Annotated in this window: 192 protein-coding genes and 2 tRNA genes; 94 read left to right on the top strand and 100 right to left on the bottom strand. The window is 68.7% G+C overall.

The window, feature by feature from the left end:
• The 6 genes from KY661_RS18780 to KY661_RS18755 all read right to left on the bottom strand — a co-directional run.
• Positions 1-131, bottom strand: a 131-nt coding sequence (locus KY661_RS18780; RefSeq protein WP_263437162.1) for a GTP-binding protein, incomplete at its 3' end; no start/stop codon positions are given.
• 133 nt (positions 132-264) lie between these two features.
• On the bottom strand, positions 265-2,340 hold the full coding sequence (gene fusA / locus KY661_RS18775) for an elongation factor G (RefSeq protein WP_225411502.1): 2,076 nt from the start codon (positions 2,338-2,340) through the stop codon (positions 265-267).
• A 93-nt stretch (positions 2,341-2,433) separates the two neighbouring features.
• On the bottom strand, positions 2,434-2,904 hold the full coding sequence (gene rpsG, locus KY661_RS18770; protein ID WP_075011347.1) for a 30S ribosomal protein S7: 471 nt from the start codon (positions 2,902-2,904) through the stop codon (positions 2,434-2,436).
• A 130-nt stretch (positions 2,905-3,034) separates the two neighbouring features.
• Entirely contained in the window at positions 3,035-3,406 is a 372-nt protein-coding gene (gene rpsL, locus KY661_RS18765; protein ID WP_075011348.1) for a 30S ribosomal protein S12, read from the bottom strand.
• A gap of 202 nt (positions 3,407-3,608) precedes the next feature.
• A complete protein-coding gene (gene rimI / locus KY661_RS18760) occupies positions 3,609-4,103 on the bottom strand; it encodes a ribosomal protein S18-alanine N-acetyltransferase (RefSeq protein ID WP_225411501.1) in 495 nt (164 codons plus the stop codon).
• On the bottom strand, positions 4,100-4,837 hold the full coding sequence (locus KY661_RS18755) for a hypothetical protein (protein ID WP_225411500.1): 738 nt from the start codon (positions 4,835-4,837) through the stop codon (positions 4,100-4,102). Before KY661_RS18755 ends, rimI begins: the two co-directional genes overlap by 4 nt.
• 107 nt (positions 4,838-4,944) lie before the next feature.
• On the opposite strand from KY661_RS18755, the gene dnaJ reads away from it, so the two are divergent.
• The 4 genes from dnaJ (at position 4,945) to KY661_RS18735 (ending at position 11,503) form a co-directional block, all read left to right on the top strand.
• Positions 4,945-6,114: a molecular chaperone DnaJ gene (dnaJ, locus tag KY661_RS18750; RefSeq protein WP_225411499.1), complete on the top strand. Its 1,170-nt coding sequence runs from the start codon at positions 4,945-4,947 to the stop codon at positions 6,112-6,114.
• Between the two features lie 111 nt (positions 6,115-6,225).
• Positions 6,226-6,954, top strand: coding sequence for a HEAT repeat domain-containing protein (locus KY661_RS18745; protein ID WP_075011352.1), 729 nt, complete (start codon positions 6,226-6,228; stop codon positions 6,952-6,954).
• A 174-nt stretch (positions 6,955-7,128) separates the two neighbouring features.
• The gene (locus KY661_RS18740) at positions 7,129-8,835 is read left to right on the top strand and encodes a hybrid sensor histidine kinase/response regulator (RefSeq protein ID WP_225411498.1); all 1,707 of its coding nucleotides are present in this window, start codon (positions 7,129-7,131) and stop codon (positions 8,833-8,835) included.
• A gap of 112 nt (positions 8,836-8,947) precedes the next feature.
• Positions 8,948-11,503, top strand: a complete 2,556-nt coding sequence (locus tag KY661_RS18735; protein ID WP_225411497.1) for a 1-acyl-sn-glycerol-3-phosphate acyltransferase — start codon at positions 8,948-8,950, stop codon at positions 11,501-11,503.
• 13 nt (positions 11,504-11,516) lie between these two features.
• Here the strand turns inward: KY661_RS18735 and KY661_RS18730 are convergent, their stop codons facing one another.
• Genes KY661_RS18730 through KY661_RS18720 form a run of 3 tightly spaced genes read right to left on the bottom strand, consistent with a single transcriptional unit; the run spans position 11,517 to position 14,524 of the window.
• On the bottom strand, positions 11,517-11,954 hold the full coding sequence (locus KY661_RS18730; RefSeq protein WP_225411496.1) for an Ig-like domain-containing protein: 438 nt from the start codon (positions 11,952-11,954) through the stop codon (positions 11,517-11,519).
• The gene (locus tag KY661_RS18725; protein WP_225411495.1) at positions 11,954-13,129 is read right to left on the bottom strand and encodes a cytochrome c3 family protein; all 1,176 of its coding nucleotides are present in this window, start codon (positions 13,127-13,129) and stop codon (positions 11,954-11,956) included. The genes KY661_RS18730 and KY661_RS18725 overlap by 1 nt, the downstream gene beginning before the upstream one ends.
• Positions 13,130-14,524, bottom strand: coding sequence for a hypothetical protein (locus tag KY661_RS18720; protein WP_225411494.1), 1,395 nt, complete (start codon positions 14,522-14,524; stop codon positions 13,130-13,132). It lies immediately after the preceding gene.
• A gap of 93 nt (positions 14,525-14,617) precedes the next feature.
• Here KY661_RS18720 and KY661_RS18715 point away from each other — a divergent pair, with 93 nt between their 5' ends.
• On the top strand, positions 14,618-15,763 hold the full coding sequence (locus KY661_RS18715) for a CPBP family intramembrane glutamic endopeptidase (RefSeq protein WP_225411493.1): 1,146 nt from the start codon (positions 14,618-14,620) through the stop codon (positions 15,761-15,763).
• A gap of 15 nt (positions 15,764-15,778) precedes the next feature.
• Here the strand turns inward: KY661_RS18715 and KY661_RS18710 are convergent, their stop codons facing one another.
• The 3 genes from KY661_RS18710 to KY661_RS18700 form a co-directional block, all read right to left on the bottom strand.
• Positions 15,779-15,994 (bottom strand): DUF5818 domain-containing protein, encoded by a 216-nt coding sequence (locus tag KY661_RS18710; protein WP_093522723.1) that lies wholly within the window; start codon positions 15,992-15,994, stop codon positions 15,779-15,781.
• The gene (locus tag KY661_RS18705; RefSeq protein ID WP_398577205.1) at positions 15,991-17,784 is read right to left on the bottom strand and encodes a S8 family serine peptidase; all 1,794 of its coding nucleotides are present in this window, start codon (positions 17,782-17,784) and stop codon (positions 15,991-15,993) included. Before KY661_RS18705 ends, KY661_RS18710 begins: the two co-directional genes overlap by 4 nt.
• A gap of 161 nt (positions 17,785-17,945) precedes the next feature.
• Positions 17,946-18,581 (bottom strand): serine aminopeptidase domain-containing protein, encoded by a 636-nt coding sequence (locus tag KY661_RS18700; protein WP_225411491.1) that lies wholly within the window; start codon positions 18,579-18,581, stop codon positions 17,946-17,948.
• Between the two features lie 291 nt (positions 18,582-18,872).
• Between KY661_RS18700 and KY661_RS18695 the strand changes: the two genes are divergently transcribed.
• From KY661_RS18695 to KY661_RS18685, 3 genes are all read left to right on the top strand, one after another.
• Positions 18,873-19,295, top strand: coding sequence for a type III secretion system chaperone (locus KY661_RS18695; protein WP_225411490.1), 423 nt, complete (start codon positions 18,873-18,875; stop codon positions 19,293-19,295).
• A 117-nt stretch (positions 19,296-19,412) separates the two neighbouring features.
• The gene (locus tag KY661_RS18690) at positions 19,413-20,369 is read left to right on the top strand and encodes a hypothetical protein (protein WP_225411489.1); all 957 of its coding nucleotides are present in this window, start codon (positions 19,413-19,415) and stop codon (positions 20,367-20,369) included.
• An 8-nt stretch (positions 20,370-20,377) separates the two neighbouring features.
• Positions 20,378-20,905, top strand: coding sequence for a hypothetical protein (locus KY661_RS18685; RefSeq protein WP_225411488.1), 528 nt, complete (start codon positions 20,378-20,380; stop codon positions 20,903-20,905).
• A 10-nt stretch (positions 20,906-20,915) separates the two neighbouring features.
• Here KY661_RS18685 and KY661_RS18680 read toward each other — a convergent pair whose 3' ends face one another.
• From KY661_RS18680 to KY661_RS18670, 3 genes are read right to left on the bottom strand one after another with little or no spacing between them, the layout of a single operon-like run.
• Positions 20,916-22,112, bottom strand: a complete 1,197-nt coding sequence (locus tag KY661_RS18680; protein ID WP_075011362.1) for a class I SAM-dependent rRNA methyltransferase — start codon at positions 22,110-22,112, stop codon at positions 20,916-20,918.
• 6 nt (positions 22,113-22,118) lie between these two features.
• Positions 22,119-22,928 (bottom strand): HAD-IIB family hydrolase, encoded by an 810-nt coding sequence (locus KY661_RS18675; RefSeq protein ID WP_225411487.1) that lies wholly within the window; start codon positions 22,926-22,928, stop codon positions 22,119-22,121.
• The gene (locus tag KY661_RS18670; protein WP_225411486.1) at positions 22,925-24,082 is read right to left on the bottom strand and encodes a hypothetical protein; all 1,158 of its coding nucleotides are present in this window, start codon (positions 24,080-24,082) and stop codon (positions 22,925-22,927) included. The genes KY661_RS18675 and KY661_RS18670 overlap by 4 nt, the downstream gene beginning before the upstream one ends.
• A gap of 108 nt (positions 24,083-24,190) precedes the next feature.
• Between KY661_RS18670 and corA the strand changes: the two genes are divergently transcribed.
• The 3 genes from corA to KY661_RS18655 are packed head-to-tail and all read left to right on the top strand — an operon-like array spanning position 24,191 to position 26,381.
• Complete coding sequence (gene corA / locus KY661_RS18665) at positions 24,191-25,135, top strand: magnesium/cobalt transporter CorA (RefSeq protein WP_225411485.1); 945 nt, start codon at positions 24,191-24,193, stop codon at positions 25,133-25,135.
• Positions 25,136-25,152: 17 nt separating this feature from the next.
• Positions 25,153-25,941, top strand: a complete 789-nt coding sequence (locus tag KY661_RS18660; protein WP_225411484.1) for an alpha/beta fold hydrolase — start codon at positions 25,153-25,155, stop codon at positions 25,939-25,941.
• Between the two features lie 23 nt (positions 25,942-25,964).
• Positions 25,965-26,381, top strand: a complete 417-nt coding sequence (locus tag KY661_RS18655) for a cupin domain-containing protein (protein ID WP_225411483.1) — start codon at positions 25,965-25,967, stop codon at positions 26,379-26,381.
• A 28-nt stretch (positions 26,382-26,409) separates the two neighbouring features.
• Here the strand turns inward: KY661_RS18655 and KY661_RS18650 are convergent, their stop codons facing one another.
• From KY661_RS18650 to KY661_RS18615, 8 genes are all read right to left on the bottom strand, one after another.
• Complete coding sequence (locus KY661_RS18650; protein WP_225411482.1) at positions 26,410-26,934, bottom strand: N,N-dimethylformamidase beta subunit family domain-containing protein; 525 nt, start codon at positions 26,932-26,934, stop codon at positions 26,410-26,412.
• Positions 26,935-27,093: 159 nt separating this feature from the next.
• Entirely contained in the window at positions 27,094-27,474 is a 381-nt protein-coding gene (locus KY661_RS18645) for a hypothetical protein (protein WP_225411481.1), read from the bottom strand.
• A 35-nt stretch (positions 27,475-27,509) separates the two neighbouring features.
• Positions 27,510-28,517, bottom strand: coding sequence for a dipeptidase (locus KY661_RS18640; RefSeq protein ID WP_075011401.1), 1,008 nt, complete (start codon positions 28,515-28,517; stop codon positions 27,510-27,512).
• A gap of 49 nt (positions 28,518-28,566) precedes the next feature.
• Entirely contained in the window at positions 28,567-29,640 is a 1,074-nt protein-coding gene (locus tag KY661_RS18635; protein ID WP_225411480.1) for a serine/threonine-protein kinase, read from the bottom strand.
• A gap of 252 nt (positions 29,641-29,892) precedes the next feature.
• Positions 29,893-30,426, bottom strand: a complete 534-nt coding sequence (locus KY661_RS18630) for a hypothetical protein (RefSeq protein WP_075011371.1) — start codon at positions 30,424-30,426, stop codon at positions 29,893-29,895.
• A gap of 173 nt (positions 30,427-30,599) precedes the next feature.
• Positions 30,600-31,139, bottom strand: coding sequence for a hypothetical protein (locus tag KY661_RS18625; protein WP_225411479.1), 540 nt, complete (start codon positions 31,137-31,139; stop codon positions 30,600-30,602).
• Between the two features lie 7 nt (positions 31,140-31,146).
• Positions 31,147-31,659: a hypothetical protein gene (locus KY661_RS18620; protein ID WP_225411478.1), complete on the bottom strand. Its 513-nt coding sequence runs from the start codon at positions 31,657-31,659 to the stop codon at positions 31,147-31,149.
• 38 nt (positions 31,660-31,697) lie between these two features.
• Positions 31,698-32,117: a hypothetical protein gene (locus KY661_RS18615; RefSeq protein ID WP_225411477.1), complete on the bottom strand. Its 420-nt coding sequence runs from the start codon at positions 32,115-32,117 to the stop codon at positions 31,698-31,700.
• A gap of 82 nt (positions 32,118-32,199) precedes the next feature.
• Here KY661_RS18615 and KY661_RS18610 point away from each other — a divergent pair, with 82 nt between their 5' ends.
• From KY661_RS18610 to KY661_RS18600, 3 genes are read left to right on the top strand one after another with little or no spacing between them, the layout of a single operon-like run.
• Positions 32,200-33,225, top strand: a complete 1,026-nt coding sequence (locus KY661_RS18610) for a hypothetical protein (RefSeq protein ID WP_225411476.1) — start codon at positions 32,200-32,202, stop codon at positions 33,223-33,225.
• Positions 33,226-33,244: 19 nt separating this feature from the next.
• Complete coding sequence (locus tag KY661_RS18605) at positions 33,245-34,123, top strand: DUF4129 domain-containing protein (protein WP_225411475.1); 879 nt, start codon at positions 33,245-33,247, stop codon at positions 34,121-34,123.
• The gene (locus KY661_RS18600; RefSeq protein ID WP_225411474.1) at positions 34,120-35,304 is read left to right on the top strand and encodes a DUF4350 domain-containing protein; all 1,185 of its coding nucleotides are present in this window, start codon (positions 34,120-34,122) and stop codon (positions 35,302-35,304) included. Before KY661_RS18605 ends, KY661_RS18600 begins: the two co-directional genes overlap by 4 nt.
• 12 nt (positions 35,305-35,316) lie before the next feature.
• Here KY661_RS18600 and exoP read toward each other — a convergent pair whose 3' ends face one another.
• From exoP to KY661_RS18575, 5 genes are all read right to left on the bottom strand, one after another.
• Positions 35,317-36,519: a spore coat polysaccharide biosynthesis glycosyltransferase ExoP gene (gene exoP, locus KY661_RS18595; RefSeq protein WP_225411473.1), complete on the bottom strand. Its 1,203-nt coding sequence runs from the start codon at positions 36,517-36,519 to the stop codon at positions 35,317-35,319.
• 40 nt (positions 36,520-36,559) lie between these two features.
• Positions 36,560-37,621, bottom strand: a complete 1,062-nt coding sequence (locus tag KY661_RS18590) for a glycosyltransferase family 4 protein (protein WP_225411472.1) — start codon at positions 37,619-37,621, stop codon at positions 36,560-36,562.
• Positions 37,622-37,636: 15 nt separating this feature from the next.
• Positions 37,637-38,149 (bottom strand): serine O-acetyltransferase, encoded by a 513-nt coding sequence (locus KY661_RS18585; protein ID WP_225411471.1) that lies wholly within the window; start codon positions 38,147-38,149, stop codon positions 37,637-37,639.
• 85 nt (positions 38,150-38,234) lie between these two features.
• Complete coding sequence (locus KY661_RS18580; protein WP_225411470.1) at positions 38,235-39,755, bottom strand: lipopolysaccharide biosynthesis protein; 1,521 nt, start codon at positions 39,753-39,755, stop codon at positions 38,235-38,237.
• The gene (locus tag KY661_RS18575) at positions 39,752-40,855 is read right to left on the bottom strand and encodes a polysaccharide deacetylase family protein (RefSeq protein WP_225411506.1); all 1,104 of its coding nucleotides are present in this window, start codon (positions 40,853-40,855) and stop codon (positions 39,752-39,754) included. Before KY661_RS18575 ends, KY661_RS18580 begins: the two co-directional genes overlap by 4 nt.
• A gap of 516 nt (positions 40,856-41,371) precedes the next feature.
• On the opposite strand from KY661_RS18575, the gene ccmA reads away from it, so the two are divergent.
• From ccmA to KY661_RS18505, 14 genes are all read left to right on the top strand, one after another.
• Positions 41,372-42,037: a heme ABC exporter ATP-binding protein CcmA gene (gene ccmA / locus KY661_RS18570; protein WP_225411469.1), complete on the top strand. Its 666-nt coding sequence runs from the start codon at positions 41,372-41,374 to the stop codon at positions 42,035-42,037.
• Positions 42,034-42,729, top strand: coding sequence for a heme exporter protein CcmB (locus KY661_RS18565; protein WP_075011383.1), 696 nt, complete (start codon positions 42,034-42,036; stop codon positions 42,727-42,729). The genes ccmA and KY661_RS18565 overlap by 4 nt, the downstream gene beginning before the upstream one ends.
• Positions 42,730-42,732: 3 nt before the next feature.
• Complete coding sequence (ccsA, locus tag KY661_RS18560) at positions 42,733-43,440, top strand: cytochrome c biogenesis protein CcsA (protein ID WP_075011384.1); 708 nt, start codon at positions 42,733-42,735, stop codon at positions 43,438-43,440.
• Entirely contained in the window at positions 43,440-43,625 is a 186-nt protein-coding gene (locus KY661_RS18555) for a hypothetical protein (RefSeq protein ID WP_075011385.1), read from the top strand. The genes ccsA and KY661_RS18555 overlap by 1 nt, the downstream gene beginning before the upstream one ends.
• Positions 43,626-43,632: 7 nt before the next feature.
• Positions 43,633-44,121, top strand: coding sequence for a cytochrome c maturation protein CcmE (locus KY661_RS18550; protein ID WP_075011386.1), 489 nt, complete (start codon positions 43,633-43,635; stop codon positions 44,119-44,121).
• Positions 44,118-46,148: a heme lyase CcmF/NrfE family subunit gene (locus KY661_RS18545; protein ID WP_225411468.1), complete on the top strand. Its 2,031-nt coding sequence runs from the start codon at positions 44,118-44,120 to the stop codon at positions 46,146-46,148. Before KY661_RS18550 ends, KY661_RS18545 begins: the two co-directional genes overlap by 4 nt.
• A complete protein-coding gene (locus KY661_RS18540; protein ID WP_225411467.1) occupies positions 46,145-46,696 on the top strand; it encodes a TlpA family protein disulfide reductase in 552 nt (183 codons plus the stop codon). Before KY661_RS18545 ends, KY661_RS18540 begins: the two co-directional genes overlap by 4 nt.
• 22 nt (positions 46,697-46,718) lie before the next feature.
• Positions 46,719-47,864 carry a hypothetical protein gene (locus tag KY661_RS18535; RefSeq protein ID WP_225411466.1) on the top strand — a complete coding sequence of 382 codons (1,146 nt, stop codon included), beginning with the start codon at positions 46,719-46,721 and terminating at the stop codon, positions 47,862-47,864.
• A 123-nt stretch (positions 47,865-47,987) separates the two neighbouring features.
• On the top strand, positions 47,988-48,491 hold the full coding sequence (locus KY661_RS18530; protein ID WP_225411465.1) for a cytochrome c-type biogenesis protein: 504 nt from the start codon (positions 47,988-47,990) through the stop codon (positions 48,489-48,491).
• Positions 48,488-49,465: a tetratricopeptide repeat protein gene (locus tag KY661_RS18525; RefSeq protein WP_225411464.1), complete on the top strand. Its 978-nt coding sequence runs from the start codon at positions 48,488-48,490 to the stop codon at positions 49,463-49,465. The genes KY661_RS18530 and KY661_RS18525 overlap by 4 nt, the downstream gene beginning before the upstream one ends.
• A gap of 326 nt (positions 49,466-49,791) precedes the next feature.
• On the top strand, positions 49,792-50,781 hold the full coding sequence (locus tag KY661_RS18520) for a Tox-REase-5 domain-containing protein (RefSeq protein WP_225411463.1): 990 nt from the start codon (positions 49,792-49,794) through the stop codon (positions 50,779-50,781).
• A 13-nt stretch (positions 50,782-50,794) separates the two neighbouring features.
• On the top strand, positions 50,795-51,523 hold the full coding sequence (locus KY661_RS18515) for an Imm52 family immunity protein (RefSeq protein ID WP_225411462.1): 729 nt from the start codon (positions 50,795-50,797) through the stop codon (positions 51,521-51,523).
• Between the two features lie 47 nt (positions 51,524-51,570).
• Positions 51,571-52,302, top strand: a complete 732-nt coding sequence (locus KY661_RS18510) for an Imm52 family immunity protein (protein WP_225411461.1) — start codon at positions 51,571-51,573, stop codon at positions 52,300-52,302.
• A 613-nt stretch (positions 52,303-52,915) separates the two neighbouring features.
• Positions 52,916-53,818, top strand: a complete 903-nt coding sequence (locus tag KY661_RS18505; protein ID WP_225411460.1) for a DUF4238 domain-containing protein — start codon at positions 52,916-52,918, stop codon at positions 53,816-53,818.
• 129 nt (positions 53,819-53,947) lie between these two features.
• Here KY661_RS18505 and KY661_RS18500 read toward each other — a convergent pair whose 3' ends face one another.
• Positions 53,948-55,309, bottom strand: coding sequence for a serine/threonine-protein kinase (locus KY661_RS18500; RefSeq protein ID WP_225411459.1), 1,362 nt, complete (start codon positions 55,307-55,309; stop codon positions 53,948-53,950).
• Between the two features lie 169 nt (positions 55,310-55,478).
• Here KY661_RS18500 and KY661_RS18495 point away from each other — a divergent pair, with 169 nt between their 5' ends.
• The 3 genes from KY661_RS18495 to KY661_RS18485 all read left to right on the top strand — a co-directional run bounded on the left by KY661_RS18495 (position 55,479) and on the right by KY661_RS18485 (position 58,865).
• Complete coding sequence (locus KY661_RS18495) at positions 55,479-56,090, top strand: LysE family translocator (protein ID WP_225411458.1); 612 nt, start codon at positions 55,479-55,481, stop codon at positions 56,088-56,090.
• Positions 56,091-56,203: 113 nt separating this feature from the next.
• Entirely contained in the window at positions 56,204-56,872 is a 669-nt protein-coding gene (locus KY661_RS18490; RefSeq protein WP_225411457.1) for a DUF1349 domain-containing protein, read from the top strand.
• A 1,267-nt stretch (positions 56,873-58,139) separates the two neighbouring features.
• A complete protein-coding gene (locus KY661_RS18485) occupies positions 58,140-58,865 on the top strand; it encodes an expansin EXLX1 family cellulose-binding protein (protein WP_225411456.1) in 726 nt (241 codons plus the stop codon).
• A 9-nt stretch (positions 58,866-58,874) separates the two neighbouring features.
• Here the strand turns inward: KY661_RS18485 and KY661_RS18480 are convergent, their stop codons facing one another.
• On the bottom strand, positions 58,875-60,212 hold the full coding sequence (locus KY661_RS18480) for a hemolysin family protein (RefSeq protein ID WP_225411455.1): 1,338 nt from the start codon (positions 60,210-60,212) through the stop codon (positions 58,875-58,877).
• The gene (locus tag KY661_RS18475; RefSeq protein ID WP_225411454.1) at positions 60,205-61,263 is read right to left on the bottom strand and encodes a hemolysin family protein; all 1,059 of its coding nucleotides are present in this window, start codon (positions 61,261-61,263) and stop codon (positions 60,205-60,207) included. Before KY661_RS18475 ends, KY661_RS18480 begins: the two co-directional genes overlap by 8 nt.
• A 276-nt stretch (positions 61,264-61,539) precedes the next feature.
• Here KY661_RS18475 and KY661_RS18470 point away from each other — a divergent pair, with 276 nt between their 5' ends.
• From KY661_RS18470 to KY661_RS18460, 3 genes are all read left to right on the top strand, one after another.
• Positions 61,540-62,175 carry a DUF4142 domain-containing protein gene (locus tag KY661_RS18470; RefSeq protein WP_225411453.1) on the top strand — a complete coding sequence of 212 codons (636 nt, stop codon included), beginning with the start codon at positions 61,540-61,542 and terminating at the stop codon, positions 62,173-62,175.
• A gap of 74 nt (positions 62,176-62,249) precedes the next feature.
• Positions 62,250-63,089: an endo alpha-1,4 polygalactosaminidase gene (locus tag KY661_RS18465; protein ID WP_225411452.1), complete on the top strand. Its 840-nt coding sequence runs from the start codon at positions 62,250-62,252 to the stop codon at positions 63,087-63,089.
• 107 nt (positions 63,090-63,196) lie between these two features.
• Complete coding sequence (locus tag KY661_RS18460) at positions 63,197-64,444, top strand: glycosyl hydrolase (protein WP_225411451.1); 1,248 nt, start codon at positions 63,197-63,199, stop codon at positions 64,442-64,444.
• Here the strand turns inward: KY661_RS18460 and KY661_RS18455 are convergent.
• From KY661_RS18455 to KY661_RS18410, 10 genes are all read right to left on the bottom strand, one after another.
• Positions 64,432-65,151 (bottom strand): hypothetical protein, encoded by a 720-nt coding sequence (locus KY661_RS18455; protein ID WP_225411450.1) that lies wholly within the window; start codon positions 65,149-65,151, stop codon positions 64,432-64,434. The two genes, KY661_RS18460 and KY661_RS18455, sit on opposite strands and share 13 nt — an antisense overlap.
• 35 nt (positions 65,152-65,186) lie before the next feature.
• Complete coding sequence (locus KY661_RS18450) at positions 65,187-66,386, bottom strand: GNAT family N-acetyltransferase (RefSeq protein ID WP_225411449.1); 1,200 nt, start codon at positions 66,384-66,386, stop codon at positions 65,187-65,189.
• A 26-nt stretch (positions 66,387-66,412) separates the two neighbouring features.
• Positions 66,413-67,591, bottom strand: a complete 1,179-nt coding sequence (locus KY661_RS18445) for a DegT/DnrJ/EryC1/StrS family aminotransferase (RefSeq protein ID WP_225411448.1) — start codon at positions 67,589-67,591, stop codon at positions 66,413-66,415.
• The gene (locus KY661_RS18440; protein WP_225411447.1) at positions 67,579-68,697 is read right to left on the bottom strand and encodes a GNAT family N-acetyltransferase; all 1,119 of its coding nucleotides are present in this window, start codon (positions 68,695-68,697) and stop codon (positions 67,579-67,581) included. The genes KY661_RS18445 and KY661_RS18440 overlap by 13 nt, the downstream gene beginning before the upstream one ends.
• Positions 68,698-68,769: 72 nt before the next feature.
• The gene (locus KY661_RS18435; RefSeq protein ID WP_225411446.1) at positions 68,770-69,849 is read right to left on the bottom strand and encodes a gluconeogenesis factor YvcK family protein; all 1,080 of its coding nucleotides are present in this window, start codon (positions 69,847-69,849) and stop codon (positions 68,770-68,772) included.
• Between the two features lie 65 nt (positions 69,850-69,914).
• Positions 69,915-71,285, bottom strand: a complete 1,371-nt coding sequence (locus KY661_RS18430) for a sugar transferase (protein ID WP_225411445.1) — start codon at positions 71,283-71,285, stop codon at positions 69,915-69,917.
• A 132-nt stretch (positions 71,286-71,417) separates the two neighbouring features.
• Complete coding sequence (locus tag KY661_RS18425; RefSeq protein WP_075010014.1) at positions 71,418-72,158, bottom strand: CpsD/CapB family tyrosine-protein kinase; 741 nt, start codon at positions 72,156-72,158, stop codon at positions 71,418-71,420.
• Between the two features lie 30 nt (positions 72,159-72,188).
• On the bottom strand, positions 72,189-73,598 hold the full coding sequence (locus tag KY661_RS18420) for a GumC family protein (RefSeq protein WP_225411444.1): 1,410 nt from the start codon (positions 73,596-73,598) through the stop codon (positions 72,189-72,191).
• A 26-nt stretch (positions 73,599-73,624) separates the two neighbouring features.
• Positions 73,625-74,779 (bottom strand): hypothetical protein, encoded by a 1,155-nt coding sequence (locus tag KY661_RS18415; RefSeq protein WP_398577204.1) that lies wholly within the window; start codon positions 74,777-74,779, stop codon positions 73,625-73,627.
• Positions 74,780-74,839: 60 nt separating this feature from the next.
• A complete protein-coding gene (locus KY661_RS18410) occupies positions 74,840-75,412 on the bottom strand; it encodes a polysaccharide biosynthesis/export family protein (RefSeq protein WP_075010012.1) in 573 nt (190 codons plus the stop codon).
• A gap of 383 nt (positions 75,413-75,795) precedes the next feature.
• On the opposite strand from KY661_RS18410, the gene KY661_RS18405 reads away from it, so the two are divergent.
• The 6 genes from KY661_RS18405 to pheA (KY661_RS18380) all read left to right on the top strand — a co-directional run bounded on the left by KY661_RS18405 (position 75,796) and on the right by pheA (KY661_RS18380) (position 82,628).
• Complete coding sequence (locus KY661_RS18405) at positions 75,796-75,990, top strand: complement resistance protein TraT (protein ID WP_225411442.1); 195 nt, start codon at positions 75,796-75,798, stop codon at positions 75,988-75,990.
• 240 nt (positions 75,991-76,230) lie between these two features.
• Positions 76,231-78,120: a malto-oligosyltrehalose trehalohydrolase gene (gene treZ / locus KY661_RS18400; protein WP_225411441.1), complete on the top strand. Its 1,890-nt coding sequence runs from the start codon at positions 76,231-76,233 to the stop codon at positions 78,118-78,120.
• Positions 78,117-80,156: an amylo-alpha-1,6-glucosidase gene (locus KY661_RS18395; protein WP_225411440.1), complete on the top strand. Its 2,040-nt coding sequence runs from the start codon at positions 78,117-78,119 to the stop codon at positions 80,154-80,156. The genes treZ and KY661_RS18395 overlap by 4 nt, the downstream gene beginning before the upstream one ends.
• Before the next feature lie 66 nt (positions 80,157-80,222).
• A complete protein-coding gene (locus KY661_RS18390; protein WP_225411439.1) occupies positions 80,223-80,666 on the top strand; it encodes an EVE domain-containing protein in 444 nt (147 codons plus the stop codon).
• A gap of 11 nt (positions 80,667-80,677) precedes the next feature.
• Positions 80,678-81,817, top strand: coding sequence for a prephenate dehydratase (gene pheA / locus KY661_RS18385; protein ID WP_075010008.1), 1,140 nt, complete (start codon positions 80,678-80,680; stop codon positions 81,815-81,817).
• Positions 81,810-82,628 (top strand): prephenate dehydratase, encoded by an 819-nt coding sequence (gene pheA, locus KY661_RS18380; RefSeq protein ID WP_225411438.1) that lies wholly within the window; start codon positions 81,810-81,812, stop codon positions 82,626-82,628. Before pheA (KY661_RS18385) ends, pheA (KY661_RS18380) begins: the two co-directional genes overlap by 8 nt.
• 33 nt (positions 82,629-82,661) lie before the next feature.
• Here the strand turns inward: pheA (KY661_RS18380) and KY661_RS18375 are convergent, their stop codons facing one another.
• The 5 genes from KY661_RS18375 to KY661_RS18355 all read right to left on the bottom strand — a co-directional run bounded on the left by KY661_RS18375 (position 82,662) and on the right by KY661_RS18355 (position 87,451).
• A complete protein-coding gene (locus KY661_RS18375; protein ID WP_317987280.1) occupies positions 82,662-83,177 on the bottom strand; it encodes a tetratricopeptide repeat protein in 516 nt (171 codons plus the stop codon).
• 180 nt (positions 83,178-83,357) lie between these two features.
• Complete coding sequence (locus tag KY661_RS18370; protein WP_225411436.1) at positions 83,358-84,182, bottom strand: NAD-dependent epimerase/dehydratase family protein; 825 nt, start codon at positions 84,180-84,182, stop codon at positions 83,358-83,360.
• A 173-nt stretch (positions 84,183-84,355) separates the two neighbouring features.
• Complete coding sequence (locus tag KY661_RS18365) at positions 84,356-86,011, bottom strand: sigma 54-interacting transcriptional regulator (RefSeq protein WP_225411435.1); 1,656 nt, start codon at positions 86,009-86,011, stop codon at positions 84,356-84,358.
• A 78-nt stretch (positions 86,012-86,089) separates the two neighbouring features.
• A complete protein-coding gene (locus tag KY661_RS18360; protein WP_225411434.1) occupies positions 86,090-87,046 on the bottom strand; it encodes a GGDEF domain-containing protein in 957 nt (318 codons plus the stop codon).
• 126 nt (positions 87,047-87,172) lie between these two features.
• A complete protein-coding gene (locus KY661_RS18355) occupies positions 87,173-87,451 on the bottom strand; it encodes a glutaredoxin family protein (RefSeq protein WP_225411433.1) in 279 nt (92 codons plus the stop codon).
• A 20-nt stretch (positions 87,452-87,471) separates the two neighbouring features.
• On the opposite strand from KY661_RS18355, the gene KY661_RS18350 reads away from it, so the two are divergent.
• Positions 87,472-88,620: a DUF4388 domain-containing protein gene (locus KY661_RS18350; protein WP_075010002.1), complete on the top strand. Its 1,149-nt coding sequence runs from the start codon at positions 87,472-87,474 to the stop codon at positions 88,618-88,620.
• A gap of 15 nt (positions 88,621-88,635) precedes the next feature.
• Here KY661_RS18350 and KY661_RS18345 read toward each other — a convergent pair whose 3' ends face one another.
• On the bottom strand, positions 88,636-90,105 hold the full coding sequence (locus KY661_RS18345; protein ID WP_225411432.1) for a penicillin-binding transpeptidase domain-containing protein: 1,470 nt from the start codon (positions 90,103-90,105) through the stop codon (positions 88,636-88,638).
• Positions 90,106-90,220: 115 nt separating this feature from the next.
• On the opposite strand from KY661_RS18345, the gene KY661_RS18340 reads away from it, so the two are divergent.
• From KY661_RS18340 to KY661_RS18330, 3 genes are all read left to right on the top strand, one after another.
• A complete protein-coding gene (locus tag KY661_RS18340; RefSeq protein ID WP_225411505.1) occupies positions 90,221-91,105 on the top strand; it encodes an ABC transporter permease in 885 nt (294 codons plus the stop codon).
• Positions 91,102-92,013 (top strand): ABC transporter ATP-binding protein, encoded by a 912-nt coding sequence (locus KY661_RS18335; RefSeq protein ID WP_225411431.1) that lies wholly within the window; start codon positions 91,102-91,104, stop codon positions 92,011-92,013. The genes KY661_RS18340 and KY661_RS18335 overlap by 4 nt, the downstream gene beginning before the upstream one ends.
• 221 nt (positions 92,014-92,234) lie before the next feature.
• Complete coding sequence (locus tag KY661_RS18330) at positions 92,235-94,196, top strand: DsbA family protein (protein WP_225411430.1); 1,962 nt, start codon at positions 92,235-92,237, stop codon at positions 94,194-94,196.
• A 102-nt stretch (positions 94,197-94,298) separates the two neighbouring features.
• Here the strand turns inward: KY661_RS18330 and KY661_RS18325 are convergent, their stop codons facing one another.
• Complete coding sequence (locus KY661_RS18325; RefSeq protein WP_225411429.1) at positions 94,299-94,685, bottom strand: RidA family protein; 387 nt, start codon at positions 94,683-94,685, stop codon at positions 94,299-94,301.
• An 82-nt stretch (positions 94,686-94,767) separates the two neighbouring features.
• Complete coding sequence (locus tag KY661_RS18320; RefSeq protein ID WP_225411428.1) at positions 94,768-96,972, bottom strand: RelA/SpoT family protein; 2,205 nt, start codon at positions 96,970-96,972, stop codon at positions 94,768-94,770.
• Positions 96,973-97,630: 658 nt separating this feature from the next.
• Between KY661_RS18320 and KY661_RS37585 the strand changes: the two genes are divergently transcribed.
• Entirely contained in the window at positions 97,631-98,254 is a 624-nt protein-coding gene (locus tag KY661_RS37585) for an FHA domain-containing protein (RefSeq protein WP_225411504.1), read from the top strand.
• 10 nt (positions 98,255-98,264) lie between these two features.
• On the opposite strand, the gene KY661_RS18310 is transcribed toward KY661_RS37585, so the two are convergent.
• Positions 98,265-99,953, bottom strand: coding sequence for a serine/threonine-protein kinase (locus tag KY661_RS18310; RefSeq protein WP_225411427.1), 1,689 nt, complete (start codon positions 99,951-99,953; stop codon positions 98,265-98,267).
• Positions 99,954-100,081: 128 nt separating this feature from the next.
• Here KY661_RS18310 and KY661_RS18305 point away from each other — a divergent pair, with 128 nt between their 5' ends.
• Positions 100,082-100,840, top strand: coding sequence for an FHA domain-containing protein (locus tag KY661_RS18305; RefSeq protein WP_225411426.1), 759 nt, complete (start codon positions 100,082-100,084; stop codon positions 100,838-100,840).
• 48 nt (positions 100,841-100,888) lie between these two features.
• Here KY661_RS18305 and KY661_RS18300 read toward each other — a convergent pair whose 3' ends face one another.
• Positions 100,889-101,251 (bottom strand): TraR/DksA family transcriptional regulator, encoded by a 363-nt coding sequence (locus KY661_RS18300; protein ID WP_075009992.1) that lies wholly within the window; start codon positions 101,249-101,251, stop codon positions 100,889-100,891.
• Between the two features lie 129 nt (positions 101,252-101,380).
• Between KY661_RS18300 and KY661_RS18295 the strand changes: the two genes are divergently transcribed.
• The gene (locus KY661_RS18295; RefSeq protein ID WP_225411425.1) at positions 101,381-102,262 is read left to right on the top strand and encodes a DNA integrity scanning protein DisA nucleotide-binding domain protein; all 882 of its coding nucleotides are present in this window, start codon (positions 101,381-101,383) and stop codon (positions 102,260-102,262) included.
• 10 nt (positions 102,263-102,272) lie between these two features.
• Here KY661_RS18295 and KY661_RS18290 read toward each other — a convergent pair whose 3' ends face one another.
• The 4 genes from KY661_RS18290 to dnaK form a co-directional block, all read right to left on the bottom strand.
• Positions 102,273-102,833, bottom strand: a complete 561-nt coding sequence (locus KY661_RS18290) for a PspA/IM30 family protein (protein WP_225411424.1) — start codon at positions 102,831-102,833, stop codon at positions 102,273-102,275.
• A 15-nt stretch (positions 102,834-102,848) separates the two neighbouring features.
• On the bottom strand, positions 102,849-105,134 hold the full coding sequence (locus KY661_RS18285; RefSeq protein ID WP_225411423.1) for a vWA domain-containing protein: 2,286 nt from the start codon (positions 105,132-105,134) through the stop codon (positions 102,849-102,851).
• Between the two features lie 58 nt (positions 105,135-105,192).
• Positions 105,193-107,739 carry an AAA family ATPase gene (locus KY661_RS18280; protein WP_225411422.1) on the bottom strand — a complete coding sequence of 849 codons (2,547 nt, stop codon included), beginning with the start codon at positions 107,737-107,739 and terminating at the stop codon, positions 105,193-105,195.
• Positions 107,740-107,885: 146 nt separating this feature from the next.
• A complete protein-coding gene (gene dnaK / locus KY661_RS18275; RefSeq protein ID WP_225411421.1) occupies positions 107,886-109,793 on the bottom strand; it encodes a molecular chaperone DnaK in 1,908 nt (635 codons plus the stop codon).
• A 347-nt stretch (positions 109,794-110,140) separates the two neighbouring features.
• Between dnaK and KY661_RS18270 the strand changes: the two genes are divergently transcribed.
• On the top strand, positions 110,141-111,232 hold the full coding sequence (locus KY661_RS18270) for a diacylglycerol/lipid kinase family protein (protein ID WP_225411420.1): 1,092 nt from the start codon (positions 110,141-110,143) through the stop codon (positions 111,230-111,232).
• Between the two features lie 27 nt (positions 111,233-111,259).
• On the opposite strand, the gene KY661_RS18265 is transcribed toward KY661_RS18270, so the two are convergent.
• The 5 genes from KY661_RS18265 to greB all read right to left on the bottom strand — a co-directional run bounded on the left by KY661_RS18265 (position 111,260) and on the right by greB (position 115,347).
• A complete protein-coding gene (locus KY661_RS18265) occupies positions 111,260-112,018 on the bottom strand; it encodes an SAM-dependent methyltransferase (protein WP_225411419.1) in 759 nt (252 codons plus the stop codon).
• 37 nt (positions 112,019-112,055) lie between these two features.
• The gene (locus tag KY661_RS18260; protein ID WP_075009984.1) at positions 112,056-112,361 is read right to left on the bottom strand and encodes an HP0495 family protein; all 306 of its coding nucleotides are present in this window, start codon (positions 112,359-112,361) and stop codon (positions 112,056-112,058) included.
• A gap of 21 nt (positions 112,362-112,382) precedes the next feature.
• On the bottom strand, positions 112,383-113,702 hold the full coding sequence (locus tag KY661_RS18255; protein WP_225411418.1) for a PhoH family protein: 1,320 nt from the start codon (positions 113,700-113,702) through the stop codon (positions 112,383-112,385).
• A gap of 154 nt (positions 113,703-113,856) precedes the next feature.
• The gene (locus KY661_RS18250) at positions 113,857-114,798 is read right to left on the bottom strand and encodes a deacetylase (RefSeq protein WP_225411417.1); all 942 of its coding nucleotides are present in this window, start codon (positions 114,796-114,798) and stop codon (positions 113,857-113,859) included.
• A gap of 12 nt (positions 114,799-114,810) precedes the next feature.
• Complete coding sequence (gene greB, locus KY661_RS18245; protein ID WP_225411416.1) at positions 114,811-115,347, bottom strand: transcription elongation factor GreB; 537 nt, start codon at positions 115,345-115,347, stop codon at positions 114,811-114,813.
• 179 nt (positions 115,348-115,526) lie between these two features.
• Between greB and KY661_RS18240 the strand changes: the two genes are divergently transcribed.
• Positions 115,527-115,599: transfer RNA gene (locus KY661_RS18240), tRNA-Lys, on the top strand.
• A 6-nt stretch (positions 115,600-115,605) separates the two neighbouring features.
• A tRNA-Glu gene (locus KY661_RS18235) sits at positions 115,606-115,678 on the top strand.
• 361 nt (positions 115,679-116,039) lie between these two features.
• On the opposite strand, the gene KY661_RS18230 is transcribed toward KY661_RS18235, so the two are convergent.
• Positions 116,040-117,716, bottom strand: coding sequence for a DUF4268 domain-containing protein (locus KY661_RS18230; protein WP_225411415.1), 1,677 nt, complete (start codon positions 117,714-117,716; stop codon positions 116,040-116,042).
• A gap of 560 nt (positions 117,717-118,276) precedes the next feature.
• On the opposite strand from KY661_RS18230, the gene KY661_RS18225 reads away from it, so the two are divergent.
• From KY661_RS18225 to hrpA, 5 genes are all read left to right on the top strand, one after another.
• The gene (locus KY661_RS18225) at positions 118,277-119,515 is read left to right on the top strand and encodes an HNH endonuclease (RefSeq protein WP_225411414.1); all 1,239 of its coding nucleotides are present in this window, start codon (positions 118,277-118,279) and stop codon (positions 119,513-119,515) included.
• 93 nt (positions 119,516-119,608) lie between these two features.
• A complete protein-coding gene (locus tag KY661_RS18220; RefSeq protein WP_225411413.1) occupies positions 119,609-120,850 on the top strand; it encodes a PDDEXK family nuclease in 1,242 nt (413 codons plus the stop codon).
• A gap of 12 nt (positions 120,851-120,862) precedes the next feature.
• The gene (locus tag KY661_RS18215; protein ID WP_225411412.1) at positions 120,863-121,780 is read left to right on the top strand and encodes a DUF6310 domain-containing protein; all 918 of its coding nucleotides are present in this window, start codon (positions 120,863-120,865) and stop codon (positions 121,778-121,780) included.
• Positions 121,777-122,532, top strand: coding sequence for a DUF5953 family protein (locus KY661_RS18210; protein ID WP_225411411.1), 756 nt, complete (start codon positions 121,777-121,779; stop codon positions 122,530-122,532). Before KY661_RS18215 ends, KY661_RS18210 begins: the two co-directional genes overlap by 4 nt.
• A 128-nt stretch (positions 122,533-122,660) precedes the next feature.
• Positions 122,661-126,371: an ATP-dependent RNA helicase HrpA gene (gene hrpA, locus KY661_RS18205; RefSeq protein ID WP_225411410.1), complete on the top strand. Its 3,711-nt coding sequence runs from the start codon at positions 122,661-122,663 to the stop codon at positions 126,369-126,371.
• A gap of 67 nt (positions 126,372-126,438) precedes the next feature.
• Here the strand turns inward: hrpA and KY661_RS18200 are convergent, their stop codons facing one another.
• Together KY661_RS18200 and KY661_RS18195 are read right to left on the bottom strand one after the other, a co-directional pair.
• A complete protein-coding gene (locus KY661_RS18200) occupies positions 126,439-127,254 on the bottom strand; it encodes a class I SAM-dependent methyltransferase (protein WP_225411409.1) in 816 nt (271 codons plus the stop codon).
• Between the two features lie 76 nt (positions 127,255-127,330).
• Positions 127,331-127,681 (bottom strand): hypothetical protein, encoded by a 351-nt coding sequence (locus KY661_RS18195; RefSeq protein ID WP_225411408.1) that lies wholly within the window; start codon positions 127,679-127,681, stop codon positions 127,331-127,333.
• Between the two features lie 253 nt (positions 127,682-127,934).
• On the opposite strand from KY661_RS18195, the gene KY661_RS18190 reads away from it, so the two are divergent.
• Positions 127,935-128,867 carry a hypothetical protein gene (locus KY661_RS18190; RefSeq protein ID WP_225411407.1) on the top strand — a complete coding sequence of 311 codons (933 nt, stop codon included), beginning with the start codon at positions 127,935-127,937 and terminating at the stop codon, positions 128,865-128,867.
• A gap of 7 nt (positions 128,868-128,874) precedes the next feature.
• On the opposite strand, the gene msrB is transcribed toward KY661_RS18190, so the two are convergent.
• On the bottom strand, positions 128,875-129,294 hold the full coding sequence (gene msrB / locus KY661_RS18185) for a peptide-methionine (R)-S-oxide reductase MsrB (protein ID WP_317987279.1): 420 nt from the start codon (positions 129,292-129,294) through the stop codon (positions 128,875-128,877).
• A 137-nt stretch (positions 129,295-129,431) separates the two neighbouring features.
• Between msrB and KY661_RS18180 the strand changes: the two genes are divergently transcribed.
• The 12 genes from KY661_RS18180 to mxcL all read left to right on the top strand — a co-directional run bounded on the left by KY661_RS18180 (position 129,432) and on the right by mxcL (position 148,662).
• On the top strand, positions 129,432-130,412 hold the full coding sequence (locus tag KY661_RS18180) for an aldo/keto reductase (RefSeq protein WP_225411405.1): 981 nt from the start codon (positions 129,432-129,434) through the stop codon (positions 130,410-130,412).
• Between the two features lie 109 nt (positions 130,413-130,521).
• Complete coding sequence (locus KY661_RS18175) at positions 130,522-131,337, top strand: siderophore-interacting protein (RefSeq protein ID WP_225411404.1); 816 nt, start codon at positions 130,522-130,524, stop codon at positions 131,335-131,337.
• Between the two features lie 164 nt (positions 131,338-131,501).
• Positions 131,502-132,275, top strand: coding sequence for a 2,3-dihydro-2,3-dihydroxybenzoate dehydrogenase (locus KY661_RS18170; RefSeq protein ID WP_225411403.1), 774 nt, complete (start codon positions 131,502-131,504; stop codon positions 132,273-132,275).
• 108 nt (positions 132,276-132,383) lie between these two features.
• The gene (dhbC, locus tag KY661_RS18165; RefSeq protein WP_225411402.1) at positions 132,384-133,610 is read left to right on the top strand and encodes an isochorismate synthase DhbC; all 1,227 of its coding nucleotides are present in this window, start codon (positions 132,384-132,386) and stop codon (positions 133,608-133,610) included.
• Positions 133,607-135,241, top strand: coding sequence for a (2,3-dihydroxybenzoyl)adenylate synthase (locus tag KY661_RS18160; protein WP_225411401.1), 1,635 nt, complete (start codon positions 133,607-133,609; stop codon positions 135,239-135,241). Before dhbC ends, KY661_RS18160 begins: the two co-directional genes overlap by 4 nt.
• A gap of 74 nt (positions 135,242-135,315) precedes the next feature.
• Positions 135,316-136,248: an isochorismatase family protein gene (locus KY661_RS18155; protein WP_075009958.1), complete on the top strand. Its 933-nt coding sequence runs from the start codon at positions 135,316-135,318 to the stop codon at positions 136,246-136,248.
• A 60-nt stretch (positions 136,249-136,308) separates the two neighbouring features.
• On the top strand, positions 136,309-140,682 hold the full coding sequence (gene mxcG, locus KY661_RS18150) for a myxochelin non-ribosomal peptide synthetase MxcG (RefSeq protein ID WP_225411400.1): 4,374 nt from the start codon (positions 136,309-136,311) through the stop codon (positions 140,680-140,682).
• 99 nt (positions 140,683-140,781) lie between these two features.
• Complete coding sequence (locus tag KY661_RS18145; protein ID WP_450097573.1) at positions 140,782-142,161, top strand: class II 3-deoxy-7-phosphoheptulonate synthase; 1,380 nt, start codon at positions 140,782-140,784, stop codon at positions 142,159-142,161.
• 2 nt (positions 142,162-142,163) lie between these two features.
• Positions 142,164-144,668: a TonB-dependent siderophore myxochelin receptor MxcH gene (gene mxcH / locus KY661_RS18140; RefSeq protein WP_225411398.1), complete on the top strand. Its 2,505-nt coding sequence runs from the start codon at positions 142,164-142,166 to the stop codon at positions 144,666-144,668.
• A 31-nt stretch (positions 144,669-144,699) separates the two neighbouring features.
• The gene (locus KY661_RS18135; protein WP_225411397.1) at positions 144,700-145,962 is read left to right on the top strand and encodes an MxcI protein; all 1,263 of its coding nucleotides are present in this window, start codon (positions 144,700-144,702) and stop codon (positions 145,960-145,962) included.
• A 160-nt stretch (positions 145,963-146,122) separates the two neighbouring features.
• A complete protein-coding gene (gene mxcK / locus KY661_RS18130) occupies positions 146,123-147,346 on the top strand; it encodes a myxochelin export MFS transporter MxcK (protein ID WP_225411396.1) in 1,224 nt (407 codons plus the stop codon).
• 41 nt (positions 147,347-147,387) lie between these two features.
• Positions 147,388-148,662 carry a myxochelin B biosynthesis transaminase MxcL gene (mxcL, locus tag KY661_RS18125; RefSeq protein ID WP_225411395.1) on the top strand — a complete coding sequence of 425 codons (1,275 nt, stop codon included), beginning with the start codon at positions 147,388-147,390 and terminating at the stop codon, positions 148,660-148,662.
• A gap of 76 nt (positions 148,663-148,738) precedes the next feature.
• Here mxcL and KY661_RS18120 read toward each other — a convergent pair whose 3' ends face one another.
• The 5 genes from KY661_RS18120 to KY661_RS18100 form a co-directional block, all read right to left on the bottom strand.
• Positions 148,739-149,824, bottom strand: coding sequence for a hypothetical protein (locus KY661_RS18120; protein ID WP_225411394.1), 1,086 nt, complete (start codon positions 149,822-149,824; stop codon positions 148,739-148,741).
• Between the two features lie 71 nt (positions 149,825-149,895).
• Positions 149,896-150,705: a heme ABC transporter ATP-binding protein gene (locus KY661_RS18115; protein ID WP_225411393.1), complete on the bottom strand. Its 810-nt coding sequence runs from the start codon at positions 150,703-150,705 to the stop codon at positions 149,896-149,898.
• The gene (locus tag KY661_RS18110) at positions 150,702-151,754 is read right to left on the bottom strand and encodes a FecCD family ABC transporter permease (RefSeq protein WP_075009949.1); all 1,053 of its coding nucleotides are present in this window, start codon (positions 151,752-151,754) and stop codon (positions 150,702-150,704) included. The genes KY661_RS18115 and KY661_RS18110 overlap by 4 nt, the downstream gene beginning before the upstream one ends.
• 6 nt (positions 151,755-151,760) lie before the next feature.
• The gene (locus KY661_RS18105) at positions 151,761-152,615 is read right to left on the bottom strand and encodes a heme/hemin ABC transporter substrate-binding protein (protein ID WP_225411392.1); all 855 of its coding nucleotides are present in this window, start codon (positions 152,613-152,615) and stop codon (positions 151,761-151,763) included.
• 227 nt (positions 152,616-152,842) lie between these two features.
• Positions 152,843-153,220, bottom strand: a complete 378-nt coding sequence (locus tag KY661_RS18100; protein WP_225411391.1) for a hypothetical protein — start codon at positions 153,218-153,220, stop codon at positions 152,843-152,845.
• A gap of 203 nt (positions 153,221-153,423) precedes the next feature.
• Here KY661_RS18100 and KY661_RS18095 point away from each other — a divergent pair, with 203 nt between their 5' ends.
• From KY661_RS18095 to KY661_RS18080, 4 genes are all read left to right on the top strand, one after another.
• Complete coding sequence (locus KY661_RS18095; RefSeq protein WP_225411390.1) at positions 153,424-153,759, top strand: TerB family tellurite resistance protein; 336 nt, start codon at positions 153,424-153,426, stop codon at positions 153,757-153,759.
• Positions 153,760-154,003: 244 nt separating this feature from the next.
• Complete coding sequence (locus KY661_RS18090; RefSeq protein WP_225411389.1) at positions 154,004-154,795, top strand: class I SAM-dependent methyltransferase; 792 nt, start codon at positions 154,004-154,006, stop codon at positions 154,793-154,795.
• Positions 154,792-156,033 carry a cytochrome P450 gene (locus tag KY661_RS18085; protein WP_225411388.1) on the top strand — a complete coding sequence of 414 codons (1,242 nt, stop codon included), beginning with the start codon at positions 154,792-154,794 and terminating at the stop codon, positions 156,031-156,033. Before KY661_RS18090 ends, KY661_RS18085 begins: the two co-directional genes overlap by 4 nt.
• 46 nt (positions 156,034-156,079) lie before the next feature.
• Positions 156,080-160,402, top strand: coding sequence for an ELWxxDGT repeat protein (locus KY661_RS18080; RefSeq protein WP_225411387.1), 4,323 nt, complete (start codon positions 156,080-156,082; stop codon positions 160,400-160,402).
• A gap of 20 nt (positions 160,403-160,422) precedes the next feature.
• Here KY661_RS18080 and KY661_RS18075 read toward each other — a convergent pair whose 3' ends face one another.
• On the bottom strand, positions 160,423-162,963 hold the full coding sequence (locus KY661_RS18075) for a DEAD/DEAH box helicase (RefSeq protein ID WP_225411386.1): 2,541 nt from the start codon (positions 162,961-162,963) through the stop codon (positions 160,423-160,425).
• 63 nt (positions 162,964-163,026) lie between these two features.
• On the opposite strand from KY661_RS18075, the gene KY661_RS18070 reads away from it, so the two are divergent.
• Both KY661_RS18070 and KY661_RS18065 read left to right on the top strand, forming a co-directional pair.
• Positions 163,027-163,848 (top strand): SDR family oxidoreductase, encoded by an 822-nt coding sequence (locus KY661_RS18070; RefSeq protein WP_225411385.1) that lies wholly within the window; start codon positions 163,027-163,029, stop codon positions 163,846-163,848.
• A gap of 11 nt (positions 163,849-163,859) precedes the next feature.
• Positions 163,860-164,216, top strand: coding sequence for a hypothetical protein (locus KY661_RS18065; RefSeq protein ID WP_225411384.1), 357 nt, complete (start codon positions 163,860-163,862; stop codon positions 164,214-164,216).
• Here KY661_RS18065 and KY661_RS18060 read toward each other — a convergent pair whose 3' ends face one another.
• The gene (locus KY661_RS18060; protein WP_075009940.1) at positions 164,217-165,179 is read right to left on the bottom strand and encodes an ornithine cyclodeaminase family protein; all 963 of its coding nucleotides are present in this window, start codon (positions 165,177-165,179) and stop codon (positions 164,217-164,219) included.
• 253 nt (positions 165,180-165,432) lie between these two features.
• Here KY661_RS18060 and KY661_RS18055 point away from each other — a divergent pair, with 253 nt between their 5' ends.
• Complete coding sequence (locus KY661_RS18055; RefSeq protein WP_075009939.1) at positions 165,433-166,059, top strand: TIGR02265 family protein; 627 nt, start codon at positions 165,433-165,435, stop codon at positions 166,057-166,059.
• Here the strand turns inward: KY661_RS18055 and KY661_RS18050 are convergent.
• The gene (locus KY661_RS18050) at positions 166,004-166,852 is read right to left on the bottom strand and encodes an MnmC family methyltransferase (RefSeq protein ID WP_225411383.1); all 849 of its coding nucleotides are present in this window, start codon (positions 166,850-166,852) and stop codon (positions 166,004-166,006) included. The two genes, KY661_RS18055 and KY661_RS18050, sit on opposite strands and share 56 nt — an antisense overlap.
• 367 nt (positions 166,853-167,219) lie before the next feature.
• Here KY661_RS18050 and KY661_RS18045 point away from each other — a divergent pair, with 367 nt between their 5' ends.
• The 6 genes from KY661_RS18045 (at position 167,220) to KY661_RS18020 (ending at position 176,933) form a co-directional block, all read left to right on the top strand.
• Entirely contained in the window at positions 167,220-168,785 is a 1,566-nt protein-coding gene (locus tag KY661_RS18045; protein ID WP_225411382.1) for a glucan biosynthesis protein, read from the top strand.
• Positions 168,782-169,276 carry a hypothetical protein gene (locus KY661_RS18040; protein WP_225411381.1) on the top strand — a complete coding sequence of 165 codons (495 nt, stop codon included), beginning with the start codon at positions 168,782-168,784 and terminating at the stop codon, positions 169,274-169,276. The genes KY661_RS18045 and KY661_RS18040 overlap by 4 nt, the downstream gene beginning before the upstream one ends.
• 9 nt (positions 169,277-169,285) lie before the next feature.
• The gene (mdoH, locus tag KY661_RS18035; protein WP_225411380.1) at positions 169,286-171,313 is read left to right on the top strand and encodes a glucans biosynthesis glucosyltransferase MdoH; all 2,028 of its coding nucleotides are present in this window, start codon (positions 169,286-169,288) and stop codon (positions 171,311-171,313) included.
• Positions 171,314-171,386: 73 nt separating this feature from the next.
• On the top strand, positions 171,387-172,670 hold the full coding sequence (locus KY661_RS18030; protein ID WP_225411379.1) for an endonuclease domain-containing protein: 1,284 nt from the start codon (positions 171,387-171,389) through the stop codon (positions 172,668-172,670).
• Positions 172,657-173,664, top strand: coding sequence for a helix-turn-helix domain-containing protein (locus tag KY661_RS18025; protein ID WP_225411378.1), 1,008 nt, complete (start codon positions 172,657-172,659; stop codon positions 173,662-173,664). Before KY661_RS18030 ends, KY661_RS18025 begins: the two co-directional genes overlap by 14 nt.
• A 35-nt stretch (positions 173,665-173,699) precedes the next feature.
• A complete protein-coding gene (locus KY661_RS18020) occupies positions 173,700-176,933 on the top strand; it encodes a helicase HerA domain-containing protein (protein WP_225411377.1) in 3,234 nt (1,077 codons plus the stop codon).
• A gap of 9 nt (positions 176,934-176,942) precedes the next feature.
• On the opposite strand, the gene KY661_RS18015 is transcribed toward KY661_RS18020, so the two are convergent.
• Positions 176,943-177,497: a hypothetical protein gene (locus tag KY661_RS18015; protein ID WP_225411376.1), complete on the bottom strand. Its 555-nt coding sequence runs from the start codon at positions 177,495-177,497 to the stop codon at positions 176,943-176,945.
• A 144-nt stretch (positions 177,498-177,641) separates the two neighbouring features.
• Here KY661_RS18015 and KY661_RS18010 point away from each other — a divergent pair, with 144 nt between their 5' ends.
• Positions 177,642-178,856 carry an FAD-dependent monooxygenase gene (locus tag KY661_RS18010; RefSeq protein WP_225411375.1) on the top strand — a complete coding sequence of 405 codons (1,215 nt, stop codon included), beginning with the start codon at positions 177,642-177,644 and terminating at the stop codon, positions 178,854-178,856.
• Here KY661_RS18010 and KY661_RS18005 read toward each other — a convergent pair.
• The 3 genes from KY661_RS18005 to KY661_RS17995 form a co-directional block, all read right to left on the bottom strand.
• Complete coding sequence (locus KY661_RS18005; RefSeq protein WP_225411374.1) at positions 178,850-179,206, bottom strand: hypothetical protein; 357 nt, start codon at positions 179,204-179,206, stop codon at positions 178,850-178,852. The genes KY661_RS18010 and KY661_RS18005 overlap by 7 nt on opposite strands.
• 34 nt (positions 179,207-179,240) lie before the next feature.
• Positions 179,241-179,528, bottom strand: coding sequence for a hypothetical protein (locus KY661_RS18000; protein WP_225411373.1), 288 nt, complete (start codon positions 179,526-179,528; stop codon positions 179,241-179,243).
• A 120-nt stretch (positions 179,529-179,648) separates the two neighbouring features.
• The gene (locus tag KY661_RS17995) at positions 179,649-180,518 is read right to left on the bottom strand and encodes an aldo/keto reductase family oxidoreductase (protein ID WP_225411372.1); all 870 of its coding nucleotides are present in this window, start codon (positions 180,516-180,518) and stop codon (positions 179,649-179,651) included.
• Between the two features lie 92 nt (positions 180,519-180,610).
• On the opposite strand from KY661_RS17995, the gene KY661_RS17990 reads away from it, so the two are divergent.
• Both KY661_RS17990 and KY661_RS17985 read left to right on the top strand, forming a co-directional pair.
• Positions 180,611-181,519: a LysR family transcriptional regulator gene (locus KY661_RS17990; protein ID WP_225411371.1), complete on the top strand. Its 909-nt coding sequence runs from the start codon at positions 180,611-180,613 to the stop codon at positions 181,517-181,519.
• Between the two features lie 71 nt (positions 181,520-181,590).
• Entirely contained in the window at positions 181,591-182,823 is a 1,233-nt protein-coding gene (locus KY661_RS17985; protein WP_225411370.1) for a cytochrome P450, read from the top strand.
• 36 nt (positions 182,824-182,859) lie between these two features.
• Here KY661_RS17985 and KY661_RS17980 read toward each other — a convergent pair whose 3' ends face one another.
• Positions 182,860-183,636, bottom strand: a complete 777-nt coding sequence (locus KY661_RS17980; RefSeq protein ID WP_225411369.1) for a dihydroneopterin aldolase — start codon at positions 183,634-183,636, stop codon at positions 182,860-182,862.
• A 138-nt stretch (positions 183,637-183,774) separates the two neighbouring features.
• Here KY661_RS17980 and KY661_RS17975 point away from each other — a divergent pair, with 138 nt between their 5' ends.
• Positions 183,775-185,088: a DUF418 domain-containing protein gene (locus KY661_RS17975; protein WP_225411368.1), complete on the top strand. Its 1,314-nt coding sequence runs from the start codon at positions 183,775-183,777 to the stop codon at positions 185,086-185,088.
• Positions 185,089-185,101: 13 nt separating this feature from the next.
• Here the strand turns inward: KY661_RS17975 and KY661_RS17970 are convergent, their stop codons facing one another.
• From KY661_RS17970 to tgt, 4 genes are all read right to left on the bottom strand, one after another.
• Positions 185,102-185,416: a hypothetical protein gene (locus KY661_RS17970; protein WP_225411367.1), complete on the bottom strand. Its 315-nt coding sequence runs from the start codon at positions 185,414-185,416 to the stop codon at positions 185,102-185,104.
• Positions 185,417-185,448: 32 nt separating this feature from the next.
• Positions 185,449-186,921 carry an MXAN_6640 family putative metalloprotease gene (locus KY661_RS17965; protein ID WP_225411366.1) on the bottom strand — a complete coding sequence of 491 codons (1,473 nt, stop codon included), beginning with the start codon at positions 186,919-186,921 and terminating at the stop codon, positions 185,449-185,451.
• Positions 186,918-187,709 (bottom strand): HmuY family protein, encoded by a 792-nt coding sequence (locus KY661_RS17960; RefSeq protein ID WP_225411365.1) that lies wholly within the window; start codon positions 187,707-187,709, stop codon positions 186,918-186,920. Before KY661_RS17960 ends, KY661_RS17965 begins: the two co-directional genes overlap by 4 nt.
• A gap of 81 nt (positions 187,710-187,790) precedes the next feature.
• Positions 187,791-188,960, bottom strand: coding sequence for a tRNA guanosine(34) transglycosylase Tgt (gene tgt / locus KY661_RS17955; protein WP_225411364.1), 1,170 nt, complete (start codon positions 188,958-188,960; stop codon positions 187,791-187,793).
• Positions 188,961-189,189: 229 nt separating this feature from the next.
• Here tgt and KY661_RS17950 point away from each other — a divergent pair, with 229 nt between their 5' ends.
• Entirely contained in the window at positions 189,190-190,794 is a 1,605-nt protein-coding gene (locus KY661_RS17950) for an ABC-F family ATP-binding cassette domain-containing protein (RefSeq protein WP_225411363.1), read from the top strand.
• Positions 190,795-190,854: 60 nt separating this feature from the next.
• Here KY661_RS17950 and KY661_RS17945 read toward each other — a convergent pair whose 3' ends face one another.
• A complete protein-coding gene (locus KY661_RS17945; protein WP_225411362.1) occupies positions 190,855-191,892 on the bottom strand; it encodes a prenyltransferase in 1,038 nt (345 codons plus the stop codon).
• 158 nt (positions 191,893-192,050) lie between these two features.
• On the opposite strand from KY661_RS17945, the gene KY661_RS17940 reads away from it, so the two are divergent.
• Positions 192,051-193,085 carry a UbiA family prenyltransferase gene (locus KY661_RS17940; protein ID WP_225411361.1) on the top strand — a complete coding sequence of 345 codons (1,035 nt, stop codon included), beginning with the start codon at positions 192,051-192,053 and terminating at the stop codon, positions 193,083-193,085.
• On the opposite strand, the gene KY661_RS17935 is transcribed toward KY661_RS17940, so the two are convergent.
• Positions 193,086-194,120 carry a lipid A deacylase LpxR family protein gene (locus KY661_RS17935; RefSeq protein ID WP_225411360.1) on the bottom strand — a complete coding sequence of 345 codons (1,035 nt, stop codon included), beginning with the start codon at positions 194,118-194,120 and terminating at the stop codon, positions 193,086-193,088.
• Positions 194,120-195,877 carry a serine/threonine-protein kinase gene (locus tag KY661_RS17930; RefSeq protein ID WP_225411359.1) on the bottom strand — a complete coding sequence of 586 codons (1,758 nt, stop codon included), beginning with the start codon at positions 195,875-195,877 and terminating at the stop codon, positions 194,120-194,122. Before KY661_RS17930 ends, KY661_RS17935 begins: the two co-directional genes overlap by 1 nt.
• Before the next feature lie 85 nt (positions 195,878-195,962).
• Between KY661_RS17930 and KY661_RS17925 the strand changes: the two genes are divergently transcribed.
• Complete coding sequence (locus KY661_RS17925; RefSeq protein ID WP_225411358.1) at positions 195,963-197,012, top strand: hypothetical protein; 1,050 nt, start codon at positions 195,963-195,965, stop codon at positions 197,010-197,012.
• Entirely contained in the window at positions 197,009-198,982 is a 1,974-nt protein-coding gene (locus KY661_RS17920; RefSeq protein ID WP_225411357.1) for a hypothetical protein, read from the top strand. The genes KY661_RS17925 and KY661_RS17920 overlap by 4 nt, the downstream gene beginning before the upstream one ends.
• 13 nt (positions 198,983-198,995) lie before the next feature.
• On the opposite strand, the gene KY661_RS17915 is transcribed toward KY661_RS17920, so the two are convergent.
• From KY661_RS17915 to rfbB, 6 genes are all read right to left on the bottom strand, one after another.
• A complete protein-coding gene (locus KY661_RS17915) occupies positions 198,996-200,156 on the bottom strand; it encodes a vWA domain-containing protein (protein WP_225411356.1) in 1,161 nt (386 codons plus the stop codon).
• Positions 200,157-200,252: 96 nt separating this feature from the next.
• On the bottom strand, positions 200,253-201,305 hold the full coding sequence (locus tag KY661_RS17910; RefSeq protein WP_225411355.1) for a YihY/virulence factor BrkB family protein: 1,053 nt from the start codon (positions 201,303-201,305) through the stop codon (positions 200,253-200,255).
• A gap of 118 nt (positions 201,306-201,423) precedes the next feature.
• The gene (gene rfbC, locus KY661_RS17905) at positions 201,424-201,978 is read right to left on the bottom strand and encodes a dTDP-4-dehydrorhamnose 3,5-epimerase (protein ID WP_225411354.1); all 555 of its coding nucleotides are present in this window, start codon (positions 201,976-201,978) and stop codon (positions 201,424-201,426) included.
• Positions 201,975-202,856, bottom strand: coding sequence for a glucose-1-phosphate thymidylyltransferase RfbA (gene rfbA, locus KY661_RS17900; protein ID WP_075008304.1), 882 nt, complete (start codon positions 202,854-202,856; stop codon positions 201,975-201,977). The genes rfbC and rfbA overlap by 4 nt, the downstream gene beginning before the upstream one ends.
• Positions 202,856-203,767: an SDR family oxidoreductase gene (locus KY661_RS17895; RefSeq protein ID WP_225411353.1), complete on the bottom strand. Its 912-nt coding sequence runs from the start codon at positions 203,765-203,767 to the stop codon at positions 202,856-202,858. The genes rfbA and KY661_RS17895 overlap by 1 nt, the downstream gene beginning before the upstream one ends.
• Before the next feature lie 19 nt (positions 203,768-203,786).
• On the bottom strand, positions 203,787-204,806 hold the full coding sequence (gene rfbB, locus KY661_RS17890) for a dTDP-glucose 4,6-dehydratase (RefSeq protein ID WP_225411352.1): 1,020 nt from the start codon (positions 204,804-204,806) through the stop codon (positions 203,787-203,789).
• 117 nt (positions 204,807-204,923) lie between these two features.
• On the opposite strand from rfbB, the gene KY661_RS17885 reads away from it, so the two are divergent.
• Entirely contained in the window at positions 204,924-206,555 is a 1,632-nt protein-coding gene (locus KY661_RS17885) for a glycosyltransferase (RefSeq protein WP_225411351.1), read from the top strand.
• A complete protein-coding gene (locus tag KY661_RS17880; protein ID WP_225411350.1) occupies positions 206,542-206,997 on the top strand; it encodes a hypothetical protein in 456 nt (151 codons plus the stop codon). Before KY661_RS17885 ends, KY661_RS17880 begins: the two co-directional genes overlap by 14 nt.
• 3 nt (positions 206,998-207,000) lie before the next feature.
• Here the strand turns inward: KY661_RS17880 and KY661_RS17875 are convergent, their stop codons facing one another.
• From KY661_RS17875 to KY661_RS17845, 7 genes are read right to left on the bottom strand one after another with little or no spacing between them, the layout of a single operon-like run.
• A complete protein-coding gene (locus tag KY661_RS17875) occupies positions 207,001-207,585 on the bottom strand; it encodes a D-sedoheptulose-7-phosphate isomerase (protein WP_225411349.1) in 585 nt (194 codons plus the stop codon).
• A gap of 20 nt (positions 207,586-207,605) precedes the next feature.
• Positions 207,606-208,586 carry a GHMP family kinase ATP-binding protein gene (locus tag KY661_RS17870; RefSeq protein WP_225411348.1) on the bottom strand — a complete coding sequence of 327 codons (981 nt, stop codon included), beginning with the start codon at positions 208,584-208,586 and terminating at the stop codon, positions 207,606-207,608.
• Positions 208,583-210,484 (bottom strand): HAD-IIIA family hydrolase, encoded by a 1,902-nt coding sequence (locus KY661_RS17865; RefSeq protein ID WP_225411347.1) that lies wholly within the window; start codon positions 210,482-210,484, stop codon positions 208,583-208,585. The genes KY661_RS17870 and KY661_RS17865 overlap by 4 nt, the downstream gene beginning before the upstream one ends.
• 17 nt (positions 210,485-210,501) lie before the next feature.
• Positions 210,502-211,941, bottom strand: coding sequence for a glycosyltransferase family A protein (locus KY661_RS17860; RefSeq protein WP_225411346.1), 1,440 nt, complete (start codon positions 211,939-211,941; stop codon positions 210,502-210,504).
• Positions 211,935-212,792 carry a glycosyltransferase family 2 protein gene (locus KY661_RS17855; RefSeq protein ID WP_225411345.1) on the bottom strand — a complete coding sequence of 286 codons (858 nt, stop codon included), beginning with the start codon at positions 212,790-212,792 and terminating at the stop codon, positions 211,935-211,937. The genes KY661_RS17860 and KY661_RS17855 overlap by 7 nt, the downstream gene beginning before the upstream one ends.
• Entirely contained in the window at positions 212,777-214,102 is a 1,326-nt protein-coding gene (locus KY661_RS17850; RefSeq protein ID WP_225411344.1) for an ABC transporter ATP-binding protein, read from the bottom strand. Before KY661_RS17850 ends, KY661_RS17855 begins: the two co-directional genes overlap by 16 nt.
• A complete protein-coding gene (locus tag KY661_RS17845; protein ID WP_225411343.1) occupies positions 214,099-214,878 on the bottom strand; it encodes an ABC transporter permease in 780 nt (259 codons plus the stop codon). The genes KY661_RS17850 and KY661_RS17845 overlap by 4 nt, the downstream gene beginning before the upstream one ends.
• Positions 214,879-215,285: 407 nt before the next feature.
• Here KY661_RS17845 and KY661_RS37580 point away from each other — a divergent pair, with 407 nt between their 5' ends.
• Positions 215,286-218,507: an AMP-binding protein gene (locus tag KY661_RS37580; protein WP_317987278.1), complete on the top strand. Its 3,222-nt coding sequence runs from the start codon at positions 215,286-215,288 to the stop codon at positions 218,505-218,507.
• Between the two features lie 19 nt (positions 218,508-218,526).
• Here the strand turns inward: KY661_RS37580 and KY661_RS17830 are convergent, their stop codons facing one another.
• A complete protein-coding gene (locus tag KY661_RS17830) occupies positions 218,527-220,446 on the bottom strand; it encodes a glycoside hydrolase family 88 protein (RefSeq protein WP_225411342.1) in 1,920 nt (639 codons plus the stop codon).
• A gap of 76 nt (positions 220,447-220,522) precedes the next feature.
• Between KY661_RS17830 and KY661_RS17825 the strand changes: the two genes are divergently transcribed.
• Positions 220,523-221,764: a sugar ABC transporter substrate-binding protein gene (locus tag KY661_RS17825; protein WP_225411341.1), complete on the top strand. Its 1,242-nt coding sequence runs from the start codon at positions 220,523-220,525 to the stop codon at positions 221,762-221,764.
• Between the two features lie 29 nt (positions 221,765-221,793).
• Here KY661_RS17825 and KY661_RS17820 read toward each other — a convergent pair whose 3' ends face one another.
• On the bottom strand, positions 221,794-223,275 hold the full coding sequence (locus KY661_RS17820) for an FAD-binding oxidoreductase (RefSeq protein WP_225411340.1): 1,482 nt from the start codon (positions 223,273-223,275) through the stop codon (positions 221,794-221,796).
• 38 nt (positions 223,276-223,313) lie between these two features.
• Positions 223,314-224,033 (bottom strand): lysoplasmalogenase, encoded by a 720-nt coding sequence (locus KY661_RS17815; protein WP_225411339.1) that lies wholly within the window; start codon positions 224,031-224,033, stop codon positions 223,314-223,316.
• Between the two features lie 221 nt (positions 224,034-224,254).
• Here KY661_RS17815 and KY661_RS17810 point away from each other — a divergent pair.
• Positions 224,255-228,767 (top strand): protein kinase domain-containing protein (locus tag KY661_RS17810; RefSeq protein ID WP_225411338.1); only part of this gene is annotated, 4,513 nt, incomplete at its 3' end.

Raw genomic sequence — 228,767 nt, 5'->3', positions numbered from 1 at the left:
AACGTGGCGCCGCCGGTCTTGGCCAGCACCTTGGTGATGGCGGCCGTCAGCGACGTCTTCCCGTGGTCCACGTGTCCAATCGTCCCGATGTTCACGTGGGGTTTGTTTCGCTCGAACTTCTCCTTGGCCATGACATCTCCTGGTGTTGCCGACGCGATGGCCGGCGAATCGATCCGCGTAACCTAGAAAAGGTGCTGCGTCGTGCTTCAAAGACACTGAAACGTCAACTGAAATCGCCCGCTGGGCGGCCAACAGGGCCCTTCTCTACCGATTGAGGGCCGACTTGGGCGCGGGCGCGTAGTGGCTGAACTGCATGGTGTAGGTGGCTCTTCCCTGGCTCTTGCTGCGCAGGTCGGTCGAGTACCCGAACATGGCGGCCAGGGGCACCTGTGCCAGGATGCTCTGCACCCCGCCAGGCCGGGGCGCCATGCCCTGAATCTTCCCGCGGCGGCCGTTCAGGTCGCCGATGACGTCCCCCATGAACTCGTCCGGGGTGACGATCTCGCAGTTCATCACCGGCTCCAGCAGCACCGCCTGGGCCTTGTTCACCGCGTCCCGGAACGCCATGGAGCCGGCGATCTTGAAGGCGATCTCGCTGGAGTCCACGTCGTGGACGGAGCCATCGAAGGCCTCCACCTTCACGTCCACCATGGGGTAGCCCGCCACGGGGCCGTTCTGCATGGACTCCGAGACGCCCTCCTTCACCGCCTGCACGAACTCCTTGGGCACCGCCCCGCCGCTCGTCTTGTCCTCGAAGGCGAAGCCCTGGCCGGGCGCGTTGGGCATCACCCGGAGCCAGATGTGGCCGTACTGGCCCTTGCCCCCGGACTGCCGGATGTACTTGCCCTCTGACTCCACCTGCGTGGTGATGGTCTCGCGGTAGGCCACCTGGGGCTTGCCCACGTTCGCGTCGACCTTGAACTCGCGCAGCAGCCGGTCGACGATGATCTCCAGGTGCAGCTCGCCCATGCCCGCGATCAGCGTCTGCCCGGTCTCCTCGTTCGTCCGCACCCGGAACGAGGGGTCCTCCATCGCCAGCCGCTGCAGCGCCTGGATGATCTTGTCCTGGTCCGCCGTCGACTTCGGCTCGATGGCGATGTCGATCACCGGCTCCGGGAACTCCATCCGCTCCAGGATGATGGGGTGCTTGTCGTCGCAGAGCGTGTCGCCCGTGGAGGCCAGCTTCAGGCCCACCACCGCGCAGATATCGCCCGCGTAGCACTCGGTGAGCTCGTCCTTCTTGTCCGCCCGCATCTGCACCAGGCGGCTGACGCGCTCGCGCTTGCCCTTCACCGAGTTCCAGACCGCCGTGCCCGCCTCCAGGCGCCCCGAGTAGACGCGCAGGAACGTCAGCGTCTGCGAGGTGAACGACGGGTCGTTCATGATCTTGAACGCCAGGGCGCTGAACGGCGCCTTGTCGTCCGTCTTGCGCACGTCGTCCTCGCCCTTCGGCGTCTTCCCGTGAATCGGCGGGACGTCCAGCGGGCTGGGCAGGTAGTCCACCACCGCGTCCAGCAGCGGCTGCACGCCCTTGTGCCGGAAGGCGGAGCCACAGAAGACCGGGAAGAGATTCAGCCCGACGCACCCCTTGCGGATGGCACCGCGGATCTCGTCCTCGGTCAGCTCCGTGCCCTCGAGGAACTTCTCGGTCAGCGCGTCGTCCTGCTCGGCGGCCGCTTCCAGCAGCTGCGCGCGAGCGTCCTCCGCCTGGGCCTGGAACTCCTCGGGGATGTCCTGCTCCTCGTAGCGGCTGCCCTGCTCCGCGTCGACGAACACCAGGGCCTTCATCCGCACCAGGTCGATTACCCCGCGGTGCGTGTCCTCGGCGCCCAGCGGCAGCTGCATGCGCACCGGACGGGCGCCCAGCTTCTCGCGGATGGTGCCCACGGACATCTCGAAGTCCGCCCCCACCCGGTCCATCTTGTTGATGAAGCAGATGCGAGGAACCTTGTACCGGTCCGCCTGCCGCCAGACCGTCTCGGACTGGGGCTCCACGCCGTTCACCGCGTCGAAGACGGCGATGGCCCCGTCCAGCACGCGCAGCGAGCGCTCCACCTCGATGGTGAAGTCTACGTGACCCGGCGTGTCGATGATGTTGACGCGGTACTTCTGGTCCTTGCGCGTCCAGAAGGCGGTGATGGCCGCGGAGGTGATGGTGATGCCGCGCTCACGCTCCTGCACCATCCAGTCCGTGGTGGTGTTGCCTTCGTGGACTTCGCCCATCTTGTGGATGGCGCCTGTGTAGAACAGGATCCGTTCGGTGGTGGTGGTCTTCCCAGCATCGATGTGCGCCATGATGCCGATGTTGCGGTAGCGCTCGAGCGGATACTCGCGAGCCATTGCCAGAAACCCCTTCGAAACGGATTGTCAGAGAACTGCAACACCCGGATACGCCTCGCGCATCCGGGTGCATTCACCGCGAGACCCGAAGGCCTACCAGCGGTAGTGCGCGAAGGCCTTGTTCGCCTCCGCCATCTTGTGCGTGTCCTCGCGCTTCTTCACGGCGTTGCCCCGGTTGTTGGCGGCATCCATGATTTCCCCGGCGAGCTTCTCCTGCATGGTCTTCTCACCCCGGGCCTTGGAGTAGGAGATGATCCACCGCATGCCGAGCGCGACCCGGCGGTCCTGACGGACCTCCACGGGCACCTGGTACGTGGCGCCACCGACGCGGCGGCTCTTGACCTCGAGCACCGGCTTGACGTTGTCCAGCGCCTTCTTGAAGGTCTTCAAGGGGTCTTCCTTCGCGCGCTCCTCAATGAGGGCGAAGGCGCCGTAGCACACGCCCTCCGCGATGGACTTCTTCCCCTTGCGCATCAGGTCGTTGACGAACTTGGTGACGAGCCGATCTTGGTACTTCGGATCCGGCAGAATCTTGCGCTTGGCGACTACTCGACGACGAGGCATCTTCTTCCCTTACGCCCCACCCCCGCATGCGGGAGCCCACGGGGCTTCTCGTACTGCATGATGGACAAGAGCGCTCCCCAGGGTGTGGGGTCAGCGTTCCAGTATGACTTCAGGAGGTCGTCGAACGGCTTCAGCTCGGGCGCTTGGCGCCGTACTTGGAGCGGCTCTGCTTGCGGTTGGCCACACCCACGGAGTCCAGCGTTCCACGGACGATGTGGTAGCGGACACCCGGGAGGTCCTTCACGCGGCCGCCGCGGATCATCACCACCGAGTGCTCCTGGAGGTTGTGACCCACGCCCGGGATGTAGGACGTCACTTCAATCCCGTTGGTGAGGCGCACGCGCGCCACCTTCCGGAGGGCCGAGTTCGGCTTCTTCGGCGTGGTGGTGTAGACGCGGGTGCACACGCCGCGCTTCTGAGGGCACTCCTTGAGCGCGGGGCTCTTGCCCTTGATGTTCAACTTCTCGCGGCCCTTGCGGACCAGCTGGCTGATCGTCGGCACTGAGGCTTCCTTCTCGAACGGCCGCCGGTGGACACGCAGGGCGGCACATACAAACCTACAGATTTACAAAAAGGGCCGCGAGTATAGGAAGGGACCTTCCCCTGTCAAGCATCGCCTGTGCCCACGACGAGAGAAACCGTCGGGTAGGAGCGGATCCATTCCTGAAACGCGTGGTCGAAACGCTCCTCTACTCCTCGTGCAGTTAGAAGTCGAGGACCATCACGATCGCGTCCTCACCCTCGTCCGCATAGTAGTTCGGACGCACACCGACCGGGCGGAAGCCCAGGGACTTGTAGAGCCCCAGGGCTGCCTCGTTGCTGCGTCGCACCTCCAGCGTGGCCAGCACGCAGCGCCGCGCCTTGCCCCGCGCCAGCACCTCGTCCATCACCGCCCGGGCCACCCCACGCCGCCGCTGCTCGGGGGCCGTCGCCACGTTGAGCACGTGGACCTCGTCCTGGACGATCCAGAAGATGGCCAGCCCCAGCAGCTTCCGGGTGCCATCCGGCTGCGGCTCCTCCACCAGGAGGATCGTGGACCAGTCGTGGTCCAGCTCCCGCCGCAGCAGCTCCGGCGACCAGGGGTTGCGGAAGGATGCCTGCTCCAGCGCCGTCACGGCCGGCATGTCCTCATGTGTCATCGGCCGGATCAGGAACGGGGATGGCTTCTGCTCCGGTGCGCCCTCTTCCATGCGTCTCATGGCCGTGCCTCCCGGGCGAAGGGCGCCACCCGCCGGACCTGGGCGGAGGCGCGCGCCTGGTTCAACTCCTCGGTGGCCAGGGCGCTGTAGCGCTCCCGGACCAGCTTTTCCCGGAGACGGGCCTTCACGGTGGCGTATCCCTCCGGGTACTCGCTCGCGTGCTGCTGATAATAGCGAAGCAACTCCGCCTCCCCTACTTGCGCCCTCGGCCGGATGCGGCTGTCCAGGATGCGCTCCGCCCGGACACTGCGCGTCAACACCTCGGTCAACTGCCGGAGGTCCGCGCCGTAATGCGCCAGGAACGCCTGGAACCCGGCCTCGGTCTCAAACTGGTCCCGGAAGGCCGCCACCCGCTCGTCGACCTCGGTCTGCTCGGCCGTGAAGGCCTCGAGCCGGTCCGCGCTCAGCACCTGGAGCCGCTGGTTGATCGCCAGCTCGAGCGCTCCCTTGAGCGTTTCCTCATCGAGCGGTGCGGCCGCCGCCTGCATGGCCCCTCGCTGGATGAGCGCCACGCGGGTCTCGAACTCCAGCTCGCTGAGGCTCAGCACCTGGCCTTCGATGATGGCCACCACCCGGTCGGCGATCCGGCCCTCGGAGGGCACCGGGGCCGCCCCGGCGGGCGCCGCCCCTGGAGCCTGGGCCACCGCCAAAGCGGGCACCACCGCCAGCCATCCGGCCAGCAGCCAGGAGGCTCTTCCCGGACGGAGGCTCAGCGCTTCCAGGGCCACTCGCATCGGTGGCCACTCTATACATTCCTCCCACCGGCACGCATCGTGCTGGCACAGTCCCGTAAGCTGGTTACGTTCTTGCAGTCGCGATTTTCCAGGATAGGTCATCAGCAATGGCGGACGACTACTACCAGATCCTTGAGGTTCCTCGGACGGCGTCCGCGGAGGACATCAAGAAGTCCTTCCGCAAGCTGGCCCGCACGCACCACCCCGACGTCAATCCGGGGAACAAGGCCGCGGAGGAGCGCTTCAAGCGGATCAATAACGCCTTCGAGGTGCTCTCGGATCCGCAGAAGCGCAAGCTCTACGACGAGTTCGGCGAGGATGCCGCGAAGCTCGGCTTCGACGAGAAGAAGGCCGAGGCCTTCCGGGCCTACCGTTCCGGCCGGGGCCGGGGCGGCGGAGGAATCCCCTACTCCTCGGCCGGGGGCGCAGGCGTGGGCGCGGACTTCGACCTGGGCGATCTCTTCGGGGAAATCTTCGGCCGCTCCGGCGGCGGGGGCTTCGACATCAACGAGGTCCTCCGGCGGCAAGCCGGGCCTCGCAGCCCGGGCCGCGGGGAAGACATCACCGCCCAGGTCTCCCTCAGCCTCGCCGAGGCCGTCACAGGCACCGAGCGGACCCTCGCCGTCCAGCGCCCCGGCCGCTGCCAGCGCTGCAACGGCAAGGGCGAGGCGGGTGCCACCGGCCCCTGTCCGACCTGCAAGGGCTCGGGCCGCCTGCGCCGCTCCGCGGGCATGCCCTTCTCGGGGGCGTGCCCCACGTGCAACGGCACCGGCCGCGCCGCCGAGCCTTGCCCCGACTGTGGCGGGGACGGCGTCGTCGAGGAGAACACGCGCCTGACCGTGAAGGTCCCCGCGGGCGTTCAGACCGGCTCCCGCGTCCGGCTCGCGGGCCAGGGCGCGGCGGGCACCCGCGGCGGCCCCCCGGGCGACCTGTACCTTGAGACCGAGGTGGCCGAGCACCCCCTGGTGCGCCGGGAGGGGGACGATCTGTACCTGGACCTGCCCATCACCGTCTCCGAGGCGGTGCTCGGCGCCGAGGTGAAGGTCCCCACCTTCCAGGGCGAGGTGACCGTCAAGGTCCCTGCCCTCTCCCAGTCCGGCCGCAAGATGCGCCTCAAGGGCCGGGGGGCCCCCTCGCTCAAGGGGGGAACGGCCGGAGACCTGTACCTCCTGCTCCAGGTCAAGGTCCCCGAGGAGGCCACCCCCGAGGTGAAGGCCGCCGCCGAAGCCCTGGCCCGGGCCTACCCCCGGGACGTCCGGCAGGAGCTGAAGCTCTAGGCTCCCACCCAACCGTCCCGGACGGCCGCCTCCTCTTCCCTGTTGCCTTGACGGGCGCCGCGTCCTACACGGCGCCTTCACCTTCTCTCGCCCCTCCCGGAGCACGTTCACATGGGCATCTTCGACATCTTCGGTGGCTCCAGCCCCGAGAAAGCCCTCAAGCTCAAACCCAAGGTGACCCAGAAGTACGGGGATCCGGCCTCGCGGCAGAAGGCCATCCAGCAGCTCGGGGAGATGAAGTATCCCGAGGCCGTCACCGTGCTCCTGGCCCGCTTCACCATCACCGTGGAGCCGCTGACCACGGACGCCGATGAGAAGGAGCACGTCTTCGAGCTCATCAAGGGCTTCGGCAAGGACGCGGTGGCCCCCTTGCAGGACTTCCTCCGCAAGAGCGATCAGGCCGCCTCCTGGGCCCTGCGCCTGCTGGGCGAGTTGCTCTCCGAGTCCGAGGTCATCGGCAGCTGCGTGGACACGCTCACCCACCTGAGCAACCACTACACGCGCGACCCCGAGAAGAAGGTCGTCCTGCTGCACGCCGTCACCGACAAGGAGGATCCGCGCATCGCTCCCGCCGTCCTGCCCTTCCTGGAGGACATGTCGGACGACGTGAAGATCGCCGCCCTCAAGGCGCTGGCCCCCATGAAGCACGAGCCCGCCCGGGAGCCCATCCTCCGGCTGCTCACCTCGGATGACACCGCCCGCCGCGTGCAGACCGCCGCCCTGTCGGCCCTGCACACCAGTGGCTTCGGCGTCCAAGGCTACCAGGACAAGATCCAGGCCCTGCTCGTGGAGCCCTACGTGCTGGACAAACAGGGGATTGTCGTCAAACGGCAAGCCTGACAGCCGCCCCGGGAGGGAGGGCTGTCGGGAAGCCGACATCACCATTGTCCGTTCGGGTGCAACTGCCCGCCTGGGTCATTCCCTCCCGCGCCGTACTTGGAGCAGGATGCTCCGCGTCACCGCCGTTTCCCTGGGGTGCAGGTCTCCTGCCACGAAGCCCCGAGGATCCTCACCGTGCGCTCCAAGAACAAGGGTCCCCGCCTCGCCGAAGTCGTCGAGCTCCGGCCTCAGGTGAAGAAGTCTCCCCCGAAGTCTCCTCCCAAGCGGCCCGCGAAGCCTTTGACTCCTGTCGATGCCGAGGAGGCGGGGCGCGCCCTGCTGGAGATGACGCGCCACCTCACCACCAGCGCCAGCACCACCGAAGTGCTCCGCATCCAGCTGCAGACCCTCTTCAACCTGCTCAAGCCCAAGGTCTGCTACGTCGCCCGCCACTTCCCCGAGCGCAACCAGCTTCACGTCGAGCACGTCCGCGGCCGCTACGATGAGCGCGTGGCCGCCGCCATCCCCAACGAAGGGGTGATTGGCCGCGCCTTCTCCCAGAACGCCGTGCTGCGTGAGGACGAGACCATCGCCGTGCCCCTGGAGGGTCCCCAGGGCGTCACCGGCTGCCTGGCCATCCTCTCGCCCCGGCGCGATGTACCGGACACCCTGCTCAAGGCCCTGGCCGGCCAGCTCACCGCCGCCTACGAAGTCGCCCGCCTCAAGGACGACTCCGCCCGCCGCAACAAGGACCTGCAGACGGCCATCGCGGGCCTCAAGAGCCTGGAGCAGAACCGCGAGGAGCTGCTCGGCAACGTCTCGCACGATCTGAAGAACCCCCTCACCACCATCAAGGCCTACTTGACGCTGGTGGGCCGCGAGAAGCTCGGCTCCCTCACCGATGGTCAGCGCCGCGCGGTGCAGATCTGCGAGCGGAACTCCGACCGCATGCTGCGCATGGTGAACGACTTGCTGCTCATGTCCCGGCTCCAGTCCGGGAAGATGCAGCTCACCCAGCGCGCCTTCGGCATCAAGGCCGTGGCCGAGGAAGTCATGAGGGCCCTGGCCGCCCTGGCCGAGCACACCCAGGTGCGCCTGCACCTGCCCCCCTGCCCCGAGGTGTTCGTCCGCGGCGACCGGGAGCGCATCTCCGAGGCCATCCACAACCTCGTGGAGAACGGCATCCACCAGTGCGAGGAGGGCGGCACCGTCGAGGTGCGCGTCGCCATCGACGAGCAGCTCGCCCTGCTCACCGTGAAGGACACGGGCCCCGGGCTCGCCCCGGACGACCTGGAGCACATCTTCGATCCGTTCTACCGCGCCAGCCCCGGCACCCCCCGCCCCTCGGGCGGCCGGCTGGGCCTGCCCCTGGTGGCCAAGATCCTCGCGCTCCACGGCGGGCGCGTGGATGCCACCAGCGTGGCGGGACAGGGCTCCTCCTTCCAGATGGTCCTGCCCATGTTCGCCGGGGCCATCAGCACCCCGGATCTGACGCAGGCCGCCCCGCGCGCCGGCGGCATCCTCCTGGTCGAGGATGACCTGGATTGCCGGGAAGTGCTCCAGCAGGTGCTCGAGCAGGAGGGCTACCGGGTGATGGCCACCTCCGGCGCCGCCGAGGCCCGCTCCATCCTCTCGCACATCCGCCCGGCCATGGTGCTGCTGGACCTGCGGCTGAGCCAGGAGGATGGGCGCTCGGTGCTGCACTTCATCCGCAGCACCGAGTCCCTGGCGGACGTCGCCGTCTACATCATCTCCGGCGCCAGCGACGTGGCCTCGCTCACCTCGGGCCGGGGCATGGACCGCATCGACGGCTACTTCGAGAAGCCCCTCCAGTTGCCCCGCCTGCTGGACACCGTGGCCAACGTGGTCCGCCCGAGCCGCCGGGGCCCTTCTGCCTCCTAGTGAAGTCCCGCGGGGGAACCCCAAGGAAAGAGGCTGGAAACCCCCGCGCCTCCGCTAGTATCCGCGCCAGCGCATGACGAAGCTGGAAAACCCTGCAGGCGCGGAGGAGTCCATGGAAACTGCGCTGCCACAGGCCACTCACCGGGGAGCGGCCTTGCTGAAGGAAGAGTTCGGGCCGGTCTCCCGGATGCTGGGGGCTCGCTACTTCGACGGGGTGCGCTTTCCCCCCGAGTCCGAGAACGAGCTGCGGGCCCTGCACGGCCGGGGCTTCGTGGTCCACGTCATGCGCACCACCGCGTGGATCAACTTCCTCTACCTGGCCTGGGCCGTGGTGCGGCGCGAGCTGCCGCCCATCCGGGCCGTCGTCAACCTGCGGCCCTGGTTCACCCGCCCCTTCAACCGCACCCTCCAGCGCGGCGCCTTCGCCGAGCGCTTCGCCGAGGCCCAGCAGCGCGGCGGCAGCGGGCTCATCTTCCTGAAGAAGACCGCGCTGATGAACGCCTCGGGCAAGGACATCGAGGACAACCCCTTCCCCGCCCTGGTCGCCATGGCGCGCAAGGCCGACCGGCCCATCTTCCTGGTGCCGGAGTTGTTCGTCTGGGAGAAGCGCCCCGCAAGCCTCAAGCCCGGCATGATGGACATCGTGTTCGGAAGCCCCGAGGCCCCGGGCTTCCTGCACTCGCTGCTGGCCTTCTTCCGCAACTACCGGCGCGCCCAGTTCCGCATCGGCGAGCCCATCGATCTGCGGCGCTTCATCGACGAGAACCCCCAGGACTCCGACGAGGTGCTCGCCCGCAAGGTGCGCAGCTCCCTGCACCACCACCTGGCCCGGGAGACGCGCGCCGTCTTCGGCCCGCCCGCCAAGCCGGCCGAGCGCCTCATCGAGGAGACGCTCCGCGACCGGCAGCTGCACAAGTCGCTGGAGGCGCACGCCGCGGCCACTGGCCGCCGCCCCGAGAGCGTCTACCGGGAGGCCCAGCGCAACCTGGAGGCCATCGCCGCGCGGCCGAGCACCACCGCGCGCGCCTTCGCCGCCCCCCTGCTGGACTGGGTCTTCCAGCGCATCTACGACGGCATCGAAGTCGATGAGGCCGGGCTCGACCGCGCCCTCAAGGCCGCGGGCCGGGCGCCCATCGTCCTGTGCCCCTCGCACAAGAGCCACGTGGACTACCTGGTGCTCAGCTGGGTGCTCTGGAACCGCGGCTACGCGGTGCCCCTGGTGGCCGCGGGCGCCAACCTCTCCTTCTTCCCGCTCGGCCCCTTCCTGCGCCGCTGCGGCGCGTTCTTCCTGCGCCGCTCCTTCAAGGGCGACCCGGTCTACTCGGAGACGTTCCAGGCCTATGTGCGCAAGCTGGTGCACGACGGCGTGCACCAGGAGTTCTTCCCCGAGGGCGGGCGCTCGCGCACCGGCAAGCTGCTGCTGCCCAAGCTGGGCATGTTCACCTGGCTGGTGGAGGCGGTGCTGGCCGGGGCCCGGAATGATCTCTTCTTCGTCCCGGTCTCCATCGACTACGAGAAGGTGGTGGAGTCCGGCAGCTACTCGAAGGAGCTGGCCGGCGGGGAGAAGAAGCCCGAGGACTTCAAGGCGCTGTTGAGCACGCCCAAGGTGCTCACCGCCCAGTACGGCCGCATCCACCTCACCTTCGATGAGCCCCTGTCCCTGGTGGAGCTCATGAAGAGCCGCGGCTTGGATCCCCGCGAGCCCGTCACCGAGGAGCAGAAGAAGGGCCTGGTCCGCGCGCTGGGCAACCGCGTCATGTACGGCATCAGCAAGGTCTCCACGGTGACGCCCCACGCGCTGGCCAGTGCCGCCCTGCTCGCCCACCGCCGCCGCGGAATTACGCAGCGCGAGCTGACCGACCGCATCACCCTGCTGCGCCGCCTCGCCGAGCAGGAGCGCACGCCCCTGTCCAAGACGCTGGACAACGCGCCGAGCGATCCCGAGACGATGGGCGCCATCCGGGATGCCCTGCTCTCGTTCCGCTCCGACGAGATGATCCGCACCCAGCAGGCGCGCGGCGAGGTCATCTACCAGCCCGAGGACGAGCGCCGCGCGGAGCTCTCCTTCTACAAGAACACGCTGATGAACCTGGTGGCCCCGCGCAGCCTCGTGGCCAACGCGCTGCTCGCCGGGGGCACGTCCGACTCCTACGACAGCGTGAAGGCGCGCGCGCTGTTCCTCTCGCGCCTCTTCAAGGTGGAGTTCATCTACCAGGTGGGGCTCACCTTCGACACCATCTTCGCGGACACCGTGGAGCGCATGGAGCGCCTGGGGCTGGTGCTCTACACCGGCACCACGCTCCAACTCGCCCCCGAGCCGCACGCGCGCCCGGACGTCGAGTTCCTCGCGGACCTGATGCGCGACTACCTGGAGTCCTACCTCCTGGCGGCCATGACGCTGAAGGATGTCGCCGAGGGCACGGCGTCCGACCGCAAGACGTTCGTGAAGCTCGCCATGGAGACGGGCCGCGCCGAGTTCCACGCGGGCCGCATCGGCGCCGCCGAGTCCCTGGCCAAGACGACGCTGGAGAACGCCGTGGCCTACCTGCTCGATCAGAAGTTCCTCATCGAGGAGGACAAGAAGCTGAAGCTGGGGCCCGCGGCCCACGAGCCCGCCGCCCGGGCGCACCTCGTCAGCGAGATCCGCACCTACCTGGTGCGAACCTGAGGCCCGCGCCGTCTCAGGGGACGGCGCGGAAGGACGTGCGGAGCTCGTCGGGCAGCGGGTTGCCCTCGTAGTCCGAGAGGATCGTCCGCAGCACCAGCGTGTAGGCCGTCCCGGCCGTGAAGCTGCCCGAGGCCGCGCTCACGGTGACGGTGTACGGCACATCCCCCCGCTCGATGTCCTTGTCCCAGTCCGCGATGGCGGGCATCACGAGCCGCACGGGGATCTCGTCCGCCCCGGCGTACACCGCGATGCCGGGGCGCAGGGTGCGCTCGTCCATCAGCTCTGAGAAGGTGACGCGCACCGTTCCCCCGGCGGACACCTGGCCGTTGGCGGTGGGGTTGATGGACACCACCGAGGGGGGCTGGGTGTCACGCACGGCCAGCAACGGATCTCCAGGCTCCAGGCAGCCGCCCAGGCTCAGCGCGGCGCAGATCAGCAACGGGCGGCGCATCACCGGCATCCCTTCTGCGCGAGGCTGCTCTCCGAGTGGCACTTGAGGCAGGCCCGGTCATTGGCCGAGGCCAGGCGCTTGCACGCGTCCTTGAAGCCGTTCGGGTGGGGGTTGATCTGCCGCCGCGTGGACAGCTCCGAGTGGCAGCTCATGCACGACTCCTCGCGGTGGCAGGAGATGCACTGGCGCATGTCGCGCGAGGCGGCGAGCCCGTGGTGCTGGGGCCCCGGCACCTCGACCCAGGTGTTGTAGTCCGGGTGCACCTTCACGTTGCGCGCGCGCAGGGTGGAGTCCGCATCCATGCCCACGCCCGAGCGCTCGTGGCAGGCCACGCAGAAGGACTGGGCGCGGTGGCAGCTCTCGCAGCGCGAGGCATCCGTGCGCGCCTGCACCGGGTGCAGGGTGATGAAGTCGTTGGGGTGCACCGACAGGGGCTTCTGCAGCGAGTCGTGGCACTGCTGGCAGTAGGAGTCCGAGTGGCACTCCATGCACGTCTGCCGGGACACCGAGGCGCGGGTGCCGTGGTTGAACTCGAAGCGCGGCCCGTGGTCCATGCCCAGGGGGTCGCCCTGGATGGGGCGGAGGATGCCGGAGGTGAAGTTGAGCTGGAGCCGCCCCGAGGCCTGCTTCAGGTGGCAGGAGGTGCAGTCGTTGGTGAGCACGCGCCCGTCATGGCACTCGAAGCAGGTGGCCATCTTGGGCAGTTGCTGCCGGGTGGCCAGCCCCACCTTCGTCAGGTCCCCGTGGCACGCCGCGCAGTCCACCTTCTTGGCCACGTGCTCCTTGTGGCTGAAGTGCAGGTTGGCGTGCGGGAACTCCAGCTTCACCGGTTCCTTGCGCACGGTGGCGTCGAAGCCAGGGTGGCACACGGCGCACCCGGAGGCGGGATCCGTCTTCTCCCCCTTCTGGGCGGCCTCGATGTCGTGGCAGACCTCGCACTCCTCGTGGCCCGGGAGGTTGCGGTCCCGCGAGCTTTCACTGAACCGCACGGAGTCATGGCAGGCCACGCAGTCGGCGCCCGCCGCCAGGTGCTGGCCGTGATCGAACCGCAGGGGGATGTTCTGCGCGGGGTAGATGGCGAGGCTCCGCTCGCGGCCCGAGGCGGCCCAGGCCACCCCGGTCGCGGCGAGGAGAAGGGCGAGGACGCCCAGGACGTTCCGGTGAAGGCGGTGCATTTACAGATTCGCCTTGAGATCGAAGAGGAAGAAGACCTTGGTGTCCGAGTGCGAGAACGCGTTGAAGTTCTGCTCGAGCACCAGCGACAGCCGCGCCGCCTGGCTCAACGCCCGGCTGGCCCACAGCTGCGCCCCGAAGAAGTTTCCCTGCAGCAGGGGGTTGAACGCGTCCTCGACGTTGGCCACCGACACCCGGCCATCCAGGTCCAGGAGCCCCCGGTCGAAGCTGTAGCCGCTGGTGAGGTCCACCCAGAGCTGGTCCCCTCCGTAGCCCCGGCGGTACGTCACGTCCAGCGCCGAGCGCAGGTTCCCGCGCCGCATCGACACGCCCGCGCTGCCGCCCGCGTTCACCGAGGAGGGCTCCCCTTCGGCCTCCAGCGCATCCGCGAGCCGCAGGCTGTCGTTGACCTCGGTGTGGTAGAGGCTGGCCAGGCCCTGCACGTAGAAGCGAAAGGGGCCCACCGGGTAGAAGTCCACGCGCACCCGGCCCTCGTCGCGCGGCGCGAAGGCGAAGTAGTACCAGATGGAGTCCGCGGAGAAGACCGGGGTGAAGCGCAGCGCCTCCACGCTCACGGCGTACAGCGTCTTGTCCAGGCGCACCTGGGCGCGCACCTGCGCGGGCTGCATCTGCAGCATGTCGAAGTCCAGCCCCGCGAGCGCCGACAGGCCCAGCCCCCGGCCGTAGCGGAACTCCACCCCGGCACGCTCCAGGTCCGTCTTCCCGTCCACCAGCGACTTGCGGTAGCCCACCGAGCCGCTGAAGCCCTTCAGGTCCTCCAGCAGGAGCTTCGCCCCGTACGTGGGCGCCAGCGCATCCAGGCTGTCATTGGCGCCCGCGACGCCCTGCTCCAGCCGGCGCGAATCGCTCTCCCGCGTCCCGTCCGGCTGGTACACGGAGGAGCCCAGGAAGCCTGCCCCCCGGACCCACAGCCCGCCGTAGACCTCGGCGCCCAGCCCCAGCCGGGACATGTACCGCAGCCGCAGCCCGTCGAAGGCCATGATGTCCATGGAGTCGACGTAGAGCTGGCGCCCCAGCCGCCCCTCGAAGCCACCCCGCGCATAGCGCGCGTAGGCATGGAGCAGGTCCGCGTCCTCGGTCCGCAGCCCATCGATCTTCTCGGCCTCGCCCCGGGGCAGCCCCAGGTCGGCGTAGACGCGCAGGTTGGACTCGAACCCCAGGTCCTGTCCGGTGACGAGCTCGAAGGCGTTGAAGCCCAGGTACTGGACGATGCGCCGGCGCGGGAGCAGCACCACGTCGTCCGGCGTGGTGCCACGCCAGGCGCGAATCTGGTACGCCTGCGCTTCGGTTCTTGCCTCGATCTGATACGCAGACGCGGATGCGGTTTCAGCCAGCATCAACACCAGCATCAGACTGACGGCCTGGGCTTGGGCCACGGCCCTTCGCATGGGCCACTGCGGTCGAGCTCGGAAGAACATCAAGATGGCGGCATTATAGAGATCCGGCGTTTGGACTGTTCATAAGTTTTCATGAGTTTTTCTCCCGCACCCGAGGTGTTTCCGGTGGACGAGTCTCCCCCTCCGGCGTCCATGAGCCCGCTGGGGGTGGCCCTGGTGGGCCTGGGGCTCGTGCTCTGCCTGTTCCTCACCGCCGGCGCGGGCAGCCAGTTGCTCAACGCGGCCTTTGGCCTGTGGTTCTCGGAGCTCTTCGTCTTCCTGGGCGCCGCCTGGGTGCTCCTGCGCGCCACCCGTCACGAGCCTGTGTCATACACGGGCTTACGGCCCCTGGGCTGGGCCCCCGCGGCCTTCGGCTTCGCGCTGGGTGTGGCCAACTTCTTCGCCCTCGTGGCCCCCATCCAGTTCGCCGCCCAGTCCCTGGCGCCCGAGTGGCTGCGGCAGATGTTCGACGGCAGCCGGATCTTCGAGGGCCAATCCCCGGTGGAGCTGGCCGTCCTGCTGGTGGGGGTCTCCGTCGCGGCCCCGGTCTGCGAGGAGTTCTTCTTCCGGGGGCTGATCCAGAAGGGCCTGCTCGCGTCGTCCCTGTCGCGGGCCGGGGCCGTGGGCGTGACGGCGGTGGTGTTCAGCGCGTTCCACCTGGATCCGGTGGGCTTCATGGCCCGGGTCGAGCTGGGCGTGCTGTTCGGGCTGCTGCGGCTCTACACCGGCTCGCTGTGGCCCGGGATTCTCGCGCACTCGGCCAACAACGTCGTCTCCTCCGTCCTGTTTCTCCTCGCCCGGGAGTTCGATGAGGGGGGCATGGACGAGCGCCCGCCGGTCCAGGGCGTCCTGCTGATCATGCTGCTGGGATGGGGGGCGCTGGCGGGGCTGATCGCGCTCGCGCGCAAGCACCCCGCCCTGTGGGGGGCCCGGCAGGAGCCGCTTCAGGCCCCCAGCCCGGACCGGCCACTGGTCCGGTGGGCCCTGCCCTGGGTCCTGGGCGCGACGCTGTCCCTGGGCGGCCTGGCGCTCGTGGACATGACCGGCATCCGGCTGAACATGATCGACATGAGGCAGCCCCTGCCGAGGCTGAAGGACGATGCGCCCGATGCGCTCCATGCCGAGCGCACCAGCCTGCTGCAGCTCCGGGCCGAGGTTCGGAGCGGGCGCGCCCCACTCCAGGCCTATGCGGAGGAGCGTGCCCAGCAAGCCCTCCGGCACCGCGAGCAAGAGCCCTGAAGCCCCTGCCCCGGACTACTTGAAGCGGTAGGTGGAGACGTTGAAGACCGGGCCCGACATGCCGATGGTCATCACGTCGTGATCGACCTGGCCTTCCACCTCGATGAGCTGACCGTCCTTCTTGATCTTCCGGTCGCCTCCGGCGAGCTGGTAGGTGCGGCCGTCATCGGCCTCCAGCACCCACACGCCCCCTTCGAGGTCGCGGTAGACAACACGCCCGGTCAGCTTCATACCGACTCCTTCTTGAGCATCGCGCGGGCGATGAAGACACAAATGACGGTATTCACCACCAGCCAGGGCACCGCCAGGAAGGTGAAGGGCATGTACGCGAGCCCCGGCGCCTTGGCCCACGCCGCATAGGCCAGGAAGCCCGCGAAGCCGAGCGACAGGCCGCCCAGGGCGGGCCTCAGTCCCCTGAACTTGATGGCGAAGAAGGACAGCACCAGGGGGATGAGCGCGCTGTAGAAGACCGGGTTGGCCAGCTTGCCCCGGCCGAAGATGATGCGCTGCCAGTCCGGAATGGGCAGCGACACCGCGTTCACCACGTCCCCCGCCACCCCCGAGGCACCGCCGAACCAGGAGCGGATGAAGAACACGCCCACCGTGGCCAGGGCCAGCGTCACCAGGAAGCTCGGCGTGGCGAGGATGTTGAAGTAGCCCGGCCGCTCCCGGCTCCGCAGGGTCAGCAGCACGAGCGCCAGCAGCGCCAGCGCCCACCACGCCGCGGGCCACGGGATGAGGGAACCCCCGCCCAGGGCCTCCAGGGACTTCTGCGCGTTGAGGAGCCCATGCCCGTACTGGTCCGTGCGCTCCTGGCCGCTGACCCGGACCGCCCCCGCGTAGAGGGCCTCCTCTACCTCGTCCGGCCCCTGGGCCCCCGCCGCGTAGAGCAGCGCCGCCACCGCCGCCACGTGTGGGGTGGCCATGCTGGTGCCCTGGAACGAGGCGTAGATGGACTGCGATGGATCCCGCGGATCAATCGTGTTCTGCAGAATGCCGCCCTGGTCGCCCTGGCGCTTGTCGCCACCCGGCGCCGCGATGTCCAGCTCCTTGCCATAGGAGGAGTACGGCGCCAGCGCCCCATTGGGGCCCACCGCCGAGACCGCCACCACGCCCGCATAGGCCGCGGGGAACTCGACGCGGGGCCGGGCGGCATTGCCCGCGGCGGCCACCACGGTGACGCCCTTCTTGCGCGCGTACTCCACCGCCGAGGCCATCGCCTGCGAGTGCCCACCGCCACCCAGCGACATGTTGATGACCTTGGCGCCCTTGTCCGCCGCGAAGCGGATGGCGTCCGTGATGTCCGCCGACGTGCCGCTGCCAAAGTGGTTGAGCACCTTCACCGGCATCAGCGTGGCCTCGAAGGCCACCCCCGCCACGCCCTGGCCGTTGTTCGTCGCCTGGGCGATGGTGCCCGCCACGTGCGTGCCATGCCCATGGTCGTCGTTGGCGTGCACATCGTCGTTCACGAAGTCATAGCCCGGAACGAACTTCACGCCCTTCAGGTCGGGCACCTGCTTGAAATCCTCGTAGTCCTCGTAGGCGATGCCCGTGTCGATGACGGCCACCACCACCCCTTTGCCCCGGTTGGAATCCCAGGCCTTGGGCATGCCGATCATCTGCAGGTTCCACTGCTTGCCGTAGTCCGGATCGTTCGGCGCGTAGCTGCTCCGGTACGACATCAGCGGCTCGGCGGCCTCCACGGCCGGGTGCTGGCGGATGCGCGCCAGCGCCCCCTCCACGTCATCCACGCTGACCGCGACCGTGAGCCCGTCATCCAGGCTCTCCACGGAGTTGAACTCCAGGTCCACGCCCCAGTCAGTCTCCCAGGCGTCGAACTGCTCCTTCGTGGTGCCATCCTTGAAGTCCACCACGATGGCGCCGGGCACCACGCTCTCCCCCTCGGCCAGCTCCGGGGACACGGCCGTGGACGGCTCGCGCTGCTCGGGCTGGGCGGTACAGGCCATGGCCGCACCCAGCATCACCCCCACTACCGCTCTCGCCAGGGTCCATCGCACCATTGGGGTACTCCTCATGAGCACAGGGCACACCTTCGCCATCTCCTACGAACGCGTGGCGAAACGATTGGGCCTAAAGCACAGTCTGACCGCTCTGCGGGCTGGCAGGCAAACGCCCCTGCCCTCTTAAAGTTCAGTGAAACCGGGAGGTTGTACGGCATCGGTCACTCGCCGGATAGGCGCTTCAGCCATCCAGAGAGGGCCTTTCCCACCTGAGGCAGGTTCCGCTGGAAGTTGGCCCCCGCGTCGTCGATGACCTCGATTTCTCCCCGCGAGGACTTCCCCACCGCCGCCGTCAGCGAGGCCCGGGGCAGGCGCTTGTCCTCGTCTCCCACCACCACGAGCAGGGAGCGGTCCAATTTGGCCAGCGCCGCGGGCGGCACATCCACGGGGGCGACCAGGCAGACGCCCCCGACGGCCGGATGGCGCGCGAGCAGCTCCAGCGCCACTTGCGCGCCCCCATGGAGCGAGGCCACCGCGAGGTGCGCGCTCTGGGCGTTCTCCAGCAGCACGCGCATGGCCGCCTCGGCGTCCTGTACGAGTGCCTCCCCAGCGCCCACCGAGCCCTGGCTTCCGCCCACACCCCGGTAGTTGAACCGCAGCGTCGGGAAGCCCGCCGTCGCGGCGGCCCACGCCAGCTCCGCGGCGATGACGTGATCCATGCCCCCACCCTCTTCGGGCCGGGGAGGCAGGATGAGCAACGGAGGCCGCTTCGCCCCCCGGTGCGCGGTCCCCTCCATCACCTCTTTGCCCACCGGGATGAGCGTGGACCGCTCAAGAAACTGACCTTTCTGGACCATGTCCCGACACCTTAAGAGGGCCCCACCCGCCCGGCATGCTGAGTCCTTCAAGACCCACTGAACAAATATTCAGAAAAACCGCATTTTCTGATCCAGAAATGATCCTGGGGTGATCCTCCGCAGGCGGACGGTCCCCTCGGGAGGGAGGGGCCCCAGCCCTGCGGAAAGGGGGGTCTTTTGATCCACGCCGTGGCGGGGAAAAAGGGCCTTGGGGGTGGGCGGCTGGCTTCCCCCGGAGGTCTGCTAATGTAGACGGCGAAACCTTTTCGTGTCCCCGGAGACCGAGACCCCATGACCCGAGACGAAGCGGTCCGCCTCGCCCAGGCGTTGCTCGCCGAGACCGGCCAACCCCAGAGCGTTGGCCTCAACCCCCAGGGCTTCGGCGGAGTCGCCATCGAGAACGCGCAGCTCTACTTCGAGTGGCACGACACGGAGCAGGCCTTGGAGTGCAGCGCGCTCATCCACAAGTTCCGGGACACCCCCAAGCCCGGCATCCTCGAGGGCTTCCACCAGGAGGAGAAGTCCGGCACGGACACGGGCGGCGGCACCGTGGACTACGAGCCCGAGAACAAGTCGCTCTTCCTCAGCCGCACCTTCACCCAGGCGCCCCCCAACACCATCTTCGTCGCGGAGATGAAGCGCCTGATGCGCGCCAGCCTCGTGTGGCACGGCGAGGTGCTCGACCGCGTGGCCTCCCGCGTCTTCAAGGGCTGAGCCCCGCCCTCCCCTCCTGACGCACCCCGTCGCACACCGGGAAAGCAACTTTCCTCGCTGGGCGGCGACAATCCCTCCTGAAGCAGTCCTCTTTCTTTTGATTTCTTTGGAGTCCCCATGAATCCCATCGAGCGTGGCCGGAACCTCATCAACCAGGTGCGCACCGGCGCCGAGCGGACGATTGATCGTGCGCAAGAGACCGTTGGCAACGTCGTCGACCAGGCCCGCGGCGTCGCCGCCGAGGGTGGCCGCCGCGTCAACCAGTTCGTGGATGGCTTCGAGAACGCCGCCGTCAAGGGCACTCAGGCCGTTCAGGGCTTCTTCGGCGGTGGCAACCAGCCGGACCGCGTGCACGACGGGCAGTTCGTCGGCGCCGGCGGCCAGACGTTCTCCCCGGACACCGCGCTGAGCGATGTGCCCGCCGTCACCCCGCGCAACAACCCGAACGCCACGGACACCGTCCTCTACGTCAACGGCATCAACACGACGAAGGATGCCCAGGCCAACAGCCTGCAGGCCATCGCGGACACCACCGGCGCGCGCGTCATCGGCATCCACAACGCCACCGAGGGCATGGGCGCGGACCTGGCCCAGTGCGTGAAGGACAAGCTGGACAAGGGCACCAACCCCGCCGTGGATACCCTGGCGGACACGCTCTACAACGAGATCAAGGCGGGCCGGAACGTGCACCTGATGGCGCACAGCCAGGGCGGCCTCATCTCCAGCCGCGCGCTGGGCGATGTCTACAACCGGCTGCGCGTTGAAGACGGGATGTCCCAGGCGGATGCCCAGCAGGCCATGAGCCACATCAACGTGGAGACGTTCGGCGCCGCGGCCACCCGCTACCCGGACGGCCCGAACTACGTGCACTACGTCAACCGCGGTGACCCGGTGCCGGGTCTCTTCGGTCTCGGCCCGGTTCCGGACTCCTGGAACCCGGTGGCCGACGGCGGCAAGGGCTCGGTGGTGCGTCACTTCAACGAGTTCCACCTGAACCCCATCGGGGCCCACAACTTCGAGTCCGTGTACCTCAACCAGCGCGTGCCGTTCGACCAGGCCCGGACGGGTAACTAGGACTGGCGATGGCGACTGCCCCTCGCAGTGGCCTGGCGGGCCTCCTGAAGTCCTGGGTGGCCGGCCTCGGGCCCGCCGCTCCCGCGGGAATTCCCCTGACGCGGGAGCTGGCGCAGCAGCTGGTGCAGACGTTCATCCACTCCGAGGGGTCCCCCATCAGCCCGGGCATCAACGCCCAGGGCTTCGGGGGGCTCGCCGCCGGAGGGGCCCAGCTCTACTTCGAGTGGCACGAGGACACGAAGGCGCTGGAGTGCAGCGCCCTCGTGTACCGCTTCCGCCAGCCCCCCAAGCCCGGCGTCATCGCGGGCTTCGAGGCCGAGGCCCAGGAGGGCACGGACGCGGGCGGGGGCACGGTGGACTACGAGCCCGAGAACCGGGGCTTGTTCCTCTCGCGCACCTACACGGAAGTCCCCGGCGAGCGCGCCTTCGCCAAGGAGATGCGCCGGTTGATGAAGGCCAGCCTCCGGTGGAACCGCGAGGTGCTGGACCGCGTGGCCTCCCGGGTGTTCCACCCCGAGGAGCTGGAGAAGCGCTGAGCGGCGCGGCCTACACCGCGCCCAGCACGTAGAACTTCAGGTACTTGCCTTCCGGGAACTGCAGGCGGACCGGGTGGTCGGGCGGCTGGTAGCGCTCCTCCACCAGGGCCAGGTCCACGCCCGCCTTGAAGGCCGCCTCCCGCACCGCCCCCATGAAGTCGTTCGGGCTCACGCGCGCCGAGCAGGAGGCCGTGGCCAGCAAGCCGCCCGGCTTCAGCAGGGCCAGCGCCTGACGGTTGAGCGAGGCGTACCCATCGAGGGCCGCCTGCACCGCCTTCTGGCTCTTCGCGAACGCTGGCGGGTCCAGGATGATCAGATCGAAGGTGCGCCCCTCGTCCTTGAAGGACTGGATGATCTTGAAGACGTCCGCGGCGAGGAAGTCATGGCGCTCGGCGGGCAGCCCGTTGCGGGTGAAGTTCTCCCGCGCCAGGGCGATGGCATCCGGGTCCAGGTCCACCGAGAAGACGCTCTTGGCCCCGCCCAGCGCCGCGTTCACCGAGAAGCCGCCGCTGAAGCAGAAGCAGTTGAGCACGTCCCGGTCCTTCGCCAGGCGGCGGATGAGGAAGCGGTTCTCCCGCTGATCCAGGAAGAAGCCCGTCTTCTGTCCGCGCCAGGCATCCACCAGGAAGGTGGCGCCCCGCTCGCGGATGGGGATGAGCTCCGGGGCCTGCGCGCCGTAGAGCATCCGCCCCGTGCCCCGGCCGTCCTCGTCCTCCACGTCGTCCCGGGCGACTTCATCCCGGCCGATGATGCCCTTGAGCTCCGGCAGCGCCGCCTTGAGGGCCTCCACCAGCAGGTGGCGGTAGGGCGTCAGCCCCGCCGAGTACAGCTTGAGCACCGCGTAGCCCGCGTACAGGTCCACCACCACGCCCGGCAGCCCATCCCCCTCGCCGTGCAACAGGCGGAAGCTGTCCGTGTCCGTCAAGTCGATGAGCGAGCGCCGCTCCGCGAGCGCCTGGCGCACCCGCCGCGCCATGAAGCCCGCGTCGATGGTCTCCCGCGAGTCCCGCGTGAGCACGCGCACCGCGATGGCCGAGTGCGGATCAAAGTAGCCCCGCGCGACGAACTTCCCGCCCTCGGTCAGGTCCACCACGCTGCCCGCGGGAATCTTCGGCACCTGCTCCAGGGCCTTGCGGAACACCCACGGATGGCCGGCGCGCAGGTGGCGCCCGAGGCCCCGGGCCAGTTCGAGTCTGACGACGTTCACGGTGTGTCACTCCTGAAGGCGGTCCCGCTGGACGAGGATGGCACGGGCCAGTTCCTCGAACCCGCGTCCCTCGGCGGCCCGGGTGATGAAGGCCGGTGGCGCCTCGATGCGGTCTAGCACGCTCCGGACATTGGCCACACCCACGCTGAGGGCAAAGGCCTGGAACATCGGAGCATCGTTGAAAGAATCCCCGGCATAGACGAAGCGGCCGCCGTCCGGCCGCAGGGCCTGGCCCCAGGCCTCCCGGGCGAAGCGGCGCGTCGCGATGAGCTTGTCGAACCGCCCCAGCCAGCAGTTCACGTGCACCGAGGAGCGCACCGCCGTCACCCCGCGCTCGCGCAGCAGCGCCTCGATGCGGCCTGCGGCGGCATCCCCCAGCCGGGCCTCCTCGTTGTAGTCGATGGCCAGGTCCACCTCGGTGTACGCGCTGTCCGAGGAGAGCTGGGCGCCAGGCACCCGCTTGAGCACCCGGAGCACCTCCGAGCGCAGGCGACGGCGGTTCGCGGCCCTCTCCGAGGGGGCCTCCAGGTACACCTTGCGCAGGCGCCCCCCCTTCCGGAAGAAGAAGAGCCCGCCGTTCTCCACGATGACCCCGTCCACGGGCAGCGTGCGGGCCCAGGCCTCGCCCCACCCCGCCGGGCGCCCGCTCACCAGCACCACCTTCAGGCCCGCCTCGGACAGGCGCTCCAGCGCGCGCACCGTCTGCGCCCGCAGCCGGTGGCCCGTGGTGAGGGTGCCATCCACGTCCGTGAACACCCCCTCCACCTGGGAGAGTCCTGCCTCCCGGAGGGGCCGCGGCCGGGAAGGCGCCGTCACATCCCCCCCAGGTTCGCCAGCAACCGCTGCAGGGTCTCCAGCGTGGAGCGCAGCTCCGGGCCCGACAGGGTGTTCAGCGGCACCTTGCGCGTCTTGCGCAGGAACACGTCCAGGCCCGGGTCGCGCCCATACAGGGACTGCGCCACCATCACCGCCTCGGCCAGGAAGCGCGCGGCCCCGGCGGGATCCGTCCCCATCAACCCCTGCGCCCGCTCCAGCCTCACGCCGCACACCGCCCATACTTCGCGGTCATTGATGATGAGCACCTTGCGCTGGTTCACCGCCGACAGCGAGCGCACCAGGGCATCCAGCGCCTCCAGGGGCTCCAGCAGCTCGGCCTTCGTCAGCGTGGAGGCGGCGGCGAGCCGGCCCACCTGGCCCCGCAGCTCGATGATGTGCCGCTTGTCCTGGGCCCGCAGCCCCCGGTAGGCCGCCGTCCGGCCGAACGCGTCCAGCTCGTTCTGCAGCTGCTGGGCATTCCACTGCATGTCCTCGGCCTCGGCCTCGCGCACCTTGTCCAGCCGCACGGCGATGATGCGCGTCAGGTCCGCCACGATGGCCCGCACCGTCATGGCCGCCTTCACGTCCCCCTCGTACCCGGGCACCACCTCCTTGCGGGCCACGTCCACCAGCTGGCTCATGGAGTTGTAGACGAGGTCCCCAATCTGCTCCCGGAAGGTGGTGCGGAACTTCTGGATCTCCGCCAGCAGCACCCACCGGTCGGACACCACGGAGGGGTTGCGCATGGCCTCGCCCAGCTGGGTGACTTCCTGCGCCACCTGGCCCATGGCCTGCCGCAGCGAGGCCGCGGCGTTGCGCGTCTTGTGCTGATCCGCCGTGGGCGCCACCGGCGGCGGCGTCCCTGCCTGCGGCCCGGGGAACTGCTGGCGGATGACCGCGAGCAGCGCGTTCACGTCCACCACCGTGTCCCGGATGACGGGCGCCATCGCCTCCCACAGCGACAGGTCCGCCCCCGACTCATCGGTGGAGTCCGTCTCGTACTTCACCACATCCATGTCACTCAGCCGCGCGATGGCCTGCGTGGCGGCGGCGTACACTTTTCTCAGCCGGTCCGCGAAGATCTGATCCGGCAGCGCCTGGAGGATCTGCTCGAGCCTGGGAGAGAGGGGGGCCAGGGAGGGTTCTTCGGACACGGACGGGCACTCTAGACGGTTCCCGTGCGTCCGGGGTCTCGACTTCTCACCCTGTTTGGTTCTAGCAATCGCACGCGAGCCGATATTTCCAGTCCGGAGAGCCGTGTCATGAAGGTCCAGGTCTGCCTCCTCCAGGAGGGCCGGGTGCTCACAGGGGGCGAAGAGCTCCTGGAGCAGCCCGGCACCAAGTGGATCGACGTCCTCACCCCCGGGGAGGAGGGCATGCGCCGGCTCGCCGAGCGCTTCCGCCTCCACAAGCTGGCCGTCGAGGACTGCCTCCACCTGGACCAGCGCCCCAAGCTCGAGGCCTACCCCGAGCACCACTTCGTCGTCCTCCAGGGCTTCACCACCGGCAAGGACATCTGCGACCTGACCCTACACGAGCACCACTTCTTCCTCGGGCCCGGCTGGCTCATCAGCGTTCACGAATTTCCCTTCGATGCCCACGACGAGGTGCGCCGCCGCGTGGAGGCGGACCCCCCGGCGACGCTCGGGCGCGGGGTGGACTTCATCCTCTACATGCTGGCGGACACGCTCGTGGACCGGCAGTTCCCCATCCTGGATGCCTTCAGCGAAGAGCTGGAGGACCTGGAGACGGCCATCTTCGAGCAGCCGGACCGGGCGCAGCTCCAGCGCATCTTCGAGCTCAAGCGCATGCTGGTGCATTTCCGCCGGGTGCTCTCACCGCAGCGGGACGTGGTGGGGCTGCTGTCGCGCGGCGGCATCCCCCTCATTCAAGAGCGCACCACGCTGTACTTCCGGGACGTGTACGATCACCTCATCCGGGTGTACGAGCAGATCGACTCCGGGCGCGACATCCTGGGCAACGCCATGGACGGCTACCTGTCCATGGTGGCCAACAAGACGAACGACATCACCAAGCAGCTCACCATCTTCGCCACCCTCTTCCTGCCCCTGTCCTTCATCGTCGGCTTCTTTGGCCAGAACTTCGATGCGCTCTCGGGGCGCGGCTACTACTACGCGATGTGGAGCTTGCTCGTGGCGTTCCCGCTCGCGCTCGTCGGCTGGTTCAAACACAAGAAGTGGCTCTGAGCCCCCTGGAGGCCCCCGTGCTGACCGTGACCGTGGATGGAGTCCCCCTGCGCTACCGCGACGTGGGCCAGGGGCTGCCCGTGCTGCTGCTGCATGCCTTTCCCCTGAGTGGCGCGGCGTTCGACGCGCAGGTGGCGGCGCTGTCGGGGCGCTACCGCTTCATCGTCCCGGACCAGCGGGGCTTCGGGCAGAGCGGCCTGGGCGCGGGGCCCTCGGAGATGTCCCTCCTGGCGCGCGATGCCCTGGCGCTGCTGGACGCGCTGAAGATCGACACGGCGGTGGTGGGCGGGGTGTCCATGGGCGGGTACGTGGCCATGGCGCTCCTGCGCGAGGATGCGGGGCGGGTCCGGGGGCTGGTGCTCGCGGACACCCAGGCCACCGCGGATGACGAGGCGGGCCGGGCGCGCCGCGAGGCCTCCGCCGTGGAGGCGCTGGACAAGGGCATCGAGCCGCTCGTGCAGACCCTGCTGCCGCGCCTGGTGGCCGCTGGGCCGGATTCGTCCGTGGGCCAGCAGGTGGCCACGCTGATGCGGGCAGCCTCCCCCGCTGCCGTGGCGGCCGCCCAGCGGGGCATGGCCTTGCGGCACGACAGCAAAGATGTCCTCGCGCGCTACGCGGGCCCCGCGCTCGTGGTGGTGGGCGAACAGGACGCGGTGACACCGCTCGACAGGGCGACGCAGCTCGCGGGCCTCATCTCGGGCGCCCAGTTGGAAGTCATTCCGGGCGCGGGCCACCTGGCCAACCAGGAGCAACCCGAGCGGTTCAACGCGGTGCTCGACCGCTTCCTGGGTGCTCTCTCCGTTTAAACAAGTCGAAGGAAGGCCCTCCCATGACCACGCACAAACCGACGCGCAAGCCCATCGTTCTGCCCCCCGGTGGAGGGCGTCAGTATCCGATGGGAAGAATCAGCGCCATGTTCAAGGCCGACTGCGACGAGACGGCGCAGGCCTACTCCATCTCCGAATGGTGGCTCGAGCCGAACACCCAGGGCCCCGGTGCGCACGCGCACCCGGAGGATGATGTGTTCTTCGTCCTCGAAGGCACGATGAGCATCCTGATCGGGGAGAAGTGGCTCGATGCGCCCCCCGGCTCCTTCGTGCTCGTGCCTGGCGGGGTGACCCACGACTTCGAAAACCGGAGCCAGCAGCGCGCAGGGATGATCAACTTCACCCCGGGCGTCTTCGAGCCCGAGATGGAGGGCATCTCCCAGTGGTTCAAGGAACATCCCCCGGGGGATGTGCGCTGAGAGAGCGTCTGACAAGCTCGTGGACGGATTAAGTCTGAGTGGCCGCGGCCGGCCGCGCCTTGACCAGCAGCGAGTGCAGGCTCCGCACGCCGTCCGCGCGCGTCACCTTCACCAGGTAGAGCCCGGGGCTCCAATCCTTCTCCACCGTGAAGGAGAACGTCTCCTGCGCCGGACACGGACGCACGGCCACGTCCTGCACCCGGGAACAGGGAGCGGCCGTGGCCGCCTTTCGCAAGCCGCCATCCCACACCTTGAGGGCCCCCGCGCCGCCGTAGAAGCCCTGGCGGAACACCTCCACGCGCAGGTCCGCGGCGCCCGGCGTCGAGACCTTCACCGTCACGGGCTCACCCCACTGCGCGGAGCTCAAGGAGACGTGGACATCGAGCTCCTCGGGCTTCGCGGGCTTGCCGCGGCGCCAGGAGGCATCTCCCCGGCGGGCCTGCCTGGCCTCGGAGGCCTTGGCGCGAACGAACCGCACCGCCGGTCCTTCAAACCCGGCCTGCCTCCAGGCCACGGACGCGGCCACCGGAGGCTCGAAATGCTCGGAAGGCATGTCCTGAACCGAACACGCCGACAACACCCACACCAACACCCCCCACGGGGTCCACCCCACCATACCCGCCCCCCTTCCCCACTCCCAAAGGGAAGGTAGGCATGGGGGGCAAGCCCGCCAACCGGAGGGCGGACCCGCTGCCCGGGCGCCGCAGGGGGCCTACTGCTCGCAGATGATCTGTTCGCCGGAGGCGGTGCAGCTCCGGCAGGTCTCCGCTTCCACGAGCACCCCCAGCCGGCACTCCAGCACCGCCAGGCCGTCGATCCGGCACAGGCCCCGGCCCTCGGCGCTGGAGCCGCAGTTGTCCCCGGCGAGGTTGGAGGAGGTGTCGCAGCGGATGGTGTCGCCCGACTCCTGGCAGCCCTGCGAGCCCCGGCAGGGAATGGCCCGCCACTGGCCCTGGCGGCACTCCAGGGCCTCGGCCTTGGAGGCGCACACGTAGCCGCCGCCCTCGCAAGACTCCCCATCGGCGGGATCATCCCCACACCCGGCGAGAAGGAGACAGCCCACCAGCGAAAGGAGCGCGCGGAATCGGTTCATGCGAAGGCCGACTATCACGGGCGGCGCGAGGCCGGTCAACCGCCGAGCGTCTCCCGGAAGAACCGCCGGAAGTTTCCCCCCAGGATGCGCTCCACCCGGGCCTCCGGGTGGCGCCGCAGCAGCACCTCGGTGAGGCGGGGCAGGTCCGTCACGTCCCGCATGCCCTTGGGCAGCGCCACCATCCCGTCATAGTCGGAGCCAATCGCCACCCCCTCCTCCCCCATGACGCTCAGCGCATGCTCGATGTGCCGGGCCACATCCTCCAGGGTGTCCCCTCCCAGGTACACGGGCGCGAGGATGATGCCCACCACCCCGCCCCGCTCCGCGATGCACCGCAAGGACGCATCCGAGAGGTTGCGCCACCCACCGCCCGCGCCCCGCACGCCCGTGTGCGAGGAGAAGAACCGCACCGAGGGCGACAGGGTGAACAGCTCCTCCAGGGTGCGCTCGGAGGCATGCGCCACATCCACGCTCATGCCCACGCGCGTCATCTCCTCCACCACCTCGCGCCCCAGCGGGGTGAGCCCCCGGTTGCCCATCATGGGAAACGAGGAGCCGCCCAGCGCGTTGTTGGACAGGTGGGTGAGCCCCATGAAGCGCACCCCGCGCGCGTGCAGCTCCGCGATGCGCGCCACCTGCCCCTCCAGCGCATGGCCCCCCTCCACCCCGAGGATGGCCGACAGGCGCCCCTGCGCGAGGTTCTCCTCCAGGGCCGCCCCGGTGCGGGTCACCGCCACGCGCCCCTCGGAGCGGCCGCAGAACGCCTCCAACTGCTCAATCTGCCAGAGGGCCCGGTGCCACTCGCTGGAGCGGGCCTGCCGGGGCCAGCCTCGCCAGGCGGCGAACACGGGAAAGCCGCCCACGAACGGGAAGCCCCGCGTGACGAGGGTGAAGCACTGCAATTTCACCCCGGCCTCGTGAAGCCGGGGGAAGTCCACGTGCCCCTCCTTGGACCGGACACACAGATCGCGGTTCCACATGAGCGAATCCGCATGACCGTCCGCGATGCACCAGCGCCGATGGAGTTCGTTCACGTCGCTCATGCGGTGCAGTTTCAGGCCTCGGCCTCCGGGGGACAAGGCATCCGCCGGCTCAATCGGGAAGCTGGGCGCCGCCATGGCGCTCCAGGGCCTCGGCGTGAACCTCGGCGGCCTCCTGCTCCGCGTCCCGGGGGCCATAGCAGCGCCCGGTTCCCCCAAGGAAGTGCCAGAGCTCGTTGCGCAGCTCCAGGGCCGTCTGGAACCGCTCGGCCGGGTTGCGCCGCAGCAGCCGCTGGATGATGGCGCGCATGGGGGGGGAGACGTCCCGGGTGGCCCGCTCCACGTGCTCCGGGCGGAAGCGCTCCATGCGCATGGCCATCTGCGGCGGGTTGACCCAGCTCTGCTCCTCGCTGTGCAGCGCGGCCTGCAGCGGCGTGGGAGGCCCCGCCCCCCGCATGGCCAGCTCCACCTCCTCCAGGTCCAACAGGTGCTTGCCCGTCACCAGCTCCAGGAGCACCACGCCGAGGGAAAACAGGTCCGAGCGGGCATCCAGCGGGTGGAGCAGGAGGTACTCCGGCGCCGAGTAGGCGATGTCCCCCTTGAGCAGGGGCCCCACGGTGGCGATGCGCCCCTCCATCCTCGAGAAGGCCACCGCGAAGTCGGTGAGCTTCACGCGGCCCCGGCTGCTCACCCGGATGTTCCGGGGGCCGACATCCCGGTGGATGACGCCCAGGGGGCCCTGGCGGTTGCGCAGCGTGTGGGCATGGTGCAGGGCATCGGCCACCTCCCCCATGACGTAGGCCGCGAACGGCTCGGACAGGGGCCGGCCCCGCATGGCGGCACAGCTCAGCAGCGTCTCCAGCGAGCTGCCCTCCACGTGCTCCATGACGACATGGGGCAGCCCGTCGATGATGCGCACGAGGTAAACCTGGGCGATACACGGGTGGTGAAGCTGGATGATGAGCTGGAACTCCTCCAGGAGCCTCGCGCGGTCAACGGCGCTTCGGGTCCCCTGGAGCCGCTTGATGAGCACCGCGCTGCCCAGGGTGTCGGCGTAGCGGCGCCGCGCCAGCAAGACCTCCGCGTTGTTGCTGTCACCCAGGTACTGGATGAGCTCGTACGAGGTGGCGCCAGCGGAGAAGAGGATGACGGGGTTTGACGGGGACTGCTCGGGGGGTCGGGACATCTCGCGCACTCCTTGGATAGACACACGAAAAGCCGCGCGTGGGACGGCGGGGAGAGCATGCCAACCTTACAGGTATGGCGCCCCGCATCCTACCAGAAATCGCATGCCGCCTTGGAGGGGCGTTATACCTGGCTGGGGAAACGGGGGTGAACCTCATGGGTTTCACCCTACCAGCGGGGGCAGACATCACGAAAAACGGCCCCCGCCGAAGCGGGAGCCGTTGGGAACTGCCCCGTCGCGTTGCCCGAGGGACTACTTGTCCATCACGGGCGAGAGGATGACGACGTCACGGGCCACCATGTCGTCCCCGTCCTTCACGAAGGAGGCGCGCACCTCGGTCCCCTCGTTGAAGTCATCCAGCTCCACCGCGCGGTTGTTCTCCGTCACGCGGGTCTTGTCGTCCGTCTTGAGCTTCAGCTCGGCGTTGGCGTTGCCCGGGACGATGAGGACCAGCGAGTTCCCCAGGGTGGACTGAACCCGGCCCTGGACGGTGGAGCCCGCCGCCAGGCTGCCGGACTCCGCGGCCAGCGCGCTGTCGGCCTCGGCGACGTCCTGGCGCTGCTCGGCGACGTCCTGCTGGGCCTCCGCCACCTCTTCCTGCTCCTCACGCTGGATGTCCGCCCGGTCCTCGGCCGCCTCTTGGCGGATCTCCGCCATGTCCTTCTGGGCTTCCTGCTGGGCCTGGGCCAGGTCCTGGCGCTCGTCCTGCGCCTCGTTGCGCTTGCTGCATCCCGCCGTCAGAGCCAACCCCGTGACCGTGGCCACCGCAATCATGAGCTTCCGCATGAAATGCTCCCCTTTTGTGCCGAGCCGGGGAGCGAGGGCCCCCCAGCGGTTGTGGGCAGAAAGTGGGGGCCTGAATCGGACTTGAGGAGCGCTTGCCAGAAGGGGCGAGGCGTCTCAGGGGAAGCAGCCAGGCGGCCGGGGGCTGGAGGGGCCGCCTGGGCCTTGGCGCGGGCTCAGGGTCCGCCGGTCCCCCCATCGGAGGCGCCGTCACACTCGGGCGCGCCTGCAAGGACCCAGCGGGCCACCAGTTCCCGCTCGGCGTCGGTGGGGGCCGGAAGCCCCGGCGGGGGCATGTTCCGGAAGTCGTAGGTGCGGAGCTTGATGCGCTCGGCCTTGGCCTTGGCCCCCGCGGGCGTTCCCCCCGCCACCTCGTAGTAGTCCAGACGGAAATCGCTTTGGCCGCTCCCGGTGGTCACCTCGCCATGGCACCCCGAGACGCAGTTGGCCAGCATGATGGGCTTGATGTCTTTGCACCAGGTGGGCACGGGCCCGTCCCCGCCATCCGGCGGCTCGGTGCCGCCATCGGCGACGTCGGGCAGTCCCAGTGACTCGCACGTCCGCCCGGCCCCGGCACGGACCGCGACGCACACGTAGGGGTCGGGGCAATCCTGGGCGGCCGCGCAGGTCTTCCCCGCGAAGTCGGTCACCGAGATGGAGCAGCCGGCGAGGAACATCGCGGCGCTGACGCACAGACTCGTAACGGCTCTTGTCATGATGGCTTCAGTTCCCCCCTCCATCCGGGGCACAAGGCAGTGCGCCGCCCGTCACCCACTGCGCCACCCGCGCGCGCTCGGCGTCGGTGGGCTGCGGGCTGAAGCTGCCAGGCGGCATGGTGCGCAGATCAAACGTCCGGGCCTTGATGCGGTCGGCCATCGCCTTGGCGCCCTTCACCCCGCCGTCCTCGGGCTCGTAGTAATCCAGGCGGAAGCCCCTCTGGCCGCTGCTGCTGTTGTCCGCGCCATGGCAGGACGACACACAGGAGGCATTCAGGATGGGCTGCACATCGCAATACGTGGGCACCACCCCGCCGTCACCAGGGCCTCCATCCGCGGGCCCACCGTCACCGGGCCCCGCGTCCACGGAGGGTGGATAGATGAGCTCGCACGTGCGCTGCGCGCCCAGCTCCATGCAGGCGTACGCCTGGGGGCAGTCCGTGTTGGACGTGCACGCCCGGTTCACGGCCTCATCCTGGGAGATGATGCACCCCGCCACCGACAGCACGGTGGCGAGCACCAGAAAACCACCTCTCGACCTTGCGTCCACGGGCGCTCTCAGAAGTGGTAGGTGAGGCTCGCCGCATCCGCAGCGGGCTCGGGGAGGAACTCCAGCAGCAGCCCGTACGCCAGGGTGAGCCCGGCGACCCCGTACATCACGTTGGCGGTCGCGGAGGCAGCGCGCGCCCGGTGCAGCGCCGAGCTGGCCTCGCGGGCCGACTCCAGGCTGTCGGCCCGCCGTGCCTCGCCACGCGCGAAGAAGCCCACGCCGATTCCGCCCAGCAGCAGCGCGCCGCCCGCGGCGAAGGCATAGCGGTGGCCCCGGAGGAAGGGCTCGGGGGAGCGCCGGGGGGCATCCACGGTGGGGACCTGAACCCCCGGCGCGGAAGCGGAAGAAGAGGGCTCGGCCGCCGCGGCGGGCAGGGCCAGCATCAACGCCAGGGCCGAGGCGGCGAGCGGGCGGAGGGCAATGAACATAAGCGGACTATAGCGGGATCCGCCCTGACTTCATTAGATCCGTGTGCGTTGACAGCCAGGGGACACGTATGCTGCGCCTCCCGTGAAGCCCTTCCCTGGAATCCAGGAGCCGCGTCCGCTGGCCCTCGGCGAGATGATCGACCGCTCGGCCACGTTCTGGCGCGCCCACCTCAAGCCCTTGTTCCTGCTGAGCTTCGGCTTCGAGCTGGTCAACTACATCCTCACCAAGACCGTGGTGCTCTCCCTGGAGCGCAGCACCGCCCTGCTCCAGGACAACGCCGCCATCCAGAGCGATCCCTTCGCCGTGCTCGGGGAGGCCGGTGTCGTGCTGGCCACCTCCTCGGCGCTCTGGCTGGTGCTCATCTGGAACTACTGGCTGGCCACCCTGGCCGTCACCCGCTACGTGGTGCCCCACCAGCTCGGGGAGAACGCCCGGCCCTCCGACGGCCTGCGGCGGGGCTGGGCCCAGGTGGTTCCCCTCACGGGCGCCTACTTCCTGTCCCAGCTCTGGGCCCTGGGCGCGGTGCTCCTCATGGTGCTCCCGGGCGCGGTCCTGCTCGGGGTGGGGTTCCTGGTGGCGCGGGACGGCGCGGGGGCCTCCAGCCTCGTGGGCATCGTGCTGCTCTCGGGCGGGGCCCTTCTGGCCTTCCTCGGCTTCCTGGCCGCGATCCTCTGGTACTTCCTGCGCTTCTCGCTGCTGGCCCCGGTGTTCGCCATGGAAGATCTGGGCGCCGTGGCCGCCTTCCGGCGCTCCGGGCGGCTCATCTCCGGGCGCGTCCAGGCCGGGTTCCTGGGCCTCGTGAAGGTCCGGGCGATGATCCTCCTCACCGTCATGTCCGGCATCCTCATCGCCATCAGCTTCGTCTCCGGGCTGCCCGCGTGGATTGTCCGCCTCTCCTACGCCAACCCGTTCGATCCGGCCTCCGTGGCGGCCAACCCCATCCCCCAGACGCTCCTCGTCCCCGTGGAGCTGTTCCAGGTGGTGGGCCAGTCGCTCTTCACGCCGCTCGCGCTCGTCTTCTCCGCCATGTTCTACCTGGACATGCGGATGCGCCGCGAAGGGCTGGACCTCGAGCGCCGCCTCGACGCGCCCCGCCCCACCACCTGATGCCCTCCGTGAGCGCCCCGTGCTGACCTTCGCCCTGCCCCTGCTCCTGGCCTCGCTGCCCTGCACGGACCTGCGGGACGGCGCGCAGCGGCTCGAAGCGCTCGCCACGGCCCCTCCGGAGGAGGCCACCGCCCTCATGAGGGAACTCGCGGCGCGCGCGGGAGGCCTCCCCTTGAGCCTCCCCGAGGACATGCCCCCCGAGGCCCGGGCCCACACGGTGGCCGTCCGGCTGAAGGAAGCCTGTGCGCTCCAGGACGCCGCGGCCCTCCAGGAGCCCGCCCCCGAGGGCAGCCGGGACCGGCTCCAGGCCATCCTGGACCGCCCCGAGTTCGCCCAGGCCCGCCGCCGCAACTCGGACCTCGTCCAGCGCCTGCTCCGGGAGCTGGAGGCCTGGATGGACGGCTTCTTCCAGTCCCGGGGGGCCCAGAGCTTCGCCGTGGCCACCCGGGCGGTGATGCTGGGGCTGGCGCTGGCCGTCATCCTCTGGTGCCTGCTGCGGCTGCGGCGCTGGCGGCGCCCCCCCTCCCAGGTCCCCGTGGCTGCCGCCGGAGCCGCCTCCCCGCTCGAACTCGACTCCCCACGCGAGCACCTCCAGCGGGCCCGGGCGGCGCTCGTCCCGGATCCGCGCGAGGCCATCCGCCAGGGGCTGCTCGCCCTGCTCTCCACGCTGGAAGAGCGGCGCCTGGCGCGTCCGGACCGGGTGAAGACGAACCGTGAGCTCGCCGCCGAGCTGCCCGCCCGCGGCGCCCCCGCCCCCCTCGTCCAGGAGGTGGAGCGGCTGACGCGCTGGTACGACCAGACGTTCTACTCGCTGTCCCCCGTGCCCGCCGAGGAGGCCGCCCGCTTCGTGGAAGACGTGGAGCGGCTGCACCGCTCGCCGCCGGGAGCCCCGGCATGAGGAACCTGCGCACGGCCCTGTTCTTCGGCCTGCTCATCACGCTCGCGGCGGCGCTGGGGCTCGTCGTGCGGCAGGCGCCCCCCGAGTCCACGGTGCCCTCCGTGGACAACCCGGGCCCGCTCGGGCTGCGCGCGCTGTACCTCTATCTAAAGGAGGGCGGTGCCCCGGTGGAGGCCCATCGGGACTCCCTGGAGTCGCTGCCCCCGGACACCCGGACCCTCGTCCTCCCCGCCCCCCAGGCCCGGACCGTGAGCACCGAAGAGGTGGCAGCCCTGGAGCGCTTCGTGCGCGGCGGGGGAACGCTCGTCGTCCTCGTCTCGCACGAGAAGGATCAAGGCCAGCCCGCGCTGTCCCTGTGGCTGGAGCTGGGCCAGGGCCCCCTGCTGCCCACCCGGGAGCGGGGCCTGCCCTCGGACACGCAGGATCTGGGGGGCACCACCCTGGACGTGTGGCTCCCGGCGGGCGCGGTGTCCGGGGTGAAGAACCTCCGGGTCTCCCGGGACCGAGGCGTCACGGTGGGGAAGCCCGAGGCCGTGCCGCTCGCGGGCCTGGAGAACGCCGTGGGGCTGTGGCGGCTGGGCCTGGGCCAGGGCGAGGTGTACGTGGCGGCGGGGGCGGACCTCGCGGAGAACCGGCGCCTGGAGCTGCTGGACAACCTGCGCTTCTGGGAGGCACTGGCCGCCCGGGGGCCGCTGCGCTTCGACGAGTTCCACCACGCCGCAGCGCCGCCCCCGCCCCTGTCCCGGGGCATCTGGGTGTTCGCACTCCAGTGCCTGGCGGTGGGCCTGCTGTACGCGGTGTCGCGGGGCACGCGCTTCGGGGCCCCCAGGCCCCTGCAGCCCGTGCGGCACCGCTCGTCGGTGGAGTACGCCCGCTCGATGGGGTGGCTCGCACGGCGCTCCCGCGTGGAGCGCGAGCTGCTGCCCGAGCTGGCCCACGGCCTGCGCCAGCTCATGCACGAGCGGCTGGGCATCGCGCTCACGCTCTCCGAGGAGGAAGCCGCGCGCCTGCTGGAACAGCGCTGTGGGCTCCCGGCCCCGCACTACCTGGAAGCCCGCGCGCAGCTCGCCCGCGCGCTGGATCAACCGGCCGTGACGCCGCGGGACTATGCCCGCATCGCGGCCCGGTACGCGCGGCTGGAGGATGTCATCACCGGCCGCGCGTCCTTCTCACCCGAGTAGGGCCTGCCGCTGCTACAGGCCCCGGCCCGCCTTGATCATCGCCTCGCCCACGAAGGCGCGGATCTCCTCCACGCGCGCATCCCAGCTCTCGTGGAAGATGCGCTCGGCGCGGGTGCGGTCCGGTCCCGGGCCCTCGGCGAGGCACTCATCCACCTTGCGCACGAAGTCCTCGGTGGACGTGGCGATCTTGCACAGCCCCACCTTGCGCACCTCGGGGATGTCGGTGGAGACCACCGGCAGGCCCGCGGCCAGGTACTCGCGCACCTTCAGCGGGTTGGCGTTGAGCGTCAGCTCGTTGACGGTGAAGGGCATGAGCGCCACATCGAAGGCGCGGCTGTAGCCCGGCAGGCTCGAGTACGGCTTGCGGCCCAGGAAGTGGATGTTGGGCACCTCCTTCATCTTGGAGACGTCGCAGTCGGGCGCCACCTTCCCGATGACGACGACGGAGCCCTCGGGGTGCGCCTTGGCGGTGGCGATCATCGCCTCCTGGTCCACCCAGTCCGCCATCAGCCCGAAGAAGCCGATGATGGGCTTGGGCAGGTTCGCGATGTCCTCCGGGATGGGCGTGGACGCATCGCACGCCTTCACGAAGTGATGGAAGTCCACGCCGTGCCGCACCAGCACGGTGTTGGGGTTCACCTTGGCCTTGTTCTCGCGCAGGCGCTCGGCGGAGGTGATGACGAGGTTCGCGCGGCGCAGCAGCCGCTCCTCCAGCTCCGCGATGTGGCGGCCGTTGGTGTCGCTGAACGCGGAGAACTCATCCACACAGTGGTAGACGACGAACTCCTCGCCGAGCGTGCCCGACACGGGCGCGGAGGCCGGCAGGAAGGACCACGAGATGGGCCGGTGGAAGCGCAGCTTGCGCATCGCGTTCTTCACCTGGAGCCGCAAGAGCTCCCGGTTCGCCCCGCGCACCACCTCGGAGCCGTAGAACGGGATGGCCAGGGGCGCCAGGACGAAGAGGTTCGGCTCCACCTCGCGGATGCCCTCGGTGAAGGACGAGAGCTTCTTCCAGATGCGCTGGAGGTCGTGCGCGTTGGCCTTGGGCGCGCGGTTGCCGATGCTGTTGACCCAGAGCACCCGGTTCTCCCGGGAGAGGATCCGCATGATGTGGACCTTGGACAGCGGATCGCCGTCCCAGTCGTTCGAGAAGACGACCAGATCCCGTCCCCGCAGGGCCCGGCGAGCCAGATCCATGTCTTCAGTGCGCCGCATGTTCCATCTCCTGTTTCCGAAATTGCGAAGGTTGAAAAGGTCAGTACGTGGCCGCCATGGGCCGTTCATCCGCGGGCTGCGAGGCCGCCAGCGCCGCATACAGCTCGAGCAACACGGGCCCCGCGTCGGGCGAGCTCACCTGCGCGGGCCCCTCCACGAGCGCCTGCAGCACCCGCTGGGCCAGCTCCGGCGCCTGCCCGGCCCGGAACAGATAGGTCCCCTCCGGCCGCGTGCACACGTCGCTCGCCACGCAGGGCACCCCCAGCGTCAGCGCTTCGCGCACGGAGATGGAGTCCCCGTCGTGCGTGGTGGGCCGGATGAACGCATCACTCCGCGACATCAGGCCGAGCGCCTCGTCATGCTCCAGCTCGCCCAGGTCCTCCAGCAGCGAGGCCACCCGCGCCTCGCGCGCATCCCGGACGAACTCCGGCGCCTGGGTGCCCGGGCCGAAGACGGCAAGCCCCACGTCCGGACGCTCATTGGCGATCAGCCGCAGCGCGCGGAACATCAACATCCGCCCGTAGACGGGCGAGGGATGGTGGGCCATGACCAGCAGCGGCTTGCGCCGCGCCCGGGCCTGCGCCACGGCGGCCGTCACGGGCCCCGGCTTCACCTGCGAGGCGCAGAAGGCCGGCACCACGAGGATCTTCTCCTCCGCCACCCCGCAGTCCACCAGCGCCTCCTTGATGGCGGGGGACACCGCGACCACCCGCGCGTAGCCCGAGAGGGCCGCACGGGCCAGCAGCCGCCGGGAACGCGCGCCCGCGAGGAAGCCGGGCAGCAGCCCCGAGTGCAGGGTGATGACCCGCGGCGAGCGGGGCCCGGGCACCCCGGCCGCGGCGGCCAGGAGCCAGGACTTCGGGTTGTTGCCGCTGGTGTGGACGTGCACCGTCCACCCAGCGCTCAAGAATCCCGCGAGCCGGAGGCCAAACCCCGCGAGGGACTGGACGGGAAGCACGTCCGGAGCCGGCCGGCCACCCTTCCCGATATCCAGAACCTTCGCTTCGAGGCCTCGGCCGCGAAGAAATTGATGAAGTTGTTGAACGTGAACCGCCACCCCACCGTGCGGCGGCGGGTAATCCCCAATCAGGAGCACTCGCATGACACCCGGCCTTCCCTACTGAAGCGAGTCCTTGGCCGTGTTCGCGCGTTCCTTGATCCGGGGCAGGAGCCCCATCTCGCGCTGGTACGTGGTGAGCGGATCCGGATCCTGGCGGATGACGCGGGCCGGCACCCCGGCGACCACCGTGGCCGCGGGCACGTCCTTGAGCACCACGGCGTTGGCGCCGATGACGGCGAAGTCCCCGATGTGGATGTTGCCGAGAATCTTCGCCCCGGCCCCGATGCGCACGTAGTCACCAATCACCGGAGCGCCCTCGAGGCCCGAGCGGCCCCCCAGGGTGACTTGCTGGGAGATGAGGCAGTGGCGGCCCATCTTCGTGGCCTTGTGGATGACGACGCCGATGCCGCCGTACCCCACCTGCGTGCCCTCGCCGATCTCCGCCTCGAACGGGATGTGCGAGCTGTGCAGATAGTAGATGGCCTTGCGCAGCAGGTTCGGCAGCAGCGGAACCCTCTGAAGGTGCAGCTTGCGCGCCATCCGGTACAACGTCATTGCATCCACGCCCATGACTCCCTCCCCATCCCTTGCAGTGGGGCCAACCTAGGTACCCAGGCATGGGGAGGGAAGTCCTCCCCTGCCGCCTACTGGAGCGTCACCCCGCCCCGCGGGGCCGGAGGCTGGCCAGTACGCGAAGCGGGCGGATCCCCGTCGCGTGCAGCACCGCCATGTATCCAATGACGAACAGCACCCCGGCGATGGCCAGCGGCAGCGCGCGCCAGAGGAAGCCCTCGGGCAGCCCGCCCCACGAGTCCAGCAGCCCGAAGCGCAGCGCGAAGACGCCCGCCCCCGCCGCCACGGCCGACAGCCCCGCCTTGCCCAGCTCGCCCCAGGGGATGACATCCCGGATGGTCAGCGTGCGCTCCGGCGTGGACAGCGCGGCGGGCACCCGGACCAGCAAGGTCGCCTTGCCCACCACCTCCGCCAGCGCCCACGAGACAACGCCGCCCATCATCCCGAAGTAGCGCACCCCCACCCACAGGAGGGGCACCGTCACCAGCGCCTTCACCAGGTAGGACAGGAAGATGGCGCGCGTGTGGCCCCGGGCCCGGAGCACCCCATCCATGGGCAGGATGGAGAGCGCCACGCCCAGCACGCTCACCCGGAAGACGGGCACGGCGGGCAGGAACTTCGCGCCGAACAGCGCCGAGATGAACTCCGGGGCCGCGGCGAAGAGGAACGCGGCGAACGGCAGGAAGACGAAGGCCAGCTTGCCCGACGCCTCGCGGAAGGCCCCCACGGCCTCGTCCAACCGGCCCTGCTTCTCCAGCTCCCCGAGCCGCACCATCAGCACCTCGCTCGTGGGCGTATAAAGGAGGTCCACCACCGGCAGCTGGAAGCAGCCGACCCGGTAGAGCGCGTAGAGGGCGGGCGCCACCGCGCTCGCCACCACATAGAAGTGCGCGTTCTGCTGGGGAATGGACAGCGCCATGGCCGCGCCAAAGGGGGCCGCGTAGGCGAGCTGCTCGCGCATCAGCTTGCCGCTGACGAGCGGCCCCGTGGCGCCCCGGAGCGCCACCCCCCAGGTGGCCAGGTAGCGCAGGCCGGCGAACACCGACACCGCCACCATCATCCCCCACAGGGAGGTGCCCAGCAGACACGGCACCACCATGGCCGCCGCGCGCAGCGTGTCCGAGGCCAGGTACACCACGGCCGACTGCCGGGTGCGCCCCTGGCTGGTGAGCGACACCTCCAGCGGGAACGAGCCCAGCAGGAGCCCCGTGTACACGGCGAGCGGCAGCCGGTAGTCCATCAGCCGGGGGTTGGAAAACAGCCCCGACACGGGCTCCAAGAGCAGGTAGACGAGCCCCGCGGCCACCACGCCCGCAAGGGACATGAAGAGCATGGTCTGCCCGAGGTAGGGCCGCCGGTGCTCCGCGCGAGGCAGGAAGTAGTAGAGGCTCTGCACCACGCCGAACGGCAGGACGTAGTAGAGCGTCGTCGAGATCAGGAACAGCTGGTAATAGGTGCCGTACTCCTCGAGGCTGAGAACCCGCGCGAGCACGAGCGGGATGGACAGCGTCAGCCCGGCGGTGAACAGCCGGGCCAACACCAGGGGACCCGCCTTGCCCAGGAACGAACTGGACGAGGCGGGCGCCGCCGGGGAAGCGCTCACGTCGCCTCCTGGGGGGTCAGCTCCAGCACGGCCTTGAGGTGGTTGCCGCCGCCCACCACCGGGGCCGATAAGTGCGTGCGCCGCCCCGGCACGGGGTGGCTCATGCCCAGAAGCCCGAAGCAGTCGTCGAACTGGCAGCCCGTGAGCGCCGAGGAGTAATCCCCGAGCGCCCCGATGCTGAAGTTCTCCCACAGCACCTTGCGCTTGAGGGTGAACGGATCGCCCCCAATCCGGTTGAGGAAGTCCTCCGTGGTGACGCCCGAGCGGAACCCGTGCTGCTTGAGCACGCTGATGATCTCATCCGAGTACCAGCCGTTGCAGTACGCGAAGTCCTTCACCTGGATGGGCACCTCGCGCTCGATGGCCTGCTTGGACTCGAGGATCTCCCGCTCCACCACCTCGCGCGGCTCCAGCGTGAGCACCGTGTGGCCCAGGGTGTGGGCGCCGAACTCGAAGCCATCCTGAGCCATGCGCCGCACCTCGTCCCAGTCCATGATGTCGCCCTGCTCGGGCAGGAGGTCCGTGCTGTCCGCCAGCTCCTTCTCCAGGGCCCCGATGACCTCCACGAGCTCGCCCGCCGAGTGCTCGCCGATGAAGTCGTCGAGCGCCGCGGACACCGTCTTCCGGCCGGAGACGATGGGCACCATCAGCTCCAGCGCGGGCCCCGTCAGCGTGCTGAAGTAGGGCTTGATGCGCCGCTGCTTCGCCCGGTTCACCAAGTGGAAGAGCCGGTCGTGGTTGAAGCGCCGGTTCGTCCCGATGAAGTCCGTGGGCAGATAGACGATGGCGGGCACCCCCATCTGCTTGAGGACCGGATAGGCGTACCGGTACACGTCCCGGTACCCGTCATCGAAGGTGACGACGCACAAGTCCTGCTTGGCCACCGCCGCCCCCGTCATCACATCCACGGCCTCCCCCATGGTGGCGAACGCGTAGCCCGCCGCCGAGGCCTCCTCCAAATGCCTCCGGAATGTCTCTTGAGAGATGAGCAGCCCCGGAATGGACCGCTGCAGCTCACCTGTGAAATCCCCGACCACGCGGTGATAACTGACGATCAGGATGCGCCGCCCCCCGGACTGGCCCCGGCGATAGGTCGCCATCGCCTTGCGAAGTCCGCTGTAGTGCAACACCCCGGCCGCCGCCGCCTTCACCGCTCTTCGAACCAGCTTACCCGCGCCCATGACCTCCCCCGTCCATCTGCACTATGCGCAGTCGATTACTTGAACCCGGTCCATTGCATGGGGGATGCCAACGCCAGGGAGGGCATGTGGCACAGAATCCCCCTGAATCCAGGGGCAATGTCCCGCCCCCCAGGGAACACCTGGGGCCAGAGGTTGAAAAACATTCCTATCCCCTCGCAAATGATCCGAGTGGCACTGGAAAAGAGCCGCTGTGAGTGCCGACTTCATGGTCCTCTCCTCCCAGGTGCGCCTGCTTGCTCACCATGCTGGGCACGATAGGCGCCTGCGAAAAGCCGCACACTCGCCCTGCGGTCGCCCTCCAAAGTCCTGAAACCCCGTTTTCTAGGGAGCGGCCCTGCGGCCCTCCCTGGAAAGTCCCAGGGACTGGGTTTCACTGGAGAAGGCGGCGGTTTCCAGTTACGAACACTGCCCCCGATGGACGCTTCCCCTGCTGCGGCGCCCCCCGCGCTCGCCCTTCACGACGTGAGCAAGCGCTATGGCCGCCATTGGGCCCTGGCGCGCCTCACCTATGCGCTGCCCTCGCGGCGCTCCCTGCTGCTCACCGGCCACAACGGCTCGGGGAAGACGACCCTGCTGCGGCTGGTGGCCACCGCCCTGTCGCCCACCGCGGGGCGCGTGGAGGTGCTCGGCCGGGACGCGGTGGCCCAGCGGGATGCCGTCCGGCAGGAGGTGGCCCTGCTGTCCCACACCAGCTTCCTCTATGAGGACCTCACCGCGCGCCAGAACCTGGTGGTGCTGGCGCGGCTCCTGGGCCTGGCCTCGCCGGGGGATGCGGCCGAGGCGCTGCTCACGCGCGTGGGGCTGACGCGGCGCACGCAGAGCCCGGTGCGCCACTTCAGCGCGGGCATGCGCAAGCGCCTGGCCATCGCCCGGCTCCTGATGAAGACCCCGGCGCTGGCGCTGCTGGACGAGCCCTTCGGGGAGCTGGACCCGGCGGGCATCCAGGCCATGGAGGGGCTCATCGGCGAGCTGAAGGCCTCGGGCACCACGGTGGTGCTCGCCACCCACCTCATCGACCAGGGGATGGCGCTGTGCGAGGAACGCCTGCACCTGCAGGAAGGCCGGGCGGTGCCCGCGTGAAGCGCCCCGCCCCCATCGGCCTCCTGAGGGCCACGGGTGTCCTCCTGGGCAAGGATTTGCTCATTGAGTGGCGCACCCGGGCCCGGCTCAATGCCCTGATTTTCTTCGCCCTGGCCACCCTGCTGCTCTTCTCCTTCGCGCTGGGGCCGGACACGAAGCTCCTGGAGCGCAACGCGGGTGGCTACCTGTGGCTGGCCATCCTCTTCGCCAGCACGCTGGCGCTGGGCGAGTCCTTCCGGATCGAGCAGGAGAACGCCTGCCTGGACGGGCTGCGGCTCGCGCCGGCGGATGCCCGGGCCATCTTCCTGTCCAAGGCGGTGGGCAACACGCTGCTCCTGGTGGTGCTCGGCGGGGTGCTCATCCCCGCCATGGTGGCGCTCTACGGGGTGAAGGTGGTGCTGGGGGCGGGCCCCCTGCTGGGCACGCTGGTGCTCGGGTGCATGGCGCTTGCCGCCCCAGGGACCGTGTATGCAGCCATCTCCAGCAACGCCCGGGCACGGGACGTGTTGCTGCCTCTGCTATTGTTCCCGCTCATCGTCCCGGCCCTGCTGGCCTCGGCCAAGGCGATGATGCTGGTGCTCCAGGGAGATCCCATGAATCAGTTGAACTCATGGTTCGGCCTGCTCACCGGCTTCAATCTGATCTATTGGGGACTGGGGTTCGCCCTTTTTCCGCGGGTCATCGAGGACTGACGCATGGGGAAGTTCTTCCGAATCGCACTGCCGCCCATCGCCCTGGGCCTGCTCATCTGGGGCCACTACGTCGGCCTGGCGGTGGCACCGCCCGACCGGGAGATGGGGGACGTGCAGCGCATCATGTACGCGCACGTGCCCGCGGTGTGGATCGCCATGGTGGCGCTGACGCTCAACTTCCTCTGCTCGGTGACGTACCTGTTCAAGCCGAGCTGGAAGACGGACGCGCTGGCGGAGGCCTCGGCGGAGGTGGGGCTGCTGTTCGGCGCGGTGGGCGTGCTGCTGGGCGCCATCTGGGGCCGGCCCACCTGGGGCGTGTACTGGACGTGGGACCCGCGGCTGACGACGGCCGCCATCCTGCTGGTGGCCTACATGGGCTACCTGGCGCTGCGCCGCTTCGTGGAGGACGCGGAGAAGCGCGCGGTGTGGAGCGCCGTGGTGGGCATCATCGCCGCGGTGGACCTGCCCATCATCTGGTTCTCGGTGAAGTGGTGGAGAAGCCTGCACCAGGTGCAGTCGACCCCCCGCACGGTGGACCCGGCCATGATCTTCCCGCTGCGCATCAGCGCCTTCGCGTTCCTGGCCTTCATGATCGTCTTCATCATCTACCGCTACCGCATCGCGATGCACGAGCGGCAGGCCGAGGTGGCGCTGCCGGACGCGCTGCCCACGGATGACCCGGCCTCGCGCCGCTCGGCGGGGGTGGCGTGATGCTCTCCGTCTCGACGCTGATGGTGCTGGCGCAGGCGGCCGCGGGCCAGGTGGGCAGCGGCCGGATTCAAGGCGGCTGGGGCTACGTGTGGGTAAGCTACGGCATCACCTGGGGCGCACTGGCCCTGTATTCACTGTCCCTGTGGCTGCGGCGTCCCAACGCCTCGCCGGGTTCGAAGGAGTGACTGAGTCATGACCCCCCTTGTGCGTAACCGGCTCATCGCCGTGGCGGCGCTGCTCGTGGCAGGCGCTGGCCTTGCCTTCGTGGCCTTCGGCAACATCGGCGAGAACCTCGTCTATTACTGGAGCCCCTCGGAGATGATCGGCCAGGGCGAGCGCGCCTACGGCCCCACCATCCGCCTGGGCGGCGTGGTGAAGCCCGGCAGCATCGAGTGGAACGAGGCGCACACCACGCTCCAGTTCCGCGTGGCGAGCGACCACACGCCGGAGTCCCAGAGCGTGCTGGTGCGCTCCACCGAAGTGCCGCCGCAGATGTTCCGCGCGGGCATCGGCGTGGTGGTGGAGGGCACGTATGACGCCTCGCAGGTGTTCACCTCCAACCGGCTGATGGTGAACCACTCCAACGAGTACCGTCCGCCCAAGGAGGGGGAAGAGCCCCGCAAGTGGCAGGAGACGGTCGAGGGCGCCACCACCGCGTCGGCGGCCACGGGGGCGCGGTGACTGGAACGCTGGGATATGGGCTGGTGCTCGGGGCGCTGGTGTGCGCGGCGTTCGGGGCGTTGGTGGGCCTGACGAGTGGCCTGCGCCGCAGCGAGGCGGGCTTCCCCTGGGTGATGCGCGCCGTGGTGGGCTTCTTCACCTGCATGACGGGCGCGAACCTGGCGATGGTGTACGCGCTCGTCACCGATGACTTCAGCATCCGGTACGTGACGCAGGTGGGCAGCCGCGCCACGCCGCTGCTCTTCAAGATCGTCTCGCTGTGGAGCGCGCTCGAGGGCTCCATCCTCTTCTGGGGCTTCATCATGGCCTCCTTCCTGCTGGCGTTCGCGCTGGTGCACCGCAAGGAGCACCAGCGCTACATGTCGCTGGCGCTGGGCACCATGCTGGCGGTGGGCGTCTTCTTCGCCTTCCTCATCGCGGGCCCCGCGAACCCCTGGGGCGCCGTGTCCCCGGTGCCCGCGGACGGCCCCGGGCCGAACCCCCTGCTCCAGAACCACATCCTCATGGTCATCCACCCGCCCATGCTCTACCTGGGCTACGTGGGCATGACGGTGCCCTTCGGCGTGGCGGTGGCGGCGCTCCTGCGCGGCGAGATTGGCGATGCGTGGATGGCGCCCTTGCGGCGCTGGACGCTGCTGGCGTGGCTGTTCCTGTCCATCGGCATCATCCTGGGCTCGTGGTGGGCGTACGCGGTGCTGGGCTGGGGCGGCTACTGGGCGTGGGATCCGGTGGAGAACGCCTCGTTCCTGCCGTGGCTGACGGCAACGGCCTTCATCCACTCCACCATGGTGCAAGAGCGCAAGCAGATGCTGCGGCTGTGGACCATGAGCCTGGCGCTGGCGAGCTTCATCCTCACCATCCTGGGCACGTTCATGACGCGCTCGGGCATCTTCAACTCGGTGCACTCCTTCACCCAGTCGGACATCGGCCCCACCTTCCTGGTGTTCATCGCCGTGCTGCTGGTGTTCTCCATCATCCTGCTGGCCACGCGCGGCCACCTGCTGGTGGCCCAGGGGCGCATCACCTCCTGGATGTCCCGCGAGACGAGCATCCTGGTGAACAACCTGGTCTTCGTGGCCATCACCTTCACGGTGCTCCTGGGCACGGTGTACCCGCTCATCTCGGAGGCGGTGCGCGGCGTGCGGGTGAGCGTGGGCGAGCCGTACTTCAACAAGATGGCGGTGCCGGGCGGCATCGCGGTGCTCTTCCTCATGGGCGTGGGGCCGATGCTGCCCTGGGGCACCCCGGACAAGGCGGCGGTGCGGCGGCAGTTCCTCATCCCCGCGGGGGTGGGCCTGGTGGTGACGGCGCTCTGCTACGGCCTGGGGCTGCGCGGGGTGTACCCGCTGCTCACCTTCGGCCTGGCGGGCTTCGTCACCGTCATCACCCTGCGGGAGCTGGTGGCGCCGGTGCGCGTGCGCATGACCGAGCGCAAGGAAGGGCTCGTCACCGCCGTGGTGCAGAGCGCCACCAAGGCGCGCCGGCGCTTCGGCGGGTACGTGGTGCACCTGGGCATCGTGGTCATCATCGTCGCGGTGGCGGCCTCGTCCGCGTACGTGACGCACACCTCGGGCACGCTGCGCATGGGCCAGACGATGACGCTGAGCGGCTACCAGCTGAAGTTCCTGGGCATGACGAGCGGCGAGGAGCCGCACCGGGCCTTCACCGCGGCGCGCGTGGAGGTGACGACGCCGGGCGGCCAGGTGGAGGAGTTCCTGCCGCGCATGAACTACTACGAGCGCAGCACGGACCCGGTGGGCACCCCCGCGGTGCGCGAGTCCCCCAAGGAGGACCTGTACGTGTCGCTCATGGCCTACTCGCAAGAGGCGGGCACGGCGAGCCTCAACGTGTGGGTCTTCCCGCTGGTGGGGTGGATCTGGTGGAGCATCCCCATCCTGGTGCTGGGCTCGCTCATCTCGATGTGGCCCTCGCGGCGGCGCGTGGCGGTGTCCACGGCGAGCACGCCCGCAGCCGCGGGCGCGGCGCCCCCGGTGGCGGACGGTGACATGAACCGGGGCGCGGCATGAAAGGGAAGGCCTGGGGAATCACGCTCTCGGCGGTCTTCCTCTGCGGGGCGCTGCTGTACGTGCTGCTCCAGGGCTTCGGGAGAGATCCGCGCGAGGTGCCCTTCATGCTCTCGGGCAAGCCCGCCACGGGCTTCACCCTGCGCGCGCTGGACACCGGCGAGCCCGTGAGCCTGGAGCAGCTCAAGGGCAAGCCGGTGGTCATCAACTTCTGGGCCTCCTGGTGCGGGCCGTGCCGGTACGAGCACCCGGTCATCGAGTGGGGCCACCGCGAGTACGGCGAGCAGGTGCAGTTCCTGGGCGTCGTCTTCGAGGACACCGAGGACAACGCGCGGCGGTTCCTCCGGCAGCTGGGCAGCAACTTCCCCCAGCTGGTGGATCCGCGCTCGCGCGTGGCGGTGGACTACGGCGTGGCGGGAGTGCCCGAGACGTACTTCATCGACGCCCAGGGCATCATCCAGGGCAAGCACGTCGGGCCGATCGATCCCCAGTCGCTCACCACCCGGATCCGCGCGCTGAGCAGCGGGCCCTCGGCGGCGGCGAACCCCTGACCTGAAGCCGGGAGCCCCCGTCATGCACCGCTGTCCGGAGTGCGGCGAAATCGCGGCGGAGCCGAAGCTGCGCTACTGCGAGCAGTGCGGCGCCCGGATGCCCGAGTACAAGATCCCCACGGCGGCGTCCCCGGTGGTGGCCGAGGACGAGCGCACGTCCGTAGAGTCCCTCGGGCCGCCCTATACCGGGCCCCTCTGGCTCAAGCACGTGCCGGGACACTCGCCCAGCGTGCTGGGGGTGTTCCTGCTGCTGGCGGCCCTGGGGCTGTCCATCCTCCCGGCCCTGGCGGGCCTGGGCCCGTTCTGGTCCTTCGTGATGCTGGCGGGCGGCGTGCTGGTGGTGGCCCGGGAGCTGCGCGCCACCGGCGAGGCGCACCCGCTCACCTCCTGGATTCCCGCCTCGCTGCACCCGCCGTTCGTCCCGGCGGCCTACACGGCGCTGGCGGTGGCGTTCGTGCTGCCGCTGCTGGAGCTGAGCCCCCTGCCGCTCCTGTGGATGGGCGGCACGGCGCTGCTGGCCTGGGACCAGTGGGGCAAGGTGTTCGCGGGGCCGGAGGGCTGTGCCCAGCACTTCGAGCCCCGGGCGCTGACGCGAGGCCCCCGGCTGCTGGCGCTGGTGGGGGTGGGCGTGTGCATGCTGGCGCTCTTCTTCACCTGGCTGCCCGCGCCCCGGATGCCCGTCTCCTACGTAGGCCCCTCCTCCTATGGGCCCCTGCGCGCGCAGAACGCGCCCCAGCCCGCCACGGACGTGCTGTACGGGGGAATGCCCAGCGCCCTGAGCGGCCATGAGCTGCCGGTGGCCTCCACGGTGGTGGTGGGGCTCCTGGGACTGCTGGTGTTGCTGATGCTGCGGCCCGAGGTGGAGCGGCCGGAGTGGCTGCGTTTCGTGCCCGCCGGGGTGACGGTGATTGCCCTGACGTGGGCGCTGGTGAACCTGCGCATGGAGGTGGGGCCCATCGCGTTCCTGGTGGGGGTGGTCCCCCTGGGCGTCGTGGCGGTCTTCCTGGCCCTGGGGCGCGACGAGTTCATGACGCCCCAACCCGAGGAGTCCTACGGCGCGGGCGAGGAGGCAAGCGAAGGCGAAGGCGTCTACGAGCCCTCGGAACAGGACTGGCCCTCGGACAACAGCAACGACGTCACGGCGCGGGACGAGGACATGCCCGGCTGAGGGCGGCGGGGCCCCGGCCCCTCCCCTCCTGGCATGCCGGCCGGGAAGAGGCCTCCCCCGGGGAAGGTTTCGCTGTGCAACACTGCGCCTTGGCGCTAGGTAGACCGCGCCCGGGTACCCCCCATGAACGTCACCCTCCTCTCGCTGACCCTCATCGCCGGACTTGCGACCGGCCAATTCGCTCCCCAGCAGGCCGGAAGCGCCCCGCTGGAGGCGCCCCTGGAAGTCCGCGTGCAGAAGCTCGGCAAGGAGCTGCGCTGCCCCATGTGCCAGGGGCTGTCCATCGCGGACAGCTCGTCCTCGGCGGCGCGGGCCCAGCTCGACAAGGTGCGGGAGCTCGTCGCCGAGGGCCGCTCGGACCAGGAGGTCCGCGACTTCTTCGTGGCGCGCTACGGGGAGTGGGCCCTGCTGGAGCCCAAGGCGGAGGGCTTCAACTGGCTGGTGTGGCTGGGCCCGCTGCTGCTCGTCCTGGGCGGCCTCTTCGTGATTCTGAGACAAGTCGGAGGGCCTGCCGCGGCCGCGAACGCCAGCGCCGCCCCCTCCCCTGCCCCCGAGCCTCCGGCGACGACGGCCGCTGAGGCGGAGGATCCCTACCTGCAGGCCGTCCGCCGGGAGATGGAGCAATGACACCACAGACGACCAACTGGTGGCCGGGCATCATCGCCCTGGGCCTGTCGCTCCTGTGCGGACTCACCTACCTGCTGATCCAGCGGAGCAAGGGCGGGAAGGCCGCGCCCGAGCCCCTGAAGGACGGCAAGCAGGACGATCTCGACCGGCGGGCGCAGTCGCTCATCGAGCAGCTCAAGGAGCTGGTGGCGGAGAAGCACAACCTGGCGCCCGAGCAGTTCGCCGCGGAGAAGGGCCGGCTGGAACGCGAGGCGGCAGCAGCCCTGCGGGCCCGGGACGAGCACCGCCAGAGCAAGGCGAGCCCCTCGGGCACGCCCGGTGCGGCGGAGACGGCCCCCGCCCCGGCGGCGGCGCCCACCGGCTTCGCGGGACGGAACCCTCATCTCGTGGGGGCCCTGTGGGGCGCGGGCATCGTCGTCTTCTTCGGAGGCCTGGGCTACCTGCTGGTGTCGGAGCAGCGCCCGCGCGACGACGGCATGGAGGCCACGGGACGGCTTCCGCCCAATGAAGCCGGAGCCCCACAGCCTCCGGCGGGGGGCATGACGCAGGAGGACCAGGCGCTCGCCGAGGCTCAGGAGCGCCTGCGTGCGAACCCGAACGACCTGGAGTCCTCGTCGCTGGTGGCGCACGAGTTCATCCGGCGCCAGCGGTCCGAGGAGGCCGAGCGGCTCACGAACCAGGCGCTCGCCATCGATCCGTTCCACGTCGAGTCCCGGGTGCACCGGGGCGTGCTGCGGGCCATCCGGGGGGACACGGAGGGCGCTGAGGTGGAGCTGCTGACGCTCGCGGACACCTACCCGGGCGCGCAGGAGGCCCTGCTCTTCCTGGGCTTCATCTCGATGCAGACGGGCAGCAAGACGAAGGCGCTGAACTACTTCGAGCGCTTCTCGGTGGAAGTGCCGCGCAACATGCAGCCGCCGCAGCTGGAAGCCGCCATCGCGCAACTCCGCCAGGAAGTCGGCCCGAGGCCCTGAGCCACCGGCTCGATGGCTCCGAAGCGCCTCGTCCTCCATGCCATCCTCCTCTTGGGGATGGCGCTGGTGGGGTGTGCCACGGGACACACCGCGGGCAAGCACGCCCCGGCTGACGCCTTCCTCGCCCTTCAGCAGGCCTCGGGCCTGGAGGAAGACGATTGGCATCCCCCAGATGAGGCGCTGGAGCCCGAGGACTCGCGGGCGCTCTGGAACGCGCTGACACGCTCCAAGCCCACGCTCGCCCGCTTCGCGCCTCGCCGCACCCTTCACGCCTTCCTGCATCCGCTGCTGCCCAAGCACGACTGTCCGGCAGGGCCTTGCAACGCATGGGCACCGTGGAGCTGCGCGACGGCCGACTCATGGCGGGCCCTTTCGAAGTCGGCGCCTTCTACCTCGACAAGGGCGGCGTCTTCTTCACCCCAACCCCCTCGCTCCAAGCAGCCAACGGACTCCCGCTGGGCGAGCTGGGCTTGGAGCACGATGTCTTCAATGCCGCGCTCGATGGGGCCGAGGATGCCTTGGCGGAGATGGTCCTGGCCCTGGGCCACCTGGTCCTCCACCCCATCCGCAGCCTCAAGGACCTGGCACAACTGCCCTCCGCCGTAGCGGCGCTCGTGGCCTCCTCGCCCGAGTACTTCGCCCGCTACAGCGCCCTCCCCCTCCAGGAGCAAGTGCGTGAGGCGGCCCGCCTCTCCACACACCTGCTGACGTTCTATGGCTCCGCCTCGGGCACCGCGGCCCGCATTGGCTCGCTGGGGCCCAGGCTCCCAGTGCTCTCCCTCTCCGCCCAGGGCTCGCTCACCCTCGCGCAGGCCGCCCTCCCGGCTGGCACTCGCGTGACTGCGCTCGGCTCGGGCGCGAGCTCGGTCTACGTGCTCATGGCTCCGGCCAAGCCACCCCGCACGCGCAGCACCGCCCCCCCAACCCAGGAGCCAGGCCAGTGGCGCCGCCGCAAGTTCTCCGGCTCACCGCAGGCCCGGCGATATCAGGAGCAAGTCTCCGGCCGCTCCGCCGATGAGGTGTATTACATCGGCGATGTGGAATACGACGGTTTCCAGAACGGCGTCCTGCTGGAGGCCAAGGCCGAAAACTATCGCCAGTTCTTCGACAAGAACGGACAGCCCTATTACTGGTTTGAGACTTCCGGGAGTTTCAAACAACTGCTCAACCAAGCATTTCGGCAGTCGCAAACAGCCAAGGAGCTCATGGTGCAATGGCACGTTGCTGAACAAGGTGTAGCCACCCTGCTACGCCAGCGGTTCAAGAAGGAGAGACTCTTCAACATCGAAGTGGTGTACACCCCACCCAAACCTTGAGGAGTCAGGCCACATGTCGGAGAAGTATCACGTAGGCGCCTATTGGAAGAAACGGCCGGAAACGGCCTCTGAATGCGCGCGCCGCTTGGAACTTTTCTTTCACATGCTGACAAGGTGCGACGTCTCTCTTCATCAATGGTACACGGAGGGGCGTGCCACCCGCAGCTCACCTGGCACATCCCTCCCGTGGAACGACCGTGAGTTTTTGGAGAAGAGGCTGCTCCAAGGCAGAAATCGAACGGACCTCGGCAAAAAGGTCATACCTGAACTCGGATTCCGGCTGCATGCATGGAATCAACGTCCGGATGGACATTCTACACGCATCAACCTGGTCTGCGGTTGCTACTCGGAGCAAGTCAGCAACGTGTGCCTGCTCTACCCTCCCGTCGAGGGAGAGGCCATGGAACGGATGTTAGCCTTTCCCACGTTGCGCCATGTGTTGGAGAGCATGATCACAGCCTGGGAACCTCAATGGGGATTGGTGACAACACAAGACACGCGCGACGCCCTCAACCCCGACCAAAGCGAGGTGGACATAGGATGGATAACCTATCTTGCACGTGAACAGGGCACCGTCCCCCCATTGCCTGCTCCCGTCAGCATCCAGCCAGTAGGTTCCCTGGGAATGCTCATCATCCTCACCCCTGAGCGCTTCTCGGCCTCCAATCCCGAGCACATCGCCTTGGGCCGCCGCGTCCGCGAACTGCTGGAACGCGCAGGCCTGCTTCGCCGAGCAAGCTGATACAGTTAGAAAGCCTTCATCCAATCTGCAAACTGAAGGCCCGCCCCATGCTCGATTCTTACTATGCCGGAGTTTACTGGCCCTCAAGGCGCGAAAGCCTTGATGAATGCACTCAGCGCACCGTCCTCTTCCTTCGCATGCTGGCCCAGTTGAATCCCTCCTGGACCCAGTGGTACTACGCCGACAAAAGCAGCAAGAGCCCAGAGGGAATCCCTGTACAAGCAGATGACCCAAACGCCCTGAAGACCCTTCTGCTACAAGGAATGAACCGGGCGACGGCAAATAAATCCGCCATTCCAGAGCTTGGTTTTGGCTTCCGTATCTGGAATCAGTTTCCTGACAACCGATCCACTCGTCTGCACATCCGTTGTGGTGGTGACTCAGACGCAGTGGAAAACATGTGCTTGATGACGCCTCCCTCCGAGGGAGAGCTGTCCGAACGCATGGCGGACACTCCGCTCCTGGCTCAAGTTCTTGAGTGCATGGCCACGGCTTGGGACCCGGACTGGGGAGTGGTCAGTACAAACCTCACCTTGAACCTCATCCCCACCACACAAGAGGATGAAACGCGCGTTGGCTGGGTGACCTACATCTCGCGCCGCCGTGGTACCGTTCCTCCTCTGCCCGCTCCCGTCGAAATTCGACCGGTGGGCACCTTGGGAATGGTCATCATCCTCACCCCTGAGCGCTTCTCAGCCTCCAATCCCGAGCACATCACCTTGGGCCGCCGCGTTCGTGAATTGCTAGAGCGCGCAGGATTGCTTCGCCAAGCAGGCTGATACAGCTCAAGCACGCACGCCCCATCTGGCGCATGCCAAGCCCACGCGCCTCTCAGTTCCCTCCACACTTTCCTACCTCCGTTTCTGCCCAACCATGAGCCAATCGCCGATACGAGGCGTCAGAAAAATTCAACAGTCTGCAGAAGCAAGCGGCTGCTCAACTACAAGCCTCAGAAGCCGCACATGTTCGAGTCTTGCTGCACTGGAGCTTAGTTCGAGTCTCGCACAGTTGAGAGGAACCAAACGAACGGCACTCTGAGGGAGCGCGTGGTTCCCATATGGATCCTTGGGGGATTTTGGAGAACCTATGCCTCCCCCAGGGTCGCAGAAACTCCTACGCAAGGCCCCTGTCCGAGCCCAAGTTGGCTACCTGGCAGGTATGGAGTGGCCGCTCGTGCAGTGACACGGCCAACTGGCCTCTGCGGGAGTTCCAGAGGGCGGAAAACTGTTCTGCACGGGCACCGGCCCTGGGTGAGCAAACCCTCAAGGCCACGTTCCGTTGTTGCCTGCCATGATGCCATCCAAAAAGTGCGAAACTCGAACTAAGCTATACTCATGAAGTCGAGGGTTCGCTGCCACCTACCATTAATTGCAATACTGAGGAGATAGTCAAATGGGCGAGACGAAGGTAAGGAAACAGCACTATGTTTGGAGGAAATATCTGGAGGCATGGGCCACTGACGGAAGCGTATGGTGTCGTCGAGGATCTGCTACATTCAACACCGGTCTGATGAATATTGGGCAGGAGCGAGATTTTTACTCTCCACAGCCGCTTACTAATGCAGACAAGCAATTCTTGAGAATGGATGCCGCATCTACAAAAAGACCGGACTTGGTTGAATTTATTGAACAGGAGATTGCGCTTCGAGACGAGATGTTTGCGTTAAACGAGCAGGCAAAGCAGTGGCGCGACATAAGCAGATTAGAAGAACTGGATGCGTTTATCCATAACTCGGAGGAGAAATATCAGGGCCGGATTGAACATCAAGGGATGCCTTTTGTTAATGCTCTCGTAGCTGGAGATATTACATGGGCTAGTAATGACAAAGAATGGAGAAAATTTATTTTATTCTATGCAACCCAGTATTTTCGCACAAAAAGAATTCAAGAAAAGCTCAAGAAGTTTCTTGAGCCGCAAGCGCAGCGGATAGGCTACTCGGTGGACAGGACTTGGCCTATTTCTCGACTTCTAGAAACAGAGAGGCTTGCCAGTGGGATCTATCACCATTGTTCCTTGGTTCTGCTTGAGACCAGCGGGACACTTGAGTTCATCACAGGTGATCAGCCAACATTTAATGCAGAGGCAGTCGAAACCTATTCACTGGACAATATCCCAAATTCCCATGAGCTGTATTATCCCGTATCGCCGAATCGCGCCGTTTTGCTTGTTGAGGGGGAGCGGCGTAGCGCACCCTTAATCCGTGTTGCAACCGAAGCAGAGGTTCTCAGATACAATGAGGTCATTCGCCGCGTTGCCCTTGAGCAGGTGTATGCGCGCACACGTGAGCTTCTGTGATGACACGAAACCGTCTCCTGTTGCTTACCCTCATTTTAACAAACACTCGTGAATGAGAGAATGATTCAGAGAGCGCGCAGGATTTCTTCGCCGGAGGGACCCGGGAATCTTAAATCCTTGAGAGGATCCCTACTGCTGCTCCGAGGTGTTAGGCCTTGGAGGCGCAGGTGCAGGGAAATAACAGGCGCCTTTCCATTCATAATAGCTCTCTCCGCAAGGCGGGGAGGCATGAAGAATCCCTAACCAGCAACCTCCCTGAATGTTACTTTGGAAGCGGCCACACGGCGGTCGGCGTTGGCCGGGCACGGGCTCCTTGGGCATCTCAAGCGCCAGTCCATCCGGACCATTTTCTCGCGACACGCTGGACGCCTGGAGATCCTCCACGGCTGCGTCGGCCACGCCTGTGGTGCCCCCATCTTCTGTCTGAGAGGGAGGCTCTACCAGCGCCGCCAGGTTCAAGTTCCCAGCGAGCAGGATGATGAGCCAAGCCGCCAAGGGCATCAGCACCATGGGACCAAGACACCCGCCACGACGTTCGGAGACGGGCCGATTGACACCCCCAGAGCCCCTGCGCGAATCGCTCGGACGCATCGGCACATCGGCATCTGGCCCAGCAGCCGTTGCTGCGGCCTCCAAAGCGGTGGCCAGTTCACCAGCGCTGCCTCGGTCCTGTGCGTTCTCGGAAAGCATGCGGAGGATGAGCGATTCCAACGAAGGCGCGAGCGGCTTGAGCTGACCGGGAGGCCTCATCACCTCCAGGGTGTCCCGTGCATCATCGCCTACGATCGATGGGTCCGTCGCCAGGGGTGGGTAGATTCCCGTGCACAAGCGATAGGCCGCCACCCCCAAGGCGTACACGTCATCCGCGGGCGTGGCGCGGTAGTGGACATGGGATTCGTGGCGGTGGTCCCAGCGAAAGCTCAGGGCCTCGGGACTGCGGTAGAGCTTCGTGCCGGGGGCCAGCAGCCCCTCGGTGAGCGGCGGAGCCCCTTCCCAGGTGCCGCACCCGAAGTCCATGAGGAAGGCCGTCCCCTCGGGACTCACCAAAATGTTGTCGCCCTTCACGTCCCGGTGGAGCCCCTGGCGGGCGTGGGTGGCCTCCAACGCGCGTGCCACCTGCGCCAGCAGCCTCAGCACCTGGCGTGACGTGAGGGAGCGCTCCTGGCCCCAGTCATACAGCCGGAGGCCCTCCACCCACTGCATCGCCACGTAGGGGTGCGTTTCACCGCGAGGGCTTGCCTTCCAGGTGCCCCGTCCCAGCAGGCGCGGGACGTTCGGGTGCCGGATCCGGCTGAGCAGCTCCGCCTCGCGCTCGAACCGCAGGTCATTCGGGTAGCGTGCCAGCTTGAGGGCCACGGGCTGGGGCAGAAGCCGCCGCGTCCGGCGCACCCGGTACACCGCGCCATAGGTGCCGTACCCGGCGCGGCCTTCCACCTGCCAGGGCCCCAGCCGAGTCCCGTCTGGGAGCGCCTCAGGGATCAACTCGTCCACGGGAGACCTCCAGGAAAAGGCGGCCACAGAGGCCCTCTGGCATCCTACCCATGGGGTTGCCTCGCGTCAGCACCTCTCTTCCGGTTTGACGGCTCCGCCGCCCGTGGGCGAAGTTCCTCCGCACAAGCGCTCCACGCGCCCGCACGTTCGTTGGCTTGGAGAAGCATCGATGCAGTTCGAAACCTGGCTTATTTTTTCCGTCGCCTCCTTCGGCTTGTCGCTGTCTCCGGGTCCCAACAGCCTTCTCGTTCTCACCCACGGCGCGCTCTACGGAAGCCGCAAGACCTTGTTCACCATCTTGGGTGGAACCTTGGGCTTCGTGGTCATCATCGCCCTTTGCATGTTCGGCATCGGGGCACTGATCAAGGCCTCGCTCCTCTGGCTCACGGTGCTGAGGTGGGTGGGTGGCGCCTACCTTGTCTGGCTCGGCATCCAGGTCTGGCGCTCTCCCCCCATTGCCGTCGAAGCCAATACCGGGCCCACCGAGGACAACAACGGCGCGCTCTTTCGCCAAGGCTTTCTCGCCGCGGCGACCAACCCCAAGGGCCTGCTCTTCTTCAGTGCTTTTCTCACTCAGTTCATCGACCCGAACCGCAGCCTGGTGACCCAGTTTGCGGTGGTGGCCGCGACTTTCGCGGTGTCCGAATCCCTCGTCGAGTACGCCTTGGCGAGCGCAGCGAACCGGGTCCGCCCCTGGCTCAGGCGCGTCGGACGGCGCTTCAATCGCGTCTGCGGCGGCGTCTTCGTTGCCATCGGAGCCGTCCTTCCGATCCAGGCATGAGCCGAGCACATCGCCCCGTCCCCCGTGTCCGTGTATAGGGACCCACACCGCGAGTGAGATGGCGGTGTCTGACCTGGAGGCAGGGAATGGGCTCGAAGAGACTCGAACGAAGGATGATTCTCGGCGCAGGCGTGGGTGCGTTGCTGGTGCCGACGCTCGCAAAGAAGGCCGTGGCCGCGCCGCCGGCCCCCAAGGGAGCGGGAACGACGATGGACGATGGCATCTGGCTGAACGAGCCGAAGGTCTGGAAGCGAACCGATGGCGTCCTGGAGGTGACAACGGACAAGGCGACCGACTTCTGGCGTGAGACCCACTATGGCTTCACGCGCGACTCCGGCCATTTCCTGGGGGTTCGCACGGGCGCCAACTTCACGGCGCAGCTTCGCGTCGAGGCAGCCTATGAGCAGTTGTATGACCAAGCTGGCATCATGGTGCGCGTCGACAACCGGCGCTGGGTCAAGGCAGGCATCGAGATGTCCGATGGCCGGGCGATGCTCAGCAGCGTGCTGACCAATGGCAAGTCGGATTGGGCGACGGGGCCCTATGAACACGACTCCCGCTCGTTCTGGATGCGCGCGACGGTGGCCAAGGGGGTGCTGCGGTTGCAGGTGTCGGCCGATGGCAAGACGTGGCCGTTGGTCCGGCTCGCACCGTTCCCGGTGGCCACGGCCTATCAGGTGGGACCGATGTGCTGTACCCCAGAGCGGGCCGGGCTGAGCGTCCGGTTCTCGGAGTTCCGCCTCACGCCTCCGCTCGGCAAGGATCTGCACGACCTGACGTAACGCCTCCGTCAGCCTCTGTTTGCAGAGAGTTGACCTGGGCCTATGCCGCTCCGCGAAACCCGGCAACGGCCATCCGGTTCGATGACGGAGGCTCCATCGTGGGCGCCTACCGCATCCTCTCCAACACCACCTCCGGTCGCGATAGGGACGGACGGCCCGCATCGGGCCGTCCCCCGCACAGCTACCAGCGAGCGCGCCAATTCGCGCCGATGCCTCCTCCTGCCTCGGTCACCCCCGCTTGAGGGAAATGGAGGCGAATACCCGGATGAACTGCCTGCCAACCTCGATTGTTCAAGGACATGCAGACACCCGAGCCGGCGAGCATCCGCATGGCAGCAGCAATCGCTCGCTCTTGGGCGGAATACTCAGGAGGAATCTAGGGCATCGGGCACGCGCTCGCGCGGCGCGTTTCGAAGGACAGCATTACGCCGACCTTGCACGCCTGACATCCTTCCCTCGCCGGGCAATAGCCGATCATGGGCTCACAGCCATCGATTGCCATCTTCCTATCGTACTCAAACTCTGCGAGGCAGTCCTTCCGTTCCTGCGACGGCTCGGCGGGAGGAGTCACGGGCTGGGTCGGAGAGGTGGGAGTAGGCGGCCGGGGCTCAGCCTGCTCAAGAGCCGCCCGGCTCTGACGCCTGAACTCCAGGGATTCGTCGGTGTGGCCGCCAGCATATGCCGGGCGGGTGAGGCCCACGGCGCCCAGAAGAAGCGTGGTCGCGATGAGTGCCATGCTGTAGCGGCGCCCATTGAATGACCTCGTGCTGTGGAGAGTAGGTGGTGTATCGATGCAGGTGACGGACATCCAAGCCATTACTGTCTCCTTATTTGTGAATAGCTTCTGGATGGTGTTTCACCGTCCGTTTTGTGACAGGCCCAAGGAGGACGACGCACAAGAAGGAGAGGGGCGCTGTTAAAGGGGACGAGCTAAACGACCGGCCGTCATTAACCCCAGCGCTCTCTTCGGAGCCATGCGCCGCGGACTTGAGGACGGGTGAGTCCCGCATTCGGCCCCATGTCCTCCCGTCCATGGGGACATGACGCGGCACGGCGAACTGATACCCACCTCCACCTGCGCCGGGGGCCGCACGCCCTGGGGCACCTGGCGGTCCTGTGAGAAGTACTCTGGCGGCCACGCGATGCGCCGTTGCCACGCCCACACCGTTGCAGCCCTGGCGGACCATTGCGCCACGAGCGAAGCCTCATACGGGCATGCGAGGGCCACACTACGCTTCAGTCCTCCCACGGGTGCAAGGAGCCTCCCATGCGCATTGAACTCTTCTCTCTCCGGAACCTCACCGCGGTTTGCCTGCTAGGCCTGACGGCGTGCTCATCCTCCGAGGACGACACAGGCTTCACCAATGATCCAAACGGCGAAGTGCGCGCGCTGGGCGACTTCAAGCAGGGCATCGCCACCTGGTACGAGGCGACGGGCGCGGGGCACTGCGGCTACGACGCGAGCCCCGAGGACATGGACGTGGCCGCGATGAACGCGCCGCAGTTCGCCAACAGCGCGGTATGCGGCTCCTGCGCGGAAGTGGAAGGCCCCAACGGCACCGTGCGCGTGCGCATCGTCGACAGCTGCCCGGAGTGCGCCGCGGGGCACCTGGACTTGAGCGAGCAGGCCTTCGCGAAGATCGCTCCGCTGAAGGACGGCCGGGTGAAGACGCGCTGGCGCCCGGTCACCTGCGCGGTGAAGGGCTCGATGCGCTACCACATCAAGGAAGGCAGCTCCAAGGATTGGACGGCCATCCAGGTGCGCAACCACCGGTATCCCATCTCGAAGCTGGAGCTGCAGGGGCCCACGGGTGACTGGATGGAGATGAAGCGCGAGAACTACAACTACTTCACCGCGGCCCCGCGCGTGGACCTTCGTCCCCTGCGGCTGCGCGTGACGGCCTCGGACGGCCAGAAGCTCGAGGACAGCGTGCCTCGCATCGAGGCGAAGTCGCTCTTCGAAGGCGCGGCACAGTTCTCCTTGAAGCCGTGAGCCCCAGGGTCAGCCCGGCGAAGCGGAGTCCTCGCCGGGCGAAGGGGCCGCCGGTGGCGGCAAGTGCTCGATGCGGCACTCCTTCACGCCGTGGCCCTCCACGGCCGTGACTTCGATGCGGAGCGCGCCATGGCCGACCACGTCCCCCACCCGCGGCGGCCGGCCTAGCTTCGCGAGCACGAGCCCGCTCACGGTCTGCACCTCCTCGTGCGTGAGCTCGAGCCCCATCTGCCGGCCCACCTCATCGAGCCGGCGGATGCCCGCGGCGATGAGGCAGCCCTCCCCATCGGCTCGCAGGACGGGCGCCGTCGGCGTGCCCTCATCGATGTCGCCCACCACCTCTTCGAACAGATCCTCGATGGTGAGCAGGCCCGCCGTCCCTCCTAACTCATCCATCACCACCACCATCTGCGTCTTCTCGCGGCGCATCACTGCCAGCACGCTGTCGAGCGTGGCCGTGCGCGGCACGAAGGGCACCGGCCGCACGTCCCCTTGTGTCAGCGGCTCCCCCGATGCCAGCACGCGCAACAGGTCCTTGATGTGGACCATCCCCACGATGTGGTCCAGGTTCCGCACATAGACCGGGTAGCGCGTGTGGTTCGACTGCCGCAGCACGCCCAGCACCTGCTCGGATGTGGCGCCCAGCGGAATTCCCAGCAGGCGCACGCGCGGCATGGCGGCTTCGCCCGCGGTCCGTCTCCCGAAGGCCAGCAGCTCCTTGAGCACCAGGCCTGCCTCCTGCTTCAGGTGCCCCGCCTGCTGACTCTCCTCGACGACGAAGCGCAGCTCCTCCGAGGAGTGGCCCGTGGAGCCTGAGGTGCGGCGCACGCCCATGAGGCGCAGCACACCGTTGCCCATGGCGTTCAGCACGAAGACCACGGGGAACAACGCCCCACTCACCCACCGGATGGGCGTGCTGATCCACAGCGCCGCGTGCTCCGCCTTGTCCAGCGCGAGCGCCTTGGGGATCATCTCGCCCAGCACGATGTGCAGGTACGTCAACAGCGAGACGGAGAGGATGCTCGCCAGCGTGTGGGCGGCGGCCCACCGCGCGCCCCCGAGCGACTCGAGGAGGGAGCCGATCCACGCGGCCAGCACGTGCTCGCCGTACATGCCGAGCCCGAGGCTCGCGAACGTGATGCCCACCTGCGCGGTGGCGATGTAGCGGTCCTGCTGCTGAGGGTTCTTCAGCAGCTCGAGCACGCGCTGGGCGCGCCGGCTGCCTTTCGCGGCGCGGAAGCCGATGGCGGTGCGGGGCGCCCCCAGCAAGGCGAACTCGGCGGCGACGAAGAACGCATTGACGAGGATGAGCAGCGCGATGATGAGCGGCGCGGCAAACTCATGCATGGGAAGGCTCCATCGCGGGCTTGAGCTCATCGCCCATCCGGCCCAGCAGCTCCTCCAGAACGTCCTCGAGACTCACCAGCCCCTCCACCCTTCCTCCACGGCCCACCACCAGGGCCTGGGTGGCCCGCTTCTCGCGCAGCAACGTGAGCAACTGGTCCGCCCTCACCCCCCGGCGGACCACCGGCAGGGGGCGGAGCACTTCCCTCAGCGGTGGCAGGGAGCCATGGCGGGCAAAGTGGTTCACCAGATCCTTGGTGTGGACGAGGCCCAGCACCTTGTCGAGCGAGCCCTCGTAGACAGGCAGACGCGTGTAAGGGCTCGTGGTGGCCAAGCGCATCACCTCCTCTGGCGAGGTGCGGACATCGAACCCAGCGATGCGCTTGCGCGGCACCATGAGGTCCGCCGCGGAGCGCTCTCCCAGCCGGAGGGCCCGGTGCAGGCGGCGCTGCTCCTCGGAAGCCAGCACGCCGGCCTGATGGCTCTCCTCGATGAGCAAGTCCAGCTCCTCGGGCGAGTGAACGTGGCGATGGCCACCGGGCTTCACCTTGAAGGGGCGCAGCAGCAGAAGCGCACTGCCGTTGAGCACCTTGAGAAAGGCCGCGTACAGCTTGAGCGACAGGCGCATGGGCGGGTACGTCAGCAACCCCGCCTGAAGGGTGAACTGCAGCGCGATCGCCTTGGGAACGAGCTCTCCCAGGAGCACTTGCAGCACGGTGAGCAGCACCAGCACGGAGACCGCCGCCGCCGAGTGTGCCGCCGTGGGTTGCAGACCGCCCAGACGCTCGAACAGCGGAACGAGCTGGAGCGCGACGGTGGCCTGGCCGTAGGCGCCCACGATGAGGCTCGAGAGCGTGATGCCAATCTGGCTGGCGGCCACGTAGCGGTCGAGCTGGGCGCCATCCTGGAGCACCTTGAGGAGCCCCGCGGCGCGGCGGTTGCCCCGCTGGGCAAGCGGCTGAAGCTGCGTCGCCCGGAGGCTTACCGCGGCGAACTCCGCGATGACGTAGAGCGCATTGACGGCGATGAGCAACAGAATGACGAGCCAAGCCATCGGTCCTGGTTCCTCACGCGTACCGGGTGGAGAGCGTTCAGCAACTGCCTCCTTCCACCCTGAGCATCGCTGCCCGGGCCCGACATGGATTGCCCCCCTGTACGTCAGATCAGTCCGCCGCTGGAGCGGCTGGCCTGCCATGAGGCCCATCCAGGCGCCAAGGGCATGTCTGCCTGCCTACCCTCCCAGAAAGGGTGCAGGCCAAGGCAGCATGTTGCTGGAACTCTCCAAGCGGACCCACCTTGCCCCATCAACTCCTTTTGCAAGGTGGGAACCATGGCTGGAATTCGTGGACGGAAGACGGCGGCTCTGGCGGCGGTGGTGTCGGGCCTGCTGCTGGGTTCCGGAGCCTATGCGGGTGACGCGATCAAGGAGGCCCGCGAGATCGGCAAGACGGCCGCCGAGGGCAAGCTCTACGTCGACAAGCTGGCCGTCTTCAACGCCAAGCAGATCGCCATGGGCGAGCTGGCGCTCCAGCAGTCCGAGGATCCCATGGTGCTGAAGTTCGCGCGCCAGCTCGTGCAGAACCACCGCCAAAGCCAGTCGGAGCTGAAGACCTGGGCCGACACCAAGGCCTATGAGCTCTCGTCAATCGACATGTCGGGCACGGGCGGCTCCGGCATCCAGATCGGCTATGACGAGGAGATGAAGGGCAAGGACGGCCGCAAGTACGAGGCCATCCGCGATGCGCAGAAGGACGTGAACGACCTGCGCAAGAAGGAAGGCAAGGACTTCGACAAGGAGTTCCTCTCGAAGGTCATCAGTGACCAGGAGAAGGGCAAGGAACTGCTCGGCGAGGGCAAGGACAAGTACGAGAAGGACGCCGTCTTCAGCAGCCTGCTCAACAAGAACAACGTCACCCTGGAGGGGCACATCGCCAGCGGCAAGCGCATCAAGGACATCATCGACTGACGCGGGCGCCAGAAGAGGTGTTTCTCCGCAGCGGTGCCTGGGGTATATCGGGCACCCTGCAAAAGGAGAATACCTTGTCTAACTGGAAGACCCTGCTGTGCCTCATTCCGGCCCTCCCCCTCCTCGGCGCCTGTGGCGGCACCGAGGCGGCCTCGCTCGCCGGAGAGCCCGTGGACACGCTCACGCCCGCCGTGGAGGCCGCGGCCACCTGGTGGCGGCCTACCCCCGGGACGCGCTGGCAGATCCAGCTCGATGGCACCCTGAACACCAGCTTCAACGTCGCTGTGTACGACGTGGACCTGTTCGACACGCCAGCCTCGACCCTGAGCGCGCTCAAGGCGCAGGGCCGCAAGGTCATCTGCTACTTCAGCGCGGGCTCCTATGAGAACTGGCGTTCGGACGCTGGCAGCTTCCCCGCGGCGGCCCTGGGCAACGCGCTGGATGGCTGGCCCGGAGAGCGCTGGCTGGACATCCGCAACACCAAGGTGCGCGACATCATGCGCACCCGCATCGAGCTGGCCCGCCAGAAGGGCTGTGACGCGGTGGACCCCGACAACGTGGATGGCTACGCGAACGCCACGGGCTTCAAGCTCACCTCCGCCGACCAGCTCTCCTTCAACCGCTTCCTCGCCGCCGAGGCCCATGCGCGTGGGCTGGCCGTGGGCCTGAAGAACGACGTGGGGCAGGTGGCCCAGCTCGTGAACGACTTCGACTTCCAGGTCAACGAGGAGTGCTTCCAGTACGACGAGTGCGAGGAGCTGCTGCCCTTCCTCAACGCGGGCAAGCCCGTGTTCAACATCGAGTACGGCGGCAATTCCCTGGCCCAGCAGATCTGCCCGCAGGCCAACGCGCTCAACTTTGACACGTTGGTGAAGAACCTGGACCTGGACGCGCCCCGCATCTCCTGCCGCTGAGCCGCGAATTGTTCATGTGAGAACCCCCCACTCTGCTTTTCCAGTGAATCCGCCTATTGCTGGACTCCTGACGAAAAGCGAGACTGCCGGCCGAAAGGGGTTCTCACATGAAACAGTTCCTGATTCTGACCGCCCTCCTGGTGGCGGGCGCCCACACACAGCCCGCCCACGCGCAGATGCAGGCGCAGGCCAAGAGCACCAAGCGGGGCATCGCTTACGGCTATCACTCCGCCGCGGACATGACGGCCCTCTCGGCGGGCATCAGCTGGTGGTACAACTGGGCCCCGCAGCCGGAGTCCACGGCCGCCGGCGTGGCCCCCACGGTGGGGGTGACCTTCTCGCCCATGGTGTGGGGCGGAACGCCCAACGCGGACACGCTGTCCGCGCAGATTCCCGCGGGCGCTCAGTACCTGCTGGGCTTCAACGAGCCCAACTTCAAGAGCCAGGCGAACAAGACGCCCAAGCAGGCCGCGGCCCTGTGGCCCGTGCTGGAAGAGGTGGCCCGGCGCAAGAACCTGAAGCTCGTGGCCCCCGCGGTGAACTACTGCGGCGACTGCGTGTCCGAGGACGGGGTGACCTTCACGGACCCCGTCGTCTACCTGGACGCGTTCTTCAAGGCCTGCACCAACTGCAAGGTCGATTACATCGCCGTCCACTGGTACGCCTGCGACGTCAGTGCGCTCAGCTGGTACATCGGCCTGTTCAAGAAGTACAACAAGCCCATCTGGCTGACCGAGTTCGCCTGCGGTGACCGGCCCCACAACGAAATCACGCTGGCGGTCCAGAAGAAGTACATGACGGACGCGGTGAACTACCTGGAGAACGAGCCCGCGGTCTTCCGCTACTCCTGGTTCTCGGGCCGCAACGCGGAGATTCCCAACATCAACCTCCTGGGCAACTCGGGGCAGCTCACGGAGCTCGGCCAGCTGTACGTGAGCCTGCCCACGGCCACGCCCCCCACCACGGACCCCAACAAGCACGTGCCCGTGGCCGCCATGGCCTCCTCCAGCGAGGGCGCCGGCACGGTGGCGGGCAACGCCATCGACGGGAGCCTGAGCACGCGCTGGAGCAGCGCCTTCTCGGACCCCCAGTACCTGATGGTGGACTACGGCGCGACGAAGACCTTCAAGCGCGTGAAGATCCAGTGGGAGTCGGCCTACGGCAAGGAGTACCAGGTCCAGACGTCCGCCAATGGCACCACCTGGACGACGATCTACTCGACGTCCACGGGGGACGGCGGCGTGGATGATCTCACCGGGCTCAATGGCAGCGGCCGGTACCTGCGCATCCATGGAACGAAGCGCAACACCCAGTACGGCTACTCCATCTTCGAGGTGGAGGCCTACGGCGGGTAACTGATGACGATCGAGGCCAGCGCGCCGAGGATGTTCTCCGTGCCGTGCTTGCCAATCAGAGCGCCCGCGCCCAGCTCCACCGCTGGGCCGGGCTTGACCTTCACACCGCCCGAGAGTTCCAGGGTCCGCTCCGCCTCCAGCTCGGCGTGAACCTCCCCCACCGGGCAGATCCACCCGGAGCCCAGCACCACGCCCAGGCCCAGCTCCGCGCGCGGCTTGAGCGGCTGATGCCGGGCGTGGGCCACACCGGGCGCGAGGTCCGCGCTCAGCCCCAGCCAGCCCACCTGCTGGAAGGCCAGGAACCGCGCGGCCAGGGTCCACTGGTTGTCGCTGAACGCGGCCCGGGAGAACACGGCCTGGAGGCCCGAGGAGAGCGCGAACCCCCGCGCGGCCGAGTCAACGAACCCGTAAGTGGCCCCCACCTCCATGGAGGAGAACCCCCGCTGGAGTTCCCCCGCGTCACGTGCCCGCTCCCAGTGAAGCGCACCGGAGAGCTGGAGTTGATGTCCCAGCCCCAGCTCGGCTTCGAGAGGCACCTCCAGCTGCATCCCCTCGGGCGTGTTCCGTGCCTGGAAGGCGGCCTGGACCTGCACCTCGCCCGCCTCCTGGACCTGGGCCACATCGTGGAGGAAGAACGCCTGCACCGGCCAGTCCAGCGGCTCCGGCTCCTGCGCCTCGGCACTGGCGCTCACCGCGAGCGCCAGCACCCCACCCAGCCACGCATTGCTGCCCGAGGGTGACTTCAGATGGCCGCCCTTCGCCGCCTCAACCGGCGAATCTTCTCGACCGTGGCGTCCGGAAGGATGCGCTTGAAGGTGTTGCGCACCGTGCGCGCCAGCTCCTCGTGCCGGGTGAACCAGCTCCCCGCCCCCTCGTGGGCGTGGATGCGCGCCGCCACGGTGCGCCGCTGCTTGGACGTCCAGTCGGACTTGTAGGTCTCCGTGCCGCGTAGGAAGTCATACTCGGTGAGGCCGGACTCGAAGGCGTCCTTGAAGGTCTCGCCCACAAGCACCAGGCCCACGCTCCGGTTGCGCCACTCCGGGTCATATCCGGACTGGAAGTAGATGAACGTGTCCCGGTGCACGATGCCGTAGACGGACGCCACGGCCTGGCCTCCCACCTTCATGGTGTAGAGGCGCAGCTGGCCCTGCTCGGCGAGCAGCTGCGTGGCATCCCGGTGAAAGGCCTCCACGCCCTTGCCCTTGATGCCCTGCGAGCCCCCGTCCCCGGCCCAGCGCGCCGCGTGCAGGCGGAAGAAGTCCGTCATGGGCCCCGCCAGCGCGCCGGGCAGCTCCGTGCGCTCGATGCAATAGCCCTCCTGCTTCTCCAGCCACTTGCGGCGCCGCAGGTAGTTATCCCGGCGGCCCGTGCGCTTGAGGAACGTGTCGAAGCTCTCCCCCTTCTCGAACTTCTCGTAGGGGCACAGGTAGCGCTCCGTCACGCGGACGTCCATCTCCGGGAACGCCTCCCGGAGCACCTTCACCGTGAGCGAGTCCTCGTGCAGGTCGGTCAGGTCCAGCACGTCCCAGGTGCCATGCAGCTGCCGGAGCGTCTGGGCGAAGGCGCGCGTCACCTCTTCCTCCGCGCCCCGCCGCGCCACCACGTCCAGGTAGTCGCTGCCCACGTGGGTCTCCCCCAGGAAGGCCACGCGCCCCACCAACCGGCCCATCACCCGGCGGACCTCGAAGCCCAGCGGCATGAGGCCCACCAGCGTCCCGCGCCGGTCCCTCGCCGTGAGCACCATCGGCCGGCGGTCCGGCGCGATGCGGCGGCACCACGGGTAGAGCCACTCCCAGGAGTTGAAGATTCCCGCGTTGCTCGCGGCGAGCAGCGCGTTCCACTCGGTGCGCATGCCCGCGAGCACGGCGGGATCCAACACGGCATCCACCTGGAGCCACTGCGAAGGCCGTGGCTCAGGCGTCACTTCGGATTCACGAATCACGGTGTCACCCTTGGGGCTTCAGCGAATCAGCCCGTCTGCTTGCGATTGCCACGGTCCCGCATCAGCACTTCGCGCACCGCGCTGGCCACCTGCGCCATCACCTCGGGCGAGAGATCCTGGTGGCACGGAATCTCCACGATGGAGCGGCGCAGCTGGGCCACCTCCGGGAACTCCGCCGCGTCACACGCCGGGTGGAACCGCTTCCAGAAGTCGATGACGTCGATGCCGCGCGCGCGCAGCCGCTCCAGCACCTCCTCCTTGTTCTCCACCACCAGCGGGTAGAAGAGCGGGCTGACGCCCGCGGGGAGCTGGTTGAACAGCGGCGGCGAGATGTCCCGCAGCCGCCCCAGCAGGAAGAAGTAGTTGCGCCGCCGCGTCTCGACGATGTGCTCCAGGTCCTGTGACAGGGCGATGCGCTGGGTGAGCGGGCTCATGCCCAGGTCCACGTGCTCACGGTTGAAGTGCTGCGTGCCCGTGGCCACGCGCTCGATGCTGGCGGCCTTCACCGTGCCGCGCCCCAGGCCCCGGATGAGGCTGCGCAGGCCACGGCCCACCCCGCCCCCGCGCAGCTCCAGGTTCTGGAGCAGCGCCGACACGGTGTGGCTGAAGGTAGACAGCAAGGGCGGCGAGGGCGGCTGCGGCAGGCTGTACTGCCGGGGGCCGTTGATGGTCAGCGCGCCCCCGTTGGGCACCGGCAGCGTCTTGTAGAGGCAGAAGATGCCGACATCGCCCGTGGTGCCCAGCGGCACCGGCCCGTCCGAGGACAGCAGGGACAGGGCGCAGTCTTCGATGAGCGGAATTCCATGCTGGTCCGCCAGCTTGCGCATCTCCGCGGCCGGCCCCGGGAAGCCCGCGTAGTGGATGAGGTACAGGGCCTTGGTCTTCGGGGTGATCTTCCGCGCCACGTCCTCCAGGTCCACGTCCCACCGCGAACCCACACGGTAGAAGCGGGGCGTGGCGCCCGCGTCCACGAGCGCTTCGATCTCCACGCCGTGGTGGTAGGCCGGCACGAGCACCTCGCCCTTGTCGAGCCCCAGCATCTTCACCGTGAGCCACACGGCGTTCCGGGCGAAGTAGAAGTAGCGCACGTTGGGCGCGCAGAAGGGCTGGAAGGCGCTCGAGTCCTTCTGCGCCAGGAGCATGCCCGGCCAGAGCGTGGGCAGGGACGGGACGAACAGCTTCTGGGACATCTTCACTTCTTCCATCGCGCCACCACCTCTTTTGCTGCGGGTACCCAACGGAACTTCGCCGCGCACAGCGCGCGGCCAAACGCGGAATCGTTGAAGAGGAACAGCCAGGTGTGGCGCCGGACCTTGTCCGTCCAGTCGCGCTTCCACACCATGTCCGGCCCCAGGAAGTCGAACTCGCGCAGCCCCCGCGAGATGCAGTCGGCGAGCACCTCGTCCATCAGGAGCTGGCCCGGGCTGCACTCCTTCAGGTTCTCGTCGTACCCGGGCTTGAGCAGGAAGTAGCGCCCGTCATGCACCAGGCCGTACTGGAAGGCCACGGCCCGCCCGTCCAGGCGCAGGTAGTAGAGCGACAGCTTGCCCGCGTACGCCGCATCGCGCGCCAGCTCCGTGTAGAAGCCCCGCGTGGCCGCGTCCTGCGCCATCGCCGTGCCGCGCTGCCCCTTCCAGCCGCTCTGCTCGAGCGCGAAGCCCTCCTCCAGCTTGCCGTCCAGCGCCAGGCCGCCGTCGATCCGCTCGAACGCGACGCGCCCCCTCTCCTCCAGCTTCTTGCGCCGCCGGCGGCAGTTCGCCTTGAACTTGGACTGGAGCGTGGCCTGGTACGCCTCCCAGGTGGCGGGCAGCGGCACATAGGGCGACTGGAGCGACTCCCACGCCCCCGTGGCCAGCCCCGCCGCCTTCGCGGCCTCGTCCAGGTGCCAGCCCGAGCCGCCTTCCGGCACGTCCGTCAGCCGCAGCACATCCCAGCTCCGGTCCGCCCGCAGGTGCGCGAGGAACGCCGCCGCGGCCGCCCCGGGCTCCCGCGCCACCAGGTCGAACCGGCACGAGTGGGGGTTGGCCGTGGCCGAGAGCTGCCGGACGGGGATGCCATACATCGGCACCCGCTCGGCCATCAGCGGCAGCACCGCCGTCAGGCGCCCCTCCCCATCCCGCAGGGTCAACACGCGCAGCTGCGCGCCCGGGGCGAAGTTGTCGATCCAGATGCGGATGAACTCGTGCCGGTAGAACACCTCGTTGCCCGTGGCCTCCACGAGCGCGTTCCACTCGGGCGCGAGGGCCATGAACCCCGTCCGGTCCGTGACTTCCTGGACACTCGGAGCGGGGGCAAGCTGTCTGGCTTCCATTGAACAGACTCCCAGCGGCAAGGCCCCGGCCGGGGCCTCGCGCGCGTGCAAGGTGGGAATGAAGGGGACCGGCTACAAGCCGCTGCGGGCCATCTTCAGCAGGCAGCGCGCCACCTTCCGGCTGTCGTGTCGGATCTTGGACCCCTCCTTGAGGAGGTCCGCCTCCACGGGAACGACGCCCGCGGAGATGAGATCCCTGCGGTCGGAGGGGACGTAGTAGGAGCCCTTGCGCGCATAGCGCTCGATGGAGTCCTCGGGCGGCGGGGTGCCGTTGAGCAGCACCGCGTCCAGCACCGGGCCCGCGTGGTCGATGACGGCGCGGACATGGTCCAGGCAGCTCATGCCGTCCGTCTCCCCCGGCTGCGTCATGATGTTGGCCACCATGACCTTGAGGGCCCGCGTCTCGCGCAGCGCCTGGGCCACCCCATCCACCAGCAGGTTGGGGATGACGCTCGAGTACAGCGAGCCCGGGCCGATGACGATCATGTCCGCGCGGTAGATGGACTCCAGCAGCCCCTCGGCGGGCGGCGGCGAGCGGGGGCTGAGCGACACGCGGCTCACCCGGCCCTGGGCGCGGACGATGTTGCTCTCGCCCACCACCTCGGTGGAGTCCTGCATCCGGGCCACGAGCTGCACCGGCGACAGCGTGCACGGCAGCACCTGGCCCCGCGCCCCGAGCAGCTCCCCGGACAGGCGCACCGCCTCCAGGAAGTCACCCTTGAGCTCCGCGAGCGCGGCGATGAGCAGGTTGCCCACCGCGTGGCCCGCCAGCCCCTTGGCCCCGCCAAAGCGGTACTGGAACACCTCGGAGAGCGCGGTCTTGCCGCCCGCGAGCGCCACCAGGCAGTTGCGGATGTCGCCCGGTGGGAGGACGCCGTGGGAGCGGCGCAGGCGGCCCGAGCTGCCCCCATCGTCGCTCATGGTGACCACCGCGGTGATGTCCACCCCGGCATCGCCGGCCTTCGGCATCGCGCGCCGCGCCAGGCCCCGGAGCACCACCGGCAGTCCCGTACCGCCCCCCATCGCCACGATGCGCGTGGGGCGCTCCACCCGGGACTGCAACAGCTCGTTGCGGCCCTGCCCCAGGGCGTTCTTCGTGTCCTCTGCCCAACGCTCCTGAAGCGCCGACTCCAGATCCGTGCCTGCGAACATTGCCCGACCCCTTCCCGCCCAAAAACCCTTGAAGATTCGCCGCCGCGGCGGCCCCCGCCGCGGTCCTACCGAGCCCCACGCGCCAGCAGTACGTGCCGGATGGTGTGGAAGATGATGCCGATGTCCAAAAAGAGCGACCCGTTCTTCACGTAGTACAGGTCGAATTCCAACTTATTGCGCGCGTCCTCCACCGAGGCGCCGTACGGGTAGCGGATCTGCGCCCACCCGGTGATGCCCGGCTTGACCGCCTCGCGCAGCCCGTAGAAGGGAATCTGCGTCTTGAGCTGCTCGACGAAGACGGGGCGCTCCGGCCGCGGCCCCACGAAGCTCATGTCTCCGGTCAGCACGTTGATCACCTGCGGAATCTCGTCGATGCGCGTCTTGCGGATGAAGCGGCCCACCCGCGTCACCCGGTCGTCGTTGGTGCGCGCCCACACCGCGCCGTTCTTCTCTGCATCGGTGCGCATGCTGCGGAACTTCCACAAGAAGTAGGACTTCCCACCCAGACCCACCCGCTCCTGGCGGTAGAAGAGAGGGCCCTTGGAGTCGAGCTTGATGGCCAGGGCCACCAGCACCAGGAAGGGCGAGGCCATCGCCAAGAGCAGCGAGGCGACGAAGACATCGAAGCCGCGCTTGAGCACCCGGCCCACCGGCGACATCGTCATCTCATCGGCGAAGGCGAAGTCGGTGGCCCGGAGGAACTGCACGGGGAGCCGGCGCAGCACGCGCTCGCAGAAGCCGCCCGCGTCGTACACGAGCATGCCCGCCAGCCGGCACCGCAAGAGCGGCTCCACCCAGTTGGCGCCGCGCATGTCGTCAACGGCCTGCACCACGTACTCGACCTTGAGGCGCGCGGCCAGCTCGTCCAGGGGGCCCACGCCCTCGCGGCGCGGGTCCACCATGGCCACCACGCGGTAGCTGTCCTCACCGCCCTGCTCGATGGCCTTCATCACCGCGCGGGCCTTGACGCCATCGCCGATGAGCAGCACCGGGCTGGGCTCGCCCACCAGGGCGTACATGGACACGCGCACCAGCAGGGTGCCGGCCAGGGCGCCCATGGCACCGCCCAGGAGCGTCCCGGGCGGGAACTGCACCGGAATCACCAGCGGCAGCGCCATCATGCCCCCGCCCACGGCCGCCGCGGTGAGCCCCGCGGCCTTCAGGAAGCGGTAGCCGCGCTGACGGTCCTCGGCCGCCACGCGCAGGTCATACAAGTCCAGCAGGTACAGCGTGAACTGGAAGGCCAGGACGAAGGCCGCGCTCAGCGCCAGCAGCGTGGGCAGCAGCGCCAGCATCGGGGGCCGCGAGCCTTCGGTGGAGAACATCCACACGCACCCGGCTGCGCCCAGCACACACGCCAGCGCGATCGCCGAGCTCTCGGCGAGAAAGAACGTCAGCTTCCTGGATGAAAAATAGTGGTGGAAAACCCGAAGCACGTGCACCCCTCCAACCGTCCGCACCGCACCGCACCCAATTGCACTGCACCGCACCGCACTGCACCGGGCCCCAGCCCGCCGCTCCCCCCGGAAACGGGCGGGGAGCGGCGGGGGGGCCCTCTACGGCCACTGCTACTTCGACTTCATGTAGTTCTTCAGGTACGGGGTGGTGTTCACCTCCGCCCCGTTGAGCACCGAGCCCAGGATGGGCGCGCCGCCCAGCTGCTCCACCGCCTGGTTCACCGCACGGATGGGCGTGACGTTGGCACGCACCACCATGAGCACCCCGTCCATCTGGTGGCCGAGGATGGCCGCGTCGGCGAAGGGCAGCGTGGGAGGCAAGTCGATGTACACCTCCTCGAAGTTCTCCCGCACCGCATGCAGGAACTGCTTCATCCGTGTGCTGGCCAGCACCTGCGTGGGCTCCTCCGGCGTGCTGCCCGCGGGGATGACCGCCAGGCGCGTGCCGTGGAAGCGCCGGATGACATCGCGCACCTCGCACTCACCGGCCAGCAGCTCCGCCAGGCCCATCTTGCCGCGGATGCCCAGCACCGTGCCCACCTGGCTGCGGCGCAGGTCCGCATCGATGAGGAGGATGCGCCGCTCGGGGTTCGCCCGGGCCGCTGCCAGCGCCAGGTTCACCGCCGTCACCGTCTTGCCCTCGCCCGGCATGGCCGAGGTCAACGCGATGACCCTCATGGGCTTCGCCTCGCGAAGCCGCTCCAGCCGGTAGTACAGGCTGCGGTACTGCTCCGCCGCGGCCGACGCCGGTGCCGTCAGCGACACCACCCGGCGATCCACTGCATTGGGGTTACCCGCCGACTCATCCACTCGAGGAAGGAAGTTACCCGCCCGCTCAATCGTCTGATCCATGACCCTAATTCCTCCGTCCTTTTTTCAGCCTCAGTTCAGCGTCGTCGGGGAAGAAATCCCGCTTCGCGACTGGGACGTGGGCATCAGCACCCGCTTCTCGGTCTTACCTTGCATGTTCGGGACCACCGCCAGCACCGGCAGGGTGAGCCGCTCGCGCAGCTCGTGGCCATCGCGGATGCTGTCGTCACGCATCTCGAGCACCACCCCGGTCAGCACGCCCAGGCCCAGGGCCACCAGCAGCGCGATGAGCATGCCCGTGAAGCGGTCCGGCCGGGCAGGCACCGCGGGCACACCCGCGGGGGAGATGACGTTGAAGAGGCTCTGCGCCGTCTTGGCCTCCAGCCCCTCGGCGATCTCCGCCTCCACCCGGCGGGAGACCACGCTCTGGTACTTCGTGCGGGCAATCTCGTAGTCCCGGTGGAGCACTCCCAGCTCGTGCGCCCAGCGCGGGGTGTTGTCCAGGCGCTTCTGGAAGGCCTCGGCCTGGGTCTGCAGGTCCTTGATCTCTCCCTGGATGGCCTCGATGAGGGTGGCCACGCGGGCCCGCTCCTGACGGTCGGCCACCAGGCGGCCCTCGGCGTCCTTGCGGCGCACCGTCATGGTCTCCAGCTCGTTGTTGAGGCGCTTCACCTCGGGGTGGTCCTCGGTCCACGTAGTCTTGGCATTCACCAGGGCACGGGACAGCCCACTCTCGGCGGCCTCCAGGCGGCCGGCCTCGCTGTCGGCGGCGTTGCGGGCACGGGCCAGATCCGAGCGCCGGGCCTCCGCCGCGCGCAGCTCCTCGGACTTGGTCTGCATGAGCTGGCTCACCCGCTCCAGGCCGCGCATGTTCATCTCGAGCTGCTCGGGCAGCTCACCCATGTGGTCCACCTTGAACTGGGCGATGCGGCGCTCCCAGGTGGACACGCTCTTGGCCAGCGCGTCCATCTCGTCCGAGAAGAGCTGGGTGGCGCGCGAGGCCTGGGCCTGGCGCAGCTTCAGCGTCTCCTCGGCGAACAGGGCCGGCAGGCGGTTGGCCACCTGCGCGGCCACCTGCGGATCCCGGCTCGTGAAGGTGATTTCGAAGGCGTTCTCGCCCTCCACGCGCACCGTCAGGTCCTTGCGCATCTGCACCACCGCGCTCTCGATACCCTTCTCGGAGACGATCTCCGGATAGAGGTTCATCTCCTCGATGGCCTTCTGCAGCACCGGCCGCGCCATCAGCTCCTGGCGGACCGTGAGCAGCCGCTGCTCGATGAGCTCGCTCACCGTGCGCTGCACCATCTCCTCACCGGGCCGCTGAGGCTCCACGCGAACCACCGAGGACGCCTCGTACATGCTCGGCCGGGTCATCACCACGGCCGTACCCACCGCGAACACCGCAGCCGTGATGGCTCCCACCAGTGCCTTCCGACGCCAGAGGGCTGCCAGCACCTGGTCCCCCGTCATCCCACGCTCCATGATCCTCTCCTCCTCACTCAGGTGCACTACCAAGCCGTGATCAACAACCGGACCGCCGCAACGTTGCGCGTCAGGTCCACACCATCCGCCGCTTCGCCATTGCCCACCTGGGCAATGCGGTCCACGGCCGCCTGCAGCGTCAGGTACCGGCTGAGCCGGTAGTCGACGCCGCCTCCCACTGCATAGCCCTGCGAAACCTCCGTGGAACTGCCCAGACTCCACACGCCGTGCCCCGGCGCGCGGCCGTTGCGGAAGTAGCTTCCCGCGCCGTACACGGACAGCCGCTCCGTGAACCGGCGGGCCATCACGAGCGAGGCGTAATCCGCCCACAGCGTGTTGGTGAAACCGCTGGCGCCCACCAGGTCGTGTCCCGCCAGCAGGCCCAGGTCAAACAGCTCCCCTTCGCGCGCCAGCTCCACCGACACGCGGGGCAGGACCCCATTCGTCCCATCCTCACCGCGGAAGAGCACGGGCCCGCCGCGAACCGTCAGCGCCGTGAGCCGGGTGAGCCGGTAGCGCAGGCCGCCAAACGCACCGTGCGCATCCGAGAAGTCATTGCCATACAAGAAACCCTGGTAGCGGTACTCGAGCCCCAGCGACAGCCGCCGGGTGCTGCGGTACCACATCTCGATGGACGGCATGTGCACGTACCCCGGCTCGCGGCCGGGCTCGTCCACACTGGCGCCCTCGAAGGTGTAGCCGGCGCGGACGTCCAGCCGCCGCGTCAGCCGCCCCGTGGTGGCCACCTTCGCCTGCCCATAGAGGATGGGCGCCCGCGAGCGGGGCATGCCCTGCCGGGGCAGGGACGTGGGGTCCGTCACGCGGAAGAACCGGCCGCTGAGCTCCAGGCGCATGCGCCGGGTGAGCGTCTGGCGCAGGTCCACCCCGGCCCGGTGATCCACCGTGGTGTTGCCCGAGCCGTAGCGCATCAGCAAGTCCGCCGCGTAGAAGGCATCCCCCGTGGACAGGGGATCCTTCATCTCCAGCCCCAGGCGCGGGGACAGCTTGCTCATCAGCTGTCCGCCGGTTCCCGTGGCCGCCCCGGGGTCTCCCGCCCGGAAGTCATCGTCATAGCGGCCCTCGGCCGTCAGCCGCAGCGAGGAGTCGAAGACCCGCGCCGCGAATGCGGAGGGCCCGGCGAGCAGCATGCACGCCACCAAGAGCTTTCGCATCGCACCCATCACCTTGATTCTCCTCGCCCGTCCCCTTGGCCTACGTCTGTGTGCGCCTCACCCCACCGCTTACGGAACAACGATGGTGTCGCCCGGACGGAGGAAGAGTTCCTGGGTGTCCTTGGGAGAGACCAGGTCGCTGTAGCGCACCGGGATCTGCCCGCCCTGGCCGTCGTTGCGGATGACGACGATGCCGTCCGAGTTGGCGAAGTCCGTGAAGCCGCCCGCCAGGGCAATCGCCTGGATGAGCGAGACGCGCCCACGCAGCGGATACGCGCCCGGGTGCGCCACCTCACCGGTGACGAACACGCGGCTGCTGTTCACCTCGCGGAGGATGACCGTCACGCGCGGCTCTTGCACGTACGGCTTGAGGCGCTCCTTGATCTCCTCGCCCAGCTCGGTGGGCGTCTTGCCCGCGGCCATGACATCCCCCGTCATGGGCATGGAGATGTAACCATCTGGACGGACCGGCAAGGTGCGAGACAGGTCTCCATCCCGCCACACGGCGATGTCCAGCACGTCCTCACGGCCGATGCGGTACGGATGGTCCGAGTTGTCCACCTTCACCGCAGGCTTGTGGGAGCATCCCGCCAGGAGCAGACCGCCCACCACCGCCCAGAGCCTCACCCGAGTCTTGCTCATCGTTCTCTTCTCCTCAGTCACGTGTGTCCACGCCACCGCTCAGGCTCCATACGGAAGCAAGAGCCAGATGGCCTCGGCGCGGTTTCAATAGCACCGGCTGTGCCAAGGTCCCGGGGAGAGAAAACCATTGGATCATCAGTGGTTACGAAATGCCCACTGCGGGATGGCCCTGCGGAGCGGGAAAAATTTCCGACAGGCAACGTGGGATCTGCTCCCTGTTTGCAGCCGCTCCCCCTCCTACCTGGGAAAAAGATTCGCCTCGGTGGTCAACGCGGTGGTCAACACATGTTCCCGCCCAAGGCGCGATGGTCTGGCACATGGATTGAAGAGACTCTGCTCGCAACAAAGCCAGGGTGAAGAGCCCGGATGATCAGGAGCGTGCGATGAGAAAGGTGGCGGGGGCGATGGTGGCGGCGTTCATGGCAGGCGGAGGAGTCATGGCTCTGATGGGCGCGGTGATCGGCCCTCTGGCGGAGGCCGCTGTCCTGAGCATGGTGGGGGTGAGCCTCTATGCCAGCAGCACGATGCTCCAGGCCCGCGAGTCGGTGCCGGAAGGAACCATGGCCAAGGAGGCCTAGCCCTCCTGTCGCAGGCGCCCCCTTCTGAGACTGGGGGGCCATAGCGCGGCCCGGTTCCGGTAACGGGCGGGCCGGCTCCAGTAAGAGTTTCTCCCTGAGGCGGCGCCTCAACGGTCGAAGCGCCACCCTGGGTCCTGGGGCAGGCAGCCAGGCAAGTGCCCGGTGTCAAACCCTCCGGTGCTTCCCGCCTGTCCCCGGCACCTCCACTCTCCTTGCGGGTTGTCCGCAAGGGAGGGTGCCGTGAAGCCCACGAAACATGTCTCACCGGGTCTGGGAGCCCAGCCCGTCGACGAGGGCCGTACGGCATTCCGGGTGTGGGCGCCGCAGCGCCGCACCGTCGACGTCTGCCTGATGGAGCTGGGAGGCCTGCGCTACCTGCCCCTCGAGCGCACCGCAGGCGGCTACTTCGAGGCGGCGCTGCCAGTGCCCGTGGGCGCGCTCTACAAGTACCGCCTGGATGGGGGAGACGCCTTTCCGGATCCCTGCTCGCGCTTCCAGCCCGAAGGCCCCCACGGGCCCTCCCGCATCGTGGCGCCTCAGAAGTACGCATGGAAGGACGCGGCGTGGCGCGGCCTGGCCTCCATGAAGGGCCAGGTCTTCTATGAGCTGCACGTCGGCACCTTCACCCCGGAGGGCACCTACGCGGCCGCGGCGGCCAAGCTGCCGCTCCTGAAGGACCTGGGCATCACGGTGGTGGAGCTGATGCCCCTGCACACCTTCCCCGGCCGCTTCAACTGGGGCTACGACGGGGTGACGCTGTTCGCCCCCTGCGCCGTGTACGGGGAACCGGATGACCTGCGGCGGCTGGTGGACGAAGCCCACCGGCTGGGGCTCGGCATCATCCTGGACGTCGTCTACAACCACCTCGGCCCGGACGGGAACTTCCTGAGCCAGTTCTCCCAGGGCTACTTCAACCCGAAGTACCCGAACGAGTGGGGAGACCCGACCAACTTCGATGACGGCGAGGCGGCGGGGCCCTCGCGCGAGTTCTTCATCCAGAACGCCTGCATGTGGGTGTCCGAGTACCACTTCGACGGCCTGCGGCTGGATGCCACGCAGAGCCTGTACGACGCCTCCCCCCGGCACATCGTCACCGAGCTGGTGGAGCGCACGCGCGCGGCGGCGGGCTCCCGGGGCCTGCTGCTCATCGCCGAGAACGAGCCGCAGGATGTGAAGATGGTGACGCCCGCGGCCCAGGGTGGGAACGGCGCGGACGGTCTGTGGGTAGATGATTTCCACCACACCGCGCGCGTGGCGGCCCAGGGGCGCTCCGAGGCGTACCTCATGGACTACCAGGGCACCGCCCAGGAGCTGCTCTCCTGTGCCCTGCGCAACTCCCTGTACCAGGGGCAGTACTACCGCTGGCAGAAGAAGTGCCGCGGCTCGCCCCTGCTGCACACCCCCCCTGAGCACATCGTCTTCTACCTGCAGAACCATGATCAGCTCGCCAACACCCTGCGCGGACAGCGGCTCCAGTTGTGTGCCGGTGCCGCCCGGGCACGCGCCCTAACCACCTTGTTCCTGCTGCTCCCACAGACACCCATGGTGTTCATGGGCCAGGAGTTCTTCGCCTCCACGCCCTTCCTTTACTTCGTGGACCACAAGCCCGAGCTGCAGAAGCTCGTCCACAAGGGGCGCAACGAGTTCCTCTCCCAGTTCCCCAGTGCCAAGCAGGCGCTGGAGGAGGGCCACGAGGTGCCGGTGGGCGAAGCGTCCTTCCGGGCTTCCAAGCTGGATTGGTCCGAGCGGGAGCGGAACCGGGAAGCGCTGGATCTGCATCGAGACTTGCTGCGGCTGCGCCGGGAAGACCCGGTGCTGTCCGCGCAGGACCCCCGCCGCATCGCCGGGGCAGTGCTGTCCAAGACGGCGCTGGTGCTGCGCTACTTCGGCACCGGGCAGGAGGGCGACCGCCTGCTCCTGCTCAACCTGGGCACGGGGATGGACTTGGAGCCCTGCCCCGAACCACTTCTCGCACCCCCAGTGGGAAAAATCTGGAGGCCCCTGCTGTCTTCAGAGCACGTTCGCTACGGGGGTCTGGGTGCCGCCCCCACCCTCCCGGAAGCAGGACGGATGCTCATGCCCGGCCAGACCGCGCTCGTGTTGACGAGTGACGAGGAGAAGACCCCGTGACCCCTGTGGATACCGCCCCGTCCCTGCCGCGCCTCGGCTTCGAATGGCCCCAGGGGCCTGGACTCTCCGAAGTGATGACCCGCGAGTGGCTCGTCACCAATGGGCGCGGGGGGTATGCCTCCGGCACGGTCGCGGGCTGCAATACCCGGCGCTACCACGGCCTGTTCACCCCCAACCTGCCCGGGCGCGGCCGGACGGTGCTGCTCGCCCGGCTGGCCGAAGAGGCCCAGGCCGATGGGCAGACCTTCTCCCTCTCGGCCGAGGAGCATGTAGGCGAACAGCCCTCGCAGGAGGGGGTTGGCCTGCTGCGCGGCTTCCACCTGGATGGGCTGATTCCCGTCTGGGATTACGCGCTCGGCCCATCCCGGCTGCGCCGCACGTTGATGATGGTGCACGGCCAGAACACGCTCTTCGTCCTGTGGGAGCACGTGTCGGGGCCCGAGGTCCTCCTGCGGCTGCGCCCCTTCCCGGTGATGCGCCCCCATGACGGGCCGCTCTCGGCGCCCACGAAAGAAGAGCCCATCGTGCGCATGCAGGGGCCGCTGGTGGAGCTGCAAGCCACCCCGGAGGCGCCGCCCCTGCGCATGCGCCTCTACTCGCAGTGCGCCGCCCCCTTCGTGGGCCTGAGCCAGGCCTCGCCTCCGATGTTCTTCCGGACGGAGCAGCGCCGGGGGTATGACCACCAGGAGGTGCAGCGCAGCCCGGGCTACTTCGAGTGCACCGTGCGCGCGGGCGAAGTCCTGGCGCTGGGAATCACCACGGACGAGATGTGGGCCCTCGACCGGGATCCGGTACAGGCGTTCGAGCGGGAGCGGGAGCGGGAGCAGAAGCTGCTGAGCCGGGCCCCGGCGGAAGCCCAGACGGGGATTCCCGCGCGCCTGGTGCTGGCGGCCGACCAGTTCATCATCGCCCCTACCCGCCCCATGGACGACGCGTGGTCCCACTCGGTGGGCCAGGACACGCGCAGCATCATCGCCGGCTACCACTGGTTCACCGACTGGGGCCGGGACACGATGATTTCCCATGCGGGGCTCACCCTGAGCACCGGCCGGTACCGGGAGGCGGCGGCCATCCTGCGCACCTTCCAGCACTACGTGAAGGACGGCCTCATCCCCAACTACTTCCCGGACGGGGAGAACGAGGGCGTGTACCACACGGCCGACGCCACCCTCTGGTTCTTCCACGCGGTGGACCGGTACGTGGAGACCACGGGCGACGAGGCGCTGCTGCGGGACTTGTTCCCCACCCTGGCGGGCATTGTGGAGCGGCACCAGAAGGGCACCCGCTTCCACATCGGCGTGGACCCGGCGGACGGGCTGCTGCGGCAGGGCGCGGAGGGCTACCAGCTCACCTGGATGGACGCCAAGGTGGATGGCTGGGTCGTCACCCCCCGGCGCGGCAAGGCGGTGGAAATCAATGCCCTGTGGTTCAACGCGCTGCGGTTGATGGCCATGTGGGCCGAGCGCCTGGGCGGAGACGCCAAGGGCTACATGGGCGCGGCGGAGCGGGTGTACGGCGCCTTCAACAAGCGCTTCTGGAATCCGGCCACCGGCTGCCTCTTCGACGTGGTGGATGGAGAGGACGGGCGGGATGACCCGGCCATCCGGCCCAACCAGGTCTTCGCCATCTCCCTGCGCTTCCCGGTGCTGCGGCGCGAGCGCTGGGACGGGGTGCTGAAGATCGTCCACGATCAGCTGCTGACGCCGGTGGGGCTGCGAAGCCTGGCGCCCGGCCACCCGGACTACAAGGCGAAGTACGACGGCGACCTGCGGGCCCGGGACGCGGCCTACCACCAGGGCACGGTGTGGGGCTGGCTCATCGGCCACTACATCGACGCGACGCTGAAGGTGAACCCGGACATCCAGGCGGCGCGCGCGCTGCTGGTGGGCCTGGAGCACCACTTGGAACACGAGGGCGTGGGACAGATCAGCGAGATCTTCGATGCCACGGAGCCGTACCTGCCCCGGGGCTGCATCGCCCAGGCGTGGAGCGTGGCCGAGGCCCTACGGGTCTTCCTGAAGACCCACGTCACGTGACGGACCGGGGCGAGGCCTTGGAGGAAGGCCTCGCCTCCGCCTACCGGCTGGGTAGAGTGCGCCGCCATGGCGAAGACCCAGTACTGGTTGATCAAGAGCGAGCCTTCCGTCTACGCGTACGCGCAGCTCGAGAAGGACGGCGAGACGGAGTGGACCGGGATACGCAGCTTCGAGGCGCGCAACAACCTCCGGGCCATGCGGCCCGGGGACCTGTGCCTCTATTACCACTCGAACGAGGACAAGGCCGTGGTGGCCGTGGCGCAGGTGCTCACCGGGGCAGGCCCGGACTCCACGGCCCCCGGCGAGGACTGGGCCTCGGTGAGGGTGGGCCCGGTGGTGGCCTTGGCCTCTCCCGTGACGCTGGCCACCGTCAAGAAGACGGCCTCTTTGAAAGACTTTCCTCTCATCACCCGGAGCCGGCTCAGCGTGACGCCCATCACGGCGGCGCATTTCAAACTCATCCTGAAATTGGGAGGGACAGCGCTCCCGAAGGCGTCCCAACCCGGTTAGTGTCTTGGCATATGGCAGATCTTCCGGACATCTCTCGCCTCCGCGCGGACATCGAGCGCATCGACACGGAAATCATGGACGCCCTGCGCAGGCGCATGAACCTGGCGGACGACATCGCCCGGACGAAGGTGGCCGACGCCTCGCCGCTCCGGGATCCGCCCCGCGAAGATCTGATCCTCCACCGGGTGCGCGAGGTGGCCACGGCGCACGGGTTGGATCCACACGAAGTCGAGCGCATCTACCGCATCATCATGGACATGTCGGTGGCCCGGCAGCAGGCGCTCATCCAGCGGCTGGACACCACGCCGCTGCGCGTGGGCTACCCCGGCATCGAGGGCTCCTACAGCCACCTGGCCGCGCGCCAGCGCTACAAAGGCCGCAGCGGCGGCGTCCTGCTCACGGGCCTGGAGACGGGCCGCGAGGTGCTGGAGGCGCTGCGCCGGGGGGCGCTGGACCTCGCGCTGTTGCCCATCGAGAACACCTCCGCCGGCAGCATGAACGAGACGTACGATTTGCTGGCCGAGGGGGGCGCGGTCATCATCGGCGAGCTGGTGAGCCAGGTGGATCACCGCCTGCTGGGGCTGCCCGGCACCCGGCTGGAGGAAGTCCGCACGGTGCTCTCCCACCCCCAGGCCATCTCGCAGTGCGAGGCCTTCCTGCGCAAGGTGCCGTGGATCCGTCCCCTGCCCGAGTACGACACCAGCGCCGCGGCCCTGAAGGTGCGCGAGCGCAATGATCCGACCGTGGCGGCCATCGCCAGCGAGAGCGCCGCCCAGCGCTTCGGCCTGGAGGTGCTGGTGCGGGACATCCAGCCCTCCACGGGCAACTACACGCGCTTCGTGGAGGTGAGCCGCGAGGCCGCGCCCATTCCCGCGGACGCCCACTGCAAGACGTCCCTGATGGTGGTGCTGGAGCACCGGCCCGGAACCCTGGGCCAGGTCCTGACGGCGCTGTCCCAGCGGGGGGTGAACCTGGCCAAGCTGGAGTCCCGTCCCATCCCGGGACAGCCCTGGCGCTACCGCTTCTACCTGGACCTGGAGGGCCACGCGGCGGACGCGCCCCTCGTCGCGGCGCTCCAGGATCTCCAGCCCCTCACCTCGTCGATGCGGCTGCTGGGCACCTACCCCCGGGTGGAAGGCCTTCATGAGTGAGCTGCGGATCGCCTTCCAGGGGGAGCGCGGCGCCTATGGCGAGCAGGCCACGCGCGCGCTCTTCGGCCCGGGCGTGGAGGCGGTGCCCGTGTCCTCGTTCCGCGCCGTCTTCGAGGCCGTCACCGCGGGCCAGGTGGACGGGGGCGTGGTGCCGGTGGAGAACGTGCTCGCGGGCTCCGTCACCGAGAACGTGGACCTGCTGCTGGAGTTCGCCCTGTCCATCACTGGCGAGCTGGCGCTGCCCATCCGGCACTGTCTGCTCGCGCCTCCGGGCACGGCGCTGGAGGGGCTGGAGCGCGCCCTCTCCCACCCCCAGGCCCTGGCCCAGTGTGCCACCTTCCTGCGCCAGCGCGGCATCACCCCCGTGGCGGAGGCCGACACCGCGGGCAGCGCCCGGCGCGTCGCGGAGCTGGCTCCCCCGCGCACCGCCGCCATCGCCAGCCGGACCGCCGCGGAGCTCTACGGCCTGGAGGTGCTGATGGAGGGCATCGAGGACGCCCCGGGCAACCACACCCGCTTCGTCGCGATGGGAGCCGTTCCCCCGCAACCCGGCCCTCGGAGCAAGACGGCGGTGGCTTTCACCCTGGAGCACCACCCGGGCACGCTCCACCGGGTGCTGGGGGTGTTCGCCACGCGGGGGGTGAGCATCCTGCGGATGGAGTCACGCCCCCGGCGGCGGCCCTGGGAATACGTCTTCTGCCTCGACCTGGAGGGCGCGCGGGAGGAGCCTGGGCTGGCCGCGGCGCTCGACGAGGCCGCGCGCCTGTGCCAGTCGTTCCGCGTCCTGGGCAGCTACCGCGTCTCGGCCTGAGCGCTCAGCCCCGAGCCGTTCCCGCCCGGGCTTTTAGCCCACGGACCTCAAGCGGGAGGCCAGCAGGAGGTAGTGCTGACTCTTCTCTGCATCACCCAGGTGCGACCAGACGTCCGCCAGCGCCCTCGCCGCATCGATGAAAGAGGGGTGGTACTGAAGGGCCAGCTCGAAGGCATGGCGGGCGTGGCGGTAGCGCGCCTTGTCCGGGCGCCGGCCCCCGCGGTGGAGCAGCGCCTGGCCCAGTTGGAAGACCTCCACGGCGGCGGCCTCCCGGTAATGGGTCTCCGGGTTGAGCTGGAAGGCCCGCTCGAAGAGCATGGACGCGGACTCGGGCTCGTCCAGCTCCAGCTGGCAGACGGCGGCGTTGCGGTAATTGTCGGGGCTGGAGGGGTCCAGCTCGATGGCGCGCTCGAAACAGGGCAGCGCCTCCTTCGCCCGCCCCAGCCGGGCCAGCGAGAAGCCCTTGGCGCTCAGGGCCGGAGAATGTTTCGGATCTTCGGCCAACACCTTGTCGAAGGCCTGGAGCGCGGCGGGGTGATCTCCCGCCATCGAGCGGGTGACACCTTCGTTGAATGTCGCCAACAACCTGTGAGACATCCCTGGTCCTCTCATCGGAGTCGCACCCTTCGGTTTTTCACGCTGTTCTCACGCAGCGTGACAGGCGCCCGCCGGGCTGAAAAGACAGCTTTACGAACACCCCCGCCGCGGCCTGGAAGACGCGCTAATACGCTAGGACACGGTCCCTGGGGGCCGGGATCCGGCGAGCCCCTCCGCCTCGAGCACCGCCGTGAAGCCGGTGGTGAAATCCGGATACCGGGGCCTCCAGCCCAAGGCCTTGAGCTGGGCGTTGCTCACGGCCCGGTCCCCGCGAAGGGTCTCATGCAGGCTCTCCAGCGGCACCGTGGGCGGCAACGGCAGCGCCAGCCGCTCGCAGAGCCATGCGGCCGTCTCCCCTTGCGTCGCGGCGCGATCATCGGCGACGCAGTAGAGCCCTCCGGGCTCCCCCCGCTCCAGCACCACGCGGATGGCCTCCACCAGGTCCTCCACGTGGACGCGTGAGAGCCGGCCTCCACCGCCCTCGGGCAGGCGGTGCGTCCCCGCCAGCAGCCGCGTGTGCATGCCCCGGCCCGGGCCGTAGATTCCGGCGATGCGCAGCACGCTGGCGCCCAGCGGACGGAACAGCGCCTCCGCCGCGAGGCGCCCCTGTGCGGCGGGAGAGGCCGAACTGACGGGGGTGGCCTCGTCCACGGCGCCACGCGTGCCGGCGTAGACGCCCGTCGAGGACAGGTACACCCACCGGGACGGGCGGTGCCGGCCCAGCACCTCGGCGAGCCTGCCATCGAGCCCCGCCTCGGGCGGAATGGAGCTGACCACATGGGCCCCCTCCACGTGCGCCAGCGCTTCCTCCACGGAGCAGACCCGGGCCCCCATCCGCTCCAGCTCCGCCCGGCGCTGGGGGTCCCTCGTGGCGGCGATCAGCGCCCTTCCCGGGAATGTCCGCGCAAGCCGCGTGAGCGTGTAGCCAGAACCCAGCAGAACGAGGGGCGGAGCCATGCCCCGTCGATACCGGGCCGCCTCTCCGCGCGCAAGGCGTCCCCGGGCGCACCGGGATGCACGCCACCGGACAGCCGCCCCTTGCCGCAGCGCGGCAATCCTCCCACGGAAGAAGCCGGGAGCAGTACCCTGCCCCCGGCTTCCGGTCATCCGTCACATCGGTTCAGAGGGGCTCAGAACTCCGCGCTGGCGCGTGGGTCCACGATGCCGCACTCCTTGATCTTGTAGAGCAGCGCCTTGTAGCTGATGCGCAGCTTGCCGGCCGCCTTGCGCTTGTTCCAGGCGGTGCGCTGGAGCATGGAGAGGATGGCCTCGCGCTCGGCCAGCATCGCCGCCCGCTTGCCAATGTCCTTCAGCGACATCTCGGCCACGGGCATGGTGAGCGGGGGCGGAGGCGGCTGCGGCATGTCGAACGGGTTGGCGTAGCGCGGCTGCGGGGTGGCGCTCGCGAAGAGCTCCGAGAGCCCCTGCGCCGGGCTGGCCGGGGCGGACGTGCCGCCGCGCGAGGGCATCTCCAGCACCTGCGTGGAGGCCACGGGGGCCGCCGCGCGCACCACGGGCTCGGGCTCGGGCTCCGGCGCACGGACCGGCGCCGCGCCGTCATCCCCCGCGTAGGAGGTGGGCAGGGACGGAGCGCTCGCGGGAGTCCGGCCCTGGCGCAACTCGTCCAGCACCAGCGTCGGGTCCTTCAGCACGCACAGGCGGCGCACCATGTTCTCCAGCTCGCGCACGTTGCCCGGCCACTCGTACTCGGTGAAGGCGCGGAGCACCTCCGAGGGCAGCTCCGAGACGCCCTGGATGTAGTTGCGCCCATACTTCTTGAGGAAGTGGTCCGTCAGCGGCACCACGTCCTCCATGCGCTCGCGCAGGGCGGGCAGGCGGATGGCCACCACGTTGAGGCGGTAGTAGAGGTCCTCGCGGAAGTTGCCCAGGGCGATCTCCTTCTCGAGATCGCGGTTGGTGGCCACCACCACGCGGCTGTCCACGCGGACGCTCTTCTTGCCGCCTACGCGGAAGAACTCCTCGTCCTGCAGCACCTGGAGCAGCTTGGCCTGGAGCCGGATGGCCATCTCGCCAATCTCGTCCAGGAAGATGGTGCCCTGGTCCGCCAGCTCGAACTTGCCCGGCTTCTCCGCCGTCGCGCCCGTGAAGGCGCCGCGCTCGTGGCCGAACAGCTCGCTCTCCAGCAGCTCGCCGGGCAGCGCCGCGCAGTTCACCTTGATGAAGGGCTTGTTGCGGCGCTGGCTGCGCGCGTGGATCTCCCGGGCGATCACTTCCTTGCCCGTACCCGACTCGCCCAGCAGCAGCACCGGCACGTCCGTGTCGGCGATGCGCTCCACGAGAGCGCGCGCCCGGCGCATGGCCGGCGAGGTGGAGATGATGGCGCGCGCCTCGCCCGCGCCCTCCAGCACCGGAGCGGCCGGACGGGCCGGGGTCGGCGCCACGGCCTGCCGCGCCGGAGCCCGCGTCCCGAGCGCCCGGGCCAGCACGTCCTCCAGCTCGTCATTGCCAAAGGGCTTGGCCAGGTAGTCGCTGGCCCCCAGCTTCATGGCCCGCACCGCGTCATCCGCGCCCGACAGGGCCGACAGGACGATGACCGGCGCCCCGCCGCCCGCGCTCCGGTAGCGCCGCAGCACTTCCAGACCGCTCATCTCCGGCATCACCACGTCCAGCAGCACCGCGTCGAACGAGCCGCCCTCCAGCATCTCCAGGGCCTGCGCCCCGCTGGCCGCACAGCGCACCTGGTACCCCGCGTTCCCCAGCAGCTCTCCCAGGAACGTCCGCACCGACTCCTCGTCATCCACCACCAGCACCGCGATCCGATCCATCCCCTGGCTCCCCTCGCCCTTACAAAAAAAGTGTCAGCGCAACCCCCGTAGGGGCCCCCCGCCTCACACCGAAAGTCCTTAAACCGATACCCGGCTCATCCCCACATCCCAGCGGCGCGCCTCGCGCGACCGCCGCCTCATCTCCTGGATCGCCCCGTTCAACAGCTGCGCGGGGGTCCCCACCATGTCCGGAAAGCTCACGGCTCCCAGCAACAACGAGGTCTTCAACGCCTTGCCCTCCACCTGAAACCGCGCCAGCTCGAACCGCGTGGCGATGCGCGCGAGCAGCCCCGGCAGGGCTTCCTCTTCCATGGCCGGCAGCAGCAGGGCGAACTCCTCGTCCGACACGCGCGCCACCACATCGGACTCGCGCACCGTCTGCCCCAGCACCACCGCGGTGTAGACCAACAGCCGCTCCCCCATGGCCTCGCCGTGCTGCTTGCAGAACCCCCGGTACCCCTGGGGCGCGCACGCCAGCACCGAGAAGGGGCCCCCGTAGCGCTCGGAGCGCCGCGCTTCCTGGCCGATCATCGCCAGCAGGAACTGCTTGTTGTAGACGCCGGTGAGCTCATCGTGCAGCGCCGAGCCCGCCTCCGTCTCCCCGGACTCCTTGGCGCGCAGCACCGCATCGCGCAGCCGCAGCACCGATTGCAGCCGGAGCGCCAGCTCGCTGCCGGACAGGTTGCGCGGCACCATGTCCACGCCCAGGCCCTTCTCCAGGCAGAACCGCCACGCCTCGGGCTGGTCCGGGTCCATCAGGTAGAACAGGGGCACGGTGACTTCGCCCAGCTGCCGCAGCCTGCGCACCACGGCCACCGCCGCGAAGTCCGGCGGGTGCACGGCGAGCACCACCGCATCGGGCCGGACGACCTCGAAGATGGGAACGACGGCCTCGAAGCGCGTCAGCGGCACCACCCGGAACCCCGCCTCCCCGAGCAGGGCCCGGGTCTTCTCCAGCTCCTCGGCCCGCGGCTCCACCAGGAGCACGGTCGGCTGAAGTCCCGACTTCCCACGATGCTTGCGCGTCACCGACAAGACCCCGACCTCCCTGCCTCAGTCAGAACTTTCTTCCTCACTGCCCCGCCGTCCCTACCAAATTACAGCCCTGCCCCCTCGCCCACCCCGTCCATCCCCTTGAAGTTCCAGCAGAAGGGTACTTCGTTACTCATCCCGTGCCGGGGAATGAGCAACCTGTGTGCCATTCAGCACCTGGAGCAGGTAAGCCTCCAGCTCCGCCTCCTCCACGCGGTGCTTGAAGGCGGCCTGCCCGTTGATGAACACCACGGGGATGTCATAGCGGTAGGCAGCCACCAGCGCCGGATCCTCCAGGATGCTGATGAGCCTCAGTTCGAAGGGGATGCGAGCGCGCACCCGCTCCACCACCTCCAGGGCCGCGTCGCACAGCGAGCAAGCGGGTTTCGAGTAGATATCCACCCTCATGCGTTGCAGGATGCGCAGTGATGCCCGGCTTGTCAGGTGACTTCGCGACGATGCCCCTTCGGGACGCCGTCAGCTATCTGGGGAACCGGCGCGGTTCCGGCATCCTCCGGGTGCAGCGCCCGGGCGTCTCCAAGGAGCTGACGCTGAGCCAGGGCGCCGTCATCAGCGCCAGCTCGAACCAGCCCCGGGAGTTCCTGGGCCAGTTCCTCATCAACATGGGGCACCTGACCGAGGACCAGCTGGGCCGCGCCTTCGAGACGCAGCGCGTAACGGACATGCTGCTGGGCAAGATCCTGGTGATGCAGGGCATCATCCCGGAGCCCACCGTCCAGAACACCCTGAGCCTCAAGTTCCGGGAGATGCTGCTGGATGCCTTCCAGTGGGTGGAGGGCGAGTTCCAGTTCGAGCCCCGGCCGGTGGTGCCGCTGAGCGAGGGGCTGGATGTGCGGGTGGACCTGCTGGACATCCACCGGGAGGGCGAATTCCGCGAGACGGCGTGGCAGGCCATCCGGGCGGTGTTCCCCTCGGGCAAGGCCCGGCTGGTGGTGGACGAGCGGCGGCTGCCCGAGTCCCGCCAGCCCGGAAGCCGCGACGAGAAGCTGGTGACGCATATCAAGGAGGGGCTGACCATCGACGAGATGGCGCTGGCCCTCCACGCCTCGGACTTCTACCTCTACCAGCGCCTCTACGCGCTCTACCGGCAGGACGCGGTGAAGGTGCGCGAGGACAGCGCGCCGCCCCCCGCCCCGCCCGCGGAGGCCGCGCCCACCATCATCGGCGCGGAGTCCCCCGTGGAGGAGATCCTCCAGGCGGCGCGCATGTTCCTGGACAACTGCAACTTCCGGGATGCCGAGGCCCTGGCGCGCCGCGCCTATGAAGTCGCCCCCTCGCCGCAGACGGCGGAGCTGCTGAAGACCGCGGAGAAGTCCCTCCACGAGTCGCTGCGGCTGGTGCTGATGGAGCCCGCGCAGGTGCCCTCGCTGCTGGTGCCCCAGGCCCAGCTCAAGACGATGCCGCTCAGCGCCCCGGAGCGCTACCTGCTCTCGCGCATCAACGGGACCCGGGACGTGGCCGCCATCGTGCGCGTCTCCCCGCTGCACGAGCTGGACGCGCTCAAGTACTTCCAGGGCTTCGTGGACAGCGGCTTCGTGAAGCTCACCCCGGCCTGAGCCGGGGGGCGGGCCTCACGGAATCGGCGCCGAGGCGTTCGCGGCGGGAGGAAGGGCCTCCTCCTCGGAGGCGTCCTCGGCTTGCGAGGCGGCCTCGGGCACCGGCACGTCCGCGGCCGAGGCGGTGGAGACCGCCTCGCCACCGGACAGGGGCTCGGTGGCGGGCGCCGGCTGGGCGACGAGCGGCGCCTCCTGAGGAACCTCGGGAGGTGCCGCCGGCGCGGGGAAGCGCTCCAGGGCCAGCCGCATCGCCTCGCGCCCGAGCCACGTGGCCCGGATGCGCCAGAGCGGCTCGTTGACGATGACGGCGGCGACCGCCACGCGGGGGTTGTCCTTGGGGGCGAAGCCCACGAACCAGGAGTAGTCCCGGAACGGGTTCTTGTCCGCCAGCGTGCCCGTCTTGCCCACGGCACCCTCCACCCGGAAGCCGCGCTCCCGGAAGACGCGCCGGGCGGTGCCATGGGTCACCGTCTCCTCCAGCATCCCCGTGAGGGCGCGCGTCACCTCGGGCGACAGCACCTCCTCCGCGGGCGCCACCGAGGCCTCCGGCGAGGGCTCGAAGAGGACAGGGTCTCTCCACACGCCGGTGGCCGAGGCCGCGGCGAGCGCGGCCCCGTGCAGCGGGGACAGGTACACATCGCCAAAGCCCGCCCCGGTATTGGCCAGCCCGAAATCATCCTCGGGAATGGACGCGAGCGAGACATCCGTGGGGATGGGGAAGGCGATCGGCCGGTTGAAGCGAAGCCGCGCCGCCATGCGCCGCAGCGCATCCGCGGAGAGGTACTTGCGGGTGAGCTTGGCGAAGACGACGTTGGCGCTCTTGCCCATGGCGGACGACAGCGTGTGGCAGGCCCCATCCCGGCTGCTGTCCTCCAGCAGCCGCTCGGACAGCCCCCGCTTGCCGCCATGGAAGCAGGCCTCTTCGCTGGGGGCCACGCCGGCCTCCAAGAGCGCGCTGCCGGTGACGATCTTGAAGATGCTGGCCGCGGGGAACACCGCGCGGGTGGTCAGCCCCCGCATGGACGGGTCCGTCTGGGAGTGCTCCGCCAGCGCCAGCACGCGGCCCGTGGAGGGCTCGAGCACCACCGCGGCGCCATAAGGCACCTGGTAGTCCTGCATGATGCGGGTGATTTGCGCCTGGAGCGGCGGGTCCACGGTCAACGTGGCGCCCCCCTTGCCCGCGGGCAGGACGAGCCGTCCACTGCTCAGCTTGGCCTGGGCGAGCACATCGTCCTTGCGCGGCAGGGAGCGCAGCTGGGCGATGGGCGGCGCCTTCTCGCGCGAGGGCACGGGGGCGGGGGGCACCAGCCCCAGCAGCTCGGTCCCCGCGTCCGCGGTGCCCGCGTCCGCGCTCGCCTCCCGCACGGCGCCCGCATCCGGACTTTCCAGGACAGCGGGGACTTCAGTGGGGGAAGTGGTCCCCATGGCACCCAGAACGAGGGCAAGGGGCAGCAGCGTCGCAAGGAGGGCTTGGGAGCGAGGCATGAGGGGAGGAGGATCCTAAAGGGCTGGCAGCCGCTGTCCAGGTCCGCTCCCTCGGCCGCTGGGGAGGCGGATAAACTGGCAGGTGCCCGGAAGACCTGACAGGGTGCGCGGCACTTTGGACGGATTGAAAGAAATCGCGGTCATCTGGAGCGCCGAGACGCGCCGGGCCGTGCGAAGCGGCCGCGTGGTGGTGCTGCTGGGCCTCTACAGCATGTTCTCGGTGCTGGTGCTCCTCATCGTCGGGGCCATCGCCAACGCGCTCCGGGACGAGGTGAACGCGCGGCTGGCGGACTCGGGCAATGGCGCCGAGGCGGCCACCGCGGTGGCCGCGGAGATGAAGAAGAGCTTCCTGGGCGTGCTGGCCGGGAACGACGCGGCGATGATGGAGGCGCTCTCCCAGGTGCCCGTCGTCGTGCTGGTGGTCTTCAAGATCACCCTGCTCTTCCTGCCCGTGTACGTGGCGCTGATGGGGTTCGATCAGCTCAGCGGCGAGGTGGGGCCGCGCTCCATCCGCTACGTCACCGTGCGCGCGCGCCGCTCCTCGCTGATGATGGGCAAGTTCCTCGTGCAGGCCTCGCTGCTGGTGGGGCTGGTGCTCATCATCGACCTGGGCGTCTTCATCTACGCGCGCATCACCAACCCGGACTTCGCCTTCTCCGCGCTGGCGCTGAACCTGATGAAGTACTGGCTGGCGGCCATCGTGTTCTCGCTGGCCTACGTGGCGCTCACCACCTTCTGCTCCAGCCTGTTCCGCACCCCCGCGGTGAGCCTCGTCTTCAACTTCATCCTGCTCTTCTCCTTCTGGCTGATGGACGTGATTGGCCGGGCCTACGAGGGCCAGGTGCTGGGCTTCGCCCGCTTCCTGACGCCCTCCTATTACTCCTCCAACCTGCTCCACCCGAGGCTGAGCGAGTTTGGCATCAGCGGCCTGGCCTACGCGGGCTTCGCCCTGCTCTTCCTGGGCGGCGCCCATGCCGTCCTGCGCGCGAGGGACCTGTGAGCGAGCCCGCCATCGAACTGTTCCAGGTCAGCAAGCGCTTTGGCCCGAAGGTGGCGGTCAACGCCGTGACGCTGTCGGTGCCCCAGGGCCAGGTCTACGGGCTCATCGGGCCCAACGGCGCGGGAAAGACAACCACCTTCTCGATGATGTGTGGCTACCTCTACCCCTCCGAGGGCAACCTGAAGGTGCTCGGGGTGAACCCCACGCACCCGGGCGCCCTGAAGGGCAAGCTGGGCGCCCTGCCCCAGGACGCCATCCTTCCGCCAGGCTGGGAGACCGGCACCCTGCTCACCTACTGGGCCCGGCTGTCGGGGCTCCCCTCGCCCGAGCGGGAGGCCCACGAGGCCCTGGACAAGGTAGGGCTCGCGGAGGCCTGGACGGTGCAGACCCAGGCGCTCTCCCACGGCATGGCCAAGCGGGCCGCCATGGCCCAGGCGCTGATGGGGCAGCCCCCGCTGGTGCTCCTGGATGAGCCCACTGCCGGCTTGGATCCCCGCATCGCCGCCCAGGTCCGCCAGGTCATCCGCGACATGAGGGGCCACCAGACCGTCGTGGTGTCCAGCCACAACCTCCAGGAGCTGGAGGAGCTGTGCGACGGGGCCGCCATCCTCGACCGGGGCACGCTCGCCCAGGCGGGCACCATGTCGGAGCTGACCAGCCAGGGCGCGGAGTTCCGGGTGCAGATCGCCCGGGGGGAAATCATCCCACCCGAGCTCACCCAGCTTCCGGGCGTCACCGCCGCGCGCATGGAGTCCCCGGGCGTGCTGTTGGTGCGCTTCGACGGCCAGGCCCACCGCCCCGAGGAGGTCATCAGCCGCACGGTGGCCCACCTGCTCCAGACAGGGGTGCTCATCCTGGGCGTTTCCCGGGGCCGGAGCCTGGAAGATCGCGTCCTTCAAATTCTTTGAAACCCGCGGGGCCCTGGGCGCACTACAGGCGAAGACTCACGCGGAATTTTCCAAAAAACTGCCCAGTTTCCGGGCATCTGCAGAAGCAATCTCACGCCATCAGGTGGGGGGGGCTCGGCTTGCCTGGCCGGATTTCCCTCTGTTATCAAGCCCGCCTCATTACCCCCGCCCGGGGCCGCCCTTCAGGACGGACCCGAGACGGAAGGAGCAGAACGGTACATATGAAAGCCAATGTCATTGTGGCCCTTGTGGTGGGCCTGGTGCTCGGATTCTTCGGCGGCAGGGCCGCCTCGGGATCCAAGAGCAATGAGGGCAGCGCCCCCACGGCCGCCGCCCCGTCTCAGCCGTCCGCGCCCGCCAAGCCGGCCCGCCCCGCGGACAGCGCCGTCTTCAAGGTTCCCATCGAGAACTCCCCCGTCAAGGGCAGCCCCGACGCGCTCGTGACGATGGTGGAGTTCTCCGACTACCAGTGCCCCTTCTGCTCCCGCGCCGACGCCACGGTGAAGAAGCTCCAGGAGGAGTACGGCAACAAGCTGCGCGTGGTGATGAAGCAGAACCCGCTGTCCTTCCACCCCCGCGCCAAGCCCGCCGCGCTGGCCGCCATGGCCGCCGGTGAGCAGGGCAAGTACTGGGAGTACCACGAGAAGCTCTTCGCCAACGCGCGCGCCCTGGAGGACGCCGACCTGGAGAAGTACGCCTCCGAGATTGGCCTGGACGTGGCCCGCTGGAAGAAGGACCTCTCCAAGGAGAGCTTCCAGCAGACCATCACCCGGGATCAGACCCTGGCGGGCCAGCTGGGCGCCAACGGCACCCCGGCCTTCTTCATCAACGGCCGCCTGCTGTCCGGTGCGCAGCCCGCCGAGCGCTTCAAGGCCCTCATCGACGAGGAGTACAGCAAGGCCGAGGCCCTCGTGAAGGCCGGCACCAAGCCCGCGGACGTGTACGCCGCCATCATCGCCAAGGGCCAGGAGCGCGCCGCGCCGCCTCCGGCCGCCGCCCCCCAGGCCGCCACCGTCCGCAAGGTGGACGTGCCCAATGACTCGCCCTCCTTCGGCCCGAAGGACGCCAAGGTGACCATCGTCGAGTGGTCCGACTTCGAGTGCCCGTTCTGCAGCCGCGTCACGCCCACGCTCTCGAAGATCAAGGAGACGTACGGCAAGGACGTGCGCGTGGTGTTCCGCCACCAGCCGCTGCCCTTCCACGCCAACGCCAAGCTGGCCGCCGAGGCCTCCATGGCCGCCAACGAGCAGGGCAAGTTCTGGGAGTACCACGACAAGCTCTTCGCCAATCAGAAGGCCCTGGACCGCGCCTCGCTCGAGAAGTACGCCCAGGAGCTGAAGCTGGACGTGAGCAAGTTCAAGGCGGCCCTGGACAGCGGCAAGTTCCGCGCGAAGGTCGAGGCGGACGCCACGGCCGGCTCCGCGGTGGGCGCCAACGGCACCCCGACGTTCTTCATCAACGGCCGCCAGCTCGTGGGCGCCCAGCCCTTCGAGGCCTTCAAGACGGCCATCGACGAGGAGAAGGGCAAGGCGGAGAAGGTGCTCGCCAGCGGCGTGAAGCCGGAGAACCTCTACGCGAAGCTCATGGAGGATGCGGCCAACGCCCCGCCCCCGTCCGCCCCCGAGGAGGCCGAGCCCGCCGTGCAGAAGATCGAAGTGGGCAACGCGCCGGTGAAGGGCCCCGCCAACGCGCCGGTCACCATCGTCGCCTTCTCTGACTTCGAGTGCCCGTTCTGCAGCCGCGTGGTGCCCACGCTCAAGCAGCTGGAGGAGGGCTACAAGGGGAAGATCCGCGTGGCCTTCAAGAACCAGCCGCTGCCCTTCCACGCCAACGCCAAGACGGCCGCCGCCGCGGCGCTGGCCGCCAACGAGCAGGGCAAGTTCTGGGAGTACCACGACAAGCTCTTCGCCAACCAGAAGGCCCTGGACCGCGCCTCGCTGGAGCGCTACGCCGAGGAGCTGAAGCTGGACATGGGCAAGTTCAAGTCCGCCCTGGACAGCGGCAAGTTCACCGCGCAGATCGAGGCGGAGTCCGCCGAGGGCACGCGCGTGGGCGCCAACGGCACCCCGACGTTCTTCATCAACGGCCGCACGCTGGTGGGTGCGCAGCCGCCGGACGCCTTCAAGCGCGTCATCGATGAGGAGCTGAAGAAGGCCGAGGGCATGGCCAAGGACGTCAAGTAGTCCCTCGCCCCGCTTCCAATGGTTTGCCCAGAGGCCGCTGGACCCACGAGGTCCGGCGGCCTCTGTGTTTCAAGAGGGTTTCAGGAGGGTTTCAGGCGGGGCTCACAGCACGGCGATGGCGTCGATCTCCACCTTGGCGCCGCGCGGCAGGGCCGACACCTGCACGGTGACGCGGGCCGGCGGGGCGCCGGTGAAGAAGCGCCCGTACACCTCGTTCACCTTGCTGAAGTCGCCCAGGTCGGTGAGGAAGATGGTGCAGCGCACCACGTGGGAGAAGTCGGCCCCGGCCGCGGCCAGCACCGCCTGCAGGTTCTGCATCACGCGCTCCGCCTGCACGGCGGCATCGCCCTGCACCAGCTCCATCGTCTTCGGATCCAGGGGAATCTGCCCGGACAGGAAGATCATCTTCCCGGCGTCGGCCTGAATGGCCTGCGAGTAGGGGCCAATGGCCTGCGGGGCACTGTCGGAGTGAACGGTCTTACGCGCCATGTGAGGACCTCGGGGTGAAGCGGCCCCGGAGGGCCGCGCTCCACGCGTGGCTCTAACATGAATCGGTGGAGGCCAAAGGGCCTCAGATGCGCTCGACGGACTGCACGCCCTGGATGCGTTCGATGGAGCGCATCAGCTCGGTGAGCTGCTTGAGGTCGGAGATGGTGACCTCGAAGGTATTCACCGCGCGGTCATCCCCGGTGGCCCGGCAGTTGGCCTGGGAGATGTTGACGCCCTTCTTCGAGAAGGTGTTGGTGATGTCCGACAGCATGCCCGGCCGGTCCGCGGAGAGGATGCGCAGGGTGACGGGGCGCTTGTACTCGCCGCGGATGTCCCAGGCGACGTCGACCCGGCGCTCCGGGTCCGTGGCGAGGGCCTTCTCGCAGTTGTCCGTGTGCACGGTGACGCCGCGCCCGCGGGTGATGAAGCCGACGATGGGGTCTCCGGGCACGGGGTTGCAACAGCGCCCGAAGCGCACGAGCACATCGTCCACGCCGCCAATCTGCACGCCGCCGCGGGCCTGCCGGCCCACCAGCCGCTTGGCCAGGTCCGTGACGCGCGACAGCCCCGGCAGCATGGACGCGCCGTTGCCCTCCGAAGCGGGCGGCTGGGGGGGCAAGGGCTCGCGATCCTCCACCACCTTGTCCGGCACCAGGCGCTGGAGGAGCTGCTGCGGCGTCACCTTGCCGTAGCCGATGGCCACCAGCAGATCATCCTCGACCCGGTAGCCGAGCACCTCGGCGGCCTTCTTCATCTCGCCGTTCTTCGTCAGCCGGTTGAGGTTGAGCTGGTAGCGCTTGAGCTCGCGCTCGGCCAGCTCGCGGCCCAGCTGCAGGCTCTTGTCGCGCTGCTGCTGCTTGATGAAGTTGCGGATGCGCTGCTGGGCGCGGCTCGTCTTGACGAAGGTGAGCCAGTCCTTCGAGGGGTGCGCCTGGGGGCTGGTGAGCACCTCCACCATGTCCCCGTTCTTCATCTTGTAGCGCAGCGGGACAATCTTCCCGTTGACCTTGGCGCCCACGCACCGGCCGCCCACGTCCGAGTGGATGGAGTAAGCGAAGTCCACGGGGGTGGCCCCGCGCGGCAGGCTCTTCACGTCGCCCTTGGGCGTGAAGACGAAGACCTCATCGGTGAAGAGGTCCACCTTCACCGTCTCCAGGAACTCCTTGGGGTCCTTCAGGTCCTGCTGCCACTCCATGAGCTGGCGCAGCCAGGCGAACTTCTCGTCGTCCTTGGAGATGAGGGCCTTGCCCTCCTTGTAGGCCCAGTGCGCCGCGATGCCCTCCTCGGCCACCTTGTTCATGTCCGGGGTGCGGATCTGCACCTCCACGCGCTCGCTCAGCGGGCCGATCACCGTGGTGTGCAGCGACTGGTACATGTTCGGCTTGGGGATGGCGATGAAGTCCTTGAAGCGCCCCGGCACCGGCTTCCAGAGCTGGTGCACCAGCCCCAGCGCCTCGTAGCACGAGGGCACCGTGGGCATGAGGAGCCGGAAGGCGATGATGTCGTGGATCTGATCGAACTCGATCCCCTGCGCCTTGATCTTCTTGTAGATGCTGTAGACGTGCTTGAAGCGGCCGCTCACCTCACCCTGCAGGTGGCGCTCCTCCAGCTTGGTGCGGATGAGGGCGCTGGTGTCCTCGATGTACTTCTCGCGCTCCTTCTTGCGCCGGTTGAGCTTCTCCAGCAGCGCGAAGTAGTCCTGCGGCTTCACGTAGCGGAAGGACAGGTCCTCCAGCTCGGTCTTGATCCAGCTGATGCCCAGGCGGTTGGCCAGCGGGGCGTAGATGTCCAGCGTCTCCTGGGCGATGCGGGCCTGCTTCTCCTCGGACATGTGGTCCAGGGTCCGCATGTTGTGCGTGCGGTCGGCGAGCTTCACCAGGATGACGCGGATGTCCTGCGCCATCGCGATGATCATCTTCCGGAAGTTCTCCGCCTGCTTCTCCTCCTGGGAGAGCGTGGCGGAGGCCGAGAACTTGGAGAGCTTGGTCACCCCATCCACCAACTGGGAGACCTCGGGGCCGAACAGCTCCGTGAGCTCCTCGGCCGTGGCGAGCGTGTCCTCGATGGTGTCGTGGAGCAGGCCGGTGACGATGGAGGCCTCGTCCAGCTTCAGCTCGGCGAGGATGCCGGCCACCTCCAGCGGATGCACCAGGTAGGGCTCGCCGGACTTGCGCAGCTGCCCCTGGTGCACCTTGGCGGAGTAGACGTACGCCTTCTTGATGATGTCCAGGTCAGGGTCCGGGTGGTACGAGGCGACCCGCTGGAGGATGTCGTTGAGGCGAATCAAGCTGCTCCAATCGTAACTTTGCTATCCAGATGGGGCAACGCCGCGTATGCATCATCGTCCCACGCCCGCGTGCCCCCTCCCCTCATTCAAAGCCTTCGCGTTCGTTGACCCGGCGTTTTTAGGACCCCTAAAGTCGGCCCCGCTCATGTCACAGCTCCTGCTGTCCGCTCTTGCCGTGGTCTGCCCGAACTGTGACGGCCACAACCCGCCCCGCTCGGCCACCTGCGGCCTGTGTGGGACCGCTCTCGGCGAGGCGCCCCCACCCCGTGCCGCCCCGGCCCGCCCTGCCACCTCGGCTGCTCGCCCCGGGGCCCGCCCCACGGCCGCTCCCGCTTCGTCCAAGCCGCCCGAGGCCGCCACGGCCCGGCCCTCCGAGAACGTTCCACCGGGCCTGAGGCCCTCCGCAGGACGTACACCTTCCCCTACATCCACGGGCATCCCGGTTGAAGTGTCCGGGGCCTCTCCAGCCCCGGCGGGTTCCCCGGGACGGACAGGCGGTGGCCCGGCCGCACAGCCCCGGGCGCCCACCCCTGCCCGGCCGCCCCCCGCGGCAGCCGTCGAGCGCCCCGCGCCTCCCGTTCCAGAAGCGCCCCCCACCGCCCGGCCTGCCGCGGCGGCCCGGCCTGCCCCCGCCGCCTCGCGGTTCGGGCTGAGCATCGTGGCCGGCTCGGGCCGGGGGCAGCGCTACAAGCTGCCCGCGAGCAACTGCGTGGTGGGCCGCAGCCGGGGAGCCATCCTCCTTTCGGAGGATCCGTTCGTCTCGGCGATCCACGCCACCTTCCTCGTGAAGGAAGGGGCGCTCTTCGTGCGCGACGAGACCAGTGCCTCGGGGGTCTACGTCACCATTCCGGGCACGGAGGCCATCGCGCCCCGCACGCTCTTCAGCGCGGGCTTGCGGCTCTTCCGGTTCAGCGGGCGCATCGAGGCGCCGGTGAACCTGCCCGGGCAGCCCGTCATCTATGGCGCCCCGATGCCGCTGGGCCAGTCCCTCTACGCGGTGGAGGAGATCCTCATGGGCGGGCGGGCGGGCCGGGCGGTGGTGTCCGCCGCGACGCTGCTCACCATCGGGCAAGCCCACTGCGATCTCAGCTATCCCCAGGAGGAGGGGCTCGCGGGCCGCCACTGCGAGCTGAGCCCCACGCCCACGGGGGCGATGTTGAGGGATCTCTCGGGTGGCCTGGGCACGTACGTCCGCATTCCCGCCGCCATCGAGCGGCCCCTGCGCCAGGGAGACCGGGTCCGGATCGGCCAGCACGTCTTCCAGGTGGAGGCGCTCGGCTGAGGCGCCGCGCTCACGGGTTGGCCGTGGCGACGCTCTTCAGCTGCTCTTCGATGTAGGGCCGGGCCGCGGAGGTGCGGGCATCCCGCAGGTGACGGGACCACCAGGCCCGCGCCTCACCGGGGTGCTCCTGCTGCCAGTAGACCTCGCCCAGCTTGAGCGACAGCGCCGGCGTGGGGTTGTACTGGAAGGCCAGCTTGTACTGGGTGGCCGTCATCCCCAGGCTGCCGTGCTGGAACTGCCGGTCGCCCTCCAGCTCGGCCGCGCGCGACTTCGCCTCGTCGCGGGCGGCCGGGGGAATCTCCTGGTCGTAGAGCGGCCGGTACGGATCCGGGCCCTGCGTCCGGGCATCCTCCTTCTGGGGCACCGGCGCGTTCTTCGGAATCGAGTAGGGGGTGGCCTGCGTGCTGCCGTTGAAGAAGTAGAAGTAGGCCATGACCCCCGCGGCGAGCACCAGCGCGAGGGTGAGCAGCTTGAAGAAATGGAGCCCGCCCCCGGTGTCCCGCGCGATGGGCGCGGACGCCTCCTCCAGCTTGTCGCTGGAGGGCATGGGGTTGGGCGTCGTCTGGATGATCTCCGGCACCGCACGGACGGTGGCCTCGGTGGAGCCCCAGTCGGTGAAGGCGCGGGGCTGGGTGGCCAGATGGCTGCCGCCCGTCCCCCGGCGCGGCAGGGGCGCGAGCACGGGCGAGGCCATGGGCGCGGCCGCCGCGGCGGACCGCCGGGGAGCAGGCTCGGCGCGGCGCCGCTCCCGGAGCTCGAGCGCGTGCAGCTCGGCCTTGAAGGCCTCCGCGTTGGCGGGCCGGTCGTCCGGATCCTTGGACAGGGCCCGGAGGATGAGCCGCTCCATGCCCACGGAGATGCGCGCCTCGGGCCGCCGCTTGGACGGCGGCGGAGGCTCCTCGGTGAGGTGCTTGGTGGCGAAGCCCACCGCGGAGTCCGACTCGAACGGCAGCAGCCCGGTCACGAGCTGGTAGAGCAGCACGCCCACCGCGTAGAGATCCGAGCGGTGGTCCAGCGACGCGCCCCGGGCCTGCTCCGGGGACATGTACTCCGGGGTGCCGCAGACGAAGCCGGCCCGGGTGAGCGCCGGGCCGTCCTCGCCCGAGGAGTCGGTAATCTTGGCGATGCCGAAGTCCAGCACCTTCACGAAGTCCGTCTCGTTGCGGCGCTGCTCCACCATGATGTTCTCGGGCTTGAGGTCCCGGTGGATGACGCCGGCGCCGTGCGCGTCCGACAGGGCGGAGAGCACCTGGCTGACGATGCGGATGACGCGCGCCTCGGGCAGGGGCCACTCGCGCACGAGGAGCTGGTGCAGGTCCTCCCCGGGCACGAACTCCATGGCGATGAAGAGCGCGCCGTCCTCGGCCTGGCCAAAGTCCAGGATGCTGATGGAGTTGGGGTGGTTGAGGCGGCTGGCGGCCTTGGCCTCGCGCTGGAAGCGGGCCACGGTGCGCTCGTCGGACAAGAGCGACTGGCGCAGCACCTTGAGCACCACGGGCTTGTCGAGCACGAGCTGGCGCGAGCGGTACACCTTGCCCATGCCGCCCTCGCCAATCAGGGCCTCCACCCGGTACTTCTTCGCCAGCGTCTTGCCAATGTACTCATCGGCCTCGGCCACCGTGCGCACGAGGGACGAGCCGCAGGCCGGGCAGTACTTGGAGGATTCTCTGGCGTCAGCGCCGCAAGAGGGGCAGAGCAAGGGTGTTCCGTCTCAGGGAAACGAGCAAGGTGGGGGGCGACTTCAACACGTTGCTTGGGTCCGCATCAAGCCATGCTCGCAGTCCGAGCAAGAGGGCCCTCTCCCTGATATGAGCCCGGGGCGTCCCCATGACTTACTGCCAGCGTTGTGACAGCGACAATCCCGACGAGGCCACCCTGTGCCAGGCCTGTGGCGCCCCGATGCGGTCCGGCACCTTGGTGATGGCCGTCTCCCAGCTTGCTCCCCGCCCCCAGGTGTCCATCCGGGTGGTCCGCGCGGACGGTGGCCCCGAGTCCGTCGTGAAGATGCAGCGCGACACGCTCACCTGCGGCCAGCAGTACGGGGACCTGGTGCTGTCGGATGATCCCTTCGTCATGCCCCAGCAGGCGCGCTTCTTCTTCTCGGGCGCCCACCTGGCCGTGGAGGATGTGGGAGGGGCCAACGGCGTCTTCGTCCGCCTGCGCCAGGAGCGCGAGCTGCCCACCGGGGGCGAGCTGCGGCTGGGCCGGCAGCGGCTGGTGCTCGAGCCCATCCCCACCGCCTCGACGGGGCCCGGCGGGGCGCAGATCTGGGGCTCGCCCGATGTGGGCTACCGGCTGCGGCTGGTCCAGCTGCTGGAGGGGGGCATGCGCGGCGCCGCCTTCCCGCTCAAGGAGGGCGACAACCTGCTGGGCCGCGAGCACGGGGACATCACCTTCCCCACGGACGGCTTTGTCTCCGGGCGCCATGCCGTACTGAACGTGCGGCAGGATCAACTCACGGTCCGGGACGTGGGCTCCTCGAACGGAACCTTCATCCGGCTGGCAGGCCCGTCGTTCGTGGACAACGGCGACCACTTCCTCATTGGCCGCCAGCTGCTCCGGGTCGAGCTTCAGATGAACGGCTAGACCCTCCCGGGTCACGCGACGGGCGTCACGTGACCCAGGGTCTGTGGCTCAGCCGTAGGAGCGCTCCTTCTTCTCCTGCTCTTCCTTGCAGCGGATGCAGAGCGTGGTGACCGGACGGGCCTCCAGGCGCTTGGGTGAGATGTCTTCCTCGCACCGCTCGCAGACGCCGAAAGAGCCGTCCTCGATACGCTGCAGCGCCTTTTCGATCTTCTGCAGCAGGAACTTCTCCCGGTCCCGCAGACGGAACACCATCGATTGGGCGTACTCGGAGGAGGCCTGATCAATCTCGTCCGGCAGATCATCCGTGTCGAAGCTGGACTCTTCCACGAGGGTCTTCTTGGCGCTCTCGAGCAGAGCCACCTTGCTGTCCTCGAGAATCTTCTTGTACCGCTTGAGATCTTTCTGATTCACAGCCTTCGCTCCGGTTGGCGAGAGAACGGCCCTTTTCCCCCAAAAAAAAGGGCCCGAAAGCTTTATTCACACAGCTCATGGTGTCAAGGTGCGCATGCTGAACACTGCGGACGCCAGCAAGGGGGCACCGTGACGGAGGGTAAGAAGTTCGACCGGGAATTTCTGCGCTCAGCCCTCTCGCTGGCCGCGCGGAATGACGTCAACCACTTCCTCTACATCTGCGATACCCCCATCGCCCCGGAGGATCTGCGCGGCCGGCCTGCCCGGCGCAAGCTCATCTACGCGGTGACGTCGGACAAGATCGCCCAGGAGTACATCAACCGGCAGCTCCGGGCGCTGGTCATCCCCGCCTACGATTACTCGCGCACCGAGCGGGTGAAGGTGGCCCTCGTCTCCGCGCTCTCGCAAGGAGCGTTCAAGGAGGGCGACCTCGTGCTGTGCATGACCGGCAAGGTCGGCCGCCCCCCGGACACGCTCATGCAGATGCACATCGGCGGCTCGCTGGATGACCGGGTGGCCATCGAGGGCGTGAAGCTGGGCGACGAGTTCAACTCGCAGGTGGTGGACGCGCTCATCCAGCTGGCGCTGCAGATTGGCCAGGAGGGCTTCGAGGGCCACCCCATCGGGACGATCATCACCATCGGGGACCACACGACCGTCCTGGAGAAGAGCCGGCAGATGACCATCAACCCGTTCCAGGGCCTGTCCGAGGCGGAACGGAACGTGCTGGATCCGAAGATCCGCGAGGCCATCAAGAACTTCTCGGTGCTGGACGGGGCCTTCATCATCCGCGAGGACGGGGTGGTGCTGGCCGCGGGCCGCTACCTGTCCGCCACGGACGAGAGCGTGAAGATTCCCCTGGGGCTGGGCGCCCGGCACGCCGCCGCGGCGGGCATCACCTCCACCACCCACTGCATCTCGCTGGTGGTGAGCCAGACCTCCGGGGCCGTCCGGCTCTTCAAGGGCGGCAACATCGTCCTGGAGCTGCACCAGACCGCGCGCCGCACGTAGGCGCCCCGCCCTACTCCGTCTTCGGCCCTTCGCCCTGCTCCTCGCGGTAGATCTCCGCGAGCGCGTGGGCGCGCTCCACCTCGTCCCGGGCCGCATCCACCGCGAGCACCTTCTCGATGCGATCCACCTGCTCGCGCATCGCGCTGGTGACCAGGGAGCCCGCGGTGAGCCGGGCCGAGGCGCTCTGACGCTCGACGCGCAGCTCGGTGGCACGCGCGCCGATCCCGGTGGCCGCCTCCAGCAGCAGGCGGGAATCCTGCTCCGCACGCTCCAGGGCCTCCCGGGTGGAGCGGAGCAAGGCCTCGGTCTGCGCCTGGTCCCTGCGGAACACCTGGGCCCCCTTGCCATCGCCCCGGGCCTCCACCACCGCGAGCCGCTGGCCGATGTCCTCCCGCTGCCGGGTGTAGCGCTCCAGGGAGCGGGACAGCTCTCCCTTGAGCGCCAGCAACGTGGCCGCCGACTTGCGGACCTCCGCGCCCTGGCGCTCCAGGTCCTCGATGAGCTGATCGAAGGCCGCGAGCGGATCCACGGGCTTCTTCTTGTCCTTCTTGCGCCAGAACCCGAAGAGCATGTCCAGGACGGGAGCCTACCCGAATGGCCGGCAGAGAAGGCGAACCCGGGCCAGACTGTCCTGCACCGGGGGGCTCCCCCCGGCGAGCACCGCCAGGTAGCGCGCAGGGGTCAGCTGGTACACCCCCAGCAGGTGCTGGAGGAGCTGGACGCTCTCCGTGGCGCGGCGGTCCGCGGGCGCCAGCGAGGCGGCTTCCGCCAGGGCGGCGAGGATGTCCCCCACCCGGGCCACCACGTCCGGCCCTGGCGCTTCGCCTCGCACCGGGGCGGAGGGCCGTTCCGGAAACAGCGCGTCGAAGGACGCCTCCACCGCCACCGGCGCGGCGGGAGGGCCCCGCCTGCCCGCCAGGGCCTCCAACGCATCGAGGTGGGGAAGGAGCGCCTCCAGCACCTCCGGCGTCTCGGGAATCCCGTGGGGGAGCAAGGTGCGCCAGGGCACGTCGAACTCGGTCCGGGCCCACTGGATCTCCGCGTCGGAGAGGTGGTGGTAGAAGGCGCGGCCTCCCCGGGCGCGCTGCTCCTGCACGAGGGCCTTCAAGTCCGGGTTCTCCTCGCCCAGGGAGATGAAGCTCAGCGAGATGTCGAGCGAGCTCATGGGCACCCGGGTTCTCCGGATGAGCTCCTGGTCCACCCGGTCCTCGCCGTCGGTGATGAGCACCACCGTGGCCCGGGCCAGGTAGGGGTCCCTCCCCTGGGCGGAGCGGATGGAGTCGAACGCGGAGATCAACGCCAGGTTGATGTCCGTCTGTCCCTCCGCGGGGGAGTGGCGGAAGAGCTTCTCGATCTGCCGGGACGCCCCGGCCGCCGTGTCCACCCGGACCAGCTCGGTCGGCGAATCGTTGAAGAAGGAGAAGTACAGCGGATCGAACGGCTGCCCCTGGCGGGCCTTGGCACGCAGGTTGTTCAGCTCGGCGATGATGATGGCGTCGCGGAAGCGCGCCCGGGCGCCGTGCATGGAGCCCGAGGCGTCACAGACATAGACGCGCACGGAGGTGCGCTTCATGCGCTTGGGCTTCGGGGGCGGCTCCTCCTCCAGGTAAGCGCGGACGAGCTGCCTGCTGGCGGCCAGGTCGTAGACGATCATCCGCGGGTCGGAGATGACGAAGTTGTGCACCTCGTGGAGGCTGCTCGTGGCCTCGAAGCTCATCCGCTGCGTGGGGTATGGGACGCGCCGGGGCACCGGCTGCAGGGACTGGACATCCGCCTGGACGACTTCCTCCGAGAGCGCATCCTCCACGTCGAAGTAGCGCGCGCACCCCGCCGCCAGCTCGAAGGCGGCCAGCTGCTCGGGCTTGAGGGAGAAGGCCAGATCCGTCAACAGGTCATCCGCGGGCGAGGGCTGCCCCGGCTTCGGCTCCCCCCGTTCCACGGCCTCCCCCGTGCGGGACTCCCCGAACCAGCGCATCAGCTCGTCCCGCTCGGCCTGCTCCACCAGGGCGCGCATCTGCCCCCGTGGGGGCAGAAACGGGACCAGGGCGGCGCGGGCGGCGGCAGCCAGGGGCACATCGGCCGCCTCCAGCGACCGCTCGTACAGCGCCTTGAGGGAGCGGTACGCCTGATGGGGCTCCCGCCGGGCGCTGACCCGGACCTGCTTCACCAGCTCCGCCAGCGAGGCGGCGGGCGGAGCGGTGCGGGTGCGCTCACGCGCCTCGGCCACCTCGCGGCGCAGCACCACGCCCCGGTCCCGGTCGTGGTCGGCCCCCAACCGCAGGAGCATCTCGTGCGCCAGATCCAGGTCGCGGCGTTTCTGGAGCACGTCCTCCACGTTGCCCCGTGCCCGCTGCGCGAGAAACTCCGCGATGGCCATGCGCGCACTGGCCGGAGGGCGGCCCTCCCAGGAGTAGGCCCCGCGGGAGAAGATCTCGAACGGGGGCTCGGCGCCCGGCGCGGAGGAGAAGACATCCGCGACCTTCACCACGCGGGCCAGCTGGATGAAGGCCCGCTCCAGCACCGTCCGCGTTCCCGGGGGAAGCTCCCCCGCGCGGTGTGCGCGCTCCACGCGGCGCAGCAGGGCCTCGAACTCCTCCAACGCCTCGATGGCCCGCGCCTCCAGGGCCTCGGAGAGCTTGCCCGCCCGGCCCTTGTGGGCCCCGAGCGTGCGCAACAGGTGCGCATCCGCCAGCGTGTGGACCCCCACCTGGTCCATCTCCCGGTCCAGCGCGGCCAGCACGGGAAGCGACAGCTCCAGCTCTCCCGGCGCCAGCAGTCCCAGCGCCCAGCCCACCATGCCGGAGGGGCGGGGGGCGTTCTGCTGGAGGGCGTCCAGCCGGAGGCGCACCTCCGTGATGCGGGGAGCCAGCATGCTCAGGGCCTCTCAGGGCCCGCCCTCCACAAGGGGGGGCGGTGTGCCGGATGAGAACTCACAGCGAGGAGCGCAGCTCCAGCACCCGCTTGCTGAAGCGCCCGAAGTCCTCGTCGATGCCACTCAACTGCAGGGTGAGCCGGCCTGCGGCCTCCCCCAGCTCGCCGTCCATCGCGCTCAGCACCCCGAGCACGCCTCTCAGACGGACCACCTCCCCTTCCTTGAGGGCCAGCAGGGGGAACCGGCTCCTCACGAGCCGCTCGAAGGTGCGCTCCGCCTCGGCCCGGGCCTTGAGCGTCTCCAGCTCGGGCAACAACGTGGAGAGCAACTGGGTCAACCAGCTCCGCAGGTACTTGATGCGCGTGTGGACGAAGACCAGCTCGGCCTGCGCCACGCCTTGCAGGACCCCGGCGGAGAGGAAGGCCACCGCGGGCCCGGGCGTGGCGGAGGTGAGCTGGTGGTTGAGCCCCTGCAGCGCGGCGAACTCGCCATCGGGCACGCGGACCGAGAAGGTGCTCCGGTAGAAGGTATAGGCCTCCCCCGAGAGAATGGAGGCGGGCGTGGGGGCGGGGCTGGCGACGTCCCGGGACAGGGTGCGGGCGTGCTCGGTGATGCGGGATTCGATGATCGCCCGGCATTCGAGCAGGATGGCCTCGGGAGCGAGCCCCTCCTGCCGCAGGTTCTCCGCCACCATCTGGACCGCCCGGGCGAACTGCTCGATGCGCTCGAACGGCGTGGAGGACAGGACCTCGCGGGCGTAGGCCAGCCCCAGAGGAAGGAGCAACTCCTGCTTCAGCCCCGGCAGGGAGGGCTCCAGCTCGCGCAGGGAGTGCTCCAGCTGGGTCAACCGCCGGGAGTCCGCGGTCAGGGTCTCGAACGGCTCCCGCTTCCCAGCCCGAGGGGCCTGGAAGGCACTCACGGCCCGCCGCCGGAGCGCCGTGCCCACCCGCCGGCGCGCCTCGGCCTCGGCGGTCCGGAGCCGCGCCATCGCGTCGGGAGCCTCCTCGGACAGCAGGGCCGACAGCTCGGAGGCCTGGGAGATCTCCTCCTCCAGATTGTCGGCGAGCCCCACCAACCCCTCGATCTTGAGGCCGTCCTCGAACTCCACCCCCTCGGCCGAGGAGACAATCATCTCGAGCATCTGCTCCAGCAGCCGCGCGGTGGCCCCACACATGGGCGCCAGATGCGGGCGGAGCTCGGGAACGGACCGGCAAAGCTCCAGGGTGTCCCGGAAGGCCGTGATGAGCTGGAGCCCGCCGCGCCCATCCTGGGGACTCTGCGCCTGAGGACTGGCCAGCCCCCGGGCCAACCGCCGCTCCATCCCCGCCACCAGGACGCGGGCCGCCACCAGCAGGGCCTGCCTGTTCTGCTCGTGCCGGGGCCCGGGAACGAGCTTCGAGCGCAGCCGCTGGGCAATCGTGGCGGCCATGCCCGGCTGGAAGGACCGCGCGAGCGCCTCGGTGGCCGCCACGTCCTCCGCGGCATTCAGCGTGGCCGCCTCGCGCTCCACGCCGGAGACAAGCTCGTTGCGCACCTTGGCGAGCGCCTCATCGAAGGCCACCTGCTCCACCCGGACGATCTCGAGCTGCGCCCGCTCCCGGGGATCCACCGCCACCTTGAGGAGGGCCTCGACATCGGCTGCGGGAGGCCCGCCCAGCAGGAAGAACCACCGGAGCGCATCCAGATCGTCGAGGGTCGCCTCCAGCGGCCGGTCCGGGCGCCGGTAGATCTGATCCCTCACCACCGCGGCCTTGAGCGCCCACAGCGCCTTCACCACCGACCGCTGGGAGAAATACTTGGTGGGCACGTAATCGGGCAGCTTGGACACCTGCGCCATCAGCGCGCGCTCCAGCTCATCCGCCAGCAGCTCGATGCCCTCCAGGAGCTGGCTGGACACCTGCACCCGGTTCACGGCCTCCTGGAGCACGTCGAGCTGCTGCAGCGAGAGCCCTGCGCGCAGGTCCGGCCGGATGCCGTGGGCGAAGCGGTGCAGCATCGCCGCGCGGCTGGCGCGCTGGGCGAAGGACTTGGGCACGAAGGAGATGAAGCTGAGCCGGTCCGCGAAGGCCAGGAGCAGCTCGGGCGAGCGAGAGAGCACCTCGGAGAGGTAGCGGTTGCTCGTCATGATGGCGCACTCGATGCGCCCGCTCGTCACCCGCCGCCCATGCTTGAGCTCACGCTCGTGGAGGACATTCAGGATGGAGCGCAGCAACATGTCGCGCCCGTCGAACACCTCGTCCAGGAAGGCGTGGGCGGCGCCCAGCATGCCATCGTCGGTGATGTACTCCGTGCGGCCCGTCTCGGTGAGCACCTTGAAGTCCACCGGACCGATGAGGTCCGTCTGCACGGTGGACTCGGAGATCTGCTTGGCGAAGAGGGACGGACTGCCGGTCTTCTCATCGAGAATGCGCCCCAGCACGGCACTGGCGATGGCGCTCTTGGCGGTGCCCGGGGGCCCCACCACCAGCACGTGTTCCTTGCACAGCAGCGCCAGCTCGAGCTGGGTGAAGAGCGTCTCGCGCTCGAGGTACGTCTCGCGCAGCTCCCCGAAGAACCGGCGGAAGGCCTGCGCGGCCTGAGGATGGGACGTCGAGGGTTGGGTCACGGGCGGGCACGCGTCAACGGAAAGCCCCGGATGTTAGCCCCCGCCCCACCCCAATTTGAAGCCGCCATCCCCTAGAAACACAGAGGGCCGGGCCCCCAGGGGAGCACCGGCCCTCTTCTCAACCAGACAGGCTCACGCCGCTGGCATCACGACTGGCGGAACTCGGCGTCCACCACGTCGTCCTTCTTCGGGGCCGCCTGGCTGCCCGGCGCCGCGGAAGGCTCCGCGCCCGGAGGAGGCACCCCACCGGCCTGGCCGGTGGCGCGGTACATCTCCTCGGCGACCTTGTAGCTGGCCTGCTGGAGCTTCTCGAGCGCGGCCTTGAGGGCGTCCTTGTCCTGACCCTCGCGGACCTTGTTGAGCTCGGTGACGGCCTCCTCGAGCGCCTTGGCCCCATCCGCGGAGAGCTTGTCCTTGTTCTCCTTGAGCATCTTGTCCGCGGCGTAGGCCTGGCTCTCGGCCTGGTTCTTCAGCTCCACCAGCTCGCGGCGGGACTTGTCGGCCGCCTCGTTCTCGCGGGCCTGCGCCACCATCTTCTCCACCTCGTCCTTCGCGAGGCCCGAGGAGTGGGTGATGGTGACCTTCTGCTCCTTGTTGGTGGCCTTGTCCTTGGCGCTGACGTTGAGGATGCCGTTGGCGTCGATGTCGAACGTCACCTCGATCTGCGGCATGCCGCGCGGCGCGGGCGGCAGGCCCGTCAGGTGGAAGCGGCCGAGGCTGCGGTTGTCGCTGGCCATGTCGCGCTCACCCTGCAGCACGTGGATCTCCACCTGCGTCTGCCCGTCCGCGGCCGTGGAGAAGGTCTCCGACTTGCGGGTGGGGATGGTGGTGTTGCGCTCGATGAGCTTGGTCATCACGCCACCCAGCGTCTCCACGCCCAGCGACAGCGGGGTGACGTCGAGCAGGAGGATGTCCTTCACCTCGCCCGAGAGCACACCGGCCTGCACGGCGGCGCCCACGGCCACCACCTCGTCCGGGTTCACGCTCTCGTTCGGCTTCTTGCCGAACAGCCGCTGCACGGCCTCCTTCACCTTGGGGATGCGCGTCGAGCCGCCGACGAGCACCACCTCGTTCAGGTCCTTGGGCTCCACGCCCGCGTCCTTGAGGCACTTGCGGCACGGCTCCAGCGAGCGCTCGATGAGGTCATCGATCATCGCCTCGAACTTCGCGCGCGTCAGCTTGACGTTGAGGTGCTTGGGGCCCGAGGCGTCCGCCGTGAGGAACGGGAGGTTGATCTCCGTCTCCATGGCGCTGGACAGCTCGATCTTGGCCTTCTCCGCCGCCTCCTTCAGGCGCTGGAGCACCATCTTGTCCTTGCTGACATCGAGCCCGGTGTCCTTCTTGAACTCGGTGATCAGCCAGTCCATGAGCCGCTGGTCGATGTTGTCGCCACCCAGATGGGTGTCGCCGTTGGTGGCGAGCACGTCCACGACGTTCTCACCCACCTCCAGGATGGACACGTCGAAGGTGCCACCGCCAAAGTCGTAGACGGCGATCTTCTCGTCCTTCTTCTTGTCCAGGCCGTAGGCCAGCGCGGCGGCCGTCGGCTCGTTCACGATACGGCGCACCGTGAGGCCGGCGATCTCGCCCGCGTCCTTGGTCGCCTGGCGCTGGGCGTCGTTGAAGTACGCCGGGACGGTGATGACCGCCTCGGTCACCTTCTCGCCCAGGTAGTTCTCCGCGGCGCGCTTGAGCTTGAGCAGCACCTGCGCGGAGATCTCCGGCGCGCTGAACTGCTTGCCGTCGATCTCGACGCGCGCATCCCCATGGGGCCCACGGGCCACCTTATAGGGGACCAGCTTGGCCTCTTCCGTCGTCTCTTCGTGACGGCGGCCCATGAAGCGCTTGATCGAATAGACGGTGCGCTCGGGGTTGGTGATCGACTGGCGCTTGGCCACCTGCCCGACCAGCCGCTCGCCGTCCTTGGTGAACGCCACCACGGAGGGAGTAATCCGGCTGCCCTCCTCATTCACAATGACCTTGGGCTCGCGACCCTCCATGATCGCCACCACGCTGTTGGTGGTGCCCAGGTCGATTCCGATGATCTTGCCCACGGTATCCTCCGGAAATGACTGCGTTTTTCGCAAAAAATCCTGATGTACGCCCAACGTAACCACCCATGGGGGGGTGTCAAACCCACTCGGGATCCGAACGGACCCGGGCCCGCCTCACATCCCTGTCATGGCGTTGTCACCACTGCGTAACACGCTCTACACCGCCGTCACCGCCACGTAGCAACCGGCCAGGCAATTGATCGCCACAAGACCGAACAACCCTTTGAAATTCCTCGGCTGATTTTGCCTGACGCAACGCATCAGGGCTTGGCGAGGAATGTGCAGTACCAACCTCACGCGCTGATTGGCGCATCGACACGTTCCTCCCCCTCAGGAGCCTGCCCCCCATGCTGGTACAGCCCCTTCGCTCGCCGGAACTCCAACAGCTCCCGACGAGCCCGAGTGCCACACCGCGGGTTGCCGTGCTGCTCAACGCCAACGCCCGGAAGGTCGACGCCCGGGTTGTGAAGGCGCTTTCGCATGTCGTTCCGGAAGAGGATCTGTTCCTGTCGCGCTCGCCCTTGGATGCCCGGCGGATTGCTCAGGAAGTACTCGAGCGCGGCTACCCCATGGTCTTCACCGGCGGTGGGGACGGCACCTTCATGGGCTTCGTGAACGAGCTCATCCGCCAGACGGAGGCCCGAGGCCGGTTCGCCGGGCAGCCCCTGCCGCGCTTCGGCGTGCTGAAGCTGGGCACCGGCAATGGCATCGCCTCGTTCGTCAACGCCTCCAGCACCCGGGGTGACGGCATCCTCCATGACGTGGTGCGGGCCCGCTCGGGGGATGTGTCCGGCTCCCGGCGCATGGACCTGCTGATGGTGGATGGCCAGCGCGCCCCATTCGCCGGCCTGGGCGTGGATGGCAAGCTGCTCAACGACTACATCTGGGTGAAGGAGAACCTGGGCAAGGGCTTCTTCAAGAAGATGATGACGGGCAGCGGGGGCTACTTCTCCGCCGTGGCCTTCAAGACGGTGCCGCACTACATGGTGAACTCCACCTCGGTGGAGTGTGAGATTCGCAATGGCCACGCGGGCGAGGCCTACCGGCTGGGAGCGGATGGCAGCCCCGTGGGCCAGCCGCTGGGCGCGGGCGAGGTGCTCTTCCGGGGCAACCTGATGATGGCCGCCGCGGCCACCATGCCCTTCTACGGCTACGGCTTCCGGATGTTCCCGTTCGCCAACCACCGCCGCGGGATGATGCACCTGCGGCTGGGCCAGGTGAGCACGGCGAGCATCCTCGCCCACCTGCCCAAGATGTGGGCGGGCCGCTGGTTCCCCGAAGGCATCCACGACTTCCACGCCAAGGAAGTGACGATCCGCTTCGCCAAGCCCATGCCCTTCCAGGTGGGCGGCGACGCGGCGGGCTATCGCGAGACGCTGACCCTCTCCGTGGCCCCCGAGTCCATCGACCTGGTGGACTTCCACGGCGAGATGAACTGACCCGGTGACGGGCCGGAGGCCGCGGCCTTAGCCGCGGTCCCGGGACGCGGGCGGCTTCTCCCCCGGCTCCTTGCGGCGGCCGATGAAGAACGAGAAGCTCACCCCAGGCTTGCCGTGCTGCTCGCGGTGCAGGGAGATCTCCTGCCGCAGCACCTGGACCTCGGCCTCGGGCAGCCCCTCCAGGTGGGACTCGACGTCCTGGTAGAGGCCATCCAGCTCCGGCTCGGGCAGCGTCTCCACCGACTCGGGCTCGTAGCCCTCGGACTCCATGGCGAGCAGCAGCTCGCGGGGCAGCAGCAACGGCGCGCCCAGCCGCTTCTCCCAGAACTCCATCGACGCCCGGGGCAGGAAGCGCCCCACCCGGGACGGAAAGGTCATCCCGAGGCGGCCCCGGAGGGACAGCACGCGGCGCAGCGAGCGCAGGGAATGCGCCAGCGGGGAGAAGACGCGGCCCTGGATCAGCACCGCGTCGAACTCACCGTCGGGAAACCCGGGCTGGCCCAGATCGACCCGGCGGACCTCCACCCGGTCTCCGAGGCCCAGCGCCCTCACCCGCTCCCGCACCGGGACGAGCAGGGACTCCTCCGTGTCGGCCGCCACCACCGAGCAGCCGAGATCCCTTGCCAGCAGGACCGCCGCGTTGACGGGGCCTGCGCCGAGCACGAGCACGCGGGAGCCCGGCTCCAGCTGCGCCACCCGGGCGAAGCGGCGGGTCAGCTCCTCGGAGCCGAAGGCGCGCCGAGCGTCACCTGGATAGTTGAGCGGGAAAGACCCAGCCGGACTCATGCAGTCTCGCCTTATACCCTACCTGGCAGGCACTTCGTCACAGGTAATAAACGATCCGCTTTTCCTGATGGAGCTGGGCGTAGATCGCCCGGCGGTGCTCCTCGGACAGCAGGTACACCGACACGGTGACCGACACGTACTTGCCCTTGCTGCTGGGCTGCTCGTGCAGGGAGTCCGGTGAAATCTCCGTTCCCATCAGCCGGGAGAAGAGCTGCCGCACGTACTCGGCGAAGCCGGGCTCCTGCACCCCCATCACCTTGAAGGCGTAGACGGAGGGGTACTCGATGAGGTCCTTCTTCTCGTCCCCTCCGGCAGAGGGGTCCTGGGGGCCATCCTTCTTCATGACACGTCTCGTCCACGCGGCTCAGAGCAGGTTCGCCGCGAGCTCGGCCAGGGCGCTGCGCTCGCCCTTGGCCATGGTGATGTGGCCTGCGATCTTCTCGTTCTTGAAGCGGTTGACCACGTGCACGAGGCCGTTGTTCGTCGCGTCCACGTAGGGGTTGTCGATCTGGAAGGGGTCCCCGGTGAGGACGATCTTCGTGTGGTCCCCCACGCGGGTGACGATGGTCTTCACCTCGTGGGGCGTGAGGTTCTGGGCCTCGTCCACGATGATGAACTGGCTGGGGATGCTCCGGCCGCGGATGTAGGTCAGCGGTTCGATCTCCATCAGCCCCAGGTCGATGAGCTCATGGTACCCCCGGCCCGCCTTCTTGTCGGCCCGGCTGAGGTTCATCAGGAACTCCACGTTGTCGAAGATGGGCTGCATCCAGGGGTTGAGCTTCTCCTCGACGCTGCCGGGCAGATACCCGATGTCCCGCCCCAGGGGGAAGATGGGCCGGCTGACCAGGAGCTTCTGGTACAGGTTCTCCTCGGTCACCTTGTTGAGCCCCGCGGCGATGGCCATCAGCGTCTTGCCCGTGCCGGCCTTGCCCACCACCGTCACCAGCTTGATGTCATCGTTGAGCAGCAGGTCCAGCACGAAGGACTGCTCCATGTTGCGCGGCCGCACGCCCCAGATGCCGTCCTTGATGCTGCGCAACAGCGGCACCACCTTGCCCTTGGTGGCGTTGAAGCGCCCCATGGCCGTGTGGGACGGGTTGATCTCGTCCTTGAGCAGCAGGCACTGGTTGGGGAAGAGCTTGTCCTGCTCCGGCACCTCCACCTCGGCGCCGGGCTTGTACATCTGATCCACCAGCTCCCGCGGCACGAGCAGCTCGGTGAAGCCGGTGTACAGCTCGGTGATCTCGACGCGCTCGGTGTCGTAGTCCTCGGCGATGAGGCCCAGCGCGTCCGCGCGGATGCGCAGGTTCGTGTCCTTGGTGATGAAGACGGCCTGGGTGTCCGGCTCGCGCTTCATCAGGTCGATGGCCACCGCGAGGATGCGGTTGTCCATCAGGTTGCTGTCCGCCAGCGGCGGCGGCAGCTCGGCGTCCGCGAACCCCACCCGGAGGAACCCGCCTTGCGGCAGGGGAACGCCTTCCTTCAGCGAGCCCTCCGCCCGGAAGGAGTCCAGGTAGCGGGCGACCTGGCGCGCGTTCCTGCCCAGCTCGGACAGATCCCTCTTGAACTGATCGATCTCCTCAATGACGTAGATCGGGATGATGACGTTGTTGTCCCTGAAACCGTAGATGCTGCGCGGATCATGGAGCAGGACGTTGGTGTCGAGGATGAAGTTCTTGGGCATCGTGGTGGTTTCGCGACCTGGAGTTCGGGTGCGACCGCGGAGACGCTGCTGGCACAGAACCTTCTACACCCGAATATAGGCACCCCTTCCCGGGCGAAACACCCATCTTGAGCCCCGGGTGCACGATTCTGCCCAGTTTCAGGGCTTCCGGGCGTCAGGACGAGGCGAGCGGATCATAGGTGAGCACGTCCGCCACGTGCTCTGGAGGAGGACCGGGCGGCATGAGCGCCCAGGGGAACCGGTCCTGGAGCGCCTCGAAGTCGATCGTCAATGGGACCCGGGAATGAGCCTTCACCTCGGCGAGCCAGTCCTCATCCTCGAAGAGGCGGCCCATGCGCCGGGAGCCCGCGGCGAGCATGGGCGAGGGAACGAACCGCACCGGCTCGCCCCCCGGACCCCGCACACATCCCAGCTCCACCGCCCAGGCCAGCAACCACCGGGGCCGCTGCCGCCCTGCCCTGCGCAGGGCCTGGAAGAGCCCCTGGGCCGAGCCCTCGATGAAATGGAAATACCGGGCATAGACCCACGCGGCGGAGAACGTGGCCGGGGTCAGCGCCATGGCCTCGGCCCCGATGCGGCGGGTCATGAGCAGCAGCAGTTCGAGGATCTCCGCCGAGAGCGCCAGCCCGGGGTGAACCTGCCCGGGCAACGGCGGGCGGTTCCAGTCGAAGGTGCGCCCGGGGTGCTGGAGGGTAAAGGAGTCCAGGTAGAGCACCGGGCGGCCTTCGAGCGGCGGAGGGAGGCCCACGTCCTCGCCGGGCACCTTGCGCAGCGCGATGTCCACCACGGCCGCCTTGTAGCGCAGGCTCCAGAGCACGATGCGGGGACGGAACGGCTCATCGAGGTTCAGCCGCAGCTCGAGCCGCCCCAGACCGCGCTCCTCCAAGCGCTGGATCATCCCGTACTCGCGCAGGGCGTTCTCCATGCCCTGGCGGCTGTAGACGCCAAAGGCAAGCGACACCCGCTCGTCCCGGGAATCCAGCCCCAGCTCATCCAGGCTCAGCGTGCCGTCCTGTCCGGTGACGGACAGTTGGGAGGCGCTCAAGCGCCGGTAGATGCGGCGGAAACGCGCTTCTGGCTGAGGCGTCCGCGGCATCCGGGGGTCCTCCTATGTGTAGGAGATCGCGACGATGGTGAGTTCGATCTCGCCGCGGGGGCGCATCACTTCCACGCTGTCGCCCACGGCCTTGCGAAGCAGGGCCTTGCCGATGGGAGACTCCACGCTGATCCGCCCGCCCTGGGTGTCGATCTCGTCCGAGCCCACGATCTGGTACGTGGTGTGGTTCCCGTCCTCGTCCTCCAGGGTGACCGTGGCGCCGAAGTAGACCCGGCCGGTGTCGGTCTGCTCCGAGGGCGTCACGATGGTGGCCGTGTCCAGACGCCGCTGGAGGAAGCGGATGCGGCGGTCGATCTCCCGCAGCCGTTTCTTGCCGTAGATGTACTCGGCGTTCTCCGAGCGGTCGCCCTGGGCGGCGGCGGCGGAGACCTCGGCGGTGACCTTGGGCCGCTCCTCATTGAGGAGCTTCAGGAGCTCACGGTGCATGCGCTCCGCCCCAGCCCGGGTGAGATACCGGCGCTGGGGGCCCGTGGCCTCCTCGGCCTCCTCTTCGGGATCATCCTGCTCTGGGGGGACATCCTGACGCATTCCGCCTGTATAGCGCCCCCCACTGGGGGAGGAGCCACCCCGAAGGGGCGGAGACGTTCACCGGAAGAACGGGCCACCCTGCCAGGACACCGGACATGCGCGCGCCAGTGGAAGTTGGGCAGAAGTGCTGGTAGAGAGGCGTCCGGCTTTTTGAGCAGGTCGGGAAAAAAGAATAGTGCGAGTCGCTAGCTCAGCTGGTAGAGCACCGGCCTTTTAAGCCGAGGGTCGGGGGTTCGAGCCCCCCGCGACTCACAGTGCGTCCCCGTCGTCTAGAGGCCCAGGACGCTGGCCTTTCAAGCCGGTAACACGGGTTCGAATCCCGTCGGGGACACATCAATCGGGGCCGGAAGCTGCTGGAATCTCAGCGGTTTCCGGCCCCGATGCTTTTCTGGCTCCGGCGCGTCGCCAGAATGTCTCCAAACCGGAGACCTATTGAGCAGACCGCGAGGGCAGTTCCAAGTATTCCAAAATCGCGCGCCCCTACCGGGGCCGTAGGGTACGAGAGCATCCGGCGCCTGCCGCCCCCCCTCGCAGGTGAATCCCTTCCAGCGCGAACGCACGGCTCAGCAGCCCCGCGAAAGTCCAAGCGGGGCGTGCGCTCCTTCCTCATTTCCTCCACTGTCGCGGCCAGCTCCGTGATGCGCGCGTCCTTGGGATTGGGTGCAGGACTCGGTTCACAGGGCCAGTGCCGGTCAGGCTTCCTCGTCGAGCAGGAGCGTGCGGAGCATCTCATAGTCCACGCGCGGCGCTAAGGCCTCATGGAAGCGCACCACCTTGTCCACCGCCCACATCCGCAACGCTTCAAGTTCGTCTGGCGTGTCCGTGATGACGCCTCGATGGTAGACGGCAATGCGTGACGCGCGCTTGTTATCGAGCCTCTCCCACTGAATGGGCATGCCCACAATGGTCTCGATGGCTTGGCGCTCCGCGAGCAGCCTATCAAACAGGGCCTTGTTGTCCGCAGCGCTACCGTTGTCAATGTAGAGCTCGACGCGGAAGCGGTCGCGCAGCGCGAAGGACACTCCCAGATGGGCAGCCGCCGTGCGTCCCTCGGGGAGGTCCACCAGCCAGAGCCAGCTCATCGCTGGGGACTTCACGCTCCGCAAAGCAAGCTTCGTCTTCGCGCGTAGTTCGTTCTGCAGTGCGGTATTGAATGCGAGATAGAGTTGATCGCGCTCGCGGGTGCGCGCGAAGGTGACGCGGCCTTCACTCAGGTTGATATCGACGACTCGCCAGCTTGCCTCAAGCCACAGGCGGGACTGGATGTGGGTCTGGGCGTCGTTCGCCCACCATGAACGATGCTTCCGGGCGGAGTCCGGGAGGCGCCCTCGAATGATGTGCTGAACCTGGTCGAATGACAGGTCAATGCGGTCGACCACGGTTGGCTGGGCCGTGAGGTAGAGCGCGAGCCGCGCATACCGGCTCTCATCCGGCTGCTCCAGTTCCGCCGCTGGTTCAATCTGCTCAAGGGCCGCAGACGGAGGCGGGATGGAAGTGATGGGAGTAGCCGACTTGACCGGACGCTTCAACGTGAGTCGATCCTTGGCCCGCGTCAATTGCTCATTGCAATAGCGCAGGGCGTCCCTATCCATGGGAGAAGGTTTCCCGCGGAAGTGGGCCAGGGCGTTGCGCGTGTCACGTACCTTATCGAGCAGTTCCTTGATGCTCTTGCTGTCCCTCAACACGCTGCCAAGCCGGTCCCATTTCCCGCCGTCGACGAGCATCTGGGTGAAGTCATTGAAGGTCAGATTATCGAGCGTCTGCCCGTTCTGTGACGGGTATTCCTCGTTGAAGGCCTCATTCAGTCGAGGCTCATCGAACTTCCCGTTGCTCGCGGTGGCCTTGAGGTAGCGGTTGACAATAGCCCGGACCAACTTGAAGGTCTTCTTCCGACCTCCCGCCATGTCGGCGATGAGCTTGCCGAGTGCGGCATCATCCGGTTCACCGGTGTCGTTGGTAAAGGCAAACCGGATGAGGTCCTTGAGCGTGCTCTCCACGTCCTCGACCAACATCATGTCTTCGTACCGGTTCCGGAAGAACTCGGTCGCGTCGAAGCTCGTGACGATGCTGGTCAGCTTGTTGTCGGCATTGACAACAAGCACCGCGCTATTATCGCCCAGGTGATCGAGTGCCTCGAAGAGGTCATCATCGAGTTCGAAGGCATCGAATCGCTCGTCGGTCGCATCAAGAACCCGGAGGTCAGCCATCTTCGTGCCCAGATGGCTCAGAGCGCGCAAGATGGTGCCGTTAGTGATGAGTCCGAAGGGCTGGCCATCCTCTTCCACCACTGGAAGCTGGCTGAAGTCGTTCTCACGCATCCGCGTGTACGCATCTCGGACTGACTCATCGAGCTTCGCGGTGACGGGCATGCCCCTGTCACCGATGAGGTCCTTGACTGTAAAAGGCATAGCGGTCCTCCCCCTGATGGTCTTACAGCGCTCCGACACAATAGCGGACGGGCGCGCAGTTCCTGGGAAAAAAACCTTATTCCGGGCCGCGAGGTCACGCTACCCGGGTGAACCACTCGCCCTCGCCGAGTTGGGCCCGAGCACCGCCGCCAAGCGGGCATCTTCGAGCAGCACGCCTGGGCTTGCCCCGATTTGGTGGTTCTCCCGCACTTCGTGTGCTTCAAAGGCAGCGAGAAGGCGAGCCCCACTCGGGCGGCCGTCCGCATGAGACCAGGAGCCACACAAACTGCGGGATAGCCACTAAACCGGGGCAGGCTCACGTTGATGGATGCTCTGGCGGTGGCGAGCCAGTGCCTGCCACCCATGTGCTGGGCGACACGGGGGCTCCAGCCGTCAGCAGCCAGCAGCACCATCTCCACCTGCTCGTGCCCGGATGTGGGAACGACCACTACCCGTGTCAGGTCCAAGGGTAGCTGAAGCAGGCGACTTCACGGGCCTACTCAGGCGATTATCAGATCCGGATGAAAACCTCTGAGCACCTTACTCTTGGAGCCATCTACTCCCGCGAGACGCTGCGCGAGCAGTTCGGCATCACCGACGCCACTCTCGACAACGGCATCTTCCTACCCAAGGGACATGAATCCGTTTGGATTTTTGTGACCGAGGTGAAGACCGCAGACCGGACGCAGTACACCGACCAACTCGACGGAGATGACCTCTTCATGGACGGTCAGATGAAGGGCAGGACCGACCGGCTCTTGATCGACCACGCAAGGGATGGTCGCGAGCTTCTCGCCTTTCATCGCCGCCACAAGTCGGAACATCTGCATGAAGGATTTCGGTACGTTGGCCGATTTACCTACGTCTCCCACGAGGGTGGCGGGCCCGCGCGCTTTCACCTGCGGCGCGTCGGCTCGCGGCCGGAGCCGACGCCACCGGCCTTCCTGCTCACATGGAATCCTGAAAACTGGCATTGGGAGACCCTGGAGGAAGACGTCGAAGCTGTTCGTACCGGTCGAGCACCTGCCGATGACGAATGGCGATGTGGGAACTCCCAGGTTCGGAAGGGCGACCGACTCTTCTGGCTCCGTCAAGGTGTCGAGCCTCGCGGCATCTTCGCCACCGGATGGGCCACGAGCAACTGGGACAACGGGATCCGCTTCGAGTTCGAAACCCTCCTCCATCCAGTCCATGACCAGGGGGCGCTCATCCCTCGCGACACTCTGGTCGGTGGAGCCCTGAACGAGGTTCACTGGAACACCCAGCGGTCGGGTATCAGCATCAACTCGGCTGCGGCGACGGTCCTTGAGCAGATGTGGGCCGAGCGCGTAGGTCAAGAGCAGGAAACTCCCTCCGCTGGTGAAGATGGCCCTGGGGCAGCACTTGAAGGTGCGGTTCGGTACACCTACGTCCGGCACCGCAGGCGCGAGCGCCGCCTTCGAGAGGACAAGATCGCGAGGGCCCTGAGTAGCGGTGTTGGTCTTCGCTGCGAGGTGCCTGGCTGCGGCTTCCATTTCAGCGAGGTCTACGGGGCGCTCGGAGAGCGGTACGCACAGGTTCATCACCTGCACCCGCTGAGCAGTCGCGAATCGCCCTCCGAGACGAGGCTCGATGATCTCGCTATCGTCTGCGCGAACTGCCACGTGATGATCCACATCGGTGGTCAGTGCAGACCCCTGGATGAACTCGTTCAGCGCCGCCCGCAGGGTGACACCGAAACTCAACGGGGTATGCCCGCACAAGTCGAGGACGGTGGTTAGTACGGTCTGAGTGCGATGGCTTCAGCCGAAGTCATCGCCTCAGAGTCGGCGTCCGGGGTATTTCTCTCCGCCTCGAATGGACTGGAGGATCTAGTGAGTCAGCGCGATGGAACACCAGTGCTCGTCACCAAAGAGGGCGCAGTCGCGCTCACCAAGGTCGAGCTTGGCACCAAGGCCGACAACGGCGGCACCTACGAGTCCTTCCTCCAGGAACTCCTGTTCGAGCACCCGGAGGTTCTCCCCTTGGAGCAGATTGAGCCAGCGTTCGAAGCGCTGGTGCCGGTGTGCCGGGAGTTCCCAACGAAGCACGGCCCCGTGGACAACCTCTTCATTACCCCGGACGGAAACATCGTCATCGTCGAGGCGAAGCTCTGGCGGAACCCTGAGTCCCAACGGAGGGTTGTCGCGCAGGCCCTGGACTACGCGAGCTGCATCTTCGAGATGAACTACTCGGACTTCGAGACCACCGCCCTTCGCGGAAAGTTCGGCGGCCGTCCGAAGCCGTCGAGCCTCTGGGCCCTTATTCCGGAGGCAGATCGACTGCCGGAACATGAGTTCGTGGATGCCGTAAACGGGAACCTGTGCTCCGGCCGAATTGTGGTTCTCGTCGTCGGTGACGGCATCCGATCCGAGACGAAGCGGCTCATGGAGTCGCTCCAGTCGCACGCTGGCTTCCGGTTCACGTTCGCCCTCGTCGAGTTGTCGATCTTCGACTTGCACGGGACGGGCCAGAGACTGGTCGTGCCCCGGACCCTGGTTCGGACGCAGCTCATCGAACGGGGCGTCGTCCGTATCGAGGGCAACGGCATCGCTGTTACGGCGGGTTCTCCCAACGCGGGCGCGGCCTCTGCTTCTAAGCCCGTGTCCGGCAGTATCAGCGCCGAGGAGTTCTTCGAGGCCATGCAGGACCGCCACCCTGCCCTTCCCGAGAGGCTGAAGACGTTCCTGGAGACCCTATCGCCGCTGGGGATCTATCCGGAGTTCCGGCAGGCCTTGAACCTCAAGTGGGCAGCACCGAGCAGTAAGACCGCCAACCTTGGCTCATCCAACGTGATGGGTAGGTATGGACCAGTGAGTCTGGGTTCGTGCTCGGTGCCAGATTTGCTCGCGAGTACAACGAGGCGCTTGCAAGTGCGTGGGACGGCAGCGCCCACGAATCGCCCTGGTGCGCGGGCACCAAGTGGCAGGTCCGGATCGGCGGCAAGGTCCCGCGCATCGAATCTGTGGCCGAGCAGTTCGATGGATGGGCAGCAGCTCTTCGGCGGCTGCTGCCGCTTGCTGCCGAGAGCGGTGCCTCGGAGTAGCTGCCCCATAATGAAACCCCGACTGAACTGAACGGACGTAGTCATGCTTTTCCGCGCGTACATTGCTGTTCTAATCCTTCTCTCGGCCTGCACGACATCCGCGCCGGGCCAAAGAGTGCACATGCCCAAGAACACAAGGGTCGCCAATCTCCAGCGAGCTGCGGCGCTGCCTTGGAGGGACGGTGGGCAATGCGTTGTCCGCGAAGCTTCCCAGCCTTGGCCCGTGCTGGTGGAGAGGTGCTTTCAGGCTCTCGACCATGAACGGATCGAGTTCCACGACACTACAGGAAGATGCGCGGTCGCCTCCGCTGGCGCCGCTGCAGTGGGACTCGGGTTTTGCGTGCTGGTGGCTCCTGAGATCGTCGCGGGTGCCGTGATAGTCCTCGGAGCGATGGTAGTGGCGGTTGCCATCAAGGAGGCGCTGGACGCGTATGAATTACGCCACCTCTACCCCGAGGAAGCAGGGTCCTCACGAGGAACGAGGGTGACATCCCGGGAAGCTGAAGCGCAACGCAAACCCAAGCTGAAACCCGAGCCAGCGGGGCAGGACAGGCAGCCTCCAGTGCCGCCTGTCCCCGTGAACCGGACAGGCCGCGCCAGTTGCGAGCCAGTTCCAGTGCCTCACGCAGGAAAGGACGATCCGCACAATGAGTGCGCCGACAAGTTCCCGCCCAATCGTTATCCTGGAATGGACGTGCTCGTTGGCGGTGTGCGTTTCGATGCACTGCAAGTCGGTGTGCGCAAGCTGTGGGAGATCAAGACCCATCAATTCGACTTGTACAATGACTTCGTCCGGGATCGGGAGATTAAGAGGGAGGTCGAGCAGCTACGCAAGGAGAGAAAGGCTGCGATGACATGTGGATATGACTTTGTCATTGGGGTGAGTACCGAGGCGCACAAAGACGCGTTGTTGCAAGAGAATCAGTCCCTGAATGTCGTCGTCACGGGGTGTAAGCGATGACTACGCGAAAAAGACTCACCTTCATCGTCTACGCGCCTGCGCTTGCAGGCAAAGACCGCCGCGCAATCGACAGCGTTCATGGAATGGAGAAGGCGCTTCCCGGTTTGCGGCTGGAATGGCGGCTTTCTAAAAGCGGGCGCCCCATTGCATTGCCGCAGCGTGACGCGTGGCTCACGGAAAAGATTGAGGATGGAGGGTTCCCTCTCGTGTGTAACGGGGACGAGAGTTACCCCGTGACGGTCTGGGGAACGGAAAACCCGGGACACTTCAGCCCAGGCGGTCAGGCCCAGTTCGAGGTGCACGCAAAACTGCCACTGGACGAGCCCGTGATCGCGTCAGCGGCGGCTGTGCTGGAGGGCGTGGCGGAGGGGGCACGTGCGCGATGGGGGCGAGCGACGCCATACGACGCTGCGGTGGACATCGCGTATCAGACAGCACCCACGCTGGACGGGCCGCCATCCCCACGCCGGGGGTTGCCCGCCCTGAAGCTTTTCGAGCACATCCGCGCGCCCGAGATTCCCTATTACCTTGGGTGGCTGAACTATTGGTCTGCGGCTGCCGCTCAAGCCATCGGGTTCCCGGACCCATTGCGCGACGCGGAGCTGCTCTCACGGGCGCGGCGCACGGAGACGGGCGGGTGGGTCGTGCAGCTCACGGATACGCCGCTCGACCTCGACAACCCCGCCCACTTGGACGCGCTCAAGCGGGCTTATGAGCGCTTCCCCGAGATCGGCGGCCGCTCAACGCCTTGATGAGCCTGCCCTCTTCCGGCGTACGCTGCTCACCATCGTCGCAGCGTACCCCTGAACGGAATTAGTCCGGATGGCTTAGTTAATTCGTCAAGGACGGAGCGTGCGCTTCAGTGCTAGGCCATGCTGCCATGTCCGGTGACTCACCCGTGCCCCCCCCCGGCGGCTTGCCCACCCTGCACTTCCCCCCCGAGCTCCCCATCTCGAGCCGGGTGGAGGACATCACCGCGGCCATCACCGCCCATCCGGTGGTCATTGTCGCGGGGGCCACTGGCTCGGGGAAGACGACGCAGCTGCCGAAAGTCCTGCTCGCCATGGGGCGCGGCCGCTCGCGCCAGATTGGCGTCACCCAGCCCCGGCGTATCGCCGCGACGAGCGTGGCGGCGCGCGTGGCACGCGAGCTCGGCACGGAGCTGGGCACGGACGTCGGCTACCAGATTCGCTTCGAGGACCGCTCGTCCCGGCAGACGGCCGTGAAGTTCATGACCGACGGAGTGCTGCTCGCGCAGATTCACAGCGACCCGCTCCTGAGCCGCTACGACACCATCGTGCTCGACGAGGCCCACGAGCGCAGCCTCACCATCGACTTCCTGCTCGGGTGGCTCAAGCGCATCCTCCCCAGGCGCCCCGACCTCAAGGTGGTGGTGAGCTCGGCCACCATCGAGACCGGGCGCTTCTCGCAGTTCTTCGGGGGGGCTCCGGTCATCCAGGTGGAGGGCCGTACCTTTCCGGTGGACGTGCTCTACGAGCCGCCCCCCGAGGACGCCGAGCTCGCCGACTCCGTCGCCGATGCGGTGGCGGACGTGCTCTCTCTCGACCCGGACGGGGACGTCCTCGTGTTCCTCCCCGGTGAGCGGGAAATCCGCGAGGCCGAGAATGCCCTGAACGCGCGCGAGCTCCGCGGCACGGTGGTGCAGCCCCTGTATGCGCGCCTGTCGGCCGCCGAGCAGTCGCGCGTCTTCGCCACCATCCCCGAGCGCCGGGTCATCCTCGCCACCAACGTCGCGGAGACGTCGGTCACCATCCCGGGCATCGTGTACGTCGTGGACACGGGGGTGGCGCGCCTGTCGCGCTACGACCCGCGCTCGGGCACCACGCGCCTGCACATCGAGCCGGTCTCCCAGGCCAGCGCCGACCAGCGCAAAGGGCGCTGCGGCCGCGTGCGCGAGGGGATCTGCGTGCGCCTCTACGACGAGGCGGGCTTCACCACGCGGCCCGCCTTCACCGACCCGGAAATCAAGCGCACCGGGCTCGCGGGGGTCATCCTGCGGATGAAGTCCCTCGGCCTCGGTGACGTCGAGGACTTCCCCTTCCTCGACCCGCCCCAGCCGAGGGCCATCGCCGAGGGCTGGCGGGTCCTCGAGGAACTCGGGGCCATCGAGGGCAAGGATCGCACCTTGACGCCGCTCGGGCACCAGCTCGCGCGCTTCCCGGTGGACCCGCGCATCGCGCGGATGATTCTCGCCGGCGCCGAGTACGGGTGCCTGGACGAGGTGCTCATCGTCGCCGCGGCGCTCAACCTGCAGGACCCGCGTGAGCGGCCACGGGAGCTCGCGCAGAAGGCGGACGAGTTGCACCGGCGCTTCCGTGACGAGCACTCGGACTTCACGGGGCTCCTCAAGCTGTGGGCGTTCGTGCGCGAGGCCGAGGGCCGGGGGACATCCCATCTGCGGCGCGTGTGCCGGGACAACTTCCTGTCCTTCCTGCGGGTGCGTGAGTGGCGGGACGTCCAGCGCCAGCTCGAGGAGACCGTCCGCGAGCTGCGCCTGCCGCGCAAGGGCCGGGGCGCCCCGGCGCGCGGGGACGTCCTGCACCAGGCGCTCCTCACCGGGCTCCTGTCCCGCATCGGCCAGTGGAATCCGGAGCAGCGCCACTATACGGGCGCGAAGCAGACGCGCTTCATGGTTCACCCCTCGTCGGCGCTCGCGAAAAAGCCCCCTGCCTGGGTGATGGCGTTCGAGCTCGTGGAGACGTCCCAGCTGTTCGCGCGCACCGTGGCGAAGCTCGACCCGGAGTGGCTCGCGGCGGCGGCCCCCCACCTGCTCAAGCGCAGCTACTCCGAACCGCACTGGTCGGAGAAGTCCGCGCGCGCCGTGGTGAAGGAGAACGCGACCCTCTTCGGGCTTCAGGTCTTCAAGGAGCGCCCCGTGGCCCTGGCCAGCATGGACCCCGCCCGGGCACGGCTGATGTTCATCGAGCATGCCCTGGTGCGCGGCGAGTACCGCACCCGGGGGGCGTTCCAGGAGAAGAACCGCCAGGTGCTCGAGCGCGTGGCGCGCCTGCGGGACAAGGCCCGGCGCAGCGAGCTGCTCGACAGCGAGGCGCTGCTGACGTTCTTCGACCAGTGCCTCCCGGCGGACGTGACGGACGGAGCGAGCTTCGAGGCCTGGCGCCGCAAGGCCGAGGCGGCCGACCCCGGCGTGCTCGTCCTCTCGATGGAGGATGCCCTCTCGCACGACCCGGGCCTGTCCCCGGCGCACTACCCGGACGCCATCACCCTGCACGGCGCGTCCGTGCCGGTGACGTACACCTTCGACCCTGCGGCCGAGGACGACGGCATCACCCTGAGCGTGCCGCTGCTGCTGCTCGCCCAGTTGGGCCCGGGTGAGCTCGACTGGACCATCCCTGGGTGGCAGCGGGAGAAACTCACCGCCCTGCTCGAGCAGGTCCCCCGCGCCCAGCGCAAGCAGCTGGGGCCCGTGCCGGCCCTGGTCGACCGTCTCGAGAAGGAACTTGTGCCCTTCCGCGGGCCGATGATTCCAGCGCTCGCGCGCGCGGTGTCCCGGCTGTGCGGCGTGGACGTGCCCGAGGAGTCCCTCCGGGCGGATGCCGTGGCGCCGTACCTGCGCATCACGCTCCGGGTGCTCGACGAGCGGGGAAAGGAGCTCGCGCGGAGCCGCGACGCCGACGCGCTGCTCGAGCAGTACGGGGGACGTGCACGGGCGGCGCTGCGCAGCGCAGCACCGGCTTCGGACTGGGAGCGCAAGGGGCTGACGGCCTGGACCTTCGGCGAGCTGCCCCCTGTGGTCACCCGGCGGGTAGGCGGGCTCGAGGTCCGCAGCTACCCCGCGCTCGTCGACCGGGGCGCGGCTGTGGACCTGGTATTGCTCGAGACATCCGCCGCCGCCGACGCGGCCACGCGCACGGGGGTCCGCCGGCTCCTGATGCTCGCCGCGCGCGGACACGTGGCCGTCAGCGCCGCGCGCATGCCGCTGCCCTTCCCGTCCCTGGATGGCGCGCCGCCCGCGCGGGGCCAGGCCGACGCCTTCCGGGCGCTCGTCCTCGCACGCAGCGTCGACGATGCGTTCCAGCTCGCACCGGGTGCGCCGCTGCCCCGCACGAAGGCGGCCTTCGAGGCGCTGGTCCGTGAGGGCTCACCGCACATCGAGCGTGTGGCCCGGGAGTGGGCGGGCGCCGTCGGTGCCACCTCCTCGGAGCTGGCTGCGACGCTCGCTGCACTCAAGGCAGCATCCAAGGGACCGAGCGGCGCGGCGGCCGTGCGGGACATCCGCGCGCAGCTCGGGCACCTGTTCCCCGCGAACCTCATCGAGTGGATTCCCTTCGTGCGCCTGCTGAACTACCCGCGCTACCTCCGCGCGGCCCAGGCACGGCTGTCGCGTGCGGTGGTGAACCCCGCCAAGGACGCAGGGAAGGCCGCGCCCTTCACCCCCCTGTGGGAGACCTTCCTCGCCAGGCGCCCCACCGTGCGTGACCAGGAGGCGGCGCAGGAGCTGCGGTGGGCCTTCGAGGAGCTCCGCGTGGCCATCTTCGCTCCGGAGGTGACGACGCCCGTGTCGGTGACGGTGGCGAAGGTCGGCGCGGCCCTCGCGGCGCTGCGCTAAGCCACCCCAACACATTGCTTGGCATACGGCGCCATGGGTTCGTCACCCTTTGACGCCTTCGCTGCCCTCAGACACGCTCCAAGCGCCAGAGCCGGTAACTCTGAAGCCCCAACAAATAGAGTTGCGTGTTGCGGTGGGTCACCGAGAAGTAGATGGACTGCAGGGTCCGCTCGTTGCCGAGCTTGGGGTCGACCATGCTGGTGAGCAGCTCATGCAGGGAACTGCTGCTCCGCATGATGCCGTGGATGACATTCTGGGTGATGTCCTCATAGCTCAGCACCCGGAACCCCGCGCGCTTGAGCTGCCCTTCCACCCTCCACTTCCCCGGAAAGCGACGCAGGTTATCGGTGTAGCAGAAGAAGCCCCCCGGCTTCAGAACCCGGTGCACCTCGCTGTAGAACTGCTCCCGGTTTGGATAGCAGTGCGACGACTCAATGTTGGTGACAACATCGAAGCTCCCGGCCTCGAAGGGTAGGTGCTGGGCATCTCCCTGAACGAAGTCGAGCCCCTCGTGGAGGTGGGTACTCTTGCAGAACTCGATGTTTTGGTCGCTGTAATCAAGTCCCCGAACCAGCTTCGGCTTCGCGTACCGCATCAGGTACGAGCAGGTTCCTCCGCGCCCACAACCGACATCGAGGATTCTCTTGCCGTCCAGCTCCACGGCCTTGAGGAGGTGGCGGACCAGATTGATCGAATACTTCCACGCCTCATCCTCCCGCTTGAGCCAACTGAAGTCCTCCACCCCCAGCTTCAGCTCGGCGAAGCCATGATTCATGAAGACGAATCGTTTGTCGGGGATATGGGTTGCAAGGCCATTGTAGAGCGTCTTGTATTTCGGGTTACCTGAATCCGTGCTCCCGGTACGAACTCCCGCTGCCGTCATGATCCTGACTCCTCGGCATCCGCCGTGGTCGAATTCTGCAATGATAGGGGGCCACTGGAAGGGCCCCGTGTGCCGATCAACAGCCGCCGGAGAGCTCGCAGATGTCCAGAGGGCTCGTCGAGACCTTGAGGTCGTCGTACCAGACGTAGGAATTGTGCACCGGGGCAAACTCGGCCGTGGCGCCTCCGAAGAACGAGGAGAAGTAGGCCTTGTCGACCACGTCCGCGTTGCGCACGAAGCGCAATCCAGAAATCCTGGCGGCCGATGTGCCGTTCAGGCTGGCGGGACACTCGAAGGTGTTCACCTTGTGCGTCGAGGCGAAGAAGGTCTGGACGTCGGCGGTCACGACACCCGGAGACGCGGGCGCCACAACAGGGGTTCCCCACGCGAGAAGGATCGAGGCAATCCATGGCGTTCGTGTCTTCATGAACTCTTGGCCAGTTGGAAAGAGGTTGATCAGCAAAGCGGAAGAAAGCGGCTTATTCCGCATATACCATTTTTCCGCTCCGGAACAGGCGAGTTCGCATCTCCTCGAAAAGAAGGAAAAAACACAGATCATCGGAAACTTCCGTCCTTCTTGTCCCGACAACCTGAGTGCGTTGGGGTCCGGCGTCCGCCACAGACATGCGGCCGCGCATGCGCGCCCCGAAGAGAACACCTTCCGCTCCAGGAGACAGCCGATGCATTCGAACCGGATGATGTGGGCCACCGCGCTTTTGTCAGCAGGTCTTGTCCTTGCCTCGTGTGGCGGAGACTTCGAGGGCTTGACGCCCGGCCAAGCCGAGACCGAGGTGGAGACAGGCACCGTCACCGCCGAGGCGAACTCACCGATCTACGACCGGGCCCGGGCGTACGCGGCTGCCCACCCCACGCGGGACGGCGGCTCATGGGCCGGGTGGTGCGGCTCGCTGATGTGGCGCTTTGGCCAGCTGCCCGAGTCCTCGGCCCGGCCGTCCGCCATCGAGGCCTACCGCGCCTCGAAGATCGTCTCGACCAACCCCGCCACGGCGCTCACGGGCGCCTTCCACTGGTGGGACATTGGGGCGGACGGACATGTTGGCGCGGACCTCAACGGCGGGGGCACGGCCGTCTTCATGGCCTCGAACCACCTGTCGCAGTCGTGGGGAACCGCCATCGGCATCAACAGCATCTCGGGTTACACCAGCAGGTCGGGAGCGCGGTACCTCGGCTGGTCGATGGACTACGCGGGCGGCAAGATTGCCGGTGGCGGAGCCCCTCCCGGCGGTGGTGGCGGTGGCAGCCCGCTGCCCAAGACGGACACGGAGTTCGACGGCGTCCCCGGTCCTATCTATTACAAGCGCATTCAGACCGTCGGCCAGCGGGACTATGGCTACACCGGTCCCATTGACGGTGTGACGGGCTCCAACACGGAGAAGATTCGCGTGAGAATCACCGCCCGCGAGCTGAACAAGCGCGGCGGTCCGCGCACCTCCGCGGAGGACGATGGCATTCCTGGTTCCATCTACTGGACCCGCGTCCAGACGGTGGGCCGGAGCTTCGGTTACACCGGCCCGATCGATGGCATCCCCGGCCCGAACACCTACAAGGCCGAGCACCGCATCTGCGGTTACGCCGTGAACCGGGCCTTCTGAAGTCCGCTCAGGGCTTCTTCTGGAAGGACAGGGACACGGAGTTGATGCAGTAGCGCAGGCCCGTGGGGGCGGGCCCGTCGTCGAAGACATGGCCCAGGTGCCCCCCACAGCGCGAACACACCACCTCGGTGCGCGTCATGAACAGGCTCGTGTCCTCGTGGAGCTTCACCGCTCCCGAGGCGAGCGGCTGCCAGTAGCTGGGCCACCCCGTGCCCGAGTCAAACTTGGCCTCCGAGGAGAAGAGGGGCTGGCCACAGGCGGCACAGTGGTACGTGCCCTCCGCGTGGTGATTCCAGTACGCCCCCGAGAAGGCTCGCTCGGTCCCCTTCTCGCGCAGCACGTGAAATTGCTGCGGCGTCAGTTGCTTGCGCCACTCCTTCTCCGTCTTGCTCACCTCGCCGGTGGCAAGCGCCACCACTGGAGCCACGAGCAATCCAGCCCACCACCCCTTGAGTCGCCAGTTCATGCCCTGGGTACGCGCGGCGGTGCCCGAAAGTTACCAGGGGCCAAAAGGAGGGCCCCCGCCCCCTCCCCTTTCTGGCAGGAAAGGGGCAGGAGAGACACATGCCGCACACTCTTGGAACCTCCGGGCCCACCGTGTCCGCCCTGGGGCTCGGGATGGCCGCCCTCGGGCGTCCTGGCTACATCACCCTCGGCCATGCGGAGGACCTGGGCTCCGGCCGGTCCGTGCAGGCGATGGAACACCGGGCCCATGCGGTCCTCGATGCGGCGTACGCGGCGGGTGTGCGCTACTTCGACGCGGCCCGCTCCTACGGCCAGGCGGAGGACTTCCTGGCCTCGTGGCTGGCCGCGCGGGGCATCCCGCCGGGCGGCGTCACCGTGGGCTCCAAGTGGGGCTACACGTACACCGCCGGATGGAACGTGGAGGCCGAGCGCCACGAGGTGAAGGACCACTCCCTGTCCGCCCTGCGCCGCCAATACGCCGAGAGCCGCGCGCGCCTGGGAGCGCACCTCACCCTCTACCAGATTCACTCCGCCACCTTCGAGAGCGGCGTCCTGGACGACACGTCCGTGCTGGGGGAGCTGGCACGGCTGCGCGAGGAGGGCCTGCGCGTGGGGCTCTCGCTCAGCGGCCCCCAGCAAGCCGCGGTGTTGCGCCGTGCCCTGGAGGTCCGCGTGGATGGCCGCCCCCTGTTCTCCTGCGTGCAGGCTACCTGGAACGTGCTCGAACGCTCCGCGGGCCCGGCCCTCGCCGAAGCCCACGCCGCAGGTTGGGGCGTCATCCTCAAGGAGGTCATCGCCAATGGGCGGCTCGGCCCTCGTGACCAGAGCCCCGCGCTGCACCCCTTCCGGGCCCTGGCCCAGGAACAACCCACCGGGCCGGACGTGCTCGCCACCGCCGCCGCGCTGGCGCAGCCCTGGACAAGCGTGGTGCTCAGCGGCGCGGCCACCGTGGAGCACCTGAGCAGCCACCTGCGCGCCCTGGACCTCCCCTACGGAGAGGCACTCGAGGCCCGCCTGCTCGGCATGGTGGAATCCCCCCTCGATTACTGGGCTCAGCGAAGCACCCTGCGGTGGAATTGAGGCACGTGCACGCCCCCCCTCCCCCCGGGGTTGCGTTCCTCACCCGCCTGTGAACATGATAATGCGATTCAATATCAATTAGGCCGCACATTGTGGCCCATGAGAATTCATGATGACCCAGCCTGAACGGGCGCCGCGCCGCGTGCCCTTCCCCATCAAGTTCCGGACCCTCGAAGTCCTCCGTGTGGCCCCGGTCACCCCGCACATGGTGCGTATCACCCTCGGCGGCAAAGAGCTGGAAGGCTTCCAGACACCGGCGGCGGACGACCACGTGCGGCTCATCTTCCCCGCCCCCGGCGAGAGCAAGCCGCTCCTGCCCACCATGGGTCCCCACGGGCCTGTCTTTCCAGAGGGCAAGCCCCGCCCCGCCTCGCGGGACTACACGCCGCGGCGCTATGACGCCGCCGCGGGCGAGCTGGACATCGACTTCGTGGTGCATGGCTCGGGACCTGGGACGACCTGGGCCACCCACGCCAAGCCCGGGGACTTCGTCGGCGTGGGAGGTCCCCGCAGCTCGATGATCGTCCCCTCGGACTTCGACTGGTACCTGCTCGCGGGGGATTCAACCGCGCTGCCGGCCATTGGCCGCTGGCTGGAGGAGCTGCCCCCCAGCGCCCACGCGATTGTCTTCATCGAGGTCAGCGATGCTTCCGAGGAGCAGCGGTTCAACACCCGCGCCCGCGTGGAGCTGACGTGGCTGCACCGCAACGGCGCGGCCCCTGGAAGCACGAACCAGTTGGAGAAAGCCATCCGCGCGCTGCAGTTTCCTCCCGGGGACTATTTCGTGTGGCTGGCCGGTGAAGCCAACTCTCTGCGGCCCATCCGTGAGCACATCTACAACGAGCGTGGCACCCACAAGAAATGGGTCAGCGCGACCGGCTACTGGAAGCGGGACACCGCCGACCACCACGAGCCTCACGACTGAGCCTGTTTCAGCAGGGATTCCTCCCGGAGGGGTGAGAACTTTTTTCATGTCTCACCTCCCCACCTCCTGAGTGGGGCATGACCCTTGACAGGAAGGGTCAAGACATGGGACGAAACGCCCCGCCGCTGAGAATGAGAACCATTTTCATCAGGGACAACGAACGCATGGAAACGACCACCAAGGTGGCCCTGGTCACGGGCGCGGCACAGGGGATCGGTGCAGCGGTCGTACGCGCTCTGGCGGGCAACGCGCGGGTCGCCGCGCTCGACATTCAGGCCGAGAAGCTCTCCGCGCTGGTCTCGGACCTGGGGCCGCGCAGGGAGCACGTGCGCGCCTTCGGGGTGGATGTGCGTGACAGCGCCGCGGTCGAGGCGGTGGTCGAGCGCGTCGAGCGCGAGCTGGGCCCCATTGGCATCCTGGTCAACGTGGCGGGTGTGCTGCGGCCGGGCCCCGCCATCGCGCTCAGCGATGAGGACTGGGAGACGACCTTCGCGGTCAACACCCAGGGGGTGTTTCACGTCTCGCGCGCCGTGGCGCGGCGCATGGTGCCGCGCAAGAGCGGCGTGATTGTCACCGTGGCGTCGAATGCCTCGGGAACCCCCCGGATGAACATGGCCGCCTACGCGGCCTCCAAGGCCGCTTCCGCCATGTTCACCAAGTGCCTGGGGCTCGAGCTGGCCCAGCACAACATCCGCTGCAACATCGTGTCCCCGGGCTCCACCGACACGGCCATGCAGCGCGCGCTCTGGACCGATGAGCGGGGAGGAGAGGCCACCATCCAGGGTTCCCTGGAGACCTTCCGCGTGGGCATCCCCCTGCGCCGGCTGGCCACCCCCGCCGACATCGCCGATGCCGTGGTGTTCCTCACCTCCGACCAGGCCCGCCACATCACCCTGCACGACCTGTGCGTCGATGGTGGCGCGACGCTGGGCGTCTAGGCCCCACCCAGGAACAAGTTCCCGGGAGCCGTGCGCCAAGATTTTGAGAACGATTACTAAGTTCAGTTTCACTGCATTTCCAAGCCCTGCATCAGGAGCGTGTTTGTGATGGCCGAACGTCCCATGTCGCCGCAGCAGCTGGCCGCGCAATTGCTGGAGAGCTACGAGGCCGGTTCCTCCTTCTTCTTTGCCTCTCCCAAGCGGACGATGCTGGCACGGGGCACGTTCGCCACCGTGCCGCACATCGGTGGAGCCGACGCGTTGCAGCGGCTGCCGGAGCGCGTGGCGGCCGTCCTCAACAGTGCCCGCGAGGCCGCGCACGACATCCCGGTGGCGGTCGGCGCGGTGCCCTTCGACGGCTCGATTCCCGCCCAGATGGTGGTCCCGATGACGCTGCAGCGGGCGGGCCCGCTGATGTTCGACACCGACGTGCCCGTGACGCAGCCCCTGGCGGCGCGCTACACGGTCCAGCCCGTGCCCGAGCCGGCGGCCTACCTCGACGGCGTCTCGCAGGCGCTGAAGCTGATGCAGACTGGCTCGCTGCGCAAGGTGGTGCTGTCCCGGTCGCTGCACCTGAGCGCCACCACACCGATCGATCTTCAGCAGTTGCTGCGCAACCTCGCCCAGCGCAACCCCTCCGGCTACACCTTCGCCGTGGACCTGCCCACCGGCACGGACGCGGCCTCGGGCGGACGCAGGCGGACGCTCATCGGCGCCAGCCCCGAGCTGCTGGTGTCCCGCTCGGGACTTCAGGTGCTCGCCAACCCGCTGGCGGGCTCGGCGGCGCGCAGCCCCAACCCCGTGGAGGACCAGGAGCGAGCCGCCACGCTGCTGAAGTCCCCCAAGGATCTCCACGAGCACGCGGTGGTCATCGACGCGGTCGTGGAGGCCATGCGGCCGTACTGCAAGAAGCTGGATGTGCCCGCGGGACCGTCCCTGGTCAGCACGCAGACCATGTGGCACCTGTCGAGCCGGATCTGCGGCGAGCTGGCGGATCCGTCCATCACCTCGCTGAAGCTGGCGGTCGCGCTGCACCCCACCCCGGCGGTGTGCGGCTACCCGACGGAGCTGGCCCACGAGGCCATCACCTCGATCGAGCCGTTCGATCGCGGCTACTACACGGGCACGGTCGGCTGGTGCGATGCGAACGGGGACGGCCAGTGGGCCGTGACCATCCGCTGCGCCGAGGCCGATGAGCACTCGCTGCGGCTGTTCGCGGGCGCGGGCATCGTGGTGGGCTCGAAGCCCGAGTCCGAGCTGGCGGAGACCGAGGCGAAGTTCCGCACCATGCTCCACGCGATGGGGCTGGGGCAGAACGCGGAGGTCAAGTCGTGACCAATTCTGTTTCTCCGCAGGCCCCCTCCCCTCTTCCCGGGTGTACGGCCTGGCCCGAGGAGTTCGCCACGCGCTACCGCCAGGCGGGCTACTGGCGGGGGGAGACCTTTGGCCAGATGCTGCGCGAGCGCGCCCAGCGCCACGGGGACCGCACGGCCCTGGTGGCCGGGACGCAGCGCTGGAGCTATCGCGAGTTCGACGAGCGGACCGACCGGCTGGTGGCCGGCTTCCATGCCCTGGGCATCAAGCCCCGGGACCGCGTGGTGGTGCAGCTTCCCAACATCGCCGAGTTCTTCGAGGTCGTCTTCGCGCTGTTCCGCCTGGGCGCCCTGCCGGTGTTCGCGCTCCCCGCGCACCGCAGCTCGGAGATCAACTACTTCTGCGAGTTCACCGAGGCGGCGGCCTACGTCATCGCCGACAAGCACGCGGGGTTCGACTACCGCACGCTGGCCGAGAAGGTCCGCGCCGCCGTGCCGGGCCTGCGCCACGTGATTGTCGTGGGCGACGCGGGGCCGTTCACGCCCCTGCATCAACTCTACGCCTCGCCGCTGGAAGGCCTGCCCGGGCCTACGCCCAGCGACGTGGCCTTCTTCCAGCTCTCGGGGGGCAGCACCGGCGTTCCCAAGCTCATCCCGCGCACCCACGACGACTACATCTACAGCCTGCGCGGCAGCGTGGAGATCTGCCAGCTCGACGAGACGAGCGTGTACCTGTGCGCGCTGCCCGCCGCGCACAACTTCCCGCTCAGCTCGCCGGGGGTGCTCGGAACCTTCTACGCCGGAGGGACCGCCGTGCTGGCCCTGCACCCCAGCCCGGATTACGCCTTTCCCCTGATCGAGCGTGACCGCGTCACCTTCACCGCGCTGGTGCCCCCGCTGGCGATGATCTGGATGGATGCCGCCAAGTCCCGGCGGCATGACCTGTCCAGCCTGAAGGTGCTCCAGGTGGGCGGGGCCCGGCTCAGCGCCGAGGCAGCCCAGCGCGTGCGGCCCACCCTGGGCTGCGGGCTGCAGCAGGTCTATGGCATGGCCGAGGGCCTGGTGAACTACACCCGGCTGGACGACCCCGAGGAGCTCATCGTCGCCACCCAGGGCCGGCCCATCTCCCCCGATGACGAGATCCGGATTGTCGACGAGGACGGCCAGGAGGTCGCCCCCGGGGAGACCGGCCAGCTCTTGACCCGGGGCCCCTACACCATCCGCGGCTACTACAAGGCCGAGGCCCACAACGCCCGGGCGTTCACCGCCGATGGCTTCTATTGCACGGGCGATCTGGTGCGGGTGACGCCGGAAGGCTACATGGTGGTGGAAGGCCGGGCGAAGGATCAGATCAACCGGGGCGGGGACAAGATCGCCGCCGAGGAGGTGGAGAACCACCTGCTGGCGCACCCCTCGGTCCATGACGCCGCGGTGATCTCCATCCCGGACCCCTTCCTGGGCGAGCGCACCTGCGCGTTCGTCATTCCGCGCGAGGCCACGCCCACCGCCGCGACGCTCACCTCGTTCCTGCGGGAGCGCGGCCTGGCGGCCTACAAGATTCCGGACCGTGTCGAATTCGTCACCGCGTTCCCGCAGACCGGCGTCGGCAAGGTCAGCAAGAAGGCCCTGCGCGAAACCCTGACCCGCCGCTAGGGCTTCTTCCGGGAACGGACGAGGCCCCCCTCCCTGAATCGCTGTTTCCTCCTCTCAACACGAAAGAGTCCACCATGGCACTGCCCGCCATCGCCCCCTATCGCATGCCCACCGCGGCCGACCTGCCCGCGAACAAGGTGTCCTGGACCCCCGATCCCCAGCGCGCCGTCCTGCTCATCCACGACATGCAGCGCTACTTCGTGGAGGCCTTCACCAGCGGGGCCTCGCCCGTGACCGAGCTCGTGGCGAACATCCGCCAGCTGCGGCAGCACTGCGCCTCGCTGGGAATCCCCGTGGTGTACTCGGCTCAGCCGGGCGGGCAGACGCCCGAGCAGCGCGGCCTGCTGCTGGACTTCTGGGGCGCGGGCATCAACGGCGGCCCGCATCAGAAGCAGATCATCGACGCGCTGGCGCCCTCCGAGGGGGACATCGTCCTCACCAAGTGGCGCTACAGCGCGTTCAACCGGACGCAGCTGATGGACATCCTGCGCCAGGGCAAGCGCAACCAGCTGATCGTCTGCGGCATCTACGCGCACATCGGCTGCCTCCAGACCGCCAGCGAGGCCTTCATGAACGAGGTGCAGCCGTTCCTCGTGGCCGACGGCGTGGCTGACTTCTCCCTGGAGAACCACCAGATGGCGCTGAACTACGCGGCGCGGCTGTGCGCCGTCACCGCCACCACGCAGCAGCTCATCGAGCAGCTGCGGCCCCAGGCCGCCCGCGCCGGTGCGCCGCTGAGCCGCCAGCAGATCCGCGCGGATGTCCTCGAGCTGCTCCAGCAGGAAGGCGCGCCCGGCGATGACGAGAACCTGCTCGAGCGCGGGCTCGACTCCATCCGCCTCATGAGCCTGGTCGAGCGCTGGCGGAATGCCGGGACCGAGGTCACGTTCGTGGAGCTGGCCGAGCGTCCGACGCTGAATGACTGGTACGCGATGCTGACCTCCACCGCCCAGCCCCCCATGCAGGTGGCCGCGGCGCTCCAGCACGGAATCCGGCCCAACGCGTAGCCAGCGAGCCGCGCGGCCGCCCCACCTCGATGGGGTTCACACCGAGAGGAGTACTGAGTGATGCGGGATTCACAGGAAACACGCCAGCCGCTGTCGGCGGCCCAGCACGGCATCTGGCTGGGCCAGCAGCTCGATCTCAAGAGCCCGGTGTACAACGCCGGCGAGTGCATCGAGATCCTCGGCGCCGTGGATCCCGCGCTCTTCGAAGCGGCGGTCCGCCAAGCGGTCATTGAGGCCGAGGCGCTGCACGCGCGCTTCGTGAACGGCGAGAGCGGTCCCCAGCAAGTGCTTGGCTCCCAGACGGACTGGGCCCTCCACCTGGCCGACGTCAGCGGGGCAGCGGACCCCTGGGCGGAAGTGCAGGCCTGGATGAAGGTGGATCTCTCCCGGACGGTGGAGCTCAGCCAGGGGCCTCTCTTCGCACACGCCCTGCTCAAGGCCGGTCCCCAGCGGTTCTTCTGGTTTCAGCGGGCCCACCACATCGCCCTGGATGGCTTCGGCTTCTCGCTGATGGCCCGGCGCGTGGCCGAGGTCTACACCGCGAAGGCCGCGGGCCGCCCCGTGACGGGCGGCTTCGCCCCGTTCCAAGCCGTGCTGGACGAGGACGTGGCGTACCGCAACGGCCCCCAGTCCGCGCTCGACCGGGCCTTCTGGACGGAGCGCTTCGCCGACCGGCCCTCTCCGGTCAGCCTGGCGTCCCCCGCGCCCATGTCCTCCACCTTCGTGCGCCAGACCCGCGTCCTGCCCCCTCAGATGATGGAGCGGCTCCAGGCGGCGTCCAAGACAGCGGGCCTGAGCTGGCCGGATCTCATGCTCGCGGCCACGGCGGTCTACCTGCACCGGCTGACGGATGCGGCCGAAGTGGTGCTCGGCCTGCCGGTGATGAACCGGCTCGGCACGGCCGCGCTGCGCGTGCCCTCCATGGCCATGAACATCGTCCCCCTGCGCGTGCCCGTGCGCCCCGAGGCCAGCCTCCTGGACGTGGCCCGTGGGGTGGCCGCGGAGGTCCGCGCCATGCGGCCCCACCTGCGCTACCGCTACGAGCAGCTCCGCCGCGACCTGAAGCTGGTGGGCGGACAGCGGCGGCTGTTTGGCCCCGTGGTCAACATCATGCCGTTTGACTACGCCCTGCGCTTCGCGGGGATGCCCACCGTCGCGCACAACATCTCCGCGGGCCCCGTGGAGGACCTCTCGATCGGCCTGTACGCCCGGTCGGACGGCCAGGGCATGCGGATGGACTTCGATGCCAACCCCGCCTGCTACGAGGCCCAGGATCTGAATGCCCACCAGGGCGCCTTCGTCGAGCTGCTGGAGGCACTCGCCGCAGAGCCCGGGCTGGCGGTGGGCCAGGCCAAGACCCCGGCGACGCGCCGGCTCCCGTCCGCGGCCAGCACGGACGCGGCCACCCTGGCCTCCTCCGTCCTCGATGGCGGACCGCTTCCCGTGCCCGCCCGTCCGGTCCTGGAGCTCATCACCCAGCGGGCCCACGAGACCCCGGACGCGATCGCGGTGGAGCATGGCCAGCACCAGCTGAGCTACCGGGACCTGCTCCAGCACGCGCAGGCGCTGTCCGCGCAGCTCGTCCAGGAGAGGGTTCAGCCCAATACCCCGGTGGCGGTGATGCTGCCCCGGGGGCTCGACGCCATCGTGGCGAGCCTGGGCGTGCTGTTCTCCGGCGCGGGCTACCTGCCCCTCGATCCCCAGGGCCCCTCATCCCGGACGGCGGCCATCCTCGAGGATGCGAAACCCACGCTCATCCTCCAGCGGGCCTCGTCCGATGCGGACCCCATGGCCCGGGGAAACATCGTCCTTCGCAGGAACGAGGCGGCCCCGGCCGCTGCTCCGGCCCCGGTCCAGACCGAGGGCGAGCGCCTCGCCTACGTCATCTACACCTCCGGCTCGACGGGCCAGCCCAACGGCGTGCAGATCACCCAGGACGCCCTCGCCCACTTCGTGGCGGGCGCCACGCACCGCTATGGCGTGCAGCGCGGCGACCGGGTGCTTCAGTTCGCCCCCCTGCACTTCGATGCCAGCGTGGAGGAGATCTTCCTGACCCTCTGCGCCGGCGCGAAGCTGGTGCTTCGCACCGAGGAGATGCTCCAGTCCGTGTCCCGGCTCCTCGATGCGTGCGCCGAGCACGGCATCACCGTGCTGGATCTGCCCACGGCGTTCTGGCACGAGCTGGCCTACAGCGTCTCGACGGGCGCGGCCCGGCTGCCCCCGTCCATCCGGCTGGTCATCATCGGTGGAGAAGCCGCGCTGCCGGAGCGGGTCGCGCGCTGGCGCGCCGCGGCCAGCGCGGAGGTGCTGCTGCTCAACACCTACGGCCCCACCGAGGCCACCGTGGTGGCCACCACGGCCACGCTGAGTGGGCCGCCCTCCGCCGGAGCCCCCGAGGAGGAGATTCCCATCGGGCAGCCCCTGCCGGGCGTGCGCACGGCGCTCATTGATGCGCAGGGAAAGCTCGCCGCCCCCGGCACCGAAGGCGAGCTGTACCTGCTGGGAGGCGGCCTGGCGCGTGGGTACTTGGGACGCCCGGAGCTGAACGCCGCGCGCTTCACCTCGCTCGGCGTGCTGCCCGGCAACCCCCGCGCCTACCGTACCGGCGACAAGGCCCGGGTCCGTGCGGACGGGCAGATCGTGTTCGCTGGCCGGGTCGATGACGAGTTCAAGATCAGCGGCCACCGCATCGATCCCACCGAGATCGAAACCGTGCTGCTGGCCCATGCGGGCGTGCGGGATGCCGCCGTGGTGGGCCAGATCCTCCCCGGAGGCACGCGCCGGCTGTGTGCGCACATCGTCGCCGGGACGCCTGCCCCGGCCAGCGCGGAGCTGCGCCGGCACCTGCTGGCGGAGCTGCCCGCAGCCATGGTCCCGAGCGCCTTCGTGTTCTCCGAGCGGCTGCCTCGCACCAGCACGGGCAAGGTGGACCGGAACGCGCTGCGGCTCGTGATGCCTCCCGAGGACACGGGCGCCACCGCCGCCACCACCGAGTTCGAGCGTTTGGTGCTCCAGGTGTGGGAGCAGGTCCTGGGGCTGAGCGGCATGTCCGCGCAGGACGACTTCTTCGAGCTGGGAGGGCAATCGCTCCAGACGATCCAGGTCGCCAACCGGCTCGGTGTCGCCTTGGGCCGGGAAGTGCCGGTGGCCACCGTGTTCCGGTACCCGACCGCCGCCGCGCTGGCCCAGGCCCTGGAGCATGGGGAGCAGAACGGCACGGAGGGCGGTGGGCTGTCCGCGGCCATGCTCGCCGACGCGGAGCTTCCCGAGGACTGCGTTCCCTGGTTTCAGAAGCCGGGAACCCCGGCCTCTCCCATCCCGAGCCCCTCCGCCCCTTGGCGGCAGGTGCTGCTGACCGGCGCCACCGGCTTCGTGGGCGCGCACCTGCTCGACCAGTTGCTGCACCAGACACAGGCCCGGGTGATCTGCCTGGTTCGCGCCCGGGATGAAGCCCATGCCATGGAGCGGCTGCGCGAGAGCATGACCGGCCAGCGCCTGTCCACGGCGAGCCTCGCCGAGCGGGTGATGGCTGTGCCCGCCGACCTGGGCCAGCCCTGGCTGGGGCTGAGCTCCGCGCGGTTCCACAGCCTGGCCGCCGAGTGTGACGTGCTCATCCACAACGCCGCCGTGGTCAGCGTCGTGCGCGAGTACGGCAGCCTCCAGGCCACCAACGTGCGCGGCACCCGCGAGCTGCTCCGGCTGGCGGCCGCCGTGAAGCCCAAGCCCCTGCACTACGTCTCGACCGTGGCCGTGGCCCCTCAGGCCAATCTCAGCCCGGAGGTTCCGGAGGCATTCGTCCCCGCCCACCCCGGCCTGCGCGACGGCTATCAGCAGAGCAAGTGGGTGGCGGAACGGCTCATGGAGCAGGCCTCGGAGCGCGGCCTGCCCGTCTCGGTCTACCGCCTGGGCCGGGTGTCCGGCGCCGTGGACAGCGGCATCGTCAATCCCCAGGATCTCGTCTGGCGCATCCTGCTGGCCGGGATTCCCGCCGGCACGTTGCCCCAGCTCGATGTGGGCGAAGTGTGGACACCGGTGGACTATGTCGCCAGCGCGCTCGTGCGCCTGTCACTGGTTTCACCTGGCGGCGGGGTGTTCAATGTCACCCCCGTACCCGAAGTGCGGCTGCCCGAGGTGTTCGGCTGGGTCCGGGACTACGGTTACCCCGTCGAGCTGTCTCCGCTCCCCGAATGGCGCACCCGCGTGGCACAGGCCCAGGGAAGCGCGGACAGCAGCACCACGCTGGCCTTCTTCGATCTGCGCGCGGGTGGCTCGGAGCCCACCTTCGGCCTGGGCACCCTCCGCAGTGAGCGCGTGCTTCACGCCTTGTCCGGCAGTGGCATCTCTTGTCACAAGACCGAGCGTCAATTGTTTCACCGATATTTGGACTACTGTGTTGAACAAGGTCTCCTTCAGAGACCTCCGAAACACCGGTAACGCCACACGGTCCATCCCATGTCCTCATCCCGAAACGGCCCTTCCGTGTTGAAACAGAATTGGACTCCCGGCTCCTGGAGACACAAACCCGTCAAACACATGCCGGACGACTACCCCGATGCACGCGAGCTCGCGCGCGTCGAGGCCGAGCTGGCGCGCCTTCCTCCCCTGGTGTTCGCCGAGGAGACGCGCCGGTTGACCGCCGCGCTCGGCCAGGTCGCCGAAGGCAAGGCCTTCCTGCTCCAGGGAGGCGACTGCGCGGAGAGCTTCAAGGAATTCACCACCGACAACGTCCGGGACAGCCTGCGGCTCATCCTCCAGATGGCGGTGGTGCTGACCTTCTCGGGCGGCCGCCCCGTGGTGAAGGTGGGCCGCATTGCGGGCCAGTTCGCCAAGCCGCGCAGTGGCGCCACGGAGACCCTGGAGGGCGTCACCCTCCCGGCCTACCGCGGCGACATCATCAACGGCATGGAGTTCGAGGCCGGTGAGCGCCTGCCGGACCCCAAGCGCCTGCTCAAGGCCTACCACCAGTCCTCGGACACGGTGGGCCTGCTGCGCCTGTTCTCCCAGGGCGGATACGCGGACCTGCTCAACATGCACCGGTGGACCTTCGACTTCGTCGCCGACAGCGTCCAGGGCGGGCAGTACCGGAAGCTGGCGGACAAGATCCTCGAGTCCCTGCGCTTCATGAGCGCGCTGCACGTGAGCCCCGGCCAGCAGATGCCCCTGAACCGGGTGGACATGTTCACCAGCCACGAGGCGCTGCTGCTGAACTACGAAGAGGCCATGACGCGGGCCGATCCCGTCTCGGGAGACTGGTACGACAGCTCCGCGCACATGCTGTGGATTGGCGAGCGGACGCGCCAGCTCGACGGGGGCCACGTGGAGTTCATGCAGGGCATTCAGAACCCCATCGGCCTCAAGTGCGGGCCGACGATGGAGCCCGATGATCTGCTGCGGCTCATCGACATCCTGAACCCCGAGGCCATCCCCGGAAAGCTGACGCTCATTGGCCGCTTCGGCGCCGACAAGATCGCCGAGCGCCTGCCCCGGCTGATGGCCGCCACCAAGCGCGATGGCCGCCCCGTGGTCTGGTCGGCAGACCCCATGCACGGCAACACGCTCAAGGCCCGCAACGGGTACAAGACCCGGCCCTTCGACCGCATCCTCTCCGAGGTGAAGTCGTTCGTGCAGGTGGCCACCGCCGAGGGCGTTCACCCCGGCGGGCTCCACCTGGAGATGACCGGCCAGAACGTCACCGAGTGCCTGGGCGGCGCGCAGGAAGTCACCGAGGACGATCTCTCCAGCCGCTACCACACGCATTGTGATCCGCGCCTCAATGCCAACCAGGCCCTCCAACTGGCCTTCCTCGTGGCCGACAAGCTCCAGTCCCTGCGGGTGCCCGAAGTCTGGGCGACGGCCGCGACAGACTCCTTGACAGAGCTGTCTGGAAAGGGGTACCACGCGACCCCGAAATGAAAATGAGAAGCATTTTCATCCCAGTGCTTCTGGCAGGGTTGCTCGTCTCCGGTCAGGCACTGTCGCAGGAGCCGGAGGCTTCCGCGCCCGCACCGCAGCCCCCGGCACCGGCTCCCGCCGCCCCTGCCGTCGAGATGCCGAAGCTCCTGGAGTTCATCGAAGCGCCCTACCCCGCTCAGGCGAAGCAGGAGCGCCTGGAGGGGAAGGTGTCCCTCCGGCTGACCCTGGATGCCCAGGGGACCGTCACGGCGGCGGAGGTGCTCGAGCCCGCCGGTCACGGCTTCGATGAGGCGGCCCGTGAGGCGGCCCTCCGCTTCCGGTTCGAGCCCGCGAAGCGCAACGGAACGCCGGTGCCCGCCCGCATCGTCTACCCCTATGAGTTCCGTCTGCCGCCGCCCGCCCCTGTCACGCAGACTTCCATTTCGCCCTCCACCCCGGAGCCTTCCGGTTCCGACTTCCAGGAGACCATCGAGGTCACGAACCTGGGCCCTTCGATGGCGGAGCGGCGGCGCCAGTCCGCCGAAGCCGTGCAGGTGCTGGAGGTGGGCACCGTCCAGCGCGAGGCCGTGGACATGGGAGAGGCCCTGGCCCGGACCGAGGGCGTGTCCGTGCGGCGCTCGGGCGGACTGGGCAGCACCTCGCGGTTCTCCCTCGCGGGGTTCACCGACGAGCAGGTCCGCTTCTTCATCGATGGGGTTCCGCTGGAGCTGGCGGGCTATGGGGCCGGCCTGGCCAATGTCCCGGTCAACCTCGTCCAGCGCGTCGAGACCTACCAAGGGGTGGTCCCCATCCGCTTTGGCGCCGACGCCCTGGGCGGCGCGGTTCACCTCGAGACCGAGCAAGACTTCCAGGGCACGCGGGCCTCGGCCTCGTACGAGCTCGGCTCGTTCGACACGCACCGGCTCACGGGCAGTGTCCGGCATCTGCACGAGCCCTCGGGGTTTCTCCTCCGGGCCAACGGGTATTTCGATGCCACCCGGAACGACTACCTCGTCGACGTCGACGTTCCCGATGACTCCGGGAGGCCCCAACCCGCGCGCCTGCACCGGTTCCATGATGGCTACCGGGCGGGAGGCGCGGGCATCGAGGCCGGCTTCGTGGATCAACCCTGGGCCCGGCGGTTGCTGCTGCGCGCCTTCATGGGCACGTATGACAAGGAACTCCAGAGCGACAACGAGATGGATACGCCCTACGGCGAGGTGGAGTACGGAGAGACCTCCGGAGGCGCCACGCTGCGCTTCGAGCAGATCTTCTCGAACGGGCTCTCGGCCGATGCGGTCGCTGGCTACACCTACCGGCGCAATCACTTCACGGACCTCAGCGAGTGCGCCTACGATTGGTACGGACGCTGCGTCCTGGTGCTCCCGCAGCGGGGCATCATCGAGGGCCGTCCCATCGAGCGGGTCACCGGCCAGCACATCAGCTTCGCACGGCTGAACCTGAGCAAGAGCCTCTCCCCTTCACAGAAGCTGAGCGTGTCCCTCGCACCCACGCGGGCGGACCGGGCCGGTGAGGACCGTCAGCTCCAGCTGGCTCAGCAGCTCGACCCGCTCGATGGATCGCGCAACCTGTTCTCGCTGGTCAGCGGCGTGGAGCACGAACTCGACGCGTTCGATGACCGCCTCGAGAACATCCTGTTCGTCAAGGATTACATCCAGCGCGTGTATGGCGAGCGGCCGCTCGACGGGGGCAGCTTCTCCGTCACGAAGCGAACCCTGCACCGGGTGGGGCTGGGCGACAGCGCCCGGCTGCGCCTCTCCCCGGAGCTGTATGCCAAGGCCTCCTACGAGTGGGCCACCCGCCTGCCCCAGCCCGATGAGTTCTTCGGGAATGGACTGCTCATCATCGAGAACCTCAACCTGAACCCGGAGACCAGCCACAACCTCAACCTGGGGCTCACGTATGAGACCCGGGGGCGGGCCGCCGGTGACTTCCGGGCCAACGTGACAGGGTTCGGGCGCCTGGCCGATCAGCTCATCTTTCCCATCAGCCGGCCCAGCTATTTCATCTATCAAAATGTCATCGCGGCCCGCTCCCTGGGGGTCAGCGGCGCGGCGGGTTGGGTCTCTCCTGGCAAGTACGTGTCACTGGAGGGCAACGCCACCTGGCAGGACTTCCGCAACACCTCCAGCGAGGGCGAGTACGGCCCCTTCGTGGACAAGCGCATTCCCAACCAGCCTTACCTGTGGGCCAATGGCAGTGCCCGCTTCCAGCTCCGCGATGTGATGAACCCTCGCGACGAGATCGCGCTCACCTGGAACACCCGGTACATCCATGAGTTTTTCCGTGCCTGGGAAGGGGCCGGCCAGATTGACACGAAGGATGTGATTGAGACGCAATGGCTGCATTCGCTCTCACTCACCTATGTCACCCGGAGCGACACCGCCACGCTGACCTGGTCAGCGGATGCCCAGAACATCACCGACGCGCGGGCGTATGACTTTTACGGCATTCAGCGCCCGGGCCGCAGCTTGTTCGCCAAGCTCACCGTGGATTTCGGAACTTGACCGCAACACCCCCAACCCCAAGAGCACTCCCATGACCCTCTCGATGACGCTTCGTTCTGTCCGTTGGCTTGCCCTGGCGCTGGCCCTTCCCCTGGCTACCGCGTGCGGCGATGACGATGAGCCCACGCCGCAGAATCCGGAGCCGCAGAACCCCAGCACGCCTTCGTCGCAGTACGCCATCGTGACCCAGACCACCTTGGATGGGGCGTCAACGAGCTACATCGCCGTCACGGACACGCTGGACCGCACCGGGACGCTGCCCCTGACGAACGCCATCGAGGTGAAGGGCCGGGCGCTCGTGTTCGGCCCGCCGAAGAAGGACCACTTCTTCGTGAACTCCGGCGCGTCGGTCATCCGCTACAACCTGACGGAAGCGGGCGCTCCCCAGAAGGGTGAGACCGTCAGCTTCCAGGGCCGCGGCGTCACGGAGATCACCGAGTACCAGCACCAGTTCCGGTTCATCTCCGAGACCAAGGCGTACTTCTTCGACGGTTCGACCACCCAGCTCATCGTCTGGAACCCCACGGCGATGACCGTCACCAACGCCGTCTCCTTCGCGGACGCGAAGCTCGACAACACGGTGCTCTCCTTCTCGTCGCAGCCGCTGGAGACCGCCAACAAGGTCATCATGCCGCTGGGCTGGCGCCCGAGCACGGGCACCACGCTGACCCGGCAGGCCGGTGTCCTCGTCGTGGATCCCGCCACCGACTCGCTGAAGTTCGTGAAGAAGAACTTCAAGGAGACCGAGAATTGCGGCTACGTGCGTGACGGCGTCGTGGGCGCCGATGGGAAGATCTACCTGTCCACCGAGGCGTACGGCGCAGCGTCGTACCGGGTCCACAAGGACGATCCGGCCATGCTCAAGCCGTGTCTGCTCCGGTTCGATCCTCAGACGGACAGCTTCGATGACACCTTCTTCGTGGACCTGACCACGCTGACCAACGGCGCCGCGGCCGGCTCCGTGCTGCAGGGCCCCGGTGGGAAGACGTACCTGCGCGTCTTCGACGACGCGTCCTATGGAAGCCCCGTCACGAAGGACTCCATCCCCCGCGTCCTGGCCAGCGCGCCCGCGTGGAAGTGGTGGAACATCCAGCTCGACACCCTGACGGCCACCCCCGTCGCCTCACTCCCGGCGGCCATGGGCAGCACCTTCCTCTTCCCGGCCGGGAACCGGGTGCTCTTCACCAACTTCACGAGCAACTCCCAGACCGAGCTGCGTGAGCTGACGGACGAGAGTGGCAAGGTGGCGACCATCACCCCGGGCCGCACCTTCTCCTTCCTCCAGGTGCGCTGAGCCCCGCAGCCCCGCAGCCCCTGTCCCCGGGGGCTGCGCGCCAGGAGCCGTTCCCCCCTGCCTTGCCAAGCGCCGCGCTTCTCCGGTACATCCCTGTCCATAAAATGAGAACGATTTTCATTATCGTTCCTGACTTTTCGTCTCTCCTAGGAAGTGAAGCGTGAGCGCATCTCCCCCACCGGTGTCCGAGCGCCGGTTGCTGTGGCTGCTGGCCGCCGTGCAGTTCAGCCACCTCGTGGACTTCATGATCATCATGCCGCTCGGGCCGGAGTTCATGCGGCTGTTCGGCATCTCCGCCTCGCAGTTCGGCGTGCTGGTCTCCGCCTACACGCTGGCCTCGGCGGCGATGGGCTTGCTGGGCGTGCTGTGGCTGGACCGGTTCGACCGGAAGCGGACGCTGCTGGGGCTCTTCGCCGGGTTCATCGCCGCCACGCTGATGTGCGGCGCCGCGCAGAGCCACCTGGCGTTGCTGCTGGCCCGCACCATGGCCGGCGCCTGCGCGGGGCTGATGGGCGCCGTCATCATGGCCATCATCGGCGATGTGGTGCCTCCGGAGCGCCGGGGCAGCGCCATTGGCACGGTGATGTCGGCCCTGGGCCTGTCCGCCGTGGTGGGCGTGCCCCTGGGCCTGGGCGTGGCCAACGTCTGGGGCTGGCGGATGCCGTTCTGGAGCCTGGGCATCTTCGCCGGCGCGGTGTGGCTGGGCCTGTGGCGCGTCCTTCCCGCCCTCAACCGGCACCTCACCGCGTCCCCAGGGCAAAGCCCGGGCACCGCGCTTCTCTCCATCTGGACGCCGAAGCTGGCCCTGGGCTGGCTGCTGACCTTCAGCGTGGTGATTTCCAGCTTCCTGCTAATCCCCTACCTGAGCCCCTACATGGTGGGAAACCTGGGGGTGAGCGCCTCGCAGCTCCCGCTCGTATACCTGGGCGGGGGCGCGGCCACCTTGCTGTGCACCCGGTGGATTGGCCGCATGACGGACCGCCATGGGCCTGTCCGCGTCCTGGCCTCGCTGCTGGTGGGCACGATGGTGCCCCACCTGCTGTTCACCCACCTGCCCCCTTCGCCGTTTCCCGTGGTGGCCCTGGTCTTCGCCCTGTTCATGTCGCTGACCTCCAGCCGGGTCATCCCCACGATCGCGCTCATCGCCTCGCGCGTGCCGCCCGCCATCCGCGGGCGCTACCTCGCGGTCAACATGGCCGCGAGCGATGGGGCCTCGGGCATCGCGGCCTGGGTGAGCGGCCTGATGATCTCCACGGCCCCCAGCGGCGCGCTGGAGGGCTTTGGCCAGACTGGCTGGATCGCCGTGGGCGTCTCCACGCTCACGCTCTGCATTCTCTGGACGCTCGGGCGCAGCACCGCCCGGTTGAGCGCCGCGCCCACCTGATTTTCCCTGCCTTTCTCCCCTCTCAACCCAAGGAAGAGCCGATGAACACCGCGACCCGGAAGCACCCCTCCCTGCCCCGCCCCCTCCAGGGCGAGATGAAGCTCGAGAACTCGAACCGCCTGCTGGCCGAGGCGAAGCGGCTGGTTCCCGGCGTCACCTTCTCGATGATGAAGCGGCCCGAGCACTTCGCCCCGGAGTCGTTCCCTGTCTACCTGGCCCGGGGCCAGGGCGCCCTGGTGGAGGACGTCGATGGCCAGGAGTACATCGACTTCATCGGCGGGCTCGGGGCCAACATGCTGGGCCACAACCACCCGGCCGTGGTGGAGGCCATCCGCAAGCACCTGGACGCGGGGCTCATCCACTCGCTGCCTACCCCCATCGAGCTGAGCGCCACGCAGACCCTGGTCGAGATGATTCCGGGCGCGGAGATGGCGCGGTTCTTCAAGACGGGCGCGGATGCCACCTCCGCCGCGATGCGCCTGGCGCGCATCATCACCGGCAAGGAGCGCATCATCACGGTCGGCTACAACGGCTGGCATGACCTCTTCATGGTCGGTACCCCCGGCGTCCCGGCGGTGATGTCCCAGTACACGCTGCGCATGCCGCTGTTCACCCCGCAGGACGAGACGGCGCTGCTGGCCAGCATCGCGGAGCACGGCAAGCAGCTCGCCGCGGTGCTCATCTCCATCCCGTTCAACCGCACCCTGAGCCGGGAGTTCATGCACCAGCTGCGCGCCACCTGCACCGCCCACGAGGTGCTGATGGTGCAGGACGAGGTCATCACCGGCTTCCGGCTGGCGCGCGGCGGGGCGCAGGAGTTCTTCGACGTGAAGGCCGACTTCGTCTGTCTGTCCAAGGCGCTCGCGGCGGGAATGCCGCTGTCGGCGGTGGCGGGCCCCACGAAGTACCTGAGCAAGCTCGGCGGCATGGAGGTCCAGGTGTCCACCACCTTCGGCGGCGAGATGCTGTCGCTGGCGGTGTGCGAGGCCACCCTCAAGGAGTACCGCAAGGGCGGCTACATCGAGAACCTCTCCGCGCTGGGCGCCCGGCTGCGCGCCGGCGTCAACGCCCAGGCCGAGAAGGTGGGCTCGCCCCTGCGCGTGCTGGGCTACGACGCCATCCCGTTCTTCCTCTTCGACAAGAACCCCGCCGAGCATGCCAAGCGGATGCAGCCGTTCCAGGCGGGCATGGCGCGCCGGGGCATCCTGCTGCGCCGCGACGTGAACTTCATCAGCGCCGTGCACACCCAGGAGCAGGTCGACTACACGGTCGAGATGGCGGGCGAGGTGCTGCAGTCCCTCGCCAAGTCCGCGTAAGGCGTTCCCCCCGGTTCCGGGAGCCCTCCCGGGTGCATGCCCACCTTCTGAAGCATGCACCCGGCGGCGGAACGGACTAGGGACAGAGCAGCTCGACCGATTTGATCCGAATCACTCCGTCGACGTTCGGGTCGTTCGTCTGGTCGCCGAAGGCAATGGTGCCGTTCGCCGCGAAGTTGTTCCGCGTGAGCTTGGCGACGCCGTCGATGCGCACCGTCGCCACCTTCGCCGCGTCCACCGAGAGCTCGTAGACATGATACGCGCCGTCCGTCACCGGGAACGCCGCGGACTGCGTGTCGTCCGCCCAGCCGATCGCCGCGTTGTCGAGGTAGATCATCTGCGAACGGTCCACGGCTTGGCCGGCCGGTGGCGTGAAGCTCCCCAGGATGGCCGCACCGCTGTCCAATGAGTTGTGATTGTTCGCCGACTCGACCTGCAGGGCCGCGCGGAGTGTGAAGGGCTTCGTTGCGTCGAACGCGTTCGCCCGCGTGATCAGCAACTGCCCGCTCGTTCGACCGCCGCTGTTCGTCGACGTCGCGAGGCGCACGTAGCCTTCACCGTACGTGAGCGTGTTCGGCATCTGCGAGACTGCCGTCCAGCCCTGGGCCGCGATGTCGTCACCGCCGGTCAGCAGCGGGATGCTCGCGCGGGCCGTCCACTGGGCTGTCGACGCCGCCGGCACGCACACCTCGCAGGCGTTCGCCGGGTTCGGCGTCCCCTCCGCGTGGAGCACGCCGTCGATGAAGCACTGCGAGGTGCACGCACCCGCCGAGCAAACCTGGCCTGGATTGCACGCCGTCCCGTCAGCGCGTTGGCTCCACGCGGTCGAGGACACCGCCGGCGTACATTGCTCGCACGCATTCGCCGCGTTCACCGTCCCATCGGACACCTGCGTGCCGTCGATTTGACAGAGCGCGACACAGACGCTGCCCTCACACCCCTCGCCGGCCGCGCAGGCCTTGCCGCAACCCCCGCAGTGCTTCGGGTCGCTCCCGGTGCTCACGCAAGAGCCATCGCACAGCTCGACGCCGGCACCGGTGCATGTCTCCGGCACAGAGGCATCAGGTGGGTCGGTGGGACCAGGGTCGGACTTGCCGCCGCAAGCAGCGACGAAGCCAAGCACAACGAGACAGGAGAGAGCGGCAGCGCGAATGGAGAGCATGGTGCCGCCAGATTACGCGACCTCACCTCCACACGGCGTGTTGCGTGTGATGATTCGGCCTCTCCAGCCCCTTACGGACTGGAGCCGTGAGGGGGAGTTCCCGAGACGATCAGCGGACAGTCGAGCCAGGGATGGGCGATGGCCGACATGGGGTAGTGGAAGGCCCGGCTGAGCGTCTCCGAGGTGAGCACCTCCCGGGGAGGGCCCAGGGCAATGTCCTGCTGGTCCGCGAGCACGAGCACCTTGTCCGCGTACTGCGCGACGAGGTTCAGGTCGTGGAGGATGAGAAAGGCCGCCACACCCTCCTGGGTGAGTTCCTTCACGATCTGAAGCGTCTTGTGCTGGTGGGCCACGTCCAGGCTGCTGGTGGGCTCATCCAGCAGAATCAACCGGCTGCCGGCCGTTCCATGAATCTGCGCGAGGACCCGCGCGAAGTGGACCCGCTGCTGCTCTCCGCCCGACAGCGTCAGGTAGTTCCGGCCCTCGTAGCCCTCAAGGCCCACCCGCCCCAGGTAGTGGCGCGCGATGTCGACATCTTCCGGGGATTCATAGCCCCGCTGCTGATGAGGGATTCGCCCCAGCATCACGACTTCCAGCGCCTCATACGCGAACTGGAGCTGCGTCGACTGGGGAAGCACGGCCCTCCGCCGGGCCAGCTCCTGCCGGGGGCTCTCGCCCAGGTGGGCACCGAAGATCCGGACCTCGCCCTGCTGGACCTTGAGCTCTCCAGTCAGGTGTTTGAGCAGCGTGCTCTTTCCCGCGCCGTTGCGCCCCAGGACGACCAGCAATTCACCGGGCTCCAGGCGCAAGTCAATGCCAGACAAAAGGCTCTTCTCGCCAATCCGGCAATGCAAATCTCTGACTTCCACCGCCGCGCTCATAGAACCTGGGTCCTTCGCTGCCGCATGAGCAAGTACAGGAAGAAGGGAGAGCCCGTCAGGGACGTCACGATGCCGATGGGCAGCTCCGAGGGGACGACGATGGTGCGGGCCACCAGGTCCGCCAGCACCATCAGCACCGCGCCCAGCAGCGCCGCGAGGGGCAACAGGACGCGGTGGTTGGGCCCCAGCCAGAGGCGGATGAGGTGCGGCACCACCAGCCCGACAAAGCCAATCATTCCAGACACCGCCACCGCCGCCCCCACGCCCAGGGCCACCAGCGCCACCAGCGTCCATTTGACGCGCTCGACGTTGACCCCGAGGTGGTCCGCGTTCGATTCCCCGAGCAGCAGGGCATTCAGGGGGCTCGCCAGAAACAACATCCCGGCCGTGCAGATGAGGATCAGCGGCGCCGCGGCCGTGACGGCCGTCCAGGTCGCGCCCGCGAGCGAGCCCAGCTGCCAGAAGGTGATGGTCCGGAGCTGGTCATCCGTCGACAGGTAGGTGAAGAGCCCCGTTCCCGCGATGCACAAGGCATTGATGGCGATTCCACAGAGCAACATCATCGTGACGTTGGTCCGCCGGTTCTCCTGGGCAAGCGAGGAGATGGCCAGGATGGCCAGCAGGCTCCCCACGAAGGCCGCGATGGATTGGGTATAAAACCCAAAGACATACACCTTGAGGACCGTCACCGCGGCAACGCCCAGCGAGGCCCCGCTCGAAATGCCGAGCAGCCCGGGGTCCGCCAGCGGGTTGCGGAAGAGCCCCTGCATGGCCGCGCCCGCCACCGCCAGGGCCGCCCCCACCAGGACGCCCAGCAGCACGCGCGGCAGCCGGATGGCATACAGCACGGCCGCCTGCTGGTCCGTGAACTCCGTCAGCCGCGACAGCCCCGCCTGCTCCATCAGGATGGAGATCACCTGCAGCGGCCCGATCTTCACGGCGCCGATTCCCAGGGAGCCGACGACGCAGACCAGCAAGAGCGGGACGAGGACGAAAAGCCCCTTGGCCCTCCTGCCACGTGAGAGCGAAGGATGCGTGCTGGACGTCATGCTCGCTTAGCGCTGGGGGACGGGGGCGTGGATTTCCGAGAAGAGCTTCGCCGCGAACTCGGGAAAGCGCGGGCCGATCCAGCGGACGTTGTTGTCCACGGCCAGGATCCTCTTGTTCTTGCCCGCGGGCGTCAGGGCCACTCCCGGCAGGTTGACCGCGCCCGAGACGCCCGAGACGGCCTCCAGCCCCCGGTGCAGCATGATGATCGCGTCCGGGGAGGCCTGCACCATGCCCTCGGCCGTCAGCGCCTTGGTGCCCGTCGTGAAGTCCGCGGCATTCTGCCCGCCCGCAAGCTCGATCAGCGCGTGCGTTCCGGTGTCCTTGCCGTAGACAAAGGCCTCTCCGGGGCTGTGCGCATAGAGAAAGAGCACCCGCGGCTTCTTCTTCTCCGCCGCGATCTTCTGGTTCAGCTCAGCCACCTGGCGCGTGATGTCTTGCTTCATCCGCTGCCCGGCCTCCCCTGCGTTGAAGAGCTGCGCCAGCAGCTCGATGCGCCGGAGCAGACCGTCGATGCCGTTCTTGGACGTGTTCTCGACGATGAGGACCGGGAGCTTGGCGCCCCGGAGCTGCTCGGCCACCGCGGCCGTCAGGTTCTCCTCCGCGCCAACCACCAGGTCCGGCGCCAGGCTGATGATGCCCTCCACGCTGGGCTGATACGGGTGCCCCACCTTCGGGAGCTTCGTCACCGCGGCCGGGTAGGCACCGGTGATGTCCGTGCCGGCGACGAGGTCCCCCTTGCCGAGCCCGAAGACGATCTCCACCAGGGACGAGTTGAGGACCACCACCCGCTTGGGCGAGGGGACGTCCACCGTCCGGCCGTCAATGCCTTTGACAGGCCCCGCATGAGCCACGGAACCCATGACGGCAGCGCCCATCAGGGTGAGCGCAAGGAGACAATTTCTCATGACAAACTCGGAGGACGGGATGTTGTCTTTGCGAGGTGTAAAATCGCGCGACCATCACTCCCGGCCCTGCCGTTGTCAAGCGAACGGAACGCCCCCGGCAATTAGTATTTTTCCGTCCGCCAGCTGTTTTTACTCTGGGTTGTATGCCCTCACGAAGCAGGGCATGTCCCTCTCAAATTTGACTACTCCAGCTGAAGTCCGCAGTCGCTGCAGGCCCCCTCCACCAGGGGCGCCGCCGTGCCGCAGGCCGGACACGGAGGCTCGCCGTCCTCGGCCACGGCCGGCACCGGCGCCATCGTGGCTGGAAGCCCCTCGCGGCGGATGCTCTCCAGCCACCGTTGCTGGAGCAGCCCCGCCACCCGGGGCGCGTCCTCGCGCTGGACGAGCACCTGGAACTTCGGAGAACAGCCCGGCTTGCTGCACGCCTCCCGGCTGACGAGGGCCGGCACGCCTTCGGCGAGGCACGCCTCCACCAACCCGCGTGCATCCGGCAAGGAGGTCTCCATGCACGGAACCACGTCCTTGTCCTGCAGGGCCTGTTGCGCTTCGTCCGGGGTCATCGCATTCCTCTGTTCTCGAAGAAGGGTGGCGGCGCCCCATGCGCCCGCCCTCCCGTGCTCCCTACCATGAGGTGGCGGCGGCCGAGGCCCCCCCTCGTCTGCCGGGACGTGTCGTTGGATGTGCGCCCCCCGCTGGGGGCCGGCATTCGCTTGTGGACGCGGCCCCGGCAACCGGCGACGCTCGCGCGTGGAGCCTCATCGGGATGACGACCACCAGCGAAGACACGTTCCACCTCGAATTGCTCAAGCTGCTGCTGCACGTGGCCTGGAGTGATGACGAGCTCAGCCCGGCCGAGGGCCGCGCCATCCTGGGCGCCGCCCAGCAGTGGAGTGTCCCCGCCTCGGAGCTCCAGCGGCTGGAGCGCTGTCTGGACAAGGGCGAGCCCCTGCCCGCGCCGAACCTGGGCCTGCTCCGGCAGCGTCCCGGCGATGTGCTGTCGACGGTCCGCACCCTCATCGAGTGCGACACCCAGATCCAGCGCTCCGAGCAGGAGATGCTCGCGCAGATTCGCGAGCTGCTGGGCCTTCCCCCCAGCTGATCACGGCCGCAGGGCCCGCTCCTGCCCAGCAGTGCCCAGCAGTCTCGTGCCGCCGGGCTTCCCCGCAACCGCCCGCATACCCCGTCCGTATGTAAGGTGAATCTCCCCTTCTGTCTGACCAGCAGGGATCCTGGATTTTTTAGGATCCAGCGGAAATTTCTGTGCGCAACCCTACAAAGGGTGGCGCTCGCCCGCATTGGTGCTAGAATTTTTAAGCCACACTGTCCGAATGGGAGCCCGTTTGATGAGTAGGCCTGCACACGCACAAGGTGAGTGGGAAACCTACTGGAAGGAGACCGCACGCCTTGCCACCCACCCGGAGACGGACAGCAGCTCCATCTGGGAAGTCGAGGCCGCCCAGGCCGCCGCGAAGGATCTGGAGCGGTTCCAGCCCTTCCTGAAGCCGGAGCTGCCGCTGGTGGACCTGGGGTGTGGCAGCGGCATCCAGACGCGCTTCCTGGCCGGGCATTTCCCGCGCGTCATCGGCGTGGACGTCTCCCCGTCCGCGGTGGCGCTGGCCGCCCGGAACAACCCCCACCCGTCGCTCCAGTACCGCGTGCTGGATGTGTTCGACACCCAGGCCGTGCAGGCCTTCCGGGCGGAGCACGGAGACCTCCACATTTATATGCGCACGCTGCTGCACCTGGTGCAGCCCGCCCTGAGGGCCGCCTTCGCCGAGGCCCTGGGCACGCTGCTCGGCCGACACGGCGTCCTCTACCTCTTCGAGCTGGGCGCGACGGCGGGCGAGTACTTCCAGGCGTGGATCCACCGCAACGGCATGCCCGTGAGCCTGCAGCGGGTCCTCCAGACGGGCATCCAGCCAGGCACCGTCACCCGGGAGCATGTCCTGGCCATGTTCCCCGCCGGGCGGTTCACGGTGCTGGCCGATGGAGAGATGACGAGCGCCCCCATGCCGGTGCGGGTGGTTCGCCCCGGTTCCCCCCCCACCCTGGCCTCCGAGGCCTGGGCCCCCCCTGGGTACTTCCTGGTTCTCCGCCCCCGGGAACCCCTGCCCCCACAGGAGCCAGCGCCATGAGCTACGCCGTTGCCAGTAACGCGTTCTACCCCCGCTATGATCTGCTGGACCCCGCCTTCCCCCAGAGCCCGTATCCGCTGCTGCGGCGGATGCGGTCCGAAGAGCCCGTCTTCTGGTTCGAGCCGCTCAACACGTGGGTGGTGACCCGCTACGAGGAGGTGTCCTCCATCCTGAGGGATCCGGTGCGCTTCAGCTCGCGCCGGGCCGACCGGATGCTCCAGGCGCAGCTGCCCCTGGACACCCCCGCCAGCATCCGGGAGCCCATCGCGCACGTGATGTCCCTGGCCGCCATGTTCTCGGATCCGCCGGTACACACCCAGCTGCGCTCCGAGGCCAACAAGGGCTTCTCCCCCCGGGCCATGGCCCCCATGGCCCAGCGCATCCAGAAGGTCACCGACGAGCTGATCGACCGGGTGGAGGCCCAGGGCACGATGGACGGCTTCCTGGACTTCTTCGAGCCGTTCGCCCTCACGGTCATCGGCGACCTGATGGGGGTGCCCCGGGAGGACCAGCACCTGTTCATCTCGTGGACGCAGAAGACCACGAAGCTGCTCGGCGGCGCCAAGCTGACCCTGGAGGAGGCGCAGAGCTCCCTCCGGGCCTTCGAGGAGATGAACACGTACCTGGCGCAGGCCCTGGCCGAGCGGCAGCAGCGCCCCCGCGACGACATGATGAGCTTCCTGGTGGCCGGCTACAGCCCCGAGCGCTTCCCGATGGAGGCCCTGGCGGGCATGTGCTCGGAGATCATCGGCGGCGCCAACGCCCCCACCGGCGACACGCTCGGCAATGCCCTGCTCGCGTGCCTGTCCCACCCGGAGGAGCTGGAGAAGACGCGCCGCGAGCCCGGCCTCTGGAAGGCCGCGGTGCCCGAGCTGCTGCGCTACGACGGGCCGATCCTCTTCTGGAGCCGGCTGGCCATGGAGGATGGGGTGCTTGGCGGCAAGCGCATCCGCGCGGGGCAGATGGTGTACGCCTCACTGGCGGGCGCCAACCGGGACCCCGACGTCTTCCCCGAGCCCGACCGGCTGGACTTCTCGCGCCCCAACGCCCACAAGCACGTGAGCTTCTCGTTCGGCCCCCACCACTGCATCGGGGCGGGGCTGGCGCGGATGGAGATGGCCATCGTCTTCGAGACGCTCTTCCGCCGGTTGCCCCGGCTGCGGCTCTCCGGGCCCGTGCGCTGGCGCGAGGGGAGCCTCACCACGCGCGGCCCGGTGAGCATCCCCCTGGTGTTCTAAGCCCCCGGACAGGACACCGGGTTGCTCCGCTCGTGCCTTTGGGAGGATGGTTCGCCTCATCAACCAGGCGGGGGCGATGAAGCACAAGCAGCGGCTGATCCTGTGGTGGATGTTGGCTGTCGCGGTGGCGGGCGGCTGCGCGGAGGAGCCGGAGGCTCCCGAGCCCCCGCGCCCCGGCCTGGAGCGCTCCGCGCAGAACCTGTCGAGCCACTTCCCGGTGAGCGTGAAGCGGGTGAAGGACCTGCGGCCCGGCGACATCAGCTCTGTGCCCAGCTCGCTCACGGCCGTGGATACCACCGTCTTCTTCTCCGCCTTTGACGACACCCTCACCCAACAGCTCTGGGTGAGCCAGGGGACGGAGGCCAGCACCACGGCCCTGCGCAAGCTCCAGGTGCAACCCTCCAACGCCATATCGCCGGTCCGGCAGGCGGCCATGAATGGCGCCTTCTTCTTCACGGCCTACGAGCCGAGCAGCGGCTATGAGCTGTGGAAGAGCGATGGCACCCCCGCAGGGACATTGCGCCTCACGGACCGCTCCTATGACAGCCCGACAAGCGCCGCCTCCAGCCTCACCGCCTCGGGCGGGATGCTCTACTTCATCATCACCAATGGGACCGGAACCGATGAGCTGTGGAGGAGCAACGGCACGCCGGGGGACACGAGGTACGTGACCGCCCTGGCCCACGGTCAAGCCTCGCGCCCCGGGCACTCCGTGCTGAAAGCCATGGGCGGCACCGTCTACTACTCCTGTTCCAGCAGCGTCGGCTACGAGCTGTGCAAGTTCGACCCCGTCAACAAGATCAACGTCCAGGTCAAGGATATCTACGTCATGTATGGCAGTTCCTTGCCCTCGCAGCTCACCGTGGTGGGTGGGACGCTCTTCCTGGAAGCCAATGACGGGATTGGCGGCCGCGAGCTGTGGAAGAGCGATGGCACCCCGGCCGGCACCGTGCGCGTGCGCGACATCCGCCCGGGCTCCGCCACTTCCGGCCTCGCGTCGCTGACGGCGGTGGGCAGCACTCTGTTCTTCGTGGCCAACGACGGCGTCAGCGGCGCGGAGCTGTGGAAGAGCGACGGCACCGAGGCCGGTACCGTGCGCGTCCGGGACATCGTGCCGGGCACCACGGGCGCCAACCCCCGGAACCTGGTGGACGTGGGAGGCACCCTGTTCTTCGTCGCCGGTGACGGTGTCAGCGGCGCGGAGCTGTGGAAGAGCGACGGCACCGAGGCCGGTACCGTGCGTGTGCGCGACATCCGCCCCGGCGCCGAGGGCTCGCATCCCGCGTCGCTCGTGGACGGAGGCGGGACGCTCTTCTTCACCGCCCATGACGGCGTGGCCGGAGATGAGCTCTGGAAGAGCGACGGCACCGAGGCCGGTACCGTGCGCGTGCGCGACATCCGCCCTGGCGCCGAGAGCTCCGGGGCGAGCTCCCTCACACGCGTGGGAGACAGCGTCTTCTTCACCGCAGAGGATGGCGTCACCGGCCGCGAGTTGTGGACGAGCGACGGCACCGAAGCCGGCACCGCGCTCGTGCGCAACATCCGCCAGGTGGGGGCTTCCAGCTCCAACCCGGAGGAGCTGACGGAGATGAACGGCATGCTGTTCTTCCGCGCGGACGATGGCGGCGAGGGCCTCGAGCTGTGGAAGAGCGATGGCACCGAGGCTGGCACGGTGTGCCTCCGGGACATCCTGCCTGGCGGCCCAGGCGCCACGCCTTCGTCATTGACGAGCGCGGGTGGGCGGCTCTTCTTCGCCGCCGACGATGGCGCGACGGGCAAAGAGCTGTGGAAGAGCGATGGCACCCCGGCAGGCACCGTGCTCCTGCGCGACATCAAGCCCGGAGCCGCGTCCTCCTATCCGCATGCGCTGGTGAATGTGGGCGGGCAGATCTACTTCTCGGCCAGTGATGGCGTGGTGGGCACCGAGCTGTGGAAGAGCGACGGCACCCCGGCAGGCACCGTGCTCGTCAAGGACATCTCCACCGTCGGCATCTCCGAGTCACCGACCTCTCCCTACACCCTGTTTCCGGTAGGCCAGCGGCTCTTCCTCCGGGCCGATGACCACATCAAGGGCGAGGAGCTCTGGAAGAGCGACGGCACCCCGGCCAGCACGGTGCTCGTCAAGGACATCATCCCGGGCAGCACGGGCTCCATCCCGTGGGACTTCGCCCGAGTGGGCGACACGCTCTACTTCTCGGCCAGTGACGGCACCAGCCGCGCGCTCTGGAAGAGCGATGGCTCGGCGGCAGGCACCGTCAAGGTGGCGAACGTCAACCCGAGCTATCTGCTCGGCGTGGGCAACACGCTCTTCTTCCAGGCCAAGGACGCCACGGGTGGCAGCGAGCTGTGGAAGAGCGACGGCACCTCGGCCGGCACCGTGCGCGTGCGTGACATCAGGCCCGGGAGCGCCAGCTCCGACCCACAGCCGCTGACCCAGGTGAACGGCATCCTCTACTTCCTGGCGAACGACAACGGCAGCGGCTTCCGTCTCTGGAAGAGCGATGGCACCGAGGCTGGCACCACACTCGTCGACCCCAGGCTGAGCAGCATCGGTGCCAAGGCGTGGAATGGAGGACTGGCGCTGACCGCCTACGTCGAGGGCGTGGGACAGGAGCTGTGGTGGACGGATGGAACACCGGAGGGAACCCGGTTGCTCGCAGACGTGTGGCCGGGCCCCAATTCCAGCCAGGTGAGGAACCTGACCGTCGTCGGTGACACCCTGTACTTCTCGGCAGAGGACGGACAGTCCGGCCACGAACTGTGGAGCGCAGTGGCGTTGACGGACACCACGCCGCCCACGCTGACCTGCCCCGAGCCGCTCACCACCGAGGCCGTGGGCCCCCAGGGCGCCACCGTGGAATATCCGCCCGCGTCCGCCACGGACGACCTCCCGGGCTCGCCCACGGTGAGCTACAGCCACCCCAGCGGCGGCCTCTTCCCGCTCGGCGTCACCACCGTCACCGTCACCGCCACCGACGAGGCAGGCAACGCCGCCTCGTGTGCCTTCGACGTCACCGTGAACCTGCCCGCGCCGCCGTCCATCACGTGCCCCGCGCCGGTGGTGGCCGAGGCCACGGGCGCGGAGGGCGCCGCTGTGACCTGGCCTCCCGCCACCGCCTCCGGCATGGAGCCGATGCAAGTGACGTACAGCCGGGCCTCCGGCTCGCAGTTCCCACTCGGCACCAGCGCCGTCACGGCCACCGTGCAGGATGCCCTGGACCGGACGGCGTCGTGCGAGTTCTCCGTCGTGGTGCATGACACCACGGCCCCGGCCCTCACCTGCCCCACGGCCGTGACAGCGGAGGCGAGTGGCGCCCAGGGGGCCTCCGTGGAGTACCCGGCCGCGGCGGTGTCGGACGCTGTGTCGGCGCCGGTGACGGTGCGCTACAGCCACGCCTCCGGCGCCCTGTTCTCCGTCGGAACGACTCCGGTTGGCGTCACCGCCACGGATGCGGCGGGAAATACCGCGTCCTGCGGCTTCACCGTCACGGTGCGCGACACCACGCCGCCCGCGCTCACGTGCCCGGCGAACCTCACCGTCGAAGCCACGGGGGCCCACGGCGCGGCCGTGGACTTCCCGGTGGCCTCCGCCTCGGACGCTGTCACGCCTTCCGTGGCGCTGACCTACAGCCCTGAGCGGGGCTCCCCCTTCGCGCTCGGTAGCACCGAGGTCTCCGTCACCGCCACGGATGCGGCCGGCAACGCGGCGTCCTGCACCTTCAGCGTCACGGTGAGCGACACCACGCCCCCCGAGCTGACATGCCCCTTGGCCATCGTCGCCGAGGCCTCGGACGCGACAGGCGCGGATGTGACGTATGCCGCCGCCGCCCCGCAGGACTCCGTCTCGGGAACTTCCGTGACGGTGACCTCGAGCACCGCCTCCGGCTCTCGCTTCGCGCTCGGAGACACCGCTGTGCTGCTCACCGCCCTGGACACGGCCGGCAACAGTGCCTCGTGCGCCTTCACCGTCACGGTGCGCGACACCACCGCGCCGGCCCTCTCCTGCCCGGCAGATGTCACGGTCCAGGCCCGGGAGGTCTCGGGCATCGAGGTGGACTACGCGGAAGCCACCGCCACGGACGCGGTGTCCTCGCCCTCGCGGGTCTCCAGCCAGGCCTCCGGCACGCGGTTCCCAGTAGGCACCACGCCCGTCACGGTGACGGCCACGGACGCGGCGGGCAACAGCTCCTCGTGCGAGTTCCACGTCACGGTGCAGCCGCCCCGGGAGCCCGTCTCCGTGGACCCGCCGCAGGAGATAGGCTGGGGCTGCAGCACCGGCTCGGGCGCACCGTCAGGCCTGGGCTGGGGCGCACTCCTGCTGCTCGTGGCGGGCACCTCGCGGCGCCGCCTCGTCCGTCCGCAGCGCTGACTCCGCGCCCAGGGGCTGGGTCACGGCCCGATGCGCCGCAAGATGAGGATGGGTCCATCATCCAGCTTGCGGCCGCGCAGGTCGATCTCGCAGTCCAGCATCCAGTCCCCGTGCCCTTCCGGGTCCATGATGCGCTGCTGGACTTCCCACTGCCGGGGGCCCACCTCCTTGAGGAACGTGAGCGCGGGCCTGCGCGCCGCGGGCGTGAGCACCACCACCTTGTGCTCCTCGAAGTAGGGCGCCATCGCCTGCTCCAGCTTGGTGGCGGACCAATCGCCCACCGCCCCGTCCAGCATCGCCAGCGCATCCCCGTAGCGCTTCTGGCCCAGCACCCGCAGCAGCCGGTGCAGTTCCTCGCGCACGCGCGCGGCGAAGGCCTTCGGGTCGTCCGTCAGTTCGCGGGGCTTGAGCTCCACCACGGGCTTGGGGGCGAGCACCGCCTCCGGGTTCTTCATCCGCTCCCACTCGTCCAGCAGGCTGGAGTCCACCTGGCGCAGCGTGGCGCGCAGGTGATCGATGAAGTCCTCCACCGTCTCGTCCCGGAAGCGCTCCGGCACCGTCTGCATCAGCGCCTTGTACACATCCCCCACGTAGCGCAGGAGCACGCCCTCGCTGCGCTGCAGCCCGTACTCGCGCACGTAGTCGTGGAAGGACATGAAGCGCTCGAACATGTCCCGGACGATGGACTTGGGCCGGATGTTCTCCTGGCCCACCCACGGGTGCTTGGCCGCGAACAGGTTGAAGGTGCCGTAGATGAAGTCCCGGTTCGGCTTGGGCCACTCCAGCTTCTCCAGCTCCGCCATCCGGTCGTCGTACTCGATGCCCTGCGCCTTCATCTCGGCGATCTTCTCGCCCTTGAGCTGGTGCAGCTGCGCGTAGAGCACCACCTCCGGGTTCTCCAGGATGGACTCCACCAGCGTCACCACGTCCAGCGCGTAGGACTCGAGGGTAGGGTCCAACTTCTCCAGCGTGTCCAGCAGGTACAGCGACAGGGTGTGGTTCATCGAGAAGTCCCGCTGGAGCCCCTCGGCCACCTTCACCACCGCCCCGCCCGGACGCTTCTCCACGTCCACGATGCCCGCCTCGCGCAGCGTGCGGAAGCTGGCCGCGGCCGTCTTCAGGTGCCTGCGCTTCTTGTAGTCCGAGTCATGCGTGCGCCCGATGAGCTGCACCAGCCGGCGGTACCCGCCGCTGCCCTCCGTCAAGTCGCTCTGCAGGAGGTTGAGCAGCAGGCCGTGGGACACCTCGAAGCGCGACTCCAGCGGCTCGGGGATGCCGTTCTGCAGCCGCTCGAAGGTGCTCTTGTCGTAGTGGACGTAGCCCTTCTGCGGCGGCTTGGCCTTGGGCGCCTTCTTCTTGCCCGCGGCCTCCTTCTGCGCCTGCTTGATGTTCTCCACCACGTGGTCCGGCGCCTGCGCCACCACGCTGCCCTCGTCGTCGTAACCCTTGCGCCCCGCGCGGCCGGCGATCTGCTGGAAGTCGCGCACGCTCAGCGTGGCCAGCTTCTCGCCGTTGAACTTGAAGAGCTGCGTGAAGAGCACCGTGCGGATGGGGATGTTCACCCCCACCCCCAGCGTGTCCGTGCCCGAGATGACCTTGAGGTGGCCCGACTGCGCCAGCTTCTCCACCAGCAGCCGGTACTTGGGCAGGAGCCCCGCGTGGTGCATGCCCACGCCGTGGCGCAGGAAGCGCTGGAACTCCTTGCCGTAGGGCGTGTCGAAGGGTGCCTCCATCAGCGCCTGGCGGATGGACTCCTTCTCTTCCTTGGTGCAGAAGTCCACGCTCATCAGGTTCTGCGCCTGCTCGGCCGCGGCCCGCTGAGTGAAGTTCACCAGGTAGATGGGGTACTTGCCGCGCGTCACCAGGTCCTGGATGGTCTCGTGCAGCGGCGACTCGCGGTAGTCGAAGTCCAGGGGCACCGGCCGCTTGGCGCTGCGCACCGACACCACGTCCTTGCCGGTGAGCTTCTTGAGCCCCTCCTCGATGATGTGCGTGTCGCCCAGCGTGGCCGACATCATCAGGAAGGTGGTGTTCTGCAGGCCCAGCAGGGGCAGCTGCCAGGCGGTGCCCCGCTCCCGGTCCGAGTAGTAGTGGAACTCGTCCATCACCACGTAGTCCACCGGGGCGCGCGAGTCGCGCATCGCCATGTTGGCGAGGATCTCCGCCGTGCAGCAGATGATGGGCGCCTCGCGGTTGATGCTCGCGTCGCCCGTGAGCATGCCCACGTTCTCCGGGCCGAACGCATCGCACAGCGCGAAGAACTTCTCGTTCACCAGCGCCTTGATGGGGCACGTGTAATAGGAGATCTTCCCCTCGGCCATGGCCTTGAAGTGCAGCGCCATGGCCACCAGGGACTTGCCCGAGCCCGTGGGCGTCTTCAGGAACAGGTGGTTGCCCGCCAGCAGCTCGAGGATGGCCTCCTCCTGCGCGGGGTAGAGTTCCAGGCCGTTCGCCGCCACGTAGCCGACGAAGCGGCTGAGGGTCTCGTCGGTGCTCAGGGGCGCCTCGCCCCGGGCGGGCAGCAGGGCCGCCAGGGGGGCGCGTTTCTCAGGGGTTTCCATCACAGGTGGAATCTAGGCGGCGAAACCGGACTCCACCCGGAAAATCTCTGCGAGACTGCTTCCATGTTCAGCGTGCAAGGAAAGACGGTCATCATCACGGGCGCCTCGGTGGGCATCGGCGAGGAGCTCGCCCTGCTCCTCGCCTCGCGCGGGGCGAACCTGGTGCTGGCGGCCCGGAACGAGGAGGCCCTCGACGGGGTGAGGCGGCGGTGCGAGCAGGCAGGCGCCCGCGCCATCACCGTGAAGACGGACGTGGCCGTGCCCGAGGACTGCCAGCGCATGGTGGAGCGCGCCGTGGAGGCCTTCGGGGGCATCGACATCCTCGTGAACAACGCGGGCATCTCCATGGGGGCCCGCTTCGAGGAGGTGACGGACCTGTCCCTCTTCGAGCGCGTCATGCGCGTGAACTACCTGGGCGCCGTGTACTGCACCCACTACGCCCTGCCCCACCTCAAGGCCCGAAAGGGGCTCGCGGTGGCCATCTCCTCGCTCACCGGGAAGACGGGAGTGCCCACCCGCACGGGCTATGCCGCCAGCAAGCATGCCATGCAGGGCTTCTTCGACTCCCTGCGCATCGAGTTGCTGGGCACCGGCGTGGATGTGCTCGTCGTCTCCCCGGGCTTCGTCGCCACCGGCATCCGGGACCGGGCCCTGGGGCCCGATGGGCAGCCGCTGCGGCACAGCCTCCGGGACGAGCGCCGGGGCAACATGGATGTGGCCACCTGCGGGGCCCTCATCCTCAAGGCCATCGAGCGCCGCGACCGGGAGGTGGTGATGACCGCCCAGGGCAAGGTGCTCCAGGTGCTCAAGCTCGTCGCGCCGGGCCTCGTGGACCGCCTCGCGCAGCGGGCCGTCCGCCGGAAAGCCCCTACCCCGGAGACCTGAGCGAGGCGCGCGTGCGCTACCCGGTGACACCGGATGGGAGGTACTTCGTGGTGCGCGGTCGGCTGTGGCGCTGCGCCAACCCCGCGCTCGGCCCCCGGCAGCGCGAGGTGTTGACGCATGCCCTCATGCGGGCCCGGGCGGACGTCGGCCGCGCCCTGGCTGCCGGAGACGCCGAGGCCGAGCGCGAGGCCCGCGCCCGGGTGAACCGCGCCAAGATCGGCCTCGGCGAGCGCGGCCCCGTGTGGTGGACGGACGGGGCGCCCGACTTCAACCGCCACCTGGCGAAGAACACGCCCTATGCCGGCTGGTACGCGGGGCTCGGGCCCTCGGCGGAGCCCCCCCCGCGCCCCCGCCGCCAGCGCGGGTGATTACCCGCCGCCCACCAGGTCGAACATCTGGCCCACACCCTGGGTCCGCGCCACGTCGTACAGCGCGCGCGCCAGCGCCAGGTCCTGCACCGCGAGCCCCGTGGAGTCGAAGAGCGTGACTTCGTCCGCCAACCGGCCCTTCTTCTGGCCGGCGATGACTTCCCCCAGGGTGCCGGCGATCTGCTCGCGCTGGAGCAGGCCGTCGTGCAGCGGGACATTCACCTCGCCCGAGTGCGTCGCCTGCTCCTCGTCATCGATGAAGATGCGCGCCTGCTGCAGGAGGGCCGACTCCAGCTCCTGCTTGCCGGGGGCATCCGCGCCCATGGCGTTGATGTGCGTGCCGGCCCGGACCCACTCGCGCTTCACCACGGGGGTGCGCACGGGGGTGGAGGTGCAGACGATGTCGGCGCCCGCGGCCTCCTGAAGGCTGACCACCCGGCCGCCCTTCTCCTTCTGAAGGGCCTGGGCGGCCGCCTCGGAGGCATCGGCGAGCAGCAGCTCCAGCCCCTCGAAGAGGGCCCGGTGCGAGTCGATCAGCACGCGCGCCTGCACGCCACAGCCCACGAGCCCCAGTGTGCGAGGCTTCGCCCGGGCGAGGTACTTCGAGGCCACCCCTCCGGCCGCGCCGGTGCGCCACGCGGTCAGCAGGGTGCCATCCAGGATGGCCAGCGGCGAGGCCGTGTCCGGATCGCTCAGGATGTAGACCGCGCGCACCGTGGGCAGGTTGTGCTTGGCGGGATTGCGGGGATGGGCATTCACCCACTTCACCCCCGCCGCGCCGTCCAGGAAGGCCGGCATTGCGCGGAAGTCCCCTTCGTACTTGGGCAGGGACAGGTACACCTTGGGGGGCATGAGCGACTCGCCACGGCCATGCGCCAGGAAGGCGCGCTCCACGGCGGTGAGGCCCAGCTCGACAGAGTAGAGGGAGCGCAGCGCGTTCGCGCTCAACAGGAGGGTTGGCATGCGCGCCTTATAGCGGAGCAGGCCCCTCCATTAGAGGGCGTTCCTCTCGGCCCAAGAGGCTACTGGCAGAATTTTTTAGGCATGGTAGAACGCTGCCGTGTCCTGACTCTTCGCTCTTTTCGCTGTTTCCGGGGTTGAAATTCACTGCGGGTCCCTCCCCTGATCGCTACCGAACACAGGGAGCATCAGGCCACTGAACGTCCTTTCACCTCGGTCGAGCAGTTGTCCGCTCGGTCGTGTAGGGTGCGCTGCCATGAACCCAGAGAAGCTCGTCCACGCCCAGACCGTCGAGGCGCTGTTCCTCCGTGCCTTCGAGAACCGGCTGACCCCGGCTTGCCGGCAGGCCCTGAAGAAGGCCGGGTTGGACCTCGAGCAGAAGCTGGAGCGGACGTACTCGCTCGAGCAATGGAAAGACTTCCTGCGGATCGCCGCCGCCCACGTGTACGGGGGCGTGCCCGCCGAGGCCGCGTACTACTCGCTGGGCGAGCGCTTCATGGATGCGTGGTTCGGCACCTTCTTCGGCCGGGCGCTGCTGGGCGTGGCCAAGCTCGCCGGCCCCCGGCGGCTGTTGCTGCACGCGGGCCGTGGGTTCCGGGCGGGCAACACCTTCAGTGAAGTCACCGTGGTGGAGCGGGGCCCCACCTCGCTCGAGCTGGGCATGAACGACGTGCTGGCCGATCAGCCCACGTTCGCCGCGGGGCTGCTGGCCCGGGCCGTGGAGCTCGCGGGCGGCTGGCGGGCGGTGGCCATCCCCGAGGGCTTCGACGGGACGACATGCACCTTCCACATCCGGTGGTCCGAAGCCCCCGCCGCGGTCGCTGCCCTCAACGGGAGCGCCACTGCGGATGGGCAAGCAGCCGGCTCTCGACCTCGGGCGTAAGGGGCGCGCCGTGGGGCGCCCGGGAGGACGAGCGGCGCCACCGCTCGAGCCACCGGCCGCCCAGGGGGGACTCCAGGGCCTCCAGGCGGGTGGCGGCCACCGTGGTCTCCCCCTTGGTGCCGGTGGAAACGCCCGCGCCGACGTAGAAGCCCGCCAGCAGCAAGGTCACCCGGGTGGGCGTCGCCGCGCTGTACGTCAGCAGCCGCGCGCCCTCCCCCTCCTCCTGACACCGCGCGCGGACCCGGGCCAGCACCGCCTCGGTCCACATGTCCGGGTTGGAGGCCGGAGAGAACGGGTCGAAGTAGACGAGATCTGCGGGCGGCAGCGCCCCCTCCAGGTGGGGCACCGCATCGCCCAGGAGCAGGCGCCAGTGCAGCCCCGCCTCTGACCAGCTCCCGTCGCGCATCAGCGCCTCGGCGGCCTCGCGGAACGGCTGGAGGAAGGGAAACCCCTCCGGATCCGCCAGCGCCAGCCGCAGCGGTGCGAGGTCCACCTCCAGGCTGATGAGCTCCAGCGCCCGCCGGCGCCCCGCCCCCAGCTCCCGGGCGCACGTGAGCGCGGCCACCGCGTTGGTGGCGGCCCCCAGCCCCACATCGAGCACCACCAGGGGCGGCCCGGGCTGGCCCAGGCGCTCGGCCAGGCGGGGCTGCTCCACGTAGAGGCGCAGCGCCTCCTTCCACGGCCCCACGCTGGGGTGCATCACCTCGCCGTGCCCCAGGTGGCGCACGGCCCGGGCGCCGTTGCGGAGGGTGACCAGTTCGAAATCGCCGTCGCGGGGGTTGTCGGAGGACACGGCGCCTTCTCCCACAAGGGGCGGAGGCCGTCACGGCCTGACGAGCCCCTACACCGGAACCTGTGGAGGAATGGGACAACCCGGAGAGCGCGGTGTTCTTGCCCTCCCCACCCCGTCCTGCCCGCAGGCTGGAGTCTTTTCAGCCTGGGGCCCCGCCGGAAGCCAACCCTTTGGCATTCCAACCACTTTCCCTCTCAGAGATGCCTGAACACATGGGCAGGTTGCATTCGACGCACAGCGTTACACCTTATGGCACGCCGGTTGCTAGGACTCGCTGCGTCATGGCCCCCTGAACCCGGGGCGGTGGCCTCGGATGAGGACTGGCAGCCCGTACGGATCCGGCTCAGCGGACATCTTTCAGGAGGAAGTGGTGAGGTCCAGGAAGCGCTCAAGGTGGGGAGTTCGCACGGCGTGCGTGCTCGGTGTGCTGGTGGCGGGAGCGGCAGGTGCCCAGGTGAAGCTTTCCTCCAAGGGGGCCTCGGCGAAGGCTTCCGCGCAGGCGTCCAAGACGGCCTTCAGCCCGGAGCTGGTGCGGGAGAAGGCGCGCGCGCTGGCGGGCCAGGGCTACAAGGTCCCCACCTCCAACCTCTCCGCCTCCTACGAGCAACTCTCCTATGACGAGTACCGGGACATCCGGTTCCGTCCGGACCAGTCGCTGTGGCGCAAGGAGGGCCTGCCCTTTCAGGCGCAGTTCTTCCACCCCGGCTTCTATTACAAGGAGCCCGTCGCGGTGCACGTGGTGCGCGGCAAGCAGGTGGAGGACGTGCCGTTCTCCCCGGAGCTGTTCAGCTACGGCCCGCTGGTGAAGGCGGGCCCGCTGGCCAAGGCGGACGGCTTCGCGGGGCTGCGCCTCAACCACCCCATCAACCGGCCGGAGCACTTCGACGAGGTGGCCGTCTTCCTGGGCGCCAGCTACTTCCGGTCCCTGGGACGCGGCAATGTTTACGGCCTGTCCGCGCGCGGCCTGGCGATTGATACCGCCCTGCCGAGCGGCGAGGAGTTCCCCGCGTTCCGCGAGTTCTGGCTGGAGAAGCCCGAGGCCAAGTCGGACCGTGTGGTGGTGCACGCGCTGCTGGACAGCCCGAGCGTCACGGGCGCCTACCGCTTCGTCATCATCCCCGGGAAGAGCACGGTGATGGAGGTGGAGGCCACCCTGTTCGCCCGCAAGCCGGTGAAGCAGCTGGGGATTGCGCCGCTCACCAGCATGTACCTGTTCGGCGAGAACAACCGGGGCACCTACGACGACTTCCGGCCCGAGGTGCACGACTCCGACGGCCTCTTCATCTCGATGAAGAACGGCGAGCAGCTCTGGCGGCCGCTGCAGAACCCCGCGCGGCTCAACGTCGCGAGCTTCCAGGCGGAGAGCCCCCGGGCCTTCGGGCTGCTGCAGCGCGACCAGTCCTTCGCCAATTATGAAGACCTGGAGGCCCGCTACGAGCTGCGCCCCAGCGTCTGGGTGGAGCCCGTGGGCGACTGGGGCAAGGGCGCCGTCCAGCTCGTGGAGATTCCCACGCGCGAGGAGATCCACGACAACATCGTGGCCGCGTGGGTGCCCGAGCAGCCGCTGACCCCTGGCACCGAGCGTCGCTTCGCCTACCGGCTTTACTGGGGCTTCGAGCCACCCCGCGCCCCGCCGGGCGCCACCGTGCTCTCGACGCGCATCGCCGCAGGCTCCACGCCCAAGGCCCGGCGCTTCGTCATCGACTTCTCGGGCGGCGGGGCCGCTGGGGATGCCCCCGCGGAGGCCGTCATCACCGCCTCGCGCGGGCAGGTGCTCCACCCCATCGCCCAGCGCAACACCGTCACCGGAGGCTGGCGCGCCACCTTCGAGCTGCTGCCTGACGACTCTTCCGCGCCCATCGAGCTGCGCGGATTCCTGAAGACCGGTTCAGAGACCCTCACCGAGACATGGAGCTACTTGTGGACACCGTGAAGACGCTGAATTCCGCATCTCTGAGCGCCCCGGCCCGCCGGGAGACGCGGGTGGCCCTGGATTCCTTCTTCCGCACGTTCGGGTTCACCTCCGAGGCGGACCTGACGCAGCTGGCCGGCTGGGTGCTGGCCGTGCCCGGCGGCCACATGGCCGAGCCGCAGGCGGCCCTGGCCCTGGCCCGCTCCCGCATGGAGGCGTGGCTGCGCCAGGTGCTCGGACACCAGAACGCGGGCGAGACGCTGCTGTCACGCGGCCGGGCGGCCTTCGTGCTGAGCGAGTCAGCGCAGCACGGCGCGGCCCTGCTGTTCACCGAGCCCGCCGAGCTGCCCCAGGACATCGTGTCGGCCCTGCGCTCGGCGATGCCCGTGCCCGCGCCCAAGGCAGTTCCTTCCGTGATGCCCGAGCAGCAGCTTGTGCTCAACCCCCTGGCGGGGTTGCTGCGCCGCTGGTGGCGCGCGGAAACCGCGGATGCCTCCATCGAGGGGGCCTGAGACCCACGCATGCAAGCGCACTCCTTCTCCCCTCCCTCCACCGGAATCCGCCGGTTCTTCGTTCTGGGGCTGGCGGCCTTCACCACGCTCCTCGGAGCGTGGGAGATGCACCGGCTGCTGAGCGTCAAGGGAATCACGGAGACCGAGTGGGTGCTGCTGGGGCTCTTCAGCCTGTGCTTCGCCTGGATTTGCCTGTCCTTCTGGACGGCCGTCGCGGGGTTCCTCCAGATGCTGGTGGGGGGCCGGGTGCCCGGCTTGCGCCAGCCGACGGCCGAGGAGCAGAAGGCGCCGCTCACCCGGCGCACCACGGTGGTGATGCCCATCCACAACGAAGACCCCGCCTCGGTCTTCGCCAACGTGCAGGCCACCTACGAGTCGCTGGCCGCCACGGGGCACCTGGAGGCCTTTGACTTCTACGTGCTGAGCGACTCCACCCGCGCCGAGGCCTGGGTGGCCGAGGAGCTGGCCTGGGCGGACCTGTGCCGCCGCGTGGGGGGCCAGGGGCGCATCTTCTACCGGCGCCGCTCGGACAACACCGGCAAGAAGGCCGGCAACCTCTCGGACTTCTGCGAGCGCTGGGGCCGCCACTACGACTTCATGGTGGTGCTGGACGCCGACAGCCTCATGACGGGCGACACGCTGGTGACGCTGGCGCGGTTGATGGAGCTCAACCCGCAGGCCGGCATCCTCCAGGCGCCTCCCCGCTGCGTGGGGAAGATGACGCTCTTTGCCCGCCTGCAGCAGTTCGCTGGCCAGGTGTACGGCCCCGTGGTGGGCGCGGGCGCGGCGGCGTGGCAGCTCGGCGAGTCCAACTACTGGGGCCACAACGCCATCATCCGCGTGTCCGCCTTCATCGAGCACTGCGGCCTGCCCGTGCTGCCCGGCAAGCAACCCTTCGGGGGGCACATCCTCAGCCACGACTTCGTGGAGGCGGCGCTGATGCGCCGGGCAGGCTACACGGTGTGGCTGCTGTCGGATGTGGGGGGCAGCTACGAGCAGTCCCCGCCGCACCTGCTGGCCTATGCCCAGCGGGACCGGCGCTGGTGCCAGGGCAACCTCCAGCACCTGAGCCTGGTGATGGCCGGGGGGCTGCACCCCTTGAGCCGCGGCCACTTCCTCATGGGGGTGATGTCCTACGTGGCCTCGCCCCTGTGGCTCATCTTCCTGCTGACGGGGCTGGGCGCCGCGCTGCAAGACCGCTTCGTGGAGCCGGTGTACTTCACGAGCGAGCGGACCCTGTTCCCGGTGTGGCCGACGTTCGACGTGGAGGGCGCGCGGCGGATGATGTTCCTGTCGCTGGGCATGCTGCTGGTGCCCAAGCTGTTCGGCCTCTTCCTGACGTTCCTCGACAGCGAGGCCTCCCGCAGCATGGGCGGCCGCATCCGCGTGGCGCTGAGCGTGGTGCTGGAGACCGCCATCTCCATGCTGCTCGCGCCGGTGATGATGCTCTTCCAGTCCCACTTCGTCTTCGGCACCGTGCTGGGCTACCGGGTGAACTGGTCGAGCCAGCAGCGCGATGACGCGGACCTGCCCTGGTCCGAAGCGGCCCGGCGGCACTGGGGCCACACGGTGTTTGGCGGGGTGCTGGCCGTGGCGGCGGCCGCCCTCTCCCGGGACTTGCTGCTGTGGATGTCCCCGGTGGTGGCGGGCCTGCTGCTCTCCATCCCGATGTCGGTGTGGACCGCCCGGGCCTCGCTGGGCACCTGGGCGGCGAAGCTGGGCCTGTTCCTCATCCCCGAGGAGCGCGTGGAGCACCCGCTGCTGGTCCGGGCCCAGGCGCTGTCGGAGCAGAAGCTGGAGACCGTGGACGATGGGCTGAAGCGCGTCCTCACGGACCCCCGCGCCCACGCGCTGCACCTGGCGCTGCTGGAGGAGCAGCCGGGGCCCTCCATTGCCTCCATCGAGCTGGCCACCGCGCGGCGCAAGCTGCTCTCGGGACAGCAGGACGCGCTCTCCACCCAGGAGAAGTCGATGGTGCTCTTGGACCCGGCCACGCTGGCGGAGGCCCGCCTCCGGTTCATGAGCCAGACGTCCTGATGCGCACGGCTTGACCGCGGCAGGGGGAGGGCCTCCTTGAAACGCCGCGTCCGTTTCAAGGACGCTGGAGCCCGTGCCCCCCGCCCCTTCCTCCCCTCCGAGCGATACCGCGGCCCTCTCCGCGCTGGACCGGCACCAGCACCGGCGCGAGCAGGCCATCCCCACCCTCACCGTGCTGGCGGGTCCTCCCGGCGCCGCCCTGTCCCTCTGGCACCGCTGGCTGGAGGCGCGCGGCCTGGGGCTGTGTGTCTCGCGGGCCTCGCTCGAGGCCGGGGCCGTACGAGACTGGGTGACATTCCTGGCCCAGCACCGGAACCTCGAAACCGATGCGGCGGAGGTGCTCGGCGCCGCGGGAGGACTGCGGCGGGGCGAGCTGGCGGCGCAGCTCCAGGGCAAGACGCCGCATGAGCGCGGCCTGCTGCTCCAGGAACTCTTTCCGGCCCTCCCCCAGCCGGATGCCGCCGCCGCGTGCCGGTGTCTGCTTCAGCCCGCCACCCGCTCCAGGCCTCAGGAACCCTGGGAGGCCCTCCTCGAAGCCTGCGAGCAGAACCCGCTGCGCGCGTTCGCGGCCCTGCATGCCCTCGTTCCCCCTGGAGAGGCCCCGGCGCTCCTGCTCGCGGGAACGGGGGCCGCGTGGCTGGCCCAGGCCGCGCGGACCGTGGCCCGGATGTGTGACACCGTGCCCACGCTGGCCGCTGCCCTCTCCGTGGAAGGAGAGGCGGTGGACGCCTATCTCCACGGCGAGGAGAGCCAGGGACGCGCCCTGGTCCGTGAAGGGCGGTTGACACTCCCAATGGTTTCCACCGAGGGGGTGAAGCGGCGCGTGGAGGCGCTCGGGGTCCAGGACACGGAAGCCCTCACGGGCGCGCTCGCCCAGTTGGCCGCGGACGGAGCCCCGGACGAGGTGCTGTCCCTCTACGGCGGTGCGGCGAGGGAGCGGGAAGCCGCCACGGTTCAACCCTCGGCGGAGGACCGGGCCCGCAGCGCCGCGGAGCGCTTCCTGAGCGCGCTGCTCGAATCCCTCCCGGCCACGCGGGGACTGTTTGAACTCAACCAACGTACCGGGTTTCGCATCCAAGACCGGCCTGTCGAGGTAGACCTGCTCTGCCGACGGTTGCGATTGGCCATCGAAATCGATGGTTACTATCACTTCCAGACGCCCGAGGCCTACCGGCGCGACCGGCGCAAGGACCTGGCCTTGCAACGGCATGGCTACTGGGTGCTGCGCTTCCTCGCCGATGACGTGGTGGCGCGGCTCGAGGAAATCCGCGACACTGTGTTGGAAGTCGTCTCCCTGCGGCACAACGCGGTGGGGAGGGTGCCAGCAGATGGGGAGGATGCACATGGCGCGGACTGAACTCTCTCGCGTAGGGGAAGTGGCACTGCTGTGGCTGCTGACACGCCCGGAGGGCAAAGGCTCACGCACTGACTTGTCCCGGGCGCTGAAGTCCTTCGTCGAGCACCGCTGGAGCCCGGGCGAGTGGAACACCCGGCTCGAGGAGGCCCTGGCCACGCTGGAAGCGGGCGGCCTCTTGCACCAGACGCCACGCAAGGGATTGCACCTCACGGACGACGGCCGCCAACGCGCCGTGGAGGCCCTGGGCGTGGAGCGAGCCCCCAAGGGCCTCACCTGGAAGCAACTGCGGCTCAAGTACCTGACGGCGAAGTCGCTGGGGCTTCCGCCCTCCGCCAGCAACGTGAGCCGGCTGGGCACCCCCGATGGCCTGCGGGCCATCCTCGTTCAAAAGCAGTCGGGCCTCGGGGAGCCGGGCACGCGGAGCCTGGCCCAGGTCCGGGATGCGCTGTGCTGGAAGCAGCTCGGCGTGGACTCGGACAAGCCCTTTACCCTGTCCGCGGTGCAATCCTTCCTGCTGGGCAAGGTGCTCCAGGCCACCCGCGAGGTGAGCCCCGCCCAAGCCCTGGAGCAGCTCGCCGCCCGGAGCGTGGGCGCGCGGCGCATGGGCGCGGAGAGCCTCCGCCTGGCCGCCTTGCAGTCCTGGCTCGTTGCCGCCACGGAAGCCGCGCCCCTGCCCGCCCCGGAGCCTGAAGCCCCCGTGCCCCCGGCCGGCGAGGAAGCCCTGTCCTCGTTCGCCGAGCGGGTGCTGCACACGGCCCGCACCGCGACAAGCGGCCGCTTCGGGGATGACCGCGTCTTCATCTCGCACATCTGGCGCGCCATGAAAGACCCGGGGCTGGACGAACAGGCCTTCAAGAACCGGCTGATCGAGGCCAACCAGAAGCGCCTGCTGTCGCTGAGCCGCGCCGACATGGTCGAGCTGATGGATCCCGCGGACGTGGCGGCCTCGGAGACCCGCTACCTCGGCGCCACCTTTCATTTCATCGCCCTGTAAAGGGCTCACACCGTCCGGCAATTGGGGGAGTGCCCATGCAGCAGAACGATCTGCGTCTTGCCTCTTTTCTGTCCGACCGTACCGAGGTCTTCCACTCCATCCAGCACCGCCATGAGATCTGGCGGGAGGACCCCTTCGACGTCGAGACGGTGCACCAGGAGGCCCGGGCCACCTTCGAGCGCATGCTCCTGCGCGCCACCACGCCCCCCGGCCTGGACGCGGGGCGCATCCTGCTGCTGCTGGGAGACTCGGGCTGCGGCAAGACGCACCTGCTCCGGGCGTTCCGGACCCTCGCCCACGAGCGCTCCCTGGGCTTCGTGGGCTACATGCAGATGACGACGTCCACGAGCAACTACGGACGCTACGTCCTCTCCAACCTCATCGACTCGCTGGACCAGCCCTACCACGAGTCCACCGAGGCCAAGTCCGGCCTGCGGAAGCTGTCGGACCTGCTGCTCGCCCAGTGCGGCAAGGTGGCGGCCCTGCTCGCCGATCCGGACCAGGACGCGGACGAGATCACCCACCTGGTGGAGACCGCCGCCGACGACTTGCAGAAGCAGGAGCGCTTCAAGACGCTGGACCTGGACCTGCTGCGCGCCCTGCTCTTCCTCCAGCGGGAGGACACGCGCATCCGCAGCCGCGTGCTCAAGTACCTGCGCTGCGAGGACCTGTCCGGCAACGACCGCAAGGTGCTGGGCGACCTGGTGCCGCGCATCCACGACAACCACCCGCAGGAGATGGTGGAGCACCTGGGCCAGCTCGCCGCCGTGCTCGGCCACTCGCTGGTGCTGTGCGTGGACCAGCTCGAGGGCTTCGACACCGATGCCGCCAACACGCAGGCCTTCCGCCGGGCCATGCACATGCTGTGCGACTTCGCGGAGCGCGCACCCTCGTCGGTCATCGTCATCAGCTGCCTGCACACCTTCTGGACGGGCCTCCGGGGCCAGCTCACCCAGTCCCTGCTGGACCGCATCGAGCGGGACCCGGACACCCTCAAGCTGGAGAACCACCGCACCGCCGAGGAAGCCCGGCTCATCACCGAGCGCCGCCTGGAGCACCTCTACTCGGTGGAGGATGCGCCGTTCGATCCCGCGGAGCCCACCTACCCCTTCCCCCACGAGGGCTTCGAGAAGCTCGCCGGGCTGAGCACCCGCGAGGTGCTCGACACATGCCGGAGGTGGCGCGAACAGGCCAGCCGCGAGAAAGCCCTGCCCAGCCAGTTCCCCCTGGGGCTGCCTCCTCCCCAGAGGCAGATCTCCGCCCACGCTCAGGGGCAGACGACGCTGGAATTGGATCAGCTCTGGAACGACTTCCGCTCCACGAACTCCACGCCACCGCCCGAGGAGGATCCCGAACTCGCCGAGTTGCTGGTCTGGGCGCTGAGGGCCAGCGCGGACGAGGTGGACACGGGGCACCGCTTCGAAGTCCGGCGTGTCGAGGAGGCCATCCAAGTGGATGTTTCTCCGGGAGACGAGAAGCTGCATCTAGCGCTGTGCAACCGGAGCACCCGGGGCGGCGGGCTCGCCAACCAGATCGATCAGGTCCGCAAGGAAGCCAAGGGCCGCACCGCCGTGGTCATCCGGACCAGCGAATATCCGAGCAATCCCCGGGCTACCGCCGCGGTGAGCCTCGGCAAGCTCATTGGCAAGGGAGGCCGCCGGGCAGTGCTGGAGGACAGTGATAGCCGCGCCCTCCTGTCCCTGAGGGAGTTCCGCAAGCGCTACGAATCGCGTCCCGACTTCGCTTCCTGGCTGCGCTCGGCCAAGCCGATTACCCAGCTCAAGCCCGTGCGGGACATCCTGGCCCTGGACAACGTGCCGTCCAAGACGGACTCCGGGAAACCTGCGGATGTGCCTCAGCCCAACAAGGACTCGCAGCGGGCTACAGACAAGAACGGCTCTACCGCCAAGCCACAACAGCTCATCCTTCCCGGCTCAGGCTCCTCCAACATCGAGCCCCCGCGGATCAAGCCTCCCGAGAGGCCCCAGCCCCAGCGCACCTCCCCCGTCCGCATCGGCGAGGAGGACAGCCTGCTGAAAGTCCCCGTCCTGCTCAATCCTGACGAGCTGACGCAGCACGCGGCGTTCCTCGGAGGCCCCGGCAGCGGCAAGACGACGCTCGCCCTCAACGTGATTGAGCAACTGCTCCTCCAGGGCATCCCCGCCATCCTCGTGGACCGGAAGGGAGACCTCGCGGGCTACGCCTCCGAGGACTTCTGGAACCGCCCCATCGAAGACGCCCGCCGCCGGGAGCGCCGGGACCAGCTCCGGGAGCGACTCGACGTGGCCCTCTTCACCCCGGGCCACCCCAACGGCCGCCCCCTGGCCATTCCCATCGTGCCCGATGGACTGAACACCCTTCCCGAGTTTGACCGCCAGCAGGGCACCCGCCATGCCGCCGAGGCGCTGGCCGGCATGCTCGACTACCGCACCAGTGCCCGGGACAAGTCCTGCCGCACCCTGCTCACCCAGGCCATCGACCAGTTCATCCAGCTCTCCAGCGAGGACGTCACCCTCCCCCTGCTCGTCCGCTTCATCGGGGACAGGGATCCGCGCCTGGTCAACGCCGCAGGCCGGCTGGACACGAAGCTGTTCGACAAGGTGGCTGACGACCTGGACAGGCTCAACTTGGACTCCCAGTTGCTGCTGGGCCGCGACGCCGAGAAGCTCGACATGGACCTCTTGCTGGGCCGGGGCGCGCACGCGATTCCGGGCAAGACCCGCCTGAGCATCCTCAGCACCAAGTTCCTCGGGGACAACAACAACGTCCTGTTCTGGGTCTCCCAGCTCCTCATCGAGGTGACGCGCTGGCTCAGCCGAAATCCCTGCCCCACGCTCCAGGCAGTCCTCATGTTCGACGAGGCGGACATGTACCTGCCTGCCCTGCGCCAGCCCTCCACCAAGCAGCCCATGGAGAACCTCATCAAGCGGGCACGCTCGGCGGGCCTGGGGCTGCTGCTCGCCACCCAGAGCCCGGGCGACTTCGACTACAAGTGCCGCGACAACATCCGCTCCTGGTTCATCGGCCGCGTGAAGGAGCGCACGTCCCTGGAGAAGATGAAGCCCATGCTCAGCGAAGCCAAGGTGGACTTCACCTCCAAGATTCCCAACCAGGGCACGGGCGAGTTCCACGCCGTGCGCAGTGGCAAGGTCGAGCGCGTCAAGACCGAGCCCTCCGCGCTCGCCACCGAGCAGCTCTCCGACGACGCGCTGCTTCGCCTCGCCGCCCGGTCCGCACCGGCGAAGCCCGCCGCTCAGACGGGCTCCTGACCGTTTCCGTCAGGCCTGCTCGCAGAAGCCGTTGATGTAGAAATCATAGCCTGCCGCCGGCTGCGTCCCATTCTTGTCCAGGTAGAAGTCGCAGCTGAACTGCGTGGGGTGAAGGAAGAGCTGCCGGTTGGAGGCGTTCATCAGATCATGATGGCTGCCATAGACAGGATACAGGGGCCGCTGCTTCTGGCGTGCGGCAGCCCGGGTCCATTTGCAATAGCCGTCGGCATCCACCATGTAGGAGATGGGAGCGCTCAGGTACAGCAGCGAGAGATAGGTGGCATTGACCCCGGCATGCGAGCTTGAAAGATAGACGTTCCTGCCAACAGGGTTGGTATTGAAATCCGTCTCGGCGTAGTCAGCGGCACAGGTCCAGTCTGGAGCCCGGACGTTACGGGTCAGCGCGCACCAGCGCGCCAGCTCCACACGCGGCTTGACCTGCGCAGCCCCCAGGCTGTCGGCCGCACAGCGCTGAATGAGCACGGGCTGGGCTTCAACGGCCGATGGAAGCATCAACGCTCCCACCAGAAACACCCCCACCGCGACAGTCTCAAATCTCATCATTGCCTGCCCCTCCTTCAAAAAATGAGTCTAAAGCCTAACCAAATCCAAAACAGAACTCCAAGCCTATCGATTATTTCCGGAAATAACAGCAAATGCCTTCTGGGGCAGAGGTGAAGCCCCTGGAACAGGAGCGAGGAGACGCCGATGAAACGAGACGTGCTGATTACCGGGGCAAGCATCGCGGGTCCTGCCCTGGCCTGGTGGCTGAGCCGCTTTGGCATGAGCGTCACGGTCGTCGAACGCGCACCCGGGTTCCGCGATGGTGGGCAGAACATCGACGTGCGCGGCGCGGGCCGGACGGTCGTCCAGCGCATGGGGCTCGAAGACGCGATCGCGCAGCGGACAACGGGCGAAAAGGGAATCGCGTTCGTCGACGAAGCGAACCGGATCAAGGCCGAAATCAGCGCGGAGCAGTTCGGCGGCAATGGCCCCACCGCCGAGCTGGAGATCCTCCGCGGCGAGCTGGCGCGGCTCCTGATCGAACACAGCCGCAGGCAGGCCCACTATGTCTTCGGGGACCGCATCCGCGGCATGGAGGACCAGGGTGACGCCGTCGAAGTCACGCTGGAGCACGGGGGCCCGCGCCGGTTCGACCTCGTCATCGCCGCTGAGGGAATCGGCTCATCGACGCGCGCGCTCCTGTTCGGCGATGCCGTCCAGCGCGTGCCGCTCGATCTCTACACGGCTTATTTCACGATTCCGCGGGGGGAGAATGACGGGGCCACCGCCCGCTGGTTCAACGCTCCGGGGGGACTCAGCGTCTTCCTCCGCCCGGACAACACCGGCACCACGCGCGCCATCCTCTCGGTGCAACAGGAGTCGGCGGGGTACGAGGACCAGTCCCCCAGCGAGCAGAAGGCCTTCTTGAAGGCGAAGTTCGCCCGCGCCGGATGGGAGACGCCGCGCGTGCTCGCCGCGCTGGACGATGCCAAGGATTTCTACTTCGAGGCGCTCGGCCAGGTGAAGATGGACCATTGGTCCAAGGGCCGCGTCGCCCTGGTAGGCGACGCCGCCTATTGCGCCTCACCCATCAGTGGCATGGGCACGAGCCTGGCGCTCGTGGGCGCCTACGTCCTCGCCGGAGAGCTCTCACGCCACGAGGACCATGCGCAGGCCTTCGCCGCCTACGAGCGGATCATGCGGCCCTACGTGGAGCAGGCGCAGGACGTGCCCAAGCTGGGGCCGCGCATCGCTCAGCCTCAGACCCGGGCTGGCATCGCCCTTCAGCAGGGCGCGCTGCACCTCGCCAGCAAACCGGGGATCAGCAGGCTTGCTGGCAAGCTGCTGTCTCCCCCCTCCGACAAGATCGATCTGCCGGACTATGGCGCTGGCATCCCGCCAGGAGAGGCGGCTCAGTAATTGGGCTTGTTCGAGCTCCAGCAGGCCTTGTACGCCGAGTGCCCGCAGAAGTTGTTCGCGTAGGCGCCGCAGTCGCCAAAGGCCACGGTCTGGACCGACCAGAGCCACTCGCTGGTGCTGCGGCACTTCCACGAACAGGTGCGCGCGCCATTCTCCCAGCCCGCACAGTTCGCGGTCCACTGAGCGCTGACGCCGTCCTGGGAGGGCGCCGCTTCCGCCGCGGGCATGGATTCGGACGGCGCCGTCACGGTGGCTTGGGGCTCGGCCACCTGCGGCATGTCCTCGGGCGCGCCGCAGGCCGCCAAGAGGGCACCAGACACCAAGGGGATCATCCAGGTCTTCAAGTTCATGGCAATGCGCTCCTTTCAGGCGGACCGCCTGGAATCAGGGAATGCTCCAGCAGGCGCTGTAGGGGTCACGCCCGCAGTAGGCCACCGCGCGATCATGGCACTGGCCGTAGGGGACATCTCCGTAGCCGTACCAGTGCCGGTAATCGTCCGCCGTGCACTTGAAGGTACAGTTCCGCGCCCCTTTGTCCCAGCCTTCACAGATGCCCTGCTCGGTCTCCTGGAGCGGAGGTTGGAACTCGCCCGGAGCCTCATCGATGGATCCACCACACGCCGCGAGGAGACCGCTGAACGCCATGCTGACAACGAGGCGCTTCAGGTTCATGAGAAGCACTCCATAAGGAAGCGGCTGGCGTCACGCCAAGCACGAATAACATTTATCACCGCATTTCCAGATTTACAAGCACACTGCGCGATTGCAGCCTGAGCAGAGGCTCACCGGGCGTCACGCTCCGGCGACGGTCTCCAGTTCCTGGAGCGCGTCCTCCGGCAGCGTGCATCCGGCCGCGGCGAGGTTCTCCTTCAGGTGTGCGACCGACGAGGTGCCGGGGATCAGAAGGATGTTGGGTGAGCGGCGAAGCAGCCAGGCGAGCGCCACCTGCATGGGCGTGGCACCGAGACGCGCCGCGACGCCGGACAAGGTGGACGACTGCAAGGGGGAGAATCCGCCGAGCGGGAAGAACGGCACGTAGGCGATGCCGTCGCGGGCCAGCGCGTCGATCAGGGCATCGTCGGCCCGGTGCACCAGGTTGTAGTGGTTCTGCACGCAGACGATGGGGGCGATCCTTCGAGCCTCCGCGACCTGCGTGGGGGTGACGTTGCTCAAACCGATGTGGCGCACCAAGCCCTTCTGCTGGAGCCCGGCGAGCACCGTGAGCGGCGCCTCGATCGAGCCCTCCGCAGGCCCGTGAGCGCTGAACATGAGGCGAAGGTTCACCACGTCGAGTGCCTCCAGGCCCAGGTTGCGCAGGTTGTCGTGGACCGCCTGGGTCAGTTCCTGGGGCGAGAAAGCCGGGAGCCACGTGCCATCCTCGCCCCGCCGGGCGCCGATCTTGGTGACGATGACGAGATCGCGGGGGTACGGCGCGAGCGCCTCGCGGATCAGCCGGTTCGTGACGTACGGACCGTAATAGTCGCTGGTGTCGATGTGGTTCACCCCACTGGCGATCGCCTCGCGCAGCACGGCCAACGCCGCGCCGTGGTCCTTGGGCGGACCGAACACGCCGGGCCCCGCGAGTTGCATGGCGCCATAGCCGAGCCGATTCACGGTGCGGCCTCCGAGGGTGAACGTGCCGGACAGATCCATCTGGGACATGTGCTCTCCTTTGAAGAGGAGACACAGATAGCCGCTGCCTGGGCCCAGGAGAACGGGGTACAATCCGCATGGGCTGTGCGGAAAGGCGAACAGTGAAAGCCGACCTGGATGACCTGAAGGCCTTCGTCGCGGTGGCACGCGCCCGGGGGTTTCGTGAGGGCGCTCGCACCAGCGGCAGCAGTGCGTCCGCGCTCAGCGAGGCGGTCCGCCGTCTGGAGGCGCAGCTGGGGGTCCGGCTGCTGAACCGGACGACGCGAAGTGTCGTCCTGACCGACGCGGGTCAGGGCTTGCTGGAGCGGCTCGGCCCCGCCCTGGCCGAGATGGAGGCCGCCCTCGACGTGGTGAACGGCTTTCGCGACAGGCCCGCGGGCTCGCTGCGCCTCAACGTCCCGGTCAGCGCGGCGCGGCTGGTGCTGCCCCGCATCGTTCCACCGTTCCTCGCCGCCTACCCCGACATCCGGCTGGAGATCATCACCGACGACAGCTTTGTCGACGTGATCGCCTCCGGGTTCGACGCCGGCATCCGCTACGACGAACGGCTGGAGCAGGACATGATCGCGGTGCCCATTGGACCGCGTGTCCAGCGCTTCGCCACCGCCGCGGCCCCGGCCTACCTGGAGCGGCATGGTCGGCCGAAGCACCCCCGCGAGCTGCTGGGCCACGCCTGTCTGCGCGGCCGCTTCTCCAGCGGCGCGATGCCGCCGTGGGAGTACGAGCGCAACGGCGAGGTGGTTCGGGTTGATCCTTCGGGGCCGCTGATCGTGAGCGCGGGCGGGGCGAGCGACCTCTCCATCGACGCGGCGGTCGCTGGCAGCGGCATCGTGTACCACTTCGAGGACTGGCTCCGGCCGCACCTGGACGGCGGCGCCCTCGAACCCATCCTCAAGCCCTGGTGGCAGAGCTTCCCAGGGCCCTTCCTCTACTACCCCGGACGGCGCCTCGTACCCGCGCCGCTGCGGGCCTTCGTTGACTTCATCAAGGCATCGGCTGGCCCCGCTTAACCTCTGCCCGCCTGCGTCGCCTTCCGGGGTGCCCCTGTCTGTCTGATGCGCACCGGCCTATGCTCCGCCGGATGTCCACCGCCCGCCCCTCCCCACCCGCCGACCCCGTGTCCGCATTCGACCTGGCGCGGCTGGACGACGCCTTCTACGCCGACCCCTTCCCCCTCTACCGCGCGATGCGCGAGCGGGACCCGGTCCACCGGATGCCCGACGGCTCCCTCTTTCTCACCCGCTGGGCCGACCTCGACCGTGTCTACCGCGACACGCGCACCTTCTCCTCGGACAAGCGCGTCGAGTTCGGCGCAAAATACGGGGACACGCCGCTCTTCGAGCACCACACCACCTCCCTCGTCTTCAACGACCCGCCGCTGCACACGCGGGTGCGCCGGCTGATGGTGGGCGCGCTGACCCCGCGCGCGCTGGCGACGATGGAGCCCGGGCTGCGCGCCCTGGTGGACCGGCTGCTGGACGGACTGGCCGCGAAGGGCGCCGCGGACCTGATCGAGAACTTCGCCGCCGCCATCCCCATTGAGGTGATCGGCAACCTGCTGGACATGCCGATGGAGGAGCGGGGCCCGCTGCGGGGCTGGTCGCTTGCCATCCTGGGCGCGCTCGAACCCCGTCTGACGGCCGAGCAGGAGGCCCGCGGGAACGAGGCGGTGACGGAGTTTCTGGACTACCTCCGCATCCTCGTCGTCCGGCGGCGGGCGCGGCCGGGGGACCCCGCGACGGACGTGCTGACCCGGCTCATCCAGGGCGAATCCGACGGGGAGCGGCTGACCGAGACGGAGCTGCTGCACCAGTGCGTCTTCCTCCTGAACGCGGGGCACGAGACGACGACGAACCTCATCGGCAACGCCCTGGAGCTGCTGGCGCGCTTCCCGGACGAGCGCGCACGGCTGCTGCGAGACCCGGCGCTGATGCCGGCGGCGGTGGAGGAAGTCCTGCGCTACGAATCCTCCAATCAGCTCGGCAACCGGCGGGTGACGGAGGACACGGAGCTCGGCGGCGTGGCGGCGCCGGCCGGCACCTTCCTCACACTCTGCATCGGCGCCGCCAACCGCGACCCCGCGCGCTTCGAGGACCCTGAGCGCTTCGACGTGGGGCGCCAGCCCAACCGGCACCTCGCCTTCGCGGGAGGGGCACATACGTGCGCGGGGATGAACCTCGCGCGGATGGAGGCACGGATCGCGCTGGCGGCGTTCCTCGCGCGCTTCCCGGCCTATGCGCTGACCGCGCCGCCGGTGCGGGCACGGCGGGCGCGGTTCCGCGGGTTCACGGCGATGCCGGCGCGGCTGGAGTAGCGCTTCAGCGGCCGTGCGCGGGGGGCGGATTCCCTCTCAGCCCAGGTGGGGATCTTCCGCCGGGTAATAGGAGTGCCCCTGCACCAGCGGCGCCTCCCCTTCCACCACCTCCGGCTGATCCACGCACAGCACCGACTGCTCGATGTCCGTGGGATTGTCGTAGCGGTGGGCGAGCCCCTGGGGCCCGTGGAAAACCGTGCCCTGCTGGGCTGGACGGCCCTGCAGAAGCAGGCCACCGCCCAGCACCAGTTGGCTCTGCGTCATGCGCGGATGCCGGGGCTCGGACACGAAGCCCCCAGGCCGGAGGCGCAGCCGGCAGATGCCGGAGCGGGACCCCTCGTAGACGCGATCCACGTGGCCAAAGGGCGTCTCCTCCACGGGGTAAACGAAATGCCCGTGGCGGCGGTGGACCTGCACCGCGGGCACGGCCTGTCCTCCAGGGGCCTCGGGCCGGGTGACACGCACCGTGGCGGCCCTCACCTGGGCATGCGGCGCATCCAGGGAGGGGGGCAACAGCACATAGCGGACGACGGCCTCCGCCACCGGCTCCAGCGATTCGAAGCGGCAGGCCTCCAGCAGGAAGCGCAGCTCCCCCGCCAGCCGTCCGTAATGGACCGTGTGAGACAGGTGCCCGTCCGTCGCGGCCCGCCGCGTGTCGAGAAACAGCGCCACCTCCAGGCTCCACCGCGCGGCCTCGCCCCCGGCGGACGCGGTGCCCGGGGCGCTCTTCACCGTGAAGTCCCTCAGCTCGATGACATCCAGCAGACGCCCTTGGCCATCCGTCTCCACGGGCAGGCGCAGGGGTTCATTCATGAGACGGGGCTCCTGACAGGGCACGGAGAAGAACCGTCAGCGTATGAAACTTCAAAGTCCCTGTCCCCGCCCGTGAGAGCCCCGGAGGCCGCCGGGGCGTGCCTTGACGGCTGGGCGAGCGCCGCATCTGCTGGGCACATGGATCCCTCGCCTTCCCTGGCGCCCGCCGATGCCACGGAGCTCCGCCCCGCCAGCGCCCATGAACGGGTGATCTTCCTCGACGTGCTGCGCGGCTTCGCCCTCTGCGGCGTCTTCATGTCGAACGCCTATATGCACTTCAGCGGGCGGTATCCGCCTCCCAAGGAGGGCGTGGCCCCCCTGCTGCCCTCGCCGGTGGATCCCGCCGTCCACGCCCTCTACGAGTTCATGCTCGCCGGCAAGGCGATGACCCTTTTCGCCTTCCTGTTCGGCCTGGGCTTCGCGCTGCAGATGGGCCGGGCCCAGGCGCGCGGCGCCGCCGTGCTCCCCCTGTACACGCGCCGCCTGACGGTGCTGCTGTGCCTGGGGCTGACCCACCTGTTCGGGCTCTGGTACGGCGACATCCTGTCCATGTACGCCGTGGCAGGGTTCCTGCTGCTGCTGTTCCGGGACTTCTCCAGCAAGCGGCTCCTCGTCTGGAGCCTGGTGCTCATCCTCGGCGTTCCCCTGGTGCTCACGATGCTCCAGCGGTTCGTGCCCCTGCTCGCCAGCTCCACCGAGACCGTTCAAGCCGTGGCGCAGCAGGAGCGGGCGCAGGCCGAGGCGTTCCAGAAGCAGGCGCAGGCGGTGTTCGACCACGGATCCTTCCTGGAGACGCTGCGGACCAATGCCGCCGTCCACATGAAGCGCGCCCTGCGGCCTGTGTACTTCGCCTTCCTGCTCATCCCCCTGGGCAAGTTCCTGCTGGGGCTCCTCGCGGGGCGGCACCGGCTCCTCCAGGAGCCCGGACAGCACCGGCCGCTGCTGCGCAAGCTGCTCGGGTGGGGGCTCCTCGTGGGCGTGGTGGGCAGCAGCGCCTCCCTCGCCGTGGGGGCCCTGACCCGCGCCGGGCACATCCCCCGGGGCACGCCGTGGCTGTTCTTCATGCCCACGGTGTCGGAGATCGGCGTGCTCGGGCTCGCCGCCTTCTACATGGCGGGCTTCGCGCTCCTGTTCCAGCGCGCCCCCTGGCAGAAGGGGCTCTCGGTGCTTGCCCCGGCCGGGCAGATGGCGCTGACGAACTACCTGAGCCAGACCGTCATCAGCCTCCTGCTGTTCCGGGGCTACGGCCTGGGCCTGGGCAGCAAGCTGGGCGCACTGGCGTGCTTGACGCTCATCTTCTGCCTCTTCTGGGTCCAGGTGGGGCTGAGCCACCTCTGGCTGTCACGCTTCCGCTTTGGCCCCGCCGAGTGGCTGTGGCGCTCGCTCACCTATGGAAAGGCCCAGCCCATGCGGCGGCCTGCCCCGCTGCCAGCGGCAGACGCCACCGCATGAGGCGCCACTGGAATCAGCGGGACTTGAAGCTCTTCGCCGCGCGATTGAAGGAATGGAAGCTGAAACCGAACTCGATGCCCGTGCAGTCTGGGCCCGGGTAGGCGAGGACGCCGTCCGCGTTGATCATGTTCACGCCGGACCGGGCGTCGAACGGCAGGTTGGTGCACCCCGCCGGCACGGTCTGATAGTTGATGTACTGCCCCGCGAAGCTCTTCTCGGCCCAGAAGGTGAGCCCCGAGTTGGGGATCTCCAAAGTCTCCGGGGCGGGATTCGCGGCGCCGAAGACGGTGGAGGCGGAGAACAACGCGGCGGTCAGGATCTCAAGCATGGAGTGCGTCCCTTTCGTTGTAGCGTTTTACTTCACGTGGTTGAAGTCGGCAGACACCGGCGCCTGAGGCGCCACAATCCAGCAGCCAGCAACAGCCCTCCCCCTCCCGCCCCTGGCCCTGCTTGGCACCCCTTGGAGGACTCGGGCTCCTCGGGCTCTTGAGGTGCCTCGGGCTCTTCCCCTGGGCCCTGGCCACATGGGGTGGCCGTGGCCGAGGGGACCATGCAGAGCCGCCCATACCGGCCTGTCCCCTCGTGGCGCCCATCCACCACCGCCACGGACACGCTCGTGGCGTCCTGGGCGGGAAGCTGGAGGGTCAGCGGGCCGGGCCCTTCGGCCCTGACCACCCGCAGCACCGCCGGGCCCGAGCGTGCCACCGCCACCAGGTGAAGCGCGCCCGTCTCATCGCCCTCGCGGGGCTGGAAGCCCACCGAGACCGTCCCGGCCCCGCCCGCCACCTCGAAGTACCGGACGGCCGCGGGGGCGACGCGCACCGAGGGCTCGTCCACCGGGAGCGTCTTGGGCGCGAGCACCAGCTCCGCATAGCCCGCGCCCCGCGCGTACCCCTGCCCGGCCTGCCACCGCGAGCCCGTGGACAGGTTCCACTGGGCGAACTCCGTGAAGGCCGTGTCGAAGTCCGTGCGCCAGTCGCGGCGCAAACACGTGTCCAGCAACACCGGCCAGCGCGCCGTGGGCGAGCGGACGCTCTCCTCCCAGAGCGAGCGAATGAGCCCATCCCCGAAGCGCTCGCCCAGGAACTGGAAGAACAGGGACGCGCCATAGCTGAAGGCCTGCGCGGGCCCGTCCGGATCCAGCACCAAGCTGCGGTCGGGCCGCTCCAGGTACGCGGACGAGAAGTGCTCCAGGTCGTCCAGCGCGGGCTCGAAGCGCTCGGTGGCCCAGACCGCGCTGCCCTCCCCCGCCACGCTGCCCAGGCCCGGGTGGTAGACCGCCTGCACCGCGTGGAAGAACTCGTGGCTGGCCAGCGTGGCCACGGCCTCCTCGTAGGAGCCGTAGGAGTAGCCCGCGAAGTCATTCTCCTGAAGGATGTGCCCCGTGCAGTCCGTATCCGCCCCGGCGCACCCATCCAGCCGGTAGGCCCCATCGGCCCGCAGGGCGAAGTCCAGCAGGTACACGTCGAACGTCCCGTCCCCGCCGGCGGTGTCCTCGGACGGCAAGCGGTAGCCCAGCCCCGCGTAGAAGGCCGCCACGCGGTCGTACACCCGCGCCGCTGCCTCGACCGAGTCCGGGATTCCGCTGCCATCCGCATCCGCCCCGGCCACCGCGTTGGGCCCCGAGCGGGAAAAGTGCAGGCGGAAGCGCCCACCCGGCGACACCGTGGACTCCACGGCCTCACCGGGCTCGAACCGCGGAGGGGGCGCTGACGGCTCCGTAGGACGTACCGCCGCCACGAGCTGCCCCGCCATGTCGCCGGGCACCTCATGCGGGGGCCGGGCGGAACCACACCCGGCGCCGAGGAGCAGCGTCAGCGCCAGGGCCCTCACGGCAGGAAGGCCCACCGGACGCGGAACTGCGCCGCACCGTTGGGAGCGGGCGCGGAGCCCGTCTCGTTGCAGACCTGCTGTGGCTCCGGATCGTAATAGTGCGTCACCTCCAGCTTCACGTCACGGCCGTCCGCCAGGCGCACCACGAAGACGTTGCCCGTCATGGCAAGACAGGCCTCGTACCTCCAGAAGCTGCCCAGCGCCACCGCGGGCCCGAGCCCCTCCCCGTGAGAGACGGACTCGCACGTCTCCGTGTAGTAGCTCTCGGAGGTGAACGCCCAGGACGGGTCCACGGCGGTCACCGCCTCGAAGGCCGTTCCCGCAGGGGTCTGTGCCACCAGCGTGCAGGAGGGGCCGGACACCCCGCTGTTCACCCGGATGATGTAGCGGCGGAAGGCGATGTCCCAGTCCATGGACGCCAGCGCGGCCTGGTCATCCACCGGCACCGCCGCCAGGCCCTGCGCGGTGAAGCGGGCATAGGCATAGGACTGCGTGGGAGGGTTGCCACCGCCGCGCGCATCCACATAGGTGTGGAATTCGCCCGCCGTGGTGCCGTCCTCCCGGATGGCGCCCGTCGACACGGTGGTCAGCAGGTCGAGCCCGTCAATGCTCTCCTCGGAGCAGCGCACCGTGGCGGGCGCGCACTGCGGCTCGCCGCGCCCATCGCTGTCCGGGGGCGTCTCCTCCGGGTCGTCACCGCAATTCACCAGCGCCAGGGACATCGCCAGGACGGCCAGCGCCGGAAACCGCCGCGCGCGTGAACGCTTCAACTCAGGGAAGGAGGACATGGCCGCCCACCCTAGGTGATAACGATTCTCATTTTCAACGCGAAAAGTGGGCCCCAGCGGGGCACCTTCCCGCGCAGGGGCTCAGCCCACGTCCTTCAGCGTCACCGCCTCGGGGGACACCTCGCCGCGCAGGTCCTTCGGCGGGGCGATGGCGGCCTTGAGCTCCCGGTACGTCTGCGCGTAGCTGCCCTGGAGGATGGCCTCGCGCAGCTTGCCCATCAGCTTCTGGTAGTGGCGCACGTTGTGGATGGAGAGCATGCGCGAGCCCAGGTGGTGCTTGCCGCGCATCAGGTGCTGCAGGTAGCCGCGCGTGTAGCGCGTGCACACCATGCAGTCACACGCCGCGTCCAGCGGGGCGTCGTCCAGCCGGTAGACCATGCGGGTGATGCGCACCAGCCCCTCGAAGGTGTACGCGTAGCCCTGCTGCGCCATCTTCGTGGGGATGATGCAGTCGAACATGTCCACGCCCCGCATCACCGCCTCCAGCAGGTCCGTGGGCGTGCCCACCCCCATGAGGTAGCGCGGCTTGTCCGTGGGCAGCGAGGCGGTGGCGCGGGCCGTCATCGTCTCGCGCTCCTCCTTCGTCTCCCCCACCGCCAGGCCGCCAATGGCGAAGCCGTCGAACGGCAGCTGGGTGAGGAACGCGGAGCTCTCGTCCCGCAGGCGCGGGTAGACGCCGCCCTGGACGATGCCGAACAGCGCCTGCCCCGTGGGCACCTTGTCCTTGGCGGCCAGGCTGCGCACCGCCCAGCGGTGGGTGCGCTCCATGGCCTCGCGCGTGCCCGCCTCGTCCGTGCGCGAGTCGATGCACACGTCCAGCACCATCATGATCTCCGAGTTGATCGCCTGCTGCATGGCGATGCTGGTCTCGGGGCTGAGCATCTGGCGGCTGTTGTCGTAGAAGCTGCGGAACTGCGCCCCCTTCTCGGTGATGAGCCGGTCCTCCGGCAGCGAGAAGATCTGAAACCCGCCCGAGTCGGTGAGGATGGCCCCAGCCCACTGCATGAAGGGGTGGATGCCGCCGAACTTGCGGAACACGTCCGCGCCGGGCCGGAGCATCAGGTGGTAGGTGTTGGCCAGGAGGATGCGGCTGCCCGTCTCCCACACCTCCTCGGTGCCCAGGTGGCGGAAGGCGGCGTGGGTGGCCACCGGCATGAACATGGGGGTGGGGAAAGAGCCCCGGCGCGTGTGGAGCACCCCGGCGCGGGCGCCGGTGGGGTCGGTGGTGACGAGTTCGAAGCGGACAGCCATGGGCCGGGCGTTATACCCGCCTCCGCGCCCGCCGCACCTGGCGCCTGCGAAAGCCGCCCCCTTGCCCGCCAGGAAGGCGACCTGTGCCTACATGGCCCGGGGGCCCGGGACTGGGGCTGGCGGCATGAATGGCTCCGGGTGCGCGTTACAAGGATTCCCTCCGGCCTCCCCGCGGTGGTAATGCCGCGGCGCGTCTGGCCGCAGCCCCCTTTTCGTCAAGAGCATCGCCATGTTCAACATCATCAACGTCTCCAAGGCCTTCGGGCCCAAGAAGCTCTTCGAGGACGTGAACGTCTCGTTCTCGCCGGGCCGCCGCTACGGCCTCACCGGCCCCAATGGGGCGGGCAAGTCCACGTTCATGAAGATCCTCGCCGGGGACGAGGAAGCGGACATGGGCACCATCAGCCGGCCCAAGCGCCTGGGCATCCTGCGGCAGGACCACTTCCGCTACGACCAGGACCGCGTGCTGGACGTGGTGCTCATGGGCAACAAGCCCCTGTGGGAGGCCATGCAGGAGAAAAACACGCTCCTGGCCAAGGCGGACATCACCGAGGAGGACGGCAACCGCCTGGGCGAGCTGGAGGGTGTCATCGCCGAGGAGGATGGCTACGTGGCCGAGAGCGACGCGGCCACCCTGCTGGTGGGTCTGGGCATCGCGGAGAACTTCCACGAGGGCCCCATGCGGCAGCTCACCGGCGGCCTCAAGCTGCGCGTGCTGCTCGCCCAGGCGCTGTTCGGCAAGCCCGAGGGGCTGCTGCTCGACGAGCCCACGAACAACCTGGACATCGAGTCCATCCGCTGGCTGCAGAACTTCCTCACGAATTACGAGGGCGTCCTCATCACCATCAGCCACGACCGGCACTTCCTCAACGTCATCTGCACCCACATCGCCGACATCGATTACGAGACGATCATCCCGTACACGGGCGGCTATGACGACATGGTGATGCAGAAGGCGCAGATCCGCGGCCGCATCGAGTCCGAGACCGAGGAGAAGAAGAAGAAGATCGCCCAGCTCCAGGACTTCGTGGCCCGCTTCAGCGCCGGCACCCGCGCCTCCCAGGTGCAGAGCCGCAAGAAGCAGATCGAAAAGCTGCGCAGCGAGGACCTGAAGCGCTCCAACATCGCCCGGCCCTTCATCCGCTTCGACCAGAAGCAGGTCAGCGGCAAGCAGACGCTGATGATCGAAGGCATCCACAAGTCCTTCGACGGGGCGCCGGTCATCAAGCCCTTCAACGCCCTGGTGTGCAAAGGCGAGAGAATCTGCGTCATTGGCCGCAACGGCGTGGGCAAGTCCACCCTGGTGCGCATGATTGCCGGGCAGTTGGAGCCGGACGGGGGCAGCGTGAAGTGGGGCCACCAGGCCACCCTGGGCTACCTGCCGCAGGACCACCACGGCACCATCCGCAAGGGCACCACCGCCTTCGAGTGGATGCGCGACATCAACACCAAGCTCACCAACGAGGAGATCTCCGGCGTGCTGGGGCGGATGCTCTTCTCGGGCGAGGAGCGCATGAAGCCCACCGACACCCTGTCCGGTGGTGAGACGGTGCGGCTGCTGCTCTCCAAGCTGATGCTGACGCAGGACAACGTGCTGGTGTTCGACGAGCCCACCAACCACCTGGACCTGGAGTCCATCAGCGCGCTGGCCGACGGGCTCAAGAAGTTCGAGGGCACGGTCATCGTCGTCACGCACGACCAGGAGCTCATCTCCGAGGTGGCCACGCGCATCTGGTCGCTCAAGGGCAGCGGCCAGGAGGTGCTCGACTACAACGGGCCCTACGCCGAGTTCATGGAGAAGCACGCGGTGGACACGGACACGCGCCGCCGCTGAACCCGGGGCCTCCTGGCACACCCGCCAGGAGGCCTCGTGCGTCTGGGCTGGGAGCCCCGCTCAGGCGGGGTTTCCGCCCGGCTCCGCCGCCACGGGGGGCTGGCGCTTCAGGCGCGCCATGAACTTCAGGAGCAAGAAGCCTCCCAGGTAGAGGTACAGCGGGAAGAGCTCGAGCGAGGACGGCGAGACGCCGGGCTTGAGGAGAATCATCCCGATGAGCGCGGCCGAGCCCCCGAGTCCGTTATGGGTCGAGGCGATATAGGGGATGATCCACATCGTCTGCTTCTGCCGCCAGGCGCCCTTCTGGAGCTGGTAGGCATAGCGCAGCCCCATGTACGCCGTGGCCAGCAGGGCCAGCAGCACCGTGAGCGGCACGCCCGCGAAGTACAGCGGAATCAGCGACAGGTACGCCAGCACCATGCCCACGCCGTGAACCTTCACGGCGTTCTCGATGCCGATGCGCACCACCAGGGTCTTCTTCCAGGTCGTCGCATCGCTCTCCCAGTCGGCCATGTTCATGACCATCATCCGGATGTATTCGATGATGCCCAGCGGGACGAGCACCAGGAGCAAGGGATGGGGTTGCAGGCCGCCGCTCTGGAGGCAGTAGCCCAGCACGGGCACCAGGATGTTGAGCACCAGCGTCACGGTGGCCTCACCCAGGCCCAGCGCCTCCAGCTTGAAGGGCGGCGCGCTGTACTCCCACGAGAAGAAGATGGCCAGCAGGCACAGCACCCGGGCGCTCATCGTGGGCATGAGCAGCGCGAGCACGAGGGAGACCGCCGCCAGCGCGTACGCGAGCCGCAGGGACAGCTCGGGCGCCACCAGCCCCTTCACCAGCACCCGGCTGCCTCCCGTCCACGGCGAGGGCGACACGTTGGCCCGGTCCGGCTCCAGGTCGTAGTACTCGTTGCAGTAATGCGTCATCAGGTGGGTGACCCACGTGAAGAGCACACCGTGAACGAAGTGTCCCGCGTGGAGAGAGCCCCCCTCGAGCGTGGGGATGATGGCGCCCACGGTGTAAAGAATGGGGCTGTACAGAAGAAACTTCACGCGGCCCAGGGCCAGGAGGCGCTGGGTCAGGGAACTCGCGGTCATAAGCTGTCAGGGGATTGCACACCGGAGAGAGAAGCCGGTGCGCCCATGTCCTTTCGGGACTCCTTGTTAAACCTTGAATCCCAATATTCAAAATAAGACTTTATTATTTTGAACTCCCTGTTTTCCCTGAACGACCTTCCCTACACGCGAACAGGCCCATGAAAGGCCCTCGTTACCAAGCGCTCTTCACCGAGACCCGGCAGTGGTTGCGAGACGTGGGCCGGGGAGCACCGGTGCTGGCAGGTCTGGGCATGGGGCGCTTTGGGATGCTGCTGCTCGAGGCGATGCGACCGCACTACTTCGCCTTCGGCGGGGCGGCGGCCCTGGCGGGGGCGGCGGCCGTACCGGGCCCCGTGGACGTGGGCCGCGTGGCGCTCGCGGCCTTTGTGGCGGGCACGGGCTGGGGGGTGGGCCAGCTCTTCAATGACTTGCTCGACCGGGATACGGACGCCATCAATGCGCCTGGGCGCCCCCTGGCGGATGGGCGGCTGCCCGTGGGGCCCGTGCTGGCGGCGGCCCTGTTCCTGGGACTGCTCTTGCTCGCGGCGCTGCAAGCCCTCCATCCGGCCGCCTGGATTTTGGGGGCCACGGCGGTGGTGCTGCTCGTGGGCTACAACCAGGCCAAGGGCGTCCCGGTCCTCGGCAACCTCGTCTTCGGCTCCATCAACGCGGTCGCGGGAGGCATCGGGGTTCTGGCCCGGCTGCCGAGCCCGGAAGCCTCCCTGTCCCAGGCCTTCGAGTCCCTGGAGAAGGCACTGCCCCTGCTGGGACTGCTCCTGGGCATCAATGCCTGGTTCCTCCTGGCCAACTACGAGAAGGACCGCCTTGGAGACCGGGCCGCGGGCTACCGGACGCTTCCGTTGCTCCTGGGCGTGCGCGCCAGCGCCTTCCTGCGGGCCAGCGCCCTGCCCGCCCTGGCCCTGGGCGTGGTCCAGCGGGGCGCTGCCCCGGAGCTGCCCGGCCAGGTGGCGCTCACCGTGGCCGCGGTCCTGGGTGGGCTCTCGGTGCTCCCTTCGCTCTGGAGGGGGACGGATGAGGCCGCGCTGCGGGGCTACCGCCTGGCGGTCCCCGCCTCGTCGCTGGCCATGCTGGGATTGGCGGCGCCCCTGCTGGGCGGCGTGGGGTTGGCGATCGCCGCGCTGGCGAGCACGGCGCTGATGGAGGCCACCTTCCGGCGGACCCCCCATCCGTGATCAGGGAATGAACGCCAGGCTGAGGGTGCCGAAGAGATCCGGCCCTTGCTGATCATCGAACTCCTCGCTGCGCACCACCAGGGCGTACGTGAGCCGGGCGTTGCGGTAGGTGAGGCTCACGCCCGCCTCGGCATCCGCCACGAACACCCGCCGGGGCACCCGGGCGCTCTCGGCGAAGGTATTGCCGTCCAGAAAGAGATTGCGGGCCACCAGGCGGCCTTCGGCGCCCAGGTGAGCGGCCCACGCCCAGCTGTCCCGGCGCTCGAAGGTGCTGGCCCCCGGCAAGCCGGGGGAGATGCGCGCATGGCCAAAGTCTCCGGCCAGGCCCTTTCCCCAGCGTGCGCCCACCCCGCCGCCGCCATACGTGAACACGTTGCCCAGGCACACGGTGCCGTGCGCGGTCAGCTCGAAACCCGTCCGGTCCTCGGACGGGGGACGCCGCAGGCGGCGCTGACGCGAGAGCACCAGCGCCCCGCCCAGCTCGTTTTGCAGCTGCTTCTCCCAACCCCGGGGGGGCTTCATTCCCATGGCGCCATGGAGCCACTCCTGGGTGGGCTCCGCCAGGGAGGCCTTCCCCACCATTCCGAGGTGGAGCATGGCCGCATCGAGCCCCGCGCCCGAGACGCGGGCCAGTCCCCAGGAGCCATACAGCCACCCCGCGTAGGGCCGGTCCCGGTAACGGCGGGTGCGCAGCGCCACCCCGGCCGGCGTGTAGATGTTTTGCCCGAGCCCCAGGGCCCAGTGCACCCGCGCGTCCGGCTCGTGGCCCGGCAGGAGCGCCAGCCGCCGCATCCAATCGGGCGTCTGGTCCGCCGCCGACGTCCAGGACAGCTGGAGCCCGCTGGTGTAGTGCCGGTCCCGGCGCGAGACGTAGAAGTCGTTGTCCGTGTGAAGGGTCAGCGTGCCCAGGGACGTGTCCGCCTCCGCGGGGGCCCCCGCGAGCGCCAGGGCCAGCAGCAGCAGCCCGGACAGACTGGACGCAGGCCCTGCCCGGCTCTGCCTGCGCCTGCCCTGGCCGTCCACCGGAGCGCCCATCAGAGCCGCAGCTTCTTCACCGTGCTCTGGCCGGAGCGAATCTCCACCTCGATGACCGTGGAGATGTTCTTCGCCTCGTTGACGAGCTTGAGCTGGTGCTGTCCCGCAGGCAGGACATGGTCGATGAGGGGTGTGTCCCCCAGCTTCCGCCCGCGCAGGAACACGTGCGTCCAGGGCGTGGTGTCCAGCGTCAACCGGCCCATGGCCTTCCTTGACGTCTTGGACGCGGCGGCGGCCGACTCCTTCTCTGGAGGCACCGGCTCGGCCACGGGCGGCGGGGGCTCTGCGGCCAGCGCCAGCACCACCATGGTCCGCTCGCCCGGGTGGGCCAGCTTCACCCGGCGCTCCGCGGGGAGCCTCCCCTCCAGCGAGGCCGCCACCGTGTGCTCGCCCAGGGCAAGGGTGTCCAACCGCAAGGGAGAGCGCCCCACGTCCTTGCCATCCACCACGAGCCGGGCGCCGGGGGGCTCCGTCTCGATGGTGAGCACCGGCGGGGCAGGCGGTGTGGGGGCCGCCACGGCCACCGGCGCCGGAACCGGCTCCGTCCGCCGGGGCCACAGGAGCCCCAGGGCCCCTCCTCCCAGAGCGAGCGCAAGAGCCGCCACCGCCCCTGCGAGCCTCGCCCCCCGGCGCCGGAGCCACGGCTGCTCCAGCGTGGTCTCCTCCTCGGCCTGCGGGAGTGAGCCCGGCACCGAGGCCGCCGAGACGCCGCGCGCGGCCACCCGCTGGGCTCCCGAGGCGGACAGATCCCCGGAGCGGGCCGTATCGAGCAGCCGGGAGCGCTCCTGGATGCGCTCGCCAAACACCTCCGACATGTAGTGGGCCAGCTCGGCGGAGCCCGTGCCCTCGTTCTGACCGCGCAGCCACTCCTCCAGGGCGTGCTGGAAGTGGCGCGCCGTGGGGTAACGCTCGCCGGGCTGCCGGGCGAGCGCCCGGGCGATGAGGTGGCTCAGGGCCTCCGGCACCTCGGGGTTGCGCGTGTGGGCCAGCGGCAGCGGCTCCTCGCTGGCCACCGCCTGCAGCGCGGCGAGCGGCTCGGGGAACTTGAAGAGCCGCGAGCGCGTCACCAGCTCGAAGAGGATGACCCCCAGCGAGAAGATGTCGCTGCGCGCATCCAGGGGCTGACCCCGGGCCTGCTCGGGCGACATGTAGGCCGCCTTGCCTTTGACCTGTCCCGACAGGGTCTGGCTCTCCCGGGTGGCGGCCTTGGCGATGCCGAAGTCCAGGACCTTCACCACCCCGTCGTACGTCAGCAGGAGGTTCTGAGGGGACACGTCCCGGTGGACGATGCCGAGCAGCGCCCCATCCGGCCCCACCTTGGCGTGCGCGTAGCCAAGCCCCTCGGCGGCGCTCGCGATGATGCGGACCGCGTGGGAGAGGGGCAGTGGCCGCTTCTGGCGCATGCCCGTGCGCACCACGGAGGCCAGGTTCTCGCCCGGCAGGTACTCCATGGCGATGTAGAAGGCACCCTCCTCCTCGCCCAGGTCGAAGATCTGGACGATGTTCGGGTGGTTGAGCTGCGCGGCGAGCCGCGCCTCATCGAGGAACATCCCCACGAACTCGGGATCCGTGCCCAGCCCGTCCAGGATGCGCTTGATGACGATGAACTTCTCGAACCCCTTGGGTCCCACCTGGCGCGCGAGCCAGATCTCCGCCATGCCGCCCACCGCGAGCCGCGTCAGCAGGCTGTAGCGGCCCACCGTGAGCCCCTGCTGCCAGACCGCGAGGGCCTCGGGCCCAGCTGAGGGGGAGGGCATGTCGCTCACGTGGAAATTTTCTACGCGGCCTCCACCCCCTGTCAATTCTCGATTCTCGTCAATACCTGATTAATATCACCCGGCTTTGGCCTCTCCCCGCCCCTTCCTCGTGCTCACCGCTACCTTGCTCCTGGCCCCGCTGGCCTGGGGCGAGGCTCCCAATGCCGAGCTGCCCCGGGCACGCCGGCTCCTCGAGTCCCTGCGCTACGCCGAGGCCGCGCGTGCGCTGGACACCGCGCGCGCCCAGCTGGGCAACGACCGGGACACCCTGCTGGACATCCTGGAGCTCCAGGGCGTGGTGGCCGCCATGCTCCAGCAGCCCGCGAAGGCCCGCGCGGCGTTCCAGACCCTGCTGGTGCTCGCCCCGGACCGCCAGCTCAAGGGGGACTACGCCCCCCGGGTCGTCACCCCCTTCTTCGAGGCCAAGGCCTGGGTCACGGATCAACAGGCGGTGCTGCGGCTGGAGGCGGTCCCCCAGGCGGAGGGGACTCCATCCGTGGAGAGCCTCTCGGTGCGCACGCCGGTGGATCTGCTGAAGCTGGGCCGCACCGTGCGCTTCCATCTCAATGAGGCCGGGGCCCGGTGGAGGGAGCAGACGAGCCCCTTGCTGGAGGGCCAGGCGTCGGTGGCCGTGAGGGGGCATCAGGTGCGGTGGTGGGCCGAGTTGCTCGACGAGCGCCAGGCGGTCCTCTCCATGCTGGGCAGCGCCACGGCCCCCCTGACGGCGCGCCCCCCCCTGCCCCCTGCCTTCACGCCACAGGCCTCCCGGGCCGAAGAAGAAGCGCTCGGGCTGGAGAAGACCCCCCGCTCGCCCTGGCGGCGCGCGGCGTATGTGTGTCTGGGCGTGGCCGTGGGAAGCGGGGCCGCCGGGGGTTACTTCGGGCTGCGCTCGCGCAATGCCCGGGCGGACGTGGAGGGCGCCGCCGTGAATGATCAGGGCCTGACCACCGGCCTCACCCAGCGCGAGGCCTATGCGCTGGATGACCGGGCACGCTCGAACGCGCGGCTGGCCAACATCCTGTTCGGCGTGGCGGGCGCCACGGCACTGGCGGGAGGAACATTCTGGGTGCTGGGCGCCCCTGTGCAGGTCTCCGCCACCCCCGCGGGCGTGGTGCTCCAAGGTGAACTCCCATGAGCTGGTGCCCTTCCCTGCGAATCGTCCCTGTGCTCGTGCTGTTCCTCCTGGCCGCCGGGGCAGGCTGTAGCAGTGGCCCCACGGGGGCGGACTCGCGGCGCTTCGCCTGTACCGAGGACAGCGAGTGCGCGGCGGGCTTCGTCTGCCGCGAGAATGAGTGCCTCCCCGAGGAGACGCCCGGAACGCCCGATGGCGGCACGGACGCGGGCCCCTCGGATGGCGGCGAGCCGGATGGCGGACAGGACGGCGGGCCCGATTCGGGCATCCCGGATGGCGGGGACACCTCCATCCCCACCCGGCTTGCCTTCGGCAATTCGCAGCCCCCCCTCACGGTTGGACAGTGCTCCAACGCCGTGGAGGTCGAAACCCGGACCGAGACGGATATTGCAGCCCCCGTGCGGACCGCGACACTCCTCACCCTGAGCGCCAACCCCACCAACGGCATCACCTTCTACCGGGATGCGGCGTGCCAGACGCCCACCACCTCCGTGACGGTGGAGGCCGGTAGCAGCCGCGCCGCCTACTACGTCCGGGGAACCGTCGCCCAAACGTTCAGCCTGGGCGTGGTGGCCCAGGGGTTCTCCAATGCCAACCAAGGGTTGACCTTCCGCGCCGCGGCCCCCACGAACCTCGTCTTCGTCACCCCTGCCCAGACCCTGCCTGCGGGAGGTTGCTCCGCCCGGGTAGAGATCGAGGCACGCGATGCCTACGGCAACGCCGCGTCCTTCCCCTCCGCGCAGACGGTGGTGCTGAGGGCCCCGAACAGCGCGGGCGTGGCCTTCTTCGCCGACCCGGCATGTCAAACCGGCCTCAGCGAACAGGTGCTCGCCCCGGGGGCCTCCCGGGTGGCCTTTTACTTCAAGGGCCGGACAGGCGGCGCGTTCAACCTTTCCGCCATCGTGACGGAGCAGTTCTCCGTATTCCAGCGCGAGACCATTCTCCCCATGGTGCGCACGGGCTCCTGCTCCTTCTCCTCCTCCAGCACCCAGGAGCAGTGCAGAGTCTTCCCGGCGCAGCTCGATCTCTCGAAGACGATGCTGTTCTTCCAAACCAACTCCTACAACAACAATCCCTACACCTCGAGCGTGCGGTGTGCGCTGACGGCCCGGGACACCATCACGTGCAGCCGCAACGACGATGGGACCGAGGTCGACATTCTCTGGCAAACCGTGGAGCGCCCGTCCGGGCTCCAAGTCCAGCACATTCCCGTGCTTTGCAAGGGTGCCGTCACCCCGGTTCCCTTGTCTCCCGTCTCGAACCCCGAGCACACCTTCCTCTTGGTGAGCGCCGAGCAGGGAGGGACCACCCTGGGGGACGATGACTTCTTCACCGCCCGGCTAGTCTCGGCCAGCCAGGTGGATGTGGCCTTCAGCACGGCGTGCAACAGTGGCTGGAAAGCCTCACTCCAGGCCGTGGAGTCCCCGGACATCCGCGTCACCCGGGGCACCACGGACCGGATGACGGGCACCCAACTCACCGTCTCGGGGCTGGCCCCGGTGGACCTCTCCTCCACCGCGCTGCTCTTCACCCACCGGGTGTCCAACACGGACGCCCCTGTCCTGTGTGACCGGGTGCTGCGCGGCGAGCTCACCTCACCCACCACCATTACCTTCTCGCGAGGCGCGGGAAACTCCGCCTGCACCACCGCGTCCGTGGACGCCATCTCCTGGGAGCGCATCGCGTTCGGGGCCTCCGCGCGGACCCAGCACATCCCGGTCACCCTGAACGCTCCCGTCGAGAGCGACGACTTCGCCATCACCCCGGTGGACCCGACCCGCTCGCTCATCTTCGCCAGCGGGCAAGGGCCCTCCGGCCAGGCCTGGGGTGAAAGTTCGTACGCGAGCGACGACATCTCAGGTGCCGCCCTGGGCATGTTCGAGCTTGAAGGGGACTCGGAATTCGAGGCCTCACGGGGCGCCCCGCTGGGCACGGTGAGGTGGAACACCACCGTGGTGGAGTTCGAGCCCTGAGGCCGCCGGGCGCTCAGTACGCCACGCCGAAGCTGGCCGCCTGCGTTCTCACGCTCTTCATCACGTTGTCGTCGAAGCTGGCCTCCGTCTCCGCCACGTTCTTCTGGCGCCACGTGTCGCGCTCCGCCGCGAGCTTCGCCGCCCGCTCCTCCAGCGCCTTGCGCTCCGCCACCAGCGTCTTCACCTTCGCGGCCTGCTCCTGCTTGCTCAGGCCCTGGAGCGGCGCGGGCAGTTCGGCCTCCTTCACGCTCGCCAGCATCTCCGGCTTCTCGGCCAAATCCACCGCCCCGCCCACGGCCACGGGCGCGCTGCTCACCGCCCCGGCCCCGAGGGCACCCTTGCCCCGCGCCTTCTTCATGTAGCTGATGCGCTCGGCGGCGGACTCCGCAGGCAGGGCCGCCATCTGCGCCGCGCGGTCCCGGTTCTCGGCCTGCACCACCGCCGTGCCCGTGTAGAGCGTCTTCGCGGCGATCTTCCCGTTCACCTCCGCCAGCTCCGCGTCATAGGGCGTGGCCACCGCCAACATCCCCCCCGAGGAGTCGATCGAGTCGAACGTCCCATCCGTCAGCTTCGCCACGGCCTTCCAGGCCTTCTCCGTCTCGCCGTCGCTGCCACAGCGCACCGTGTTCACCACGATGCGCCGCTCCTTCGCCGCCTTCGACCATTGCTGGAAGTTCCACGCCTTCTCGCGGCTCGCCGGGGGCGCATCCCCCACCAGGAAGATGACCTTCATCGTCTCCCGGCCGCTGCTCCAGGACATCTTCGACACCGCCTCTCCCAGCCCCCGGCCCACGTGCTCCGGCGAGTCCCCGCCCCCGTCGGCGCGCAGCTGGCGCAGGTGGGTGAAGACCGTGTCCAGGTCCTCGCTCAAATCGAAGCGCTTCGTCACGTACTCATCGCCCACGTCCCGGTACGCCACCACGCCCACCTTCAGGCGCGGCGTGGGCTTTCCGGTGGCGATGCGCGAGGCGATGGAGAAGATCTTCTGCTTGGCGCCCTCCAGCAGGCTGCCCATGGAGCCCGTCGTGTCCAGCACGAAGACCACCTCGATCTGCGGGGCGGCGGCCTTCTGCGCGGCGGGGGGAGCCTCCTCGGCCAGGGCGCGGGGGGCGGAGAACACGGTGGTGGCGAGCGCGGCGGCCAGGAAGGGCCGGACCAGGAACTTCAGGGACATGGGAGAACTCCAGGGGGCAACAAGGAAGAGCGGTAGCGCGCGCGGTCTTCCCTGGAACGGACCAGCCCCCTGGAGGGTTTAAGGCCCTGCTTTTTTTCAGGTGGAGCGGGATCCCCGGCGCAGCAGGAAGATGCCCAGCCCCAGCCCCGCCGCCCACTTGACCGCGGACACCAGGGGGGTGTCCTTGAGGGGCATCGGCGCCGGCGGCACCGGCGGCGAGGGACGGAACTCCGTGGAGCCGGGCAGCTTGGCCCCCTTCTGCTCCGCCTCGGTCTTGGTCACCAGGGGCCCGCCCTGGTCCAGTTCCTTCTCGCCCGGCGCCTTCCCCTCGGGGGAGCGGTGCTCGAGGATGGCGTTGATCTCCGCGCCAATCAGGATGACCTGCGAGGAGATCCACATCCACATCAGCAGCACGATGACACCGCCGATGGCTCCGTAGTTCGCATCGTAGCTGCCGAAGTTCGCCACGTACTGGGAGAAGCCCCACGAGGCGAGCAGCCAGATGACGACACCGGCCACCGAGCCCGGGGTGATGAAGCGAAAGCGCTGCTTGACGTCCGGCAGGGCGAAGTAGAGCAACGCCCAGACGAACATCATCAGCACCCCCGCGACGGGCAGGCGCAGCCAGGTGACGAGCGTCGGGAACGGACCGCCAACCTTATCGGCCAGGGCAGGCGTCACCACCGCCGCCACCGCCGCGAGGATGGAGATGGCCGCCGTCACCAGCGTCACCAGCAGCGCCACGCCGCGAACCTTCCAGAAGGGACGCGACTCCTCCACGCCATAGGCCGTGTTGAGCGCCGTCATCAGCGCCACCATGCCGCCCGAGGCCGCCCAGACGGCGCCCACGCCGCCCAGTGTCAGCAAGCCCACGTTGTTGCTGGACGCCAACGCGTGGAGCCGGTCCCCGAGGATGGACACCACCTCCTTGGGGGCCACCCGGGACAGCTCCTGGATCAGCGCTTCGGCCTGAGCCGGGTCGATGATGACGCTGGCCAAGGAGACCAGGAACAGCAGGAACGGGAAGATCGCCAGGATCGCCGAGAACGTCAGCGAACCGGCCACGTCCCCCACCTTGTCCCGCGTGTACTCGTCCTTCAGCGCCTTGAAGAACTCTTTCCAGCTCATGCCCTTGCCTGGAAGAACCATTCCGCCTCCTCGACCGTGTTCGCAGGGAACAATGCGCACGGTGAGGAGGGCTGGCGGCGGCCCCATTCCAGCGTGCTTCAGGATGCACGCTGAGCAGGCAAGCAGGAGAGCCCCTGCCTTACTTCCCGTAGGTGGGCAGCAGCGGCGCGTCCTTCAGGCGCGTCGCCGCGGCATCCTTCGCGGACAGCTTCGGCTCGCCGGAGAGCGGCCAGGTGATGCCCAGGTCCGGATCATTCCACAGGATGGAGCGCTCGTTCTGGGGGGCGTAGAGCGCGGTGCACTTGTACTGGAAGTCCGCGGACTCCGAGGTGACGCAGAAGCCATGGGCGAAGCCCGGCGGCACCCAGAGCTGGCGCCGGTTCTCCGCGGACAGCTCCACCCCCACCCACTTGCCGAAGGTGGGCGAGCCCCGGCGGATGTCCACCGCCACGTCGAACACCGCGCCGGCCACCACCTGGACGAGCTTGCCCTGGGGCTGGGGCTCCTGGAAGTGAAGCCCCCGGAGCGTGCCCTTGGCCGAGCGCGAGTAGTTGTCCTGCACGAACGGCCCGGGAATGCCCGCGTCCGCGTAGCGCTGGGCGTGGAACGTCTCCAGGAAGAAGCCCCGGTCGTCTCCGAACACCTTGGGCTCGATGAGGAGCACCCCGGGAATGGCCGTCTCCGTCACCTTCACGACACCGCCCCCTTGTTCTCCAGGAGCGCCAGCAGGTACTGCCCGTACTCGTTCTTGCGCATGGGCTCGGCCAGCGCGGCCACCTGCGCGGCGGTGATGTAGCCCATGCGGTAGGAGATCTCCTCGGGGCACGCCACCTTGAGCCCCTGCCGGCGCTCGATGATCTCGATGTAGTTGGAGGCCTGCATCAGCGACTCGTGGGTGCCGGTGTCCAGCCACGCGTAGCCGCGGCCCATCAGCTCCACCTGGAGCTGGCCCCGGCGCAGGTACTCGGCGTTCACGTCGGTGATTTCGTACTCGCCGCGCTTGGAGGGCTTGAGCTGCGCGGCCACGTCCAGCACCTGGTTGTCGTAGAAGTACAGGCCCGTGACGGCGTAGTTGGACTTGGGCTGGGTGGGCTTCTCCTCGAGGCTCACCGCGCGGTTGTTCGCGTCCAGCTCCACCACGCCGTAGCGCTCCGGATCCTTCACGTAGTAGCCGAACACCGTGGCGCCCTGGCGCTGCTTGCCGGCCCGCTGCAGCATGTCGGTGAAGCCGTGGCCGTAGAAGATGTTGTCGCCCAGGATGAGGCACACGGGCTCATTGCCCACGAACTGCCGGCCAATCACGAACGCCTGCGCCAGGCCGTCGGGCCGGGGCTGCTCGGCGTACTCGAAGCGCACGCCCCACTGCTCGCCGGTACCCAACAGCTCGCGAAAGCGCGGCAGGTCCGTGGGCGTGGAGATGATGAGAATCTCCCGGATCCCCGCCAGCATCAGCGTGGTGACCGGGTAGTAGATCATCGGCTTGTCGTAGACGGGCAGAAGCTGTTTGCTGACGACGCGCGTCAGCGGGTACAGGCGCGTGCCTGAACCGCCGGCGAGAACAATCCCTTTCATCATGCACCTCGGACAGGCGTGGTTCCGGCCTTCCACGCCGCATGAAACCGCTGCAGTGACTCGTTGAGCGCGAGGGGCTTCGCCTGGAGCTGGGCCCTCGCCTTGTCCGCCTTCAGCCCGCTGTGCAGCGGGCGGGGGCTGGCCAACTTCAAATCCGCCATGCGCGAGGGCACGAGCAGGCCCGGGTCGAACCCGAACACCTCGCACAGCGCACGGCCAAAAGAGACGCGGTTCACCACCTCGCCACCGCACGTGTTCCAGATGCCGCCCAGCTTGCGCTCGCCCAGCTCCACCAGCATCGCCGCCACGCTGTCGGCGAGGCTCGGCGCGACGAACTGATCCTCGAAGAGCTTGACGGTCTGCCCCTTCTCCAGCGCGCCCACCAGCCAGGCGCCGAAGTTGGGGCGGCCCGCGGGCGGCCAGCCGTACACCACTGCCGTGCGGGCAATGGCGCACCCGGGCACGAAGGACTGCGCGGCCTGCTCCCCCATGTGCTTCGTGAGGGCGTAGACGCCGCGCGGGTTGGGGCGGGCCTCCTCATCGTAGGGCCCCGCGTTGCCGTCGAAGACGTAGTCCGTGGAGACGTGCACCAGGTGGGCGCCCACCTTGCGCGCGCCCTTGGCCACGGCCATGGCGGCGGTGACGTTCGCGGCGTAGGCCTGGTCCGGCGCCCGCTCGCACGCGTCCACCTCCGTCATGGAGGCAGGGTGGATGACGGCGTCGGGCGCCGCGGTGTCGAGGGCGGTGAGGACGTCCGCCTCCAGGGTGAGGTCCACCGGGATGTAGCGGTGGGCCCCGCCCGTGCGCCGCGCGCCCCGGCCGATCCCCACCACCTCGTGGCCCCGCTGCTCCAGCTGGGCGCAGACGCGGCTGCCGACCAGCCCGTTGGAACCCGTGACGACAAAGCGCATGGTGACGGCTCCGGAAGGCCTAGCCCTTGAGGCGGGCGCGGTACTGGGTCTCGAAGTACTGGCGGTAGGTGCCGCTCATCACCCGCTCCCACCAGGAGGGGTGATCCACGTACCACTTCACGGTCTCGGCCAGCCCCTGCTCGAAGGTCTGCGAGGGCGTCCACCCCAGCTCCGCCTTGATCTTCGACGGATCAATGGCGTAGCGGCGGTCATGGCCGGGCCGGTCCTTCACGAACTTGATGAGCGACTCGGGCTTGCCCACCAGGCCCAGCACCGCCTTGACGATGTCGATGTTCTTGCGCTCGGCCCCGCCGCCGATGTTGTAGACCTCGCCGGCCTTGCCCTTCTCCAGCGCGCGCAGGAGCGCCGAGCAGTGGTCCTCCACGTGGAGCCAGTCGCGCACGTTGCCACCGTCGCCGTACACGGGCAGCGGCTTGTCGTGCAGCGCGTTGACCACCATCAGGGGGATGAGCTTCTCGGGGAACTGGTAGCGCCCGTAGTTGTTCGAGCAGCGCGTCACCACCACGTCCATGCCGAAGGTGTGGTGGTAGGCCAGGGAGATGAGATCCGAGCTCGTCTTGGAGGAGGAGTACGGGCTGGAGGGCTGGAGCGGCGACTGCTCGGTGAAGGCGCCCGTGGGGCCCAGCGAGCCGTACACCTCATCCGTGGACACCATGAGGAAGCGCTTGATGCCGCGCGAGCGGCAGGCCTCCAGCAACCGCTGGGTGCCCAGCACGTTGGTGGTGACGAACACCTCGGGCCCCAGGATGGAGCGGTCCACGTGGCTCTCGGCGGCCAGGTGCATCACCGCGTCGATGGAGTGCTGGACGAGCAGGTGCTCGATGAGATCCTGGCTCCCGATGTCCCCGCGGACGAAGACGTGCTGGGGGTCCCCCTCCAGCTCGGCCAGGTTCTCGAGGTTGCCCGCGTACGTGAGCTTGTCGAGGTTGACGACCTTCCAGCCGGGCCGGTGCTTCCGCAGATATTTGACGAGGTTGGAGCCGATGAATCCGCAACCACCTGTAACGAGAACATTCATGAACGCGCGGGACTCCACGAAAGCGAGGCACCCTGCGTATCGGAGTGAACTCCCCTGCGTCAAGACGCACCTGAGGAGGGCTTGTACATCCCCGGGGACGGGCGCTAAGGGGGGCTCATGGTGTTCGGCCTCTTGAGCCACCGTCCCGCCGGGGGCGCGCAACTGCCCGCGGTCCACCAGCTCGTGCCCCGGCTGGCCTGGGGCGACGCGGTGGGCAACCAGGTGCGGTACCTCCAGGCCCTGCTCCGGGACTGGGGCCACCCGTCGGAGATCTTCGCGGACCAGTGGGACGCGTCCTGTGAACAGCAGGCCCGCCCGGCCGCGCGGCTGCCCCGGGAGATGCGCGCCGGGGACATGATGCTGGTCCACCACAGCTTCGAGTCCCGGCTGGTGCCCCTGCTGCGGCGGACCCCAGGCCGCAAGGCGCTCGTGTACCACAACATCACCCCGGCCCGGCTCTTCGAGGGCTTCGACCGGAAGCTGGCGCTTGCCTGCACGGCAGCCCGGGACGAGCTGCTGGCGCTCCAGCCGATGATGGAGCGGGCCTACGCGTACTCCCACTTCAGCGCCGAGGAGCTCCAGGCGGCGGAGTACCCCGCCGTGTCCGTGCTGCCCTTCGCGGTGGACTGGCGGGCCTTCGACGTGACCCCGGACGAGGCGCTGAAGGCCGAGCTGCTGGAGGATGGCTGCGTCAACATCCTCTTCGTGGGCCGCGCCGTGCCGAGCAAGCGGATCGACGGCGTGCTGCGTGCCTTCACGGCCTACCAGCGGCTCTATCAACCTCACAGCCGGTTGATCCTCGCCGGCTACCTCAACCGCGAGACGCCCTATGGGGCCGCGCTCCTGGGCGTGAAGGAGCTGCTCGGTGCCGGGCGGGTGCGGCTGCTCGGCCGGGTGAGCGCCGCCCAGCTCTCGGCCTGCTATGCGGCGGCCACGGCGTACCTCTCCCTGAGCCGGCACGAGGGGTTCGGGGTGCCACTGCTCGAGGCCATGTACCGCCACGTGCCCGTTGTCGCCTATGGCGCCGCGGCCATCCCCGAGACGCTGGGCGGCACGGGCATCACCACGCTCACCGACCAACCCGAGGCCATCGCCCAGGTGCTCGCCGTGCTGGAGCGCCGGCAGGACTTGCGCCAGCGGCTCATCGCGGGGCAGCAGGAGCGGCTGCGGGCCCTCTCCCAGGAGACGGTCGCCGCGCAGGTCCGCGAAGGGCTCCGGCCGTTTCTGGAGGGGAGCAAGCGGCCCTCCCCCGCCCCGTCCCCGGCGTCCGTGGAGATTGTCTGCCCCACCCTGTCCCGGTGGCCCCAAGCCCCGCTGTCCCTGCTGGGCCAACAGCTCGCCGCGAGCCTCCCGGGCGCACGCCTGTGCACGCTGCACCCCACCCCGGCCTCCGGCCCCTCCGAGCTGAAGGCGGATGGGAACGTGTGGCGGTTCATGCCGGATCAACCCCTTCCCGCCGATGCGGCGGAGCCCCTGCCGGGCTCGTCCTCCCTGGAGATGGCGCTTCGGCGCTCTCCGGCCCCCGTCGTCTTCCTGGGCGCGGATACGGAGGTGGCCCGGGCGGCCCTGCCCTACGTTGCCTCCCGCGCCTGGGGCATCCGGGAGGCCGCGGGCGCACCCGGCGCGTTTGCCCAGGGCAGACCGCTGGCCCACCGGCTGCTGACGCTGGATGCGGCCACCCCCGACACCCTGGTGGCCTTGCTGCGCGAGGCGCTGGCCACCTTCCGGAGAGACCATGCGCGTGGATGAACTGCTGATGGAGCCCACCCTGGCCCAGGAGCTGGCGGACGAAGTGGCGCGCCTTCCCGTGCCGCCCGCCCAGGAACAGGAATGCCTGCGCCACCAGCTCGAAGCCTCGGAGCGGCCGCCGCAGGACACCGCCTGGCCCCAGGTGCTCCAGGCGCCCCGCGAGAAGCAGGACACCCGCTACGCGGATCCCGCCACGTCCCACCGGCCCGTGGTGGGGCCCGTGCTCGTCTTCGCCAAGCGCTCCTTCCGGCGGCTTTTCCAGCCGTTCATCAACGAAGTGATGCGCCGCCAGGTGGAGTTCAACGAGGCCCTCCTCGACTCGCTGGCCCTCATTTATGACGAGCAGCGCGAGAACGCGCGTGCCCAGGCCGCCTGGCGCAAGGACATCACCGAGCGGCTGGAGCGGCTCGAGCAGGCCCGGCCCCCGGACCGCGAGCGCTGAGCCTCACCGTTCGCCCGGCTCCACGTAGCACTCGGCCGGCATGCCGCTGAGCCGCTGCATGGTGACGTGGCCGAAGGACAGGTGAAGATCCTCCACGAGCTGCACGTCATTCACGGCCACGTGCAGCACGTTCTGCGCGAGCGGCTTCAGCTGGCCCCCGTCGTACCCCACCAGACCCAGGGTGATGCCGCCGTTCTCGTTGGCCCACCGGATGGCGTTGAGCACGTTGGGCGAGTTGCCGCTGCTGGAGATGCCAATCACCAGGTCGCCCGGCCGCATGAAGTTCTTCAGCGGCTCCTCGAAGATGGCCGCGTAGGACACGTCGTTGGCGTAGGCCATCAACGTGGGCACGTTGTCGTTGAGGCAGATGGCCCGGATGCGATGCTCTCGCGTGTAGGAGACGCCCTTGTTCCAGTCGCACACGAAGTGGGAGGCGGTGGAGCCGCTGCCGCCATTGCCCATCGTGAAGATCTGCTTGTCCGCTTTCCAGGCGGCCTCGATGAGCCCCGTGCAGAAGTCCACCTGGGCGTAATCGAGCGCGAGGATGGCCTTCACCATCCGGCTGTAATACGCCTTGCTGTACGACATGGGCTCCTCCGCCAGGGTTCCTACTGCGCGAAGATGATGGAACTACCGCGGGGCTCGAAATGGAAGTCCATGCGCCGCAAATCTCCCAGGGCCTGGGCGATGGCGGGGTGAGCCTCCTCGGGCGCATAGAACAGCAGGAACCCCGCCGAGCCTGCACCCAGGAGCTTGCCGCCCAGAGCCCCGGCGTGACGGGCCTTCTCGTACCACGCGTCGATGGCGGGCGTGCTCACCGCGTCCACCAGGCTCTTCTTCAGCACCCAGTTGGTGTGGAGCAGCTCTCCCACGGCCTCCAGGTCACCCTGTTCGAGCGCCCGCTTGAACTCGTGGGCGAGACGCACCATGTGACGCAGCACGTCCTGCTTGTCCCGGTTGCCGCGAACCGCCTCCTGCTGCGCCTGGAGGATGGTGGAAGCCCTGCGGGTGAGGCCCGTGTAGAAGCAGAGGGTGCGGCGCTGAAAGGTCCGCACCGTCTCCGGAGCACACTCGACCGGCTGGACGGACACGGAGCCGTCCGCGTGGAACTGGATGAAGTTCAGTCCCCCGTGGGCGGCCGCGTACTGGTCCTGCTTGCCGATGGGCTCCTGGAGGATGTCGAGTTCCAGCGCGCAGGCCTCGCGGGCCAGCGTCTCGGCATTCACCGCCTGGCCCTGGTACGCATGGAGCGACTGGAGCAAGCCCACCGCGAAGGAGCTGGAGGAGCCCAGCCCCGTGCCCTGGGAGGGAACGTCGGAGATGGAGGTGAGCTCCAGGCCCCCCGGAATCTTCAGCAGCCGCAGGGCCTCACGGACCAGGGGGTGCGTGATCGCCTCGACGCTGGCGGCCTCTTCCGTCCTCGCGTGGCTGACGCGGATGGCGTCATCGAACTTCTTGTGGATGGTGACGTAGATGTACTGGTCGATGGTGGTGGAGACGACCGCCCCTCCATGCTCGCGGTAGAACGAGGGCAGGTCGCTGCCCCCGCCCACGAAGCTCATCCGCAGCGGCGTCCGGCTGATGATCATGGCCCTGTCTCCACGATGACGTGCGCCCGCTCTCGCGTGGCCCGGATGCGTGGGTTCTCGTGCACCTCCCGCTCGGCGTAGCGGGCCAGGGCCCCCTCCTCGGACGCCGTCCCGCGCCACCGGTAGTCCCGAAGGAAGCGCTCCCGGCGCACCGCCTCGTCACAGGTGACGAACAGCTTGAGGCCCAGCACCCGCTCCAGGCCGGGCACGTCCAGCGCCACCACGCCCTCCACCAGGACGATCTCTCCGGGCTGCACGGCCAGCACCTCCCCATCCGGGTGCGAGGTGCGCGTGGAGCGCTCGTACCGTGGCATCCGCACGGTGTGGCTTCCGGTGCGGGAGGCGAGCGGCGCGAGGGCCGCCTCGATGGCCGGATAGTCGTAGCTGTGGTGCGGCCCGGGTCCACCACGCTCCGCCTCGGAGCGGATCCACGCATCCAGCGGGACGATGCAGGCCTGGAGCCCCCGCTCGCGGAGGAGCTCGCGCAAGACCGACGCGGAGCTGCTCTTGCCCGAGTGGGCCAGCCCGGCAAGGCCCACGAGCTGTCCGGGGAGGATGCGCCCGGCCACGGCCTCCAGGCGGCGCCGGTGCACCTCGTGCCCCTGGAGGATGTAGTCCACCGCATCCCCGAGCGCGTGGAAGATGAAGTCTGGCCGGTCCGGAAACCGCCCATCGCGCCCCGCCTCGCCGGTACGCATCAGGATGGAGCGAACGCCCGCCGCATGGGCCGTGCGCACATCCACCGTGCTGTCGCCAATGAGCCACGAGCGGGGCAGCGCGAGGGACAGGTCCTTCGCCGCCCGCTCCAGCATCCCCGGGGCGGGCTTGCGGCAAGCACAGCGAATCTTCAGCTCGCGCCGCTCGCCCGGGAACCCCGCATCCGGATGGTGGGGGCACCAGTAGAGGCGGTCGAGGTAGGCGCCCTCCCGGCCCAGCAGCGTCTCCAGCTTGTTGTGGATCTGCTGGAGCGTGGCCTCGGTGGCCTCCCCCCGGGCGATGACCGGCTGGTTGGTCACCAGCACCGTGCGGTACAGGGACTGATTGAGCCGCCGCAGGGCCGCGCCCACCCCGTCCAGCAGGTGGAGCTGTCCGGGGGTCCGGATGTAGCCATCCTCCCGGAGGAGCGTTCCGTCGCGGTCCAGGAACACCGCCGGTTGGGGAACGCTCAGCGAGCGCTGGGCGGGCTTTCCCGCGCGCCAATCCGCCAGCCCCCGGGCGTACCGCTCCGGGGTGCCCAGGTCCTTGATGTACTCGGGGCTCTCGTAGCCCAGGAAGAACCGGCCCTGGCGGTGCAGCTCGGGAAACAGGTGCTTGGCGAAGTCGATGACGCGGGGCGGTTTTGTACACTCTGGCAGCGCGCGCTTCTCGACGACGTAGAGCGCCGCGTTGACCCGGTTGGGCAACCACGTGTCCGGTGGGTGGGGATAGCCATGGAAGGCGAGCACCCGGCCCGCCGCGTCCACTTCCACGACATCCGAGTCCGCCGGATGATCATTCGGGTGCAGAAAGAGCGTGACGTCCGCCCCGGCGGCGGCGTGCGCGGCCCAGAACCGGTCCAGGTCCACATCCAGCAGGGTGTCGCCGTACATGACCAGGAAACGCTCGGCGAGCAGCGCCCGGCCCTCCATCACCGCCCCCGCCGTGCCCAGCGGCTGGGACTCGCGGTGGTACACGAGGCGGATGCCCAGCGAGGCCCCATCCCCGAAGAAGGACTCGATGGCCTCTGCCCGGTAGCCCGTGAAGAGCACCGCCTCGGTGAAGCCATAGCGGCGCGCCAGCTCCAGCTGGTGTTGCAGCAGCGGCTTGCCCCCCACGTCCATCATGGGCTTGGGCAGTCCCCCCAGCTGAGCGCCCAGCCGGGTCCCCTTCCCTCCGGCCAGGATGACCACCTGCTTCATGGCCTCCCCCGGGACGCTCACTTCAGCAACCTGGAGGCGGTGCGCCGCAGCGCCCCATGGAGCCAGGGGGCTCCCGCGCGCAGCCGTGCGTCGAGCGCATCGAGCGCGCGGTGCCTCAAGTCCTTCGCGCTCTGGCCCGCGCTCCGGGCCCGCGACACCATCTGCTCCAGGGCGTCGAGGGACCGCAGGCTCCACAACGTGCCCACCTCCGGGTCCAAGGCCACGGGGGCCGCGTCCGGCACGCGCTGCTCACACGTGGCGAGCCCATTGAGGAACACGGGCTCGAACAGCGCCATGAGCCGCCACGGCAACGTCGCGGCCTGCCCCGGCTGGGGATCCGGGACGTGCAGGGAGAAGTTGGCGATCCGGCTGCGGTCGATGAGCAGCGCGTGGAGGAGCCACGGGTGCTGGCGCAGCTGGTCCAGCTCCAGGTGGTCTCCCAGGGGAAACGGAACCTTCGTCTCGGTGTAGTCCTCCTGGCCGGAAACCGCCCGGGACACCCGCCGGAAGGCCCGGGACACCGCCCACGCCGCCTCCGAGTCCCGCAGCGCCTGGACGAGCTGCTCGAAGTGGCCGGGGTAGACAAGCCCGGAGGCCTCGAAGAAGGCCAGGTACTGCCCCCGCGCCTGCTGGATCGCCCGGTTCATCAGCTCCCCCGGAGGCCCCTGCACGTGCTGGAAGCGGAAGTCCTCGATGCGCCGGTAGCGCTCCAGGATCTGCACCGCCGCGTCTCCCTCCGTGCCCTCGGGCTCCACCAGGAGCAGCTCGAACGGCCGGTAGCGCTGGCAGGTGAGGGAAAACACCGCCTCATCGAGCAGGGGACGCTGGCCGGGCCCACACCAGAGCACCACGCTCAGCAGGCCCGGCTCCCGCGCGGGGGCGACCGCCGCCACGGGGGCCCGCCGGAGGGCGTACAGGACGATGTCATCACCCGCCCCCGGCTCGAGTTCGCTCAGGAGCCGGTGGAGGGCCTTCTCAGTCCCCGGGGCCAACGTTCCCATGTGGGCGCCGACGGAGTGGGCCTCCCGGTGCACCACGCGCAGGCCACAGGTGGAGAGGCTGCGCCGGAAGCCCACCTCGGAAGGCCCCGTGCGTCCTGGTGCCCCCTCCAGGAGCGTGGCGAGCAGCGCGTTGGCGGCCCCGGCATTCGCGAAGCCCAGGAGCACCTCCACCTTGGGAAACACCGCGAGGATGGCGCTCGCCAAGTATTCGAGCCCTTCTTGCAGCGAACTCCCCGTCAGCACGACGTGCGTCGGCGCGAAGCGCTGCAGCGCCTCCAGCTCGGACGCGCCCCCGGCCCACACCGCGCACCCCACGGCGGCCAGCTCGCGGGACAGCCCACCTTCTCCGCCGAAGAGGGCCACCCGGCTCTCCGGCGTCACGCGCCCCCGCACGAAGGCACGCAGGGGCTCCACCACCTTCATGTCTTCCAGGGCCTTGCCAAGGGTGTTCACCATCGGGACTCCGCGAACGCATAGAGGTGCCGGAAGTCGGCGATCCGCGCCAGGGCCTCCCCCGGGCGGGACACGGGGGGCACCGCGAACGGCTCGCCGCCCAAGGCGCGGTACTCGGCCAGCCGGGCCTGCAGGAAGGCCTCATCCCCGTACTTGGCCCCGAGCAACGCGGCGCTGCGGCGGACACTGCGCTCGCGGGCCGGGGTCAGCGGCCGGTCCACGGTGTAGTGGTGGATGAGCGCCCGCGGCGCCACGCGGACGGAGAAGCCCGCGGCCCGCGCCCGCCACGAGAGGTCCACGTCCTCGCAGTACATGAAGAAGCGCTCGTCGAAGCCGCCCACCTCCCGGTACAGCGCCGCGGTGAGGAGCACCATGCACCCCGAGCACCAGGGCGTCTCATGCGTCAGGGGCGCGTAGGGCTTGGGGTGCTCATCCGGGAACAGGCGCGCCTCGACGAGCCCCGTCCGTCCAGGCCGCTCCGCCTCCGCCACCAGCTCCGCCAGGCAGCGCGGGTGCGGCACCCCGTCCGGGTTCAGGCACACGTAGGCGCGCGTGGCGGGGGACGCGAAGGCCTCCCGCATCAGGCGGTTGTGCGCCGCGCCGAAGCCCAGGTTCTCGCCCGCGAAGCGGTAGGTGTCCTCGGGCACGAGCCGCGCCAGCTCCGCGCGAAGCGCCTCCGTGGGGGAGTTGTCCCACCAGACGGTCTGGAACGCCGGCGCCCCGGGCGTCTCCCGGTTCAACCGCAGCGCCGCGCACAGCCGCTCCAGCTCCCGTGGCGAGTTCTGGTAGAGGACGACCCCCACCCAGAGCGGGGCCCCCTGCCGTGGCCCGCCCGCCGTCACGAGCCGACCCACCTCGGCAGAAGCTCCAGCTTGGCGGTCCCCTCGCCCTCCACGCGCCAGCAGTGCGCCGGCCGCGCGATGCCCTCGTCCGCGATGGCCGAGGTCACCGTGAAGGGGCAGACGCCGCGGTGCATGTCATGGCTCTCCCCGGACGCGGAGCGCACGGAGACATCGAAGAGGTACTCGCCGGCCGTCAGCCCCACGCGCTCGATGAGCAGCACCAGAGAGCCCTGCTTCGCCAGGGGCCGGGGCAAGGGCAGCGCCTCGGCCGCCGTGCTCGTCTGATACACGAGCATCCCATCGGTCCGCCGCAGCGCGACGACGAAATCCGCGTCCTCCACGGGCTGAAACGCCTTGAAGTCCAGGTGGAGCGAGAGCCCCTCCTCCGTGTCCACCCGGGAGGTCTCCACGCCATCCCGGCGCGTCAGGCGCACGCCCGAGATCTTCAGCATGGCTGCGGCGTTGGAGACCGGCTCCGCCGGGGCATCCAGCGAGGGCAAGGCCCCGCCATCGGCGGCGATGGCCGCGGGCACCATCACCTGGAATTGCTCCTCGGCCAGCGCCACGGCACGGCGGTAGTCCTGGACGACTTCTTCCGGAGAGCCAAAGCGGCGGATGCGCCCCGCGTCGAGCCACGCGGCCGTGTCACACCACTTCTCGATGGTCAGCAGATCGTGCGTGACGAGGACGATGGTCTTCCCGGCCTTCTTGAACTCCATCATCTTCGCCATGCTCTTCTTGCCGAAGTGCTCGTCGCCCACGGCCAGAATCTCATCGACGATGAGGATGTCGGGGTCCACGTGGGTAGCCACCGAGAAGGCCAGCCGCATGTACATGCCGCTGGAGTAGGTGCGCACCGGCTCGTCGACGAAGTCGCCCAGCTCGCTGAAGGCGACGATCTCGTCCATCCTCGCGCGCACCTCCGCCCGGGACATGCCCAGGATGATGCCGTTGATGAGGATGTTCTCCCGGCCCGAGAAGTCCGGGTGGAAGCCCGCCCCGAGATCCAACAGCGCGGAGATCCGCCCGTTGATGTCGATGCTCCCCGAGGTGGGCGAGTAGATGCCCGTCATGAGCTTGAGCAGGGTGCTCTTCCCAGAGCCATTGCGGCCCAGGATGCCCACCGTCTTGCCCCGGGGAATCGTCAAATCGATGCCGCGCAGCGCCTCGATGAAGGTCTTCTCGCCCCGGTCCTTGCGGCCCATCATCCAGCGCACCAGCTCCGACTTGATCGTCGTGTACTCACGCCGGACGGTGCTCTTGCGGAAGCTCTTGACGACATTGCGGATGACGATGGCATCCCTGTTGTGTGTCTGGCTCAAACGACCTCCGCGAACTCCTCACGCCGCCGTTCGAAGATGCTGGAGGCCACCGCCAGCAGCACGAGCGCGATCCCCAACCACAGCAGCAGCGGCCCCAGGTCAGGCATCCGGTGCTCGTAAAAGATGGCCTGGTAGGACGTGACCATCACCGCCATGGGGTTGGCGAGAATGACCAGGGCCCGGAACCGGTCCGGCACCGTCTGCGCCTGGTAAAAGATGGGCGTGACGAAGAACCACATGGTCAGCAGGTTGACGACGATCTGCTGCAGGTCCCGGAACGTCACGTTGATGGCGGAGATGAGGTAGGCCAGCCCCATCGTCACGCACAGCTGGATGAGCACCACGGCCGGAAAGAACAGCAGGTGCCAGGAGGGCCACCGCCCCAGGACGAGCCCGAAGACGATGAGCAGCGGCACCGACAGCATGAAGTTGCACAGGTTGGTGACCACCACGGCGGCCGGCAGCACCTGGGCCGGAAAGCGCACCTTGGTGAGCAAGTCCCGGCGGTCGCTGATGGCGCTGGCCCCCGCGCCGATGGAGCTGGAGAACCAGATCCACGGCAGCAGCCCGACGAACATGAAGTACGGGTAGTGCTCGATGTTCTGGCGCATGTAGACCGAGAACAGGAGCGTGTAGACGGCCATCTGCAGCATCGGGTTGAGGAACGTCCACAAGAACCCGAGCACCGAGCCGCGGTACCGCGCTTTCAGCTCGCGCTGGGTCAGGCTGAGCAGCAGGCCCCGGTATTGGTAGAGTTCTCGGAGGTTACGCAACATGCGGCAGTATCCCTACACCAGAAGGCCGGCTGGCCATAAGCGTCGCAGCGCCACCAGGACAGGCAAGCTCCGCCGAGCCTCCAACCCCTTCCCGCTCCTCAACCTGCCAAGCCTGAGGGAACAACGCTCCGGGGGTCAGAGCCCACCCGAAAGCGCGCGCACCCTAGGGGAAAGCCCTGGGAGCGTCAACACGCTCCCAGCCCGCGTCCGGCGCCGAAAGCCCTCCAGGGTCCGCGCCCGCCTTCACGCAGCGTGAGGCCCAGCGCCTGCCTTAAGGGGGCGTCATCGTTGGATTTTTCCGTTGCACTTCCAAGCGATGGACAGGTCCCCGTTCTTCGGTGGATCCTCGGTTGTCAGGTCCGGGCCTTCGCGCGCCGGGTTCTTCTTCATCCAGGTGACGGGACGCCGTGAAAGAACACGTACACTCCCCGGCAAGCGGCGGGGCCCGCCTCGTGTGGAAGGAGGCGAGAACGTTTGCGGACATCCTCCGCCGCCGCGCGGCAGACCAGGGCTCGGCCCCCGCGTTCACCTTCCTGGGCGCGCAGCCCTCCGAGGACGTCACCCTCACGTACGCCGAGCTGGACACGCGCGCCCGGGCCATCGCCGCGGAGCTGAACGGGCGGGGGCTCTCGGGCCAGCGCGTCCTGGTCTCCCTGCCCCCGGGCCCCACCTCCGTCGCCAGCTTCTTTGGCTGCCTGTACGCGGGCGCGATCGCCGTGCCCGTGCCCTCCCCGCTGTTCGGCTCGCCCCAGCAGGGGCCTGGGCAGATGGCCACCCTGGCCATGGACTCCGGGGCCGCGGCGGCGCTCGTCGCCGGCCAGCGGCCCGCGGAGGGCCAGCGGCTGACCATCGAGGGGCTCGCGGGCCACATCGATCTCATCGCTGCCGAGGCCATCTCCGGGCCGCCCCCCGCCGACTGGCATCCGCCCGTGGTGGACACGCGCGCCATCGCGTTTCTCCAGTACACGGCCGGCACCCTGGGCGCCCCCAAGGGGGTGCGCGTCACCCACGCCAACCTCCTGGACAACTGCGAGGCGCTGCGGCGATCGCTGGGCCACACCTTCACCGATAAAATCCTCCTCTGGCTGCCCAGCCACCAGGGCTTGGGGCTGCTGGAGGGCGTGCTCCAGCCCCTGTACGCCGGCGTGCACTGCGTGCTCATGCCGGCGCAGTCCTTCTTCCAGCGGCCGGGGCGCTGGCTGGAGGCCATCTCCGCCCACGGCGCGACGGTCAGCGGCGCGCCGAACTTCGCCTATGAGCTGTGCGTGCGCTCGGTGAGCGAGGCGGAGCGGGCCAAGCTGGACCTGAGCCGCTGGCGCGTCGCCTTCTCCAGCATGGAGCAGGTGCGCGCCGAGACGCTGGAGCGCTTCGCGGAGCACTTCGGCCCGTGCGGCTTCCAGGCCAAGGCCTTCCGCCCCCTGTACGGGCTGGCCGAGTCCACGTTCCTCATCTCCAGTTCCAAGTCCGACGCCGGCGCCACCGTGCGCGGGGTGGCCGTGGACGCGCTGGCCCAGCAGCGCATCACCGAGCGGCCGGGCGCGGCCACGAAGCTGGTGAGCAGTGGGTCCGCGGCGAGCGTCCAGGTGCTCATCGTGGACCCGATCACCCGCGCGGTGCGCGGCGAGCAGGAGATTGGGGAGATCTGGGTGTCCGGCCTGAGCGTGGCCGATGGCTACTGGGGCCGGGTGGGCACCACGGAAGAGGTGTTCCGCGGGCGGCTCGCGGGCACGGCCTCCGCGGGGCGCGCCTTCCTGCGCACGGGAGACCTTGGCGCGAGCGTGGGCGGAGACCTGTATGTCACCGGGCGGCTCCGGGACGTCATCATCTGGCAGGGCCAGGAGCTGCGGCTGCAGGATCTCGAGTTCGACGTGGAGTCGAGCCATCCTGCCCTGGTGCCCGGCAGCTGTGTGGCGGCTGCCTCCAAGCAGGGGCGCAACGAGGAGCTCACGCTGATCGCCGAGTTGCTCCCCTCCGAGCCGGAGCCGGTGGGCGCGGACGCCCGCAAGCGGCAGCAGGACATCATCGAGGCCATCCACCGCCGCGTGAACCTGCGCCACGGGGTGACGCCCCGGGACGTCGTGCTCGTGCGGGCCTACTCCCTGCCCCGCTCCTCCACAGGCCGGGTCTCCCGCTCCGCCACGCGGGCCCTGCACCAGGCCTCCGGCCTCAAGTCATTGACCCAGCCCCAGGACGAGGAGCGCCCTGCCCCTGCCCAGGCCGAGCCCACCCTCTCCCCGGGGCGTGAATCCGCCTGGAAGGGGCCGCTGGACCGGCTCCCCCTGACGCCCGCGCTCTACGCGGTCCATGATCCGGCACGCGGGCTCCAGGGCCGGACCGGGGCCTGCCGGGTGTTCGAGCTGCCCGTGGGCACCGAGGCCTTCCATGTGGAGGAGGCGCTCCACGCGGTGTGGGCCTCCCACGAGCCGCTGCGCCTGCGCTATGCGCGGCTGGGAGCCGAGGGCCCATCCGGCTGGGCCGCGCTCATCGCTCCCGAGAAGGAGCCCGTTCCCCTGACACGGATCGATCTCGCGTCCCGCACGGACGTGGAGTGCTGGCCCACCGTTGAGGCCATGGCCCGGAAGCTGGGCGCGGAGGTGGGCCGGTGCTCGGGAGCGCTGGCCACGTTCGTCTTCTGCGCCCGGGGCGACAAGGCAGCCCCGTGGCTCATGGCGATCTGCCACCCGTCGCTGATGGATGAGTCCTCGTGGCGGATCCTCGCCTCGGACTTGGCGGATGCGTGTGAGCAGGCACGGCTGCGAGGGCGCGTGAGGCTGGCGCCCCAGAGCGGCTCCCTGATGGGGTGGGCGCAGCAGCTCGCCACGGAGGTCCGGCTGCCCCGGACCGTCCAGGAGGCCCGCACGCACTGGCTCAGGACCTCCCCCGCCTCCGAGGCGGCTTCCCCCTCGCCCGGTGCGTCGGGCGCCCCCGCTCCCAGCGCGCAGGCCACCGCGGACGCGGCCTCGCTCCAGCGAGCCGCCACCCTGCTCGATGTCTCCCGGGAGGCACTGCTGCTGACGGCGTGCTCGCTTGCCTTCGCGGCGCACACCCAGCGCGCCTCGGTGCGGGTCAGCCTGGAGCAGAGCGCGCGGGGCACCAGCCTCTACCGGGTGGACACCTCGCGCATGCTGGGCAACCTCCACTATGCGTTCCCCACGCTCGTGACCGTGGAGCCGGGCGCGGTCCCGGAGAAGCTGGCGCGGCGGATCCACCTCCAGCTCTTGGAAGCGCCGCTGGAGGGACTCGCCTACGAGGGCCTGCGGACCTACGGCGAGGATCGCTCGCTCGCCGACGCGCTCACCGCCTTGCCCGTGCCTGACTTCGGCCTGCACCTGGCGGATGAGGGCGCCCCCTCCAGCCGTGGCACCCTGCACACCCTGGCCCTGTTCGATGATGGGCCCTGGCCGGGCACGGGGGCCATCCCCCTGCGCGTGGAGGCCCGGCTGTCCGCGGAACAGGCACAGTTGCTCTGGCACGGCCGCACGGCCGACGGCGAGCTGCTGAGCACGCTGGCGAAGCTCACCGAGCAGGTGCTCCGCGGGCTCTGCACCCAGGTGGAGAACCTCAAGGCCACGCCCCCGGCGGGACTCGGCGCGGCCCGGGCCGTTCCTCCCCAGACGCGCTCCCACTGAGCCGCCCGTTCCGGGGCGCTCAGCGCACCTGGCAACGGCGGGCCCGGAGGAGCGCGGCCAGCAGCAGTCCCCCCCAGGCAGCCCCCAAGGGCCCCGTGGCCGCGGCACACCCTCCGGCGTTGCGCTCATCGGCCGGTGAATCCTCGGGAGGCCCGTCTTCGCCCGGCGTCTCCTCCGGAGGGACACCCGGCGTGGGCCCTCCCGGATCTGGAGGCACGGCCATGGCCTTCACGGTATGGCGGGCTACCGTGAACTCGTTGTCGCGCTGGGTACTCCGGAGCGAGACCTGGCCCAAATCCACCACGGAGGGAGCCCCGGCGCGGAAGGCGTAGTTCTCCGCCAGGAGCACTTCCGGGAGGCCAGGAGGGGTGAGCCACACGCTGTAGATCTGGGCGGGCAGGTCCACCACCATGCGCACGTGGTACGTCTGGTGAGCGGTATAGGGCACCAGGTTCGCCGCCGCGTAGGCCGCCCCATTCCGCGCGTCGAATACCCCACTGGGGTTGAGGCGCACGCTGATGGGCAGGTCCTCATAAGAGGACACCTGGGCCGCGCTGCCCACGTAGCCCATCACGCCATCAACGGCCGGGCCATGGGGCGTGACGTCGAACTCCACCGTGAGCACGCCGGTGTTCCCCGTTCCCAGGGAGTACAGGCTCCCGGCGAACGCACGCTTCGAGTGCCAGCCCGCTTCCCCGCCCGGAGGAGGCTGCTGCTGCCGGTACCGCATCAGCGCTTCGAGGAAGTAGTAGTCCCCGTAGACGAGCCCCACGTCTACCTCGTGCCCGGCGGGCAGATGCCCCACGCCGTGCAGCAGGATGCCCGCATTGCGTGTCCCAGCGGCCAGGTACGCCGGCGAAGTGAGGTTCTCCAGCATGAGGACGGCGGCGGATTGATAGCGCGCACGCTGGACCGGATCCTCCACGAAGCGGTGGAGCTCCAGCAGCGCGGAGGCTGCCGCCGCGGCCGCCGACGAGTCCTTGCGTTGCTCCGGCGCATCGAAGTCCCAGTTGGGCACGAAGTCCCCGGACAGCCGGTTCAGGTAGGCATCGGTCACCTTCCGCGCGGCCTCCAGCACGCGCGGATCCTGGGTGTACCGGTAGGCCAGGGTGAAGCCGTACATGGCCCACGCCTGGCCCCGCGTCCAGGTGGAGCCGTCCGCATACCCCTGGTACGTCTCCTTCGAGAGGATGGCGCCCGACACCGGATCATAATCCACGACGTGGAAGGTGCTCCCGTCCGGGCGGACGAGATCCTCCCGCGTGCGCAGCGCATGGTGGAGCGCCATGTCCTTCCACTCGGGCGGCCCACCGTTCTCCGCGGCCCAGAAGAGCAACTCCAGGTTCACCATCGTGTCGATGACGGTGGGCAGGTGCCAGTCCGGGTTCCAGTCACAGGTGTTGATGACCCCCACCTTCGCGTCGTAGCGAGCCGCCAGCGAGCGTGCGGCCTCCAGCAGGACGTCCCGGTAGTACGGCTCTCCTGTCAGCCGGTACGCGTGGCCATAGCTGGGGATGAACTTGAAGCCCAGGTCATGCGTCTGGGTGTTCCCCTTCTGCACCTCCAGGGCCCGCGTCCAATCCCCGGCGAGCGTCTTCCACGAGGCCTCGCCGGTCAGCTCGTACAGAATCCAGAGTTCCCCGGGGAAGAAGCCCTGGGTCCAGCCGGTCATGTCCGTGGCGGGCGTCGTCTGGAGGCTCCCATCCGGCGGGGTACTCTTCGGGTACTGGCCCACCGGGAGCTGCGCCCCCATCCGCGCCAGCTGCTGCTGGGAGAACTGGAGGGCGCGCGCCACCGCCGCATCCTCCAGCGCCAGGGCAGAGCCCGCCACGAGCAGGCCGAGGAGCAAGCCCACGCCTCGCATCTGAATCCTGCCCCCCATGTCCACCTCCTGGCGCGCCTCCCGGACGAGGGAGGGCCATTGATGGGAAATAAGCATCCTCCCCTCCCGGATCAGCGGCAGCGTTCAGGAGTGAATGCTTCTCTGTAGACTGGCCCCCTTCCGAGGTGCACCCATGAACCGTTGTTTGCTCGCTGTGTTCCTTCTTCTCCTCTCGGTACCCCTCCCCGGCCGCGCGCAGGAGAAGAAGGAGGTCGACCTGCAGATCTGGTACGGGTACAGGGCTGCCGAGCGGACTGCCCTGGAGCAGGCCGTGGCCGCCTACAACAAGGCCCGCGCAGGCACGGGCGTGAAGGCCACCCTGCGCAACATTCCGTCTGATGCCTTCACGGACAAGATCAGCGCCGCCGTGCCCCGGGGGGTGGGCCCCGATGTCTTCATCTTTCCGCAGGACCGGCTGGGCGGCTGGGTCGAGAGCGGCAACATCCTCGAGCCCCTCGACTTCTTCCTGGACGAGCCCCTCCGCAAGCGCTTCCTCCCCGCCACCCTGGAGGCGATGACCTACCGGGGCTCCGTCTACGCCCTGCCCCTGAACTTCAAGGTCCTCACGCTCATCTACAACAAGAAGCTCCTGCCCAAGCCCCCGCGGACCACGAAGGAGCTGGTGGACACCTGCGCCAAGCTGCCCGGGAAGAAGGAGGACAGCACGTGCCTCGTCTACCCGTACACGGACTTCTACTACCACGGGGCCTTGATGAACGCCTTCGGGGGACGGGTGTTCGACCCCGGCCCGAAGCCCCGGCTGGATGCGCCCGAGAACGTGAAGGCGCTGGAGCTGCTGATGCGCTGGGTGGACAAGGACAAGCTCCTTCCGCCCGAGCCTTCCACGGCGCTGACCACCTCGCTGTTCAACACGGGCAAGGCGGCGATGGTGTTCTCCGGCCCGTGGTTCCTGGGAGAGGTGTCCCCGAACATCGACTACGGCCTGGCGCTGCTGCCCACCGTGGACGAGGCCGGGGGCAAACCGATGCGCCCGTGGATGACGGTGGAGGGGGTCGCCGTGGCCGCCCCGTCGAAGCACAAGGAGCAGGCGTTCGACTTCGTGAACTTCCTCACGGGCCCGGAGGGCGAGCGGATCATGGCGGTGGTGGGCCGCCAGAACCCCGCGCTGCAGCAGTCCTACGACGAGCCCGCGATCGCGCAGGATCCCCTCCTGAAGGCGTTCCGCGCCCAGGCGGAGTTCGCCGTGCCGCTGCCCAACCTGGCGGAGATGACGATGGTCTGGTCCCCGATGACCAGCGCCATGAACGCCATCGCACGCAAGGCCGCTTCGCCCAAGGCGGCCCTGCAAGAGGCCCAGAAGTCAGTCCAGCGGGACGTGGAGGGACTGCGCGGCAAGCGGGCCCCCACCCCCTGAAGCATGGCGGCCCCTTCGAGCCCTGGGCCTCAACCTGCCCTGCGCATGGGGCGAGCCAGCTGCCGCGGGAAGGGCTCCTCCAACAGGGCCTTGAAGAAGGGGTTCAGGAAGCGCCCCGTGGGGTCGAGCTGGGCGCGAATCCTGGCGAATTCGCGCAGCCGCTCACCAAAGGCCTGCCACGCGGACGCGGCGGTCACCCCCGGGGTCTGATTGAACAACGGCGCGCCCCCGTGTTTCTCCGCCAAGGCATGGTACTCCGCCAGGAACTCCTTCCACCCAGGGGTTCCCGTGGAGACGGGATCGGCCGTCATGGCGTTGCCCTGGTAGGAGTACGAGAGCAGGGAACTCTGATCCTGGAAGGTACGGTACCCCACGTTCAGCAGGTTGCTGCGGTAACCATGCTTCGCCTCATAGCGCTGACAGAACTCGAAGTACCAGGAGAGCAGCTCGGGATAGCCCTTCTCGGGAAAAGCCAGGATGCTGAAGGTGTACTTCCCGGGACCTCCCTTGTGAGGGTAGCGGATGATCTGCGCCGTGGGCTGGGTGTTGCGACCGCGAATGACGGTGCGCAGGAAGAAGTGGTTCACCCAGTTCGCCGTGTTCAGCAGCGCATTGCGCAGGAACCGGAACGGCACGAACCGCGCGACAAGATGCGAGAAGCGCGGGGCCGCATCCCTCCAGACGAGGTTGCGCAGCTTCCACTGCCAGCGGGTGGAAGCGGCGGGATCCGCATCGACGTAGGTGCGAAGCTCCGCGGTGATGAGCCCCCGGGGCCCCATGAACAGGTGCTTGCGGGTGAAGGGATCCAGGTAGAACATGATCGACGTGCCCTGCTTCTCCAGGTCTTTCATCCCGGTCTGGAGGAAGGCAGTGAACTCCTGGAGGGTGAAGGTGCGATGGCGCACCGCCATCGCCGTGAGCTTCTTCACCTTGAAGGTGACCTCGTAGACGAAGCCCAGCAGTCCATAACTGGAGCGCAGCGTCTGTAGATCCAACCCGTGCGTGAGGCTGGGGATTTCCACGCATTCTCCCTGGGCATTGACCATCTTCGCGGACCGAAGGTAGGAGCTCACCTGGCCATGCTCTCCGGGGAAGGCGGACTCCTTGGTGCCCACGCAGGCCGCGGCCCCCATGGTGAGATCGCCAATCTCCACGTTCACATAGAACTGGAGCTGGTGGCTGCAAAGGAACTCGGCCACCTCGAAGAAGCGCGCCCCTGCTCCCGCGGTGACCGTGGGGTTGCCTTCGGCATCCACCCCCAGGGACATGTGATTGAACGCCTTCATCACCACCACGGTCCCGGTATCCGCCTCGAAGCAAGCCGTGGTGGAGTGGATCGAACCCACCGCCCGGAGGGGACTGGGAAACCTCTGGGTGTCCCGGACGATGCGTTGAAGGTGCCGGGGATGCGTGGGATAGGCAATCACCCTGGGATGGGTATGGATGTCATTGAACCAGTTCGACACGGGCTCGGCGGTGACGATCTTCATTCCATCAATTGTCTGTTCCATGGATGACTCCTGCTTCAGGGTAGATGGATGGACTGGGTTCACGCAGCGGCAGGTACACAACCTTTGACAATCAGGTATTGCGCAAAGAGATACGTCCCCATGATGGCGAAATTCATGGCAGGCAGCGGGACGACGAAACGCGAGAGGGCGACAATGCTGTCGGACAGCACGAACAGCACGGCCCCGGCGAGCACCGACGTGGAAGAGGACGAGTTGAACTGAAACGTGCGCAGCAGACCGCTGATGGCGCTCGTGAGCACCAGCGCCATGTAGATCAGCACCGGCAGGCGGTAGCGCATGTTGCCCCCAGTCATGTGTGCCGCGATGACCGGGTACAGCGTGTATCCGTAGACGGCGAACGGAAGGCCATACGTCACGGCGTCGCGTCTGTTGAGGCGTTTCAACTGGACGCCATCGAGGAACGTGCGGATGTAGCAAAGGTGGGCCAGGCCGAACGCGGCCATGCCCACCAGGAAGAGATCGTGCCCGGGCAAGCCCAGCGAGATGTCTCCGGCCCAACACAAGCCCAGCGCGAGGAAAAGAAAGCGGAGCGGCAGGGATGTGCTCCTGCCGCGCGTGCTCGCGTAGAGGAATGCCGCGAGCAAGGGCATGAGCACCCCCTTCGAGCAGAACGCCAGCCATGGCCCGCCGAAGCCAGACAGGTTCGCGGCGCAGTTGACCAGGGCCGCGGTGACAAAAGCGCCCAGGAAGATTCGAGGAAGAGACGTTCGCCGGGGATGCGCTGTGGAAGGGAGCATGGACCTACCCTATGGGGCAGGCCGTGGGAGGGCCGTGAAGCAAGCCACAGGAATCCTGTGACGTGGCTCACAGGCGCTGGGCGCTCACCGGGGGAGCATGGAGGTCAACAGGGGGCACGATCGGAATGGCGCAGCCACTTCTAGAAGGAACAGCAGCCATGGCACACTTCCACCATCCACTGATGGGCCTGCTGCAAAGCAGGTGTCACGACGGAGCGTACATGGTGCGTAGGTGGGGGTACGCGCTTCATCAGCCCATTCACGAGAGTGAGCGCTCGTTGCTCATCCGGGCGACCCGGCTCAAGGACGACTGCCCGGTCCTGATCAAGTTCCCAGGCAGTGATTACCTCGACCGGCGCCGCATCCTCGAGCTCCGGCGCGAGTACGCCCTTTCCCGCCGCGTCGAGGGGGACGGCATCGTCCGCGTGCTCGGATTCGAGGAGTTCCCCGACCGGCCGGGGCTCGTCCTGGAAGACTTTGGCGGCACCTCGCTGAGCCAGTTGCTGAAGGAGCGCGGACGGCTGGATGTGGGGACCTTCCTGGGCTTCGCCTTGCCCATCACCCTGGCGCTCGGCCACATCCACCGCAAGAGCGTCATCCACAAGGACATCAAACCCCACAACATCATCGTCAACCCTAGGACCGGCATCCTGAAGCTCACGGATTTCTCCCTCGCGGTGGCCATCGCGCGGGAGGTGGTCATCCCCGAGGGCCTCACCCAGCTGACGGGCACGCTGGCCTACATGGCCCCGGAGCAGACCGGGCGCATGAACCGGGCCGTGGACTCCCGCGCGGACTTCTACGCCCTGGGCGCCACCTTCTTCGAGATGCTCACCGGCCGGCGCGTCTTCCCCACCAGCGAGCCGCTGGAGCTGCTCCATGCGCACGTCGCCCAGCGTCCCCCTTCGCCGCGCGAGGTGGTCTCCAGCATTCCCTCGGCGCTCGCGGACATCGTGCTCAAGCTGCTGGCCAAGGATCCGGAGGCCCGGTACCAGAGTGCCTCGGGCCTCGTCGCCGACCTGGAGAAGTGCCGGCTCCAGTTCCAGGAGGGAGCCGCCGCGCGCCCCTTCCCCTTGGGCTCCGCGGACCGCTCCCAGCGCTTCCAATTGCCTCAAGGGCTCTACGGGCGCGCCTCGGACCTGGAGCTGCTGAAGGAGTTGCACGCGCGCGCGGAGGCCGGGCTTTGCCCCTTGCTGCTGGTCACCGGATCGGCGGGCATTGGCAAGTCCTCCCTGGTCAACGAGCTGCACAGGGCCACCGCCGCCAGCCAGGGGCGGTTCGCCTCGGGCAAGTGCGACCCCATCCATCGTGGCGTGCCCTTCGATGCCGTTCAGCAGGCGCTGCGGCAGCTCGTACGCCAAACCCAGGCCGAGGAGCCCGCGAAGGAGTCCTTCATGCGCGAGCGCCTGCTGGAGGCGCTCGGCTCGAACGCGGGAGTGCTCGTCGAGGCCATTCCAGACACGCGCGCGCTTCTGGGGGAGCAGCCTCCCGGGGCTCCCCTGCCCGCGGACGGAGCCCACCGCCGGCTCACCCTGGTACTGGCGCGAGCGCTCCAGGCCTTTGCCTTGCCGGGCCGGCCGCTCGTGTTGTTCCTGGACGATCTGCAGTGGGCCGACAGTGCCACCCTCGCGCTGGTGAAGGCGCTCGCGCTGGGCCCGGACCGCCATCACCTGCTGCTGGTAGGCGCCTATCGGGACGTCGAGGTCTCCGAAACGCACCCGCTGGCCCTCACGCTCCACGAGCTGACCGCCACGGGCACCCCGCTCCAGACCCTCGACCTGGGACCGCTCAGCCTACGAGAGATGGCGCAGATGGTGGAGGATGTCACCGGTGCCAGCGAGTCCCAGTCTCTGGAGTTGGGCTCCCTCATCCACGCCAGGACGGGGGGCAACCCCTTCGTCGTCAAGGAGTTCCTCCGGTTCCTGCACGAGCAGGGCCTGCTGCGCGCCAGCCCTCACGGCACGGGATGGGAATGGGACTTCTCCGAAATCGAGTCCCAGGAAATTCCCGAGGACGCGGCGGGGTTGATGGCGGTGGAGCTCCGCAGGCTGCCTCCGGAGACCGTGGAGGTATTGCAGCAGGCCGCCTGTCTGGGCACCGTGTTCGGATTCCGCGACCTCACGCTCGCCCACGGCGCCACGAGCGCGGAGACGGCGCGCGTGCTCTGGAGCGCCATCGAGCGCGGGCTCGTGCTGCCGCTCAGCCCGGATTACCGGTTGCTTGATCCGCACGGGGACAGCGTGCCCCCGGATTTCGATGTGCCCCTGCGCTTCCTCCACGACCGGGTGCGGCAGGCGGCCTACCTGCTCAGCTCCAAGGCCGAGCGCGCCGCCTGTCACGTGCGGACGGGCTTGCGTTTGTACGAGGACGCCCGCGCCGCGGGGAGCTTGGAAGAGCGGGCGTTCGCCATTCTTCCGCACTTGGGCCATGACCTGGAGCAGATCGCTCCGGATCTTCGGCTCGAGCTGGCAGACCTCCACCTGAGGGCGGGGCAACGGGCAACGGGCTCGGGCGCGTATCGCACCGCCTGCGAGCTGTTCCGCGCGGGCAGCGCCCTCCTGCCCTCCTCTCCCTGGACGCATGAGCACGAGCGGTCCTTCGCCCTCTCCATGGAGTATGCGGAGTCCAGTTACCTGGCGGGGGACTTCGAGGTGGCCAGCACCTGCTTCGAGACGCTGCGGGCCCAAGCGCACACCGCAGCGCAGCAGGCCACGGTGCTCGGCCTACAGACCCACCTGGCGGCCCTGAACAGCAAGTACTCCGAGGCGCTGGAGCTGAGCCTCGAGGGCTTGCGCATGCTGGGCGTCGAGTGCCCTGCCTCGCTGGACAGGGATCAACTGGCGGCTCAAATGCGGGAGGTCTCGGACCTGATGAAGGGGCGTGGGGTGGCGGAGCTGCTCCAGTTGCCCCGGCTGAAGGCTCCGCAAGTGGAGCTGATTCATGGCCTGCTGGCCGCGGCCACGACCCCCGCCTACTTCGTGGCGCAGCATGCCGTCATGTGGCTGGCGCTCCGGCTCGTCAAGCTGTCGCTGGAGCACGGCAACAGCCGCTTCTCCCCCTACGGCTACGCGCTGCTGGGGCTCATTCACACCAGTGGGCGGGATGACCCGTTCACGGGGCAGGAGTTCGGGCAGCTGGCCATCGAGCTGACCGGCCATTTCCAGGATCCCATCGTCAAGGCCCACGTGCGTTTCGTGCACGCCTCCTTCATCAACCACTGGGTGCACGGCTCCCGCACCAGCCTGGAGCTGCTCACGGAGGCCTACAAGGGCGCGATGGAGGGCGGAGATTGGAAGCGGGTGGCGCACTGCCTCATCGTGCGTGCCTGGCTGCGGCTCTCCCTGGGGGATCCTCTCCCGGAGCTTCTGGCAGAGAACCGCAAATTCATCGAGCTGCTGAAGCCGTTCAAGGATTCAGGCAATTTCACCAACTTCCAGTACCTCCAACAGACCGTGCTGTTGTTGACCGGTGCCGAGACGGTGTCCGAGTACACGCCCGATATCCAGTGGCCACTGTCCCAGGCGTACCAAGCGGTTCTGCTGGCCGAGCAGCACTACCTGATGGGCAGGCCCGGGGCGGCGTTGGCGCATGCCGAGGCGGCCAGACCTTGGCTGACCTCCGTCCCCGGCCAGGCCGTGCTCGTGACACATGCCTTTTATCATGCCATGAGCGCGGCGGCGGTCTGCCTGGACAGCCCCCAGCCCCCGGGGTCGCTGCTGGCGGTGATGGAGAAGCACCTCGCGTATCTGGGGAAGTGTGCCCACCGGGCTCCGGAGAACTACGCGCCCCACCACCTCCTGGTCCGCGCGGAGTTCGCCCGCGTGCGGCGGCAGGAGCAGGAGGCGCTTCAGACGTATGAGGAGGCCATTACCGCCGCGCGCGCGAGCAGGCTGCCCAATCTGGAAGCCCTCGCCTGCGAACAAGCGTGCCGCTTTCAGGTGGAGCGGGGACGGCGGCCCCATGCCTACGCCTATCTGCTGGAGGCGCTCAATGCCTGTGAGCGCTGGGGCGCCTATGGAAAGGCCAACCAGCTGCTGGCCGAACACGCGTCCCTGCTGCGCACCTATGGAGGGACCGCCGGCCGCTGGGACGCGGTGGCGCGGATGACGCCCCCAGAGACGGCCGCAGCGGCCTCCTCCGAGTCACGCAATGAAATACTCGACATGACCTCCGTGATGAAGGCCTCGCAGACCATCTCTAGTGAGCTGCAGTTCTCACAGTTGGTGGCCAACCTCATCGGCATCGTCATGGAAAGCGCCGGCGCACAGCGGGGCGTGCTGGTGCTCAAACGGGGGCAGGACTTCTTCGTCGAGGCGGCAGCGGAGGTGGACGGCCCCAAGAGCGTTGTGGTGCCTTCTCAGCCCTTGGCCCTCAGCGATGCGCTGTGCCATGCCATCGCGCATCAAGTGCTGCGGACCGGTGCCCCCGTGGTGCTGGATGACGCGTGTGCCCAGGAGCCCTTCCGCACGGACTTCTACATCGCCCGCCGCGGCGTGCGCTCGGTGCTCTGCACCCCCATCTTCCACCGCAATCACTTGCTCGGCCTCTTCTATCTGGAGAACAACCTGGCTGCGGGGGCCTTCAACGGCAGCCGTCTGGAGGTGTTGAGCATTCTCTCGGCACAGGCCGCCATCTCCATCGAGAATGCCGCGCTGTACCTGAGGCATCCCCTCATAAAAGTCCGAAGCACTCGCGGAAGACGGGGTGCTCGCAGACGAGCTGAGCGAAACGCTC

The sequence above is a fragment of the Allostigmatella hybrida genome (genome assembly GCF_020103775.1).
GTDB lineage: Bacteria > Myxococcota > Myxococcia > Myxococcales > Myxococcaceae > Hyalangium > Hyalangium aurantiaca.
Note: the sequence above shows the minus strand (reverse complement) of the source record. Positions and strands in the feature narration are given on the sequence as shown.

What these genes read in the sequence shown, in the direction of transcription:
- KY661_RS18290 (WP_225411424.1), bottom strand. Translation starts at nt 102,833, where the DNA reads ATGCTCTTCGGGTTCTGGCGCAAGAAGGACAAGAAGAAGCCCGTGGAT.
- KY661_RS18215 (WP_225411412.1), top strand. Translation starts at nt 120,863, where the DNA reads ATGCTTTTCCGCGCGTACATTGCTGTTCTAATCCTTCTCTCGGCCTGC.
- KY661_RS18115 (WP_225411393.1), bottom strand. Translation starts at nt 150,705, where the DNA reads ATGAGCGCGGCGGTGGAAGTCAGAGATTTGCATTGCCGGATTGGCGAG.
- KY661_RS18705 (WP_398577205.1), bottom strand. Translation starts at nt 17,784, where the DNA reads ATGGTGCGATGGACCCTGGCGAGAGCGGTAGTGGGGGTGATGCTGGGT.
- KY661_RS17930 (WP_225411359.1), bottom strand. Translation starts at nt 195,877, where the DNA reads ATGCCCTCCCCCTCAGCTGGGCCCGAGGCCCTCGCGGTCTGGCAGCAG.
- KY661_RS18505 (WP_225411460.1), top strand. Translation starts at nt 52,916, where the DNA reads ATGGGCGAGACGAAGGTAAGGAAACAGCACTATGTTTGGAGGAAATAT.
- KY661_RS18715 (WP_225411493.1), top strand. Translation starts at nt 14,618, where the DNA reads ATGAGTTTTTCTCCCGCACCCGAGGTGTTTCCGGTGGACGAGTCTCCC.
- KY661_RS18625 (WP_225411479.1), bottom strand. Translation starts at nt 31,139, where the DNA reads ATGACAAGAGCCGTTACGAGTCTGTGCGTCAGCGCCGCGATGTTCCTC.
- KY661_RS18690 (WP_225411489.1), top strand. Translation starts at nt 19,413, where the DNA reads ATGAATCCCATCGAGCGTGGCCGGAACCTCATCAACCAGGTGCGCACC.
- KY661_RS18540 (WP_225411467.1), top strand. Translation starts at nt 46,145, where the DNA reads ATGAAAGGGAAGGCCTGGGGAATCACGCTCTCGGCGGTCTTCCTCTGC.
- KY661_RS18155 (WP_075009958.1), top strand. Translation starts at nt 135,316, where the DNA reads ATGGCACTGCCCGCCATCGCCCCCTATCGCATGCCCACCGCGGCCGAC.
- KY661_RS18200 (WP_225411409.1), bottom strand. Translation starts at nt 127,254, where the DNA reads ATGACGGCAGCGGGAGTTCGTACCGGGAGCACGGATTCAGGTAACCCG.
- greB (WP_225411416.1), bottom strand. Translation starts at nt 115,347, where the DNA reads ATGCGTCAGGATGTCCCCCCAGAGCAGGATGATCCCGAAGAGGAGGCC.
- KY661_RS17950 (WP_225411363.1), top strand. Translation starts at nt 189,190, where the DNA reads ATGTTCAACATCATCAACGTCTCCAAGGCCTTCGGGCCCAAGAAGCTC.
- KY661_RS18700 (WP_225411491.1), bottom strand. Translation starts at nt 18,581, where the DNA reads ATGGTCCAGAAAGGTCAGTTTCTTGAGCGGTCCACGCTCATCCCGGTG.
- KY661_RS18350 (WP_075010002.1), top strand. Translation starts at nt 87,472, where the DNA reads ATGCCCGGCTTGTCAGGTGACTTCGCGACGATGCCCCTTCGGGACGCC.
- KY661_RS18590 (WP_225411472.1), bottom strand. Translation starts at nt 37,621, where the DNA reads ATGCGAGTGCTCCTGATTGGGGATTACCCGCCGCCGCACGGTGGGGTG.
- KY661_RS18305 (WP_225411426.1), top strand. Translation starts at nt 100,082, where the DNA reads ATGACTTACTGCCAGCGTTGTGACAGCGACAATCCCGACGAGGCCACC.
- KY661_RS18025 (WP_225411378.1), top strand. Translation starts at nt 172,657, where the DNA reads ATGGCGCGGACTGAACTCTCTCGCGTAGGGGAAGTGGCACTGCTGTGG.
- KY661_RS18075 (WP_225411386.1), bottom strand. Translation starts at nt 162,963, where the DNA reads ATGGAAACCCCTGAGAAACGCGCCCCCCTGGCGGCCCTGCTGCCCGCC.
- KY661_RS17820 (WP_225411340.1), bottom strand. Translation starts at nt 223,275, where the DNA reads ATGGAACAGACAATTGATGGAATGAAGATCGTCACCGCCGAGCCCGTG.
- KY661_RS17945 (WP_225411362.1), bottom strand. Translation starts at nt 191,892, where the DNA reads ATGACCGCGAGTTCCCTGACCCAGCGCCTCCTGGCCCTGGGCCGCGTG.
- dnaJ (WP_225411499.1), top strand. Translation starts at nt 4,945, where the DNA reads ATGGCGGACGACTACTACCAGATCCTTGAGGTTCCTCGGACGGCGTCC.
- mxcG (WP_225411400.1), top strand. Translation starts at nt 136,309, where the DNA reads ATGCGGGATTCACAGGAAACACGCCAGCCGCTGTCGGCGGCCCAGCAC.
- KY661_RS18180 (WP_225411405.1), top strand. Translation starts at nt 129,432, where the DNA reads ATGCCGCACACTCTTGGAACCTCCGGGCCCACCGTGTCCGCCCTGGGG.
- KY661_RS18755 (WP_225411500.1), bottom strand. Translation starts at nt 4,837, where the DNA reads ATGCGAGTGGCCCTGGAAGCGCTGAGCCTCCGTCCGGGAAGAGCCTCC.
- KY661_RS18095 (WP_225411390.1), top strand. Translation starts at nt 153,424, where the DNA reads ATGACGACCACCAGCGAAGACACGTTCCACCTCGAATTGCTCAAGCTG.
- KY661_RS17860 (WP_225411346.1), bottom strand. Translation starts at nt 211,941, where the DNA reads ATGGTGAACACCCTTGGCAAGGCCCTGGAAGACATGAAGGTGGTGGAG.
- KY661_RS18175 (WP_225411404.1), top strand. Translation starts at nt 130,522, where the DNA reads ATGATGACCCAGCCTGAACGGGCGCCGCGCCGCGTGCCCTTCCCCATC.
- KY661_RS18250 (WP_225411417.1), bottom strand. Translation starts at nt 114,798, where the DNA reads ATGCCGCGGACGCCTCAGCCAGAAGCGCGTTTCCGCCGCATCTACCGG.
- KY661_RS18145 (WP_450097573.1), top strand. Translation starts at nt 140,782, where the DNA reads ATGCCGGACGACTACCCCGATGCACGCGAGCTCGCGCGCGTCGAGGCC.
- pheA (WP_225411438.1), top strand. Translation starts at nt 81,810, where the DNA reads ATGAGTGAGCTGCGGATCGCCTTCCAGGGGGAGCGCGGCGCCTATGGC.
- KY661_RS18055 (WP_075009939.1), top strand. Translation starts at nt 165,433, where the DNA reads ATGAACCCAGAGAAGCTCGTCCACGCCCAGACCGTCGAGGCGCTGTTC.
- rfbB (WP_225411352.1), bottom strand. Translation starts at nt 204,806, where the DNA reads ATGAATGTTCTCGTTACAGGTGGTTGCGGATTCATCGGCTCCAACCTC.
- KY661_RS18585 (WP_225411471.1), bottom strand. Translation starts at nt 38,149, where the DNA reads ATGGGCGTGGATGCAATGACGTTGTACCGGATGGCGCGCAAGCTGCAC.
- KY661_RS18555 (WP_075011385.1), top strand. Translation starts at nt 43,440, where the DNA reads ATGCTCTCCGTCTCGACGCTGATGGTGCTGGCGCAGGCGGCCGCGGGC.
- KY661_RS18575 (WP_225411506.1), bottom strand. Translation starts at nt 40,855, where the DNA reads ATGGCGACCTATCGCCGGGGCCAGTCCGGGGGGCGGCGCATCCTGATC.
- KY661_RS17920 (WP_225411357.1), top strand. Translation starts at nt 197,009, where the DNA reads ATGAGCTGGTGCCCTTCCCTGCGAATCGTCCCTGTGCTCGTGCTGTTC.
- KY661_RS17985 (WP_225411370.1), top strand. Translation starts at nt 181,591, where the DNA reads ATGTCCACCGCCCGCCCCTCCCCACCCGCCGACCCCGTGTCCGCATTC.
- KY661_RS18530 (WP_225411465.1), top strand. Translation starts at nt 47,988, where the DNA reads ATGAACGTCACCCTCCTCTCGCTGACCCTCATCGCCGGACTTGCGACC.
- KY661_RS18330 (WP_225411430.1), top strand. Translation starts at nt 92,235, where the DNA reads ATGAAAGCCAATGTCATTGTGGCCCTTGTGGTGGGCCTGGTGCTCGGA.
- KY661_RS18100 (WP_225411391.1), bottom strand. Translation starts at nt 153,220, where the DNA reads ATGACCCCGGACGAAGCGCAACAGGCCCTGCAGGACAAGGACGTGGTT.
- KY661_RS18655 (WP_225411483.1), top strand. Translation starts at nt 25,965, where the DNA reads ATGACCACGCACAAACCGACGCGCAAGCCCATCGTTCTGCCCCCCGGT.
- corA (WP_225411485.1), top strand. Translation starts at nt 24,191, where the DNA reads ATGAAGGTCCAGGTCTGCCTCCTCCAGGAGGGCCGGGTGCTCACAGGG.
- KY661_RS18725 (WP_225411495.1), bottom strand. Translation starts at nt 13,129, where the DNA reads ATGCACCGCCTTCACCGGAACGTCCTGGGCGTCCTCGCCCTTCTCCTC.
- KY661_RS18285 (WP_225411423.1), bottom strand. Translation starts at nt 105,134, where the DNA reads ATGCTGGCTCCCCGCATCACGGAGGTGCGCCTCCGGCTGGACGCCCTC.
- KY661_RS18345 (WP_225411432.1), bottom strand. Translation starts at nt 90,105, where the DNA reads ATGCCTCGCTCCCAAGCCCTCCTTGCGACGCTGCTGCCCCTTGCCCTC.
- KY661_RS17875 (WP_225411349.1), bottom strand. Translation starts at nt 207,585, where the DNA reads ATGTCGTACAGCAAGGCGTATTACAGCCGGATGGTGAAGGCCATCCTC.
- KY661_RS17830 (WP_225411342.1), bottom strand. Translation starts at nt 220,446, where the DNA reads ATGCTTATTTCCCATCAATGGCCCTCCCTCGTCCGGGAGGCGCGCCAG.
- KY661_RS18535 (WP_225411466.1), top strand. Translation starts at nt 46,719, where the DNA reads ATGCACCGCTGTCCGGAGTGCGGCGAAATCGCGGCGGAGCCGAAGCTG.
- KY661_RS17895 (WP_225411353.1), bottom strand. Translation starts at nt 203,767, where the DNA reads ATGCGCTTTGTCGTCACGGGTTCCAACGGGCTGGTCGGCAGCCGCGTC.
- KY661_RS18510 (WP_225411461.1), top strand. Translation starts at nt 51,571, where the DNA reads ATGCTCGATTCTTACTATGCCGGAGTTTACTGGCCCTCAAGGCGCGAA.
- KY661_RS18365 (WP_225411435.1), bottom strand. Translation starts at nt 86,011, where the DNA reads ATGGATCGGATCGCGGTGCTGGTGGTGGATGACGAGGAGTCGGTGCGG.
- ccsA (WP_075011384.1), top strand. Translation starts at nt 42,733, where the DNA reads ATGGGGAAGTTCTTCCGAATCGCACTGCCGCCCATCGCCCTGGGCCTG.
- ccmA (WP_225411469.1), top strand. Translation starts at nt 41,372, where the DNA reads ATGGACGCTTCCCCTGCTGCGGCGCCCCCCGCGCTCGCCCTTCACGAC.
- KY661_RS18520 (WP_225411463.1), top strand. Translation starts at nt 49,792, where the DNA reads ATGGGCACCGTGGAGCTGCGCGACGGCCGACTCATGGCGGGCCCTTTC.
- mxcH (WP_225411398.1), top strand. Translation starts at nt 142,164, where the DNA reads ATGAGAAGCATTTTCATCCCAGTGCTTCTGGCAGGGTTGCTCGTCTCC.
- KY661_RS17980 (WP_225411369.1), bottom strand. Translation starts at nt 183,636, where the DNA reads ATGAATGAACCCCTGCGCCTGCCCGTGGAGACGGATGGCCAAGGGCGT.
- KY661_RS18420 (WP_225411444.1), bottom strand. Translation starts at nt 73,598, where the DNA reads ATGGAGCGTGGGATGACGGGGGACCAGGTGCTGGCAGCCCTCTGGCGT.
- KY661_RS18600 (WP_225411474.1), top strand. Translation starts at nt 34,120, where the DNA reads ATGAGGAACCTGCGCACGGCCCTGTTCTTCGGCCTGCTCATCACGCTC.
- KY661_RS18410 (WP_075010012.1), bottom strand. Translation starts at nt 75,412, where the DNA reads ATGAGCAAGACTCGGGTGAGGCTCTGGGCGGTGGTGGGCGGTCTGCTC.
- KY661_RS18735 (WP_225411497.1), top strand. Translation starts at nt 8,948, where the DNA reads ATGGAAACTGCGCTGCCACAGGCCACTCACCGGGGAGCGGCCTTGCTG.
- KY661_RS18370 (WP_225411436.1), bottom strand. Translation starts at nt 84,182, where the DNA reads ATGGCTCCGCCCCTCGTTCTGCTGGGTTCTGGCTACACGCTCACGCGG.
- KY661_RS18375 (WP_317987280.1), bottom strand. Translation starts at nt 83,177, where the DNA reads ATGGCGGGAGATCACCCCGCCGCGCTCCAGGCCTTCGACAAGGTGTTG.
- KY661_RS17910 (WP_225411355.1), bottom strand. Translation starts at nt 201,305, where the DNA reads ATGGTTCTTCCAGGCAAGGGCATGAGCTGGAAAGAGTTCTTCAAGGCG.
- KY661_RS17960 (WP_225411365.1), bottom strand. Translation starts at nt 187,709, where the DNA reads ATGTCCTCCTTCCCTGAGTTGAAGCGTTCACGCGCGCGGCGGTTTCCG.
- KY661_RS18415 (WP_398577204.1), bottom strand. Translation starts at nt 74,779, where the DNA reads ATGGGTGCGATGCGAAAGCTCTTGGTGGCGTGCATGCTGCTCGCCGGG.
- KY661_RS18225 (WP_225411414.1), top strand. Translation starts at nt 118,277, where the DNA reads ATGAAAACCTCTGAGCACCTTACTCTTGGAGCCATCTACTCCCGCGAG.
- KY661_RS18135 (WP_225411397.1), top strand. Translation starts at nt 144,700, where the DNA reads ATGACCCTCTCGATGACGCTTCGTTCTGTCCGTTGGCTTGCCCTGGCG.
- KY661_RS17940 (WP_225411361.1), top strand. Translation starts at nt 192,051, where the DNA reads ATGAAAGGCCCTCGTTACCAAGCGCTCTTCACCGAGACCCGGCAGTGG.
- rpsG (WP_075011347.1), bottom strand. Translation starts at nt 2,904, where the DNA reads ATGCCTCGTCGTCGAGTAGTCGCCAAGCGCAAGATTCTGCCGGATCCG.
- KY661_RS17885 (WP_225411351.1), top strand. Translation starts at nt 204,924, where the DNA reads ATGGTGTTCGGCCTCTTGAGCCACCGTCCCGCCGGGGGCGCGCAACTG.
- KY661_RS17915 (WP_225411356.1), bottom strand. Translation starts at nt 200,156, where the DNA reads ATGTCCCTGAAGTTCCTGGTCCGGCCCTTCCTGGCCGCCGCGCTCGCC.
- KY661_RS18645 (WP_225411481.1), bottom strand. Translation starts at nt 27,474, where the DNA reads ATGAACCGATTCCGCGCGCTCCTTTCGCTGGTGGGCTGTCTCCTTCTC.
- KY661_RS18425 (WP_075010014.1), bottom strand. Translation starts at nt 72,158, where the DNA reads ATGGATCAGACGATTGAGCGGGCGGGTAACTTCCTTCCTCGAGTGGAT.
- KY661_RS18650 (WP_225411482.1), bottom strand. Translation starts at nt 26,934, where the DNA reads ATGCCTTCCGAGCATTTCGAGCCTCCGGTGGCCGCGTCCGTGGCCTGG.
- KY661_RS17995 (WP_225411372.1), bottom strand. Translation starts at nt 180,518, where the DNA reads ATGTCCCAGATGGATCTGTCCGGCACGTTCACCCTCGGAGGCCGCACC.
- KY661_RS18325 (WP_225411429.1), bottom strand. Translation starts at nt 94,685, where the DNA reads ATGGCGCGTAAGACCGTTCACTCCGACAGTGCCCCGCAGGCCATTGGC.
- KY661_RS18190 (WP_225411407.1), top strand. Translation starts at nt 127,935, where the DNA reads ATGCATTCGAACCGGATGATGTGGGCCACCGCGCTTTTGTCAGCAGGT.
- KY661_RS17880 (WP_225411350.1), top strand. Translation starts at nt 206,542, where the DNA reads ATGCGCGTGGATGAACTGCTGATGGAGCCCACCCTGGCCCAGGAGCTG.
- KY661_RS18730 (WP_225411496.1), bottom strand. Translation starts at nt 11,954, where the DNA reads ATGCGCCGCCCGTTGCTGATCTGCGCCGCGCTGAGCCTGGGCGGCTGC.
- KY661_RS17870 (WP_225411348.1), bottom strand. Translation starts at nt 208,586, where the DNA reads ATGATCATCAGCCGGACGCCGCTGCGGATGAGCTTCGTGGGCGGGGGC.
- KY661_RS18000 (WP_225411373.1), bottom strand. Translation starts at nt 179,528, where the DNA reads ATGAACCTGAAGCGCCTCGTTGTCAGCATGGCGTTCAGCGGTCTCCTC.
- KY661_RS18210 (WP_225411411.1), top strand. Translation starts at nt 121,777, where the DNA reads ATGACTACGCGAAAAAGACTCACCTTCATCGTCTACGCGCCTGCGCTT.
- KY661_RS18230 (WP_225411415.1), bottom strand. Translation starts at nt 117,716, where the DNA reads ATGCCCGTCACCGCGAAGCTCGATGAGTCAGTCCGAGATGCGTACACG.
- KY661_RS18110 (WP_075009949.1), bottom strand. Translation starts at nt 151,754, where the DNA reads ATGACGTCCAGCACGCATCCTTCGCTCTCACGTGGCAGGAGGGCCAAG.
- KY661_RS17845 (WP_225411343.1), bottom strand. Translation starts at nt 214,878, where the DNA reads ATGTTGCGTAACCTCCGAGAACTCTACCAATACCGGGGCCTGCTGCTC.
- rimI (WP_225411501.1), bottom strand. Translation starts at nt 4,103, where the DNA reads ATGAGACGCATGGAAGAGGGCGCACCGGAGCAGAAGCCATCCCCGTTC.
- KY661_RS18260 (WP_075009984.1), bottom strand. Translation starts at nt 112,361, where the DNA reads ATGAAGAAGGATGGCCCCCAGGACCCCTCTGCCGGAGGGGACGAGAAG.
- mdoH (WP_225411380.1), top strand. Translation starts at nt 169,286, where the DNA reads ATGCAAGCGCACTCCTTCTCCCCTCCCTCCACCGGAATCCGCCGGTTC.
- KY661_RS18120 (WP_225411394.1), bottom strand. Translation starts at nt 149,824, where the DNA reads ATGCTCTCCATTCGCGCTGCCGCTCTCTCCTGTCTCGTTGTGCTTGGC.
- KY661_RS18495 (WP_225411458.1), top strand. Translation starts at nt 55,479, where the DNA reads ATGCAGTTCGAAACCTGGCTTATTTTTTCCGTCGCCTCCTTCGGCTTG.
- KY661_RS18515 (WP_225411462.1), top strand. Translation starts at nt 50,795, where the DNA reads ATGTCGGAGAAGTATCACGTAGGCGCCTATTGGAAGAAACGGCCGGAA.
- KY661_RS18470 (WP_225411453.1), top strand. Translation starts at nt 61,540, where the DNA reads ATGGCTGGAATTCGTGGACGGAAGACGGCGGCTCTGGCGGCGGTGGTG.
- KY661_RS18080 (WP_225411387.1), top strand. Translation starts at nt 156,080, where the DNA reads ATGGTTCGCCTCATCAACCAGGCGGGGGCGATGAAGCACAAGCAGCGG.
- KY661_RS17935 (WP_225411360.1), bottom strand. Translation starts at nt 194,120, where the DNA reads ATGGGCGCTCCGGTGGACGGCCAGGGCAGGCGCAGGCAGAGCCGGGCA.
- KY661_RS18445 (WP_225411448.1), bottom strand. Translation starts at nt 67,591, where the DNA reads ATGGAAGAAGTGAAGATGTCCCAGAAGCTGTTCGTCCCGTCCCTGCCC.
- dhbC (WP_225411402.1), top strand. Translation starts at nt 132,384, where the DNA reads ATGGCCGAACGTCCCATGTCGCCGCAGCAGCTGGCCGCGCAATTGCTG.
- KY661_RS18255 (WP_225411418.1), bottom strand. Translation starts at nt 113,702, where the DNA reads ATGCCCAAGAACTTCATCCTCGACACCAACGTCCTGCTCCATGATCCG.
- KY661_RS18390 (WP_225411439.1), top strand. Translation starts at nt 80,223, where the DNA reads ATGGCGAAGACCCAGTACTGGTTGATCAAGAGCGAGCCTTCCGTCTAC.
- pheA (WP_075010008.1), top strand. Translation starts at nt 80,678, where the DNA reads ATGGCAGATCTTCCGGACATCTCTCGCCTCCGCGCGGACATCGAGCGC.
- KY661_RS18105 (WP_225411392.1), bottom strand. Translation starts at nt 152,615, where the DNA reads ATGGGTTCCGTGGCTCATGCGGGGCCTGTCAAAGGCATTGACGGCCGG.
- KY661_RS17815 (WP_225411339.1), bottom strand. Translation starts at nt 224,033, where the DNA reads ATGCTCCCTTCCACAGCGCATCCCCGGCGAACGTCTCTTCCTCGAATC.
- KY661_RS18640 (WP_075011401.1), bottom strand. Translation starts at nt 28,517, where the DNA reads ATGAGCGACGTGAACGAACTCCATCGGCGCTGGTGCATCGCGGACGGT.
- exoP (WP_225411473.1), bottom strand. Translation starts at nt 36,519, where the DNA reads ATGCGGCGCACTGAAGACATGGATCTGGCTCGCCGGGCCCTGCGGGGA.
- KY661_RS18015 (WP_225411376.1), bottom strand. Translation starts at nt 177,497, where the DNA reads ATGATGAGATTTGAGACTGTCGCGGTGGGGGTGTTTCTGGTGGGAGCG.
- KY661_RS18485 (WP_225411456.1), top strand. Translation starts at nt 58,140, where the DNA reads ATGCGCATTGAACTCTTCTCTCTCCGGAACCTCACCGCGGTTTGCCTG.
- KY661_RS18020 (WP_225411377.1), top strand. Translation starts at nt 173,700, where the DNA reads ATGCAGCAGAACGATCTGCGTCTTGCCTCTTTTCTGTCCGACCGTACC.
- KY661_RS17865 (WP_225411347.1), bottom strand. Translation starts at nt 210,484, where the DNA reads ATGAAGCAGGTGGTCATCCTGGCCGGAGGGAAGGGGACCCGGCTGGGC.
- KY661_RS18550 (WP_075011386.1), top strand. Translation starts at nt 43,633, where the DNA reads ATGACCCCCCTTGTGCGTAACCGGCTCATCGCCGTGGCGGCGCTGCTC.
- KY661_RS18710 (WP_093522723.1), bottom strand. Translation starts at nt 15,994, where the DNA reads ATGAAGCTGACCGGGCGTGTTGTCTACCGCGACCTCGAAGGGGGCGTG.
- KY661_RS18635 (WP_225411480.1), bottom strand. Translation starts at nt 29,640, where the DNA reads ATGTCCCGACCCCCCGAGCAGTCCCCGTCAAACCCCGTCATCCTCTTC.
- KY661_RS17975 (WP_225411368.1), top strand. Translation starts at nt 183,775, where the DNA reads ATGGATCCCTCGCCTTCCCTGGCGCCCGCCGATGCCACGGAGCTCCGC.
- KY661_RS18005 (WP_225411374.1), bottom strand. Translation starts at nt 179,206, where the DNA reads ATGAACTTGAAGACCTGGATGATCCCCTTGGTGTCTGGTGCCCTCTTG.
- KY661_RS18460 (WP_225411451.1), top strand. Translation starts at nt 63,197, where the DNA reads ATGAAACAGTTCCTGATTCTGACCGCCCTCCTGGTGGCGGGCGCCCAC.
- KY661_RS18440 (WP_225411447.1), bottom strand. Translation starts at nt 68,697, where the DNA reads ATGGAAGCCAGACAGCTTGCCCCCGCTCCGAGTGTCCAGGAAGTCACG.
- KY661_RS18090 (WP_225411389.1), top strand. Translation starts at nt 154,004, where the DNA reads ATGAGTAGGCCTGCACACGCACAAGGTGAGTGGGAAACCTACTGGAAG.
- KY661_RS18265 (WP_225411419.1), bottom strand. Translation starts at nt 112,018, where the DNA reads ATGAGTCCGGCTGGGTCTTTCCCGCTCAACTATCCAGGTGACGCTCGG.
- KY661_RS17825 (WP_225411341.1), top strand. Translation starts at nt 220,523, where the DNA reads ATGAACCGTTGTTTGCTCGCTGTGTTCCTTCTTCTCCTCTCGGTACCC.
- KY661_RS18355 (WP_225411433.1), bottom strand. Translation starts at nt 87,451, where the DNA reads ATGAGGGTGGATATCTACTCGAAACCCGCTTGCTCGCTGTGCGACGCG.
- tgt (WP_225411364.1), bottom strand. Translation starts at nt 188,960, where the DNA reads ATGGCTGTCCGCTTCGAACTCGTCACCACCGACCCCACCGGCGCCCGC.
- KY661_RS18270 (WP_225411420.1), top strand. Translation starts at nt 110,141, where the DNA reads ATGCTGGTACAGCCCCTTCGCTCGCCGGAACTCCAACAGCTCCCGACG.
- KY661_RS18475 (WP_225411454.1), bottom strand. Translation starts at nt 61,263, where the DNA reads ATGGCTTGGCTCGTCATTCTGTTGCTCATCGCCGTCAATGCGCTCTAC.
- KY661_RS18010 (WP_225411375.1), top strand. Translation starts at nt 177,642, where the DNA reads ATGAAACGAGACGTGCTGATTACCGGGGCAAGCATCGCGGGTCCTGCC.
- fusA (WP_225411502.1), bottom strand. Translation starts at nt 2,340, where the DNA reads ATGGCTCGCGAGTATCCGCTCGAGCGCTACCGCAACATCGGCATCATG.
- KY661_RS18615 (WP_225411477.1), bottom strand. Translation starts at nt 32,117, where the DNA reads ATGTTCATTGCCCTCCGCCCGCTCGCCGCCTCGGCCCTGGCGTTGATG.
- KY661_RS18435 (WP_225411446.1), bottom strand. Translation starts at nt 69,849, where the DNA reads ATGTTCGCAGGCACGGATCTGGAGTCGGCGCTTCAGGAGCGTTGGGCA.
- KY661_RS18060 (WP_075009940.1), bottom strand. Translation starts at nt 165,179, where the DNA reads ATGCCAACCCTCCTGTTGAGCGCGAACGCGCTGCGCTCCCTCTACTCT.
- hrpA (WP_225411410.1), top strand. Translation starts at nt 122,661, where the DNA reads ATGTCCGGTGACTCACCCGTGCCCCCCCCCGGCGGCTTGCCCACCCTG.
- mxcL (WP_225411395.1), top strand. Translation starts at nt 147,388, where the DNA reads ATGAACACCGCGACCCGGAAGCACCCCTCCCTGCCCCGCCCCCTCCAG.
- KY661_RS18490 (WP_225411457.1), top strand. Translation starts at nt 56,204, where the DNA reads ATGATTCTCGGCGCAGGCGTGGGTGCGTTGCTGGTGCCGACGCTCGCA.
- KY661_RS18070 (WP_225411385.1), top strand. Translation starts at nt 163,027, where the DNA reads ATGTTCAGCGTGCAAGGAAAGACGGTCATCATCACGGGCGCCTCGGTG.
- KY661_RS18195 (WP_225411408.1), bottom strand. Translation starts at nt 127,681, where the DNA reads ATGAAGACACGAACGCCATGGATTGCCTCGATCCTTCTCGCGTGGGGA.
- KY661_RS18085 (WP_225411388.1), top strand. Translation starts at nt 154,792, where the DNA reads ATGAGCTACGCCGTTGCCAGTAACGCGTTCTACCCCCGCTATGATCTG.
- KY661_RS18405 (WP_225411442.1), top strand. Translation starts at nt 75,796, where the DNA reads ATGAGAAAGGTGGCGGGGGCGATGGTGGCGGCGTTCATGGCAGGCGGA.
- rfbA (WP_075008304.1), bottom strand. Translation starts at nt 202,856, where the DNA reads ATGAAAGGGATTGTTCTCGCCGGCGGTTCAGGCACGCGCCTGTACCCG.
- KY661_RS18695 (WP_225411490.1), top strand. Translation starts at nt 18,873, where the DNA reads ATGACCCGAGACGAAGCGGTCCGCCTCGCCCAGGCGTTGCTCGCCGAG.
- KY661_RS18685 (WP_225411488.1), top strand. Translation starts at nt 20,378, where the DNA reads ATGGCGACTGCCCCTCGCAGTGGCCTGGCGGGCCTCCTGAAGTCCTGG.
- KY661_RS17970 (WP_225411367.1), bottom strand. Translation starts at nt 185,416, where the DNA reads ATGCTTGAGATCCTGACCGCCGCGTTGTTCTCCGCCTCCACCGTCTTC.
- KY661_RS18525 (WP_225411464.1), top strand. Translation starts at nt 48,488, where the DNA reads ATGACACCACAGACGACCAACTGGTGGCCGGGCATCATCGCCCTGGGC.
- KY661_RS18745 (WP_075011352.1), top strand. Translation starts at nt 6,226, where the DNA reads ATGGGCATCTTCGACATCTTCGGTGGCTCCAGCCCCGAGAAAGCCCTC.
- KY661_RS18170 (WP_225411403.1), top strand. Translation starts at nt 131,502, where the DNA reads ATGGAAACGACCACCAAGGTGGCCCTGGTCACGGGCGCGGCACAGGGG.
- KY661_RS18480 (WP_225411455.1), bottom strand. Translation starts at nt 60,212, where the DNA reads ATGCATGAGTTTGCCGCGCCGCTCATCATCGCGCTGCTCATCCTCGTC.
- KY661_RS18630 (WP_075011371.1), bottom strand. Translation starts at nt 30,426, where the DNA reads ATGCGGAAGCTCATGATTGCGGTGGCCACGGTCACGGGGTTGGCTCTG.